The 230,686-nt window shown below is 58.5% G+C and carries 195 protein-coding genes, 1 tRNA gene and 12 pseudogenes (2 of these 208 running past the window's edge); 129 read left to right on the plus strand and 79 right to left on the minus strand.

Translation table 11 applies throughout. From position 1 onward, the window contains the following. The 6 genes from N018_RS09230 to brnQ form a co-directional block, all read left to right on the plus strand. Window positions 1-386 carry the end of a 2-oxoglutarate dehydrogenase E1 component gene (locus N018_RS09230; protein WP_024646004.1) on the plus strand. 2,446 nt of this gene lie to the left of the window's left edge, so 386 of the gene's 2,832 nt are visible here — the last part of the coding sequence; the start codon falls outside the window, past its left edge; the stop codon is at window positions 384-386. A 41-nt stretch (window positions 387-427) separates the two neighbouring features. Then, window positions 428-1,651: a 2-oxoglutarate dehydrogenase complex dihydrolipoyllysine-residue succinyltransferase gene (odhB, locus tag N018_RS09235; protein WP_025389394.1), complete on the plus strand. Its 1,224-nt coding sequence runs from the start codon at window positions 428-430 to the stop codon at window positions 1,649-1,651. A 172-nt stretch (window positions 1,652-1,823) separates the two neighbouring features. After that, window positions 1,824-3,260, plus strand: coding sequence for a dihydrolipoyl dehydrogenase (gene lpdA / locus N018_RS09240; protein ID WP_024646006.1), 1,437 nt, complete (start codon window positions 1,824-1,826; stop codon window positions 3,258-3,260). Between the two features lie 207 nt (window positions 3,261-3,467). Then, window positions 3,468-4,634: an ADP-forming succinate--CoA ligase subunit beta gene (gene sucC, locus N018_RS09245; RefSeq protein WP_002552981.1), complete on the plus strand. Its 1,167-nt coding sequence runs from the start codon at window positions 3,468-3,470 to the stop codon at window positions 4,632-4,634. Further along, window positions 4,634-5,515 carry a succinate--CoA ligase subunit alpha gene (gene sucD, locus N018_RS09250; protein WP_024646007.1) on the plus strand — a complete coding sequence of 294 codons (882 nt, stop codon included), beginning with the start codon at window positions 4,634-4,636 and terminating at the stop codon, window positions 5,513-5,515. The genes sucC and sucD overlap by 1 nt, the downstream gene beginning before the upstream one ends. 471 nt (window positions 5,516-5,986) lie before the next feature. Further along, window positions 5,987-7,300, plus strand: coding sequence for a branched-chain amino acid transport system II carrier protein (gene brnQ, locus N018_RS09255; RefSeq protein WP_024646008.1), 1,314 nt, complete (start codon window positions 5,987-5,989; stop codon window positions 7,298-7,300). Window positions 7,301-7,395: 95 nt separating this feature from the next. Here brnQ and N018_RS09260 read toward each other — a convergent pair whose 3' ends face one another. After that, on the minus strand, window positions 7,396-7,656 hold the full coding sequence (locus tag N018_RS09260) for a hypothetical protein (protein WP_024647136.1): 261 nt from the start codon (window positions 7,654-7,656) through the stop codon (window positions 7,396-7,398). A 314-nt stretch (window positions 7,657-7,970) separates the two neighbouring features. On the opposite strand from N018_RS09260, the gene htpG reads away from it, so the two are divergent. Then, the gene (htpG, locus tag N018_RS09265; protein WP_024647137.1) at window positions 7,971-9,881 is read left to right on the plus strand and encodes a molecular chaperone HtpG; all 1,911 of its coding nucleotides are present in this window, start codon (window positions 7,971-7,973) and stop codon (window positions 9,879-9,881) included. Between the two features lie 97 nt (window positions 9,882-9,978). Further along, entirely contained in the window at window positions 9,979-10,707 is a 729-nt protein-coding gene (locus N018_RS09270) for a dienelactone hydrolase family protein (RefSeq protein ID WP_024647138.1), read from the plus strand. Between the two features lie 170 nt (window positions 10,708-10,877). Here the strand turns inward: N018_RS09270 and fabB are convergent, their stop codons facing one another. The 3 genes from fabB to N018_RS09285 all read right to left on the minus strand — a co-directional run bounded on the left by fabB (window position 10,878) and on the right by N018_RS09285 (window position 14,772). Next, a complete protein-coding gene (gene fabB, locus N018_RS09275) occupies window positions 10,878-12,101 on the minus strand; it encodes a beta-ketoacyl-ACP synthase I (protein WP_025389395.1) in 1,224 nt (407 codons plus the stop codon). Between the two features lie 10 nt (window positions 12,102-12,111). Continuing rightward, window positions 12,112-12,627, minus strand: coding sequence for a 3-hydroxyacyl-[acyl-carrier-protein] dehydratase FabA (gene fabA / locus N018_RS09280; protein WP_005738075.1), 516 nt, complete (start codon window positions 12,625-12,627; stop codon window positions 12,112-12,114). A 219-nt stretch (window positions 12,628-12,846) separates the two neighbouring features. Beyond that, on the minus strand, window positions 12,847-14,772 hold the full coding sequence (locus N018_RS09285) for an ATP-binding protein (RefSeq protein ID WP_025389396.1): 1,926 nt from the start codon (window positions 14,770-14,772) through the stop codon (window positions 12,847-12,849). A 276-nt stretch (window positions 14,773-15,048) separates the two neighbouring features. Here N018_RS09285 and N018_RS09290 point away from each other — a divergent pair, with 276 nt between their 5' ends. The 8 genes from N018_RS09290 (at window position 15,049) to N018_RS09325 (ending at window position 21,305) form a co-directional block, all read left to right on the plus strand. After that, window positions 15,049-16,074, plus strand: coding sequence for an NAD(P)H-dependent glycerol-3-phosphate dehydrogenase (locus tag N018_RS09290; RefSeq protein ID WP_025389397.1), 1,026 nt, complete (start codon window positions 15,049-15,051; stop codon window positions 16,072-16,074). A 25-nt stretch (window positions 16,075-16,099) separates the two neighbouring features. Next, a complete protein-coding gene (locus N018_RS09295; protein ID WP_024647142.1) occupies window positions 16,100-16,444 on the plus strand; it encodes a DUF4389 domain-containing protein in 345 nt (114 codons plus the stop codon). Then, a complete protein-coding gene (gene sixA / locus N018_RS09300) occupies window positions 16,441-16,896 on the plus strand; it encodes a phosphohistidine phosphatase SixA (RefSeq protein ID WP_024647143.1) in 456 nt (151 codons plus the stop codon). Before N018_RS09295 ends, sixA begins: the two co-directional genes overlap by 4 nt. 93 nt (window positions 16,897-16,989) lie before the next feature. Beyond that, complete coding sequence (locus N018_RS09305; RefSeq protein ID WP_024647144.1) at window positions 16,990-17,433, plus strand: hotdog fold thioesterase; 444 nt, start codon at window positions 16,990-16,992, stop codon at window positions 17,431-17,433. 131 nt (window positions 17,434-17,564) lie between these two features. Further along, on the plus strand, window positions 17,565-18,374 hold the full coding sequence (locus tag N018_RS09310; RefSeq protein ID WP_024647145.1) for an alpha/beta fold hydrolase: 810 nt from the start codon (window positions 17,565-17,567) through the stop codon (window positions 18,372-18,374). After that, on the plus strand, window positions 18,371-19,225 hold the full coding sequence (locus N018_RS09315; RefSeq protein WP_025389398.1) for an alpha/beta hydrolase: 855 nt from the start codon (window positions 18,371-18,373) through the stop codon (window positions 19,223-19,225). Before N018_RS09310 ends, N018_RS09315 begins: the two co-directional genes overlap by 4 nt. 139 nt (window positions 19,226-19,364) lie before the next feature. Further along, window positions 19,365-20,183, plus strand: a complete 819-nt coding sequence (locus N018_RS09320) for a DUF4892 domain-containing protein (protein WP_024647147.1) — start codon at window positions 19,365-19,367, stop codon at window positions 20,181-20,183. A gap of 75 nt (window positions 20,184-20,258) precedes the next feature. Next, on the plus strand, window positions 20,259-21,305 hold the full coding sequence (locus N018_RS09325; RefSeq protein WP_024647148.1) for an AI-2E family transporter: 1,047 nt from the start codon (window positions 20,259-20,261) through the stop codon (window positions 21,303-21,305). 95 nt (window positions 21,306-21,400) lie between these two features. On the opposite strand, the pseudogene N018_RS27990 reads toward N018_RS09325, so the two are convergent. The 6 genes and pseudogenes from N018_RS27990 to N018_RS09350 form a co-directional block, all read right to left on the minus strand. Beyond that, window positions 21,401-21,616, minus strand: a pseudogene (locus N018_RS27990) (EF-hand domain-containing protein); the annotation flags it as partial. Between the two features lie 66 nt (window positions 21,617-21,682). Beyond that, a complete protein-coding gene (locus N018_RS09330) occupies window positions 21,683-22,708 on the minus strand; it encodes a sensor histidine kinase (protein WP_024647149.1) in 1,026 nt (341 codons plus the stop codon). After that, window positions 22,705-23,454: a response regulator gene (locus N018_RS09335; protein WP_024647150.1), complete on the minus strand. Its 750-nt coding sequence runs from the start codon at window positions 23,452-23,454 to the stop codon at window positions 22,705-22,707. The genes N018_RS09330 and N018_RS09335 overlap by 4 nt, the downstream gene beginning before the upstream one ends. Before the next feature lie 164 nt (window positions 23,455-23,618). Next, window positions 23,619-23,996 (minus strand): annotated as a pseudogene (locus N018_RS09340) (fimbrial protein); the annotation flags it as partial. A 22-nt stretch (window positions 23,997-24,018) separates the two neighbouring features. Then, window positions 24,019-24,210 (minus strand): annotated as a pseudogene (locus tag N018_RS09345) (hypothetical protein); the annotation flags it as partial. A 116-nt stretch (window positions 24,211-24,326) separates the two neighbouring features. Further along, window positions 24,327-24,590, minus strand: coding sequence for a helix-turn-helix domain-containing protein (locus N018_RS09350; RefSeq protein WP_024647153.1), 264 nt, complete (start codon window positions 24,588-24,590; stop codon window positions 24,327-24,329). Between the two features lie 242 nt (window positions 24,591-24,832). On the opposite strand from N018_RS09350, the gene kdpF reads away from it, so the two are divergent. The 12 genes from kdpF to N018_RS09410 all read left to right on the plus strand — a co-directional run bounded on the left by kdpF (window position 24,833) and on the right by N018_RS09410 (window position 39,091). Continuing rightward, entirely contained in the window at window positions 24,833-24,928 is a 96-nt protein-coding gene (gene kdpF / locus N018_RS09355; protein ID WP_003406089.1) for a K(+)-transporting ATPase subunit F, read from the plus strand. A 2-nt stretch (window positions 24,929-24,930) separates the two neighbouring features. Continuing rightward, on the plus strand, window positions 24,931-26,625 hold the full coding sequence (gene kdpA / locus N018_RS09360) for a potassium-transporting ATPase subunit KdpA (RefSeq protein WP_025389401.1): 1,695 nt from the start codon (window positions 24,931-24,933) through the stop codon (window positions 26,623-26,625). Between the two features lie 10 nt (window positions 26,626-26,635). Then, complete coding sequence (gene kdpB / locus N018_RS09365) at window positions 26,636-28,714, plus strand: potassium-transporting ATPase subunit KdpB (RefSeq protein WP_025389402.1); 2,079 nt, start codon at window positions 26,636-26,638, stop codon at window positions 28,712-28,714. Between the two features lie 54 nt (window positions 28,715-28,768). Beyond that, window positions 28,769-29,341, plus strand: coding sequence for a potassium-transporting ATPase subunit KdpC (kdpC, locus tag N018_RS09370; RefSeq protein WP_024647156.1), 573 nt, complete (start codon window positions 28,769-28,771; stop codon window positions 29,339-29,341). Between the two features lie 66 nt (window positions 29,342-29,407). Continuing rightward, complete coding sequence (locus N018_RS09375) at window positions 29,408-32,071, plus strand: sensor histidine kinase (protein ID WP_024647157.1); 2,664 nt, start codon at window positions 29,408-29,410, stop codon at window positions 32,069-32,071. A 55-nt stretch (window positions 32,072-32,126) separates the two neighbouring features. After that, on the plus strand, window positions 32,127-32,819 hold the full coding sequence (locus N018_RS09380) for a response regulator (protein ID WP_025389403.1): 693 nt from the start codon (window positions 32,127-32,129) through the stop codon (window positions 32,817-32,819). Window positions 32,820-32,925: 106 nt separating this feature from the next. After that, window positions 32,926-33,204 carry a lipoprotein gene (locus N018_RS09385; protein WP_003316607.1) on the plus strand — a complete coding sequence of 93 codons (279 nt, stop codon included), beginning with the start codon at window positions 32,926-32,928 and terminating at the stop codon, window positions 33,202-33,204. A 290-nt stretch (window positions 33,205-33,494) separates the two neighbouring features. Continuing rightward, window positions 33,495-34,412 carry an AAA family ATPase gene (locus N018_RS09390; RefSeq protein WP_024643319.1) on the plus strand — a complete coding sequence of 306 codons (918 nt, stop codon included), beginning with the start codon at window positions 33,495-33,497 and terminating at the stop codon, window positions 34,410-34,412. Next, window positions 34,382-35,365: a DUF58 domain-containing protein gene (locus N018_RS09395; protein WP_024643318.1), complete on the plus strand. Its 984-nt coding sequence runs from the start codon at window positions 34,382-34,384 to the stop codon at window positions 35,363-35,365. The genes N018_RS09390 and N018_RS09395 overlap by 31 nt, the downstream gene beginning before the upstream one ends. After that, window positions 35,362-37,365 carry a transglutaminase TgpA family protein gene (locus N018_RS09400; protein WP_025389404.1) on the plus strand — a complete coding sequence of 668 codons (2,004 nt, stop codon included), beginning with the start codon at window positions 35,362-35,364 and terminating at the stop codon, window positions 37,363-37,365. The genes N018_RS09395 and N018_RS09400 overlap by 4 nt, the downstream gene beginning before the upstream one ends. Before the next feature lie 21 nt (window positions 37,366-37,386). Then, complete coding sequence (locus N018_RS09405; protein ID WP_025389405.1) at window positions 37,387-38,163, plus strand: CHAD domain-containing protein; 777 nt, start codon at window positions 37,387-37,389, stop codon at window positions 38,161-38,163. A gap of 130 nt (window positions 38,164-38,293) precedes the next feature. Continuing rightward, the gene (locus N018_RS09410; RefSeq protein ID WP_024643315.1) at window positions 38,294-39,091 is read left to right on the plus strand and encodes an acyl-CoA thioesterase; all 798 of its coding nucleotides are present in this window, start codon (window positions 38,294-38,296) and stop codon (window positions 39,089-39,091) included. Between the two features lie 31 nt (window positions 39,092-39,122). Here N018_RS09410 and N018_RS09415 read toward each other — a convergent pair whose 3' ends face one another. The 3 genes from N018_RS09415 to N018_RS09425 form a co-directional block, all read right to left on the minus strand. Next, the gene (locus N018_RS09415) at window positions 39,123-39,350 is read right to left on the minus strand and encodes a hypothetical protein (protein WP_025389406.1); all 228 of its coding nucleotides are present in this window, start codon (window positions 39,348-39,350) and stop codon (window positions 39,123-39,125) included. A gap of 108 nt (window positions 39,351-39,458) precedes the next feature. Next, window positions 39,459-40,934 (minus strand): methyl-accepting chemotaxis protein, encoded by a 1,476-nt coding sequence (locus N018_RS09420; RefSeq protein WP_025389407.1) that lies wholly within the window; start codon window positions 40,932-40,934, stop codon window positions 39,459-39,461. An 84-nt stretch (window positions 40,935-41,018) separates the two neighbouring features. Next, on the minus strand, window positions 41,019-41,855 hold the full coding sequence (locus N018_RS09425) for a TatD family hydrolase (RefSeq protein ID WP_024643312.1): 837 nt from the start codon (window positions 41,853-41,855) through the stop codon (window positions 41,019-41,021). A 180-nt stretch (window positions 41,856-42,035) separates the two neighbouring features. Between N018_RS09425 and N018_RS09430 the strand changes: the two genes are divergently transcribed. From N018_RS09430 to greB, 5 genes are all read left to right on the plus strand, one after another. Next, on the plus strand, window positions 42,036-43,457 hold the full coding sequence (locus N018_RS09430; protein WP_024643311.1) for a transglycosylase SLT domain-containing protein: 1,422 nt from the start codon (window positions 42,036-42,038) through the stop codon (window positions 43,455-43,457). Between the two features lie 106 nt (window positions 43,458-43,563). After that, complete coding sequence (locus N018_RS09435) at window positions 43,564-43,998, plus strand: DoxX family protein (RefSeq protein ID WP_025389408.1); 435 nt, start codon at window positions 43,564-43,566, stop codon at window positions 43,996-43,998. Between the two features lie 257 nt (window positions 43,999-44,255). Then, on the plus strand, window positions 44,256-44,564 hold the full coding sequence (locus N018_RS09440; protein WP_024643309.1) for a hypothetical protein: 309 nt from the start codon (window positions 44,256-44,258) through the stop codon (window positions 44,562-44,564). Window positions 44,565-44,668: 104 nt separating this feature from the next. Next, entirely contained in the window at window positions 44,669-44,998 is a 330-nt protein-coding gene (locus N018_RS09445; protein WP_024643308.1) for a hypothetical protein, read from the plus strand. Between the two features lie 47 nt (window positions 44,999-45,045). Continuing rightward, the gene (greB, locus tag N018_RS09450) at window positions 45,046-45,519 is read left to right on the plus strand and encodes a transcription elongation factor GreB (protein ID WP_024643307.1); all 474 of its coding nucleotides are present in this window, start codon (window positions 45,046-45,048) and stop codon (window positions 45,517-45,519) included. A gap of 532 nt (window positions 45,520-46,051) precedes the next feature. On the opposite strand, the gene N018_RS09455 is transcribed toward greB, so the two are convergent. Together N018_RS09455 and N018_RS09460 are read right to left on the minus strand one after the other, a co-directional pair. Beyond that, entirely contained in the window at window positions 46,052-48,568 is a 2,517-nt protein-coding gene (locus N018_RS09455; protein WP_025389409.1) for an ABC transporter permease, read from the minus strand. Beyond that, the gene (locus N018_RS09460) at window positions 48,568-49,251 is read right to left on the minus strand and encodes an ABC transporter ATP-binding protein (protein WP_024647686.1); all 684 of its coding nucleotides are present in this window, start codon (window positions 49,249-49,251) and stop codon (window positions 48,568-48,570) included. Before N018_RS09460 ends, N018_RS09455 begins: the two co-directional genes overlap by 1 nt. A gap of 10 nt (window positions 49,252-49,261) precedes the next feature. On the opposite strand from N018_RS09460, the gene N018_RS09465 reads away from it, so the two are divergent. From N018_RS09465 to N018_RS09475, 3 genes are all read left to right on the plus strand, one after another. Continuing rightward, window positions 49,262-49,867, plus strand: a complete 606-nt coding sequence (locus N018_RS09465; RefSeq protein WP_025389410.1) for an arylesterase — start codon at window positions 49,262-49,264, stop codon at window positions 49,865-49,867. Window positions 49,868-49,923: 56 nt separating this feature from the next. Continuing rightward, window positions 49,924-50,205 carry a hypothetical protein gene (locus N018_RS09470; protein WP_007249946.1) on the plus strand — a complete coding sequence of 94 codons (282 nt, stop codon included), beginning with the start codon at window positions 49,924-49,926 and terminating at the stop codon, window positions 50,203-50,205. A gap of 103 nt (window positions 50,206-50,308) precedes the next feature. Further along, entirely contained in the window at window positions 50,309-51,274 is a 966-nt protein-coding gene (locus N018_RS09475; RefSeq protein ID WP_025389411.1) for a L,D-transpeptidase family protein, read from the plus strand. Window positions 51,275-51,742: 468 nt separating this feature from the next. On the opposite strand, the gene oprI is transcribed toward N018_RS09475, so the two are convergent. After that, on the minus strand, window positions 51,743-51,994 hold the full coding sequence (gene oprI / locus N018_RS09480; protein ID WP_002553018.1) for an outer membrane lipoprotei OprI: 252 nt from the start codon (window positions 51,992-51,994) through the stop codon (window positions 51,743-51,745). A 472-nt stretch (window positions 51,995-52,466) separates the two neighbouring features. Between oprI and N018_RS09485 the strand changes: the two genes are divergently transcribed. Then, complete coding sequence (locus tag N018_RS09485; protein ID WP_024647683.1) at window positions 52,467-52,754, plus strand: GNAT family N-acetyltransferase; 288 nt, start codon at window positions 52,467-52,469, stop codon at window positions 52,752-52,754. 103 nt (window positions 52,755-52,857) lie between these two features. On the opposite strand, the gene N018_RS09490 is transcribed toward N018_RS09485, so the two are convergent. Continuing rightward, entirely contained in the window at window positions 52,858-53,934 is a 1,077-nt protein-coding gene (locus N018_RS09490; RefSeq protein WP_024647682.1) for a 3-deoxy-7-phosphoheptulonate synthase, read from the minus strand. Window positions 53,935-54,161: 227 nt separating this feature from the next. Between N018_RS09490 and N018_RS09495 the strand changes: the two genes are divergently transcribed. The 4 genes from N018_RS09495 (at window position 54,162) to cysB (ending at window position 57,765) form a co-directional block, all read left to right on the plus strand. Next, the gene (locus N018_RS09495; RefSeq protein WP_024647681.1) at window positions 54,162-55,118 is read left to right on the plus strand and encodes a putative 2-dehydropantoate 2-reductase; all 957 of its coding nucleotides are present in this window, start codon (window positions 54,162-54,164) and stop codon (window positions 55,116-55,118) included. A gap of 23 nt (window positions 55,119-55,141) precedes the next feature. Then, a complete protein-coding gene (locus N018_RS09500) occupies window positions 55,142-56,062 on the plus strand; it encodes a 5'-nucleotidase (RefSeq protein WP_025389412.1) in 921 nt (306 codons plus the stop codon). Between the two features lie 86 nt (window positions 56,063-56,148). Further along, window positions 56,149-56,643 carry a universal stress protein gene (locus tag N018_RS09505; protein ID WP_025389413.1) on the plus strand — a complete coding sequence of 165 codons (495 nt, stop codon included), beginning with the start codon at window positions 56,149-56,151 and terminating at the stop codon, window positions 56,641-56,643. Between the two features lie 147 nt (window positions 56,644-56,790). After that, window positions 56,791-57,765 (plus strand): HTH-type transcriptional regulator CysB, encoded by a 975-nt coding sequence (gene cysB / locus N018_RS09510; protein WP_025389414.1) that lies wholly within the window; start codon window positions 56,791-56,793, stop codon window positions 57,763-57,765. A 71-nt stretch (window positions 57,766-57,836) separates the two neighbouring features. On the opposite strand, the gene N018_RS09515 is transcribed toward cysB, so the two are convergent. After that, the gene (locus N018_RS09515; protein WP_024647677.1) at window positions 57,837-58,571 is read right to left on the minus strand and encodes a phosphoadenylyl-sulfate reductase; all 735 of its coding nucleotides are present in this window, start codon (window positions 58,569-58,571) and stop codon (window positions 57,837-57,839) included. A gap of 140 nt (window positions 58,572-58,711) precedes the next feature. Between N018_RS09515 and thrH the strand changes: the two genes are divergently transcribed. Beyond that, window positions 58,712-59,329: a bifunctional phosphoserine phosphatase/homoserine phosphotransferase ThrH gene (gene thrH / locus N018_RS09520; RefSeq protein ID WP_024647676.1), complete on the plus strand. Its 618-nt coding sequence runs from the start codon at window positions 58,712-58,714 to the stop codon at window positions 59,327-59,329. A gap of 113 nt (window positions 59,330-59,442) precedes the next feature. Here the strand turns inward: thrH and pabB are convergent, their stop codons facing one another. Next, window positions 59,443-60,786, minus strand: a complete 1,344-nt coding sequence (gene pabB, locus N018_RS09525) for an aminodeoxychorismate synthase component I (protein WP_025389415.1) — start codon at window positions 60,784-60,786, stop codon at window positions 59,443-59,445. A 430-nt stretch (window positions 60,787-61,216) separates the two neighbouring features. Here pabB and N018_RS09530 point away from each other — a divergent pair, with 430 nt between their 5' ends. From N018_RS09530 to N018_RS09550, 5 genes are all read left to right on the plus strand, one after another. Further along, window positions 61,217-63,484 (plus strand): autotransporter outer membrane beta-barrel domain-containing protein, encoded by a 2,268-nt coding sequence (locus N018_RS09530; RefSeq protein WP_025389416.1) that lies wholly within the window; start codon window positions 61,217-61,219, stop codon window positions 63,482-63,484. 233 nt (window positions 63,485-63,717) lie between these two features. Then, on the plus strand, window positions 63,718-65,580 hold the full coding sequence (locus N018_RS09535; protein ID WP_025389417.1) for a hypothetical protein: 1,863 nt from the start codon (window positions 63,718-63,720) through the stop codon (window positions 65,578-65,580). Window positions 65,581-65,649: 69 nt separating this feature from the next. After that, on the plus strand, window positions 65,650-66,009 hold the full coding sequence (gene tnpB / locus N018_RS09540; protein ID WP_024647222.1) for an IS66 family insertion sequence element accessory protein TnpB: 360 nt from the start codon (window positions 65,650-65,652) through the stop codon (window positions 66,007-66,009). A gap of 18 nt (window positions 66,010-66,027) precedes the next feature. After that, complete coding sequence (tnpC, locus tag N018_RS09545; RefSeq protein ID WP_025388904.1) at window positions 66,028-67,560, plus strand: IS66 family transposase; 1,533 nt, start codon at window positions 66,028-66,030, stop codon at window positions 67,558-67,560. A gap of 296 nt (window positions 67,561-67,856) precedes the next feature. After that, window positions 67,857-69,308: a hypothetical protein gene (locus N018_RS09550; protein ID WP_025389418.1), complete on the plus strand. Its 1,452-nt coding sequence runs from the start codon at window positions 67,857-67,859 to the stop codon at window positions 69,306-69,308. 67 nt (window positions 69,309-69,375) lie between these two features. Here N018_RS09550 and N018_RS09555 read toward each other — a convergent pair whose 3' ends face one another. Together N018_RS09555 and N018_RS09560 are read right to left on the minus strand one after the other, a co-directional pair. Further along, on the minus strand, window positions 69,376-74,289 hold the full coding sequence (locus N018_RS09555; RefSeq protein WP_025389419.1) for an RHS repeat domain-containing protein: 4,914 nt from the start codon (window positions 74,287-74,289) through the stop codon (window positions 69,376-69,378). 27 nt (window positions 74,290-74,316) lie between these two features. After that, window positions 74,317-74,823: a hypothetical protein gene (locus tag N018_RS09560; protein WP_025389420.1), complete on the minus strand. Its 507-nt coding sequence runs from the start codon at window positions 74,821-74,823 to the stop codon at window positions 74,317-74,319. 261 nt (window positions 74,824-75,084) lie between these two features. On the opposite strand from N018_RS09560, the gene N018_RS09565 reads away from it, so the two are divergent. The 3 genes from N018_RS09565 (at window position 75,085) to N018_RS09575 (ending at window position 85,732) form a co-directional block, all read left to right on the plus strand. Then, complete coding sequence (locus N018_RS09565) at window positions 75,085-77,496, plus strand: hypothetical protein (RefSeq protein WP_025389421.1); 2,412 nt, start codon at window positions 75,085-75,087, stop codon at window positions 77,494-77,496. Window positions 77,497-77,596: 100 nt separating this feature from the next. Beyond that, on the plus strand, window positions 77,597-80,917 hold the full coding sequence (locus N018_RS09570; protein ID WP_024643626.1) for a hypothetical protein: 3,321 nt from the start codon (window positions 77,597-77,599) through the stop codon (window positions 80,915-80,917). 69 nt (window positions 80,918-80,986) lie between these two features. Next, the gene (locus tag N018_RS09575) at window positions 80,987-85,732 is read left to right on the plus strand and encodes an RHS repeat domain-containing protein (RefSeq protein WP_025389422.1); all 4,746 of its coding nucleotides are present in this window, start codon (window positions 80,987-80,989) and stop codon (window positions 85,730-85,732) included. 18 nt (window positions 85,733-85,750) lie between these two features. Here N018_RS09575 and N018_RS09580 read toward each other — a convergent pair whose 3' ends face one another. The 3 genes from N018_RS09580 to N018_RS09590 are packed head-to-tail and all read right to left on the minus strand — an operon-like array spanning window position 85,751 to window position 88,810. Continuing rightward, a complete protein-coding gene (locus tag N018_RS09580) occupies window positions 85,751-86,737 on the minus strand; it encodes an alpha-L-glutamate ligase-like protein (RefSeq protein WP_024644928.1) in 987 nt (328 codons plus the stop codon). Beyond that, window positions 86,734-88,269 (minus strand): inactive transglutaminase family protein, encoded by a 1,536-nt coding sequence (locus tag N018_RS09585; RefSeq protein ID WP_024644927.1) that lies wholly within the window; start codon window positions 88,267-88,269, stop codon window positions 86,734-86,736. Before N018_RS09585 ends, N018_RS09580 begins: the two co-directional genes overlap by 4 nt. 4 nt (window positions 88,270-88,273) lie before the next feature. Beyond that, the gene (locus N018_RS09590) at window positions 88,274-88,810 is read right to left on the minus strand and encodes an ATP-dependent zinc protease family protein (RefSeq protein WP_024644926.1); all 537 of its coding nucleotides are present in this window, start codon (window positions 88,808-88,810) and stop codon (window positions 88,274-88,276) included. Window positions 88,811-89,110: 300 nt separating this feature from the next. On the opposite strand from N018_RS09590, the gene N018_RS09595 reads away from it, so the two are divergent. The 5 genes from N018_RS09595 (at window position 89,111) to prpF (ending at window position 95,954) form a co-directional block, all read left to right on the plus strand. After that, window positions 89,111-89,830, plus strand: coding sequence for a GntR family transcriptional regulator (locus N018_RS09595; RefSeq protein ID WP_024644925.1), 720 nt, complete (start codon window positions 89,111-89,113; stop codon window positions 89,828-89,830). Continuing rightward, on the plus strand, window positions 89,827-90,720 hold the full coding sequence (gene prpB, locus N018_RS09600) for a methylisocitrate lyase (protein ID WP_025389423.1): 894 nt from the start codon (window positions 89,827-89,829) through the stop codon (window positions 90,718-90,720). The genes N018_RS09595 and prpB overlap by 4 nt, the downstream gene beginning before the upstream one ends. Window positions 90,721-90,840: 120 nt before the next feature. After that, complete coding sequence (prpC, locus tag N018_RS09605; RefSeq protein ID WP_025389424.1) at window positions 90,841-91,968, plus strand: bifunctional 2-methylcitrate synthase/citrate synthase; 1,128 nt, start codon at window positions 90,841-90,843, stop codon at window positions 91,966-91,968. Window positions 91,969-92,038: 70 nt separating this feature from the next. Continuing rightward, window positions 92,039-94,627 carry a Fe/S-dependent 2-methylisocitrate dehydratase AcnD gene (gene acnD, locus N018_RS09610; RefSeq protein ID WP_025389425.1) on the plus strand — a complete coding sequence of 863 codons (2,589 nt, stop codon included), beginning with the start codon at window positions 92,039-92,041 and terminating at the stop codon, window positions 94,625-94,627. Window positions 94,628-94,763: 136 nt separating this feature from the next. Continuing rightward, window positions 94,764-95,954 carry a 2-methylaconitate cis-trans isomerase PrpF gene (gene prpF / locus N018_RS09615; RefSeq protein ID WP_025389426.1) on the plus strand — a complete coding sequence of 397 codons (1,191 nt, stop codon included), beginning with the start codon at window positions 94,764-94,766 and terminating at the stop codon, window positions 95,952-95,954. A gap of 5 nt (window positions 95,955-95,959) precedes the next feature. Here prpF and ppsR read toward each other — a convergent pair whose 3' ends face one another. Then, entirely contained in the window at window positions 95,960-96,778 is an 819-nt protein-coding gene (gene ppsR, locus N018_RS09620; RefSeq protein ID WP_024644920.1) for a posphoenolpyruvate synthetase regulatory kinase/phosphorylase PpsR, read from the minus strand. 192 nt (window positions 96,779-96,970) lie between these two features. On the opposite strand from ppsR, the gene ppsA reads away from it, so the two are divergent. The 8 genes from ppsA (at window position 96,971) to N018_RS09660 (ending at window position 105,061) form a co-directional block, all read left to right on the plus strand. Continuing rightward, window positions 96,971-99,346, plus strand: a complete 2,376-nt coding sequence (ppsA, locus tag N018_RS09625; RefSeq protein WP_024644919.1) for a phosphoenolpyruvate synthase — start codon at window positions 96,971-96,973, stop codon at window positions 99,344-99,346. Between the two features lie 145 nt (window positions 99,347-99,491). Next, window positions 99,492-100,484 (plus strand): alpha/beta fold hydrolase, encoded by a 993-nt coding sequence (locus N018_RS09630; RefSeq protein WP_025389427.1) that lies wholly within the window; start codon window positions 99,492-99,494, stop codon window positions 100,482-100,484. Between the two features lie 102 nt (window positions 100,485-100,586). Then, window positions 100,587-101,075 (plus strand): ribonuclease E activity regulator RraA, encoded by a 489-nt coding sequence (gene rraA, locus N018_RS09635; protein ID WP_024644917.1) that lies wholly within the window; start codon window positions 100,587-100,589, stop codon window positions 101,073-101,075. 11 nt (window positions 101,076-101,086) lie between these two features. Then, window positions 101,087-102,082 (plus strand): zinc transporter ZntB, encoded by a 996-nt coding sequence (locus N018_RS09640; RefSeq protein WP_024644916.1) that lies wholly within the window; start codon window positions 101,087-101,089, stop codon window positions 102,080-102,082. 88 nt (window positions 102,083-102,170) lie between these two features. After that, the gene (locus tag N018_RS09645; protein ID WP_024644915.1) at window positions 102,171-102,419 is read left to right on the plus strand and encodes a hypothetical protein; all 249 of its coding nucleotides are present in this window, start codon (window positions 102,171-102,173) and stop codon (window positions 102,417-102,419) included. Window positions 102,420-102,421: 2 nt separating this feature from the next. Then, entirely contained in the window at window positions 102,422-103,246 is an 825-nt protein-coding gene (locus N018_RS09650) for a mechanosensitive ion channel family protein (protein ID WP_024644914.1), read from the plus strand. An 83-nt stretch (window positions 103,247-103,329) separates the two neighbouring features. Further along, a complete protein-coding gene (gene sigX, locus N018_RS09655; RefSeq protein ID WP_007249920.1) occupies window positions 103,330-103,920 on the plus strand; it encodes an RNA polymerase sigma factor SigX in 591 nt (196 codons plus the stop codon). Window positions 103,921-104,026: 106 nt separating this feature from the next. Continuing rightward, a complete protein-coding gene (locus N018_RS09660; protein WP_024644913.1) occupies window positions 104,027-105,061 on the plus strand; it encodes an OmpA family protein in 1,035 nt (344 codons plus the stop codon). 84 nt (window positions 105,062-105,145) lie between these two features. On the opposite strand, the gene cobA is transcribed toward N018_RS09660, so the two are convergent. The 3 genes and pseudogenes from cobA to N018_RS09675 all read right to left on the minus strand — a co-directional run. Next, a complete protein-coding gene (gene cobA, locus N018_RS09665; protein ID WP_025389428.1) occupies window positions 105,146-105,907 on the minus strand; it encodes a uroporphyrinogen-III C-methyltransferase in 762 nt (253 codons plus the stop codon). A gap of 10 nt (window positions 105,908-105,917) precedes the next feature. Then, a complete protein-coding gene (locus tag N018_RS09670) occupies window positions 105,918-108,638 on the minus strand; it encodes a nitrate reductase (protein WP_025389429.1) in 2,721 nt (906 codons plus the stop codon). Between the two features lie 26 nt (window positions 108,639-108,664). After that, window positions 108,665-109,864 (minus strand): annotated as a pseudogene (locus N018_RS09675) (NAD(P)/FAD-dependent oxidoreductase); the annotation flags it as partial. 143 nt (window positions 109,865-110,007) lie between these two features. Here N018_RS09675 and N018_RS27750 point away from each other — a divergent pair. Continuing rightward, a complete protein-coding gene (locus N018_RS27750; protein ID WP_195757172.1) occupies window positions 110,008-110,172 on the plus strand; it encodes a hypothetical protein in 165 nt (54 codons plus the stop codon). Here N018_RS27750 and N018_RS09680 read toward each other — a convergent pair. Further along, entirely contained in the window at window positions 110,156-111,817 is a 1,662-nt protein-coding gene (locus tag N018_RS09680) for a bifunctional protein-serine/threonine kinase/phosphatase (protein WP_025389431.1), read from the minus strand. The two genes, N018_RS27750 and N018_RS09680, sit on opposite strands and share 17 nt — an antisense overlap. Before the next feature lie 7 nt (window positions 111,818-111,824). Then, window positions 111,825-113,036, minus strand: a complete 1,212-nt coding sequence (locus tag N018_RS09685; RefSeq protein ID WP_024644908.1) for a nitrate/nitrite transporter — start codon at window positions 113,034-113,036, stop codon at window positions 111,825-111,827. A 924-nt stretch (window positions 113,037-113,960) separates the two neighbouring features. Between N018_RS09685 and N018_RS09690 the strand changes: the two genes are divergently transcribed. Beyond that, a complete protein-coding gene (locus N018_RS09690) occupies window positions 113,961-115,208 on the plus strand; it encodes a glycoside hydrolase family 68 protein (RefSeq protein WP_024644907.1) in 1,248 nt (415 codons plus the stop codon). Window positions 115,209-115,264: 56 nt separating this feature from the next. Here the strand turns inward: N018_RS09690 and N018_RS09695 are convergent, their stop codons facing one another. Together N018_RS09695 and N018_RS09700 are read right to left on the minus strand one after the other, a co-directional pair. Further along, window positions 115,265-115,840 carry an ANTAR domain-containing response regulator gene (locus N018_RS09695; RefSeq protein WP_025389432.1) on the minus strand — a complete coding sequence of 192 codons (576 nt, stop codon included), beginning with the start codon at window positions 115,838-115,840 and terminating at the stop codon, window positions 115,265-115,267. Window positions 115,841-115,854: 14 nt separating this feature from the next. After that, window positions 115,855-117,066, minus strand: coding sequence for a CmpA/NrtA family ABC transporter substrate-binding protein (locus N018_RS09700; RefSeq protein ID WP_025389433.1), 1,212 nt, complete (start codon window positions 117,064-117,066; stop codon window positions 115,855-115,857). Between the two features lie 247 nt (window positions 117,067-117,313). Between N018_RS09700 and N018_RS09705 the strand changes: the two genes are divergently transcribed. Further along, on the plus strand, window positions 117,314-118,345 hold the full coding sequence (locus tag N018_RS09705; RefSeq protein ID WP_025389434.1) for a quinone-dependent dihydroorotate dehydrogenase: 1,032 nt from the start codon (window positions 117,314-117,316) through the stop codon (window positions 118,343-118,345). A 137-nt stretch (window positions 118,346-118,482) separates the two neighbouring features. Here N018_RS09705 and rmf read toward each other — a convergent pair whose 3' ends face one another. After that, on the minus strand, window positions 118,483-118,698 hold the full coding sequence (rmf, locus tag N018_RS26340) for a ribosome modulation factor (protein WP_002553055.1): 216 nt from the start codon (window positions 118,696-118,698) through the stop codon (window positions 118,483-118,485). Between the two features lie 586 nt (window positions 118,699-119,284). Here rmf and rlmKL point away from each other — a divergent pair. Both rlmKL and N018_RS09715 read left to right on the plus strand, forming a co-directional pair. Then, on the plus strand, window positions 119,285-121,537 hold the full coding sequence (gene rlmKL / locus N018_RS09710; RefSeq protein WP_024644903.1) for a bifunctional 23S rRNA (guanine(2069)-N(7))-methyltransferase RlmK/23S rRNA (guanine(2445)-N(2))-methyltransferase RlmL: 2,253 nt from the start codon (window positions 119,285-119,287) through the stop codon (window positions 121,535-121,537). Between the two features lie 146 nt (window positions 121,538-121,683). Continuing rightward, entirely contained in the window at window positions 121,684-124,068 is a 2,385-nt protein-coding gene (locus N018_RS09715) for a sensor domain-containing diguanylate cyclase (RefSeq protein WP_025389435.1), read from the plus strand. 118 nt (window positions 124,069-124,186) lie between these two features. Here N018_RS09715 and dacB read toward each other — a convergent pair whose 3' ends face one another. Beyond that, complete coding sequence (gene dacB, locus N018_RS09720) at window positions 124,187-125,653, minus strand: D-alanyl-D-alanine carboxypeptidase/D-alanyl-D-alanine endopeptidase (RefSeq protein WP_024644901.1); 1,467 nt, start codon at window positions 125,651-125,653, stop codon at window positions 124,187-124,189. Between the two features lie 329 nt (window positions 125,654-125,982). On the opposite strand from dacB, the gene N018_RS09725 reads away from it, so the two are divergent. Continuing rightward, window positions 125,983-126,327 (plus strand): YggL family protein, encoded by a 345-nt coding sequence (locus N018_RS09725; protein WP_003346101.1) that lies wholly within the window; start codon window positions 125,983-125,985, stop codon window positions 126,325-126,327. A 111-nt stretch (window positions 126,328-126,438) separates the two neighbouring features. Here the strand turns inward: N018_RS09725 and N018_RS09730 are convergent, their stop codons facing one another. The 7 genes from N018_RS09730 to N018_RS09760 all read right to left on the minus strand — a co-directional run bounded on the left by N018_RS09730 (window position 126,439) and on the right by N018_RS09760 (window position 134,284). After that, complete coding sequence (locus tag N018_RS09730) at window positions 126,439-130,065, minus strand: transporter substrate-binding domain-containing protein (protein WP_080274811.1); 3,627 nt, start codon at window positions 130,063-130,065, stop codon at window positions 126,439-126,441. A gap of 8 nt (window positions 130,066-130,073) precedes the next feature. Continuing rightward, window positions 130,074-130,700: a response regulator transcription factor gene (locus tag N018_RS09735; protein WP_024644899.1), complete on the minus strand. Its 627-nt coding sequence runs from the start codon at window positions 130,698-130,700 to the stop codon at window positions 130,074-130,076. Window positions 130,701-131,066: 366 nt separating this feature from the next. After that, window positions 131,067-131,465, minus strand: coding sequence for a response regulator (locus N018_RS09740; protein WP_024644898.1), 399 nt, complete (start codon window positions 131,463-131,465; stop codon window positions 131,067-131,069). 251 nt (window positions 131,466-131,716) lie between these two features. Continuing rightward, the gene (locus N018_RS09745) at window positions 131,717-133,048 is read right to left on the minus strand and encodes a deoxyguanosinetriphosphate triphosphohydrolase (protein ID WP_024644897.1); all 1,332 of its coding nucleotides are present in this window, start codon (window positions 133,046-133,048) and stop codon (window positions 131,717-131,719) included. A 171-nt stretch (window positions 133,049-133,219) separates the two neighbouring features. After that, window positions 133,220-133,576 carry a hypothetical protein gene (locus N018_RS09750; RefSeq protein ID WP_002553116.1) on the minus strand — a complete coding sequence of 119 codons (357 nt, stop codon included), beginning with the start codon at window positions 133,574-133,576 and terminating at the stop codon, window positions 133,220-133,222. Continuing rightward, window positions 133,573-133,965 (minus strand): phage holin family protein, encoded by a 393-nt coding sequence (locus N018_RS09755; RefSeq protein WP_024644896.1) that lies wholly within the window; start codon window positions 133,963-133,965, stop codon window positions 133,573-133,575. The genes N018_RS09750 and N018_RS09755 overlap by 4 nt, the downstream gene beginning before the upstream one ends. 4 nt (window positions 133,966-133,969) lie before the next feature. Further along, complete coding sequence (locus N018_RS09760) at window positions 133,970-134,284, minus strand: DUF883 family protein (RefSeq protein WP_003315618.1); 315 nt, start codon at window positions 134,282-134,284, stop codon at window positions 133,970-133,972. Between the two features lie 281 nt (window positions 134,285-134,565). Here N018_RS09760 and N018_RS09765 point away from each other — a divergent pair, with 281 nt between their 5' ends. From N018_RS09765 to pcaC, 8 genes are all read left to right on the plus strand, one after another. After that, complete coding sequence (locus N018_RS09765; protein WP_025389437.1) at window positions 134,566-135,651, plus strand: acyltransferase family protein; 1,086 nt, start codon at window positions 134,566-134,568, stop codon at window positions 135,649-135,651. An 89-nt stretch (window positions 135,652-135,740) separates the two neighbouring features. Then, window positions 135,741-135,983, plus strand: coding sequence for a glutaredoxin family protein (locus N018_RS09770; RefSeq protein WP_024644893.1), 243 nt, complete (start codon window positions 135,741-135,743; stop codon window positions 135,981-135,983). A 53-nt stretch (window positions 135,984-136,036) separates the two neighbouring features. Further along, window positions 136,037-136,966 (plus strand): pca operon transcription factor PcaQ, encoded by a 930-nt coding sequence (pcaQ, locus tag N018_RS09775; protein ID WP_024644892.1) that lies wholly within the window; start codon window positions 136,037-136,039, stop codon window positions 136,964-136,966. A gap of 127 nt (window positions 136,967-137,093) precedes the next feature. Then, window positions 137,094-137,813: a protocatechuate 3,4-dioxygenase subunit beta gene (pcaH, locus tag N018_RS09780; RefSeq protein ID WP_025389438.1), complete on the plus strand. Its 720-nt coding sequence runs from the start codon at window positions 137,094-137,096 to the stop codon at window positions 137,811-137,813. 10 nt (window positions 137,814-137,823) lie between these two features. Continuing rightward, window positions 137,824-138,426 (plus strand): protocatechuate 3,4-dioxygenase subunit alpha, encoded by a 603-nt coding sequence (pcaG, locus tag N018_RS09785; protein WP_025389439.1) that lies wholly within the window; start codon window positions 137,824-137,826, stop codon window positions 138,424-138,426. Window positions 138,427-138,494: 68 nt separating this feature from the next. After that, window positions 138,495-139,844, plus strand: coding sequence for an MFS transporter (locus tag N018_RS09790; protein ID WP_024644889.1), 1,350 nt, complete (start codon window positions 138,495-138,497; stop codon window positions 139,842-139,844). Between the two features lie 24 nt (window positions 139,845-139,868). After that, window positions 139,869-141,230 (plus strand): 3-carboxy-cis,cis-muconate cycloisomerase, encoded by a 1,362-nt coding sequence (locus N018_RS09795; RefSeq protein ID WP_025389440.1) that lies wholly within the window; start codon window positions 139,869-139,871, stop codon window positions 141,228-141,230. Beyond that, window positions 141,227-141,625 (plus strand): 4-carboxymuconolactone decarboxylase, encoded by a 399-nt coding sequence (pcaC, locus tag N018_RS09800; RefSeq protein ID WP_025389441.1) that lies wholly within the window; start codon window positions 141,227-141,229, stop codon window positions 141,623-141,625. Before N018_RS09795 ends, pcaC begins: the two co-directional genes overlap by 4 nt. A gap of 68 nt (window positions 141,626-141,693) precedes the next feature. Here pcaC and N018_RS09805 read toward each other — a convergent pair whose 3' ends face one another. Then, window positions 141,694-142,950: an OprD family porin gene (locus N018_RS09805; RefSeq protein ID WP_025389442.1), complete on the minus strand. Its 1,257-nt coding sequence runs from the start codon at window positions 142,948-142,950 to the stop codon at window positions 141,694-141,696. A 260-nt stretch (window positions 142,951-143,210) separates the two neighbouring features. Between N018_RS09805 and N018_RS09810 the strand changes: the two genes are divergently transcribed. Then, window positions 143,211-144,098: a DMT family transporter gene (locus tag N018_RS09810; protein WP_024644885.1), complete on the plus strand. Its 888-nt coding sequence runs from the start codon at window positions 143,211-143,213 to the stop codon at window positions 144,096-144,098. Window positions 144,099-144,999: 901 nt separating this feature from the next. On the opposite strand, the gene N018_RS09815 is transcribed toward N018_RS09810, so the two are convergent. Beyond that, entirely contained in the window at window positions 145,000-146,319 is a 1,320-nt protein-coding gene (locus N018_RS09815) for an MFS transporter (protein ID WP_024647824.1), read from the minus strand. 626 nt (window positions 146,320-146,945) lie between these two features. Here N018_RS09815 and quiC point away from each other — a divergent pair. Further along, window positions 146,946-148,853, plus strand: a complete 1,908-nt coding sequence (gene quiC / locus N018_RS09820) for a 3-dehydroshikimate dehydratase QuiC (RefSeq protein WP_025389443.1) — start codon at window positions 146,946-146,948, stop codon at window positions 148,851-148,853. 145 nt (window positions 148,854-148,998) lie between these two features. After that, complete coding sequence (locus N018_RS09825) at window positions 148,999-149,670, plus strand: TetR/AcrR family transcriptional regulator (RefSeq protein WP_024647822.1); 672 nt, start codon at window positions 148,999-149,001, stop codon at window positions 149,668-149,670. Between the two features lie 2 nt (window positions 149,671-149,672). Here N018_RS09825 and N018_RS09830 read toward each other — a convergent pair whose 3' ends face one another. Next, window positions 149,673-150,527: a shikimate dehydrogenase gene (locus N018_RS09830; protein ID WP_025389444.1), complete on the minus strand. Its 855-nt coding sequence runs from the start codon at window positions 150,525-150,527 to the stop codon at window positions 149,673-149,675. Between the two features lie 184 nt (window positions 150,528-150,711). Between N018_RS09830 and N018_RS09835 the strand changes: the two genes are divergently transcribed. After that, on the plus strand, window positions 150,712-151,602 hold the full coding sequence (locus tag N018_RS09835) for a pseudouridine synthase (RefSeq protein WP_024647820.1): 891 nt from the start codon (window positions 150,712-150,714) through the stop codon (window positions 151,600-151,602). Between the two features lie 77 nt (window positions 151,603-151,679). Here the strand turns inward: N018_RS09835 and N018_RS09840 are convergent, their stop codons facing one another. After that, window positions 151,680-151,904, minus strand: a complete 225-nt coding sequence (locus tag N018_RS09840) for a YgdI/YgdR family lipoprotein (RefSeq protein WP_025389445.1) — start codon at window positions 151,902-151,904, stop codon at window positions 151,680-151,682. 95 nt (window positions 151,905-151,999) lie between these two features. Next, window positions 152,000-152,605 (minus strand): molybdenum cofactor guanylyltransferase MobA, encoded by a 606-nt coding sequence (gene mobA, locus N018_RS09845; protein WP_024647818.1) that lies wholly within the window; start codon window positions 152,603-152,605, stop codon window positions 152,000-152,002. A 75-nt stretch (window positions 152,606-152,680) separates the two neighbouring features. Between mobA and moaB the strand changes: the two genes are divergently transcribed. From moaB to N018_RS09860, 3 genes are all read left to right on the plus strand, one after another. Next, window positions 152,681-153,220, plus strand: coding sequence for a molybdenum cofactor biosynthesis protein B (gene moaB / locus N018_RS09850; RefSeq protein ID WP_005893511.1), 540 nt, complete (start codon window positions 152,681-152,683; stop codon window positions 153,218-153,220). 6 nt (window positions 153,221-153,226) lie between these two features. Next, window positions 153,227-154,438, plus strand: coding sequence for a molybdopterin molybdotransferase MoeA (locus N018_RS09855; protein WP_024647817.1), 1,212 nt, complete (start codon window positions 153,227-153,229; stop codon window positions 154,436-154,438). Between the two features lie 88 nt (window positions 154,439-154,526). Continuing rightward, window positions 154,527-155,453 carry a glycosyltransferase family 2 protein gene (locus N018_RS09860; RefSeq protein WP_024647816.1) on the plus strand — a complete coding sequence of 309 codons (927 nt, stop codon included), beginning with the start codon at window positions 154,527-154,529 and terminating at the stop codon, window positions 155,451-155,453. Window positions 155,454-155,476: 23 nt separating this feature from the next. Here the strand turns inward: N018_RS09860 and N018_RS09865 are convergent, their stop codons facing one another. Beyond that, a complete protein-coding gene (locus N018_RS09865; protein ID WP_024647815.1) occupies window positions 155,477-157,285 on the minus strand; it encodes a monovalent cation:proton antiporter-2 (CPA2) family protein in 1,809 nt (602 codons plus the stop codon). A gap of 243 nt (window positions 157,286-157,528) precedes the next feature. On the opposite strand from N018_RS09865, the gene N018_RS09870 reads away from it, so the two are divergent. Then, window positions 157,529-157,717, plus strand: a complete 189-nt coding sequence (locus N018_RS09870; protein ID WP_024647814.1) for a hypothetical protein — start codon at window positions 157,529-157,531, stop codon at window positions 157,715-157,717. 10 nt (window positions 157,718-157,727) lie between these two features. On the opposite strand, the gene N018_RS09875 is transcribed toward N018_RS09870, so the two are convergent. Continuing rightward, a complete protein-coding gene (locus N018_RS09875) occupies window positions 157,728-158,120 on the minus strand; it encodes a Fe2+/Zn2+ uptake regulation protein (RefSeq protein WP_024647813.1) in 393 nt (130 codons plus the stop codon). Between the two features lie 234 nt (window positions 158,121-158,354). Further along, a complete protein-coding gene (locus N018_RS09880; protein ID WP_025389446.1) occupies window positions 158,355-159,383 on the minus strand; it encodes a FecR family protein in 1,029 nt (342 codons plus the stop codon). 205 nt (window positions 159,384-159,588) lie between these two features. Between N018_RS09880 and N018_RS09885 the strand changes: the two genes are divergently transcribed. The 4 genes from N018_RS09885 (at window position 159,589) to map (ending at window position 162,044) form a co-directional block, all read left to right on the plus strand. Continuing rightward, entirely contained in the window at window positions 159,589-160,620 is a 1,032-nt protein-coding gene (locus N018_RS09885; RefSeq protein ID WP_025389447.1) for an Ldh family oxidoreductase, read from the plus strand. A gap of 101 nt (window positions 160,621-160,721) precedes the next feature. Next, entirely contained in the window at window positions 160,722-160,919 is a 198-nt protein-coding gene (locus tag N018_RS09890) for a hypothetical protein (protein ID WP_024647810.1), read from the plus strand. An 88-nt stretch (window positions 160,920-161,007) separates the two neighbouring features. Continuing rightward, window positions 161,008-161,256: a ParD-like family protein gene (locus tag N018_RS09895; protein WP_024647809.1), complete on the plus strand. Its 249-nt coding sequence runs from the start codon at window positions 161,008-161,010 to the stop codon at window positions 161,254-161,256. Continuing rightward, complete coding sequence (gene map / locus N018_RS09900) at window positions 161,253-162,044, plus strand: type I methionyl aminopeptidase (RefSeq protein ID WP_025389448.1); 792 nt, start codon at window positions 161,253-161,255, stop codon at window positions 162,042-162,044. The genes N018_RS09895 and map overlap by 4 nt, the downstream gene beginning before the upstream one ends. Window positions 162,045-162,122: 78 nt before the next feature. Here the strand turns inward: map and N018_RS09905 are convergent. The 3 genes and pseudogenes from N018_RS09905 to N018_RS09915 all read right to left on the minus strand — a co-directional run. Beyond that, window positions 162,123-162,350, minus strand: a pseudogene (locus N018_RS09905) (DUF6555 family protein); the annotation flags it as partial. Between the two features lie 293 nt (window positions 162,351-162,643). Then, window positions 162,644-163,348 (minus strand): endonuclease, encoded by a 705-nt coding sequence (locus N018_RS09910; RefSeq protein WP_024647806.1) that lies wholly within the window; start codon window positions 163,346-163,348, stop codon window positions 162,644-162,646. A 4-nt stretch (window positions 163,349-163,352) separates the two neighbouring features. Next, on the minus strand, window positions 163,353-163,604 hold the full coding sequence (locus N018_RS09915; RefSeq protein WP_024647805.1) for a DUF1654 domain-containing protein: 252 nt from the start codon (window positions 163,602-163,604) through the stop codon (window positions 163,353-163,355). 137 nt (window positions 163,605-163,741) lie between these two features. On the opposite strand from N018_RS09915, the gene N018_RS09920 reads away from it, so the two are divergent. The 8 genes from N018_RS09920 (at window position 163,742) to N018_RS09955 (ending at window position 171,267) form a co-directional block, all read left to right on the plus strand. Continuing rightward, window positions 163,742-163,966 (plus strand): YgdI/YgdR family lipoprotein, encoded by a 225-nt coding sequence (locus N018_RS09920; protein WP_024647804.1) that lies wholly within the window; start codon window positions 163,742-163,744, stop codon window positions 163,964-163,966. 365 nt (window positions 163,967-164,331) lie between these two features. Beyond that, window positions 164,332-165,252: a sugar ABC transporter substrate-binding protein gene (locus N018_RS09925; RefSeq protein WP_418903471.1), complete on the plus strand. Its 921-nt coding sequence runs from the start codon at window positions 164,332-164,334 to the stop codon at window positions 165,250-165,252. Window positions 165,253-165,306: 54 nt separating this feature from the next. Continuing rightward, window positions 165,307-166,860: a sugar ABC transporter ATP-binding protein gene (locus N018_RS09930; RefSeq protein ID WP_024647802.1), complete on the plus strand. Its 1,554-nt coding sequence runs from the start codon at window positions 165,307-165,309 to the stop codon at window positions 166,858-166,860. Then, a complete protein-coding gene (locus N018_RS09935) occupies window positions 166,857-167,849 on the plus strand; it encodes an ABC transporter permease (protein ID WP_024647801.1) in 993 nt (330 codons plus the stop codon). Before N018_RS09930 ends, N018_RS09935 begins: the two co-directional genes overlap by 4 nt. A gap of 1 nt (window position 167,850) precedes the next feature. Then, a complete protein-coding gene (locus N018_RS09940; protein WP_024647800.1) occupies window positions 167,851-168,867 on the plus strand; it encodes a LacI family DNA-binding transcriptional regulator in 1,017 nt (338 codons plus the stop codon). Window positions 168,868-168,897: 30 nt separating this feature from the next. Further along, entirely contained in the window at window positions 168,898-169,818 is a 921-nt protein-coding gene (rbsK, locus tag N018_RS09945; protein WP_024647799.1) for a ribokinase, read from the plus strand. Beyond that, on the plus strand, window positions 169,815-170,219 hold the full coding sequence (rbsD, locus tag N018_RS09950; protein ID WP_024647798.1) for a D-ribose pyranase: 405 nt from the start codon (window positions 169,815-169,817) through the stop codon (window positions 170,217-170,219). Before rbsK ends, rbsD begins: the two co-directional genes overlap by 4 nt. 22 nt (window positions 170,220-170,241) lie before the next feature. After that, window positions 170,242-171,267: a nucleoside hydrolase gene (locus N018_RS09955; RefSeq protein ID WP_025389449.1), complete on the plus strand. Its 1,026-nt coding sequence runs from the start codon at window positions 170,242-170,244 to the stop codon at window positions 171,265-171,267. A 36-nt stretch (window positions 171,268-171,303) separates the two neighbouring features. Here N018_RS09955 and N018_RS09960 read toward each other — a convergent pair whose 3' ends face one another. Next, a complete protein-coding gene (locus N018_RS09960; protein ID WP_024647796.1) occupies window positions 171,304-171,498 on the minus strand; it encodes a hypothetical protein in 195 nt (64 codons plus the stop codon). A 304-nt stretch (window positions 171,499-171,802) separates the two neighbouring features. Here N018_RS09960 and N018_RS09965 point away from each other — a divergent pair, with 304 nt between their 5' ends. Further along, window positions 171,803-172,141 (plus strand): I78 family peptidase inhibitor, encoded by a 339-nt coding sequence (locus N018_RS09965; RefSeq protein WP_024647795.1) that lies wholly within the window; start codon window positions 171,803-171,805, stop codon window positions 172,139-172,141. 66 nt (window positions 172,142-172,207) lie between these two features. Here the strand turns inward: N018_RS09965 and N018_RS09970 are convergent, their stop codons facing one another. Both N018_RS09970 and N018_RS09975 read right to left on the minus strand, forming a co-directional pair. Beyond that, window positions 172,208-172,420 carry a cold-shock protein gene (locus N018_RS09970; protein ID WP_002553156.1) on the minus strand — a complete coding sequence of 71 codons (213 nt, stop codon included), beginning with the start codon at window positions 172,418-172,420 and terminating at the stop codon, window positions 172,208-172,210. Window positions 172,421-172,715: 295 nt separating this feature from the next. Beyond that, a complete protein-coding gene (locus N018_RS09975) occupies window positions 172,716-173,021 on the minus strand; it encodes a hypothetical protein (RefSeq protein ID WP_025389450.1) in 306 nt (101 codons plus the stop codon). A 358-nt stretch (window positions 173,022-173,379) separates the two neighbouring features. Here N018_RS09975 and thrS point away from each other — a divergent pair, with 358 nt between their 5' ends. The 17 genes and pseudogenes from thrS (at window position 173,380) to N018_RS10060 (ending at window position 190,509) form a co-directional block, all read left to right on the plus strand. Beyond that, on the plus strand, window positions 173,380-175,302 hold the full coding sequence (gene thrS / locus N018_RS09980) for a threonine--tRNA ligase (protein ID WP_025389451.1): 1,923 nt from the start codon (window positions 173,380-173,382) through the stop codon (window positions 175,300-175,302). Next, window positions 175,302-175,853: a translation initiation factor IF-3 gene (gene infC, locus N018_RS09985; RefSeq protein ID WP_170846037.1), complete on the plus strand. Its 552-nt coding sequence runs from the start codon at window positions 175,302-175,304 to the stop codon at window positions 175,851-175,853. The genes thrS and infC overlap by 1 nt, the downstream gene beginning before the upstream one ends. 60 nt (window positions 175,854-175,913) lie before the next feature. Then, the gene (rpmI, locus tag N018_RS09990; protein ID WP_002553160.1) at window positions 175,914-176,108 is read left to right on the plus strand and encodes a 50S ribosomal protein L35; all 195 of its coding nucleotides are present in this window, start codon (window positions 175,914-175,916) and stop codon (window positions 176,106-176,108) included. A gap of 29 nt (window positions 176,109-176,137) precedes the next feature. Continuing rightward, window positions 176,138-176,494, plus strand: a complete 357-nt coding sequence (rplT, locus tag N018_RS09995; protein WP_002553161.1) for a 50S ribosomal protein L20 — start codon at window positions 176,138-176,140, stop codon at window positions 176,492-176,494. A gap of 104 nt (window positions 176,495-176,598) precedes the next feature. Further along, the gene (pheS, locus tag N018_RS10000) at window positions 176,599-177,615 is read left to right on the plus strand and encodes a phenylalanine--tRNA ligase subunit alpha (RefSeq protein WP_003367019.1); all 1,017 of its coding nucleotides are present in this window, start codon (window positions 176,599-176,601) and stop codon (window positions 177,613-177,615) included. Between the two features lie 28 nt (window positions 177,616-177,643). After that, the gene (pheT, locus tag N018_RS10005) at window positions 177,644-180,022 is read left to right on the plus strand and encodes a phenylalanine--tRNA ligase subunit beta (RefSeq protein ID WP_025389452.1); all 2,379 of its coding nucleotides are present in this window, start codon (window positions 177,644-177,646) and stop codon (window positions 180,020-180,022) included. A gap of 3 nt (window positions 180,023-180,025) precedes the next feature. After that, window positions 180,026-180,328 (plus strand): integration host factor subunit alpha, encoded by a 303-nt coding sequence (ihfA, locus tag N018_RS10010; RefSeq protein ID WP_002553164.1) that lies wholly within the window; start codon window positions 180,026-180,028, stop codon window positions 180,326-180,328. Beyond that, window positions 180,309-180,665: a MerR family transcriptional regulator gene (locus tag N018_RS10015; RefSeq protein ID WP_024647791.1), complete on the plus strand. Its 357-nt coding sequence runs from the start codon at window positions 180,309-180,311 to the stop codon at window positions 180,663-180,665. The genes ihfA and N018_RS10015 overlap by 20 nt, the downstream gene beginning before the upstream one ends. Window positions 180,666-180,752: 87 nt before the next feature. Continuing rightward, window positions 180,753-180,829: transfer RNA gene (locus N018_RS10020), tRNA-Pro, on the plus strand. A gap of 813 nt (window positions 180,830-181,642) precedes the next feature. Next, window positions 181,643-182,719 (plus strand): annotated as a pseudogene (locus N018_RS28510) (methyl-accepting chemotaxis protein); the annotation flags it as partial. Between the two features lie 78 nt (window positions 182,720-182,797). Then, the gene (locus N018_RS28515) at window positions 182,798-183,577 is read left to right on the plus strand and encodes a methyl-accepting chemotaxis protein (RefSeq protein ID WP_418903472.1); all 780 of its coding nucleotides are present in this window, start codon (window positions 182,798-182,800) and stop codon (window positions 183,575-183,577) included. A gap of 347 nt (window positions 183,578-183,924) precedes the next feature. Beyond that, a complete protein-coding gene (locus N018_RS10035; RefSeq protein ID WP_024647711.1) occupies window positions 183,925-184,647 on the plus strand; it encodes a GntR family transcriptional regulator in 723 nt (240 codons plus the stop codon). After that, window positions 184,644-185,432, plus strand: coding sequence for an SDR family oxidoreductase (locus N018_RS10040; protein ID WP_025389454.1), 789 nt, complete (start codon window positions 184,644-184,646; stop codon window positions 185,430-185,432). The genes N018_RS10035 and N018_RS10040 overlap by 4 nt, the downstream gene beginning before the upstream one ends. A 92-nt stretch (window positions 185,433-185,524) precedes the next feature. Beyond that, window positions 185,525-186,457, plus strand: a complete 933-nt coding sequence (locus N018_RS10045; protein ID WP_024647709.1) for a 3-keto-5-aminohexanoate cleavage protein — start codon at window positions 185,525-185,527, stop codon at window positions 186,455-186,457. 47 nt (window positions 186,458-186,504) lie between these two features. Then, a complete protein-coding gene (locus tag N018_RS10050) occupies window positions 186,505-187,383 on the plus strand; it encodes an SMP-30/gluconolactonase/LRE family protein (RefSeq protein WP_025389455.1) in 879 nt (292 codons plus the stop codon). Between the two features lie 86 nt (window positions 187,384-187,469). Then, window positions 187,470-188,792, plus strand: a complete 1,323-nt coding sequence (locus N018_RS10055; RefSeq protein WP_024647707.1) for an MFS transporter — start codon at window positions 187,470-187,472, stop codon at window positions 188,790-188,792. A 184-nt stretch (window positions 188,793-188,976) separates the two neighbouring features. Beyond that, window positions 188,977-190,509 (plus strand): alpha-amylase, encoded by a 1,533-nt coding sequence (locus tag N018_RS10060; RefSeq protein ID WP_025389456.1) that lies wholly within the window; start codon window positions 188,977-188,979, stop codon window positions 190,507-190,509. Between the two features lie 174 nt (window positions 190,510-190,683). Here the strand turns inward: N018_RS10060 and N018_RS27995 are convergent. After that, window positions 190,684-190,892 (minus strand): annotated as a pseudogene (locus tag N018_RS27995) (IS5/IS1182 family transposase); the annotation flags it as partial. Window positions 190,893-191,223: 331 nt separating this feature from the next. On the opposite strand from N018_RS27995, the gene N018_RS10065 reads away from it, so the two are divergent. After that, window positions 191,224-192,846, plus strand: a complete 1,623-nt coding sequence (locus tag N018_RS10065; protein ID WP_025389457.1) for a methyl-accepting chemotaxis protein — start codon at window positions 191,224-191,226, stop codon at window positions 192,844-192,846. A 322-nt stretch (window positions 192,847-193,168) separates the two neighbouring features. Here the strand turns inward: N018_RS10065 and N018_RS10070 are convergent, their stop codons facing one another. Beyond that, the gene (locus N018_RS10070) at window positions 193,169-193,504 is read right to left on the minus strand and encodes an ArsR/SmtB family transcription factor (protein WP_025389458.1); all 336 of its coding nucleotides are present in this window, start codon (window positions 193,502-193,504) and stop codon (window positions 193,169-193,171) included. Window positions 193,505-193,563: 59 nt separating this feature from the next. On the opposite strand from N018_RS10070, the gene N018_RS10075 reads away from it, so the two are divergent. Further along, entirely contained in the window at window positions 193,564-194,655 is a 1,092-nt protein-coding gene (locus tag N018_RS10075) for an NADH:flavin oxidoreductase/NADH oxidase (RefSeq protein ID WP_025389459.1), read from the plus strand. 64 nt (window positions 194,656-194,719) lie between these two features. On the opposite strand, the pseudogene N018_RS27385 reads toward N018_RS10075, so the two are convergent. After that, window positions 194,720-194,845, minus strand: a pseudogene (locus N018_RS27385) (urease accessory protein UreD); the annotation flags it as partial. 669 nt (window positions 194,846-195,514) lie between these two features. Here N018_RS27385 and N018_RS10080 point away from each other — a divergent pair. From N018_RS10080 to N018_RS28275, 3 genes are read left to right on the plus strand one after another with little or no spacing between them, the layout of a single operon-like run. Beyond that, window positions 195,515-197,653 (plus strand): methyl-accepting chemotaxis protein, encoded by a 2,139-nt coding sequence (locus N018_RS10080; protein ID WP_025389460.1) that lies wholly within the window; start codon window positions 195,515-195,517, stop codon window positions 197,651-197,653. Beyond that, window positions 197,650-199,140 carry a chemotaxis protein CheW gene (locus N018_RS10085; RefSeq protein WP_024643721.1) on the plus strand — a complete coding sequence of 497 codons (1,491 nt, stop codon included), beginning with the start codon at window positions 197,650-197,652 and terminating at the stop codon, window positions 199,138-199,140. The genes N018_RS10080 and N018_RS10085 overlap by 4 nt, the downstream gene beginning before the upstream one ends. A 54-nt stretch (window positions 199,141-199,194) precedes the next feature. Beyond that, window positions 199,195-199,320, plus strand: a complete 126-nt coding sequence (locus N018_RS28275; protein ID WP_080265598.1) for a hypothetical protein — start codon at window positions 199,195-199,197, stop codon at window positions 199,318-199,320. A 57-nt stretch (window positions 199,321-199,377) separates the two neighbouring features. On the opposite strand, the gene N018_RS10090 is transcribed toward N018_RS28275, so the two are convergent. From N018_RS10090 to N018_RS10100, 3 genes are all read right to left on the minus strand, one after another. Continuing rightward, complete coding sequence (locus N018_RS10090) at window positions 199,378-199,878, minus strand: GNAT family N-acetyltransferase (protein WP_025389461.1); 501 nt, start codon at window positions 199,876-199,878, stop codon at window positions 199,378-199,380. A 60-nt stretch (window positions 199,879-199,938) separates the two neighbouring features. Further along, window positions 199,939-200,337 (minus strand): hypothetical protein, encoded by a 399-nt coding sequence (locus tag N018_RS10095; RefSeq protein ID WP_025389462.1) that lies wholly within the window; start codon window positions 200,335-200,337, stop codon window positions 199,939-199,941. A 119-nt stretch (window positions 200,338-200,456) separates the two neighbouring features. Next, a complete protein-coding gene (locus N018_RS10100; protein WP_025389463.1) occupies window positions 200,457-201,332 on the minus strand; it encodes an MBL fold metallo-hydrolase in 876 nt (291 codons plus the stop codon). 110 nt (window positions 201,333-201,442) lie between these two features. Here N018_RS10100 and N018_RS10105 point away from each other — a divergent pair, with 110 nt between their 5' ends. Further along, window positions 201,443-202,327: a LysR family transcriptional regulator gene (locus N018_RS10105; RefSeq protein ID WP_025389464.1), complete on the plus strand. Its 885-nt coding sequence runs from the start codon at window positions 201,443-201,445 to the stop codon at window positions 202,325-202,327. A 190-nt stretch (window positions 202,328-202,517) separates the two neighbouring features. Here N018_RS10105 and N018_RS28520 read toward each other — a convergent pair whose 3' ends face one another. From N018_RS28520 to N018_RS10150, 10 genes and pseudogenes are all read right to left on the minus strand, one after another. Next, the gene (locus tag N018_RS28520) at window positions 202,518-203,285 is read right to left on the minus strand and encodes a methyl-accepting chemotaxis protein (RefSeq protein ID WP_418903473.1); all 768 of its coding nucleotides are present in this window, start codon (window positions 203,283-203,285) and stop codon (window positions 202,518-202,520) included. A gap of 90 nt (window positions 203,286-203,375) precedes the next feature. Continuing rightward, a pseudogene (locus N018_RS28525) lies at window positions 203,376-204,509 on the minus strand (cache domain-containing protein); the annotation flags it as partial. 166 nt (window positions 204,510-204,675) lie between these two features. Next, complete coding sequence (locus tag N018_RS10115; protein WP_025389465.1) at window positions 204,676-205,248, minus strand: sarcosine oxidase subunit gamma; 573 nt, start codon at window positions 205,246-205,248, stop codon at window positions 204,676-204,678. 3 nt (window positions 205,249-205,251) lie between these two features. After that, on the minus strand, window positions 205,252-208,158 hold the full coding sequence (locus tag N018_RS10120) for a 2Fe-2S iron-sulfur cluster-binding protein (RefSeq protein WP_025389466.1): 2,907 nt from the start codon (window positions 208,156-208,158) through the stop codon (window positions 205,252-205,254). Next, a complete protein-coding gene (locus N018_RS10125) occupies window positions 208,155-208,460 on the minus strand; it encodes a sarcosine oxidase subunit delta (RefSeq protein ID WP_025389467.1) in 306 nt (101 codons plus the stop codon). The genes N018_RS10120 and N018_RS10125 overlap by 4 nt, the downstream gene beginning before the upstream one ends. Window positions 208,461-208,473: 13 nt before the next feature. Further along, entirely contained in the window at window positions 208,474-209,715 is a 1,242-nt protein-coding gene (locus N018_RS10130) for an FAD-dependent oxidoreductase (RefSeq protein ID WP_025389468.1), read from the minus strand. Then, window positions 209,697-210,599: a bifunctional methylenetetrahydrofolate dehydrogenase/methenyltetrahydrofolate cyclohydrolase FolD gene (gene folD / locus N018_RS10135; RefSeq protein ID WP_025389469.1), complete on the minus strand. Its 903-nt coding sequence runs from the start codon at window positions 210,597-210,599 to the stop codon at window positions 209,697-209,699. Before folD ends, N018_RS10130 begins: the two co-directional genes overlap by 19 nt. Further along, window positions 210,596-211,465 (minus strand): formyltetrahydrofolate deformylase, encoded by an 870-nt coding sequence (gene purU / locus N018_RS10140; protein ID WP_025389470.1) that lies wholly within the window; start codon window positions 211,463-211,465, stop codon window positions 210,596-210,598. The genes folD and purU overlap by 4 nt, the downstream gene beginning before the upstream one ends. A gap of 292 nt (window positions 211,466-211,757) precedes the next feature. Beyond that, window positions 211,758-212,486, minus strand: coding sequence for a DUF4198 domain-containing protein (locus tag N018_RS10145; RefSeq protein ID WP_024647128.1), 729 nt, complete (start codon window positions 212,484-212,486; stop codon window positions 211,758-211,760). A 38-nt stretch (window positions 212,487-212,524) separates the two neighbouring features. Beyond that, window positions 212,525-214,636 carry a TonB-dependent siderophore receptor gene (locus tag N018_RS10150; protein WP_025389471.1) on the minus strand — a complete coding sequence of 704 codons (2,112 nt, stop codon included), beginning with the start codon at window positions 214,634-214,636 and terminating at the stop codon, window positions 212,525-212,527. A 251-nt stretch (window positions 214,637-214,887) separates the two neighbouring features. On the opposite strand from N018_RS10150, the pseudogene N018_RS10155 reads away from it, so the two are divergent. Continuing rightward, a pseudogene (locus N018_RS10155) lies at window positions 214,888-215,636 on the plus strand (carbon-nitrogen hydrolase family protein). Window positions 215,637-215,642: 6 nt separating this feature from the next. Here the strand turns inward: N018_RS10155 and N018_RS10160 are convergent. The 3 genes from N018_RS10160 to N018_RS10170 form a co-directional block, all read right to left on the minus strand. Next, window positions 215,643-216,896 carry an MFS transporter gene (locus N018_RS10160; protein WP_025389472.1) on the minus strand — a complete coding sequence of 418 codons (1,254 nt, stop codon included), beginning with the start codon at window positions 216,894-216,896 and terminating at the stop codon, window positions 215,643-215,645. Window positions 216,897-217,002: 106 nt separating this feature from the next. Then, window positions 217,003-217,185, minus strand: coding sequence for a DUF1289 domain-containing protein (locus N018_RS10165; protein ID WP_024647124.1), 183 nt, complete (start codon window positions 217,183-217,185; stop codon window positions 217,003-217,005). A gap of 2 nt (window positions 217,186-217,187) precedes the next feature. Next, window positions 217,188-217,559: a hypothetical protein gene (locus N018_RS10170; RefSeq protein WP_025389473.1), complete on the minus strand. Its 372-nt coding sequence runs from the start codon at window positions 217,557-217,559 to the stop codon at window positions 217,188-217,190. A 203-nt stretch (window positions 217,560-217,762) separates the two neighbouring features. On the opposite strand from N018_RS10170, the gene N018_RS10175 reads away from it, so the two are divergent. Both N018_RS10175 and N018_RS10180 read left to right on the plus strand, forming a co-directional pair. Continuing rightward, on the plus strand, window positions 217,763-218,854 hold the full coding sequence (locus N018_RS10175) for an SMP-30/gluconolactonase/LRE family protein (protein WP_025389474.1): 1,092 nt from the start codon (window positions 217,763-217,765) through the stop codon (window positions 218,852-218,854). A 106-nt stretch (window positions 218,855-218,960) separates the two neighbouring features. Next, entirely contained in the window at window positions 218,961-219,794 is an 834-nt protein-coding gene (locus tag N018_RS10180) for a DUF1206 domain-containing protein (RefSeq protein WP_024647121.1), read from the plus strand. Window positions 219,795-219,876: 82 nt separating this feature from the next. Here the strand turns inward: N018_RS10180 and N018_RS10185 are convergent, their stop codons facing one another. Next, complete coding sequence (locus tag N018_RS10185; RefSeq protein ID WP_025389475.1) at window positions 219,877-220,821, minus strand: DNA/RNA non-specific endonuclease; 945 nt, start codon at window positions 220,819-220,821, stop codon at window positions 219,877-219,879. A gap of 283 nt (window positions 220,822-221,104) precedes the next feature. Between N018_RS10185 and N018_RS10195 the strand changes: the two are divergent. Further along, a pseudogene (locus N018_RS10195) lies at window positions 221,105-222,896 on the plus strand (methyl-accepting chemotaxis protein). A gap of 52 nt (window positions 222,897-222,948) precedes the next feature. Here N018_RS10195 and N018_RS10200 read toward each other — a convergent pair. Then, a complete protein-coding gene (locus tag N018_RS10200; protein ID WP_024647117.1) occupies window positions 222,949-223,320 on the minus strand; it encodes a PH domain-containing protein in 372 nt (123 codons plus the stop codon). Window positions 223,321-223,528: 208 nt separating this feature from the next. Here N018_RS10200 and N018_RS10205 point away from each other — a divergent pair, with 208 nt between their 5' ends. Further along, window positions 223,529-223,840 (plus strand): DUF6482 family protein, encoded by a 312-nt coding sequence (locus N018_RS10205; protein WP_024647116.1) that lies wholly within the window; start codon window positions 223,529-223,531, stop codon window positions 223,838-223,840. Between the two features lie 8 nt (window positions 223,841-223,848). Here the strand turns inward: N018_RS10205 and N018_RS10210 are convergent, their stop codons facing one another. The 3 genes from N018_RS10210 to N018_RS10220 all read right to left on the minus strand — a co-directional run bounded on the left by N018_RS10210 (window position 223,849) and on the right by N018_RS10220 (window position 227,351). Further along, a complete protein-coding gene (locus tag N018_RS10210; protein ID WP_024647115.1) occupies window positions 223,849-224,247 on the minus strand; it encodes a RidA family protein in 399 nt (132 codons plus the stop codon). 118 nt (window positions 224,248-224,365) lie between these two features. After that, window positions 224,366-226,342, minus strand: coding sequence for a DNA topoisomerase III (locus N018_RS10215; protein WP_025389477.1), 1,977 nt, complete (start codon window positions 226,340-226,342; stop codon window positions 224,366-224,368). Window positions 226,343-226,523: 181 nt separating this feature from the next. Next, complete coding sequence (locus tag N018_RS10220) at window positions 226,524-227,351, minus strand: HDOD domain-containing protein (protein WP_024647113.1); 828 nt, start codon at window positions 227,349-227,351, stop codon at window positions 226,524-226,526. Between the two features lie 317 nt (window positions 227,352-227,668). On the opposite strand from N018_RS10220, the pseudogene N018_RS28530 reads away from it, so the two are divergent. The 3 genes and pseudogenes from N018_RS28530 to phnC all read left to right on the plus strand — a co-directional run. Then, window positions 227,669-228,700: pseudogene (locus N018_RS28530) on the plus strand (HAMP domain-containing protein); the annotation flags it as partial. A gap of 93 nt (window positions 228,701-228,793) precedes the next feature. After that, complete coding sequence (locus N018_RS28535; protein WP_418903474.1) at window positions 228,794-229,558, plus strand: methyl-accepting chemotaxis protein; 765 nt, start codon at window positions 228,794-228,796, stop codon at window positions 229,556-229,558. Window positions 229,559-229,871: 313 nt separating this feature from the next. Next, window positions 229,872-230,686, plus strand: the 5' portion of a protein-coding gene (gene phnC, locus N018_RS10230) for a phosphonate ABC transporter ATP-binding protein (RefSeq protein WP_024646839.1). 19 nt of this gene lie beyond the right edge of the window; only the first 815 of its 834 coding nucleotides appear in the window; its start codon is at window positions 229,872-229,874; the stop codon falls past the right edge of the window.

A 230,686-nucleotide genomic window follows, 5' to 3' on the forward strand; every position in this document is an offset into this window, starting at 1 on the left:
CGCTTGATCCGGCCAAGGTCACACGTCTGGTGCTGTGCAGCGGCAAGGTTTACTACGACCTGCTGGAAAAACGTCGTGCCGAAGGCCGTGAAGACATCGCTATCGTGCGCCTCGAGCAGTTGTACCCGTTCCCTGAAGATGACTTGATGGAAACCATCGCGCCTTACACCAACCTGCAACATGTGGTCTGGTGTCAGGAAGAGCCGATGAACCAGGGCGCCTGGTACAGCAGCCAGCACCATCTGCGTCGCAGCATGGGCAATCACAAACGCGAACTCGTTCTCGAGTATGCCGGTCGTGATGCCTCCGCTGCGCCAGCCTGTGGCTACGCTTCGATGCACGCCGAGCAGCAGGAAAAACTCCTGCGCGATGCCTTCACTGTTTAACGCCTTCGAGCATTAGAAACCGAATTAAGGAATTACAGATAATGGCTATCGAGATCAAAGCCCCCTCTTTCCCGGAATCCGTTGCCGACGGCACCATTTCCAAGTGGTACAAAAAAGAGGGCGATGCGGTAAAGCGCGACGAGATGCTGGTCGATATCGAGACTGACAAGGTTGTCCTCGAAGTGCTGGCCGAAGCTGACGGCGTGATGGGTGCGATCACCAAGGAAGAGGGTGCCATCGTACTGTCCAACGAAGTGCTTGGGACATTGAATGACGGTGCTACAGCATCGGCTGCTTCGGCACCTGCTGCTGCGCCTGCTTCGGCACCAGCCGCTGCACCGGCTGCGGCTGCTGGCGAAGAAGACCCGATTGCTGCGCCTGCTGCGCGTCAACTGGCTCAAGAAAACGGCATCAACCTGGCCAGCGTCAAGGGCACCGGTAAAGACGGCCGCATCACCAAGGAAGACATCGTTGCTGCTGTTGAAGCGAAGAAGTCCGCTCCTGCCGCTGCTCCTGCTGCCAAGCCTGCCGCCGCCGCTGCTCCTGTTGTTGCCGCAGGTGATCGCACCGAGAAGCGCGTTCCGATGACTCGCGTGCGTGCAACCGTTGCCAAGCGTCTGGTCGAAGCCCAGTCGAACATGGCGATGCTGACCACGTTCAACGAAGTCGACATGACTGAAGTCATGGCGCTGCGTTCGAAGTACAAGGACCTGTTCGAGAAGTCGCACAACGGCGTTCGCCTTGGCTTCATGTCGTTCTTCGTCAAGGCCGCTACCGAGGCGCTGAAGCGCTTCCCGGCAGTCAACGCTTCGATCGACGGCTCCGACATCGTTTACCACGGTTACGCTGACGTTGGCGTAGCGGTTTCCAGCGATCGCGGCTTGGTTGTGCCGGTTCTGCGTAACGCAGAACACATGAGCCTGGCCGAAATCGAAGGCGGCATCGCCACCTTCGGCAAGAAAGCCCGTGACGGTAAACTGTCGATCGATGAAATGACCGGTGGTACGTTCACCATCACCAATGGTGGTACTTTCGGTTCGATGATGTCGACACCGATCGTCAACCCGCCACAGGCTGCAATTCTGGGCATGCACAACATTCTGCAGCGCCCGATGGCAGTCAACGGTCAGGTTGTGATTCGCCCGATGATGTATCTGGCGCTGTCTTACGATCACCGTTTGATCGACGGCAAGGAAGCGGTAACCTTCCTCGTGACCATCAAGAACCTGCTGGAAGATCCGGCTCGTCTGCTGCTGGATATTTGATGACGCAGTCCCGGGCTGAACGCGACAGGCTGCGCAAGAGCGCAGTCTGTCGCACCGCCCGGGTCTTGCAGATGACATCTAATGAACAGGTTGCAACGCTCGTCTGTAAAGCATCACAGACCTGCCTGCAGCTTGCAGGTTAAAGCTCGCAGCTATAGAGGAATTCTTTTTTATGTCCCAGAAATTCGACGTGGTAGTGATTGGCGCAGGCCCTGGCGGTTATGTTGCCGCCATCAAGGCTGCGCAACTTGGTCTCAAGACTGCCTGCATCGAGAAGTATCAGGACAAGGAGGGCAAACTGGCCCTCGGCGGTACCTGCCTGAACGTGGGTTGCATTCCTTCCAAGGCACTGCTCGACAGCTCCTGGAAATTCTACGAAGCCAAGAACGGTTTCAGCGTGCACGGTATCTCGACGTCTGAAGTGAACATCGATGTACCGGCCATGATCGGCCGCAAGTCGACCATCGTCAAAGGCCTGACCGGCGGCGTCGCCAGCCTGTTCAAAGCCAATGGCGTGACCACTTTGCAGGGCCACGGCAAACTGCTGGCCGGCAAGAAGGTCGAGCTGACCGCGGCCGACGGTACTGTCGAAATCATCGAAGCGGACCATGTGATCCTGGCTTCGGGTTCGCGTCCTATCGACATTCCGCCAGCTCCGGTTGACCAGAAAGTCATCGTCGATTCGACCGGTGCTCTTGAATTCCAACAGGTTCCACAGCGTCTGGGCGTGATCGGCGCTGGCGTGATCGGCCTGGAACTGGGTTCTGTCTGGGCTCGCCTGGGTGCTCAGGTTACCGTTCTGGAAGCGCTGGAGAAGTTCATCCCTGCAGCTGACGAAGCGGTTTCCAAGGAAGCACTGAAAACCTTCAACAAGCAGGGTCTGGACATCAAGCTGGGCGCTCGCGTGACCGGTTCCAAGGTTAATGGCGAAGAAGTGGTTGTCAGCTATACCGACGCTGCCGGCGAACAGTCGATCACCTTTGACCGTCTGATCGTGGCCGTTGGCCGTCGCCCTGTGACCACCGATCTGCTGGCAGCCGACAGTGGCGTCGATCTCGACGAGCGCGGCTTCATCTACGTCGATGACTACTGCACCACCAGCGTCCCGGGCGTTTATGCCATCGGTGACGTGGTTCGTGGCCTGATGCTGGCCCACAAGGCTTCGGAAGAAGGCATCATGGTTGTCGAGCGCATCAAGGGCCACAAGGCCCAGATGAACTACAACCTGGTTCCGTCGGTTATCTACACCCACCCGGAAATCGCCTGGGTAGGCAAGACCGAACAGACCCTCAAGGCCGAAGGCGTTGAAGTCAATGTCGGTACGTTCCCGTTTGCAGCCAGTGGCCGTGCCATGGCAGCCAACGACACCGGTGGTTTCGTCAAGATCATTGCTGACGCCAAGACCGACCGTGTCCTGGGTGTTCATGTGATTGGCCCGAGCGCTGCCGAACTGGTACAGCAGGGCGCAATCGCTATGGAATTCGGCAGCAGTGCAGAAGACATCGGCATGATGGTCTTCTCGCACCCGACGCTGTCCGAAGCGCTGCACGAAGCTGCATTGGCTGTGAATGGCGGTGCCATCCACATCCAGAATCGCAAAAAGCGTTAAGACAACAAGAGAAACCACGGCGCAGTGCCCGTCGTGAGCCTTGCAAGCAGGGCTTACCGCGGAATCTGCGCCGGACTCGACCTCTCAGGCGGCGCCATGAGTGCCTACGGCACGTGTGGAGTCCACCCGGAGTAGCGGTCACAGGTGGTGCGGCACGCTGACGTGCAGCACCGAATGCGCAGTACCTAAACGAAGACGGTAATAAGCATGAATCTTCACGAGTATCAGGGTAAGCAGCTGTTCGCTGAGTACGGCCTGCCAGTATCCAAGGGTTACGCGGTAGACACCCCGGAAGCAGCAGCAGAAGCCTGCGACAAGATCGGCGGGACCGAGTGGGTTGTCAAAGCCCAGGTTCACGCAGGTGGTCGTGGTAAAGCGGGCGGCGTAAAGCTGGTTCGCAGCAAGGAAGATGCAGCAGCCTTCGCTCAACAGTGGCTGGGCAAGCGTCTGGTCACTTACCAGACTGACGCCAACGGTCAGCCAGTGACCAAGATCCTGGTCGAGTCCTGCACCGATATCGCCAAAGAGCTGTATCTGGGCGCTGTGGTCGATCGTTCCAGCCGTCGTATCGTGTTCATGGCTTCCACCGAAGGTGGCGTGGACATCGAGAAGATCGCTCACGACACTCCTGAAAAGATTCTCAAGGCTACTATCGATCCTCTGGTTGGCGCTCAGCCATTCCAGGGTCGCGATCTGGCTTTCCAGCTGGGCCTGGAAGGCAAGCAGGTCACTCAGTTCGCCAAGATCTTCACCGGTCTGGCCAAACTGTTCCAGGACCACGATCTGGCCCTGCTCGAAGTGAACCCGCTGGTGATCAAGGCTGATGGCGATCTGCATTGCCTGGACGCCAAGATCAACATCGACGCCAACGCCATGTACCGTCAGCCAAAGCTGAAGGGTTTCCACGATCCTTCGCAGGACGATCCTCGCGAAGCTCACGCTGCCAAGTTCGAACTGAACTATGTCGCGCTGGAAGGCAACATCGGTTGCATGGTCAACGGTGCTGGCCTGGCCATGGGTACCATGGACATCGTCAACCTGCATGGCGGCAAGCCTGCAAACTTCCTTGACGTTGGCGGCGGTGCCACCAAGGAACGCGTTACCGAAGCGTTCAAGATCATCCTGTCCGACACCAATGTCGCGGCAGTACTGGTCAACATCTTCGGCGGCATCGTTCGTTGCGACATGATTGCCGAAGGCATCATCGGTGCAGTGAAAGAAGTCGGCGTGAAAATCCCGGTTGTTGTGCGCCTTGAAGGCAACAACGCTGAACTGGGCGCTAAAGTACTGGCAGAAAGCGGTTTGAACATCATCGCTGCTACCAGCCTGACCGACGCTGCTCAACAAGTTGTCAAAGCCGCGGAGGGCAAGTAATGAGCGTCCTGATCAATAAAGACACCAAGGTTATCTGCCAGGGTTTCACTGGTTCGCAAGGTACCTTCCACTCCGAACAAGCCATTGCCTACGGCACTAAAATGGTCGGCGGCGTGACACCAGGCAAGGGCGGCACCACGCACCTGAACCTGCCAGTGTTCAACACTGTGAAAGAAGCGGTAGAAACCACTGGCGCAACCGCCAGCGTTATCTACGTTCCGGCTCCTTTCTGCAAGGATTCCATCCTTGAAGCAGCGTTCGGCGGCATCAAGCTGATCGTCTGCATCACCGAAGGCATCCCGACCATCGACATGCTGGAAGCCAAGGTCAAGTGCGACGAGCTGGGTGTGATCCTGATCGGCCCTAACTGCCCAGGCGTCATCACTCCGGGCGAGTGCAAGATCGGCATCATGCCAGGTCACATTCACTTGCCAGGCAAAGTAGGCATCGTGTCGCGTTCCGGCACCCTGACTTACGAAGCTGTGAAGCAGACCACTGACGCCGGTTTCGGTCAGTCCACCTGCGTCGGCATCGGCGGTGACCCGATCCCTGGCTCGAACTTCATCGACATCCTGAAGCTGTTCCAGGAAGACCCGCAGACCGAAGCGATCGTCATGATCGGCGAGATCGGCGGTTCGGCTGAAGAAGAAGCGGCTGCCTACATCAAGGCACACGTGACCAAGCCGGTTGTTTCCTACATTGCTGGTGTGACTGCTCCTCCGGGCAAGCGCATGGGCCATGCCGGTGCAATCATCTCCGGTGGTAAAGGTACTGCAGACGAGAAATTCGCTGCACTGCAGGACGCTGGCGTAAAAACCGTGCGCTCCCTGGCAGACATCGGCAAGGCCCTGGCCGAGCTGACCGGTTGGCCGACCAAGTAAGCTTCGCTGCTTGCTGAACAGACAAGCTTCGCTTGCTTGTTCCGGCGATCGACAAAAGCCACCTTCGGGTGGCTTTTGTTTGGGCGTATGAAAAGCCGGCGGGAATCCTCCAGCCCGTTTCACACATACATCGTTATTCGTCGCCCCGTTGCTGACGAGTCAATTCCCTTATCTGCTCCTGTGTCGTCGATATCGCGCACAGATCGGGCATGGACATAAGCCGCCTAATGCGCGGGCGGTCTGTCAGGTATTTCAAAGCGTATGGCAGTTGCTTCGACCGCCAGTTATTGCACCGCGCGCCCTGAGGCAGTGCATTTTTGGTCGAAGTTGGCTACCCTATGCGCCATTTTTGCGTTGCCCTCAAAAGGGGCGGTTCGCAAGGTACTGCCACGTCTTACGCCGACGGGCTGCGTCTGCCCCATTCATGGGTGGCGTCCCATCCCTTATCTCGATTCCGTGTGGTCCCTCGCAATGAAAGTGTTGAAAGGCCAGGACATCCTGGCACTTGGTTTCATGACATTCGCCCTGTTCGTCGGGGCTGGCAATATCATCTTCCCGCCTATCGTGGGCCTGCAGGCCGGGCCGAATGTGTGGATCGCCGCGCTCGGCTTTCTGGTTACCGCCGTCGGCTTGCCGGTGGTCACTGTAATCGCCCTAGCCAGGGTCGGTGGCGCGATGGATGCGTTGAGTAGCCCTATCGGCAAAGTGGCCGGCGGCGCGCTTGCTGCTGTGTGCTATCTGGCGGTCGGTCCGCTGTTCGCGACGCCTCGTACCGCCACCGTCTCGTTCGAAGTGGGTCTGGCACCGCTGACCGGCGACAGCCCGATGGCGTTGTTCCTCTATAGCCTGGTGTATTTCCTGGTGGTGTTCTGGGTTTCGCTGTATCCCGGTCGTCTGCTCGATACCGTGGGACGTTTTCTGGCGCCACTGAAAATCCTCGCCCTGGCGATGTTGGGCATTGCAGCATTTGCCTTGCCCGCCGGTGGAACAGGGCAGGCTGAGCCCGCTTATGCCGCCGCACCGTTTTCTCAGGGCTTCATCAATGGTTATCTGACCATGGACACCCTGGGGGCGCTGGTCTTCGGCATTGTCATCGTCAATGCCATCCGCTCGCGCGGCGTCGAGTCGCCACGGCTGATCACGCGCTACGCGATCATCGCTGGATTGATTGCAGGGGTAGGGCTGGCGCTGGTCTATGTCAGCCTGTTCCGCCTGGGTTCCGGCAGTCACGCCGTTGCGGCAGGTGCAAGCAATGGCGCAGCCGTGTTGCACGCCTACGTGCAGCATACCTTCGGTTCGCTGGGCAGCGGGTTCCTGGCGGTACTGATCTCTCTGGCCTGTCTGGTCACGGCGGTCGGTCTGACCTGCGCCTGTGCTGAATACTTCGCCAAGGTACTGCCACTGTCCTACCGGACGCTGGTGATTATTCTGGCGGTGTTCTCGTTGCTGGTATCCAATCTGGGCCTGACCCGGCTGATTCAGTTTTCGATTCCGGTGCTTACCGCGATCTACCCGCCGTGCATCGTTCTGGTCGCGCTGAGCTTCTGTAAGGGGCTCTGGCAGAGCCAGGGACGGGTCGTTGCGCCTGTGATGCTGGTGTCTTTGATTTTCGGCCTGATCGACGCGCTGAAGGGCGCAGGCTTCGGTGAGTATCTGCCGGACGTGCTGACCAGTCTGCCACTGAGTGATCAGGGGCTGGCGTGGCTGGTGCCGTCGGTTATCACCCTGGCGGGTGCTGTGTTGGTGGACAGGGTTATGGGCAAACGCAGCGAAGCACTGGCGTGAACTGCCGGAATGCCAGCCTTGGCTAACTGACAAAACGCATGACATGAAAAGGCCCGCTCGAAGCGGGCCTTTTCAATTCAGCGAACTCGCCAGCCTTATTTGGTGGCTGGAGCTGCTTCTGGCGCCTTGTTGGCGTTTTCTGCGGCGCGCTGTTGTGCGGCTTCCGCGTTTTTCTGGGCGGCTTCCTGGCTTTCCTTGGCCGCGTCATTCACTTTGTCCTGAGCCTTTGCCATCGACTCTTGGGACTGCTCAGCTGCCTTGTTGGCATCTTGCTGAGTGTTTTCGGATTTCTTGTCACAGGCGGCGAGGCCCAGGGTGGCAGAAAGCATCAAGGCATAGGCTAAAGTTTTACGCATGGGGTGTTTCTCCTTATTAAGTATTCACGAGCCTAAGAGCGTGCGCCAAGCCTTTAAGTTCCAGGCACGAGCAGAATATCGGAGACGGTTGTTCCATGGGCGTTACAGGCCAGCGAACCTGACTGGATCGCGACCGTTGCAGGGAGGTGTCGATCAACCCGTTTCGCGTCGTTTTTCGATGCATGAATCAGCCTCCGGGCATTTTTTGCTCTTGAAATCCTCAACCCAGCCCCCACCTTGATGACTACCCGCTGTCATGCAGGCCGATGCCTCAACGTGACGGCTTATGCCATCCAGATCGGAGTTTGATGATTATGAGTGTGGAAACTCAAAAGGAAACCCTGGGCTTCCAGACCGAGGTAAAGCAACTGCTGCACCTCATGATCCATTCGCTGTATTCCAACAAGGAAATCTTCCTTCGCGAATTGATCTCGAACGCGTCTGACGCGGTCGACAAATTGCGTTTTGAAGCGTTGTCGAAGCCTGAGTTGCTGGAAGGTGACGGCGCAGAACTGAAGATCCGCGTGAGCTTCGACAAGGACGCGAAGACCGTTACCCTTGAAGACAACGGCATCGGTATGAGCCGTGAAGATGTGATCACCCACCTGGGCACCATTGCCAAGTCGGGCACCGCCGACTTCATGAAAAACCTGTCGGGCGACCAGAAAAAGGATTCGCACCTGATCGGTCAGTTCGGCGTGGGCTTTTACTCGGCATTCATCGTTGCCGACCAAGTCGAAGTGTTCAGCCGTCGCGCCGGTTCGCCCGCCAGCGAAGGCGTTCACTGGTCTTCTAAAGGTGAGGGCGAGTTTGAAGTCGCCAACGTCGAAAAGGCCGAGCGCGGTACGCGTATCGTGTTGCACCTGAAAAACGGTGAAGAAGAGTTCGCAGACGGTTACCGCCTGCGCAACATCATCAAGAAATACTCCGACCACATCGCCTTGCCGATCGAACTGCCCAAAGAGCAGGCTGCGGCCGCCGAGGGTGAGGAAGCACCTGCGCTGGAATGGGAAACCGTCAACCGCGCCAGCGCACTCTGGACCCGTCCACGCACTGAAGTGAAGGACGAGGAGTACCAGGAGTTCTACAAGCACGTCGCCCACGACTACGAGAACCCGCTGAGCTGGAGCCACAACAAGGTTGAAGGCAAGCTGGAATACACCTCGCTGTTGTACGTACCTGCACGTGCCCCGTTCGATCTGTATCAGCGTGAAGCGCCACGCGGCCTGAAGTTGTATGTGCAGCGTGTGTTTGTCATGGACCAGGCCGAATCGTTCCTGCCGTTGTACATGCGCTTCGTCAAGGGCGTGGTCGATTCCAATGACCTGTCGCTGAACGTTTCCCGCGAAATCCTGCAGAAAGATCCGATCATCGATTCGATGAAGTCGGCGCTGACCAAGCGCGTGCTGGACATGCTGGAGAAACTGGCGAAAAACGAGCCCGAGAAGTACAAGGGTTTCTGGAAAAACTTCGGCCAGGTCCTCAAGGAAGGGCCGGCGGAAGACTTCGCCAACAAGGAAAAAATCGCCGGTCTGCTGCGTTTTGCATCGACTTCCGACGACAGCGGCGAGCAGAGTGTGTCTCTGGCTGAGTACCTGGCGCGTGCCAAGGAAGGCCAGGACAAGATCTATTACCTCACCGGTGAATCCTACGCGCAGGTCAAGAACAGCCCGCACCTTGAGGTCTTCCGCAAGAAAGGCATCGAAGTGCTGTTGCTCACCGACCGTATCGACGAGTGGCTTATGAGCTACCTCAGCGATTTCGACGGCAAGAGCTTTGTCGACGTGGCGCGTGGAGATCTGGATCTGGGCAATCTTGACTCTGAAGAGGACAAGAAAGCACAGGAAGAGATCGCCAAGGACAAGGAAGGTCTTATCGAGCGCTTGAAAGCCGCGCTCGGTGATGCGGTAAGTGAAGTGCGGGTTTCGCACCGTCTGACCGATTCGCCAGCCATTCTGGCCATTGGCGAGCAGGACATGGGTCTGCAAATGCGTCAGATTCTGGAAGCCAGCGGTCAGAAGGTTCCTGAATCGAAGCCGATCTTCGAATTCAATCCGGCTCACCCGCTGATCGGCAAGCTGGACGCAGAGCAGAGTGAAGAACGCTTCGGCGATCTGTCGCACATCCTGTTCGATCAGGCGGCTCTGGCTGCTGGCGACAGCCTGAAAGATCCGGCGGCCTATGTACGCCGTTTGAACAAGTTGTTGGTAGAACTGTCGGTTTGATAGCCGATTGACAAGAAACCCGCTTCGGCGGGTTTTTTGTTTTAATTTCCGTGACACGTTTTTCCTTTTTCCTTTTTCCAGTGATCAGGAGTCAGCAATGAGCAGCAATATCAATGTACGTTCTGTGGTTTATCAGATTGATGGTCAGCCTTACGAAAGCCGTCTGGTGTACGACGCCAACGCTGCTGCGCCACAGCCCGGTCTGCTGATGGCGCCCAACTGGATGGGTGTCAGCCAGGGCGCCGAAGACATTGCCAAAGCAGTGGCCGAGAAGGGCTATGTGGTGTTGCTGGCTGATCTTTATGGTCAGCAGATTCGCCCGAGTAACAACGACGAGGCGGGTGCCGCCATGACGCCGCTGAAGAACGATCGTGGTTTGCTGCGCAAGCGTATGCAGGCAGGTCTCGATCAGTTGTTGAGTCAGGCGGATGTTTCACTGGATGTAAGTCGAATCGCAACCTTCGGTTTTTGCTTTGGCGGCTGCTGCTCGCTGGAACTGGCGCGTACCGGTGCTGAGCTGAAAGCCGCGATTTCCTTCCACGGCACGCTGGATACGCCGAACCCGGCTGATGCACACAACATCAAAGGCTCGGTGCTGGTCTTGCACGGCGCTTCTGATCCATTGGTGCCGAAAGAGCAACTGCCGGCTTTCGAGGATGAAATGAACGCTGCTGGCGTGGACTGGCAACTGCACAGCTACGGCGGCGCATTTCACTCATTCACCGATCCGCACGCCAACGTGCCGGGCATGATGATGTACGACGCCAAAGTGGCAGGGCGTGCGTTCAAGTCGATGCATGATCTGTTGGGCGAAGTGTTCGGCTGAGAAGTTGCTGCTTCGCGTCTGATGCCAAGTGCGCGGCGCAACGTAGATGCGTGACGCGGAGTGTCCGAAGGAACACTAGCGTGCTGCGCTGTGCAGGACTGTAATGCCTTGCCCGAGTCACAAAAAAGGCGCCTCGAAAGGCGCCTCTTTTATGGGTTGCAAAAGCCGTATTACTTGCCCGCCCAGCGCTTCAGTACCAGCGTGGCGTTGGTACCGCCGAAGCCGAAGCTGTTGCTCATGACCAGATCGATCTTCGCATCTTCCTTGGTCTTGAGCAGGATAGGCATGTCGGCAATCGCCGGGTCCAGCTCGTCGATGTTGGCCGAACCTGCGATGAAGTTGTTCTCCATCATCAGCAGGCAGTAGATCGCTTCGTGAACGCCTGCAGCGCCCAGCGAGTGGCCGGACAGGCTCTTTGTCGAGCTGATGGCCGGGGCATGGGAGCCGAATACTTCGCGTACACCGTCCATTTCCTTGGCGTCGCCAACCGGGGTCGAGGTGCCGTGGGTGTTGATGTAATCGACGTCTTTCTTGTCGAGACCGGCCAGCGCCATCTGCATGCAGCGAATGGCACCTTCACCGCTCGGCGCAACCATGTCGTAGCCGTCGGAGGTAGCACCGTAACCGACGATTTCAGCGTAGATTTTCGCGCCGCGTGCCAGAGCGTGTTCCAGCTCTTCGACAACGACCATGCCGCCGCCACCGGCAATGACGAAACCGTCACGCTTGGCGTCGTAGGCACGGGAGGCTTTTTCCGGTGTTTCGTTATACTGGGTAGACAATGCACCCATGGCGTCGAACAGGAACGACTGGCTCCAGTGCTCTTCTTCACCACCACCGGCAAACACGATGTCCTGCTTGCCCAGCTGGATCTGCTCGACAGCATTGCCGATGCAGTGGGCGCTGGTGGCACAAGCGGACGAGATGGAGTAGTTCACACCCTTGATCTTGAAGGGGGTGGCCAGGCAAGCCGAAACGGTGCTGCCCATGGTCCGCGTGACGCGGTATGGACCGACGCGCTTGACGCCTTTTTCGCGCAGGATGTCCAGCGCTTCCATCTGGTTCAGGGTCGAAGCGCCGCCGCTACCGGCGATCAGGCCGGTACGCACATTGGACACCTGCTCGTCGGTCAGGCCCGAGTCGGTAATGGCGTCTTTCATCGCCAGATAGGCATAAGCAGCCGCATGGCCGACAAAGCGGAAGATCTTGCGATCGATCAGTTCTTCCAGGTCCAGGTCGATGGACCCGGACACCCGGCTGCGCAGACCCATCTCAGCATATTCCGGGTTGAAGCGGATGCCAGGGCGGTTAGCACGCAGGTTGGCGGTGACGGTTTCTTTGTCATTGCCCAAGCAGGAAACAATACCCAGACCAGTGATAACGACGCGGCGCATGCGAGTACCCTTAGAAATTTTCAGTGGAAGTAAATACGCCGACCCGAAGGCCTTCGGCGGTATAAATTTCGCGACCGTCGACACTCACCGAACCGTCGGCGATGGCCAGGTTCAGCTTGCCCTTCAGGACGCGTTTGATATGAATGTTGTAAGTGACTTTTTTGGCGGTCGGAAGGACCTGGCCAAAAAACTTCACTTCGCCTGAACCCAGGGCGCGGCCGCGGCCGGGGTTGCCCTGCCAGCCAAGATAGAAGCCGACCAGTTGCCACATGGCGTCGAGGCCCAGGCAGCCTGGCATGACCGGATCACCTTCAAAGTGACAGGCAAAGAACCAGAGGTCAGGCGTGATGTCGAGTTCAGCGACCAACTCACCCTTGCCGAACTTGCCGCCTTCTTCGCTGATGTGCGTAATGCGATCAACCATCAGCATGTTGGGGGCGGGCAGTTGCGCGTTACCTGGGCCGAACAGCTCGCCACGACTGCAGCGCAGCAAGTCTTCCCGGGTAAAGGCGTGTTGTTTGGTCATGCGAGCTCCTCAATAATCGTGTTCGGCAGGTTCGAGCGCCATTGGCCTGAAGCCGGTCCCGGAGGACTGGTTCACCAGAGCCCTGTCCGGCAGCCTACTCATAGACTGTTGCGTTGTAATGAAAGTCACAGCTCAGGCGAAATCAAAGTACACCTGTGCACTGAATTTTGTCGTCCGGCCGATTTTACAGGTCCATCCGGCTGCCAAGACTGCCGCAATTTAACATTTATCGCCAGTCGCAGGTGCCCGAAAGGCCATCCAACGCAACAAAACCTTCTGTAAATCAGCATGTTTGAACGGCTTGGCCAGGTAGTCATCCATGCCTGCCTGTAAACAGGCATCCCGGTCACCCTGCAATGCGTTGGCAGTCAAGGCAATGATTGGGATTCGATCAGGCCCGGAAAGTTGCCTGATTCGTCGCGTTGCCTCGTAGCCGTCCATGACCGGCAGTCGGCAATCCATCAGAATCAAAGCGTAATGCCCCGTGCCGGCCTTCATGACGGCCTCCGCGCCATCGACCGCCACGTCCACCTCGCAGTCCATATGATGCAGCATGGCCTGGACCACGGTGCGGTTCACCGGGTTGTCTTCGACCAGCAGTATTTTGCGCAGTCCATCGTGCTCGCCAAGTGTAGAAGGTTGCTCGCTGACAGCCGCCGGCAGGTTGTGCGACACAGTCAGCGGGATTTGCAGGGTGAAGACCGAGCCTGATCCTTCCTGGCTTTTGGCCCGCAGGGTGCCACCCATGCGTTCGGCGAGTGTGCGGGCAATCGGCAGCCCCAGTCCGGTTCCGCCATAGCGCCTGGAAATCGAGCTGTCTGCCTGCTTGAAAGCATCGAACATGGACTCCAGCCGGTCGGCCTCAATACCGATGCCACTGTCATGCACGGTGCAGGTGAAGCGCAGGTGGTCGTTGTCGAGCATTGCCCACTCGGCCTCCACGCAGACATTTCCCTGCTCGGTGAACTTGAGCGCGTTACCGATGAGGTTCACCAGAATCTGCCGAATCCGCGTCGGATCGCCCACGACCGTCAGCGCCTCCAGCCCCGGCTGAATATGCAGTTTGAGCGTTAATTTGCGTTGCATGGCGCTGTGGTTGAATGCATGGGTCGAAGCGCTGACCAGTTCCGCGAGGTTAAACGCGATGCCTTCCATTTGCAGCGCGTCGCGTTCGATTCGGGAAAAGTCGAGAATGTCGTTGATGACCCGCAGCAAGTGTTCCGTGGACTCGGTTGCCAGCGTCGCATATTCGCTCTGCTCGTTGGTCATGCGGGTGGTTTCCATGAGCTGCAACATGCCTAGCACGCCATTCATGGGAGTACGCAGTTCATGGCTCATCATTGCCAGAAAATCCGATTTGGCGCGGTTGGCCTGTTCGGCCTCTTCACGCGCCTGGATCAATTGCGCCACCGAGCGTTGCTGCTCAAGGCTGGCACGGTGCAGATTTTCTGCCAGATTATTGATATGCCGTGCCAGTGCGCCCAGTTCTGCATCGTCGCTGACGGGCAGTGGAGTGTGGTAGTCGCCTTGCTGAATGGCCTTGAGGGCTTCACCCATCGCGCTGATGGGGCGGGAGAGGCTCTGCGCCAGACGCCGGGCGAGCAGGAAGGTAAAGAGCAACGCGCAGAGGGCCAGGACTGCTGCCTTGAGAAGAATTTCCTGCTGGCGCTGGCTGAATGCTTCATTGGACATGCCGACCAGAACCCTTCCCAGATAGTCCTGCGAGGCGCTGTCCGGCGTCTTTTTGCTGGCCGCCTGACGGCCACGGGCCGCCGTGTGCTGGCGATAGATAGGCGCCTGGAATATTTCCATTTGCCGGGTCTGCTGCTCGTCTTCGCGGGGTTGATCGATGTAGATCAGTACCGTATTGGAACTGTCCTGAATTTCCACGTAGCGGACGTTGGGCATCGACAGGGTTGCGCGCATCAGGGCCTTCAGGCCGTCGATATCGTCCGCAGTCACGCCGGGTTCAGTGGCCGGAGCCAGTTGGTTGGCGATGAGCTGCCCAGTGTGATTGAGCTCCTGGCGTAAATCCTGAATGCGTACGAAGGTGAAGAAGCTGATCAGCAGCACCGTCAGCAACAGGGCCGGGCCGAGGCTGATGACCTGGGTGCGGGTATTGATGTCCCAATGACGAAATGTCATTGGCTGCTCGCCTTGCGTACAAGGCAATACGCCTGAAATCCGATTGATGCTTCCATGCCTGTGTGCTCGGTGGTCGCGTATCGGTCCCGGCGCGCAGCAAGCTCGCACGCAAAAAAGGGAACCGACCGTAGTGATAGTTCATGCGGGTTGTGCGCATGTTAACCGAGATGGCCCGGGTTTCCGCCAGCAAGTTGTTGTGCATGGCCGCTGGCTGATAGCGTGGCGCTCCGTATAATGCCCGCATCGCCTTTTAACGGCTCTGGATGGATAGTTTTTATGACCACACAGCAACCAGTCGCGGTTCTTGGTGGTGGCAGCTTCGGTACTGCCATCGCAAATCTGCTGGCCGAGAATGGTCATCAGGTTCGTCAGTGGATGCGCGATCCGGAGCAGGCGGAGTCGATTCGTGTGAATCGCGAGAATCCCCGCTACCTCAAGGGCATCAAGGTCCGCCCGGAAGTCGAGCCGGTCACCGATCTGACCGCTGTGCTTGAGGGCAGCGAACTGATTTTCGTCGCCTTGCCCTCAAGTGCCCTGCGCGCGGTGCTGTCGCCGCATGTCGAGCGCCTGAATGGCAAGATGCTGGTCAGTCTGACCAAGGGTATTGAAGCGCAGAGCTTCAAGCTGATGAGCCAGATCCTTGAAGAAATCGTCCCGCAAGCGCGTATTGGCGTGCTGTCCGGCCCCAACCTGGCCCGCGAGATCGCCGAGCATGCGTTGACTGCCACCGTGGTCGCCAGCGAAGACGAGGCGCTTTGCCAGCAGGTTCAGGCCGCGCTGCACGGTCGCACGTTTCGCGTCTATGCCAGCACCGACCGCTTTGGCGTCGAGCTGGGCGGGGCGTTGAAGAATGTCTACGCGATCATTGCCGGCATGGCAGTGGCGCTGGACATGGGCGAGAACACCAAGAGTATGCTGATCACTCGTGCTCTGGCAGAAATGACACGCTTCGCGGTCAGCCAGGGCGCCAACCCGATGACCTTCCTCGGCCTGGCAGGAGTGGGCGACCTCATCGTCACCTGCTCATCACCGAAAAGCCGTAATTATCAGGTCGGCTTCGCGCTGGGCCAGGGCTTGACGCTCGATGAGGCGGTGACCCGTCTGGGCGAAGTGGCGGAGGGCGTGAACACGCTCAAGGTGCTCAAGGTCAAGGCTCAGGAAGTGCAGGTCTACATGCCGCTGGTCGCCGGGCTGCATGCGATCCTTTTTGAAGGCCGTACGCTCAGTCAGGTCATCGAAGCGTTGATGCGTGCCGAGCCGAAGACGGACGTCGATTTCATCTCCATTACCGGCTTTAATTGAATTCAGTCTGATCAGGGAGAACCTCTTGAACGAGTCGAAAATCCACAACAACGAGTCGATTCTGTTACGCATTCTGTGGATGCTGCTGTTTCTGGGCGTGTGGCACGTCGCCCAGATAGTGTTGGCGGGCGTGATTCTAGTGCAGTTGGGCTATCGCCTGATTTACGCTGCGCCCAGTGGCAGCCTGATGAATTTTGGCGACAGCCTCAGCCAGTATCTGGCGCAGATCGGGCGTTTCGGTACGTTTCACAGTGACCAGAAGCCCTGGCCGTTTGCCGACTGGCCAACCCCCCGAGCTCCGGAAGGCGAGGCGGCGCATGCTGTCGCGCAAGCGCCGCACCCGGTGCGCGATGAGGAGCCAAAGCTGTGAAGGTCTGGGTGCTGCGCCACGGCGAGGCGCAATCAAGGGCGCGCAGCGATGCCGAGCGGGAATTGACCGTCCATGGCCGTGAGGAAGTGCTCAAGAGCGCGGTTCATCTGAGTGACAAGGCGGTGCAGCGGATAATCGCCAGTCCCTACGTTCGCGCGCAGCAGACAGCCGAGCTGGTCCGTCAGTCGCTGGGTTTCAGCGAGCCGGTGACCACCGTGCCCTGGCTGACGCCCGACAGCACGCCACGGCAGGTGCTGGAACAGCTTGATAAGCTTGGTGTGGATGAAGTGCTGCTGGTCAGCCACCAGCCGCTGGTGGGCGAACTGATCGGCGTGCTTGCGCACGGTAGTGTGCAGCAGGCTCAGCCGATGAGCACCGCCAGCCTGGCAGAGCTTGAAGGCGAGTTTGCCATTGCCGGTGGCATGACACTCAACAGTGTTCGGCATGTCTGAACGGACGCTTGAAGCCGGTTTTTCTGTTTCAGGCACAGCAATCAAACGCCAGCGTTCTCGATGCGCAGGTGACACTCCGGAAAAGGACTGAACATGAGCATATGGCATCAGGCTCCCGATATCGAAGCCCTTATGGTGGCCCAGAAAAACACTATCGGCGAAGTGCTGGATATTCGCTTCGAGTCATTCACTGACGACTCGCTCACCGCCAGCATGGTGGTCGATCAGCGTACCCATCAACCGTTCGGGCTGTTGCATGGTGGTGCCTCGGTGGTGCTGGCCGAATCGCTGGGTTCGATGGCCAGTTATCTGGTCGTCGACTCAGGCAAGTATTTCTGTGTGGGCCTGGAGGTCAACGCCAACCATCTGCGTGGCGTGCGTGCCGGGCGTGTCACCGGCGTCGTGAGGCCCGTGCACATAGGCCGGACAACGCATGTATGGGATATCCGCATCAGCAACGAGGAAGGCAAGCTGAGCTGCATTTCGCGCCTGACAGTGGCGGTCGTGCCACATGGCCAGGAGCCTCCCGCGCGCTGATGGCGTTCGCCTGTTCATGGATGAGTGCCGAGGATGGCCGGAGTGACACCTGCGATGGCGGTTCCAGTCATTGCCGTGCTTCGGAGCAAGTGCGCACAATCGAGGTTCATACCGCCCATGGAAGTATTGGCATGTCGCAACCTGTGTTCTTTGCTCACGCCAATGGCTTTCCTTCAGCGACTTACGGCAAGCTGTTTTCTGCACTGGCGCCGGAATATTCTGTGGCTCACCTTGAGCAGCATGCCCACGATCCGCGTTTCCCGGTAAATGACAACTGGTTGAACCTGGTCGATGAGCTGCTTCACCATCTTCGCGAGCAGGCAGGGCCGGTGTGGGGAGTAGGGCATTCGCTGGGCGGGGTGCTGCATCTGCATGCCGCGTTGCGCTGCCCGGAACTCTATCGCGGTGTGGTGATGCTGGATTCGCCGGTACTGGGGCTGGCCGATCAACTGTTCATACGTGCCGCCAAGCGCCTGGGGTTTATTGATCGCATCACGCCAGCGGCTCGCACCCTGGGCCGGCGCGAGGCGTTTGATGATCTGGACTCGGCCCGTGCCTACTTCTCCGGAAAGACGCTGTTTCGCCGCTTCGACCCCGACTGTCTGACCGCTTATCTGCAGCATGGCCTGAGGCCGGATGGCGAGCAGTTGCGCCTGCGCTTCGACCCGGCGACGGAGATCAGTATCTACCGCAGCATTCCTCATACCAGTCCGATTCCGTCAAGGCAGCTCAAGGTACCGCTGGCCATGGTGCGTGGCCGACACAGCCGGGTGATCATGCCGCATCATGGCTATCTGGCCAGGCGCATGCGCGAAGGCGAATACCTGTCCATGCCGGGAGGGCATATGTTTCCACTTGAGCGCCCTGATGAAACGGCGCAATTACTCAAGTCGCTATTCACCCGCTGGGAGGCTCGACGCCTGCAACGGGCACACGCATGACGTTGCCGGTCGAGGAAGTGCGCCTGAGTCTCGGCCACATCGAACTGGCTGCCCACCTGTCTGGCCCCGAAGACGGTCAGCCGGTGATTGCGCTGCATGGCTGGCTCGACAATGCCAACAGTTTTGCCCGGCTGGCTCCGCGTCTGGAAGGGCTGCGCATCGTGGCACTCGATCTGGCCGGGCATGGTCATTCCGCTCACCGTCCTGCCGGCTCTTCCTACGCGCTGGCCGACTATGTGTTTGATGTGTTGCAGGTGGCGGAACAATTGGGCTGGCAGCGTTTCGCTCTGTTGGGGCATTCGCTGGGTGCAATCATTTCAGTGCTGCTTGCAGGGTCGTTACCAGAACGTGTCACGCGTCTGGCACTGATCGATGGTCTTATTCCTCTGACCGGCGATCCTGACTCGGCCGCTGAGCGCATGGGCGCTGCCATGCAAGCGCAGCTCAGGCTGTCAGGGAAGAAGAAGCCGGTCTACGAAGATCTGGAGCGAGCGATTCAGGCGCGCATGAAGGGTGTGCTCGCGGTCAGTCGCGAAGCGGCGGAGTTACTGGCACAACGCGGTCTGATGCCGGTACCGGGCGGTTATACGTGGCGCAGCGATCGCCGCCTGACCCTGCCATCCGCGACACGTCTTACCCGGCAACAGGCAATGGCCTTCGTCCATAGCATCCGTTGTCCGACGCAACTGGTGGTCGCGGCGGACGGTATTCTGGTGAAGAGTCAGGAGGTGCTGTCCGGGCTGCCTTTCGAGGTGGTGCAGCTTGACGGCGGTCATCATCTGCATCTGGACGATGAGCAGGGCGCCAGCTCTGTTGCACACTGTATCAATCGCTTTTTCGCTGCGCCTTGACTTGCAGGCGGCAACTGCCGACGCTGGGCGGGTTGAAACAGGAGTCAACCGTGATGGATCAATCCGCAGCTTCTCGTGACCGCCTTGCTGGCGATCCTTTCTTTTCCTGCTACCTGTCTGCCTGCCAATGAGAGCACTCATGCGTTTACCAAGTGTTCCTGTCGTTCTGTTGTGCTCGGCGATGTTCAGTGCTGCGCTGTGCGCCGCCGACGTGCCGGGCAGCAGCGATCTCGAGATTCTGCCGCGTCTGGCCGATACGGAGATCGTCGACTACCGTCCGCTTGCCGAGCTTGAGCGGGTTTACCCGATGGGCTCGATCCGCAAGATCAGCGGTCAGTTGCGTTTCGACGGCCAGGTCAACGCGCGCGGTAATCTGACCTCTGTCACTTATCAGCTACCTGCCGAGCGGACGTCCGACGAGGCCTTCACCGCTGCCCGCGAAGCCTTGCAGCAGCAGGGTGCAGAATTGCTGTTCTGGTGTCAGGCGCGCGATTGTGGAGAAAGCAGTCTGTGGGCCAACGAGGTGTTCGGCAACGCCAAGCTGTATGGCGCGGATGACCGTCAGGCCTACCTGCTTTTGCGTCTGGCGGAACCGCGCAGTGACACCCTGGTCGCGCTCTACAGCATCACCCGTGGCAATCGTCGTGCCTATCTGCATGTCGAGCAATTCGAGTCCGCCGCGCCGCTGGGCGAACTGCTGCCGACCTCGGCAACGCTGCTGCGCCAACTCAAAAGCACCGGCAGGCTGGACCTGCCCAGGCTCGGCGGCGAGCCGCAGGATGTCTGGGTCACCCTGGTGTCCCGTGCCCTGAACCTCGACAGCAGCTTGCGCGCAACCGTGTCCGGGGCCAGCGCAAGTGCCTGGCTTGACGCACTGGTCGCCAAGGGCGTTCGCGCTGCGCGGCTGGAGACAGGGGTCGCCGAGGGTAAAGGTCTCAAGATCGACGTCATCCGCTAGGCCCTGCACGGTGATGGCGAACAACCGGGTTCGCCATTATGCTCGCTACCTCTGACCCTTTTTAGTGGATACCGCATGTTCAACAATGATCGTCTGTTGGTGCAGATTCTGCTGCTGGCGCTGTTTGGTGCCTGTCTTTGGGTGATGGCGCCGTTCTGGTCGGCGCTGGTCTGGGGCGCGGTGCTGGCCTTCGCCAGCTGGCCGCTGATGCGTCTGCTGACGCGCTGGTTCAAGGGCCGTGAATCGCTGGCAGCGCTGGTGATGTGCCTGTGCTGGATGCTGCTGGTCGCGGCGCCGCTGGTGTGGCTGGGTTTCAATCTCGCCGACCATGTGCGTGACGCAACCGGCCTGATCAAGGACATTCAGGTCGACGGCTTGCCTGATCCACCGCAATGGCTGGCAGGTATTCCGCTGGTGGGCGAACGACTGGTAGCGCTGTGGACGACCATCGACCAGCAAGGTGCGGCGTTCATGGCGACGCTCAAGCCGCATCTGGGTCAGGTCGGCAACTGGTTGCTGGCACGCAGTGCACAGATCGGCAGCGGCATTCTGGAACTGACCCTGAGCATCGTCTTCGCGTTCTTCTTCTATCGGGACGGTCCGCGTCTGGCAGCGTTCGTGCTCAGCCTGCTCGAACGGCTGATCGGGGATCGCGCCCAGTATTACCTGGATCTGGTCGCCGGTACGGTGCAACGCGTCGTCAACGGTGTCATTGGCACGGCGGCGGCCCAGGCGGTGCTGGCGTTGATCGGTTTCCTGATTGCGGGCATTCCCGGCGCATTGGTACTGGGTATCCTGACCTTTCTGTTCAGCCTGATTCCGATGGGTCCGCCACTGGTCTGGCTGCCGGCGACTGCCTGGCTGGTCTGGCAGGGCGAGTACGGTATGGCGATATTTCTGGGCATCTGGGGCATGTTCGTCATCAGCGGCGTAGACAACGTGCTCAAGCCGTATCTGATCAGCCGTGGCGGCAACCTGCCGCTGGTGATTGTGTTGCTGGGCGTGTTTGGGGGATTGCTGGCATTCGGCTTCATCGGCTTGTTTATCGGTCCGACGCTGCTGGCGGTAGCGTACAGCCTGTTGACAGACTGGGTCGGTAGTGAACGGGCGCGTACCCACTAGCTGCCAAGGTCACCGCCGCACCACGGTGAGCGGCGGTGGATCTTTTATTACGCAGCTGTGTCCAGGTACTTGCCGACTGGCGTGCTGCTCCGGGGGTCATACTTATCGAACACTTCACTGCTGGTTGCCGTGCTGCCTACGTTGCTCAGCCCGGTGGTCAGCTCATCGCTAATGGTCCCGCCGTCACCGTCGGTGTCCAGCGTTGCCAGCAGATGTTCCTGAAATTTCTAGTTGGCGGTGCTGCTGGTGCCTGACGTGGCGCTGGTCGAGTCGGTATAGCCCGAAAAACTGCTGCTTATCCCACTGACCATCGGTCTCACTCCCCTGCGATGGATACGCCTGGTCGCGGTGTACCGGCTGCGATACATAACAAAGGGTCAGCGTCGTGGCAGTTCCAGTATCGCGGTCAGGCCGCCGCCCGGTGTCTGCGCCAGGGTCAGGTCGCCGCCGATTCGACGGGCGGCCTCGCGGGCGATGCTCATGCCCATGCCGATACCGCCGGAGTTGCGGTTACGCGAGCTTTCCAGGCGGTAGAACGGTTCGAATACTGTTTCGTGAAACTCGGGCGCGATGCCCGGCCCGTGATCAACCACCGATATGCGCACGCGCTCCAGGCTGTCCTCGATCACGATATGCGCGCTACCGGCATAGCGCAGCGCATTGTCGACCAGATTCTGCAGGCATGAGCGCAACGCCATTGGCTGCGTCCTCAGTGGTTTGCATTGGCCTGCGTACTGCACGTCGTTGCCGTTGTCCTGAGCATTCTCGGCCTGTGATTCGATCAGCGCCTGCAAGTCGAACTGCTGCAAGCCTTCGTTTCGCCGATGTTCGTTGAGATAGGCGAGCGTGGCGTCAAGCATGCTGATCATGTCGTTGAGGTCCTGAGTCATCTGGCCATGCAGCCTCGGTTCCTCAATCTGTTCGACGCGTAGCTTGAGCCGCGAAAGGGGCGTGCGCAGGTCATGGGATACTGCCGCGAGCATGCGCCCGCGCTGCTGCATTTGTTCGCGGATCTTGCGCTGCATCAGATTGAATGTCTGTGCGGCCTGCCGGGCTTCCCTGGGGCCGCTTATTTCCAAAGGCGGGCTGTCGAGATTTTCACTGAGGCGCTCGGCGGCCTCGCTCAAACGCTGCACCGGGCGGGCCAGCGCTTTGGCGCCGTACCATGCGGCAATAATCAGCGTGACGAACTGAAAGAACAGCACGACCAGCGGGCCACCCGGTGGCGGCCTGTGCCGCTGTCCTCGATCGTCCTGTGCATGCTGCGCGGCGGGGCGGTCATCCGGAGGTGGGCGCATGCCGTACTGCGTGAACCAGATGAACGCCAGCAAGTGCGCGAGCATGATTGCCAGCAGCGCACCGCCGAACAGTCGGGCGAATAGCGTATCGAGCCTGCGGATCAACCCAGCTCCCTGGCATCGAATAGATAGCCTTCGCCGCGCACGGTCTTGATCAATTGCGGATTCTTCGGGTCGTCACCCAGCTTCTGACGCAAGCGCGAGACCAGCAAATCGATGCTGCGATCAAAGGCTTCGATCGAGCGGCCTCGAGCAGCATCGAGCAGTTGCTCGCGGCTCAGCACCCGGTGAGGTCTTTCGAGAAAAACGCGCAGCAGCCGGAACTCGGCGTTGGACAACGGTACAACCAGGCCATCGGCCGCTGTCAGTTGACGCAGGACGCTGTTCAGGCGCCAGGCATCGAAGCGGATGGTGGAGCGCTGATCGCTGCGTTCGTCGCGTACCCGACGCAGAATGGTCTGGATGCGCGCGACCAGCTCGCGCGGCTCGAACGGTTTGGCCATGTAATCATCGGCGCCCAACTCCAGGCCGATGATCCGGTCAGTCGGCTCGCAACGTGCCGTCAGCATCAGGATCGGGATGTCGGATGTGCTGCGCAACCAGCGGCACAATGACAGGCCGTCTTCGCCGGGCAGCATCAGGTCCAACACCACCATGTCGAAGGTTTCCTCGCTCAATGCCTGGCGCATCTGCGCGCCGTCAGTCACACCACGGGCATTGATGTTGAAGCGGGTCAGGTAATCACAGAGCAGTTCGCGAATGGCGACATCGTCGTCGACGATCAACGCACGAACATTCCAGCGCTGCTCGGTCGACGTGGCATCCGGGGTGTTGTCGGGAAGTGCTTGCATAGTGCGTCTTTCGCCTGCTTGTGCCGCCATCGCTGGCCGCTGTTGAAGATCAACGCTGCTCCTCATGCTACTTCGCCGGGAGTTGCGGCGGAAGGGTGGCGTCAGCGAGTGTCGGGGGCATTTCAGAAATGTATCCAGGCTGATACAGAAAGCCGTAGAGAGGGTTATTTATACGTCATGGTGAAACTCAACGCTCCTTTGGCCAGGCCAGGCCGGATCGTACTGTTGGCATCGGTCTGATAGAAACGGACGTGAAAGTTAAGCACGGTGTTGCCCGGACTGATTGCAGACACCGGGACCTCGGTCTGCAGCTCCATTGGCGTGATGGCATCTGCTTTGAGGACCTGGATGCCCATGCCCTGGGCAGTAGAGTCGCTGGTCAGACTGAAAACACCGCTATCGGTCGACCCTACCAGCATTGATCCCTGAACGCCATCTAGCTGGATGTGAGCAGTAGTGACGAAATCGTCGTACGTTGTCGCAACCTTACAGTGCCCCCTGTTCGATACCGTCGACCCTGCCGAAAGCATCAGAGTGGTAAAGCGTATCGAGGCCGGTGTTGCCGGTCAGTCGCTGCAAACCTTCGAACTTCTGTTCGCCTGCCAACGTTCTGGTCGCACCGTCGCTGTGAACGACCTCCAGCATCGTCGCCAACTCGTCGCTGCTGTGCGTGGCGTAACTGCGATTGATCACACTTTCTTCAGGCAGGGTGGTGATCAGGCGCGACCAGTCGTCATAGGTGACGCGACGCTCACGTATCAACGGCTGATGATCCGGGTCGTCCAGACAACTAGAATGTCAATGTTGATCCATAGCCCAAGTGCACAACGCAGTAGGGGAGTCTCCTGTGAGGTGCACCTGCCTTCAACACTTCAGCGCATCGAAATAACCCCTTGCCTGATTGCCATCACCAGCGCTGCACTCAACGAATGCACATCGAACTTGCGGCGGATGTTGCAAGTGTGGAAGTGTACGGTTGCTTCCGTGCATTCCTGAATACGCGCTATCTCCCAAGCCGTTTTACCCGCCGCTACCCATTCCAGGACTTGTCGTTCCTTGACAGTCAGCAGAACGGCGGCCTGTATGACCGGGGAGGGCGGCGTGGAGCCGGGCAGTGTTCCATTGTCGCGAAGCATGGTGAGTTCCTTTCCCTGAAGATCGCCGCACCACAATACCCGCGAGCGCCCTCCCGCGAACCTGACAGAAATAACAGCGCTCGCAGCTACACATGGCCCGTACCGTCTGGCCTGTACCACTTTTTTACAGCTTCTTTACGGCCCGCCACGGCTCTCGATCTCGTGCCTTTACACCCTCGCTACCTACACTGCCTCCATGCGGCCTGCGCCATATCGGTGTTTGCCTGATGGGGGAAATTTCAATGAGCGTTATGGATGGTATCTCTCTGTTGATGGGAGTCGGGCTGTTCATCTATCTGCTGGTGGCGCTGCTGCGCGCCGACCAGAGCCAGGAGTGATCATGCACAGTTACGATTACCTGTTGATCCTGGCCTTTCTGGTCCTGCTGTTGGCGCCTGCGCCATGGCTGGGGCGTTTCTATTATCGGGTCATGGAAGGCGAGCGCACCTGGCTGAGCCCGGTGCTAGGGCCGGTCGAGCGCGCCTGCTACCGGATATCCGGCGTTGACCCGAAAGTGGAACAGTCCTGGAAACACTACGCATGGGCCTTGCTGGCGTTCAACCTGGCAGGCTTCGTCATGTTGTTCGCGATGCTGATGCTGCAAGGCGTGCTGCCCCTCAACCCGCAGCAATTACCGGGCATGGAATGGTCACTGGCCTTCAACACTGCAATGAGTTTTGTGACCAACACCAACTGGCAGGCCTACAGCGGTGAAGCCTCGCTCAGCTACCTGAGCCAGATGGTCGGCCTGACCGTGCAGAACTTTGTCAGCGCTGCCACCGGTCTCGCCGTGCTGGTTGCGCTGTGTCGCGGTATCAGTCGTCGTTCTTCGCACAGCCTGGGTAACTTCTGGGCCGACATGACCCGTGCCACGCTCTATGGCCTGTTGCCGATCAGTATCGTGCTGGCGGTGTTTCTGGTCTGGCAGGGTGTGCCGCAGAACTTCGCCCATTACATCGACGCACTGACCCTGCAAGGCGCTGATCAAAGCCTGCCCATGGGCCCTGCGGCCAGCCAGATATCGATCAAGCAACTGGGCACCAACGGCGGTGGCTTCTTCGGCGTCAACTCGGCGCATCCATTCGAGAACCCGACCGCCTGGAGCAACCTGTTCGAGCTGGTGTCGATCCTGCTGATCCCGGCCGCGCTGGTGTTCACCTTTGGCCATTACGTCAAGGACATGCGCCAGAGCCGCGCGATTCTCGGCTGCATGCTTGCGCTGCTGTTGATCGGCGGCGCGGTGTCGCTGTGGGCGGAGTACCAGCCCAACCCGATGCTGAACATCGCCGGCGTTGAACAGACCGCACCGCTGGAAGGCAAGGAAACCCGCTTCGGCACCACCGGCACGGTGCTGTGGTCGGTCGCCACCACGGCGGCCTCCAACGGCTCGGTCAACGGTATGCACGACAGCCTCAACCCGCTGACCGGCATGGTCGCGCTGGTCAACATGATGGTCGGCGAAGTGATTTTCGGCGGTGTCGGTGTCGGTCTTAACGGCATGTTGCTCAACGTGCTGATTGCCGTGTTCCTCGCGGGCCTGATGATTGGCCGTACTCCGGAATACCTGGGCAAGAAGCTGCAGGCGCAGGAAGTCCGGCTGCTGGTCGCGACCCTGCTGGTGATGCCGGTCGGCGTATTGGTGCTGGGCGCAATTGCCGCCAGCCTGCCCGGTCCGGCAGGTGCGATCAGCAACCCTGGCCCGCATGGTTTCAGCCAGTTGCTGTACGCCTACACCTCTGCGACGGCCAACAACGGCTCGGCATTCGGCGGTTTCAGTGCCAACACCGTGTTCCACAACCTGATGCTCAGCCTGGCTATTTTCATCGGCCGCTTCGGCTACATCCTGCCGGTGCTGGCTCTGGCCGGTAGCCTGGCTATGAAGAAAGCCGTGCCGCAAGGCCAGAACAGCTTCCCGACTCACGGTTTGCTGTTCGTCACCCTGCTGACCGTCACGATTCTGCTGGTGGGTGGTTTGACCTTCCTGCCGACCCTGGCACTGGGGCCGATTGCCGAACACCTGAGCCTGGGTTTCTGAGGAACCGATCATGAACTTACCGATCAATACTGCAAAAAATGCTGCTGCGAAAGCTACCGAATCGCAGGCGACCGAGTCGGCAAAAACCGGCATCGCGGCCCTGTGGCGTCCGGCGCTGGGGCAAGCGTTCGTCAAGCTCGACCCGCGTCAGCTCAAGCGTTCGCCAGTGATGCTGGTGGTGGAACTGACCGCTATCCTGACCACCGTGCTGTGTGTCATTCCCGACCCGCAAGTGCCGACTTCGGTTTGCGTGCAGATCGCCCTGTGGCTGTGGTTCACCGTGCTGTTCGCCAACTTCGCCGAAGCATTGGCCGAAGGCCGTGGCAAGGCGCGAGCCGACAGCCTCAAGGCGGGCAGTGAAGGGCTCAAGGCACGTATCAGGAACGCAGACGGCAGTCTGCGCACAATCAACGCCAGTGAATTACGCAAGGGTGATGTGGTGCGCGTCGAAATCGGGGAAATGATTCCCGGTGATGGCGAAGTCATTGAAGGCATCGCAGCAGTCAACGAGGCCGCGATTACCGGCGAATCCGCACCGGTGATTCGCGAATCCGGTGGCGACCGCTCGGCCGTGACCGGCAACACCCGGCTGGTGTCCGACTGGCTGTTGATTCGTATCAGCGCCAACCCCGGTGAATCGACACTGGACCGCATGATCGCGCTGGTCGAAGGCGCCAAACGCCAGAAGACCCCTAACGAAGTGGCGCTGGATATCCTGCTGATCGGCCTGACACTGATCTTCCTGCTGGTGGTCATCACCTTGCAGCCGTTCGCCCACTTCGCCGGTGGCAGCCTGCCGCTGGTGTTTCTGGTGGCACTGCTGGTGACGCTGATTCCGACCACCATTGGCGGCCTGCTGTCGGCCATCGGTATTGCCGGTATGGACCGGCTGGTGCGCCTCAATGTGATCGCCAAGTCTGGTCGCGCCGTGGAAGCCGCGGGCGATGTTCATGTGTTGCTGCTGGACAAGACCGGCACCATCACGTTCGGCAACCGTCGTTGCGCGGCTATTTATGCAGCGCCGGGCGTGACCCCGAAGGAACTGGGTGAGGGTGCCTTGCTGGCGTCGCTGGCTGACGATACGGCTGAAGGCAAATCCATCGTCGAATTCCTGCGCAACCTGCACCCGATGAACGAGCCGACCCTGAGTTCGGTGACCGCCGTGCCATTCAGTGCTGATACACGTCTGTCCGGTGTGGACTATCAAGGTCATGTGTACCGCAAGGGCGCGGTGGATTCGCTGTTGGCCTTCATCAACATGCAGCGCAGCGAACTGCCGCCGGCACTGGCACGTGAAGTCGACAAGATCGCCAAGACCGGTGGCACGCCATTGCTGGTCTGCGCCAACGGTCGACTGTTGGGTGCGATCCACCTCAAGGACGTGGTCAAGCCGGGTATTCGCGAGCGCTTCGAGGAGCTGCGCAAGCTGGGTATTCGTACGGTGATGGTGACCGGTGACAACCCGCTGACCGCCGCGGCGATTGCCGCCGAAGCAGGCGTTGACGATGTGCTGGCCGAAGCCACGCCGGAGAAGAAGCTGGAACGGATTCGTCAGGAACAGGGCGAAGGGCGCCTGGTGGCGATGTGTGGCGACGGCGCCAACGATGCACCTGCACTGGCCCAGGCCGACGTCGGCATGGCGATGAACGACGGCACCCAGGCGGCGCGCGAAGCGGCCAACATGGTCGACCTCGACAGCGACCCCACCAAGTTGCTGGACGTGGTGCAGATCGGCAAACAACTGCTGGTCACCCGCGGCGCGCTGACGACGTTTTCGATTGCCAACGACGTGGCCAAGTATTTCGCGGTGCTGCCGGCACTGTTCGCGGCCATTTACCCGCAACTGGGCGTACTCAACATCATGCGACTGGCCAGCCCGCAGAGCGCGATCCTCTCGGCCATCGTGTTCAACGCGCTGATCATTGTGGTGCTGATCCCTCTGGCCCTGCGTGGCGTGCGCGTACAGGCCGCCAGTGCGGCTCACCTGCTGCGTCGTAACCTGCTGATCTATGGCCTGGGCGGCATCGTTGTGCCGTTTATCGGTATCAAACTGATCGACATGCTGCTGGTCGGACTCGGCCTTGTTTGAAGCCTGTGCTGCACGCCGGTCGGCGTGCAGCCTTACCTGATTGAGGATGTGCAGATGTCCAGTGTATTGCGTCCGGCCCTGAGCCTGATTGTATTGATGAGCCTGATTACCGGCGTGGCGTACCCGCTGGTGGTCACCGGAGTGGCGCAAGTGGCGTTTCCGGCCCAGGCCAATGGCAGCCTGCTGTATGACGAGGCGGGCAAGGTGCGCGGCTCGACGTTGATTGCCCAGTCGTTTACCGGCGATGAATGGTTCCAGTCGCGCCCCTCGGCGGGCGCGTTTGCAACCGTGGCGAGCGGCGCGAGCAACTTCGCCCCGAGTAACCCGGCGCTGGCAACACGCGTTACCGAAGACGCTGCCAAACTGGCAAACCCCGCCGATGGCCCTGTGCCGATGGCCCTGTTGACCACCTCCGGCAGCGGTCTTGACCCGCATCTTTCGCCTGAAGCGGTTGCCTGGCAGGCCCGTCGCGTGGCGGCGGCGCGTCAGTTGCCGCTGGATAAAGTACAGGCGCTGATCGACGCCAACACTCAGCGCCCGCTGGTCGGCCCACCGGTGGTCAACGTGTTGACCTTGAATATGAGCCTGAATCAGTTACCGTCTGCACCACGCAGCGCGCAGCTGTAACAGACTGCGCTGTGCCTGCAACGGATTAACTACGCTGACAGTAATAAAGAGAAGGCGGTAACCCACTTGAGTGATTCAGGTCGAGCTGATGCATTGCTGGCCCAGTTGCCCCGCGAAGGGCGCGGGCGGCTGAAGGTTTTTCTGGGTGCCGCGCCGGGCGTCGGCAAGACCTACGCCATGCTTCAGGCAGCCCACGCGCAGTTGCGTCAGGGCGTGAAGGTGCTGGCGGGTGTGGTGGAAACCCACGGCCGTGCGGAAACCGAGGCGTTGCTCAACGGCCTGCCGCAACAGCCCTTGCTGCGCACTGATTATCGCGGCATGACGCTTGAAGAAATGGACCTCGACGCGCTGCTCAAGGCAGCTCCTAGCCTGGTGCTGGTTGACGAACTGGCGCACACCAACGCGCCCGGCAGTCGCCACACCAAGCGCTGGCAGGACATTCAAGAACTGCTCGCGGCCGGCATCGACGTCTACACCACGGTCAATGTCCAGCATCTCGAAAGCCTTAACGACCAGGTGCGCGGCATCACCGGCGTGCAGGTGCGTGAAACCCTGCCGGACTGGGTGCTACAGGAAGCGTTCGATCTGGTGCTGATCGACCTGCCGCCGCGCGAACTGCTGGAGCGCCTGCGTGACGGCAAGGTTTACGTACCGGAGCAGGCGCGAGCGGCCATCGATGCGTTCTTTACCCAGACCAACCTGACTGCACTGCGCGAAATGGCCATGCAGACTGCCGCCGCGCAGGTCGATAACGATCTGGCGCAGGGTTATCGGCAGTTGGGCCAGTCCGCTCCGGCGGTGCGCGGGCGGATGCTGGTCGGCATTGATGGCGACATGCATGCCGAGCGTCTGGTACGTCACGCCAGCCGGGTTGCCCAGCGTCGCCACCTGCCATGGAGCGCGGTGCACGTCGACGACGGGCAGACGCTGGACGAACAGTCCCGCGCACGCTTGCAAAGCGCCCAGCAACTGGCCGAGCGACTTGGCGGCGAAGCGGTGTCGCTGCGTGCCGGAGAAGTCGCCAGAACACTGGTGCAGCACGCCATCGAGCGGCGTGCCAGCGTGGTGCTGGTCGGCCAGTCGCGTCGGCACTGGCGGCGCAAGATCTTCGGCGGTGGTGTTGCCGCGCGTTTGCTGCGCGAAGGGCACGGGCTGGAAATCTCGGTGCTCGACGACAGCGAAGAGCTGCCTGATCAACCACCACGAGCGCGCCCGGCTCGCGAAGTTGTATGGTTCGATTATGGCCTGGCAGTCATTGCCACGCTGATTGCCAGTCTGGTGGCCTGGGGTGTCGCGGGGGTGCTGGCGCTGCCGAACATTTCCCTGATCTTTCTCGCGGCAGTGTTGCTGGTCGCGGTGCGCAGCAGCATGGGGCCAGCGCTGGCGTGTGCCGGGTTGTCGTTTCTGGCGTATGACTTTCTGTTCATTCCGCCGAGCTTTTCCCTGAACATCCAGCGCGAAGAAGACGTACTGACCCTGCTGTTTTTCCTGCTCATGTCGGCCCTGACCGGCAAACTGGCGGCGCGTCAGCGCAGGCAACTGCAAGCGCTGCGCGATACTCAGGAGCAGACCAGCGAACTGCTCGACCTGTCACGCAAGATGACCGCTGCCACTGATGGTAAAGCGGTATTCAACGCCGCCGAGCAGCACTTTTCCGGCTGGAAGGAATTGCACCTGTGTCTGGTCGACCGCGACGGAGAGGGCGGCTGGGTGGTCGAAACGGGCGGCCCGCTGACCTTCTCGGAAGCCGAGCGTGCCGCCGCCGACTGGGCCTGGAAACATGATCAACCGGCTGGCAGCGGCACTGGTACGCTGCCTTCCGGGCGCTGGTGGTGGTGGCCGATTAGTGCAGAAGAAGGACCACTGGCCCTGCTGGGCGTCAGCGCTCGCGAAGGTCAGTCGTTTACCGACCAGCATCGACGCTTACTGGCGGCATTGACCCAACCGCTGGCGCAGGCGCTGGCCCGCGCGCAACTGGCGCAAGAGCTTGAAGCGGCGCGTCTGCACGGTGAAACCGAGCAATTGCGCAGCGCCTTGCTGGCCTCGGTATCGCATGACCTGCGCACCCCGCTGACCTCGATGCGCGGCAGTATCGACAGCCTGCTGGCGTTGGGTGAAGCGATCCCGCTGGAGGATCGTCGCGAACTGCTGGAAGGTACTCGCGATGAAGCCGAGCGCCTTGACCGCTACATCCAGAACCTGCTGGACATGACTCGCCTTGGCCATGGCGCGCTGAAGCTCGCTCGCGACTGGGTGTCTCCCGCCGATATCGTCGGCAGCGCGCTCAACCGGCTGCGTGCCGTAATGGCGCCATTGCAGGTCAGCACCCAGGTGACCGGCGAGCTGCCGTTGCTGTACGTCCACGCCGCGTTGATTGAGCAGGCGCTGGTCAACGTGCTGGAGAACGCCGCCCGCTTTTCTCCCCTCGGCGGGCGCCTGCAGGTGGCGGCGGGTGTGGTCGACAGCGAGCTGTTCTTCTCGGTGAGTGACGAAGGTCCGGGCATCCCCGAAGACGAACGGGCGAAAATCTTCGATATGTTTTACACCGCCGCACGCGGTGACCGTGGCGGACAGGGTACCGGGCTCGGGTTGGCGATCTGTCAGGGCATGATCGGTGCGCATGGCGGGCGACTGACTGTCGAGGCAGGTATCGACGGGCTGGGCACGCGCATCACCCTGTTTCTGCCATTACAGGCGCAACCAGATGCTGAAATTGAGGAGCCAGCTTGAGTCGATCATCGGTTACGCTAATGCCCATTGGCTGCATTGAAATGGCACGGTGATCATGAGTCAGACGGCAACTATCCTGGTGATCGACGACGAACCGCAGATTCGCAAATTCCTGCGCATCAGTCTCGCATCCCAGGGCTACAAGGTACTGGAGGCCGCGACAGGGGCGGACGGGCTGACCCAGGCAGCGCTGAACAAGCCGGACCTGCTGGTGCTCGACCTTGGCCTGCCGGACATGGACGGCCAGCAGGTGCTGAGCGAGTTTCGCGAGTGGTCGGCAGTGCCCGTGCTGGTGCTTTCGGTACGCGCCAGCGAAGCACAGAAAGTCCAGGCGCTGGACGCCGGCGCCAACGACTACGTGACCAAGCCGTTTGGCATTCAGGAGTTTCTGGCCAGAATCCGCGCACTGCTCAGGCAGGTGTCGGGCAGCGACAAGCCCGAGTCTGCCTTGCGCTTCGGCCCGCTGACGGTGGATCTGGCCTACCGCCGCGTGCTGCTCGATGAGCAGGAAGTGGCACTGACTCGCAAGGAATACGCGGTGCTGGCGCAGCTGGCACGGCATCCGGGGCGGGTCATTACCCAGCAGCAATTGCTCAAGGACATCTGGGGCCCGACACACACCGAAGACAGTCACTATCTGCGTATAGTGGTCGGGCATTTGCGCCAGAAACTCGGCGATGACCCGACCGCGCCGAGGTTTATTATCACTGAGGCAGGGATCGGCTATCGATTGCTCGCCGACAGCTGATGACGCGAAAATGAAAACAACGATTCTGGCGCCCCGGTCACGGCACTTTTGCCAAGCCGGATCGTCAAAGCCGCACACTCCCTGATGACTCCTGAGGTAACACCCCATGAAAGCCCTGATCTGTCTGCCATTGCTGGTTCTGGTTCTCGCAGGTTGTGCCGGCAAGACCGGGTATCGGGACAGCTGCGCCACTCAGCTCGACGCCGCCTGGCATGAACTCGACCTGGCCAAGGCCGAAGGCTTCGCCGGTACCGTCAGCTACTCCAAGGCCCTGTCGCTGCTGACCGGCGCCAAGACCCAGCAACAGTTCGAAGCCTTTGAAGGCTGCACCGAAAAATCCGAAAAAGCCCGCTTCTACATCCGCGAATCCCGCGCAGGTCGCTGATAGCTGATCCTGCACCGCGTTGCACCTTCCATCGCCGACACGGAGCGTCGGCACGATAGTTGAGATTATCGTTCCTCACGCTCCAGCGTAGGAGCGCCTTGCGTGACGCTCCGCGTCGCAACTCTGTGCCGCTCCACACATCATGAGCGGACGCAGAGCGTCCAGAACCGCATCACATCAAATCCCTACCTCCTTTAGCGAAACGGCCTACGCTCAACATAAAGTGTTCGGACGTTTTGCATCGTGCGCAGTCCCACAGTCATACAGCCGTTGTCGGAGGGGGCTTTTCGATGGGTAGAAAACTCGATGCGTGCCTGAGCGCCATCAATGAAGTGGTGCTGGGCAAGGAAGCGCAGGTACGACTGGCCATGACCTGCCTGATCGGCGGCGGACATTTGCTGATCGAGGATTTGCCGGGGATGGGCAAGACCACCCTCAGTCATGCCCTGGCGAAGATTCTCGGCCTGAGTTATCAGCGCATTCAGTTTACGTCCGACCTGTTGCCCGGCGACATCCTGGGCACATCGGTGTTTGATCGCGACAGCGGGCAATTCACCTTTCATCCGGGGCCGATTTTTGCCGAACTGGTGCTGGCCGATGAAATCAATCGCGCTACGCCAAAAAGCCAGAGCGCGCTGCTGGAAGCCATGGAGGAAGGCCAGGTCTCCATCGAAGGCGCGACCCGTCTGCTGCCCGATCCGTTTTTCGTGATTGCGACCCAGAACCCGTTCAGTTCTGGCGGAACCTTTGCATTGCCCGAGTCTCAGCTCGACAGATTTCTGATGCGCATTTCCATGGGCTATCCGGCCAGAGCAGCGGAGAAAGCCTTGCTGCTCGGCGAATCACGTCGCGAGCTGTTGCCGCGTCTGCAACCGATTCTGGATCACGCACTGCTTGGGCAGTTGCAGGCCGAAGCGCGGCAGGTTCGGGCCAGCGATGCGCTGGTCGATTACGTGCTGAGGTTGGTGGACGCGACGCGCAGCCAGCCGCAGTTTGCCTACGGGCTGTCGCCCAGAGCGAGCCTGGCAATCCTGGCAGCGGCGCGTGCCTGGGCGATGTTGCTCGGGCGCGACTACGTGATTCCCGAAGACGTGCAGGCGGTGCTGCCCTCGGTAGTCGGCCACCGGCTGCGCGAACGCAGCGATCCGACCGGGCATGGCGGCGGGGCGCTGGTGCAATGGCTGTTGCGCGAGGTGCCGGTCCTTTGATCCAGTCGTTCAGACCGCTTTGGCAGCGCTGGCTGGCAAAACGCATTCCGCCGGCGTCGCGCATTGCGCTTGATCATCGGCGCATCTTCATTATGCCGACGCGCACCGGCATGATCTTCATGCTGGTGTTGGTGCTCATGCTGCTGGTGGCGATCAACTACCAGAACAGTCTGGCGTATGGGCTGACTTTCCTGCTCATGTCGATCGGTGTGCTGGCAATCCTGCACACCTACCGCAACATCAGCGGTCTGATTCTCAGCGCCGGTGTCGCACGCTCGGTGTTTGTCGGCGAACCGGTGCAGCTGCGTCTGCGTCTGGAAAGCGCCGGGCAGGCGCATCATGCTCTCGGATTGGGATGGACCGCGACCGCCCTGCAAGCGGGCGATGTAATGCCGCGCGGGCTGACTGATCTGGAGCTGACCCTGCCCGCCGAAAAACGTGGCTGGCTGCACGCACCCCGATTACGCATCGAAAGCGTGTTTCCACTGGGTATCTTTCGTGCCTGGAGCTGGCTGGACCTGGAGCAAAGCGCCCTGATCTATCCCCGGCCATTATTCGGCGCGATGCCTCTGCTCAAGGGCGTGCAGCCTCACGCTGAAGATGACGGCCAGGCGACCCGTGGCGCAGGCGTCGATGATTATCAGGGCTTGCGCACTTACCAGCCGGGCGACAACCGCGGTCGTCTGCACTGGAAAGCGTATTCCCGGGGCCAAGGCCTGTTGGTCAAGGATTTCACCGACCTGAGTGGTCATGACCTTTGCCTGGATTTCATGGCGCTGGGCGGTGATATCGAAGAGCGACTTTCGCGCCTGTGTTACTGGGTGCTGGAGCTGTCGCAACGGCGTCAGCCATTTGCCTTGCGTCTGCCGGGCTTTCTGTCGACGGTGGACAGCGGCGACGCGCACCGCGAAGCCTGCCTGCGCGCACTGGCGCTGTACGGTCGCCGGTCATGAGCAGCACCGTCGTGGTGAGCTCGCCGATTCCGCGCGTCAGTCTCACTTGGCTACTTCTGGCCCAGGCACTGGTGGTGTTGCCATTCGCACTGCATGTGCCGGTCTCGATCATGATTCTGTGGCTGGGCTGCACATTCTGGCGGGTTCGGGTGTTCCGCATGCGTGCCCGCTTGCCTGGCAACTGGGTCAAGGCCGGTTTGCTGGTGGGCACCGCCGGTGGTGTGTACCTGGCACGTGGCAGCCTGGTCGGGCTGGACGCGGGCGCGGCGCTGCTGGTGGCGGCCTTCGTCCTGAAAATGCTGGAAATGAATAACCGTCGGGATGCACGGGTGCTGATCTTTCTCGGCTTTTTTTGCGTGGCCGTTGGTTATTTGTTTGAAGACAACCTGTTGTGGGCGCTTTTCAGTCTGTTGCCCGTTGCCGCACTGCTGGCGGCGTTGATCGGCCTGCAACAGTCGGACCTGGCGGGTAAATCATCAGACTCGCTCAAGCTGGCCTTCAAGCTGATGGCGCAGGCAGTGCCGCTGATGCTGCTGTTGTTTCTGTTCTTTCCGCGTCTGGACCCGCTCTGGTCGTTGCCGCAGCCAAGCAACAAGGGCTTGACCGGTCTGTCCGACAACATGGCACCGGGGGACATGGCCGAGCTGAGCAAGTCGCCCGCACTGGTATTTCGTGCCAGTTTCGATGGCCCGATACCCGCCCGCAATCAGCTGTACTGGCGCGGGCTGACGCTTGAGCAGTTCGACGGCCGTCGCTGGTCACAGTCGGCACGAGCGCAGACGGTGCAGATTCCGCAGTGGGAAAAGCGCGGCGAGCCGCTGGCCTACAGCATCGTTATGGAGGCCAGCGGTCGGCCCTGGCTACCGAGCCTCGACATCGCCGAGACCCATCTGCCGGAGGTGCGTCAGATGAGCGACTTCCGCTTGCAGCGCAGGCGGCCGGTCGAGCAGTCGTTGCTGTATGTCGTCCAGTCCTGGCCGCAGAGTATTCGTGATCCGCAATCCAGCGAGCAGATTCAGCGTCAGGACCTGCAACTGCCTGCGAAAGGCAACGCACAGGCCCGCCAATGGGCCGATGAGCTGCGCCGTCGTTATGCCAGACCGGAAGACCTTGTTGCGGGCATGCTCGCGTACTTCAGCGACCAGCCGTTTCATTACACGCTAAAGCCGACCACGCTGGGCAACGACAGTATCGATGAGTTCCTGTTTGCCAGCCGCCAGGGTTTCTGCGCTCATTACGCCGGAGCCATGACCTTCGTGTTGCGTGCGGCCGGCATCCCGGCGCGCGTGGTAGCGGGTTATCAGGGCGGTGAACTCAACCCCGACGGGCAGTACCTGACCGTGCGCCAGTTCGATGCTCACGCCTGGGTCGAATACTGGCAACCTGGAATCGGCTGGCGCAGCGTCGACCCGACCGCAGCCGTAGCACCGCAACGTATCGAACAAGGCCTGGAACAGGCGCTGGCAGCGGACGAAGCCTTTCTGCAGGATTCGCCCTTGTCGGCCCTGCGTTATCGCAACGTGCCCTGGATCAACTCGCTGCGCCTGGGCTGGGACAACCTCAACTATGGCTGGCAGCGCTGGGTGCTCGGCTACCAGGGACAACAACAGTTACAAATTCTCGGGCGCTGGTTTTCCGGGTTTCAGGCGCCGGTTTTTGTAACGGGCATCGTGTTATCACTGGGCCTGATCGCACTGTGGCTGGTCAAACCCTGGCTGCGCGAAAGCGATTCGCAGTTGCGGTTGTTCAACGCATTTGAACGCATGCTGGCCCGTCATGGTCTGCGTCGTATGCCGGGTGAAGGCGCTGATGCGTTCTGCCAGCGTGCGGTACTGTATTTTCCGCAGCATGCTGACGCGATCAGAGACTTTGTCCGGGAGTTTCAGGCACAGCGTTACGCTGGACGACTGTCGTCGCCAGGCCGTCTGCGAAGTGCATTGCGGGTACTGCGTCGTCGTTTGCCATGGAGGTTATCGGCTGTCAGGGAAAGGCATTCATGAATGTTGTCGAAGGGGAATTGCATGTCGTCAATGGTCGACCATCTGGTCGCTGAAGTGCTGTCACTGGATGTCAGATTGCTTGCGTGTCAGGCACGCCTTGCGGCGTCGACCGACAGCGAGGCGCTGCATGATTTGCGTACCACGTTGCGCCGCTTGCGCAGTGTGCTGAGGCCGTTGCGTGATATTTCCGGTGCGACGCAGCTGGAAGACGCAGCAAAAGCGGTTGGTCAATTGACCACGCCGCTGCGTGATATGCAGGTGCTCGCTGCGCTACTGGAAAAGAACAGTGCGCAAGACGAGCGTCTGCGTGAGGCTGCCCTCAAGCGTAACGAGCATCTGAGCCGTGCCTGCCCCAACGTCGCCACTTCACCTGAACTGAACCGCTTGCTGACGCTGCTTGACCAGTTCCCGACCATGCTCCGTGTGCAGCAGCGTCAGGGCATGCTGCGCGGCCTGCGCAAGACCATCGAAAAACGCATGGACAAGCAGTGGCACAAACTGCGTGTTGCCATCGCCGAGCCGGGGCACGATCGACACGACTTGCGGCTGCTGATCAAGCGTGTACGTTACGCCGCCGAGGCCTATCCGGAACTCAGCCATCAGCCGAAAAACATGCAGGCGCGGCTCAAGTCCGCACAAGGCGAACTGGGCGACTGGCACGATCATTTGCAATGGCTGGCGCAGGCAGAAACCCAGGCCGATCTGGCGCCGTGCATCCCCGCCTGGCAGGTTGGTATCGTGCGCGCAGAGCGCAAGGCCGAGGCATCACTCAAGCGTCTGGCCAAGGCATGCTTCTGATTCGGCAGGCCATGCAGCGTTTTTAGCCATAAGGCGTCATTCAAGCCGCAATAATGGCCGATACAAGGTATGCGAGTCGGTAAGAGGATGGTTACCATCCATCCCTGGATTTTGCACCGCTGGAGTGACCATGACTTTTTCCGAGCTGATCAATGCTGCCCGCGACAACCCGCGCTCCGTGACTATTCCTGCCGAATGGTCACAAGGGCGCGCCTGCTTTGGCGGGCTGATGGCGGCGCTGACCTATGAGGCGATGCGCGCGCAGGTGCCGGAAGGGCGGCCGGTCCGGTCACTGGCGATTACCTTCGTCGGACCGGCAGCGCCCGGCATACCGATTGCCTTCGAGGTCGAGATTCTGCGCCATGGCAAGGCGGTCAGCCAGGTACTGGGGCGCGCCATGCAGAACGGCGAAGTCATGACGCTGATTCAAGGCAGCTTCGGTGCGCCTCGGGAGTCGATGATTGCCGTGACCGCTGCGCCTGCGCCTGACCTGAAACCCGTCGAGCAGTGCCCGGAACTGCCGTTTGTCAGTGGTCTGATGCCTGACTATCTGCGCTTTATGGACATTCGCTGGGCGCTGGGTGGCATGCCCTTCAGCAACACCCAATCACCGGCGATTGGCGGCTATGTGCGGTTTCGTGATGAGCAGCAGGCCAGTCCGATGAGCGAAGCGCGCATCCTGGCACTGGTCGACACCTGGCCACCTGCGGTATTGCCGCACCTCGACAAACCGGCGCCCGGCAGCTCGCTGACCTGGACCATCGAGTTCGTCCAGCCACAGCCAGCGTTCGATAGCCTGCAATGGTGCCGCTATCGCGCCGTCATCGAGCATGCACGCGATGGCTATGGTCACACTGCCGCAGCGCTGTGGGACCCGCAGGGCGAGCTGATCGCGATCAGTCGCCAGACAGTGACGGTCTTCGGCTGATGCTTTTCGTTGGCCAGAGCAATAGTCGGAATCAATGGTCTGCCTGCTTGAACTGAACCACCAGCGCTGCCACAGCCCCAACCACGCCAATCGCAGTCGACGAAAGGCTTTCTGAAAACAACCCGTTGAGGATCAGCAGGGTCGCCAGGATAAACAGCGGGATGGCGATCAGGTAAAGGATCAGGCTGGCAGATTGGTCCTGACTGTCGGCACTCTCGGGCCATGGATTCAGTTGCAGGTCGGGACGTTGCTTGTTCAAGGTGTTTTCCTCTTCAGGGCGACGTTCCGTGTGCCGTTTTGGTGACTGAAGAGTAAGCCCGCCCCCGATCACCCGCGAGTCAAGCCTGTCTATCGAAGCGATAGCCTGTTACAGCCTGAGCTGGCCGATGGCTTTGCTCAGCTCGCCTGCCAGAGTCGCCAGTTCACTGCTGGTGCTGGCAGAGTCCACGGTCTGGGTCACGGTGCGTTCGGTGACGTCGCGAATGCTGACCACGGCACGGTTCATTTCTTCTGCAACCTGACTCTGCTGTTGGGCGGCGACCGCAATCTGCGTGTTGCTTTCGCGCATTTGCGCCACGGCATCGGCGATGGCCGCCAGCGCGTCACCGGCCTCGCGGGCCTGCTGCACGCACTCATCTGCCTTGAACGAGCTGTCCTGCATGAAATCCACGGCGTCGCGGGTTCCGCTTTGCAGTGCCGACACCATGCCGGTGATCTCGTCGGTAGAGGTCTGCACCCGCTTGGCAAGGTTACGTACTTCATCAGCCACCACGGCGAAACCACGACCCATTTCCCCGGCGCGGGCGGCTTCGATGGCCGCGTTCAGGGCCAGCAAATTGGTCTGCTCGGCAATACTGTGAATCACGCTGACCACGCCGTTGATTTTCTGGCTATCGTCGGCCATGCGCTGAATCATTTCGGCAGTCTGCTGCACGCCGCTGGACAGCCCGGCGATGGAGACCTGCACGCGGTCGACTACGGCCTTGCCGCTGCCGGCCAGCGCATCGGCGGTCTGCGACTGATCGCGGGTGGTGCTGGCGTGTTGCGCAATGTGATGGACCGTGGCGGTCATTTCATTGATCGCGGTGGCGACCTGATCGGTTTCGCTCTGTTGACCGAGCATTCCCCGACGCACATCGCTCATACCGGTCGCCAGATGCGCTGCGCCGAGATCAAGACGGCTGGCGGTTTGCGAAACGGTGCTGACCACCCTCTGGTAACCCGCCTGCATGGCATTGAAGGCTTTGGACATTTGCCCGACTTCGTCGTCGCTGCGGTTGGCAACCCGGGCTGACAGGTCGCCGGTTTTCTCGACGTGCAGCATCACGTCCTTGAGGGCATTGAGCTGGCTAAGCAAAAAGCGGATCAGCAACTGCGAAGCGCAGAGCATCAATAGCATCAGTACGAAGACGGCTATCGCGTAATGCACAAAGCGATGTTTCAAGACCTCCAGGGCGGTGGGCGCAAAGGCCAGCACCGCCATCTGCTGACCGTCGCTGCGAGCGACCCATTGCGCACCGCTCAGCAGTCTGTCGCCGAGTGGCGTGTTCAGCGTGACCCAGCCCCGGGCATTGGCCAGTTCCGGCAACGGGGTGCCGTTGAACATTGGAGTTTGCCCCTGAATGAAGATCAGCAGCGCGGGGTCGGAGGGCAGCGTCTGACCGGCAGGCCAGGCGGCGAGCAGGCGTGCCTGAGTCTGTGCCGCTTCACGCGAGGTTTCCATACGTGCCTGCTGCTCCAGATGCACGGCATACAGCACCAGCAGCAGGGTAGTGATGAAGGCGACCGCGTTGACGGCCCAGAATTTGTATTTGAGAGACAGGTTGCTAAGCCATGAGCCCATGAGTGGTCTTCTTTGAGGGACGTGTAAAAAGGAGGCAAGGTGCTATCACAATGCCTCAACCCTCAAAGTGGCGCTTGATGCGGGTCAAGAAAGCGGCAGATTTTCATCCACTGGGTGCTCAATAATCGGCAAAGCGAAAAACGCGCGCGCGCAGGCAGTGCTGTGACGCGCCAGATCTTCCTGGCTTTCGCCACGGTGCAAGGCCACTTCGCGCAACACTTCCGGCAGATAGGCGGGCTCGTTACGACCGTTTTTCGGCTTGGGCCGCAGGCTGCGCGGCAGCAGATAAGGCGCGTCGCTTTCCAGCATCAGTCGGCCGCGAGGGATATTACCCACCAGCGGATGCAGGTGGGTGCCGCGTCGCTCGTCGCAAATCCAGCCGGTGATGCCGATGTGCAGATCGAGGTCGAGGTAGCTGAACAGCGCGGCGCGCTCGCCTGTGAAGCAGTGCACCACAGCGGCTGGCAGGCGGTCACGATAGTCGCGGAGGATCTCCAGTAGACGCTGGTTGGCATCCCGCTCATGCAGAAAAACCGGCAGCTGCAGTTCCACCGCCATGGCCAAATGCGCTTCGAGGACTTTTTCCTGCTGCAGGCGAGGGGAGAAGTCGCGGTTGAAATCCAGCCCGCATTCACCCACTGCCCGAACGCGATTTTCCTTGAGCAGGGCATGCAACTGTTGCTCGCTGTCAGCGGTCCAATCACTCGCCGAATGCGGATGAATGCCTGCTGTGCAGAACAGCTGTTGCGCGCTTTCATCAAGCTCGTGACACAGCTGCAAGGCCTGTTCGCTACCCTCGACACTGGTGCCGGTCACTACCAGTTGCGCGACGCCTGCGGCGTAGGCACGGTCGAGTACCGCCTGTCGCTGCGAGGCGAAGCTTGCGTTGGTCAGATTGACGCCGATGTCGATGAGTTGCATGGTGCTACCTCCAGCTGAAGGCTGCCGAGCATACCAGAGCTCCGGCCACAATAAGAAAACGCTGGGTATTCAAGCGATTGAGCCAGACGGTTCAACGATATCCTTCGCTGTTCGACGCTGCTGCGTGACCTCAAGATTTCCTTTTTCCTGTTTCTTTCCGGCTTTGCCCTGGGGAAGTGAATGATCCGATCCGCGCTTGTGTCTTGCCTGTGCCTGTTGCCGCTTTTACCTCTGCATGCGTCTGCTCGCCAGACCGGTCCCGAGGCTGTGCAGCACACTACGCAGGCGCGTGATCTGGCGGCCATTCGCAGCAGCAAGGTGCTGCGCGTGCTGGTCAACCAGAGCCGTAACAGCTCCGGCGACGTCAAAGGCCAGGAAATCGGCGTTGAATATCATCGTTTACAAGCGTTTGAGCAGTACCTCAACAGTCACGCCCGCGACGGGCAGAAGATCACGTTCAAGATCATCCCCAAGGCCAAGAATCAGTTGCTGACGGCGTTGCAGCGTGGCGAGGGTGATCTGATCGCGCCCGGCGAGCTGCTGGATGTCAGTACCGCCAAGGGAATACAGGCTACTGCGCCGATCATTCGTGATGTGCCGCTGGTACTGGTCGGCGTTCGTGGCCAGCGCAGCCTTAGGCGTGTCGATCAATTGTCCGGGCGTACCTTGAGCCTGCCGACCGGCAGCGCTGCTGATGAGGCGCTGCATCAGGTCAATCGGCAACTGGAACTGCGCAAGTTGCCGCTGGTGAAAATCGATTGGGTTGATCCAAGCCTGGCGGTCGAAGACGTGCTGGAAATGGTCCAGGCCGGGATCTATCCCATGACCCTGGTCGAGCAACCCATCGCCGAGCGCTGGGCGAAGGTCATGCCCAGGCTGCGAATCGACCGTGGCCTGACGCTGCAGACCCAAGGTGACGTCAGCTGGTTCGTGAGTGACAAGGCACCGCTGCTGCGCGCCAGCGCCGATGATTTTCTCAGAAGCTACAAACCGTCAGTGCAACAGGACCTGGCGTTCCAGAAGGCTTACAAAAACACTTATCGGGTCAACAATCCGCTAGTGCGCAACAACCTGCAACGCCTTGAACAGTTGCGTCCGATGCTGCAACGCCATGCCGATGCGCAGGGCATGGACTGGCTGGACCTCGCCGCGCTGGCGTTCAAGGAGTCAAAACTCGATCCGTCTGCCAAGGGCAGCGGCGGCGCAACAGGTTTGTTGCAGATCACCCCGTCAGCGGCGAAAAGCGTCGGCGTGCCAAGCATTCAAAGCGCTGACGACAATATCCGGGCAGGTTCGCGTTACATGGCGCTGATCCAGCGCAAGTATTTCGCCAGTAACAAAGTCAACGAACGCGAGCGCATGGCGTTCGTCATGGCGGCCTATAACCTTGGCCCGGAGCGCGTGCAAGGCATGCGTGAGGAAGCGCGGCGGCGCGGGCTCAACCCGAACCAATGGTTTTTTCAGACCGAGCGCGTGGCCATGGAGCAGGGCGGTGCCAATGTCGTCGCCTTTGTAAACAGCGTGAACAAGTACTACCTGGCGTTTGATCGTGAACGTGACTCGCTGGAAAAGCAGGGTCCAAAAAAACCAGTAGCGCGTTAGTGATCGAATATATCGATGCTTATGCGCCGTTATTTGCGGTTTCTACATGAGCTAATTTGATTATGATGGCGCCACTCCCACTTAATCAGTCACGGAAATTCCACGCATGAACACAATGATCAAATCGGTTCTTACGACTCGCGCTGGCTATGGCCTGACCCTCCTGCGCGTCATCGTCGGCATCGCGTTCATCGCGCACGGCAGTCAGAAATTGTTTGGCGCCTTTGGTGGTCATGGTCTGGAAGGCACCGCGCACTACATGGAAAGCCTCGGTCTGACGCCTGGCTACCTGATGGCACTGATGTCCGGCAGCGCCGAATTCTTCGGTGGTCTTGGCCTGCTGCTGGGTTTGCTGGCGCGTCCGGCTGCGGTGGTGGTGATTCTGTTGTTGCTGGTGGCGATTTTCACCGTGCATATCCATAACGGTTTCTTCATGGCCAACAACGGCTACGAGTACGCGCTGGCATTACTCGGTGGCGCCCTGGCGGTACTCATTGAAGGCGCAGGCAAGCTGTCGCTGGACCGCGTCATCGCCCGCTAACCGTCTACGCTTCAACCACGAGGCCCGCTTCCCTGCGGGCCTCGTGCGTTTGCAGGCACCCGCCATGAATGACACTGCCACGCTTGGCAATTGACAATGAATGGGGCGTTTCTCTAGGATGCGTGCTCAAGCGCCGATTTAACAACTACTTGCGGGGCGCCTGACAAGGCTCAAGTCTTGTCGAAATACCGCTAAAACGTTGGTTCGGTGTTGCCTCTCACCGCTGCCCAGCGGAGCTTTCGAGGCAGAGAAAAACCATGAACAACCTGCGCCCCCTTATTCGTCTTTCCCCGATCAGCACGGTCTTGTCCCGCAAGAACCCGAAAATCCTCCTCAGTGGTGCCCATCAGCCTACGCTGCTGCGCTATCTGGACGGCTGGCCACGTCGGCGCGGCGGTTCTTGCGCATTCCTGATTCAGTTTGTCGATCCTCAGCAGTCACTGAGCCATTTTGCCAACGATCAGTTCGACCTTGCTGTCGTGCAATCGCCGCAAGCGGATGATGTTGATCAGGTCATTCGCGACCTGACCCGCATTGCCCGCCAGGGGCTGATTACGCTGGGTTGATGCATGCGCGCGATCCAGTGGCAATAGAAGGCACAGTGCTGGCCCCCCGAGATTGATCCGGCAGGCAAAATCGCCGCCTTATCAAAGGATTAGGTGGTTATCGCATGCGTTTGGTTTATTGTGCTCTGGCGTGCCTGACGCTTTCGGGGCTGGCTTTTTCCGTTCAGGCCAGAAATGCCACGGAAAATGAACGATACCTGTGCCGCTGGGGTTCGAGCATTGCAGGCGGTGCGCAGGCCTCCAAGCTGTCGGGTGTCACTCGTTATGGGGCGCGACAGAAGCTCCAGTCACGCAAGTTCGTCAAGCAGTGGATGCGCCCGATGGCCCTGCGCATCACCGAGCAGACGTACGACAGCGAATCGCGCTTGAAACCGGATGCGGTCAGCAAGGTTTACTACGAAGGCTGCATCCAGCACGAGGTGACGCGTAGATAATCGTTGATCGCCCGTTGAATTGATTTTTGTGGGGCAGGAGAAACGTCTTGAGTACAAAGATCATCACCAGGGACGGGCACGAAGCCCTGAAGAAAGAACTCGACTATCTGTGGCGAGAGCACCGGCCTGATATCACCCAGAAAGTCGCCTGGGCGGCGTCGCTCGGGGATCGCAGCGAGAATGCCGATTACCAGTACAACAAGAAGCTGCTGCGCGAAATCGACCGGCGCGTGCGTTACCTGCGCAAGCGCCTTGAAGACATGCGCGTCGTGCAGTATTCGCCTGAGCAGGAAGGGCGGGTATTTTTCGGTGCCTGGGTCGAGATCGAAAACGAGGCGGGTGATCTCAAGAAGTTTCGGGTTGTCGGTTACGACGAGATCTATGGCCGCAACGACTATATTTCCATCGACTCGCCCATGGCGCGCGCCTTGTTGAAAAAAGAGGTTGGCGATGAAGTGCTGGTCAATACGCCGGAAGGCGAGAAGCTCTGGTTCGTGAACTCGATTGTTTATGAGAAGTAAGGCAGGACGCAGAGCAGTCCGGAACTGCATTCCCACGTGTAGCACTCAGCGTTATACATAAGTCTCGATGAGCCCGAAAAATAGGGCTGACACTCCGATAATTCTCGTTCCCAAGCTCCGCGTGGTAATGCCTTTCGTGACGCTCTGCGTCACACGGCGGTTCTGCGACGTCAGGTGGATTGGTGTTCGGCTCATGTCACCTTTGCGCCCTTACGGCGCCCTACTTCGAGGGACCAAAGTAGGCAAAGTCCCGGCTCCGTTTCCGGCCCGACTTCGTCGGGTTCCTTCGCCCTGACACTGATCCGGGGCTCAGCCGTCACTAACGTCGCACTCTGCGTCATCAGTGCCATCGCGATAAAAAAGCACTTTTATGTGCAGTCGCCTACGGGCGAGGCATGGCGCAATGCACGAGAATCGGTTGGACTTGTGTATAACGATGAATGCGGAGCATTGGAACGAGAGTGGTGTCGTACTCTCGTTCCCCGTGTGACTGCCTTTCGCGACGCTTCGCGTCACATTCCGACCAGTGACCTCAACCCTCGCGCAGTACGGTCAGCGGGCTGACGTTCAGCGCACGGCGGGTGCCGAATACACCGGCACCACCGACCAGCAGCGCACCGATCACGGGCAACAGCAGCAGCCAGGGGTGTGGCTGCCATTCCAGTGAAAAGGCGTAGCGGTACAGTACAAAGCTCACCAGCTCGCAACCCAGTGCCGCCAGCACGCCGCTGGCTGCGCCCAGCAGGCCGAATTCGATGCGTCGCGACTTGATCAGCAGTGCTCGCTCGGCGCCCAGCGCACGCAGCAGGGCGCCTTGCCGGATGCGTTCGTCCAGGGTGGCCTGCAATCCGGAAAACAGCACGGCAATGCCAGCCGCCAGCACGAACAGCAGCACGAATTGCACCGCCAGGGTGACCTGATCAAGGATGCTGCGTACCTGCGCCAGCAAGGCTTCCACACCCAGAATACTGATCGACGGATAGGCCCTCGACAGTTCGACGATCTGCTTGTCCTGACCGGGCGGCAGATAGAAGCTGGTCAGGTAGGTGGTGGGCAGGTCGGCCAGGGTGCCAGGCTGGAAGATCATGAAAAAGTTGGGCTGGAACGTATCCCAGTTCACGGTCCTCAGGCTGGTAACCACGGCTTCGCGAGTCAGACCGCCGACAATGAAGCTCAGGCGGTCGCCCAATTTGATGTTCAGGCTCTCGGCCAGCTTGGCCTCGATTGAAACGCCGGGCGTTGCGTCACCCTGACCGGAGGCGGGCAGGTCTTTCCACCAACGGCCAGCGGTCAATGCATTGCCTTCTGGCAAGTCGGCGGCCCAGGTCAGGCTGAGGTCACGGCGCGTGGCGTTTTCACCGCGCGAGTCTTTGGTGACAAAGTTGCTCACCGGTTCGCCGTTGATGCTGGTCAAACGTCCCGGCACCACCGGATAGAGGGGGGCGGAGTGAGTAGAGAGCTTGCTCAGGGTCTGGGCGAAATTTTCCTTGTCGGCCGGCAGCACATTGAGCACGAAATAATTCGGTGCATCCTTGGGCAACTGGTTCTGCCAGGTGTCGAGCAATTCACCCCGCAGCAGCGCGATCAAGCCCATCGACAGCAGAATCAGGCCGAAGGCCAGTGACTGACCGGCAGCGGCCAGCGGGTAACGCAGCAGTTGCCCCAGGCCCAGCCGCCATGGCAGTGAGGCTCCGGCCAGCAAACGGCGCAGGCTGTTGAGCACCAGCAATAACAGGCTGCCCAATACCAGTGCCGCGACAATGCCGCCGCCCAGCAGGGCGAAGGTGAGGACCAGGTCCAGGCTCAGGCGCCACATGATCAGGCCCAGCGCCAGCAGGGCTGCGCCATACACCAGCCATGAACTGGCGGGAATCGGCAGCATGTCGCGGCGCAGTACGCGCAACGGCGGAACACGACCCAGTGCGGCCAGTGGCGGCAGGGCAAAACCGGCCAGCGCCACCAGCCCGGTGCCCATGCCTGCCAGCGCAGGCAGCAGGCCGCCCGGCGGCACGGTGGCCGGAAGCAGATTTTGCAGCAGCGCGAACAGCCCGAGTTGTGCGAGCCAGCCCAGCAGCGCACCGCTGAGGCTGGCCAGCAGGCCGATGATTGCCAGTTGCAGGCTGAACAGCGCCATTGTCTCACCGCGCGACAGTCCCAGGCAGCGAAGCAGGGCGCTGGCATCGAAGCGCCGGGCAGCAAATCGGGACGCCGAAAGCGCCACAGCCACGCCCGCCAGCAGCACGGCCACCAGACTGGCCATGTTCAGATAACGCTCGGCCTTGCCCAGGGCGCCGCCAATCTGCTGGCTGCCGTCACGCGCGTCCTTGATCTCCTGATGCGGTTCAAGGCCCGGCTCGATGGCCTTGCGATAGGCAGCCAGCGCTTCGGGCGGGCCGCTCCACATTTCCCGGTAGGTCACCCGGCTGCCAGGCTGAACCACGCCGGTGGCGGCCAGGTCTTGCAGATTGATCATTACCCGAGGCGTCAGGCTGTAGAAGTTGCCTGCCCGGTCCGGCTCATAGGTCAGTATGCGGGTCAGTTTCAAGGTTTTGGAGCCGACATCAATGTCGTCACCTACCTTGAGGTCGACGGCCGGAAGCAGCCGCGCCTCGGCCCAGGCTTCGCCGGGTTTCGGACCGCTGCCAGCCTGATCGGGCTGGTACAGGTCCGGTGCGCTTTTCAGTTCGCCGCGCAGCGGGTAGACGTCATCCACCGCCTTGATGCTCGACAGCTGGATACCGGCGTCGGTGGCAATCACGCTGGAGAAAACCACGATCTGCGCATGCTTGAGTTGTAGCTGCTTGCCTTCCTCGACTTGCTCGGCACGTGCCGGGCTGGAACCTTCGAGAATCAGATCGGCGCCAAGGAACTCGGTCGCCCGCAGCAGCATCGCGCCGTTCAGGCGCGCACCGAAGTAACCAATTGCAGTGCTGGCGGCCACGGCCACCAGCAAGGCGAAGAACAGAACCCGTAACTCACCGGCGCGAGCATCACGCAGCAATTGGCGGGTCGCAAGGCTCAGCAATCGAGTAAAAGGCAAGCGTGCCATCAAGGCTCCAGCGGGGCGACCAGACGGCCCCCTTCAAGACGGATCAACCGGCGACAGCGATGCGCCAGACGCTCATCGTGAGTCACCAGCACCAGCGTGGTATTGCGTTCCTTGTTCAGTTCGAACAGCAGATCGCTGATGCGCTCTCCGGTATGGCTGTCCAGGTTGCCGGTGGGCTCGTCGGCAAACAGCACGTCCGGGTCGGCCGCAAAGGCGCGGGCAATCGCGACTCGCTGCTGTTCACCGCCGGACAATTGCCGTGGCGTGTGGGTCAGGCGTTGGCCTAGTCCGACACGCTCCAGCAGGTTGCGGGCTTTCTCGCGGGCGTCCTTGCGGCCTTCCAGCTCCATCGGCAGCATGACGTTCTCCAGCGCGTTAAGGCTGTCGAGCAGCTGGAACGACTGAAACACAAAGCCGACATGCTCGGCGCGCACTCTGGCGCGCTGGTCTTCGTCCAGCGCGCTGAGGTTGCGGCCTGACAGGATCACTGAGCCTGAACTGGGCAGGTCCAGACCGGCAAGCAGGCCGAGCAGCGTGGATTTGCCCGAACCCGAGGCACCGACGATGGCCAGTGTGTCGCCCTTGTTTAGTTCCAGGGAGAGTTCGTGCAGGATAGTCAGGTCACCTTCGGTGCTGGGGACCACTTTACTGAGGCTTTGGGCACTGAGAATACTTTCACTCATGGAGAATCCGATGCGTGCGTGGTTTTTAAGTGCTGGCCTGGGATTGTTGCTGCTGTCACAGGGCGCAATGGCGGGCACGGTGCTGATCGTTGGCGATAGTATCAGTGCGGCTTTCGGCCTGGATACCCGCGTGGGGTGGGTTAGTCTGCTGGAACAGCGCTTGGCGAAGGAGGGATACGACGACAAGGTGGTCAATGCCTCCATCAGTGGCGACACCAGCGCCGGGGGCCTGGCGCGTCTGCCTGCGCTGCTTGCAGAGCATAAGCCTGAGCTGGTTATTCTCGAACTGGGCGGCAACGACGGGTTGCGCGGCCAGCAGCCTGCTCAATTGCAACAAAACCTTTCATCGATGATCGAAAGCTCAAAGGCGGCCGGCGCGAAGGTGCTGCTGCTGGGGATGCAGATACCGCCCAACTACGGGCCGCGTTATACCAATGCGTTCAAGGAGGTCTACAGCCACCTTGCCGAAGAGAAAAAGGTCCCGTTCGTGCCGTTCTTTCTGGAAGGCGTCGGCGGGGTACCCGAGCTGATGCAGGCTGATGGCCTGCATCCTGCGGCCGCCGCGCAGGGGAAGTTGCTGGAAAATGTCTGGCCGAGCCTGAAACCGCTGCTTTGAGGCTTTCCAGTACGGGGGCTTTCGGCTAATGTGGCGCCCCCGATCTGGAGCCCCCCATGCCGCGTCCCGCCTGGTCCCTGTATGCCTATCAAATGCTTGAGCCTCATGAACAGCTGGATCTGTTCGCCTGTCAGGAAGTGCGGGTGCATCTGATTGCGCGTCAGCTGGAACTGGGCGGCTCCATCGACCGGACGTTATGCGGCACGCTGTTACCGGCCCAGCCGCAAATGTCCGCAGTCGAGCTGCAGGCCATGCGCGACGAGCGTCTGTGTCCTCTGTGCAAGGCCATCATGGATGCGCAGCGCAGAGGGATGAACCCGATCTGGCCTGAACTCTAGCTGTCATCACCGCTTACCGGCTCGCCGCGGATATCCGATCTCGCGAGTGCAGGTGTACACTCAGTGCTTATCTCTGTCGCCGTTACCCGAAGGATCTTTCCGGATGTTGTCGCGCATTCCAGCCGTTACCCGCTGTCTGTCACTTGCTGCTCTCTGCGCGGCGAGCTCTGTCCATGCACTGGAGTTTCCGTTGCCGCCACCCGGCGAGGATATCGTGGGTGAAGTTCAGGTGATCAAGGCCAGGTATGAAGACACCTTTGCCGATCTTGGCACTAAATATGATCTGGGCTATCTGGAAATGATTGCCGCCAACCCGGGTGTCGATCCCTGGTTGCCGGGCGCAGGCAAGGACATCGTGCTGCCGACCCGTTTCATCCTGCCGCCCGGTCCGCGCGAAGGCATCGTCATCAATCTGGCCGAGTACCGCATGTATTACTACCCCAAGGGGCAGAATGTGGTGCACACCTACCCGCTGGGTGTGGGTCGTGAAGGCTGGGGCTCGCCCATCGGTGTGACCAAGGTGACCGCCAAGACGCCAAACCCGACCTGGACGCCACCGGCTTCGATCAAGGCCGAACACGCCGCTGATGGCGATCCGCTGCCCGACGTCGTGCCCGCCGGCCCGGACAACCCGCTGGGGCCTTTCAAATTCGGCCTTGGCCTGTCTGGCTACCTGATCCACGGCTCGAACAAGAAATTCGGCATTGGCATGCGCACTAGCCACGGCTGCTTCCGTATGTACAACGACAACGTGCTGGAACTGGCCGATATGGTCCCGGTTGGTACGACAGTGCGCATCATCAGCGAACCCTACAAATTCGGCCTCAGCGGCGGCAAGGTCTACCTTGAGGCCCACACGCCCGTCGATGATCTGGGTAACCCGTCCGTGGTCGACAAACACACCGCTGTCATCAACGCCCTGCTCAAGCGTGACGATCTGGCCAACAACCTGCGCATGAACTGGGACCGTGTACGTGATGTGGTCGCTGCCGAAGACGGCATGCCGGTGGAGATTGCAGAACCCGGTGCTGCGCCTGCGAGTGCTGAAGAACCGGTGATTTTTCAGTAGGGCGTCGCCAGCAGTCCAAAGTGGTCTTGCTTCAATGTCCTGCGTCACAAGTCTTCACTGCGGCACGACGTCATGCTGCGCTTGCGGGAGGCTGCCATACGTGCTTTTCGATCACGGTGGCACTGACGACGCAGAGTGCGACCCCCGGATCAGTGTCAGGGCGAAGGAACCCGACGAAGTCGGGCCGGAAACGGAGCCGGGACTTTGCCTACTTTGGTCCCTCAAAGTAGGGCGCCGTAAAGGCGCAAAGGTGACATGAGCCGAACACCAATCCACCTGACGTCGCAGAACCGCCGTGTGACGCAGAGCGTCACGAAAGGTATTACCACGGAGCGTGAGAACGAGAATCACGCTGGAGCGTGCGAAACGAGAGGCGCTCGAGAGTCGGTCAGCATTCAATGCTGCAAAAAACACGCAAAAAAAAGCCGACCCGTTGCCGGATCGGCTTTCAATAACCCCGGAGGATTATTACTTGCGGCTGGCTTTGTCCAACATGCGCAGAGCGCGCTCGTTGGCTTCGTCAGCAGTTTGCTGAGCTTTTTGAGCAGCAGCCAGAGCTTCGTCAGCCTTGCGATAGGCTTCGTCGGCACGTGCTTGCGAACGAGCTGCTGCGTCTTCGGTAGCTGTCAGACGAGCTTCGGTTTCTTTGGATACGCTGCTGCAACCGGTAGCCAGAACTGCGGCCAGAGCCAGAGCAGAGAATTTCAGAACGTTGTTCATCGTGTTCACCTTCAAGGAATTTTGTTCAAATTAGTCATCTCTCGAAAATGAGAAAACGACCGGCGTACATAGTACCCATTGTTTGTAGTAAGTAAACGGACCCAGCGCAAGAAGCTGCTAAAATTCCCGACTTTGAAAGTGTTCCGCGTTACTTCTCAAGCGTTCTGTACAAAAACTATCCACTTTTACTGGGCCCCTGTTCACTCCGGGCGTTCCGCCACCTCGCTCTAACGTGTCAAGTGACGTCACTGTGTTCGACTTTTGGTCGGCAGGCGGACATTTTCATGCGTTTTTATCTTCACTGTGCTTGAGCATCTTCAGCAATGGTGCCTACTATCCAAGCGTGCTGTTTGTCGAGATCGGCAATGCTCTTTCCGGTGTGATAAACAGGTACTGGGTGGCGTAGATGTTCCTTCGCCGGAAAAAGATCGGTAAGGTAGGGGTCAAATTCCAAGACCCGCTAGGAGTAGCAATGAGCGAGGCGTTGTCCATCCACCATGATGAAGCCGGCCACCATTTTGAAATTATTATCGATGGCCATCGTGCCTACCTGACGTACATGGATCTCGGCAAGCAGACCCTGGACTTCTACCGAACGTTTGTACCTGACGCCTTGCGGGGTCGTGGAATTGCCGCCGCCCTGACCAAGGAGGCGCTCGATTATGCCGACACCATGGGCTATTCCGTCATCCCGTCGTGTTCTTATGTCGAGCGCTACATGGAGCTTCATGACTTGCAGTCCCAGGCTGCCAAGCTTTGATTGATCAGTTTCGACGACTGATCGCTCGATAAAAACCGCCAGCATGAAAAACGCCGAGCATATGCTCGGCGTTTTCGTTATTGCACGTTGATCAGTCGGGCAACTATTTGCGCTTGCGCGCCGGCAGTACACCCTTGAGTTTCGCGTGCATGCTGCGCAGGGTCTTTTCCGTGCTTTCCCAGTCGATGCAGGCGTCGGTAATCGACACCCCGTACTGCAATTCCGACAAGTCCTTCGGAATGGCCTGACAACCCCAGTTCAGATGGCTCTCGACCATCAAGCCGATGATCGATTCGTTGCCTTCCAGAATCTGGTTGGCGACGTTTTCCATCACCAGCGGTTGCAGGGCCGGGTCCTTATTGGAGTTGGCGTGGCTGCAATCGACCATGATGTTCGGGCGAATGCCTGATTTGTTCAGGGCCTGCTCGCAGAGGGCAACGCTGACCGAGTCGTAGTTGGGCTTGCCATTGCCGCCGCGCAATACCACGTGGCCGTAGGCATTGCCTTTGGTGGTCACGATCGATACGCCGCCTTCCTGGTTGATACCCAGGAAACGATGGGGGCTGGAAACCGACTGCAAGGCATTGATCGCAACCGTCAGGCCGCCATCGGTGCCGTTCTTGAAGCCGACCGCCGAAGACAGACCGGATGCCATCTCGCGGTGGGTCTGGGATTCGGTGGTGCGTGCGCCGATGGCCGACCAACTGATCAGGTCTTGCAGGTACTGCGGCGAAATCGGGTCCAGGGCTTCGGTGGCAGTGGGCAGGCCCATTTCCGCCAGATCCAGCAGCAATTGACGACCGATGTGCAGGCCATCCTGGATCTTGAACGAGTCATCCAGATACGGATCGTTGATCAGGCCTTTCCAGCCAACCGTGGTCCGTGGCTTTTCGAAATAGACGCGCATGACCAGATAAAGGGTGTCGGACACTTCAGCCGCCAGCGTTTTAAGACGCTCGGCGTATTCCTTGGCTGCCTTGAGATCATGGATCGAGCAGGGACCGATCACAATGAACAGGCGGTGATCGTTGCCATCAAGAATGTTGCGGATCACTTCGCGGCCCTGGCTGACGGTGCGCAGGGCAGCATCGGTCAGCGGGATGTCGCGCTTGAGCTGATCCGGCGTGATCAGGGTCTCGTTGGAAGCAACGTTGAGGTCGTTAATCGGTAAATCAGCCATCGTGTTACTCATCAGGTCGCGGGTACTGGCCGCCTACGGTCCCCCGTGCGGCGGTGCCCAGCAGGTTTGAGCGCAGCGGGGAGCCGAACCTTAGCGCGTTATCGCGCTGTTCGACAATAAGTAAACGAGCTGTCGGCTGTCGTACGCATCTGTATTTGCAACACCATGCGCTGCGACGGATAGTGTATGCCGTTCCCTGAAACACACAGACAGCCGAGAGAGACGTTATGAGTGTCCATCCAGAGCAGCCGCGAATCGGCATCATCGGCACCGGAGCCATTGGCGGTTTTTATGGCCTGATGCTGGCGCGAGCCGGTTTCGACGTGCATTTCCTGCTACGCAGTGAGTTCGATGCAGTGGTGAGCAACGGGTTGCAGGTCAGCAGTGCAGTGCACGGCGATCTGCACCTCAAGCCCGTAAAGGCCTATTCTTCAGCCGCCGATATGCCAGCGTGCGACTGGTTGCTGGTGGGCACTAAAAGCACCGGCAATGCGGCGTTGGGGCCGATCATCAGACAAGCGGCCGCGCCGGGTGCCAAGGTGCTGCTGTTGCAGAACGGGCTGGCGGTAGAGGATGAGTTGCGCGCAGTGCTGCCCGACAGCCTGCATATATTGGGCGGACTGTGCTTTATCTGTGTCCACCGGATCGCTCCCGGCAAGGTTGTGCACCAGGCGTTTGGCGCGGTCAGCGTGGGTTACCACAGCGGTCCTGCTGCCGACGATGCAGAACGTCTGGCCATTACCGACACCTGTGCGCAGCTGTTCCGCGCCTCTGACGTCGAAGCGCATGTGATGGAGAATCTGCAACAGGCGCGTTGGCGCAAGCTGGTCTGGAACGTGCCTTACAACGGGCTCGCCGCGTTGTTGCAGGCGGGCACACGTGCGTTGATGGCCGACCCGGACAGTCGGGTGCTTATCAAGGCTTTGATGGATGAGGTGGTGCAGGGCGCTGAAGCCTGCGGGCATGACTTGCCAGCAGGGTTCGCGGAGCAGTTGTTCTCGGTGACCGAGAGCATGCCGGATTACAAACCCAGCATGTACCACGATCTGGCCGGGCACCGCCCGCTGGAACTGGAGGCTATCTACGCCCGGCCTCTGGCGGCAGCGCTTGCGGCGGGTTTCGACATGGTGCGCGTTCGCACGCTGTATCAGGCGCTGGGATTTATCGATCGCAGTAGCCGCTGAGCTGAATGGACGAGGGTGGACTCATGACTGAAAACAACGACCACAAGCTGGTACTGGCTATTTCATCGCGGGCGCTGTTCGATCTGCGCGACAGCCACGCGGTGTACATGGCTGATGGCGTCGAGGCCTATCGCAAGTATCAGATCGAGCATGAGGACGAAATTCTCGAGCAGGGCGATGCTTTTCCGTTGGTGGAAAAACTCCTGAGCCTCAACGCCAGTCTCGGCCAGGCGCGGGTCGAAGTGGTATTGGTCTCGCGTAACAGTGCCGACACCGGATTACGGGTGTTCAATTCGATTCAGCATTACGGGCTGGACATCAGCCGCGCTGCGTTCGCAGGCGGGCGCAGTCCGTATCCCTATCTCGCAGCGTTTGGCTGTCATTTGTTCCTCTCGACTCATGCGCAAGACGTACGCAGCGCGCTGGATGCCGGATTCGCCGCCGCGACCATTCTGTCGGGTGGTGCGCGACGTGCGGCCAGCGCCGAATTGCGCATCGCGTTCGATGGTGACGCAGTATTGTTTTCCGATGAGTCGGAGCGGGTTTACCAGGCAGACGGGCTGGCGGCGTTTCAGGCCAGCGAGCGTGAGTCGGCCCGAGAGCCACTGCGCGGTGGCCCTTTCAAGCCGTTTCTGGCTGCCCTGAATCTGCTGCAGCGCGAATTTCCCGAGACCAGTTGCCCGATCCGTACTGCGCTGGTCACTGCACGCTCGGCGCCTGCCCATGAACGGGTGATCCGTACGCTGCGCGAATGGGATATCCGTCTGGACGAGTCACTGTTTCTGGGTGGGCTGCAGAAGTCAGCGTTTCTGGAAGCGTTCGCCGCCGATGTTTTTTTCGATGATCAGCCCGGCCACTGCGAAAAGGCGCGTGAAGTCGTCGCAACCGGGCATGTGCCACACGGCATCAGTAACGAACTCCGGCCGGATGCAGGCGAGCGTTGAAGAGCCTTCGCATCTATGCCATCGCAGCGTCAGATGCACTGCTAAGCTGACTCGATCTCCGCCATTCCGGTTGTCCGGGGGGTTGTATGGTTCGAACGATGTTGTATGCCACAGACCTCGGTCTTTACGCGCCTTATGCAACGCAGCATGCGCTGGCGCTCGCTCGAACGTTCAACGCCGGACTTTACGTGATCCATGTTGTGGAACCCATGGGACTGTTTGCCGAATCGGTGCTCCAGAGCTACCTGGGCGAAGATGTGCTACAGGAGCTGCACAGTCAGGGCGTGAATACTTTCATGGATGCAATAGAACAGCGGATCCTCGACGGGTTTCGTGAGGAACTGGGTGAGGGGCATCAGGACCTGTCATTCATCCGCACGGTGCGCGTTATTCAGGGCGAGCCTGCGAGCATTATTCTTGAGCAGGCCCAGAAACTGGGTGTGGACTTGTTGGTGATCGGCAGTCACAGCCAGGGGATGGAAGAAGGCGGGTCGATTGGTCGTACGGCCGCCAGGGTTTTACAGCTTTCAGAGGTGCCGGTTTACATGGTGCCCATCATGTTGAACAAAGGGCGGGGGTAGGGAAAGTCAATTTGGTGTTTTAGTTGAATTCGAGCGTGCGATCACCTCGCAAAGGTGATAAAAAGTTCTAGAATTATTCGTCTACCATTAATCCAGTTATATACCGTCGCTGATGCCCATAGGGCTTATCTGCTTTGAGGGACACATATGAAGCTTCAACAACTGCGCTACATTTGGGAAGTGGCGCACCACGACCTCAACGTTTCCGCGACGGCCCAAAGCCTTTACACCTCTCAACCCGGCATCAGCAAACAGATCCGTCTGCTTGAAGATGAGCTTGGGGTCGAGGTCTTTGCCCGCAGCGGCAAGCACCTGACGCGCGTGACACCGGCTGGCGAGCGCATTATCACCACCGCTGGCGAAATTCTGCGCAAGGTTGAGAGTATCAAGCAGATTGCCCAGGAATTCTCCAACGAGAAGAAAGGCACACTGTCAATTGCCACCACGCACACCCAGGCCCGTTATGCGTTGCCGCCGGTGATCAGCAGTTTCATCAAGCAGTACCCGGATGTTGCGTTGCACATGCATCAGGGCTCGCCGATGCAGATCGCTGAAATGGCTGCCGACGGCACGGTCGATTTCGCCATCGCCACCGAAGCGCTTGAGCAGTTCAGCGACCTGGTGATGATGCCGTGCTATCGCTGGAACCGTTGTGTGGTGGTGCCGCAGGGCCACCCGCTGAGCAAAGTGCCGAAGCTGACACTGGAGTTGCTGGCGGAATATCCGATAGTGACGTACGTGTTCGGTTTTACCGGCCGTTCCAAACTGGATGAAGCCTTCAGTCATCGCGGCCTGGTGCCCAAGGTCGTGTTCACGGCGGCGGATGCCGACGTCATCAAGACTTATGTCAGGTTGAACCTCGGCGTGGGAATCGTTGCCAGGATGGCGGTCGACGAGGAAGTGGACAGCGATCTGGTGGTGCTTGACGCCAGTGACCTGTTTGAGTCCAGCGTCACCAAGATTGCGTTCCGTCGCGGGACCTTCCTGCGCGGCTTTATGTGCGATTTCATCGAGAAGTTCGCCCCGCACCTGACCCGCGAAGTCATGGCCAAGGCGATTCAGTGCCATAACAAACAGGAAATGGAAGAACTGTTTGCCAACGTCGAATTGCCGGTGCATTAAGGGCAACTGCAAGTCTTTAGCTACAAGCTGCAAGTAGAAGCCAGGCAGGCTCTTACTTGCAGCTTGCAGCGCTAGCCGCGCCCTATCAGATTACCCGCATGCAGGCCGCACTCTTTCTGTGTGGCTTCTTCCCACCACCAGCGGCCTTCGCGTTCGTGCTGGTTGGGCAGGACCGGGCGGGTGCAGGGTTCACAGCCGATGCTGATGAAGCCGCGCTCGTGCAGGCTGTTATAGGGCAGCTCCAGCATCCGGATGTAACCCCAGATTTCTTCGCTGCTCATCTGCGCCAGCGGGTTGAATTTGTACAGCGTGCGTTCGGCCGTTGAAAACGCGGTGTCGATTTCCAGTGCGGCTACGGCGCTGCGCGTGCCGGGGCTCTGGTCGCGACGCTGGCCGGTGGCCCAGGCGCTGACGCCAGAAAGTTTGCGCCGTAACGGCTCGATTTTGCGAATACCGCAGCACTCGCCATGGCCGTCCCGATAGAAACTGAACAGCCCCTTTTCCTTGACGAACGGCTCCAGCTTGCTCTGGTCCGGCGAGATGATTTCGATCTCGATCTTGTAGTGATCACGCACCTGCTCAATGAAACGATACGTCTCGGGGTGCAGGCGGCCCGTGTCGAGGCTGAACACCTTGACGTTCTTGTTCAGTTTCCAGGCCATGTCCACCAGCACCACATCTTCAGCGCCGCTGAACGAGATCCACAGCTCATCACCGAAATGCTCGAAGGCCAGCTTCAGTATGTCCTGCGCAGATTTGTTCGCATAAGTCGTCGCCAGTCCGGCGACATCGAAAGGTTGGCTCATCAGGCGGCTTCCTTGAATCCAGGGGTGGCGCTTAAGCGCTCGTAATGGCGGCAATGGTAACAAAATCCGCTGTGCAGGGGCTGTTGCCAGAGGCTAGAGTGCCGCTTCCTTTGCTAGTGAATACCCTCTGGGAGCGTGTCGTGGAAATTGCCTGTCTGGACCTGGAAGGTGTGCTGGTCCCGGAAATCTGGATCGCCTTCGCCGAAAAAACCGGTATCGAATCGCTGCGCGCCACCACTCGGGACATTCCGGACTACGACGTGTTGATGCAGCAGCGGCTGCGTATTCTCGACGAGCACGATCTGAAACTGTCTGACATACAGGCAGTGATCAGCACTCTGAAGCCACTGGACGGCGCGGTGGAATTTGTCGACTGGCTGCGCGAGCGCTTTCAGGTGGTGATTCTCTCGGACACGTTCTATGAGTTCTCTCAGCCGCTGATGCGTCAGCTGGGGTTTCCGACGCTGTTGTGCCATCGGCTGATAACCGATGAAACCGACCGAGTGGTCAGTTACCAGTTGCGCCAGAAAGACCCGAAGCGGCAGTCGGTGCTGGCTTTGAAAAGCCTGTATTACCGGATCATCGCGGCGGGTGATTCATACAACGACACCAGCATGCTGGGCGAAGCCGATGCCGGCATTCTGTTTCACGCGCCCGACAACGTGATCCGCGAGTTTCCGCAGTTCCCGGCGGTGCACACGTTCGAGGCCCTGAAGAAGGAATTCATCAAGGCCTCGAATCGGGATTTGATGCTTTGAAGGCGTAGCCTCGGTTGTGCACGACTGCAGACAGGTGACGCAATATTGTGCCGACGCTCTGCGTGGGTATGCCGTTCTTGACGCTCTGCGTCGTCTTCGCGACGCAGAGCGGCTCAGAGTGCTTCAAGCGTTTCCAGCAGCACGCGGACTTTGGTGAAGGTTTCCTGGTATTCGGCCTCGCTCTCCGAGTCAGCGACGATGCCGCCGCCGCCCCAGCAGGAGATTTGCCCGTCCTTGACCAGCAGGCTGCGGATGGCAATCGAGCTGTCCATTTCGCCGCGCACGTCCAGGTACATCAGTGAGCCGCAATACAGACTGCGGCGGGTCGGCTCCAGCTCGTCGATTATCTGCATGGCGCGGATTTTCGGTGCGCCGGTGATCGAGCCGCCCGGAAAACTGCCCGCGATCAGGTCCAGGGCATCATTGCCGGAGGCCAGTTCGCCAGTCACGCTGCTCACCAGATGGTGCACATTCGGGTAGCTTTCCAGGCTGAACAGTTCCGGGACCTTGACCGAGCCGATGCTGCAACTGCGTCCCAGGTCATTGCGCAGCAGGTCGACGATCATCAGGTTTTCAGCGCGGTCCTTGGGGCTCGTCAATAGCGCTTCGGCATAGGCCTTGTCCTGGGCCGCATCATGACCGCGCGGCCGCGTGCCTTTTATCGGTCGGGTTTCAACCTGACCTTCGCTGACCCTGACGTAGCGCTCTGGCGACAGGCTCAGGATTGCATCGCCATCATGCAAGGCGAAGTAACCGGAAAACGGAGTAGGGCAGGCGGCGCGTAATGCGCGATAAGCGGCCCACGGGTCGCCTTGGCAATCGGCCTGAAAACGCTGGGCGAAGTTGACCTGATAACAGTCCCCGGCGTGGATATAAGCCTGGATCCGGGCAAAGGCAGCATGATACTCGTCGGCAGGCAGGTTGGCCTTGAACGCCGAGGTCAGTTGAAATTCGGCTGAATCGGCAGCGGCGGGTTGCTCGAACAATTCAAGCAAGCGCTGGACTTCGCCGGCCGACAGCGAGGGATGGCCCATCAACTGCGTGGTCCGCGCTTGATGGTCAGTGATGACGGCCCAGGCGTACAGCCCAAGACGGGCGTCGGGCAATTGCAGATCATCGACCGCCCGCCCAGGTTGCGGCTCCAGGCGGCGGCCGAAGTCATACCCCAGGTAACCCAGCAGTCCACCGGCGAAGGGCAATGTGCTGCCCACCGGTAATTGCGCCGGGCCCAGTCGCGCAAGGCTTTCACGCAGACGCTGAAAAAAAGCGTCGCCGCTTTCCCGAGGCTCCGGCACCAATTGCTCCAGCGGCCAGGCGCTGAGCACATCGAACCTGCCGCGCTCGGCGCCGGGGCGGCCGCTGTCCAGCAGGATGGCGCCGGGGGCATGGCGAATTCTGACGAAGTTGTTAGCCGGGTTTGCTGAATAAGGCAATGGGTGGAGCAAGCAGGTCAGCATTCGCGCAGGCCAGTCTGTGTGTGTGGTCGGCGATTGTAGTCCTGCACACCGCAGCCTCCTAGGGGGATGTTGCCTGCTATCGGTTATAAGGCCGGCGCTGCATGCGCTTCGAAATGGCTTGTCATGTTTCGGTTTCGTAATAACCACAATAATGGTCGTTGAGATATTTATCAGTGGGGAAGCGATTATTTATCTCGATAGGACGGCATACCTATTAGCTATTGATTTTCATTGCTCGCGATAAGAGAGGTTCTGGTTATTCCAAAAAAGTTGATTTGACACGGTAATAAGCGCCGGTATTTGTCGGATGGGTACTACAATTGTCTAGGAATCTTCCTACATGATTTTGAGGGTTATATTGCTAATCTCCGGCGCTACTCGCACAGGTAGTGCGAGTTTGCCTAAAATATTTTAACCCTCGGTGATTGGAATGAATGTTTCTCGCAGGTATTTTTTAATTCCGTTGGCGAAGACGTTGAGTTTGTTTTCCGTTGCACCCCTCATGCTGGTTTGTCATCAAGCTCAAGCGGCCTTTGAACAAGTCGTCATCGGTGAAACGAAAAATATCGATGGATCAACGATGGTCGATAATTGGGATGTATCGAACGGGGGTACGTTGAATGCGAGCGGTGCCCGCACCGGCTATATAAATGTAACCAAAAGTGACCTGAATCTGACTAATACAACGGTTAAGGGTGTCAACCTCTCGGGTGTTGGAATATCCCTGCTGTTCAGTGATTCCACAATTGTCGGCAGCAGTATCACGGGGGGAGAGACCGGAATGCGCATAGCCGGCGGAACAGTCGTGATAACAGGGAGTCAAGTTAACGGCAGTGATTTCGGTATTGATCTGCGCACGGGCACCAGTGCGGGCTCTAGCGCTGACTTGACACTGGTGGGAAGTCAAGTCAACGGAACCGGCCCGGCGGGCGTCGGCCTTCATATGTTCGGCGGAATTGTAAGGGCCACCGAGGGTTCGGTTATCCAGGGTGCGCAAAATGGCATTACCGTCAGTCAAGGTCCTTTTGGTGAAACGCCGACGATCGAGCTCGATAACAGTCGGGTAGAGGGGCAGACCGGATCTGCGATTGTGGTGAATGCTCCTTTCGGTGAAAACAACTTCACCCGGATCAACGTGAATAATGGTTCGACCCTAGTGGGAGGCAACGGCACTCTCCTTGAGGTTAACGGTGCCAACGGAAAAATGAATGTGAGTAATAGCGCACTCACGGGCAATATCCAGGTTCGTGACAGCGGCGCGATGGATCTTGATTTCAACCAGAGTCGGTTGACCGGCGATATCAGCGCCGAGGCAGGCAGCACGATCAATGTGGCGTTGAATAATCAGTCGGTCTTCACCGGTCGCCTGGAAAACGTCAGCAGTCTGGCCGTAAACAGCGCCGCGCAATGGGTGATGGTTGAAGATTCCTCAGTGGCGAATCTGACGATGGATGGCGGCGCGATAAAGCTGGGTGAGCCGAATGCTTTTTATAAATTGTCGGTGGAGAATCTGTCGGGCAACGGCACGTTCATCATGGACGCGGATTTTTCGCAGGGCAAAGTTGATTTTCTCGATGTCACCGGGACGGCGACAGGCAACCACTCTTTGCTGGTGGGGGCGACTGGTGCAGACCCGGTTGCCGATTCAAGCCTGCATGTAGTGCATACAGCCGCAGGCGACGCGCAGTTTTCCTTGCTGAACGGGCCAGTGGACATGGGCACCTACAGCTACGCGCTCAGTCAGCAAAATGGCAACGACTGGTACCTGATCAATACTGGCAAAGTCAGTGCAGGCACCAGTGCGGTGCTGGCACTGTTCAATACCGCTCCGACTGTCTGGTATGGCGAGCTATCGAGCTTGCGCAGCCGCATGGGCGAACTGCGAATCAATGGCGCACAACCGGGCGGCTGGGTCCGTACCTACGGCAACAGGTTTGATGCCAAGGCCGCGTCGGGCGTCGGTTATCAGCAAACCCAGCAGGGTTTGTCGTTCGGCGCCGATGCGCCGCTGCCGATTGGCGACGGTCAATGGCTGGTCGGGCTACTGGGCGGCTACAGCAAATCGGATCTCAGTCTGGACCGTGGCACCTCCGGCCAGGTGAACAGCTACTACCTCGGCGCTTACACCACCTGGCTGGATCACGACAGCGGCTACTACTTCGACGGCGTGTTGAAATTCAACCGGTTCCGTAACGAAGCCGACGTCAGCCTGAGTGACGGAACCAAATCCAAAGGCGACTACGACAATAGCGGTGTCGGTGCTTCGCTGGAATTCGGCAAACACATCAAGCTGGATAACAATTACTTCCTGGAACCCTACACGCAGCTATCCGGCGTGGTCATTCAGGGCAAGGATTATGGTCTGGACAACGGTATGCAGGCCGAAGGCGACCGTACCCGTTCACTGCTGGGTAAGCTGGGCACAACGGCGGGGCGCAATTTTGATCTTGGTGAAGGCAAGGTGGTGCAGCCCTATGTGCGGGCCGCCTACGTGCATGAGTTCGCCAGGAACAACGATGTGGAGGTTAACAACAACGTTTTCAATAATGACTTGTCCGGTTCTCGCGGTGAGCTGGGTGTGGGTATTGCGATGTCCATGTCTGATCGGCTGCAACTGCATGCCGACTTTGAATACAGTAATGGTGACAAGATCAAACAACCCTGGGGCGCCAATGTGGGGGTGCGTTATAGCTGGTGAGGCGCAGTCATCAAGTTTAAGGGAGGCGAAAGCCTCTCTTTTTTTTGCTGTATAAAAACGCTGCTTAAGTCATGCGGCAACTGTCTACCTGTCAGTTATGACAGTATACGCAGGTTGTGATAAGCGCTACGTTGCTTGCGAGTCGCGGCATTGTCGAATGTGGATATCCATGTGGTTTCTGATTGCCGGACTTTTTATGAGGTCAACCGATCAACTATCATGGAGTTTCAGTAATGAATAACGTCGAAAAAATCAAGGAAGGTATTGAGCGTCGTCGAGAATATCTTCGCTCAAAGGCAAATGTGGTTCCTGCGCCGGGTGGATTGCAGGATCCCCCTCTCAAGGCGGTTGAACTGGATGTTCTCGATGGCGACCCGGAAGGATTGCTGCACGTATCAATGCTGGTGAGCGATCTGGATGTGAAGATTCCTTTTTGGGGTTTCCTCATTCCTCAAAATGCTTACGCCGAAGTCACGATGAATATAAGAGACTCCGCCGGTACGATTGTCTACACCGACCCAAGGAAACATGACGGGCCTCTTCCGCAGAGTGTTTTCCCGTTGAAGCAGAATATTCCACAGGCCAGTATTCCCCACGAGGGTACTTACACCATTGACTACTCGGTCGAAAGCAGTTCGGGAAACAGCAATGTGTCAGAGCCTTTTACGATAACCATTGATAGGACAGCGCCCTATTACAACGCCGACCCCACGGTCGCTTTCCCTGCCGCACTGGTGGTTCCGGAAAAATCTATTACCGACGCTTATTTTACGGGAGGTGTCGACGAATTTGTCTGCATACTGCCGGAGTACTCCGGACGAACACTCGAAGACAGGATTATTGTATTTTGGGATCCTGTCCTGCCTGAAAATATATCGGCCCCGGACCCTGCTTTCGGCCCCGTTTTTGTACCTGATGACCTGAAGATCCCTATACCCAAAATCATCATTGAAAAACGACCCAATGGCCCGACCTTCGCGGTGTACTGGTTGATCGACAAGGCTGGCAATGTCAGCAGTATTTCCACACCTGCTAAGGTGGATGTGCAGTTGGGTGCCTTGCCTGCCGACCTGAAAGACCCTGAAGTTCCATTGGGACCGTTGGTCGATCTGGCTGACGCTCATCTGGGGGTCGAGGTAAAAATACCCGCATACAACAATCCGAAAGGTTCCACGATTCAAGCCAAGTGGGGAGCAATCGATCTGGATTCGAAAGACCCAGGGTCAGATCCAGTTGACGTGTTTATCTCCGTTCCTTGGTCCGTCCTGAAATCGGAATATGCCGGCGGCCCTGGCGGGGAGCCTGTTAAGGCAAGTTATCAAGTCAAACGCGGTTCGCTGCTTTTTCCTGACGCACCGCTAGTTGTAGAAGTCGAAGTCGATTTTTCCACCATTGGTCCTGTAAATCCTGATGAGCCCAATCCTGTCAACCCGGATCTGGCGCCGGTACACGTCGTCGGCGCCGATGGCGAACAAGACAAACTCACTCTCGCAGATAAGCTCAAGGATATTACGGCGACAGTGGAGCTTTATACACCCGTTGCACCGGGTGAAGTGTTGCAGTTGTATTGGGGCGTGCCGGATAAGCCCGTCGCCGACTTCACAGTGGTTAACGAATCGGCTCAGGATCCGATCACGTTCATCATTCCCTGGGCCGCCATTGAAGCCCAAGGCAATAACCCGGCCTTGCGTATGTATTACACAATCAACAGTGCCACCGGGAATAACCCTCAACAGTCCCTAGATACGCTCGTTGATGTGGCTGTTATGGTTGTGGGCTTTGATCCGGTCAGCTTCCCTGATCTTTATGAGGATACCGGTGGCTTTAAGACTCTCTCTTGCAGGTCTTTATATTCTGAAGACTATGCCGATCCAACGGCAAAATTCGGCTTCAGGGTGCAAGTGCCTGGCGATACTGATCTCAATGTCGGTGATACCCTGATAGCTGTGTGGCAGGGGTATGAATTCGACACGACTACTGCGATTCCGGCAACGCGATTTACCCATACTCACCCCCCGCTGACCGCAGACGAAGTGGCGAATGGGTTTATATTTCTGGTCGAGCCTTACGACACTTATATTGTAAGCGCTCCATAAACCCCACATTCAAAGTGCTTAGCTGATCCCGGAAGCTGTGATCCCGATTCCCTCAGGAGCCAGCTCGCCATGATGCGACCCGATGCCAAAGTCGAAAAAGTGTATCTGTACCCCAAGCCTGTGGACTTCCGAAAGTCTATCGACGGTCTGGCGGCATTGGTCGAACTGGACATCAAGGTCGCCGTCTTTGATCCAGTACTTTTCGTCTTCCTCAACAAGCCACGCAACCGCGTGAAGATCTTGTACTGGGAGCGCAATGGCTTTTGCCTTTGGCTCAAGCGTCTGGAGTCCGAACGATTCAAAACATCGCCAGACGCCACCGACGAAGCGATTGTCCTGACGGTTCAGGAACTCAACTGGATGCTCGATGGCTTTGACCTCTGGCGCAACCGTCCTCATCAAGTTTTGACGCCGCGATTCGTAGCCTGATTCGGTATAATCCAGGGCATGAATTCCGTGCCCGAAAACCTTCCAGATGATCCCGTTCTGCTCAAGCAACTGCTTGGGCAGATGTTCGACGAGCGTCAGTTGGATAAGGGAAAGATTATTCGGCTACAAGAACAGAATGCCCTCCTGCTTCAGCGTTTGTTCGGACGTAAGTCCGAGCAAACAGCTGATGCGGCAACGCCGCAACTGGCCCTCTTCAATGAAGTAGAAAGCGTCATCGAGCCTGTGGACGAAGCTTCAGATGAAGAGGTCGTTGCTCCGACCAGGCGCCGTGGCAAGCGCAAACCTTTGCCTGCCGATTTACCCCGCGTCGAAGTCATCCACGAACTGCATGAGCACGAACTGACCTGCGTTTGTGGCTGCCGCAAACACACCATTGGCGAAGAAGTCAGCGAGCAGCTTGAAATCGTGCCGATGCAGATCCGCGTGATCAAACACATCCGAAAAGTCTATGCCTGCCGCGACTGCGAAACAGCCCCGGTCACTGCTGATAAACCTGCGCAAGTGATCGAGAAGAGCATGGCCAGCCCTAGCGTTTTGGCGATGCTGCTTACCACTAAATATGTAGATGGTTTACCGCTTCACCGCTTTGAAAAAGTGTTGGGCCGCCACGGCATGGATATTCCTCGACAAACGTTGGCGCGCTGGGTGATTCAGTGCGGCGAGCATCTGCAACCCTTGCTCAACTTGATGCGGGATCGACTGCTGGAAAGTCGTGTCATCCACTGCGATGAGACGCGAGTGCAGGTTAATAAAGAGCCTGATCGAGAGCCCGCCAGTCAATCCTGGATGTGGGTACAAACTGGAGGCCCGCCTAATCAGCCTGTTGTTCTTTTCGACTACTCAACCAGCCGTGCGCAGGAGGTACCGACGCGCCTGCTAGAAGGCTATCGTGGCTACTTGATGACTGATGATTACGCCGGTTACAACGCGCTTGGAGCGCAAGCCGGTGTCGAGCGCTTGGGTTGTTGGGCGCATGCTCGTCGCAAGTTCGTAGAAGCACAAAAAGTGCAGCCCAAGGGCAAAACCGGGCGGGCTGATGTTGCCCTGAATTTGATCAACAAGCTTTACGGTATCGAGCGGGCGTTGAAAGAAGGCAGCGATGAGCAGCGTTATGAAGCTCGCCAGCAAAACAGCGTACCGGTGCTGACTCAGTTGCACACCTGGATGGAGAAAACGCTGCCTCACGTCACGGCGCAAAATGCGCTGGGTAAGGCGATCAGTTATCTAGCCAGCAACTGGCAAAAGCTGCTGCGCTATACCGAAGCTGGATTTTTGCCCATCGACAACAATGCGGCAGAGCGTGCGATCAGACCGTTTGTGATCGGACGCAAGAACTGGCTATTCAGCGATACCCCCAAGGGTGCCAAGGCCAGTGCTCAACTCTACAGCTTGGTCGAGACGGCTAAAGCCAACGGCCAGGAGCCCTATGCGTGGCTGCGCCACGCATTAGAACGGCTACCACTGGCGACCTCGGTTGAAGATTACGAAGCCTTGCTGCCGTGGAACTGTACGCCTCGTTTGCATTCCTAGACGCACCGTCGTCTTTGGTTAGATGGGGTTTGTGGAGCGCTTACCTTATATTTTGCCTATCGGGCAAGGCTATGCGGATGTGACCTATACCGTTACACCGCAGGGTGGGGGAGCCGCCATGCCGGCTGACCCGTTACCGGCAAAGCAGTTTGTCGATCTAGTGCGTCCAGGCGGTATCACGTGTGTAGTTCCGCCTCCAAAACCTTGACAGGGTGCATTCCAGATATCCGGGCTGCTGTCTCTGTTCCTGAGAAGCAGCCTGGGCTTGCTACTCAATGATAAGAAAGGATTCTGATATGGATAGCGAAATCAATCAGGGTGCACTGTTACTGGATCCCAAAGTGTCTTATGCCCTGGACGATATCCCCGGCGGCGAAATTAATCTGCTGCCGAAGTCGGCGCTGCAGTTTGACCTGGAAGTGACTTTTCCTCTTTGGGGGGGGAGTAATCCTGTGCCCGGCTCTACTGAAACCGTGGTGTTGATGTGGGACGACAGCGAGGTTGACCAAAGGGTGCTCTCCACACCGATTGATGTAAAGGAGTTGTTTGCTCATGTGCCTGTGTCGAAACTGACAGAGGGTTCGCACAAGTTGCTTTATAAGGTCATTTTTCCCAACGGCAATGAGAATACGTCGACCCCGTCGTTTACCGTCACCATTGATAAAAGCCCCCCCATGCTGGCCGGCAGCAAAGACCCGTTGGCGTTTCCATCAGATCTGATCGGTAACAGGGTCACGGCTCGTTACCTCGAAGCACATGGTAATAAGGTGCCTGCCACAGTCCCCACTTACGACCAGCCCAAGCCCGGTGACACGCTTTTTTTGTACTGGGAAACGTCGCCGACGGGCTCCTCATTGGCAGGCGAGAAAACGCTGACCGAGGCTGATATGAGCCTGGACGTCGAGTTTGATGGCGATATGATCGTCGACAGTGGCGATGGAGTGCGCTATGCAAGTTATGAGGTGCAGGATCGGGCTGAAAATATCAGCGTGTTGTCCCGGACGGTGTCGTTAACGGTAGATGCGCAGCCGGTGCCGCTAGTTTCGCCTTCGGTTGAAAGATCCGTACCCGCCGGTGGCGGTACCGGCACGCTTGATCCATTATCCGTCACGAGTGGTGCGTTTGTGGTGGTACCCAAGGAAATCGATCTGCAGCCCACCGAAGTGCTGACGGTGTACTGGACTGGTTTTGTTCTGAGCGCCAGCCATGAGACCAGCACACCGGTCATTAAGGGCGAGTACAGGTACGCAATACCGGCAAGTGCGATACCTGGCAATATCGGCACCGACAGGCCGGTGCAGGTGTACTACACCGTCACCCGTGCGCAAGGCAAGGTCGAAACTTCTGCCATCTACCTGCTGACAATCCAGCCCATTGCCGATACCCGATTTCCAAAACTGGTGTGCAAACAAACCACGGGCATCAACCCGGTGAGGCTGAAGTTGTCATCGGTGCCCAGCGGCGCTGACTTCAGTATCACGCCTTGGGTCTACATCAAGGCTGGTCAGTTAATGAAAATGTGGGCCGAAGGCGTCGACAAGAACGGGGGCGACCTGTATTTCGATGTATTTGCAAAGCGGCCATTGACGCCGGGCGAGGAGGGTAGCGGGGTCAGTGCAGTACTGGCCCGATCATTTCTGGAACAGCTGAAAGTGAATGAACAGTTCTGGGTGGATATTGAAGTGAGTTTTGATGAAGGAAAGAGTTACCTGGATTTTCGACGGGAGAATGTTCTGTTGTTGGTATGAAAACTCAAGCCCGCCATAACTTAAGGAGGCGGGCTTTGTATTTTCGTGTGCCTGATATGGATCACAGTCAACTGGTAGTCCGAATGATTTTAAGGCGTCGTACAATATGCTCTCCGGCGATCAAAACTTTCCCGGTCGGTAGTGCCTTACCTCCTGATGCATTAATCAAACGGAGAAGTTCATTGTCAGCACTCGCTGTTTGCGTCAGCTGTTTCGGGACGGATGAACTAGATGCCGGTGGCCTGCCGCCAGCAGTTAATGAGCTTGAATGGGATGGTGGAGGTGGAGGTGGAGGTGGAGGTGAAGGTAATTGTGAAGATGGCGGAGTCACCGTATTCGCGGCAGAAACGGTGCTACGTGGCGGAGTGTGCGGAGTTTGGGTCGCTACATTTTTTACAGTCTTCGGATAGTCGAACAGGTTCATATTTATACTTTCACTCTCGCGTTCAATCGTACCGGTTGACCCAAATCCCCAGTCTGAGCTCGAGGAGCCGACTTTGCCCCTGGAGGGGTTGGCGAGAGGGTTTTTGAAAGGAGGCCCAGACGCCTCCACCGCTCCTGCCATGTTTGCACCCTTACCAGACCACTTCGAAACCCCCGTCGCGATCGCCGCCGCCCCGGTCAGCAACGACGCGATCCCCAGCGCCGTACTAATTCCCCCCAGTACCTTCTTGGCCTGAAGGTCCGGCGTGTAGAGGCCAACCGATCCCGTTACTACTGCTGCAACGCCTGCTGTCTGGGCTCCCGCAAACAGCACAAACTGAACGCTTAACGCAGGGGCCGTCACGCCGCCGGTGGCGACTGTGCCGATGATGCCCAATAACAGCCCAGCAATGTTCAAGCCCAGTAAAAGCCCGCGCGACATATGCCCCGTCGGGTCAACCAGTCCGATGGGATCGCCCAGGCAATACACATACGGATTGAGCCCACCCGCCCCGAAGGGGCTGAGGCTGTCCGGGCTATGGAAGCGCATCAGGGTCGGGTTGTAAGCGCGATAGCCACGCCCGAGCAAATACCAGCCGCTGATTTCATCGCGTACTTCGCCGTTGAAGCCCAGCAGGCTGTTCAGATCGCTGTCCGGATTGCGCTCGCCATACGCGCTGTAGACCGCCGTGCGCAATTGCTCGGCCTGGCTTTCCGCGAGGATGGTTTGTTTCGCATCGCTCATGAACAGTACGGTTTGATGATCGTTGCCGAAAACCTGCTGGCCCAGCGGATTGGCACCGTCATACAGGAAACTGGTGGTTTCGCTGCCCTGCACCAGCGCGGCCAGGCGCTCGCCCTGGTAAAACCTCAGGGTTTCGTCCTGTTTTGCCTGTTGCACGGCAACCAGGTGGTTGTGAGCGTCGTAACGGTATTGACCGGCAAGAGCTTTCTCGACAGTGGTGACGTGCAGCAGACGACTCTGGCTATCGTAAGCCAGATGCTGGGCATTTTCGTCGCGGACGAGGTTCCCCTCGACGTCGTATATCAGGCTCACGCTGCCAGGGTAAGCAGCGTGAGTGTGAACGATGCGCTCCAGCTGCGTTGGATCATTTGACGCAAAATAAAACGTGGCCTCATCGGAACTGCCGTCTACAAAGCTGCTGCTAACCTTCGTAATGTTGTCAAGCGCATCAAAGTAAAAGCGTTGTTGCTGGATCGGGTTGCGGTAGCGATCCTGCGGCGGACGCTCTCCGCCGCAGGTATGTACATGCAAACGGCCACGAATGTCGTATTCAAAGCGTTCATCAAGCAGAGAGCGTTTTTCGGCTTGCAGGTGCCGGGTGAGCAGCTTGCCGTCCGGGCGCCAGGTCTGGCTGATGCGATGAGTCTCTTGACCCTGAAGCTCAACGGTTCGTTCGACTTCCCGACCTTGATCGTCGTAGCCCACTGTGGTTTGCAGTGTGTGGCCGCTGCTTAAGTCTGTGGTGATAGTCCGGTGCGCCTGGCCAAGGCTGGAGTACTCGAAGGCGGCCTGTAATTGACCTTGTTTCGCTGACTTGATCCGACCTTGGGGGTCATATTCATAGGCAGTGTGCAACCCGCTGGCATCCAGACGACCGAGCTGACGCCCGCCCAGTGAGGTACTGAACACAGTCTCCCAGGTCTGACCGCTTTCAATCCGCCGTTCGCGTTTGAGCTGGCCGAACAGGTCGTAATCAAACTCGCTGCGGCTGCTGCTGTTTTGCGAGCTGCTTATTGACGCTGTGGCGGAGTCGTAAGTGAAATCTGCCTGCTCATCATCTGCAATGGTTTGCACGGGTTGATCGGTGAGGCCCAGTCGGTATTTATAATGGATGGTGCGGTCACCGGGGGTGATCAGTCGATCAACCTGCATCTGGCCACCGTCATACAGATAGCGCGTGGTCCGCGGACCAACCTTGATATGGGTCTGACGATCCAGGCCGTCATAGCTTTGTTCCCCGAGCAGGGTCGTAACGGAGGCATCGGCGGCCGTGACCCGAATGCTGATGGGTAAGGCTTGGGTGCTGTGTCCAGCGTAATCCTTCTCGAGCACGGTACGGTCGGGCAAGGTGGTTTTCGCGAGCCTGGACCGAGCGTCATAGCTGAACAGTGTGCTTTGCTGCATGGGGTCGATTTCCTCAATGCAGCGTCCCAGCCCGTCGTACAAGTAGTCAATCTGACTGACCATGCTCCCTGACGCGTCCAGTGCCTTGCTCCACTCGGGCTTGCCAAAGGTGTTGGTCTTGACCTCGCTCATGCCGGTGATGAGCGGCGTTGCATCGCTGCTCTGCACCCAGCTGCGCACGGTTTTAAGGATGGGATTGCTTTCAGTGATTTGCGTTACCTTATCCGTCCCGGTCACGCTGCACTGCTCGCCCCAGTCGTCGTATTGATAGGTGCTGTTCAGAGGCAGTTCACGCAAGACTGCGTCCCTCAGCAGCCAGTCTGAAACCGTGTCCGAGACCAGCAAGCCGCGCGCGTCGTAGCTCGCGCTGTAGGTTTTCCTGTAGACCTCAGGCTGGCTTTCGTCGGCGCCCTGGCGGAACTCCTCGATCACCCGATTGTTGCCATCCATCAGCGTGCGGGTCTTGATGCTCTTGACGTTGGTGACCGTCTGCTCGGCCTGCTGGCCGTCGCGTGCACAGAGGAGATAGTCATATTGGCGCGCGGCTTCGAACTCGGTGCCCGGTGACACGGTTTCTTCGGTGACCCGACCCAGCACGTCGTAGCGGTAGGCGATTTCCACGTCGTTGTCGTCGCGGTTGAGCAGCGGCTGGCCGTTGAGCAGCGAGTGTTCCAGGGTGTAGGACTTGCGCACTTTATCGAAATCGGTGCTCAGGCTGATCATCGTGTGCTGCACGCTTTCCCCGGCGCGGGTGCCTTTTGTGCGCTGATAGGCGTAATCGGTGATGCTCGACTGACCGTTCAGGGTCTGGGTTTCCTGCAGTTTGCGCCCGTGCAGGTAACGGTCGGCGGGCTCATCGATATAGGTAAAGGCCGTGCGTTGCAGCTCGGTTTCACTGCCAGCCAGCACGTGCAACAAGGTTTCGTCGTCAATAGCCAGCCAGTCGGGCGTGCTGCCCGCGCCGACGCCGGTTTGCAGAGCGTAGCGATAGGCGCTGCGCAACACCGGGGCCTCGCCGAGGGCATTGGCCGCCGGGGTGATGGTTTTGTCCTGCAGGTTGCGCACAAACCCGTGCGGGTCCGGTGGGCAGCCATCGCCTCCGGCGGCCGGGTAATAGCGGCTGGTTTCGACCGTGCCGTCGGGGTTTTCCTGGGTCAGCAGGTTGCCGAACGTGTCGAAGGTGGTGCGGGTGGTTTCCTCGTGGGTCTGGCTGGAGGCGCTGGGGTGATACCAGATCTTGAGCACGGAATCGGGCAACTGGCACTGGGCAGGTTGATCGATAAACGACTGGCCCGGCGTGGAGTGATAGGTGGTTTGGGTCGTCAGCACGTTGTCGTTCTGGGTCACGGTCTCTGCAGTCAACAGGTGAAAGTTGTTGAAGGTGCGCGTGGTGCTGCGCAGCGCCTGGCCCTGAACCCAGAGCGTTTCCGTGCTGCTGTAGGTGTAGGCCGGGTCGGCCCGGTACAGGTTGTCCAGGCCTTTGTCGTCCCAGATCAGACCGCTGGCGGCGAACCCGAGGAAGTTTTCGTTGGAGTAACTGAAACGTCGCTCGACAGCGGGCTGGCTGAAGCCCGGACGCTGTTCATGGCGTTCCACCCGGGGCAGCGACGGGTGGAGGTTTTCCGGGAACTGGTGACCCTGGGGGTCATAACTGATCAGTTCGTGCCCGCCCAGCGGGGTGCGCAGTTCCGTGATGTACAGGTATTCGAGGGGCTGGTCATAGACAAAACGCCAGGACGCCTTATTGGCAGTGGGCAAGGCGATGCTGACCAGTTTGCCGCCGTCCAGGATCAAATTGAAACTGGCCAGCGGCGTGCCGTCCGGGCCTTTGTCGGGGTGCAGGTGGATATCAGTGCTTAGGGGGCCGTTGCGCTTAACGCTGAGCAAGGTGCCATAGTCATCGCTGATCTGTTGCAGCAGGGCTTCACCGCCGTACAGTGTGTAAGACAAATCGACCCGATGGCCTTCGGCCGAGTACATCTGGGTCACCCAGGCTGCATCGCTGCCGAGGATTTTGCCGAGGATTTCCACCAGGCCGGATTTATGCACCACGCGGTACTGATCATCGGCTTCGAAGGAGAAGTGGAAACTGTCGATCTTGCGTTCCGGCACCGTGGGCGCGCCTTTCGTCCCGTCGATGCGAAAGGTCTCGCCGGTGGACAGCGAGAGGATCGAAGTCGCGGGGTCGAAGTGCGACAGTTGCAGGCCCCAGCCCTTGCCGAAGCCGGTGTCGCGGCTGTTCATGGGGCTGAAGCCCAGGCTGAGTGGCACGATCGGGCCGCACAGGTGATTGGCCTTGAGTTCAGGCAGGGAAATGGAGCAGGTGTACTGCCCGGTGCGCGGATCAACCCCGGCCTGTACGAAGCTGAGGAAATTGAATGCGTTGGAGTGGACGGTCGGGGTGAGCATGAAGAAAATCTCCTTGGGATAAAAAGATCAGGGCTTTGGAACAGCCGAGCGCTCGATCTTGACGCAGGAAAGTTTGCCACCCACTTGCCCGGTGGTTTTACTGGCAACTAACAGGACACCCGGCGTGACCACCGAATCCACGGCTTTTTGTCCGGCGGTTCCAATGTCCATTGGCTCCGTCATGGTCGTCGGATGTTGTATCGTCTTGAAGCGATAATAAAATCCACCCGAGTCAGAACAGTCGGGGGCATCCGTAAAGGTAAAGAATGTGGCGGACGGCACTTCCTCCAGTTTGAAAGCATAGGCGTCATCATTCACGCACCCTTCTGAATTATTCTGGAAATTGACTTCCGACGTGATAAACGGCAGGGTGCAGTTGATGCTCGGATACGTATTGTTAGCGTCTTTCTTGTTATATATAACGATTTGCCCCTCATACTCCTGACTCAGAAAAAAGGATAAGTAGCCGGCGAAGGCAGCAAGTAACAGCCCCCCGGCAATTTTTAGTTTCTTTTTAGAATGAACAGACATCATGTTATTACTCCCTTCAGCGGGGTGAGTGAAACCAGGCGTCTGTTTACCAGGCAGTGATTTCTTTTAAGGTCATGTCAACGCTAGCAGTGATTCCTCGACCCACAACCTAGTAGTTCTACCAGTATCGGCGTTCCCTCGCGTGAAGTAACAATGGTGCCATGCAATCGCCGTGGTCGTGATTATGTACCTACCCTTGACCACCCTTATAGAACGCTGGTTATAGCCGAGCGCTATAGCTTTCACCTTAACGAGGCAACCATCATGGTCAGCAAAATAAAAACTGGCAGCCAAGCTGTTTCGAGCGGTCATTCGAAGGAAGCATTACTGGAGTTACTCAATGTCAGGCCAAGCACCCTCGGCTGGGACGCCGTTGTCGTCTACAACCGCGGTCGCGCCAACGCCTTGATGATGCAGCAATACATCCAGAAGCTCACAGCAGAAAACTATCTGCAGCCTATCGACGGGGAAATAAACTCCGAATCCGGTTCGAACCTGAAATTCTTCGGCATTCAACTGGGCATACCCAGGCTGTCTTTCGAAAACGCCAGCCTCACCGACTCCCGCGCCAGAGTGACGCTCCCCATAATCGGTGGCCTGGCGATATTGAAAAGTGAGCCTGTGGGCGGTTACAAGGGTATTCATTCAATCATGCGCCCCAATGGTGCCGCAGGCCCCAGGTTATGGCTGGACGTTACGCTCAAGGACGCACCCGGTGGAGTTGATGAAGTAGGCAGCGTAAAAATAGACTTGTCAGACATGAACGATTTCGATACGGATCTGTTTTCTGACCCTGTCAGTATCATCAATGCTCGGGAGTTTTTCGAGACGGAATTCAAGAAACATCCAGAGCTGCAGGTTTACACACTGGGCACCTTGAGCCAGCAAGCAGACTCCACACTTAAACCGAAATCCTTCAGCGTACATACGCAGGCAGCACCTGGCGCTAAACTCCGCAGTGCCCCCAACTACGGTGACGGGGCGGTGGTGTTATTCGTCACTCTCGAAGGGGGCGTCAACGGAGGCATTCCGGCGTCGAATAGCGATTTTGAGTACATGATCCCTGACGATGAAGAGGGGCGTCGATTTTCGAGCGCTGTATTGGTTTCAAATAGGGTTTTTCTCACCACGCTTCTTCGCACTCAACTTGAAAGCGTCCTTCCGGGAATGATTTTCACTGTAAAAAACCCCACAGACGCAGACGGAAATCCTCTTCATTCTTTTCTGGAGATTACGGGCGGAGAGATCAGCAAAGCTGATTATAAATACGTCAATCAAGGCTATTTTAGTGACCACATAATTACTGCGACCAACCCTATGCTCACCTTGAATTTAACGGGTGCAGCGTTTCGAGCAGAAAATAACACCTGTACGTTCACATGGCATAATGATCTTGAAAAACCGATGCATTTCTGGAATACAAGAGGCGCGGATAACGACAGCGAATATGACGCGTCGGTCTACTTTAGCATGGCAATTAATCTAACCTCCGTACCCAGTGTTAATCCTCAGGACGGGATCATCAGTTTTGAACAGGCAGAAATCACCGACATCCAGATTGGGGTTACTACAAAACTAAATGAATATGCCCAGAACACAGAAAAATTCCATAACCACCTCCGGCAAGTTATTTACGACCATCTTTTCGCATTCACCAAAAAAATAACTCTTCCCGACATCGACACTTTCCTCCTGCGAAACCTGCTTTTCCCCGACCTCAATTCAATGGTCCTCACTGACGTCGCCGTCCCCGGCGACCTCGCGGTGTTTGGTAACGTCAACCCCTCAATGACAAGCTTTGTCATTTCCCCGGAATCCCCTGTGCTGAACACTGGCGGAATACGGAAATTTGTCACAGACCCGGTCATTGGCGGGGTTGAATGGTCGTGTCGCGCCCTCCCAGGGGACACCACAGGCCCTATTGGCTCCTTCAGTGCAAATGGTGATGGTACTTACACCGCGCCATCGGCTGATGTCATGGCAGGCAGGGAAGCGCAACAGGTGATCGTGACTGCCAAAGGCACTGTGAATGGCCTGGAGGTTTCGTCTGCAGCGCTGGTGTCGATTGTCAACAATACGATTTCTGTCAATCCGCTTTTCCAGGTTGCCAGCGCTGGGCTCAGCCTCCCCTTCACCGCAGGTACGCTGGATGACCGCAAGCTGATCTGGGCAATGAAAGACCCTGGCCAAAACGGCCAGGTGATACCTGATCAGGAAGGACGAGGGGCCAGCTACACCGCCCCACTCCATCCAGAACCACCCGCACCGGTTACGATGTTCGTTCTTGATGTCATACAAGTTACCGACGACGAAAACAATATGGGCCAGGCGCATGTTCTGGTCATCAACAAAACACTGGGCGGACAGGTCGAGGTCGACCTGACGAACGCGACGTCGGGTACCGCACAACTTCAGTTCATGAAGCAGTATGACTCAGGCCCCATCGCTGTTCCTCACCAACGTCTGAAGTGGACCCTGCTTGCGGGTGGCGGCTCGGTGGACGCTGTTGGGCTGTACCTCGAACCAGAACAACAGCTGCCGGGGTTTGCGATAGTGACCTGTGCATTCGAAAGGGAACCTGATTTCCCAGGCGCGCCCATACCCGTCGATTACGGCTACACAGTTCTGCCCCTGCCTTTGGGGGCGTACCCCGATCTGGGTAGAGCTTATAGCTGAGAGTTTCTGATCAAAAACCGATCTGCACGCTAGAACCCGATCTGCACGCTTGCCGTCTCGGAGTATCGAGTGCGCCAACATCAAGTTTGAGAGGTGTGAAATGGCAAATTCAAAAGAGTTTCTTTTACAGACCATGAAAGGCCGCGCCAACACGCTGGGTTGGGGCGCAATTGTTTCGTTCAACCGCACCAAGGTCAACCACCTTCTTGCGCAGCAGCATATTGCTCGCTTTACCACCGAAAGTTTCTTGCCTGCCATCAGGGGAGAAATATCCCTGGAGGGCACGCAAACAGTCGAACTCAGCGGAATAATCCTGAGTGAACCACGACTCTCCTTCGAAAACGCCTCGCTGTCAGACGCCATGGCCCGCTTGCACATGGACATTGTCGGCGGCACCCTTACACTTATCGAAAATGCCCCAGGTTCTGCCTCGCGAGCGATTTCCAGCTTCAATATTGCTGAACAGCATGGTTACTCGCTGGATGCCAACATCGAACTCAGGAAGGTGGTCGGTACCATCAACAAGAAATCGGAAGTGGTACTGGATCTCTCCATGGCAACGGGGTTCACCAGTAACCTGATTGAGACAGGCATTAGCGATACCCTGATAGGCAATTTCTTCAAGACGCAGTTCGACGCGTTACCGATGGAACTGCAAGTTTATAGCCTGGGCATTCTGGAACTGGGAGAGGAAGATCTCTTGGCGCCCAAGGATTTCTATCTCCTCACTCAAGCTGCTCCAGGGGCAAAAAATTTAAAGGCTGACACGTATGGCGATGGTGCCGTCGTTATGTTTGTCAGGACCAAGAATAGTTTACATAACGGAGTGCTGCCTGAAAACGACACCGGCATGCCTTACTTCATTCCGGACGACAAAGCTTCCGGAGAAGATCGTTCGCTGTACTCAGGCTCTCTCTTGATTTCGCGCCAGGCCATGTTTCATTGGTACATTGCACCTTATATAAGCACGCATGTGGGTCGCGGATTGAGCTTTGAGGTCAAGGATGATTCGGAAGAAACGGGAAACTATAAGCTGGAGGCGGTATCCGGTCGCTATGAAGTTCCCCCAATAGACATAATTTATGACGCAGGCTCAGAGACTTACCACTTCAAAAAAGAGGATTTTTCTATAAAATTTGCGCAAAATCTATCCATTTTAATTAAAGAGGATTATAGGTTGGCGCTTCGCTGGGCAGGAACTCAAGATGAAGTATTTCATTACAAGAACGACGTCTCAGGCTGGTTTGACACTCATCAAGACATAGGCATTAATTTTAACTTCGATATGGAATTGATTTTTGATAGCACACTTGATTCCGTTCATAATAGCGTCCACTTCGTTAAGTCAACTGACTCCCATATCAATACCGAGGCGCTGATAAACTTCGCCCCTGCTGTCGGCGCGCCCGAAGAACTCAGGATTCGAGCTCGTCAGGAATTAAAAAAGATTTTGGAAACGATTGAAGCACTATTCACTTCCCTCGATATTCCTGAAATCAACTTCTTCGCCATCAACCACTTGCTGTTCCCGGAATCCAATGCGCTGATTCTAAAAGAAGCGTATCTGCCCGGCGATCTCGCCCTGTTCGGTGAAATAGACCCACGTCAGAGCTCATTCAGCCTGAGCCCGCTGTACACAACGCTAAAAGCCGGTGAGGAACTGCAGTTTGAAATTGTCGAACTGCGCTACCAAGCCAGAGCGGCGCTTATCACCTGGGGTGTGCGCGACATCGATGGTTCTCGCGCGCAAGGGGATATCACCCAGAGTGGCAGGTACACCGCACCATCGCTGGGGCTACTGGAGGACAAGACCACCCGCAATGTGATAACCGCCACGTACACTGACCCGCAAACCCAAAAAGAAGTTACCGCGTCGGCAATGGTAGTCGTCGTGTCCAGTTCGATGGCAATGGCTCCCGCCATGCATGCCATAGACCTGCGCTTCTCGCCACAGCCATTCGTTTTCAAAGCCGCATCGTTGACCGAGAACCCGCTTGCATGGACGCTGTTGCCTGCCGATATGGGCACCCTCGCCGGAAACGGCAGACAGGCCACCTATACCCCGCCCGCCACGGCGCCAGCAGGGATATTCAACCACGTCGCTGTCGAGGCAACAGACACCGTAACCCAGGAAAAATGCACGGGGATCGTGTTGTTGGTCAACGGTGTCATGCCCGTTGATATCGAGCCAGCGTTTCATCCTGGACTTGCCCCATCGGCTTCAGTGACCCTGTCTAAAAAAAGCATGCGCGATGCACCGAAAAGTCTGACTTGGAGCGTGGAAGTCGGTACGGGCCATGTCGACGATGCCTCGGGCACTTTTACTGCGCCCGCACAGATAACCTTCCCGTACAGCGTCGTCAAATGTAGTTCTTTCGACGGAATCAGCACGCAATCAGGGTATAGCGTCATTCATCTGTCCGAGGTCGCCCCGCGTGCACAATGGTCCACCGTTATCGACTTCAAGGTTGAAGAACAGTCCGGCTCGGCGACCGTGTTTGCTAATGGTCTGGCCCAGGTCATGCTCAAGGTTTCCGTGCAACCCAAAGACGAGAACAACAATAAAGTGGACCTCACCGCCTCTGAAAAAGCGAGTGTGCGGTTGATCTTTGAAGATAGCCTGAATACGTTACCTTATGTGGGTGAAAACGGAATACCCGAAAAGGCCCCAGCGGACAAACAGTGGGCGGCGAACAAATCAGAAAGTGGCTATCTTTATTACCCTGCTACTGCACGATCTCCCTTGGCGGGCAACGATAATTCAGTATTCCTGTATGTCCAGACTCGTGGTGTAATACCGCGAAAAATTGCCGCTGCCCTGACGCGGGCCGACAACGTGGAATTCAATTCCACGGAAAATAACGGAAGCGAAGAGAGCCATAATTTTATCGAAATAAAGCCTGTTGCGCCGCCTGCTTACGCAGCGGAAAACTATGAGTTTCCGGAACCTGTCAGAGTGGAAGGCGCAGCTGATAATAATTTCGCGCTTAATACTGTAGACTATTACACCTTGCGACTTAAAGACGGCAATCAATATATTAATTTTCTGTCCCTGGAGTTCGAGGGTCATCCCAGTATGGTGCAATGGGAAAGCCACCTTTATGCCGAGGAGATGGGCAGCTATACAGGGTATTCCCTGTCAGGCAGCCGCACACTTCAATTTGACCCCGTGTTCATGCAGACCATTCCACCGGACCTAAGACCAGCCAGCACGTTAGCAGATAATATAACGACGCCACAGGGCTCTGTATTGATCAGCCTGCACCGCCGCAAGGACTTTCCTTACAACAAAATGCTCGTTGGAGATTTCACCACGCCCGTGCGCTTGAAACTGATCGATGAGTTCGGGAATTTGCACCGCATCACGGTTCAATTCGAATCGCCGACGAAACGCAATAAAGTGATCATCGTGCCTGACTGAAGCAACTGCGACCGTACAGCAAGAGCCCGTGCATAACTGTTGTCGACCCCGTTTTTGAGGAACTATCTGATGCTCACCCCGACCGTCCACTCCAACGCATTCAATTTCCTCAGCTTCGTACAGGCCGGGGTTGATCCGCGCACCGGGCAGTACACCTGCTCCATTTCCCTGCCTGAACTCAAGGCCAATCACCTGTGCGGCCCGATCGTGCCACTCAGCCTGGGCTTCAGCCCCATGAACAGCCGCGACACCGGCTTCGGCAAGGGCTGGGGCCTGCAACTGTCGCACTTCGACCCCGCGACTTCGATCCTCTCGCTGTCCACCGGCGAGACCTTTCGCATCGACGGGACGAAAGGCGCGCCCACGGTGCCGGAACGCAAGATCGACAGTTTCCACTTCTCCTTCGAAGCCGATGATCAGTACCGCGTGGTGCATAAATCCGGCCTGGTGGAAATCCTCGGCAAAATCCTCGGCAGCGATGCAGCCTGGGTGACCCAGATGTACTCGGCCGAAGGCCATCGGGTCGATTTGTCTTACACACTGTACGGCGGTGAAGCCCTGCTGCAACAGATCAGCGATGACTATGGCACCTTGCTCAGCGTTAAGCGCAACGGCCCCCTAAGCACTGATATCCACCTGCACCCCGACAAAGGCCCGGACGGCACGCCGCTGGCCAGTTTCAATTTGATCCTGGACGGCGGCAAACTGGTCAGCATCGCCTTGCCCACTGCCAATAAGGCGTCCTGGCGTTTTGTCTATGACCAGCCCCTCGAATACCTGTACATCACGGAACTGCGCACCCCGCTGGGCGGGCACGAACTGATCAGTTATGACCCCCAGGGTCACCAGTTCCCGGAAAACCTCCACCCGTCGCTGCCCCGGGTGGAACGCCATGAACAGCGTCCGGGCTTCAGCCAGCCCGCTGTCGAGCGACGTTTCAGTTACTCCAACGAAAACTTCCTCGGGTTCGCCGCCAGCGGTCTGATCTGGGACGACAAAGGCCTGGACAACCTGTACCGGGCCGACCCGGCCTACACCTACAGCAGCACGGAAACGCTCTGGGTTCAGGGCCAGGCGCTGCGCAGCACCACGCGCACCTTCAACAACTTTCACCTGTTGACTGCAGAGACCGTGACCCAGAACGACAACGTGCTGACGACCCAAACCACCTATCACTCCACGCCGGGCCAGTCGTTTATCGATCAACCTGCCCAGTGCCAGTTGCCCGATTCCGTGCTCAAGATCTGGTATCACCCCAGCGCCTCCAGCCAGACCCACGAGGAAACCACCCGCACCACCTTCGACACGTTCGGCAACCTGCTGACCCAGGAAAACCCCGACGGCACGGTCGAAACCAGCCGCTATTACCCGGCCGCCGGAGGCGATGGCTGCCCACCGGACCCGCACGGGTTTGTGCGCAACCTGCAGGACAAAACCATCACCCCGGCGGCCAATGCCCTCGGCGAGGCCCCGGTGTTGCGCAGCGCCTATCGCTACGCTCTGCAAACCGGCGTCGGCGCGGGCAGCACGCCCGACTGGCTGGCTATTGACGACGAAACCTTGTTGCACGTGCTGGCTGGCAGTGAAACCGAGCTGCAACGCACGGCCTTTACCTATATCGATGAGCCCGCCGACCGTTACCTGCACGGGCGCAAACTGCAGGAAACCCAGACCCTGAACGGTCAGTCGAGCATCACCGATTACGCCTATCAGCGCACAAAAGGCACCCGCGCCGGGGAAAGCGTGCAGCACACGATGATCAGCCTGAGCACCGATTTCGATAAAGTGCGCAAGTCCTACACCCTGGAACACTCGCTGCTCAACGGCCAGCCGCTGCTCAACCGCGACGACAACGACGTGGAAATCGCCTACCGCTACGACGTGCTGGGTCGGGTCACCGAAGAAACCGTGTCACCGGGCACCGAGTTCGAAGCCGCGCGCCAATATGACTATCTCCTCTGTGCACGCGACGGCCAGCAGGCCGAGCAGACGGTCACCAACGTCAAGAGCATCAAGACCCGCACGCTGATGGATGGCAACAATCGGGTGATCGAAGAGTTCCGCCAGGGCGCCGACGAAAGCCAGCCTGAGGTCTACAGGAAAACCTACAGCGCGAGCTACGACGCGCGCGGCTTGCTGGTCTCGGACACGGTTTCAGACTGGCTGCTGAGGGACGCAGTCTTGCGTGAACTGCCGCTGACCAGCACCTATCAATACGACGACTGGGGCGAGCAGTGCAGCGTGACCGGGCCGGATGGCATCGAGCGCCACAAGGTTGAGGATCCGGTCAAGCGCACCACAACGGAGTGGCAGGCCGAGATGGGTAAAACCGTTACCCTCACTAATCTTTTCCGCAAACCGGATTCCATCGAGCGACTCGATCCGAGTGACGAGCGCATCAGCCTGGAGTCCATTAATTATGATGGTCTCGGTCGTACCTTCAGCCAGGTCGATGCACTGGGCAATTTGCGCGAATTCAGCTACGACGCGTTTGGCCGTCTCACAGGTAATCGTCTGCCTGACGGCGCGCAGATCGAACGCGCTTACGCCAGCCACAGCCGGGACGATCTACCGGTGTCCATCAGCGTCGATCGTTTGCTGCTGGGCGAGCAACGTTTCGATGGGCTGGGACGCATGACCGCCTCAACCGTTGGTGGTCGGTTGACACGCTTTGAGTTTATCGACGGGCGCCTGCAACCCCACAAGGTGCATACGCCGAGTGAAGAAGTCATCGATTACCTGTATCAACCGCAACTGGTCGAAAAACCCATTCAGCGCAAGCTGCTCAACAGCACTGCCGATTACACCTATGACCCGCTGAACGCACGCCTGATGAGCAGCAAGGAGCAGGATCAGAAGCTGGAGCGGGACTATTTTGCCAATGGCCAGCTCAAGCAGGAACGCCGGTTGCAGGGCGGCAAGACCTACACCGTAGTCTATCAATACAGCCTCGATGGCCGGTTGCTCAGTTATACCGATGTCGTGGGTGCGACTCAGACCTGGCGCTACGACAGCAGCGGTCGCCTTGAGAGCACCCGCGTCGGTACACTGACTTCAACGTTCACCTATAACGCTCAGGGACGAGTCGAAAGTATCGGGTCGGTTGACAGTGCCCAGGACCAAAACCTGCACATCACCCTGGAATACGATACTGCCGGCCGCGAAGTGCTGCGCAGCTTCGCTATGCCGGATGGCACCGAGCAAAAGTTGGCTCAAGCCTATGATGCTGCCGATCATTTACAGCAGCGCACATTGCGCGAAGGCAATACGCTGCTGCGCGATGAAACATTTGAATATGACCCGCGCGGCAGGCTTGAGAGGTACACCGCAACCGGTGCGCTTGCACCGAAAGACCCGCTGGGCAAGAAGATTCAGAGCCAGACATTCAAGTTTGATGCACTGGACAATCTCACCGAGGTGAAGACGTTTTTCGCCGAGGGCAGTAATACTGCTCAATACGAATACTCCGGTAACGATCCTGCGCAGCTCAGTGCCATCACCAATAGCCACGCGGATTATCCTCAGCGCCTCGAACTCGCTTACGACGCGAACGGTAACTTGACGATGGACGAAGCAGGGCGGGCGATTGAATATGACGCGCTGGGGCGTTTGCTCAGCGTCAGCGCAACCGATGAAACCCCGGCTGTTGATTACGGCTATGACGCTCTGGACAGCCTGACCAACAGCCGGAGCACCGATGGCAGTGAACAGCGTTTTTACCGGGATGGACAACTCGCCAATCAGTTGCGCGGCGAAGAACAACGAAGCTTTATCAGGGCCGGTGACCAGCTCTTGGCTGAGCAGCGGGGTGGCAATAGTGCCGGAACGCAGCTCTTGTCGACTGATGCCCGGAGAACCGTTCTCGCTGAAGTTAGCCCGCAGAGCATCAACGACCTGAGTTATAGCGCCTATGGCCACCGGAGCTCGGTTGTGGCTGCCGCCAGCCGCTCGGGTTTCAATGGCGAACTGCGTGAATTGGCAACTGGCTGGTATCTGCTGGGGCAGGGCTATCGCGCCTATAACCCGGTGCTGATGCGCTTTCATAGCCCGGACAGTTTGAGTCCGTTTGGCAACGGCGGGCTGAATGCTTATGCCTATTGCGTGGGGGATCCGGTGAATTATCTGGACCCGGATGGGCATATCCCCTGGTGGGTTGGCCTGGTTGCTGGCGTTGCCGCTACGGTGGTGACGGCGGGAATCGCAGCGCCTTTGACCGCAGTGTTGGGCATCAGCGTGGCTACTGCCAGTGCGGTAGCGTCTACTGCGTCTGTTATGTCGAGCGTCGCAACAGTGATCTCGGTGGGGAGTGCTGTGGGCAGTGCATTGACAAAAGGTGGACTGAGCGAAGGGTTGGGCTGGGCGAGTCTAGTGACGGGGATCGCGGCAGGGGTGGCTGGTGGGGTTGCGTTTGGGGTGAAGGCGGGAGCAGGACTTGCAACTTCCAGTGCTCGAACTTCTGGAGTAAGCAGCAGATCAACACCGACTCAAGGCAGTAGCAGGCCAGGTAATTTAAGGGTTGGAGAAGATCTTGATACAGATCAATTTCGGGCCGTTCACGGTTATTTTAATGGGCGACTTGCGCAGCGAACCCCTACGGGCGGACGCTTTGCCATTTCGGAACAGGGAGCGGGAGCGGGTGAAAACAAGCTTACTAGAAGTATAAAACTCGAACTGGAGGAGAATCACGCGCGCGGATTAGGTTATCGAACTCCAGTACGCAAACAGATTCACGATATGGGAAGGAGAACTCACCAAGTTACAAAAATTGAGGAAATCCAGATGCTGGAAATCCGCAGCGATACCAGCACCGCGTAGAAAGGCCGATGAAGCTTGCTATACCTGCTCAGTAACCACATGCCCAAATATCTCTTGCACAAACCGGACCCGCCGCTCGGGCGTTTCCATGGTGCCTTCCAGCGCCAACTGCTCGAGCCGCGCTTCCACCGCCTGTGTCCTATGCGTCAACCCGCAGTCGTTGGCGATCTGGATGTTCAGGCCGGGGCGGGCGTTGAGTTCGAGGATCAGCGGACCTTTTTCCTGGTCCAGGACCATGTCCACGCCTATGTAGCCCAGGCCACACAGCTCGTAGCACTCGGCCGCGAGCTTCATGAAGCCGTCCCAGTTCGGCAACTGCACGCCGTTCACAGGCTGGGTGGTGTCCGGATGCTTGCTGATGATGTTGTTCAGCCAGGTGCCTTGCAAGGTGATCCCGGTGGCCAGGTCGACGCCAACGCCGATGGCGCCCTGGTGCAGGTTGGCTTTGCCGCCTGACTGGCGGGTTGGCAGGCGCAGCATGGCCATCACCGGATAGCCCATCAGCACGATGATGCGAATGTCCGGCACACCTTCGTAGCTGATGCTTTTGAAGATCGAGTCTGGCACGACCCTGTATTCGATCAGCGCGCGATCACGATGGCCGCCCAGCGAATACAGGCCGGTCAGGATACTGGACACCTGATGCTCGATTTCCGAGTGGCTGATAATGCGCCCCGAGACTGTGCGAAAGCGCTCTTCAAAACGGTCGGCAATGACCAGAATGCCATCGCCGCCAGCGCCCTGAGCAGGCTTGATCACGAAATCGCTACGGCCAGCGATGATCTCGTCGAGACCATCGATTTCCTTTTCCGTGGAAATCACGCCGTACATCTCCGGCACATGAATGCCTGCCGCTATGGCCCGTTCCTTTGTGATGATCTTGTCATCGACAATCGGATACAGGCTGCGCTTGTTGTACTTGAGCACGTAGTCGGCGTTGCGCCGATTGATGCCCATGATTCCCCTGGCTTCAAGTGCCTTCCAGGTTTTCCACCAGCCGATCACTTCGGTTCATCCTTGAGGAAGGCCTTGAAGCGCATCAGTTCGGTCAGGCGATAACCACGGTATCTGCCCATTGCCAGCATGAAGCCGACCAGCACCAGCAGCACCGCCGGGAAGGTGAAGACAAAGTAGGTCAGCTCTGGCACGGTCATGATCAAGTGCGCCAGGGACGCTGCGAACAGCGTGCCGATGGCGACTTTCATGGCATGGCTGCCGCCGCGCTCCTCCCAGGTGATCGACAGGCGTTCGATGGTCATGGTCAGAATCACCATCGGGAACAGCGCCACCGAAAGGCCTCGCTCCAGCCCGAGTTTATGGCTGAACAGGCTGATGGCGGCAATCAGTACCACGACGAAGGTCAGTACGACTGACAAGCGAGGCAGCATCTGCAATTTCAGATGCTCCAGATAAGACCTCAGCGATAGCCCCAGCGCAGTGATCACCGTGAACAGCACGATACCGAAACCCAGTTGCGTCTCGCGGAACGCCAGAGCGATCAGCACCGGGGTGAAGGTGCCCAGAGTCTGCAGGCCAATCAGGTTGCGCAGGATCAGAATGACCAGCACCCCGATCGGGATCATGACCATGATCATGAAGGTCTGTTGAGTTTGCAGCGGCAAGCCGTACAGCGAGTAGGCCAGGAAGTCCGAGTCGGTGCTGGCATCCGTAAGCTTGGCCAGGCGCATGGCATTCATTTCACTGTTGTTCAGGCTGAAGGTGACCTGCACTTTCTTGCCGCCCTCGGCCGTCACCAGATTCTCGTCACCGGTCCACCACAGCAGGCGATCTTCGGGCAGACCTGCTTCACCTGTGTCGGGGTTGAAATACAGCCATTCCTTGCCATTGAAACTGCGCAGCCAGAGTTCCGGGGTTTGCGGCTGTTCGGCCTGCAAGCGAATGGTGTGGGCTTTTTCCATAGGCACATGAGCGATAGACAACAGCAGTTCGGTGATCTGGGCTTTCTTAGCTGCCGAGGTATCGCCCGCCATCAGCAGCTTGACGTTGTCATCGTTCAGGTTGTTGACGCGTTTGATCGCTTCGGTGATGAAGGTCTCGACATCGGCTGAATGCTGACGGATCGGCGCGAGCAGCGCTTCGGCGGCAATTTTTTCAGGCCCGCCAACGGGAAGGCTGTCGCGGAAGATCGGGCCTTTGACCTTGGGTTTTTCACCGCTGTAGCGTTTGGTCAGTACCAGACGGTAATACAGTGTCTGGTTACCGGTGGCGCGGCGGGTCGACCAGGTGACGCGACGGTTGCCGTCAGCACGGTTGACGCTGACCCCGTAATTGTTCGAGATGAAGCTTTCGTTCAGGCTGATGTAGTCGTGGGCCAGCGGTGGCACGAACATCTGGATCTTCACCGTATCCTTGGGGCTGGCGACGAATTCGACCTTGGCGTCGATATTCCACAGGTCGTCGGTTTCGTCTTCGGTCACCGGAATGCCGAGCGCCAGTATCTGATAGGCCGTGATCGCGATGCCCAGCGTCACCAGGACCGTGATCAGAATTTTCAGATGGAGTGTAAGAGCGCGCATGAATTTACTCTGCGTTTAGAGCGACGGAAGCGCAGCCGGGCTTCCCTGCCGCGTATTTAAGACTTGGATCGACCAGCGCATCAAAGCGTTTCAACGCTTCGGAGCCGATCAAAAGCGGGTATTGGAATGCACTTCGGTCGGTCAAGTTCACTTCTATGGTGCGTAAAACTTCACCCATGCAGATATCCAGACTTATCACCGGGCGTGACGAGAATTTGTTTTCCTCGTCCGGATCGAGATCGTCGGCGCGCCGTTTGATTTTGCTGACTCTGGCTAGCGGTCGTTCGATAGGGTGAACATGCTTGCTGTCGATGGCCAGATAAAAGCGCACCCAGCTCTCGCCGTTGCGTTTGAAATGCTTGATATCGCGGGCGCTCAGCGATGCAGTCTTGGCACCGGTGTCGAGCTTGGCGGGCACTTCAACGTCGATGTCGGTGAGCCTGGCGTATTCATTCAGGCCATATACCGTCTTGCTGGCGGCCAGTGTCACGGCAGGCAGAAACAGGAAGCAGAAAAGGGTAGGGAGGGTAGTCAGTCTCATAAATCCTGGCGCGATGAGCAGAAAACTTAAGGGTCAGGGCGCAAGCGGGATGAGCCTGATGGAGAGTGAGGCAGGCAACTCGCAAGCGTCGGCTCCAACAAGGAGCGCGCTGCGCGGACGCGACGCGCATTCTAGCATGAAGCCTTGGAGGTGCCAGTTATCTACCTGTGCATCTGTTCAGGTTGGACGCTGAGAAAGAAAGCAGCGTTACCAGCTGATTGTCGACAATCACTCATATTGCTTTGACTGAAAAGCCGTTTATGGCTAGATTTACGCCTATTCAGTCAGCGAGTGTCGACAATGCTGGAAATAGTCGAGAAGGCAGCGCCAACCGTAGACGATCCCGAAACTCTGTCTGAAAATGTTTTTCGACGTATTCAGTCGGCCATCGTCAAAGGCGAAATCGCCCCCGGAAGCAAGATTTCCGAGCCGGAACTGGCCCGCACCTACGGCATCAGTCGCGGGCCGCTGCGCGAAGCGATTCATCGCCTTGAAGGGCAGCGACTGGTGGTTCGCGTGCCGCATGTCGGCGCCCGCGTTGTTGCGCTGAGCCACGCCGAGCTGATCGAGCTCTACGAAATTCGCGAATCCCTTGAAGGCATGGCCTGTCGCCTGGCTGCCGAGCGCATGACCCAGGCTGAAATAGAGGAGCTGCGCAGCGTACTGGACACCCATGAGCGCGACGTAGCGTTTCAGGCGGGTATCGGCTATTACCAGCAGGAAGGCGATTTCGATTTTCATTACCGGATCATTCAGGGCAGCGGCAACCGCACCCTCAGCCAGATGCTCTGCGGTGAGCTTTATCAACTGGTGCGCATGTACCGCATCCAGTTTTCCACCACACCCAATCGGCCTCGTCAGGCCTTTGCCGAACACCACCGGATTCTCGACGCCATTGCCGAGCGTGACGGCGAGCTGGCTGAATTGTTGATGCGCCGTCATATCGGTGCGTCCAGACGCAACATCGAGCGCCACTATCAGGCGGCTTCCCAGAAGACTTCGGACCGAGGTGAACAATGAGTCACAACAACAGTACTCCCGGCCAGCGCTTCCGCGATGCGGTTGCCAGCGAACAGCCGTTGCAGGTGGTCGGCGCGATCAACGCGAATCATGCGCTGCTGGCAAAACGGGCGGGTTTCAAGGCTATCTATCTGTCTGGCGGAGGAGTGGCGGCAGGTTCGCTGGGTATTCCGGATCTGGGGATTACCGGTCTGGAAGATGTGCTGATCGATGTTCGGCGCATCACGGACGTGTGTGATTTGCCGCTGCTGGTGGATGTCGACACCGGCTTCGGTTCCTCTGCATTCAATGTGGCGCGTACCGTGCGCTCAATGATCAAGGCCGGCGCAGCGGCGATTCATATCGAAGATCAGGTCGGCGCCAAGCGCTGCGGCCATCGTCCAAACAAGGAAATCGTTTCACAGCAGGAAATGGTCGACCGCATCAAGGCGGCCGTCGATGCGCGAACCGATGACAGCTTCGTGATCATGGCGCGCACCGATGCGCTGGCGGTCGAAGGTCTGGAATCGGCGCTGGAGCGGGCTGCCGCGTGCATCGAAGCGGGTGCGGACATGGTCTTCCCCGAGGCAATTACCGAACTGGCGATGTACAAGCTGTTCGCCCATCGCGCCGGTGTGCCGATTCTGGCCAATATCACTGAATTTGGTGCGACACCGCTGTTTACCGTTGACGAATTGCGCGAAGCCAGCGTGTCGCTGGTGCTCTATCCCCTTTCTGCATTCCGCGCCATGAACAAGGCCGCGGAAACCGTTTACGGCGCGATTCGTCGCGACGGCAGCCAGAAAAACGTGATCGACACAATGCAGACCCGCATGGAGCTGTACGACGCTATCGATTACCACACCTTCGAGCAGAAACTGGATGCGCTGTTTGCGCAGAAGAAGGGGTGATGAGCTGAGACCATAATCGCTCTCGTTCCTACGCTCTGCGTCCGACCTTGAGCACGTGGCGCGGCACGAGAGTTATTGTGCTTCGCGTTCCATCACACAAAAACAAAATTGGAGAACACCATGGCTGAAGCAAAAGTATTGAGTGGTGCCGGGCTACGCGGGCAGGTTGCCGGGCAGACCGCACTGTCGACAGTGGGCATGGCCGGTGCCGGGCTGACCTATCGCGGCTATGACGTGCGTGAACTGGCCGCCGAGGCCCGCTTCGAGGAAGTCGCCTATCTGCTGCTGTACGGCGAATTGCCTGATCAAGCGCAACTGTCCGACTACATGGACAAGCTCAAGAGCCTGCGTGATCTGCCGCAGGCCTTGAAAGAGGTGCTGGAGCGCATCCCCGCCGACACTCATCCGATGGATGTTATGCGCACCGGTGCATCGATGCTCGGCACGCTGGAGCCAGAGCGCAGTTTTGATCAGCAGCGCGACGCCACCGACCGCTTGCTCGCGGCCTTCCCGGCGATCATGTGTTACTGGTATCGCTTCAGCCACGACGGCAAGCGCATCGACTGCACCACGAGCGAAGACTCCATTGGCGGGCATTTTCTGCACCTGTTGCTGGACAAGGCCCCCAGCGAGTTGCACCGCAAGGTCATGGACGTGTCGCTGATTCTGTACGCCGAGCATGAATTCAACGCTTCGACCTTTACCGCACGGGTGTGCGCGTCGACCCTTTCTGACCTGTTTTCCTGCGTCACGGCAGCCATTGGCACCCTGCGCGGTCCGCTGCACGGCGGGGCCAACGAGGCGGCGATGGAAATGATCCAGCGTTTTGCGTCGGCTGAAGAAGCGACCCAGGGCACCTTGGGCATGCTGGAGCGCAAGGAAAAGATCATGGGCTTCGGTCATGCGATCTATAAAGAGTCCGACCCGCGTAACGAGGTGATCAAGGGCTGGTCGAAAAAACTCGCCGCTGAGGCAGGTGATAGCGTGCTGTTTCCGGTTTCCGAGGCCATCGACAAGGTCATGTGGGAGCAGAAAAAGCTGTTCCCCAACGCCGACTTCTATCACGCATCGGCCTACCATTTCATGGGCATTCCGACCAAGCTGTTCACCCCGATTTTTGTCTGTTCGAGACTCACAGGCTGGGCCGCCCACGTTTTCGAGCAGCGCGCCAACAACCGCATTATTCGCCCAAGTGCCGAATACATTGGTGTCGAGCAGCGTCGCTTCGTGCCCATCGAACAGCGCTGAAAAAAGGGGCAGGGGAGCCGCTGACGAGCTTCCCGCCCGTATTCCGAACATTCCGTGAGCGAGTCCCGCAATGAACAGTGAATTTCGCAAACCGCTCCCCGGCACCCGACTGGATTATTTCGATGCGCATGCGGCGGTCGAAGCGATCAAGCCTGGTGCATACGCTACGTTGCCGTATACCTCGCGGGTGCTGGCCGAAAACCTCGTGCGCCGCTGCGATCCAGCAACACTGACGGCTTCGCTGACGCAGCTAATCGAGCGCAGGCGCGATCTGGACTTTCCCTGGTTTCCGGCGCGGGTCGTGTGCCATGACATTCTTGGCCAGACCGCACTGGTAGACCTCGCCGGGCTGCGCGATGCCATCGCTTCCCAAGGCGGCGACCCGGCGCTGGTCAACCCGGTGGTGCCGGTGCAGTTGATTGTCGATCACTCTCTGGCTGTCGAGGCTGATGGCAACGACCCGCAGGCCTTCGCAAAGAACCGTGCCATCGAGGATCGCCGTAACGAAGACCGTTTTCACTTCATCGACTGGACCAAGCTGGCGTTCAAGAACGTCGAAGTGATCCCGCCGGGCAACGGCATCATGCACCAGATCAATCTGGAGAAAATGTCGCCGGTGGTGCAGGTTCTCGATGGTGTGGCATTCCCGGACACACTGGTTGGCACCGACAGCCATACCCCGCATGTGGACGCACTGGGTGTGATTGCCATTGGCGTCGGCGGCCTTGAAGCTGAAAACGTGATGCTCGGCCGTGCTTCCTGGATGCGCCTGCCGGACATCATCGGCGTCGAACTGACCGGTCGCCGTCAGCCGGGCATCACCGCCACTGATGTGGTGCTGGCCCTGACCGAATACCTGCGTCAGCAGAAGGTCGTCGGCGCGTATCTCGAATTCTTCGGTGCGGGTGCGTCCAGCCTGACCCTGGGCGACCGGGCGACGATCTCCAACATGGCGCCGGAATACGGCGCGACAGCGGCGATGTTTTCCATTGATTCGCAAACCATCGATTACCTGCGCCTGACCGGCCGTGAAGACGAGCAGGTCAAGCTGGTCGAGCTGTATGCCCGGCACACCGGTTTGTGGTCAGACAGCCTGAGCGAAGTGGAATACGAGCGGGTGCTGAGCTTCGATCTGTCCAGCGTGGTGCGCAACATGGCCGGGCCGTCCAACCCGCACTCGCGGGTGGCGACTGCCGATCTGGCGGCCAGAGGCATTGCCGGGCAGTGGGACGACGTGCCAGGGCAGATGCCCGATGGCGCAGTGATCATCGCGGCGATCACCAGTTGCACCAACACCAGCAACCCGCGCAACGTGATTTCGGCAGGCCTGCTGGCGCGTAACGCCAACCGTCTGGGGCTCGGCCGCAAGCCGTGGGTGAAATCTTCTCTGGCGCCGGGATCGAAAACCGTGGCGCTGTACCTGGATGCGGCAGGGCTTACGTCCGAGCTGGAACAACTGGGTTTCGGCGTGGTGGCATTTGCCTGCACCACCTGTAACGGCATGTCCGGATCGCTTGATCCGCTGATCCAGCAGGAAATCATTGACCGTGATCTTTACGCCACGGCGGTCCTGTCCGGTAACCGAAATTTCGATGGGCGCATTCACCCTTACGCCAAACAGGCCTTTCTGGCCTCGCCGCCCTTGGTAGTGGCTTATGCGATTGCCGGGACCATTCGGTTCGACATTGAAAATGATGTGCTGGGTATCGCCGAGGGTAAGGAAATTCGCCTCAAGGATATCTGGCCCAGCGATGAAGAGATCGATGCAGTGGTGCAGGCTTCGGTCAGGCCGGAACAGTTCCGTCAGGTCTACATCCCGATGTTTGCCATCGAAGAACACACCGGGCCGAAGGTCGAGCCGTTGTATGACTGGCGTCCGATGAGCACCTATATTCGTCGTCCGCCCTATTGGGAAGGCGCTCTGGCCGGGGAGCGTACGCTCAAGGGCATGCGTCCGCTGGCAGTGCTGCCCGACAACATCACCACCGATCACCTGTCGCCATCCAACGCGATCATGCGCGACAGCGCAGCGGGCGAATACCTGGCGAAAATGGGCTTGCCGGAGGAGGATTTCAATTCCTACGCCACCCATCGCGGCGATCACCTGACCGCCCAACGGGCGACCTTCGCCAACCCGCAACTGGTCAACGAAATGGCCGTGGTCGACGGCAAGGTGAAAAAAGGTTCGCTGACGCGCATAGAGCCGGACGGTCAGGTCACGCGCATGTGGGAGGCCATCGAAACCTACATGGCACGCAAGCAGCCGCTGATCATTATTGCCGGTGCCGACTACGGTCAGGGCTCGTCCCGCGACTGGGCAGCCAAAGGCGTCAGGTTGGCAGGCGTCGAAGCGATTGCAGCAGAAGGTTTCGAGCGCATTCATCGGACCAACCTGGTCGGCATGGGCGTACTGCCGCTGGAGTTCAAATCAGGCACTAGTCGCCTGACCCTGGGCATTGACGGTAGCGAGACCTTCGACGTGATCGGCCAGCGCACACCGCGCGCGACGTTGACGCTGGTAATCCAGCGTAAAAACGGCGAACGCGTCGAGGTGCCAGTGACCTGTCGCCTGGACACCGCCGAAGAACTCTCGATCTACGAAGCCGGTGGCGTGCTGCAGCGTTTTGCTCAGGATTTTCTGGAGGCCACTGCATCATAGCTGCGCTGGAGCGTGAGGAACGATAAGCGTGCGCAAGAGCACTATCGTGCCCATGCTCCGCGTGGGCACGCAGTTCTGGACGCTCTGCGTCCGATTTTGAGCGCGTAGCGCGCTCTTCTAACAGGACAACGAATTCATGGCTAACGCACCACAGATCCGCATCCCTGCCACCTACATGCGCGGCGGCACCAGCAAGGGTGTTTTTTTCAGGCTGACTGATTTGCCTGAAACCGCACAAACGCCCGGTCCTGCGCGTGATGCACTGCTGCTGCGGGTCATCGGCAGCCCCGACCCCTATGAAAAGCAGATCGACGGCATGGGCGGTGCGACGTCGAGCACCAGTAAAGCAGTCATTGTGTCGCGTAGCAGCAGGCCCGGTCACGATGTCGACTACCTGTTCGGTCAGGTGTCCATCGACAAGCCCTTCATCGACTGGAGCGGCAATTGCGGCAACCTGTCGGCGGCCGTAGGGTCTTTTGCCATCGCCCGTGATCTGGTCGACGCCAGCCATGTGCCGCAGGACGGTATCGCCATCGTACGCATCTGGCAGGCCAACATCGGCAAGACGATCATTGCCCATGTGCCGGTCAGCAACGGCGAAGTGCAGGAAACCGGCGACTTCGAGCTGGATGGCGTGACCTTTCCAGCAGCGGAGGTGCAGCTTGAGTTTCTTGACCCTGCGGCGGATGAAGAGGGCGCAGGCGGCACGATGTTTCCCACCGGTAATCTGGTGGATGACTTGCAAGTGCCCGGTGTCGGTACATTCAAGGCGACCCTGATCAACGCTGGGATTGCGACCATCTTCGTCAATGCTGCCGATATCGGTTACAGCGGCACTGAGCTACAGGGCGACATCAATGGCGATCCGCTTGCGCTTGCCCGTCTGGAAGCCATCCGCGCCTACGGTGCCTTGCGCATGGGCCTGATTTCCAGCATCGATGAAGCTGCCACGCGGCAGCACACGCCCAAGGTCGCCTTTGTCGCCCGCCCGGCCAATTACGTTTCCTCCAGTGGCAAGCCTGTCGCAGCGCAGGACATCGACCTGCTGGTGCGTGCCGTGTCGATGGGCAAGTTGCACCACGCGATGATGGGCACTGCTGCAGTGGCTATCGGCACTGCGGCGGCCATTCCCGGAACGCTGGTGAATCTGGCAGCGGGTGGCGAGGCACGCAACGCAGTCCGTTTTGGCCATCCGTCGGGCACGCTGCGCGTCGGTGCTCAGGCCCTTGAGGAGGGCGGCGAATGGAAAGTCACCAAGGCGATCATGAGCCGCAGCGCCAGAGTATTGATGGAGGGCTGGGTGCGAGTGCCGCCGCAGGACGACTGAAATCCCTATTTGAAGCGTCGCTCGACACCTTTTTCCACCAGCACCTTGGCGGAGATCTCTTCCACCGAAAAATGCGTCGAGTTGATGTGCGCAATGTTCTCGCGGCGGAACAGGCTTTCCACCTCGCGCACTTCGAATTCGCACTGCGCGTAGCTGGAATAGCGGCTGTTGGGCTTGCGCTCGTGGCGGATCGCGGTGAGGCGGTCCGGATCGATGGTCAGGCCGAACAGCTTTTCACGATGCTGCTTGAGCGCAGCCGGCAGTTGCAGGCGCTCCATGTCGTCTTCGGTCAGCGGATAGTTGGCCGCTCGGATGCCAAATTGCATGGCCATGTACAGGCAGGTCGGGGTCTTGCCGCAGCGCGAGACGCCGACCAGGATGATGTCGGCCTTGTCGTAATAGTGCGTGCGCGCGCCGTCGTCGTTGTCCAGCGCGAAATTGACCGCTTCGATCCGCTCCATATAGTTGGAGTTGTGGCCGATGGAATGCGACTTGCCCACCGAATACGAGGAGTGTGAACTAAGCTCCTGCTCCAGCGGGGCCAGGAAGGTCGAGAAGATGTCGATCATGAAGCCGTTGGACGTCGCCAGAATCTCGCGGATGTCCTGATTGACGATGGTGTCGAAGATGATCGGCCTCACATCATCTTTCTCGGCGGCATTATTGATTTGTTGTACCATCGCCCGCGCCTTCTCGACGCTGTCGATATAGGGCCTGGTGAACTTGTTGAAGGTAATGTTTTCAAATTGTGCCAACAGGCTTTGCCCCAGGGTCTCGGCAGTAATGCCGGTGCCGTCGGAGATGAAAAAAGCAGATCGTTTCATTGTTGTCCCTGGCTTAAGCAACTGACGATTTCTGGATATCATAGGCGTGCCTGCCTTCCCTGAGGGCCAGCAGGCTCACCTTTTTTGCAGGTTCAGGCGTTTGCCTGACCCGACACGCCCGAGGCCACTCTACACGCGCCTCGGGTGCATGAGCTTTTCCCAACAACAAACACAGTTAGTGGAGAGATCACCTTGGTAGAGTACGTAGTTTCCCTCGATAAGCTCGGCGTCCATGATGTAGAGCATGTGGGGGGCAAAAACTCGTCCCTCGGCGAGATGATCAGCAACCTCGCAGGCGCTGGTGTTTCAGTGCCGGGTGGCTTCGCGACTACCGCCCAGGCTTATCGTGATTTCCTCGAACTCAGCGGCCTGAACGACCAGATCCATGCGGCGCTGGATGCACTGGATGTTGACGACGTCAATGCCCTGGCCCGTACGGGCGCGCAGATCCGTCAGTGGATCATGGAAGCCGAGTTCCCGGAGAAGCTCAACGCCGAGATACGTACTGCGTTTGCCGAGCTGTCGGCAGGCAATCCGAACCTGGCCGTGGCCGTGCGTTCTTCCGCTACCGCCGAAGACTTGCCGGATGCCTCGTTTGCCGGTCAGCAGGAAACCTTCCTTAATATCCGTGGCGTCGAAAACGTGATTCGTGCCGCCAAGGAAGTCTTTGCTTCGCTGTTCAACGACAGGGCGATTTCCTACCGAGTGCATCAGGGCTTCGACCACAAGCTGGTGGCGCTGTCGGCCGGCGTGCAGCGCATGGTGCGCTCCGAAACCGGTACGGCGGGTGTGATGTTCACCCTGGACACCGAATCCGGTTTCCGCGATGTCGTGTTTATCACCGGTGCCTACGGCCTGGGCGAAACGGTCGTGCAGGGCGCGGTCAACCCGGACGAGTTCTACGTACACAAAGACACGCTGGCTGCTGGCCGCCCGGCGATTTTGCGCCGTAACCTGGGCAGCAAAGCTATCAAGATGATTTACGGCGAAGAAGCCTCGGCGGGCAAGTCGGTCAAGGTGATCGACGTCGAGCCTGCCGACCGTGCGCGTTTCTGCCTGACCGACGCCGAAGTCTCCGAGCTGGCCAAACAGGCGATGATCATCGAGAAGCACTACAAGTGCCCGATGGACATCGAGTGGGCCAAGGACGGTGACGACGGCAAGCTGTACATCGTGCAGGCGCGTCCGGAAACCGTGAAGAGCCGCGCGTCGGCGAACGTCATGGAACGTTACCTGCTCAAGGAGACCGGCAAGGTGCTGGTCGAAGGTCGCGCCATCGGCCAGCGCATCGGTGCTGGCAAGGTACGGATCATCAAGGACGTGTCCGAAATGGACAAGGTACAGCCCGGCGATGTGCTGGTCTCGGACATGACCGATCCGGACTGGGAACCGGTCATGAAGCGCGCCAGCGCCATCGTCACCAACCGCGGCGGTCGTACCTGCCATGCGGCAATTATCGCTCGCGAGCTGGGCATTCCTGCCGTGGTGGGCTGTGGTAACGCCACGCACCTCTTGCAGGATGGTCAGGGCGTGACAGTCTCCTGTGCCGAGGGTGACACGGGTTATATCTTTGAAGGCGAGCTGGGTTTCGACATCAAGACCAACTCCGTCGACGCCATGCCTGATCTGCCGTTCAAGATCATGATGAACGTCGGCAACCCGGACCGTGCCTTCGATTTTGCGCAGTTGCCCAACGCCGGTGTCGGCCTCGCGCGTCTGGAGTTCATCATCAACCGCATGATCGGCGTGCACCCCAAGGCGCTGCTGAACTATTCGCTGCTGCCGCCGGAAATCAAGGACAGCGTCGACAAGCGTATTGCCGGTTACGATGATCCGGTCGGTTTCTACGTCGAGAAACTGGTCGAAGGCATCAGTACCCTTGCCGCCGCTTTTACGCCGAAAAAGGTCATCGTGCGCCTGTCGGACTTCAAGTCCAACGAGTACGCCAATCTGATCGGCGGCAAGCTCTACGAGCCTGAAGAAGAAAACCCGATGCTGGGCTTCCGCGGTGCGTCGCGTTACATCAGCGAAAACTTCCGTGATTGCTTTGAGCTGGAATGCCGTGCGCTCAAGCGTGTGCGGGAAGAAATGGGCCTGACCAACGTCGAAATCATGGTGCCGTTCGTGCGCACGCTGGGTGAGGCGAGCCAGGTCATCGACCTGCTGGCGGCCAACGGCCTGAAGCGTGGCGAGAATGGCCTGCGCATCATCATGATGTGTGAGTTGCCGTCCAACGCGATTCTGGCGGAAGAGTTTCTCGAATACTTCGACGGTTTCTCGATTGGCTCCAACGACCTGACTCAGTTGACGCTTGGTCTGGATCGCGACTCCGGGGTCATTGCTCATCTGTTCGACGAGCGTAACCCGGCGGTCAAGAAGTTGCTGTCCAACGCCATTCAGGCGTGCAACAAGGCCGGCAAGTACATCGGTATCTGCGGTCAGGGGCCTTCCGATCACCCGGATCTGGCACGCTGGCTTATGGATCAGGGGATCGAGAGCGTTTCACTCAATCCTGATTCGGTTCTTGAGACCTGGTTCTTCCTGGCCGAGGCGCAGGCGCCTGTCTGATGTGACGCGGAGCTGACCTGAGCCGTCATGTGGGTCAGGTGTTTGAAAGAGGCGGTTTCTTCGGAAGCCGCCTTTTTTATGGGGTGCCACACAAGCGCCCGAACGCAGTGATTCATCCCGTCTGTCCAGCCAGATAAAGAGTGATATGCAGAGCAGCAGCCAGATTTTTCCCGTTGCCTTGATCAGTGCCGAACGTTGCGGCGATCTGGTTGAGGACGTTTACCGTCTCAAGCCTGCCAACAGTCCTGACCCGAGCGTCGAGCTGGTGGTGACCCGGCTGGGTCAGGTCGATCAGCACGACGTACGTGGCATTCCGGTGATTCTGCTGCACGGCAGCTTCTCCAACCGACGTTTCTGGTATTCGCCAAAGGGCATTGGCCTGGGGGCGTATCTCGCCCGTGCCGGTTACGACGTGTGGATTCCGGAGATGCGTGGGCATGGCCTGTCGTCGCGCAACCAGAGCTACCGCGCCAATTGCGTCGCGCAATACGCCCGGTTCGACTTGCCGGCCATCGCTGCGTTCGTCATTGAGCAAAGCGCTCGGATACCGCACTGGATCGGCCATTCGCTGGGCGGTACTACCTTGGCGGCGGCACTGGGTGGTCAGCATCTGGGGCCGGACAAGGTAGCGTCGGTGGCACTGTTCGGCAGTCAGGTCAGTCGCACGTACTGGCCACTGAAAATTCCGCCGCTGCAATGGTCGGCTCGCTTGCTGCTGCGGTCGTTCGAGCACATCTCCGGGCCGCGTTTCAAGCGTGGCCCGGAAGACGAGCCGATTGGCCTGGTACTCGAAAGCCTGCGCTGGCATGGCCTGTTCGGTCGTTTTGGCGAACGCGATAATAATTGGTGGGAAGGCCTTAAAACGGTTCAAGTGCCGGTTCTGGCAGTCGCGGCGGCTGGCGATCATCAGGACCCGGTCTGGGCCTGTCGCATGCTGTTCGATCAGATCGGGGGAGACCAGCACAGGCAGTTCCTCTGCCTGGGACGCGAACAGGGTTTCAGTGATGACTTTGATCATGTGCAGATGCTGATCAGTAAAGCCGCGCAACAGCAGGTCTGGCCGCGTGTACTCGGCTGGCTGAGTGAGCAGTCTGTTCCTGAACAGGTTGCAGAGTTTCAGGCGGCAGTGGGCAGTTAGCGGTTAAAGTCGCTATGGTTAGCGTTCAGCCGGTCGTGTCGGATCAGGTTCAATCTGCTCGCGATCCAATGCCTCTACGCCCCAGTGACAGGAGTTACCCTTATGCATTACATCACCCCCGATCTGTGCGACGCCTATCCGCAACAGGTGCAGGTCGTCGAGCCGATGTTCAGCAACTTTGGCGGACGTGATTCGTTTGGCGGCCAGATCGTTACCCTCAAATGCTTTGAAGACAACTCGCTGGTCAAGGAGCAGGTTGAACTCGACGGCAGGGGCAAAGTACTGGTGGTCGATGGTGGCGGTTCTCTGCGCTGCGCCTTGCTGGGTGACATGCTGGCTGAAAAGGCTGCCCACAACGGCTGGGAAGGCCTGGTGATCTACGGCTGCGTGCGCGATGTGGACATGCTGGCCCAGACCGATCTGGGCGTCCAGGCGCTGGCCAGTTATCCAAAACGCTCCGAAAAACGCGGTGTGGGGCAGCTGGATCTGCCCGTGACTTTCGGCGGTGTGACCTTCCGCCCGGGTGAGTACCTGTACGCCGACAACAATGGCGTTATTATTTCTCCCTCTCCTTTGACCATGCCGGAATAAGCGACGTATCCATGTTCGATGAAGCAAACGCGCAGTGGGGGCTGGTTCATGCCCTCGTTTTGGACGGTAAAGGCGGGGCGCGTTTCATTGCTCGGACCGAATTGCAGGCCCTCCAGCTACAGCCGCAGGAAAGCCTGTGGCTGCATTGGGATCGCAGCCATCCGCAGACTCATACGTGGTTGCGCACGGCCAGTGGCCTGAGCGAATTTGCCTGTGATCTGCTGCTTGAGGAGAACACCCGGCCGCGTTTGCTGCCATTGCCGGATCAGGAGTTGCTGCTGTTCTTGCGTGGGGTGAACCTCAACCCTGGTGCCGAGCCGGAAGACATGGTTTCGGTGCGCATCTTCGCCGCCGCGCAGCAAGTGATCTCGCTGCGTCTGCGTCCATTGCGGGCCACCGAGGAATTGATCGACCTGCTCGTGCAGGGCAAGGGGCCGAAGAACGCAGCGGAGCTGATTCTTTATCTGGCGCAACACCTCACCGACAAGGTTCAGGATCTGGTGGGCGAGCTCACTGAATCCGTCGATGAAGAGGAAGAAAAGACCGATGCCGACGAACGGTACAATCCGGAACACGGCAAATTGTTGCATATTCGCCGTCGCGCAGCGGGCCTGCGCCGCTTTCTCGGGCCGCAGCGGGACATTTACGGTCAGCTCTCGCGGATCAAATTGTCCTGGTTTGCTGACGACGACGCGGATTACTGGAATGAATTGAACAACAGCCTGACCCGTTACCTTGAGGAGCTGGAACTGACCCGCGAGCGCGTCGGCCTGCTGCTGGAGTCCGAGGATCGGCGGCTGCGCGAGCACATGAACCGCACCATGTACCGATTCGGCATCATTACCGGTATCTTCCTGCCGATGAGTTTTCTGACCGGTCTGCTGGGTATCAATGTCGGCGGTATTCCCGGCTCGGACAGTGCGTATGGCTTTCTGGTGGCCTGCATGCTGATACTCGCCCTGGCAGCGGGGCAGTGGTGGTTGTTCAGGCGTCTACGGTGGGTATGAGCAGGCGCTCGTACGTGTTTTTTTGCCAGGCTCGTGTGACTTGTTGTTTTTGCGTCGCGTCTTTGAATGACATTACGTGAGGTGCCTGATGCACGATCCGTTTGAAGAATCTTTACGCGACATGCTCAATTCATCATCCTCCAGCCGGGATGACGATGCATGTCTGGGACGTGTCCTGAAGACCGCCAACCGCCAGGTCGGTGCCGGTGTGTTGTTCGGTTTGCTTGGCCGTTGGTCAGAGGCATTGATGATCGCCGTTAATAACGGCTCGGCCCACGTTTCTCCTGTTTCTCGTCGTACCGTGCACGGTGCGCGTTCTATCGATAAGGCTGATTGAGCATGGAATTGAATCTCTGGACCCAGAGCCTTCTTGCTGCAATGACTGCATTGTGGACCAAAGTCGCCAACTTCATCCCCAACCTGTTTGGCGCCCTTGTCGTGGTGCTGCTGGGTTTCGTCGTGGCCAAGCTGCTCGACGCGCTGTTGTCCAAATTGCTCGCCAAACTGGGGTTGGATCGCCTGGTCAGTGGCACCGGCCTGACCAAACTCATCGGCCGTGCCGGTGTAAAAGTGCCGGTCTCGACGCTGATCGGCAAGATTGTCTACTGGTTCGTGCTGTTGATCTTTCTCGTGTCGGCAGCCGAATCGCTTGGTTTGCAGCGTGTGTCGGCTACGCTGGACATGCTGGCGCTGTATTTACCGAAAGTATTTGGTGCCGCGCTGGTATTGCTGGTCGGTGTACTGCTCGCGCAGCTGGTCAATGGGCTGGTGCGTGGCGCTGCCGAAGGGGTAGGAATAGATTATTCTGCAGGCCTGGGACGAATTGCTCAGGGGCTTGTCATAATCATCAGCATCTCGGTCGCGATCAGTCAGCTTGAGGTCAAGACCGACCTGCTTAACCACGTTATTGTGATTGCCTTGATTACCGTTGGTCTGACAGTGGCGCTTGCCCTGGGGCTCGGGAGTCGGGAAATTGCCGGGCAGATCATTGCCGGAATCTATGTTCGCGAACTGTTTCAGGTTGGCCAGCAGGTACAGATAGGCGAGACGGAAGGGCAGATCGAAGAGATCGGCACAGTCAAGACAACATTGCTGACAGATGAAGGGGAGCTGGTGTCGTTTTCCAACCGCATCCTTCTCGAACAGAGAGTAAGCAGCCGATAATTGGCTAACCTGCTAATCTATGCCGCCACGCTGCCGATACAGGCCATGGCGGACAATAGACCTGACTGTCGGCAAGATTTGTTTTGAATAAACCTCAACCGTTTTCGACACGCTACGATCCACGCGAGCTCTCTGATGAGGAGCTGGTCGCGCGAGCCCATGTTGAGCTTTTCAATGTGACACGGGCGTATGAAGAGTTGATGCGTCGGTACCAGAGAACATTATTTAACGTGTGTGCACGTTATTTAGGGAACGATCGCGACGCTGACGATGTCTGTCAGGAGGTGATGCTTAAGGTGTTGTACGGGTTGAAAAATTTTGAAGGTAAATCTAAATTTAAAACCTGGCTTTACAGCATCACCTACAATGAGTGCATCACGCAGTACCGTAAGGAACGGCGTAAGCGTCGCTTGATGGACGCATTGAGTCTGGATCCACTTGAGGAAGCGTCGGAAGACAAGACGCCCAAACCTGAAGAGCGGGGCGGACTCGATCGCTGGCTTGTGTATGTGAACCCGATCGATCGGGAAATTCTGGTCCTGCGGTTTGTTGCAGAACTTGAATTCCAGGAGATTGCAGACATCATGCACATGGGCTTGAGCGCAACGAAAATGCGTTACAAGCGGGCTTTAGATAAATTACGAGAGAAATTTGCGGGAATCGCCGAAACTTAATACGGTGCAAATATCTCTTACGAACTGGCAAGGTCTGGTAGACTGGCCGACGAGTTGTCCCCATTGTGTGGGACTGCTTTATAATCATCAGATGGGGATTTAACGGATGAAACTGAAAAACACCTTGGGCTTGGCCATTGGTACTATTGTTGCCGCTGCATCGTTCGGCGCTCTGGCTCAAGGCCAAGGCGCAGTCGAAATCGAAGGCTTCGCCAAGAAAGAAATGTACGACAGCGCCCGTGATTTCAAAAACAACGGCAACCTGTTCGGCGGCTCGATTGGCTACTTCCTGACCGACGACGTTGAATTGCGTCTGGGCTACGACGAAGTTCACAACGTTCGTAGCGATGATGGCAAGAACATCAAGGGCGCTGATACCGCTCTGGACGCTCTGTACCACTTCAACAACCCAGGCGACATGCTGCGTCCATACGTTTCGGCCGGTTTCTCCGACCAGAGCATTGGCCAGAACGGTCGCAACGGTCGTAACGGTTCCACCTTCGCCAACATCGGCGGCGGTGCCAAGCTTTACTTCACCGACAATTTCTATGCTCGTGCTGGCGTTGAAGCTCAGTACAACATCGACCAGGGCGACACCGAGTGGGCTCCAAGCGTCGGTATCGGCGTAAACTTCGGTGGCGGCAGCAAGAAAGTTGAAGCAGCACCAGCTCCAGTAGCTGAAGTGTGCTCCGACAGCGACAACGATGGCGTGTGCGACAACGTCGACAAGTGCCCAGACACCCCAGCCAACGTAACTGTTGACGCTGATGGCTGCCCGGCAGTTGCTGAAGTGGTTCGTGTTGAGCTGGACGTGAAGTTCGACTTCAACAAGTCTGTTGTCAAGCCTAACAGCTACGGCGACATCAAGAACCTCGCTGACTTCATGCAGCAGTACCCATCGACCACCACTACTGTTGAAGGTCACACTGACTCCGTCGGTCCTGACGCTTACAACCAAAAACTGTCCGAGCGTCGTGCAAACGCCGTTAAACAGGTTCTGGTTAACCAGTACGGTGTTGGCGCTGCACGCGTAAACTCGGTTGGTTACGGCGAATCCCGCCCAGTTGCTGATAACGCAACTGAAGCTGGCCGCGCAGTAAACCGTCGCGTAGAAGCACAAGTAGAAGCTCAAGCTAAGTAATTAGCCCGCTTATACTGAAAAGCCCGGCTTAGGCCGGGCTTTTCTTTGTCTGCGATTTGAGCGGTCACGGTGTGTGCCGTTATTTCAGCCCGTTTGTAACTGCACTTGACTGGCCAGGGTCTGATTCAACAGTTCGTTGCTGCAGGAAGCCACTGCACCTATCACCAGAATGGCAGGGCTTTTCAGCCCGAACGCCATTGCATCCTGCTGCAGGGTGTTCAGATTGCTGCGGCATTCGCGTTGCCACGGCAGCGAAGCATTTTCAATCATCGCCACCGGCATCTCGCCACTCATGCCTCCCGCCAACAGGCTCTCGCGAATCTCTGCCAGCTTCGCCACGCCCATATACACGACCAATGTAGTGCCGCCTTGTGCGAGCGCCTGCCAGTTGAGGCTGCTGTCGTCCTGGGTGTGAGCCGTGACCAGTGTTACGCCACGGCTGACGCCGCGCAGGGTCAGCGAAATACCACATTGGGTTGCCCCGGCCAGGCCCGCAGTAATGCCATTGACCAGCTCTACCGCGACGCCGTGTTCCTGCAGCCACTGTGCCTCTTCGCCAGCGCGCCCGAAGATGCATGGATCGCCGCCTTTGAGGCGCACCACGCATTTACCCTGGCGGACATAGCGCAGCATCAGGCGATGGATAAAGGCCTGTGGCGTAGAACGGCAGCCGCCGCGTTTGCCGACGGCGATCACTCGTGCAGCGGGGCAGTGTTCAAGCACTGCGGGGTTGACCAGGTCGTCGATCAACACCACCTCGGCTTCACGCAGGGCGCGTACTGCCTTGAGAGTCAACAATTCCGGGTCACCGGGGCCTGCACCTACCAGCCAGACTTTTGCGCTCATGCTGTATTCCTCATTCAGTCATTGCCACGGCATTGATCAGTCTTTTTATTTCCGGCACACAGGACCCGCACTGGGTCCCGCAGCCTAATCGGGTCTTTAGCTGGTTCAGGTTCAGGCCGCGTTCGATGCCGTCCATTACCGCGCTCTGGCTGACGTTCATGCAGTTGCACAAGGTCTTTTCCCGATGCTGTGTTGATTCCTTGCCGGGTTCGCTGCTCAATGGGGCCAGCACCCAGCGCCGTAGAGAGGCATCGACACGTTCTTCCTGCCATAACGCTTGCAACCAGTGCCGTGCGACAGTCTCACCGGCCAGGCGGATAGCGGTAATGCGTCCGTCATCAATCCGCAGTCGTTTGCCAATCGAGCGCGCCGGGTCGTCGTAAGCCAGCACCGGCCCTTCATCAAGGCCCAGCAGGCGGTCGATTTCGTGCAACAGCTGTGGGTTGGGCGCTTCGAAACTGGCAGCACTGATGATCAGTGCCGAGCGCTCGCGACCGGTAAGGCTCATGCTCAAGTAATCAAACTCGTCGCACAGTGGGCGCAGTTTCTCCATGCACTGCTGCACATTGCCTTCAATCAGAGCGAAAAACTGCCAGGGCAATCGGGCTTTTTCGATCCTCACCCCGGAATGCTTGAGCTCCGGCTGTTTCGAGACCGGATCAAACGCTGGCTGGGTCAGAACGTTCACGCCGCCCTTGAGGAATCGGTCGCCCCAGTGCATGGGCAGAAAAGCCTGGCCGGGCGCGATGCTGTCGTCGCTGCTCACCGGCAAAAAAAGCTCGCCACGGCGGCTGATCAGTCGCACCAGGTCGCCCGTTTGCAGGCCATGACGCTGCATGTCCTGCGGACCAATGCTCAACACCGCCTCGCCGACATGCCCGAACAGGCGGGCTGCGGTGCCGGTGCGGCTCATGCCGTGCCATTGATCACGCAGCCGACCGGTATTGAGGGTGAGCGGGTATTCGCTGTCACGCAGCTCTCTGGCCGCGATATAGGGTTCGGACAGAAACTGCGCACGCCCGCAAACCGTCGGGAACACGCTGTCCGCGTAGAGGCGCGGTGTGCCCGCCGTTGCGCCAGCCGGAAACGGCCATTGCTGCGGACCTTGTTGGTCAATGAGCATGCGGCTGATGCCCGACATGTCCAGGTCGCGTCCAGCGGTGAGGCCCTTGAACTCGTCGAACAGCGCCTCGGGGGTCTGAAAATCAAACAACGCGTCAGCGTCCGGGAGCAGGCGTTTTTGCAGTCGTTGAGCGAAATCCACGGTAATCGCCCAGTCGGGACGCGCATCACCGGGCGCCGCAATGGCCTTGCGCACATTAGAGATGCGTCGCTCCGAGTTGGTCACCGTGCCTTCTTTCTCACCCCAACTGGCGGCGGGCAGCAGCAGGTCGGCAAAGCGTGCGGTTTCAGTGGTCTTGAAGGCCTCCTGCAGCACCACGAACGGGCAGGTTTCCAGCGCCTGCCGGATTCGGTTCTGGTCGGGCAGTGACTGTGCCGGGTTGGTGCAGGCAATCCACAGCGCCTTGATCGTGCCGCTCTGCAATTGCTCGAACAGTTCGATGGCCGACAGGCCGGGGTTGGCGGGCAGGCCGTCGATACCCCAGTAGTCGGCCACCTCGGCACGGTGTTCGGCATTACCCGCATCGCGATGACCTGGTAGCAGGTTGGAGAGGCTGCCGGTTTCGCGTCCGCCCATTGCATTCGGCTGGCCGGTTAGCGAGAAAGGGCCAGCCCCCGCACGGCCGATCTGACCGGTGGCCAGGTGCAGATTGATCAGCGCGCTGTTCTTGGCGCTGCCGGCGCTGGATTGATTCAAGCCCATGCACCAGAGCGACAGAAAGCTCGGCGACTCGCCTATCCAGCGCGCACAGGTGTGCAACTGTTGCAGCGTAATGCCGCAAAGTGCCGCCACGCGTTCTGGCGGGTAATCGCCCGCCAACGCTGCGAGTTCTTCATAGCCCTGGGTATGGGTGGCGATGAAATCCAGGTCGACCTGCTTGTCGCGCATCAACAGATGCAACACACCATGGAACAACGCGACGTCGGTCCCCGGCTGAATGGCCAGGTGCAGGTCTGCCAGCTCGCAGGTGTCGGTACGGCGCGGATCGATGACGATCAGCTTCATCTGCGGGCGACGATTTTTTGCTTCTTCCAGACGACGGAACAGCACCGGGTGCGCATAGGCCATGTTGCTGCCGACGATCATCACGCAGTCGCTCAGCTCGATGTCTTCGTAATTGCACGGTGGTGCGTCCGCCCCCAGGCTGCGCTTGTAACCGGCCACCGCCGACGACATGCACAGCCGCGAATTGCTGTCGATATTATTTGTGCCGACCAGCGCACGAGCCAGTTTGTTGAACGCGTAGTAATCCTCGGTCAGCAACTGGCCAGAGATGTAGAACGCCACGCTGTCCGGGCCATGCTCGCGAATGCTCTCGGCAAAGACGTTGGCAGCATGATCCAGTGCGGTATCCCAATCGGTGATGCTGCGCGCCAGTCCTTTGCTCAGGCGCAACTCTGGATACAGCGCGCGGGCTGCGATGTCGCCCGTCAGGTGCAGGGTCGAGCCTTTGCTGCACAGCTTGCCGTAGTTGGCCGGGTGCGTCGGGTCGCCGCTGACCCCGAGGATTTTCTGACCGTCGTGTTCGATCAGCACGCCGCAGCCGACCCCGCAATAGCAGCAGGTAGAGGCGGTAACCTGCGGGCTGTCAATGGCCAGACTGGTCATGCGTAGACGACCTCGGTAGGGGTCGGTTCGCCGAACATCAGTTGGTTACGGATTGCAGCAATGTCCTGGCCCCCGCGAATCTGTTGCAAATACCAACTGCCGTCTGCGGTGTCGCCGTACAGGCAGGCGCCGACCAGCACGTCGTTCTTGATCACCAGCTTTTTGTAGACCCCACTCAACGGGTCTGAAAGGGTGATGCTCTCGGTGCCTTCGCCCCCTAGAAAGTCGCCGGCGGAGAACAGGTCGATGCCGGTCACTTTCAGTTTGGTCGAAGTGATTGAGCCGGGGTAGCGCGCAAAACCCAGTTGCGCGAGATGATTGGCGCAGACCCGCGCCTGCTCGAACAGCGGTGCGACCAGGCCGTAGGCGATACCGCGATGGCTGACGCACTCGCCGATTGCATAAATGCGTGGGTCATAGGTCTGCAAGGTGTCATTGACCAGAATGCCGCGATTGCAGGGCAGGCCTGCCGCTTCGGCCAGCTCGGTGTTGGGGCGGATGCCCGCAGCCATGACCACGAGGTCAGCGTCGATCACGTCGCCGTTCTTGAATTGCACCGCTCGTACCCGCCCTCTGCCATCGCCGAGCAAGGCTTCGGTTTGTTCATTCAGACGAAAACTCAGGCTGCGTTGTTCCAGCGCCGCTTGCAGCATGAGGCCGCTGGTCTTGTCCAGTTGGCGTTCCAGCAGCGTCTGCCCGTTATGCACCACCGTGACCTGCATGCCGCGCAGGCTCAGGCCGTTGGCCGCCTCCAGCCCGAGCAGGCCGCCGCCGATGACCACTGCACGCTTGTGAGTGGCGGCGGTATCGATCATCTGCCGGGTATGGCCGATGTCGCGATAGCCGATCACGCCTTCCAGCGTGTTGCCGGGAATCGGCAGAATGAACGGGCGTGAGCCGGTGGCGATCAGCAGCCGGTCGTAGTGCGCCTCGGTGCCGTCTTCGGCGATGACCAGACGTTGGCTGCGGTCGATCTTCACCACCCGGCGGTTGAGCAATAACTGGATACGGTTGGCGTCGTACCAGGCCAGATCGTTGAGCACGATGTCTGCGAAATCCTGTTCGCCCGCCAGCACTGGGGACAGCAGGATACGGTTGTAGTTAGGGTGCGGCTCGGCACCGAAGACCGTAATGTCATACAGGTCTTCGCTCAATTTCAGCAACTCTTCGAGTGTGCGCACGCCGGCCATGCCATTGCCGATCATCACCAGTTTGAGTTTTTTCATCTTGCCTCCGAGTCGCCAGACAGCGGGCTCGACACAGTACGTGCAAACAAAAAAAGGCGTCCCGTCAGTTACCTGACAGGGACGCCTTTGTCCGATCCCGTTATCTCGGGAGGCGCAGCCTTCATCGTTGAGGGCTGCGCGTTATGAATGATCTGAAACACCTTATGCAGCGCTTGTGCCAACTGGCAATCGGCCGCATGACGGGGTCTACTGGCGCTACTGACGAGTTTTTCTGCACCGCCTTGAAGCGGGTCGCACAGAAGCAGGGCGGCTTTGTCGACAGGCTGTTGATTAGTGGCGGCCCATGAACCAGATAATCGCCAGCAGATTGAGCAGCAGCGAAACCAGCGCCAGCGTGCGCCAGACCTTCAGCGGTTCGCGTTCCAGCAGCGGTCGAGGCCGTGCAACGACCGGACGGTGTTCGTCCTGCTCCAGTTCCAGCAACCATTGCTCGGACGTTTCATAACGCAGTTCCGGGTCTGCTTGCAGCGCCTTGTCGAGGCTCTGGCTCAACCATTGTGGCAGGTCGGGCCGATAGCGGCTGGCGGGGATCGGCGTGCCGAAGCGGCGATGTTGAAACGCTTCGATCTCGCCGTAGGGGTAGTGACCGGTCAGCAGGTAATACAGCGTCACGCCGACCGCATACAGGTCTTGTTGCGGCGCTGGCTCGACGCCATTGAAGGCTTCCGGGGCTATGTAGCTCGGCGTGCCGGGCAGGTCGTCGGCGTTGACGGCTGACAGGCCGGGGCAAAATGCCAGACCGAAATCCAGTAGCCGCAGTTCGCCGTCATCACCCAGCAGCAGGTTTTCCGGCTTGATGTCGCGATGAATGATATTACGCCGATGCAGCAGGCCGCTGGCGCGCAACAGTCGGGTCGCCAGATCCTGCCATTGTGCCAGCGGCAAAGGGCCGCCAGCGACGAACAGCTCGGCCAGGGTGCGCCCGGAATGCTCGCGCATCACGTAATACAAATGCTGGCGCTCTGCGAGCGGATGCAGCTCTGGAAAGAAGCGTCCGGCAACCCGGCGCAGAAACCACTCTTCCAGCAACAGTCCCTGACCGGCCCCGGCGTCGTCATGGCGACTCACAGGCAGGGTTTTCAGGAGCCAGGGCAGACCCTGGGCATCTTTCACTCTATAGAGGATTGACTGGCGGGATTGCGCCGCGACGCTGCCAATGTTCCAGCCTTCGAAGATCTGGCCTGGTTTGAGCGCTGGCGGCAGCGGCCATTGCTGCAACTGCAACAACGCATCACCCAGGTCATCTTCGCCAAGGCTGTCGACCTGAATCAGCAGCGCGCTGGCATTGTCCTGACTGCCTGCCAGGTGTGCCGCGTTGACCAGGGTTTTCACGGCTGAGTCGAGGTCGTCCTGCTCGCCAAGAATCGAGCGAATGCTGGCATCGCCCAGCGTCGCCCAGACGCCGTCGCTGACCAGTAGCAGCCGCTCGCCTTCGCGCAGTTCGCCGTCCAGATAATCCATGACCACGTATTGATCGAGGCCCAGCGCGCGCTTGAGCACGTGCTGCATGTCGGCCTGTTCCCAGACGTGATCTTCACTGATGCGCTTGAACGTCCCCGCTTGCCAGCGATACACCCGGCAGTCACCGACATGGGCGAGGGTGAAGCGTCGGCCGCGCAGTATCAGGGCGCTAAGGGTGGTCATCAGGCCGTTGGCCAGCAACCAGCGGTTCTGTGCCAGTAGCAGTCGATCAAGAGACTGGGCCACGCCCCAGGTTTCCGGCGTGGCGTAATAATCCAGCGCCAGTGCCTGCAGGGTGGACTGGGCCGCCAGCGCGCCATCGGCACACTGGCTGACGCCGTCGGCAAGGGCAAACAGATAACCCTTGCTGGCGGCCAGCGCCGCCACCGGAGTGACAAGGCGCAGTGCGTCCTGATTCTCAGCTCGCGGCCCGCTGGCGCTGAAGTGCGCACACCGCAGTTGCAGCGTCATTGGCGCCTCAGACCCGCGCCGCCGTCACGGCAGCCGAACCCCAGGTGGTTCTCCAGCGGCGCTTGACGTTCAGCAGGCCGAACCAGGCCAGCACGGCCAGACCCGCAAACAGCCACAGGCCCAACTGGTAATCGCCGGTATTCTGCTTGATGCTGCCCAGACCGGCTGCCAGCAGGAAGCCGCCGATGCCACCGGCCATGCCGATCAGCCCGGTCATGACGCCGATTTCCTTGCGGAAGCGCTGTGGCACCAACTGGAAGACTGCGCCGTTACCGGCACCCAGGCCGAGCATTGCCGCGACAAACAGCGCCAGTGCGGCCCACGAACTGGGCAGATTGAAGCCTACTGCTGCAATGCCGATGGCCGCCACGGCGTACATCACGGTCAAGGTGCGAATCCCGCCAAAGCGGTCCGCGAGCGCGCCACCCAGCGGGCGCATCAGGCTGCCGCCGAATACGCAGGCTGCGGTGTAGTAACCGGCGGTGATCGGGCTCAGGCCGTATTGGTCGTTGAAGTAGCCGGGCAGGGCGCTGGCCAGACCGATGAAACCACCAAATGTCACGCTGTAGAAGAACATGAACCACCAGCTGTCCTTGTCACCGAGTGCCTTGAGGTAGTCCGCCACGGACTTGGGCTTGCTGCGTTCCGGAGCGTTACGGGCCATCAGGCTGAAAGCGATCAGGGTCAGCACCAGCGGGATGAGTGCCAGGCCAAACACATTGCCCCAGCCAAAACTGGCGGCCAGCACGGGAGCGATCAGCGCGGCCAGCACGGTGCCGGAATTGCCCGCACCGGCGATACCCATCGCCTTGCCCTGATGCTGTGGCGGATACCATTGCGACGCCAGCGGCAACGCAACGGCGAACGACGCACCGGCCATGCCGAGGAACAGGCCCAGCAGCAGGACCTGGCCGTAGGTGTGAATGCCCAGTTGCCAGGCTGCGAACAGCGCACCGATGACGATCACCTGGCCAATGATGCCGGCTGTCTTGGGCGATAACTGGTCGGCCAGCAGGCCCATGAAGAAACGCAGCACTGCGCCCGCCAGAATCGGCGTGGCCACCATCAGGCCGCGTTGCTGGGTGGTCAATTGCAGGTCGGTGGCGATCTGTACCGCCAGCGGGCCGAGCAGGTACCAGACCATGAAACTCAGGTCGAAGTACAGAAAGGCAGCGAACAGGGTCGGTTTATGGCCGGCCTTCCAGAAGCTTGTATCCATTGGCACACCTCATCATCGGCTATGGGGTCTGTCGAGGCATGGCCACGACGCGGTTGGTTCCAGACGTTGTGGTGGAGTGTTTCGGCGACTCCACCGGCCCCTTCGCCGGGGCCAAACGCAAAAAACGTCGCTTCTCCCTCCACCAGAGCGGAAAGAGATGAGCGACGTCTTTGTCGTAATGGGTGGTAGCCGCCGTTGGCTACCTGTGCAATTGCATTAGCAATAGATGGGCCAAGGCAGCTGCAAGCGGTTTAGCGGTAAGCTGCAAGCGGGTCCGGGTGAATTCCGGGGCGCGCACTTGACCTGGCCGGCGACCTTAAAGCGGGCGCTGATCAGCAAAGGCGCTGCAAAAAAGGGCGTACCGCCGAGCAAGGACGTGTGCCGCTCACACAGGCTGATATCAGCCGGCTTGATAATGAATAAGTCTGCAGTGTCTTATTGATGTTTTATTAAAGTTCAACGTGTTCCTATTATTGTCATGTGCCACTAGTGTCGATGTTATGTGCTGTCACTATGATGCTGTTTCGATGCTGTCATATGGTGAGCTTAATATCGATGATCTATAAATATGAATATTTATTAATTAACTACCCAGTGAGTCTTTTGGTACGTCAGTGCTGCAAATAGTTAATTTACTTTCTGCGGTGTCTCTGACAGCATCCGTCCTGCCGACACTTATTCGGCCCGTCAACCGGACGGTGATATTACTCTTCATCAGCGCGGCCTTGTCTCAAGGTCGTCTTTCAATTCCGATAAGTGCTTACGTTGAAACACGTAAGCGGCTACTCGCTCTTTTCCCGGCTTCCTGCCGTGTTCAATATAGGGAAGCCCGGTTTCAGATGCACCTCGGTCCTGCAACTTTGCAGGCCGTGTTGTCTCCCTCTTCGCGCTGCTTTGAAGGGCGCCAATAAAGGATACATCATCATGAGCAACATCAATTATGCACCCACTGTCTGGTCCCGTGCCGATGCGTTGAAGGTCAACGAAAACGACCCCACCACCACGCAGCCACTGGTCAGCCCGGACTTTCCGGTCATGAGCGATACGGTATTTATCTGGGACACCATGCCACTGCGCGAGCTGGACGGCACGATTGTTTCGGTCAACGGCTGGTCGGTCATTCTGACATTGACGGCTGACCGTCACCCTGACGATCCGCAGTACCTGGGCGCCAACGGCCGCTATGACATCAAGCGCGACTGGGAAGATCGGCATGGCCGGGCGCGCATGTGCTACTGGTACTCGCGTACCGGCAAGGACTGGATCTTCGGCGGCCGGGTGATGGCCGAAGGTGTATCGCCGACGACACGAGAGTGGGCGGGCACCCCGATACTCCTGAATGACAAAGGCGATATCGATCTGTATTACACCTGCGTGACACCAGGTGCATCCATTGCCAAAGTTCGCGGCCGTATCGTGACGTCGGATAAAGGCGTGGAGTTGAAAGATTTTACCGACGTTAAAATTCTTTTTGACGCTGACGGAACTTACTATCAGACCGAGGCGCAAAACTCGACCTGGAACTTTCGCGACCCAAGTCCGTTTATTGATCCCAATGATGGCAAGTTGTACATGGTCTTCGAAGGTAATGTCGCGGGCGAGCGGGGCTCACATACAGTTGGCGTTACGGAACTTGGCCCTGTGCCACCGGGACACGAAGAAGTTGGCGGTGCCAGATTCCAGGCAGGCTGTATCGGCCTGGCGGTGGCGAAAGACCTGACAGGTGAAGAATGGGAAATACTTCCGCCGCTGGTGACTGCGGTCGGTGTCAATGACCAGACCGAACGCCCGCATTATGTCTTCCAGGAGGGTAAATATTACTTGTTTACCATCAGCCACAAGTTTACCTACGCCGATGGCGTGACCGGGCCCGACGGCGTGTATGGTTTTGTCGGCGAGCATCTGTTCGGCCCCTACCGGCCAATGAACGCTTCCGGTCTGGTGCTTGGTAATCCGCCCGAACAGCCATTCCAGACCTACTCCCACTGTGTCATGCCGAACGGGCTGGTGACGTCGTTCATCGACAGCGTGCCCACCGAAGGCGAGGATTATCGTATCGGCGGGACCGAAGCGCCGACGGTTAGAATCCTGCTCAAGGGAGATCGCTCCTTCGTGCAGGAGCAATATGATTACGGTTACATCCCTGCCATGAAGGACGTGACGCTGAGCTGACGGCTCGCTTCAGCCTCAAAGATCATGAACGCCTGCCTGTGCAGGCGTTCATCCAGTCAGCCCAGTAATTCACTAATCGCAATAATCTGCTCGGCCACCTGAATCAGCTTCTGCTGACGACTCATCGCCTGGCGCCGCATCAGGGTGTAGGCCTCCTCCTCGTTGCACGTCTTCATCTTCATCAGCAGCCCCTTGGCCAGTTCGATGCGCTTGCGCTCGGCCAGTTGCTGATCGCGGGCATGCAGTTGCGCCCGCAGTGACTGATCGCTCTCGAAGCGGGCCATGGCCACGTCAAGAATCGGTTGCAGCCGTTGCGCCTGAATACCTTCGACAATGTAAGCGCTGACCCCTGATTTGATCGCCTGACGCATCACCCCCGGGTCGTGCTCGTCGGTAAACATCACGATCGGCCGCGGCTGGTCGCGGCTGACCAGCACCACCTGTTCCATCACGTCGCGGCCTGGGGATTCGGTGTCGATCAGGATGACATCCGGGCGCACCGCCTCGACGCGGGCGGGCAGGTCGATGATCAGCCCCGACTCATCGATCACCTCGAACCCGGCCTCGGTCAACGCGGATTTGAGGCGACCGACTTTTCTGGGCGTGTCATTGATCAGCAGAATACGCAGCATGCTCACGTCCTCCGTCAACGACTGGCAAGCGCAGGCGCGGGATCGGCCAGCGAGTGAAGTTTGAAGCTGCGTGCATAGCCAGCCGGATCACTGCCATCCCAGACCTTGCCATCGATCAGCTGACTGCTGCGCAAGTGGGCAGCCGGAACGCTGATGCCCAGCGCATCGGCTGCCTGGCGGTACAGGTCCAGTTGCTGGACGCGGCTGGCGACCGCCAGATAGTCCGGGTCGTCGCGCAACAGTCCCCAGCGTCGGAACTGGGTCATGAACCACATGCCATCGGACAGCCACGGGTAATTGACCTGGCCCTCATTATGGAATCGGACCGCGTGTGGGTCCTGCCAGCGGTTGCCAAGCCCGTCACTGTACTGGCCGAGCAGGCGCGGTTCGATGCAGTCCAGCGGCGCGTCCAGATACTCTGTGCCACTGAGCAATTGCGCGGTGCTGCACAGGTTGTGCGGGTTCTGCTCAATAAAACGGCTGGCTTCAAGTACCGCCATGATCAGCGCTCTGGCGGTATTGGGATTCTGCTCGACGAATTCGCGCGTGCACCCGAGCACCTTGCCCGGGTGGTCGGGCCAGATCGCCTGGCTGGTGGCCATGGTGAAACCCAGCTGCTGCTGTACTGCGCTGGCACCCCACGGCTCACCGACACAGAACCCGTCGATGCGCCCGGCTTGCAGGTGCTGCGCCATCTGCGTGGGCGGCACCACCACACTGTTCACATCGTCGAGCGGATGAATGCCCTGGCTGGCGAGCCAGTAATACAGCCACATGGCGTGATTGCCGGTGGGAAAGGTCTGCGCGAAGGTCAGCTGTGGACCGTTTTGGTGCGCGCGTTTGTCCAGTGCCTCAGGCGTGATCACGCCCGCTTGCTGTAATTCGCGGGACAGGTTGATGCACTGACCGTTCTGATTGAGGCACATCAGGATCGCCATGTCGGTCGCCGGGCCACCGCTGATGCCCAGCTCCACGGCGTAGATCAGGCCATACAGGCTGTGTGCTGCGTGCAGTTGGCCGCTGACCAGCCTGTCGCGCAGCCCGGCCCATGAGGTCTGACGCTTGAGGTTGAGACTCAGCCCGTAAGGCTGGGCAAAGCCCTGCGTGGCGGCGACCACGAGCGGTGCGCAGTCAGTCAACGCCATGAAGCCGACGTCCAGGCTGTTGATTTCCGGCGCATCGCTGCCAGTGACCCAGTCCAGAGCGTTGCTGGTTCGTTCAGTCATAGCGAACACTTCATAAAAAGCCCATCCAGAAAAAAGGCGTCGTTCGACCCGATGCCAGTGCAGGGGGCTGAAGCGACGCCATTGTCCATGCACGCCTCCTTCGTTGGAGCACGTGCCCGATAACCGATCCAAGCAAGGCATATGCCAGCGTCATGTGGCAGGAAGTTTATCGCGCACCTCGCTTGAGCCGCCTGCACACGTCTATAATCGACTCCCTGAATTCAGCTGCTCACGAGCCCATCCCGCCATGTACAACCTGGCCCGCCAGTTACTGTTCAAACTTTCCCCGGAAACCTCGCATGACCTCTCGCTGGACCTGATCGGTGCAGGCGGGCGGCTGGGGCTCAACGGCCTGCTGAGCAAGTCTCCGGCGAATCTGCCGGTCAGCGTCATGGGCCTGGAATTTCCGAACCCTGTGGGGCTGGCGGCCGGTCTGGACAAGAACGGCGCGGCCATCGACGGTTTTGCACAACTGGGTTTCGGTTTCGTCGAGATCGGCACCGTGACGCCGCGTCCGCAGCCGGGCAATCCCAAGCCGCGTCTCTTTCGCCTGCCGCATGCCGAGGCGATCATCAATCGCATGGGCTTCAACAACCTGGGTGTCGATAATCTGGTGTCCCGGGTTCAGGCGGCCAAATACCGCGGCATCCTGGGTATCAACATCGGCAAGAACTTCGACACGCCGGTCGAGCGAGCAGTGGATGATTACCTGATCTGCCTGGACAAGGTTTACGCCCACGCCAGCTATGTCACCATCAACATCAGTTCACCCAATACAGCGGGTCTGCGCAGTCTGCAATTCGGCGATTCGCTCAAGCAACTGCTCCAGGCCCTGAGCCTGCGTCAGCAGGAACTCACGCAACTGCATGGCAAGCGTGTGCCGTTGGCGATCAAGATTGCCCCGGACATGACCGATGAAGAAACCGTGCTGGTCGCTGCCGCGCTGATCGAATCGGGGATGGATGCGGTCATTGCCACCAACACCACGCTCAGCCGTCAGGGCGTCGAAGGCTTGCCGCATGCTGATCAGGCAGGTGGTTTGTCAGGCGCGCCGGTTCGGGAAAAAAGCACGCATATCGTCAAGGTGCTGGCTGGCGAGCTTGGCGGGCGTATGCCCATCATCGCTGCGGGGGGGATTACCGAAGGCCGACATGCGGCCGAGAAGATCGCCGCCGGTGCCAGTCTGGTGCAGGTCTACTCTGGTTTCATCTATAAAGGCCCGGCGCTGATTCGCCAGTCGGTGGACGCCATCGCGGCAATGCCACGTATCGCAGGCTGAATCCGCAGCTAAAAAAAGGGGCTCTTCGAGAGAGCCCCTGGGCGTTGGCCCGCCGCCCGGGTCGGGCGTGCATGGTACAGGTGTGAATCAGTCAGTCATGTTGACGGCCGTCGAGGCCTGAATATCTATGAATCGCCTCATCCGACCGCGTGAAGTTCGTTGAGTCTGTGGATGCCCGCAGTGCCGGTCATACCGTCCCAGTTGTCGCCGCGTCCTTCGCGCCAGCCATTGATCCATGCCTGGCGTACTGACGGTAGAGTAAAAGGGCAAAGCTCACGGGATTTACCATGAACGCCGTATTGATATCCGCGTAAAAATGCTCTTTCCAACGGATCACGCTTAAGTCTTCTCATAGGGTAATGCCCTCGTCTGTTGACTGTAATATCCCTGAGACCCCGTGATGAGGTCGGGCAGAATGTTCTGCCGTTGGTGCCCGCTGCCGGCGTGGCGGGCCTTGATGCCATCACCGTTGCAGTGATGACCTGTGTTGATTTCTAACCAAACCGCAGGTCGGTGTGAATGATCGTTTTGTCATAAGCACGTCACATTCCGGTCTGTCCAGCAATAAGCAATGAGGTGCATCCGCGCTGATTTTTTACGCAGCCCCCTTCTGGCGAGGGTTTGCGGGCGAATCGAGATTGCTTATCAACCTCAAGTGATGGCTGTTTGCCTTGCCCGCGCAGGCGACGAAGGGTCGCTGATCAGCTGATAAAATGTGACTTTTAGAGCCTGGCTTTCCAGCAGCGTTTTTATTGCCGACATTGCGCGGCTCGATATCTGTTTTAATGTGCAGCTTAACTGCCGCAATGACATGACAGGATCATGCGGTGGACCGGCACACATCACGTGCCACGCAGGCGTTCTCCACGAAAGACGCCTGTTCAAATCTGGCAGGGCAATGCGTTGCCCGCCGCAGACGGCTCAGGCCCTGGAATACACATGTCGGATCGCTACGAACTTTTCCTCACTTGCCCAAAAGGCCTTGAAGGGCTGCTTGCAGAGGAAGCCACTGCGCTTGGCCTGCAAGAGACTCGCGAGCACACCTCGGCCATTCGCGGCTCGGCCGACATGGAGACCGCTTATCGCTTGTGCCTGTGGTCGCGTCTGGCCAACCGCGTGCTGCTGGTGCTCAAGCGCTTCCCGATGAAGGACGCCGAAGACTTGTACCACGGCGTACTCGATGTTGAATGGCACGACCATCTCGAATCGGAAGGCACCATCGCCGTAGAGTTCAGCGGGCATGGCTCGGGCATCGACAATACCCACTTTGGTGCATTGAAGGTCAAGGACGCGATCGTCGACAAGCTGCGCACGCCCGAAGGCGAGCGCCCGTCGGTCGACAAGATCAACCCGGACTTGCGCGTGCACCTGCGTCTGGATCGTGGCGAAGCCATCCTGTCGCTGGACCTTTCCGGTCACAGCCTGCACCAGCGCGGTTATCGTCTGCAGCAGGGCGCTGCGCCGCTGAAGGAAAACCTTGCCGCAGCGATCCTGATCAGAGCCGGCTGGCCGCGTATTGCTGCCGAGGGCGGCGCACTGGCTGACCCGATGTGTGGTGTCGGTACATTCCTGGTCGAGGCCGGCATGATCGCCGCTGACATCGCGCCCAATATCAAGCGTGAGCGCTGGGGTTTCTCTGCCTGGCTCGGTCACGTTCCGGCACTGTGGCGCAAGCTGCACGACGAAGCGCTGGCGCGTGCCGAAGCAGGCCTGGCCAAAACCCCTTCGTGGATTCGCGGTTACGAAGCCGATCCGCGTCTGATCCAGCCTGGCCGCAACAACATCGAGCGTGCTGGCCTGAGCGACTGGATCAAGGTCTATCAGGGTGAAGTCGCGACGTTCGAGCCGCGTCCTGATCAGAACCAGAAAGGCCTGGTGATCTGCAACCCTCCGTACGGCGAGCGTCTGGGTGATGAAGCCAGCCTGCTGTATCTCTACCAGAATCTGGGCGAGCGCCTGCGTCAGGCCTGCCTGAACTGGGAAGCTGCGGTGTTCACCGGCGCGCCTGATCTGGGCAAGCGCATGGGTATTCGCAGCCACAAGCAGTATTCGTTCTGGAACGGCGCCTTGCCGTGCAAGTTGTTGCTCATCAAGGTGACGCCCGACCAGTTCGTCACCGGCGAGCGTCGCACCCCGGAACAGCGTCAGGTCGAGCGTGACAACCCGGTCGAAGTTGAAGTAGTTGAAAGAAAACTCAACAAGAACGGCAACCCGATCAAGCCGGAACCGGTGGTGGTCGAGCAGGCGCGCCTGAGCGAGGGCGGACAGATGTTTGCCAACCGCCTGCAAAAGAACCTCAAATTGATGGGCAAGTGGGTGCGCCGTGAGGGCATCGATTGCTACCGTGTGTACGATGCCGACATGCCTGAATACTCATTGGCAATCGACCTGTATCACGACTGGGTGCACGTCCAGGAATACGCCGCGCCCAAGACCATCGACCCGGAAAAGGCTTCGGCCCGACTGTTCGACGCGCTGGCAGCCATTCCGCAGGCGCTGAACATCGACAAGAGTCGCGTGGTGATCAAACGTCGCGAGCGTCAGAGTGGCACCAAGCAGTACGAACGCCAGAGTGCTCAGGGCCAATTTCTGGAAGTCAGCGAAGGCGGCGTCAAGCTGCTGGTCAACCTGACCGACTATCTGGACACCGGTCTGTTTCTCGATCACCGTCCGATGCGCATGCGTATTCAGCGTGAGGCGGCGGGCAAGCGCTTCCTGAACCTGTTTGCCTACACGGCGACGGCCAGTGTGCATGCCGCCAAGGGCGGTGCGCGCAGCACCACCAGCGTCGACCTGTCGCGGACCTATCTTGACTGGGCGCGGCGCAATCTGTCGCTGAACGGTTTTTCCGACAAGAACCGCCTGGAGCAGGGCGACGTGATGGCCTGGCTGCAGGCCAATCGTGACGAGTACGAGCTAATCTTCATCGATCCGCCGACGTTCTCGAACTCCAAGCGCATGGAAGGCATTTTCGACGTGCAGCGTGATCAGGTCGAGCTGATAGACCTGGCAATGGCCCGTCTGGCGCCGGGCGGTGTGTTGTATTTCTCCAACAACTTCCGCAAGTTCGTGCTCGATGAAAATCTGAGCCAGCGCTATGCGGTCGAAGACATCACTGCACAGACCATCGATCCGGACTTTGCCCGCAACGGCAAGATCCACCGCGCCTGGAAAATCATGGCGCGCGCTTGATCCTGTAAAGCCTGGGCGGTGAGCTGACGTGTAGCATCTTTGTACAGGTTTGTTCATCGTCCACTAGGCAAACTACTGGCGAGTAGCTATAAAAGATCAATAGCCAGCTTGACGCTCCAGTTCGTTGGCGTCATGAGTTTCTGTCTATGACCGCTAAACGTTTCAGGCTCAGAATTCTGAGTTTTATCAATGATCATCGCTCTGCATGGCTGATAGCGGTTCTGGCCTTTCTGGTCGGCTCGGCACTGACAGTCATGTTGGCGCTGGCGGACAACGAACTGTATCAGCGTCAGGTGCGTCAGCGTTTCGATCTGCTTGCCGCAGAACGCTTCAGTCGCCTTCAGGAACGTCTCGACCGGCAGGTTACCCGGCTCGATACCCTCAGCCGCTTTTTAATCTTCTCTCATCAAGTAAAACAGTCGGAATTTGACGGTTTCGTGGCCCCGTTGCTGTTGGGAACCCAGGCCTATACCTGGAACCCTCGCATAACCAGGACCGAACGGGCAGCTTTTGAAGAGCAGGCCCGCCAGGATGGCATAACGGACTACGCCATACGCGAGACGGATGGAAAAGGCGCGTTGAAAGTGGCCGGCGTCCGCGATGAGTATTTTCCGGTGCGCTTCCTGCAAACCGTGAGCAAAACACGGTCGCCATTGGGGTTTGATATTTCTTCGGAGCAGGTGCGCCGTTCCGCGCTGGAGCGCGCGCGCCTGCTCAAGCGCATTGTCGCCACGCCGCGTATTCGTCTGCTGGACCCGTCCGACGCCTACGGTATTTTGCTGGTGGCGCCGGTGTTCTCGGCCACCCGGACGCCTGCGGAGCTGAACGGGTATGTGACGGCGGTCATCAGCCTGGCGCAATTGATGACGGTGGGCACCGTCGAACAGGACAACCTTGCGGTGACCATGCAGGACCTCAGTTCGCCCGCAAAGCCCGAGCCGGTTTACCAGTCGCCGGTTGCCGCCATCCACAATCGGCTGTACGCCAGCAGCCTGCTGAGCCTGGGCGACAGGGATTACCTGATCGAAGTCCGTCCGACACAGATTTTCAATCTCAGCAATCAGATCATGATGCCGGGCCGAGTCATTTGGCTTGGCGGGCTGCTGAGCCTGATGCTCAGCGCCTTGCTCTACACCCTGATCAGTCAGCGTCAGCGAGCCTTGCAGCGTGTTGCGCAACGCACCCGCGAGCTGCGCCAGCGTGAGTTGCAGTTGCGTGCCGCGCACGGGCAGTTGCGCAACGTGCTCGACGCCGCGACCGAGGTGGCGATCATCGCTACCGATCTGGACGGGATGATCAACATGTTCAACGTCGGCGCGCAGAAGATGCTGGGGTATCCTCAGGAAGAAATACTGGGCAAGTTCCGCCTCATGGACCTCTATCAGTCCGCCGAGCTTGAAGCCCGCGCGAGCAATCTGAGCCGAGAGCGCGGGAAGCCGATCAGCGCGTCCCAGTTGATGTTTCTCGATGCTGTACAGGACGGCACTCATCCGTCGCAGGAGTGGACGCTGCAGCGCAGTGACGGCAGTACCCTGGTCGTCGATATGCTGGTCACTGCAGTGCGTGACGATCAGGGGCTGTGGACCGGCTATCTGGCCGTATGCATCGACGTCACCGAGCACAAGCGCGTCAACCAGGCCCTTGCCGAACAGGGGCAATTGCTTAAAAAGCTGGGTTCGCAGGTGCCCGGCGGTATTTATCAATACCACTTGGCTATCGATGGCAGCGCCCGTTTCAGGTATGCCAGTGCGGGTATGTGCGAGCTGTTCGAATTGGATGAGGAACAGTTGTCTGGCGACGCCGAAGTCTTGATGCGGCGCATTCAGCCCGCCGATCTGGCACGGATCAAAACCTCGATTCTTTCCAGTGCGAAGCACCTCACAGCCTGGAGTCAGGAATACCGGGTCGAGTTGCCGCGCAAGGGGCTGCGCTGGCTTAGCGCTGCTTCCACACCGGAGCGGCTGGCCGATGGCAGCGTGTTGTGGCACGGATTTGTCTCTGATATCACCGATCTCAAGCGCGTCGAGCAGGAGTTGCGTGCGCTCTCGGTCACCGACGTACTGACCGGTGCCTACAACCGGCGCTTTTTTCAGGACCGCATGCAGGCCGAGCTGAAAAGGATCGACCGGCATGGTGGTGATCTTTCGATCATCATGCTCGACGTCGATCACTTCAAACGTATCAATGACCGCTTCGGACATGCCACCGGCGATCAGGTGCTGAGGTCTATTTCGGAAAAAATCAGCCAGCGACTACGCACTGACGACGTGTTCTGCCGTCTGGGCGGCGAAGAGTTCATGGTGGTGTGCCCGGGCACGCGCAGCACACAGGCTTATCAACTGGCATTGAGCCTGCGCGAGGCGTTGCGCAGTCAGGTTATCGAAGGGGTTGATCACCCAGTGACGGCCAGCTTCGGGATTGCGAGCAGGCGGGCAGGTGAAGGCATCGACGCCATGTTGCTGCGCGCTGACTCGGGTGTATACGCAGCGAAGCAGGGCGGTCGGGATCGGGTTGAGCCGGAGCAGCCTTGACGAGATGCGCTTGTCTGGCGTGATGAGCCGAGCCGTATTTGAACCTGACCTGTTCGAAACAGGCTGATCTGAAATCAAGAGGCCCGCTATAAAGCGGGCCTCTTCGCTGGCCAGGATGTTACTGCTGGATCGATACCGTGGTACTGGCCAGTTTGGGCTGGCGGTACAGATCGATCAGTACTTCGTCCAGAATCGACGATGCTCCGAAGGGGCGTGGATCATTGAGAATGGCCACTACCGCCCAGGTATTGCCGTTGTTGTCGCGGCTGAATCCGGCGATGGCGCGCACGGTATTCAACGTGCCGGTCTTGATATGGGCCTCGCCCAGCAGTGGCGTGCGCTTGAGGCGTTTGCGCATCGTTCCGTCGAGCCCGGCGAGTGGCATTGAACTCATGAATTCGGCGGCATACGGGCTGCGCCACGCGGCTTGCAGGATAACTGCCATTTCACGGGCGCTGACGCGTTCTGCGCGGGACAGCCCGGAACCGTTTTCCATGACCAGATGCGGCGCAGTGATACCTTTTTTCGCCAGCCACTGACGGATCACTCGTTGCGCAGCCTTGCCGTCGTCGCCGTCGGCTTCGTTGCGAAACTCTTCGCCCAGGCTGAGGAATAGCTGCTGGGCCATGGTGTTGTTGCTGAATTTGTTGATGTCACGGATGACTTCCACCAGGTCTGGCGAGAATGCCTTGGCCAGCAGCTTGGCGTTGCCGGGCAGCACGCCGACGCGATCCTTGCCCTGAATGGTGCCGCCCAGTTCCTGCCAGATGGCGCGTACCGCGCCTGCGGTGTAGGTCGGGTGATCGAGCAGGGACAGATAGGTCTGCGAGTTGCAGCCGTTACCCAGTTGGCCGGTCACCGTTACATTGACGCTGCCGTCCGGTTGCGTCACCGGGTTGTAGCGCACGTCGCCGGTGCATTGTTTGGAGGCACTGGCCTTGACCTGGTTGTCGATACGGATGGTGGCGATCGGCGGCTCCACCGACACCAGAATCCGGCCGTCATCGTTGCGGGTCACGAAGCGCAGGGCCTTGAGGTTGACCATCAGCGAGTCGGGTTTGACCAGAAACGGCTTGTTCTCGTCGTTGCCGTCATCGTTGAACACCGGCAGTTGCGGTTGTACGAAGTGGCTGCGATCCAGTACCAGATCGCCGGTCACCTGTTGCACACCGTTGGCACGCAGATCACGCATCAATAGCCAGAGTTTTTCCATGTTCAGCTTGGGGTCGCCGCCGCCCTTGAGGTACAGGTTGCCGCGCAGTACGCCGTTGCTTAGGGTGCCATCGGTGAAGAATTCGGTTTTCCACTGGTGGGTCGGGCCGAGCATTTCCAGCGCAGCGTAGGTGGTGATCAGCTTCATGGTGGAGGCCGGATTCACCGACACATCGGCATTGAACACGGTCGGTGTACCTGGACCGTTGAGTGGCAGCATGACCAGCGAGAGCGCATCATCGCTGAGTTTGCTGGCTTTCAGAGCCTGTTGAACCTTGGGGGGCAGCGTGGTGTTGATGACGGCAGCGTGGGCGGGGAGAGCCAGAGGCAAAAGCATCGAAGCGAGCAGCAATGGACGTAGCGACTTGATCATTGAATAAAACCCTACTGCAAAGAGGGAAATAAAAAAGAGGGCATGGGTGGATTCCCTCGGTAACTATTCGATATGGACGTTCGATGACTATAGTAGTGAACGCGCAGAGATATTTCGTAATAAATGAGATTGCGCGGCGAACGAGCGGCATTATGCCCCAAGCAGGGCAGGCTTGTGATAAGGACGATAGCTCAAGTGAGTATTTTTTTGCGCCCATTGCCCGAGCCCCTGTCAGAACACCGGATATCCGTTACAAGCAGCAATTGTCGGGCTTTTACGTCGCCAAGCTGGTAAAGTGCCGGCCGATATTTATTGATGAGGATTGTCCCATGGCCACTAACCGCTCCCGCCGTCTGCGCAAAAAACTGTGTGTGGACGAGTTCCAGGAATTGGGTTTCGAACTGAACCTGGACTTCAAGCAAGAGCTGGATGACAAGGCAATTGACGCTTTCCTCGACGCTTTCCTGAAAGAAGCAATGGAAGCCAACGGTCTTGGTTATGTGGGCGGCGACGACTTCGGTCTGGTTTGCCTGAGCAAGCGTGGCTCGGTCAGCGAAGAGCAGCGCGCTGCTGTTGAAGCCTGGCTGAAAGGTCGTAGCGAACTGACAGAAGTCACTGTCAGCCCGCTGATCGACGTCTGGTACCCGGAAAAAGAAATCAACCCGGCCGCCTGATGCACGAGGAAGCAGGCTCCTGCTTCCTCTACCGCTTTGCCTGTCTGTTCCCCTCGTTACGTCGCCTTCTCTTCTCCTTTCTGTCTGCGCTGCATGATCGGGTCAACGGCATCAGCCCTGATCGCTGTCTTTAGCCTGTTGCGCCTCAAGTGCCTTCTCAAGTTCGTCCATTGCCAGGTCCATTGCCTCGTGGCACGCCTTCAGCTGTGCCTCTGACCCTTCTGGTTCGCATGCCTGTTCAATGGCATCACAGGCCTGGACGACTCTGTCGGCACTGATGATCCGTGCAGCCCCTTTGATCCTGTGGGCTATTTCACTGATTTTCCTGCGATCATCGTCGCGCACCAGTTCGGCCAGCATTAACTGGTCGTCCTTGTTGCTGGACAGTAACTGGGCAATCAGCCGTTCGACCATTTCCGGACGATCGCCGGTCAGGCTGCTGATGCTTTGCAGGTTGAACGGCCGCACCTTGCGCGGCAGCGGCGTCACTCGGGAAAGCTGTTCGTTAAGGGTTGTCAGGCTGATGGGTTTGAACAGGCAATCGTCCATGCCTGCGTCCAGGCAGCGCTGGATTTCCTCGTGCTGCGCATTGGCGGTGAAGCCAAGCACTCTGCAGCGTGGCTGGCTGTCAGCAAGCTCGCGGGTGCGGATCGAGCGCGCCAGGTCGTAGCCATTCATGATTGGCATGTTGCAGTCGGCGACCACCAGATCAAAATCTCCGGCGATCCAGCGTTGCAGCCCTTGCGCACCATTTTCGGCCATTTCGCAATGATGACCGAGGAAACCGAGCTGCTGGCACAGCAGCAGCCGATTGGCAGGATGGTCATCCACCACGAGTATGTTCAGAACCTGCTGCGCTTGCGGCACGTCAGTCACAACAGCAGGCAGGCTGGCCAGTGGTTCCAGTGTGGTCAGTACCAGCTGCATATTGACTCGCGTACCGATACCCGGCTCGCTTTCAAGCGACAGGTTGCCGCCCATCATCGTGCACAGGCTGCGGCAGATCACCAGCCCCAGCCCGGCGCCGGTCCTGGCCATCTGTCCGGTATTGTCAGCCTGGGCGAAGGGTTCGAACAGGCGCTGCTGATCCTCGACACTGATACCTATGCCACTGTCCTGCACCGTAATGTGCACATGCAGTTGTTGAGGATCTGGCGTGTCGGGGGCTTGCAGGCTGATCTTCACCTGGCCGTAGCGGGTGAATTTGATCGCATTGCTGACCAGATTCGACAGGATCTGCTTGAAGCGCAACGGGTCGATCAACACGTCGGCGTTGATTCGGCTGTCCAGCTCCAGTACCAGATTGAGGTCTTTCTGGCGCGCCAGGCCATCGAATACCCGGACCACCGATTCCACCAGTTGTCGCAGGTTGGCGCGTTCCGGATTCAGTGCCAGTCGCCCGGATTCGATGCGTGCTATATCGAGGATATCGCCGATCAGGTCCAGCAGCTCATTGGCCGAGCTGTAGGCAACCTCGATGGCAGGGCGATCCAGTTCGCCGTGATCGGCACGCTTGAGTGCCAGTTCAAGCATGCCGATCACCGCGTTCATGGGCGTGCGGATTTCATGGCTCATGGTCGCCAGAAAGGTGCTCTTGGCGCGGCTGGCGGCGTCCGCCTGCTCCTTGGCGGTCTGCAGTTCTTCGATAAGCTGACGACGCTCGCTGATGTCGATCCAGCCGCCAATGATGCCCTGTACTTCGCCCAGAGAATCACGAAACGGCAGAATCCAGTGGTAGATGGTCAACTGACGGTCGCCGATATGCAGGAGCCGGTCGAGAATCAGCGCTGTGTTGCTGGCCATGACGCGCTCATAGTCAGCGGCGTATTCGCGTGCCTCGAAAGCGTTGCCCAGTCCCCCTTCGGTAGCGCTCTTGCCGATGATGTCTTCGCGCTGCGTGGAAAAGGTCCTGAGGTAACTGTCGTTGCACATGCGCAGCAGACCATCGCGATCACGCACATAAATCGGGTGGGGTGTGCCGTTGACCAGCGCACTCATGAACTCGAACTGATCGCTCAGCGCTCGCTCTGCCGCTTCGCGCTGACGGATCTGTCGCCGCATCCAGGCGTTCCAGGCCAGCAGGCCTATCAGCAGCAGGCCGGCACCGGCCAGGATCTGATAGATCAGCCGCTGATAATCGTGCCACTTGGCGCTGGACGGCGTGTAGACGCGCCAGCGATTGTTGATCGCAGCCAGGTCCTGAGGCGCGATGCTGGCCAGTGCCTTGTCGAGGATCGAGCTCAGTTCGATGGCGTTGCGTGAGGTCGCCATCGAGATCAGCGCTGGTTCTTCGCCGATAGTCGCGGTCATCTGTAAGCGCTCTTCGAAGATGCCGGAAGACAGAAAATAGTTGGCGCTGAGCAGCGAGGTAACAGCCCCTTCGGTTCGGCCCACCGCGAGCATGTCCAGCGCCTGAAAGGGGTTGTCTATCTCCAGCGGTACGACCTTCGGGTATTTGCGTTGCAGCCATTCCAGCATCGGGCTGCCCTGAGTGATGGCCAGACGTTTGCCATCCATTTGTTCCAGATAACTCGGTGAGCCCTGGTCTTTGCGAGTGACCAGCACGAACGAATTATCGATGTAAGGGCGGGTGAAACTCAGCCGGTCTTGACGCTCGTCACTGGAGACCAGTGCGCCGATCATGTCTGCCTGGCCCTGACTGATCTGATTCTGCATGTCGGTCAGGCTCGGCGAGCGCTTGACGTCGAATTTCAAACCGGTGCGCAGGCGTATCAGTTCGAGCAGGTCGGCGGTGATTCCGCGAAAGTTACCCTTGGCGTCGAAGAACGTCAGCGGTGCATACGCCTCGTTCACCACCACCCGCACGCTGGGATGCTGGGCAATCCAGCGTTCTTCGCGCTGCGTCAGTTGCAGCTTCTGATCGGTGAGCATCAAATCGTTGCCGGCACTCCAGCGCCGGGAGATGTCGATACGCTCGTCGACCGGGATTGCCTTGAGCGTTTGATTGATAACCTCCAGCAAACGCGTGTTGTCGCCATGCACGGCAAAACTGAAACCGTTGGCTTCATGCTTGCCGAAACTGGCCATCTGCACGTTGTTCAGGTAGCCCTTGTTGATGATGTATTGCGTTGAAATCGTATCGCCGAGAAATACGTCGGCCTGATTGAAGGCTACCGCGTTGATCGCATTCTGGAAGGACGGGTAGGTCTTGAGATTTGCACCCGGGTACGTAGCTTCGACATCGGCAGGCGGCAGATAGTGATAGACCATGCTCAGGCGCATGCCTTTAAGGCCGTCTTTCAGCGGGCGTGTTTCGCCGATGCGGGTCACCAGCACCGGCTGATCCACTGAATAGGGCTGTGACAGCCTGATATCGCGCGCGACGACTTCGTAGCCATTGGCGGTGCCCAGCAGGTCGATTGTGCCGTCGACCAGCGCCCTGATCGCTGCATCGCGGCTTTCGAAACGCTTGACCCTGATCGGCAGGTCCAGCGCTTTCGAAATGATACCGGCGTAATCGGCAGTGATACCTTCGTAATCGTTGCCGGAGATGGTGATGTCAAATGGCGGGTAATCGGGCGCCGAAGTACCGAGGATCAGTTCGCGTCGCCCTCGCACCCACTGCCATTGGCCGCTGTCCAGCTTCACGTCCATGTGAGCCGGGCTTGAGCGACCGAGCAGGGTGTAATGGTCGGCAGCCTCAAGGCTGGTCTGAATAGCCCAGACCAGGCATACGCCTATGGCCGGTATCAATAATTGTCTGAAACGCTTGGACATCCGTTATCTCACACTAGCGCGTTACGTTTCGCCATCTCGATAAGGTCTACCAAGGTTTTTGTTTTCAGTTTTTGCATAAGACGGGTTTTGTAAGTACTGACCGTCTTGTTGCTCAGGAACATGCCTTTGGCTATTTCCTTGTTGGAACGGCCCTGGGCGAACAACTGCAATACCATCAGTTCGCGATCGTTAACCAACTTGAACAGCTCGAGCTCGCTGGAATTGCCATCTTCACGAACGGCACACGCCAATGCCTGACTGGGAAAGTAATTGTAGCCGGATAATACAGCTTTCACCGAACTGAGCAGTTCGCTCAGGTCCTCCTGCTTGCATACGTAGCCGGAAGCCCCGGACTGCATGCAGCGAATGGCAAACAGATCGGGCGTTTGCGAGGTCAGTACGAGAATTTTCGAGGGCAGGCCCATGGTGTTGAAGCGGGCCAATACTTCAAGGCCATCGAGCTTGGGAATGCTGATATCGAGGATGATCAGGTCGGGCATGCATTCGCGAACCATTTGCATTGCATCGACACCGTTGTCGGTTTCGCCCACCACTTCATAGTTTTCGTTCTCCAGCAGCATTCTTACAGCCAGCCGGATAACCGGGTGGTCATCGATGATAAAAACTGAGTTCATATTTTATTCCATACAAGCAGCGAAGAAAGCGCGCACCTTAGCTCAGATGATCGTGCAGGCACATGAAGAGACTTGGTCGGCAGGCATATATAGGAAAAGTCCTACAGTAATTAACGTATGGGAGTACGTAAAAGCCTACGTGAAACACGAGTGCGTTTAAAAGTCGAAGCGTATTTTCTGTAAGTGTCACTAACTGATTAACAAATTGTTTATAACCTTCAGGAATCATCATTCATGTTTAGTGTTACTTTCCTACAGTTCCAAAAGTGGATTCACTAAGGGCCTCGGCCGTTCATTGCTCCGCCTGTAAGTACTGGTATATGAAGAGGTCACTGTATTCACGCCGACATGTGCAAAATCCGCCGCTCAGTCCTGAACGGATTGCGTATCGAGCAGGCGACTCAGGTCGGGACCGTGCAAGGGCTTGCGCAGATAGCCAAGCAGCGGCAGGTTGCGTTTCAGGGCGGATTGGCGCAAGTCTTCAAGCTGCGCATCGGGCAGGCCGCTGAGCAGAATGGCCTGGCGTGCCAGACCGTGACGGAGCGCCTGGTCAATGAGTTCAAGACCGCTCAGATCGGGCAGGCCCTGGTCACACAGCAGCAGGTCGTAGGGCTCGGGGCTGCGCTGCATGGCGGTCATCGCGTCTGCTGCAGTGAGGGCCGGTGTCAGCAGAAAGTAGCCCTGATTGTTGAGCAGCACCTCTGTGGCGATCAATTGAAAGGGGTGATCCTCCACCAGCAGGATGCGCAGATTGTTTCTGGACATGGTTTTTCCGGAAAGGCACTGGCGATGCAGCTACGCATCGTCAGGCGTCATGCGAACCCGTAAGCGTCGCAGGCAGATGGATAAGGTGCCTACAAGGCAGTGAAGTGGCTGGGATTATTGAGGGATGCAAGAAATGCTGCGATAGGATTCGTCTGACAAGCGTGTAGGGCTTATCTGTATTTTTCGGAAGCGAGAAAAATCGACCGACGCCCACTCGCAAGCGTGCGGGCGTTCAGTCGATCGGTGAAGGGTTATATCTGCCCTGAGCGTCCGGTCATTTCTCTGGCCATTTCGCTGGCGTAGCTGTCGGTCATGCCGGCGATGAAGTCGATCATGCGCAGGAACGAGGCATGCAGCGGCGCTTTCGGGTCAGGCGCGCTGTTACCCAGCAGGTCCAGAATCCGGCGGTGCTTGAACGAAGTGGTCCTGCCGCCAAATTGTTCGAGCGCTGCACCGCAAAACGCGTTGAGCAGTATTTCCAGCGTGGTGTAGGCGCCGATTTCATGCAGCGTCTTGCGTTTGTCCTGGAATATTTTCTTGCGCGCCATGTCCTTGGCGCTCAAGACGCAGCGTTTGGCTGGCCCGTGCATGTGCTCGACCAGATCGCCTGGCAGGGTGCCGGCCAGCAGGGCGTCCTGTTGTTCGACAAACGCCCTGGCTGCGGCGTTGGTCAGGTGCTCGATGGCCTTGCCGCGCAGGATCGCCAGCTTGCGGCGTCGTGAGTCGCCCGGTCCGAGCTGGCGATAGGTTTCCGGCAGGTCATCGCCGACCAGCCCCAGCAGCAGTGACTCCACTTCCGCGTAGTCCAGCAGCTCCATCTCCAGCCCGTCTTCCAGATCGATCAGGGCATAGCAGATGTCGTCTGCGGCTTCCATCAGGTAGACCAGCGGATGCCGCGCCCAACGCTGCTCTTCAAGCTGCGGCAGACCGAGTTTGCCGGCGATCTGCTCGAGGATCGGCAATTCGCTTTGATAGCAGCCGAACTTGTGCTTTTTATAGCCCAGCGAATCAGCGTGCCGGGCGGTCCACGGATATTTCAGGTAGGTGCCCAGTGTGGCGTAGGTCAGGCGCGTGCCGCCGTCGAACTGGTGATATTCCAGCTGGGTCAGAACCCTGAACCCCTGAGCGTTGCCTTCGAAATTGAGGAAGTCGTTGCGCTCGGTCTCGCTCATCGCATCCAGCCAGCCGCGCCCGGCAGCCTGATTGAACCAGTTGCGGATCGCGTCTTCGCCCGAATGACCAAATGGCGGGTTGCCAATGTCATGGGCCAGGCAGGCAGATTGCACCACCATGCCCAGATCGCTGGGGTCGCACCAGTCGGGCAGGGCAGAGCGCAGGGTTTCACCCACACGCATGCCCAGCGAGCGGCCTACGCAGCTGACTTCAAGCGAGTGGGTCAGGCGCGTATGAATATGATCGTTGCTGGTCACCGGATGGACCTGGGTCTTGCGCCCCAGACGGCGAAAGGCGCCGGAAAAGATGATCCGGTCGTGGTCCTTGTGGAACGGGCTGCGCCCCAGTTCTTCGGGACTGTGCAGGGTTTTGCCAAGTCGTTCGCGGTTAAGCAGGGTCTGCCAATCCAAGGCGGTCACTCCGTTAAAAGTCGTTGCCTAGCTTCCCGGTTCGACACGCTGGCCGCAAGGGCTTCAGGCGGTACGCACAGAAACAGGCCTCATGAAAAAGCAAATGCCCGCCCCGGGGTTCCGGGGCAGGCATGTACGTTCAAGCTTGATTCACACAAATAGCCGCAGCGATCAAAGTCTTCTGTTGCGATTCTGTATGGCACGACTTTGCATGGCCACCTTGATCAGCGGCGTCAACGTAATGCCCAGTTTCAGCAGGCGACCCAGCAGGCTGGTGCGCCCGGTCTTGGCACGCTTGCCGCTCAGAAAGCCGAGCAGTGCGACCGACCCCACCCCCCAGAGCGGCGCGTGACGGAAGCCAAGCGCGCTTTTCCAGTCGTGGCGAATACCCCGAAAGCGTTGCAGCGGCTGCAACAGTTGCGTGGATTCATGGCGTATTTCCTGACGGTGCATCTCCATGCGCAAGCGGATCAGTGCCTTGCGCAATTCGCGTCGGGTATTGCTCTGGTGCGATTTCGGTTCACTCATGGCATCAATCGCTCACGGTCATTGGCCAGTTCTTCGAGAGTCGCGTGAAACGGCGACGACTCATCGAAAATAGCTGACTTCAGGCGCAATCCGCAGAAGATAGCGGCCAGGAAGTAGAACGTACACAGGCCGATGATTCCGGCCAGTCGATAACTGTCCCACAGAACGATCAGCAGCAATGCCGAGAGTCCGGTCAGCAGCAGCAGACCGAAAACCAGTGCCAGACCGGCGAACAGGAGCAGGCTGACGGTTCGTGCTTTCTGTTCCTGCAACTCAATGCCGAACAGTTCGACATGGGTGTGCAACAGGCCAAGAAAAGCAGCGCCGAGACGCCGTGGTGAAGAGCCCGGAGTTCCCTCGGGCGGTGCTGATTCCGTTCCAAGAGTCATGATGTTAGCGCCTTGTAGCCAGCAGACCGATCAGAAAACCAACACCTGCAGCGATACCGACCGACTGCCAGGGATTGTTCTGAACGTAATCTTCGGTGGCAACGACTGCCGCTTCACCGCGCTCACGCAGCGAGTCTTCGGTAGTCTTCAGCGTCTCTTTGGCACGCAGCAGGCTTTCACGGATCTGAGCACGCAGTTCGTCAGCCTGATCACCTGCCAGGGACGCCGTGTGCGCCAGCAGTTTCTCGGTGTCGGCAACCAGTACCTGAAAGTCGGCTCTCAGGATTTCCTGAGCATTCTGTGCGGTTTCGCGAGCCATGATTTTCTCCGTTTGGGTGGCGTATGGATGTTTCGAGTGCAAGTGATTCCTGAAGGTTCACTTCGATTGCTGCATCGTGACCGATCAGGCGCTTTACAGCCGCTGTACCTTACTCCAAAAGGGCGGGTCAGGAAAAATCAGTGCTGAGCGAGACATTTGGGGGTTCCGTATTTCTGGCCTTTGGCTATGCTCCACACGGGCCATCCCGATCAGGGTCAAAAAGCGCACGCCCAGCCTGGCAATCAACAGGTTTCTGAAAATACCGAGAGGATGGAGAAGGCATGGAGCGGCTGTATTCCCTGCAAGGTCTCAGGGGCATTGCAGTCCTTGGCGTGGTGCTGTTTCACATGATGTCGGTAGAGAGCAAATTTTCCGGCGGCGATATCCTGCTGCCGCCGCTGCTCGACTTCTTCCAGTTGGGGGTCGATCTGTTCTTTGTCATCAGTGGGTTCGTGATGGTGATCGTCAGCCGCGGCCGCTTTCAGAGCGGCGTGGAGGCGCAACGTTTTCTGTTCAACAGGCTATCGCGAATCTACCCCACTTACTGGCTGTATTTCTTCATCACCCTGGCGGTCTATCTGGTGCAGCCAGGCATGGTCAACAGCGGACATGGCTCGTCCAACCTGGTCATGTCGTTCCTGTTGCTGCCCAACGACAAAGTGCTGCTGGTGATGGTTGCCTGGTCGCTGTTGTTCGAGCTGTGGTTCTACGTGGTGTTCTCCGGCTTGCTGTTGTTCCGCGAACGACTTTTGCCGGTGCTGCTGGGTATCTGGGCGCTGGTCATCATCGTCTTCAACGCGCTGGCCGATTGGCAGGACTACTCGCCCGCGCTGAAAATCATCCTGCACCCTTACTCGCTGGAATTCATTATCGGTGCGGCGCTGGCGCTGTTCTTCTATGGTCGACACAGCGTGCGCGTACCTACTGCAGCGGTTTACGCCCTGTTGGGCACGGGGTTGCTGCCGGGCATCGCGCTGATTGGCTATTACCGGCTGTATGACAGTCAGGGCTTGGCACGCATGTTGTTGGTCGGTAGCGTATTTGGTGTGCTGGTGCTGACCCTGGCGTTGCTGGAGCGGCGCAAACGGCTTTCGGTGCCTGGCGCTCTGGTGGTCGTGGGTGACATGTCCTACACGGTCTATCTGTCTCACCTGCTGGTACTTGGCGTTATCGGCCGAATCTGGAGTCTGGTTGGCGCTTGGCCCGAAAGCTATCTGGATAATCTGTTGTTCGCGCTGCTGATGATGGCGGCGGCGGTCTGCTACGGCTGGGTCGGTTATCGCTGTTTCGAGAAGCCGGTACTGGACCGCGCGAATACGTTCAGCAAGCGCCACTTCAAGGCGAATTCAGCGCGGGTGAGCGTTTAGCAAGAAGAGCCTTTGCGGCGACTCGACGTTGTTTCGCACCACGCCTAGAATAGCGTTTGCTTACCCGTATTGATTGCGAGGATGCACGCATGCCACCGGAATGCCAGTTGTTCGGAACCCCGGGATGTCAGCTGTGCGAGATCGCAGAATCGGTGTTGCTGCCGTTTGCGATCGAGCATGGCCTGATGCTTGAACTGATCGATATCAGTGAGGATGAGCAGCTTTTCGAGCGCTACGAGCTGTGCATTCCCGTATTGCGTCGTGTCGACACCGGGGAAGAGCTGGAATGGCCTTTTGACGCGCCCCAGGTGGCGTCATTCCTGGGCAGTTGAGTGCGTCGCCGAGCGGCATTTTCCCTTCTTCATTTCCCTGGACCTGACGCGCATTGAATATCGATACCCGGATCAAATTCCGCCATCTGGTGTGCTTCCTTGAAGTGGCGCGTCAGGGCAGTCTGGCGCGAGCGTCGGATGTATTGTCGATCAGCCAGCCAGCCCTGTCCAAAAGCATCAAGGAACTGGAAACCCTGCTGGCGACCACGCTCTTTGTGCGCAGCAAGAGCGGTGCTGCACTCACCGAAGCAGGCGTCGCGTTCATGCGTTTCGCCGGGCCGAGTGTTCAGGCCCTGCGGGAAGGCGTCAGCAGCCTGCGTTCCGGCGAACATGAAACGGTAACCGCGCGGCTTGGCGTGCTGTCCACGGCCGAAAGTCTGCTGGTGCCGGAGGTGATCAATCGTCTGCATAAGCGGCACCCGGCGCTGATCGTCAGCGTGATGACCGGCCCCAGTGCCTGGCTGTTGTCGCAATTGCGGGTCGGGGAGCTGGATCTGGTGGTCGGCCGCATGACTGACAGCCCGCAGATTCAGGGCCTTGTTTTCGAGCATTTGTATAACGAGTCGATGACCCTGGTGGTGCGCAACGACCATCCGCTGCTGGCCGCGCCGCTCAAGCGTGAAAGTCTGGAGCAGTTCCCGCTGGTGCTGCCGCTTGCCGGCACCACCATCCGCAAGTTCGCCGACAGCCTGTTCGTGCAGTGCGGTATCCAGATGCCGCGTCAGCGCCTTGAAACACTGTCCCTCACGCTGAGCCGCCGATACGTGCAATGCAGCAATGCGATCTGGATTGCGCCGCTGGATGCAGTCTCGCTGGAGTTGAAAGGCGGCACGCTGGTCGAGCTGGACATGGGCATTCGTGAGCCGGGCGGCTCGGTCGGGCTGTGCAGCAACCCGGCCCTGCCACTGACCCGTGCGGCGCAATGGTGTGTGGATGAATTGCGCAGTGTCGGGGAGGCGTATCGTGAGGAGCAGTATCCATAACCATTTGGTTATGGATGGCGGGAGTTATTTCAGTTCTCTATAAGCATGAGTTGCGCGACACTTTGCCGCAGCCTGAAGCGCAAGTGATCGACGCCTGCGCGCTCATAAGAAAAACAAGGAGAACGCCATGTCTGCTGCGGACAACAGCCGCTTCGTCATTCGTGACCGAAACTGGCACCCCAAAGCCCTGACCCCGGACTACAAGACTTCGATCCTGCGCTCACCGCGCCAGGCGCTGGTCAGCATTCCGCAATCCATTTCCGAGGCATCAGGTCCGGATTTCTCGCATCTGACGTTCGGCCAGCATGACAACGACCTGCTGCTCAATTTCAATAACGGCGGTTTGCCCATCGGCGAGCGCATTCTGATTGCCGGTAAGGTTTGTGATCAGTACGGCAAGCCGATTCCCCACACGCTGGTGGAAATCTGGCAAGCCAACGCGGGTGGTCGTTATCGACACAAACGCGATGCCTATCTGGCACCTATCGACCCCAACTTCGGTGGCGTCGGGCGAGCTCTGACCGACAGCGAAGGCAACTACAGCTTTCGCACCGTCAAACCCGGCCCTTACCCTTGGCGCAATGGCCCCAACGACTGGCGTCCGGCTCACGTGCATGTGTCGATCAGCGGCCCGTCGATCGCCACACGGCTGATCACCCAGTTGTATTTCGAAGGTGATCCACTGATTTCGATCTGCCCGATCGTCAAGGCAATCACCAACCCCGATGCGGTGCAGAGCCTGATCGCCCGGCTTGATCTAGCGCTGGGTAACCCGATGGATTGCCTGGCGTACCGCTTTGATATCGTTCTGCGCGGTCAGCGCAAGACCCACTTCGAAAACTGCTGAGGAGGTCGTCATGCCCGTACAACTGTTACAGGAAACCCCTTCGCAAACCGCTGGCCCTTACGTGCATATCGGTCTGGCCCCGCAAGTGGCCGGCAACCCGACGCGCGAGCTGGAAATCTGGAACGAGCTGGCCAGGCCGGACGCGCCGGGTGAGCACATCGTGCTGCTGGGCAATGTCTTCGACGGCAACGGCCACCTGATCCGCGATGCGTATCTGGAGTTCTGGCAGGCCGATCATCAAGGTATTTATGACAGCGCGTTTCACCCGGACCGGCCGTTCAATGGCTTTGGCCGCACCGCGACTACCGACGATGGTCAGTGGATGCTGAAAACCGTGAAACCGGGGTCGGTGCGCAATGCGGCGGGTGTGCCGATGGCGTCCCACATCAACGTGTCGCTGTTCGCCCGTGGCATCAATATTCATCTGCAGACGCGGCTGTATTTCGACGATGAAGCACAGGCCAATGCCATCGACCCGGTGCTGAACCTGATCGAGCAGCCTCCGCGCCGTGAAACCCTGATCGCGCGTCGCTGCATGCACGACGGTCAATTGGCCTATCGTTTTGACATCCGCGTGCAGGGTGAAGACGAGACGGTATTTTTCGATTTCTGAGGCAATGTACGTGCGTTTCATGGCGCCTGCACCGGCAGGCGACCTTATAAAAATAAAAGGACACCTTCATGACGCTTTCAGCCAGCGGGCCTGCAACAGGTACGCTCGATGTACAGGCTTTCATCAACGCGCAGCCGTTATCAAGGTATCAGTGGCGAGTGGTCGCCTTGTGTTTTCTGATCGTCTTCCTCGACGGTCTCGATACCGCCGCCATGGGTTTCATTGCGCCGGCACTCAGCCAGGACTGGGGCATCGACCGCGCCAGCCTGGGCCCGGTCATGAGTGCGGCACTGATCGGCATGGTGTTCGGTGCGCTGGGTTCCGGGCCGCTGGCTGACCGTTTCGGGCGCAAGTGGGTACTGGTTGTCGCGGTGTTCCTGTTCGGTGTGTTCAGCCTTGCATCCGCCTACAGCAGCAACATTGATCAATTGCTGGTTCTGCGCCTGCTGACCGGCCTGGGCCTGGGCGCAGCGATGCCCAACGCCACCACGCTGCTTTCGGAGTACACGCCGGAGCGGCTCAAGTCGTTACTGGTCACCAGCATGTTCTGCGGTTTCAATCTGGGCATGGCCTGCGGCGGTTTCGTGTCGGCCAAACTGATTCCCAGCATGGGCTGGCACAGCCTGCTGATGCTCGGCGGTATCCTGCCGCTGATACTGGCAGTGGTGCTGATGGTCTGGCTGCCGGAATCGGCGCGCTTTCTGGTAGTGCGCAATCGCGGTGCCGAGCGGATTCGCAAGGTGCTGGCACCGATTGCGCCGAAGGAAGTGGCGGGAGTCACCGCGTTCAGCGTTCCCGAGCAGAAAACCGTGAGCAGTCGCAACGTCCTGAAGGTGATTTTCTCCGGTACGTACAGTGCGGGCACGCTGCTGTTGTGGCTGACCTATTTCATGGGCCTGGTGATCGTTTATCTGCTGACCAGCTGGCTGCCGACACTGATGCGTGACAGCGGCGCAAGCATGGAGCAGTCGGCGTTCATCGGTGCGTTGTTCCAGTTCGGCGGGGTGCTGAGCGCAGTGGGTGTCGGTTGGGCCATGGACCGTTACAACCCGCACAAGGTGATTGGTACCGCCTATGCGTTGGCGGGTGTGTTTGCGTATCTGGTCGGGCAAAGTCTGGGCAATGTCGCCGTACTGGCCACGCTGGTGCTGGTGGCGGGCATGTGCATCAATGGCGCGCAGTCGGCAATGCCATCGCTGGCGGCACGGTTTTATCCCACTCAGGGCCGCGCCACGGGTGTGTCGTGGATGCTCGGCATCGGTCGCTTCGGTGCCATCCTTGGCGCATGGGCTGGCGCGACGCTGCTGGGCCTGGGCTGGAGTTTCGAGCAGGTGCTCACCGCACTGGTGGTCCCGGCCGCAGTGGCGGCGCTGGCGATCCTGATCAAGGGCTGGGTCAGTCATGCCGACGCCACCTGAAACCTATCAATCTGGAGCGCAGATGTGAACAGACCGGGTAATCAACTTTTCGACAGCTATTTCACCCAGGCCGACATGCGCGGGATTTTCTCGGACCAGGGCCGGGTGCAGGGCATGCTCGATTTCGAGGCTGCTCTGGCTCGGGCGCAGGCGCAGGTTGGCCTGATTCCGGCCAGTGTCGTGGCCGACATCGAGCAGAACTGTCGTGCCGAACTGTTCGATTTCGACGCGCTCGCCATCGCCATTGGCAGTGCTGGCAATTCGGCGATTCCGCTGGTCAAGGCGTTGGGCAAGCAGATTGCCATACGCAGCCCGGAAGCCGAGCGTTACGTACACATGGGCGCGACCAGTCAGGATGTGATGGACAGCGGATTGGTGTTGCAACTTCGCCAGGCGATCATTGTGCTCGAACGCGACCTCTCGCACCTTGCAGAGTCGCTGGCTGAACAGGCACAGCGCCATGCGGGGACGCCGCTGGCCGGACGCACGTGGTTACAGCAAGCCACGCCTGTCACGCTGGGGATGAAGATCGCTGGCTGGCTGGGCGCTGTCACGCGCCATCGTCAACGGCTTGAAGAGATCAAACCGCGTCTGTTGTGCCTGCAATTCGGCGGCGCTTCCGGCAGTCTGGCGGCGCTGGGCGATCAGGCCTTCAAGGTCGCCGAAGCGCTGGCGAGCGAGCTGGGGCTGGAGCTCCCCGAGCAACCCTGGCATACCCAGCGCGATCGTCTGGTGGAATTTGCCAGTCTGCTGGGCATGATCGCGGGCAGCCTCGGCAAGCTAGGGCGCGACGTCAGCCTGTTGATGCAGACCGAAGTCGGCGAAGTATTCGAACCCTCGGCGCCGGGCAAGGGCGGCTCTTCGACCATGCCGCACAAGCGCAACCCGGTGGGCGCCGCAGTGATGATCAGCGCAGCAACGCGGGCGCCAGGGCTGGTGGCGACCATGCTCGCTGCGATGCCGCAGGAGCACGAGCGCAGCCTAGGCCTGTGGCATGCCGAGTGGGAGACCTTGCCGGAGCTGTGCTGTCTGGTTTCCGGTTCGCTGCAACAGGCGTTGCAGGCAGTTCCTGGTTTGCAGGTTGACGCCGAGCGCATGCGCCTCAATCTGGAGTCCACCCAAGGCCTGGTGCTGGCCGAAGCCGTGAGCATTGCGCTGGCGCAGCGCATTGGCAGGGACGCCGCACATCATCTGATAGAGCAATGCTGCCGTCGTGCGGTGGAGCAGGGCACGCACTTGCGTCAGGTACTCGGCGAAGACCCGCAGGTCAGCGAACAACTTTCTTCTGACGAGCTGGATCGCTTGCTGGATCCGGCGCATTACCTTGGTCAGGCCCGACACTGGGTCGAGCGCGCCGTGGCCGAACACATAAGGATTTCCCGATGACCGAAGACGAACGCTACGAAGCCGGCATGCAGGTGCGCCGCGCAGTGCTGGGTGACACACATGTCGATAACAGTCTGAGCAAGCTGACGCCGTTCAATGAAGAGTTTCAGGAAATGATCACCCGTCATGCCTGGGGCGACATCTGGACGCGTCCGGGGCTGCCGCGTCACACCCGCAGCCTGATCACCATTGCCATGCTGATCGGCATGAATCGCGAGGGCGAATTGCGTCTGCACCTGAAGGCCGCAAAAAACAACGGCGTGACCCGCGAAGAGATCAAGGAAGTGCTGATGCAGAGCGCCATCTATTGCGGCATCCCGGCGGCCAACGCTACGTTTCACCTGGCCGAAGCGGTCTGGGACGAAATGGGCGTGGAGTCGTTGAAGGACGACTGAAAGACTGTCTGATCAGTGCGAGAAAAACCGCCACTGTATTCAGCCGTGGCGGCTTTTTGCAGGGGGCTTCAGAGCAACGAAAGCGGATAGCTGACGATCACCCGGTTTTCATCGAACTGGTTGGTGCTGTAGTCACGGCGCATGGTCGAGTTGCGCCACTTCAGCGACAGGTTCTTGAACGCGCCGCTTTGCAGCACATAGCCTACTTCGGTTTCCCGAGCCCATTCTTCGCCGTCGGTTATCGCACCTGTGTGTACATTGTCACCGCTGATGTAGCGGTTCATCAGGCTCAGGCCGGGCACGCCCAGCGCCGCGAAGTCGTAGTCGTGGCGCAACTGCCAGGACTTTTCCCTGGCGTTGTCGAAGCTGGAGTTGTAACTGTCGTTGGCCAGCGTACCGCCGCTGGTGCCGTTGACCCGCATCCAACCGCTTTCTCCAGTGACGCGTTGCAGGCCCACGTAGAACGTGTTGCCGCCGTGTTTTGCTGAAAGCAGGGCAGACCAGGTCTTGTTGTCGAGGTCGCCTGCCAGTGCCTGTCCGTCATCCTTGCCCTGGAAGTAACCGAGGTTCGCGCCCAGGGTCCAGCTGCCCAGCGGCTGACTGTGCAACAGGTTGAAGTATTGCTGATGGTAGATGTCTTCGAGTTCGGCGTACCACACGCCGACCTGAGTGCGTTTTTCGTTGAACACGTATTCGCCGCCGCCGAAGTTGAATCGGTCGGACGTGAACGCGCCACGACCATTCAGTGACATGTCTTGCATGCTGGCGTCATTGCGCGGACTGTTACCCCGGAACTGGCCGCCGTACAGCGTCAGGTTGTCGATTTCCTTCGAGGTGATCTGGCCACCCTGAAAGGTCTGCGGCAGGGAGCGGCCGTCGTCCGAGCGCAAAATCGGCAACACTGGCATCCACTCGCCAACCTTCAATTCGGTTTTCGAGAAACGCACCTTGCCGGCTACAGCGAGCCGGCCAAAATCATCGGCCGGGCGTCCATCGCTGTGAATCGGCAGCAGTTGTGTGCCGCCAGTGCCTTTGCCGCCGTCCAGTTTCAGCGAGTACAGGCCCAGCGCATCAACGCCGAAACCCACTGTGCCTTGGGTAAAACCGGAGCGGGCGTCGAGGATGAAGTTCTGTGTCCATTCTTCGGCGTAATTCTGCGAATTGGCCGGGTCCACAAAGTTGCGGTTGATGTAGAAGTTGCGTAGGTTCAGATTGACCTTGGCGTCATCGACAAATCCGGCGGCATGGCTGGTTATCGGTGTGAGGGTCGCAGCGACAGCCGCAGAGAGACCGCAAACGATTTTGCAGGGGGCGTTCAAGCGCATGGAACAGACCTTTTTTGTAGTTATTGAGTCGTTTTAGCTGCCTGCGATATTGAAATGCCGGGACGTTGTCCGCAATTGTGAAAGCGTTGTTTTGGGCGATAATCGAACGTTAATGAACCGGTTGGAACATTTTGTGCGAGACGCTGAAAATGCTTGCTGCGATGCTCGCTGTCTTATAGCTCCGGGCCATTGCAGTCGACACGCATGCGGTCGTTTTTCGCTACAGATCCAGGTCGAGAACACTTGAACAAGGAAGACCGATGAGCACTGCCAGCACGCCGTTGTCCGGCGTCAACCAACCTCTCAAGGGGATTGGCTTCATTCTTCTGGCCACCTTTCTGTTTGCCAGCCACGACACACTGTCCAAATACCTGTCCGGTTTCTATCCGATCATCCTGGTGGTCTGGGCGCGTTATCTGGTGCATACATTGCTCATGGCCTGCATCTTCATGCCGTCTGCCGGGTTACGCGTACTGCGCACCAAACGGCCGGGCCTGCAGGCGCTACGCGCACTGGCGCTGTTGGGCACCAGCCTGTTGTTCACCAGCAGCCTGATGTTCATTCCGCAGGCAGAAGCCACGGCGGTCAACTTTCTGGCCCCGCTGCTGGTCACCGCCTTGTCAGTACCGCTGCTCAAAGAGCGCGTCACACGCGGGCAGTGGATAGCCGTGGTGGTCGGGTTTATCGGGGTGATGATCATCATTCATCCGGGCGGCGAACTGTTTACACCCGCGATCCTGCTGCCACTGTCGTCGGCGCTGTGCTTCGCGCTGTATCAACTGCTGACCCGGCTGGTCAGTCCGTTTGACAGCCCGACCACCAGCAACTTCTTTGCCGGGCTGTTTAACACCTTGCTGATGAGCGCACTGGTGCCGTTCTTCTGGGAAGTGCCCGCACTCAAACACTTGCCGTTCCTGCTCGCGCTGGGCGCCTGCGGCATGTCCGCCCATTTGCTGCTGACCCAGGCCTTCCGCTTCGCTGCCCCGGCCATGCTGGCACCGTTCAGCTACTGCCAGATCGTCTTCGCCGGGTTGCTGGGCTATCTGGTCTTCGACCACATGCCATCCCCGACTGCACAGGCCGGCATTGCCATCATCTGCCTCAGCGGCCTGGCGGCAGCGTGGCAACAGCGACGCAAGGGCGGGTAGCGACCGACGCTGAACGCCGTGTCGTGCCAATGTTCAGTTGGCATGCAGTTGCTGACGCACTGCCTCACAGGTCTTCGGCGCAGAACAATGTCATGCTGCGCCTGCAGGAGATTGCCATACATGCTTTTCGATCACGGTGGCACTGACGACGCAGAGTGCGACCCCCGGATCAGTGTCAGGACGAAGGAACTCCGGGGGTAGCCTGGCAGGACGCCAGGCTAGCCGCACCGGGCCATGGATGGCCCGGTGCGGCGACCCCCGGATCAGTGTCAGGACGAAGGAACCCGACGAAGTCGGGCCGGAAACGGAGCCGGGACTTTGCCTACTTTGGTCCCTCAAAGTAGGGCGCCGTAAGGGCGCAAAGGTGACCTGAGTCGAACCTCAACCTACCTGACATCACAGAACCGCTGTGTGACGCGGAGCGTCACGAACTGCATCCCCACGCGGGGCGCTCATCGTTATACACAAGTCCAACCGACTCTCTTGCATTGCGCCATGCCTCGCGCGTTGCGACTGCACATAAGAAGCGCTTCTTTATCGCGATGGCACTGGCGACGCAGAGTGCGACGTAAGTGACGGCTGAGTCCTGGCGCTGATCCGGGGGTAGCCTGGCAGGACGCCAGGCTAGCCGCACCGGGCCATGGATGGCCCGTTGCGGCGACCCCCGGATCAGTGTCAGGACGAAGGAACCCGACGAAGTCGGGCCGGAAACGGAGCCAGGGGGTTTGGTTACTTTGGCCCCATCAAAGTAACTCGCCGAGGGGCGAAAAGGTGACCTGAGTCAAACGCCATTCTACCTGACACCACAGAACCGCTGTGTGACGCAGAGCGTCACGAAATGCATCCCCACGCGGAGCGTGGGGACAATAGCCATTCGGGCTTTTCTGGCGGTGTCAGACGATTACTCGCTGAGCGTCGGAACCTTGCGCGGGGCCATGAAGTACAGCCAGATCAGTGCGATGAAATACATCGCCGGAATCATGGTGAACAGCACGTTGTAGTTGTTGTTGGTCGCGGTCAGCACAGCGCCGACGATCTGCGTCATGAACATGCCGCCGATGGCCGCGCACATCCCGCCAAAGCCGAACACAGTGCTCATCATGTGCTTGGGCGTGTAGTCCATCACCAGGCTCCAGATGTTGGCGGTCCAGGCTTGATGCGCACCGACGGCCAGCGAGATGGCCAGCACTGCCACCCACAGGCCGCTGGCGTTGGCGGCGAATACCACGCTGCAGATCGTGATCGCGAAAATCAGCATCGATACCAGGCGCGCTTTGGTTGCACGCATGCCACGCCCGATCAGCCAGGACGACAGGATGCCGCCACCCACGCTACCGAAGTCGGCGGTTAGCCAGATCAGAATCAGTGGGATACCCATCTGCGTCACGCTGATCCCCAGGTTGTATTGCTGATTTAGAAACGGCGGCAGCCAGTACAGGTAAAACCAGAACACCGGCGCAGTAATCGCATACGCCAAGGCGAACGCCCAGGTGCCGCGCATCTTCAGAATGCCGGAGAAGGGCACCTTGACCGGCTCAGGCTCGACCTCCTGATTGATGTAGTCCAACTCGGTCTTGCTAACGGTCGGATGCTCTTCCGGGTTGTAGTACTTCAAACGCCACATGATCACCCAGATCAGCCCCAGCGACCCCATCGCCACGAATGCTGCCTGCCAGCCCCACACGGTCAGGATCAGCGGCAACAGTGCGGGAGTCAGCATGGCTCCGACGTTGGTGCCGGCATTGAAAATGCCGGTCGCGACTGCACGCTCACCGGCCGGGAACCACAGGCGGGTTGTTTTCACGCAAGCCGGGTAGTTGGCGGCCTCGGTCAGGCCCAGAATAAAGCGGCAGACCATGAAGCCGACGGCAGATGTCGCCAGGCCATGCGCGCCGGTTGCCAGGCTCCACAACAGCACGGCGAGGAAAAACGCGCGCTTGACGCCGACCTTGTCGATGAATCGGCCTTGCAGCACGAAGCCCACCGCGTACCCGACCTGAAACCAGAAGTTGATGTTGGCGTAGTCCATCGCCGTCCAGCTCATTTCCTTGGCCAGAATCGGCTGCATGACACCGAGCGCCGCCCGGTCGATGTAGTTCAGGGTGGTGGCGAAGAACACCAGAGCGAGCATGCCCCAGCGGGTCTTGCCGACGGCGAGAGCGCCGCGAATCTTTTCGCCCATCCCGGCATGGGCGACAGGGTTGGTCTGGGTATTGAGCATGATGATCTAACCATCCGTTCCAGGACTGTGCTGCTGGCAGCAGTCGGACTGAGAAGTCCACTCGATGCAGGCGATGTGCAGGTAAAGTGAGGTCGTAGAACCGTGATTCGACTGGCCGATTGACTCAGGCGTTCAGCGAAACGATCCGTCGGGCCGACAATTTACAGGTTGAGCCGCGCAAGTGTGTTGGAATGTTTCAGGCGACGCGAAACTGGACCGGGCGTGTGACCAGGCGGGTTCGTCGGGCATGACGTCTGGCGAGACGGGCGAGCGAGTATTCTGGCAAGGCGGGATGGATGCGCATGAGCAATGTTCCTGTTGTTTGAATTGTTATGGGTTGCTGCTGATGAAGCGAAAAATCAAAACGTTCGACGGCAGGTCTATCCTGCTATCACTGCAATGTGACGCTGATGTTGAGCATTGTGCGATACAGCGTCAATTGACTAACACGGCTTCTGTTCGATAATCGAACGTAAAACTAACCAGTTCGTACACTTTAGGTTGCTGTAGGATTTTGATAGGCAAATACTTCATGCGCACCTCTGAATAAGGTCAGAAAAGGCCAGGAATGCGGTGCGATCCAGCCGTGACCCAAGCAGGCCACGTTCATTCAGGAGCTGAAAAGCATGCAGCGTTCAATTGCTACCGTTTCCTTAAGCGGTACTCTGCCGGAAAAGCTCGAAGCCATCGCCGCAGCCGGCTTTGACGGCGTCGAGATTTTTGAAAACGACTTGTTGTATTACGACGGCAGCCCCCGCAACGTCAGGCAGATATGCGCCGACCTGGGTATTGCCATCACGCTGTTCCAGCCGTTCCGCGATTTTGAAGGCTGCCGTCGTGATCGACTGCAACGCAACGTGGACCGTGCAGAACGCAAATTCGACCTGATGCAGGAACTGGGCACCGATCTGGTTCTGGTCTGCAGCAACGCGTCTGCCGATTCGGTGGGCGACGAAAACATTCTTCTCGATGACCTGAGCCTGCTGGCCGAGCGTGCCGGTGCCCGCAACCTGCGGGTCGGTTACGAGGCGCTGGCCTGGGGCAAGCACGTGAACACCTGGCAACAGGTCTGGAATCTGGTACGCCAGGTCGATCATCCGGCACTGGGCGTGCTGCTCGACAGCTTCCATACGCTGTCATTGAAGGGTGACCCGAGCGCGATTGCGCAGATCCCCGGCGACAAGATTTTCTTTGTACAGATGGCCGACGCGCCGATTCTGGCGATGGACGTGCTGGAGTGGAGTCGACATTTCCGCTGCTTCCCCGGCCAGGGCGAGTTCGATCTTGCCGGTTTCCTCGCGCCGATCCTGCGCAGCGGCTACACCGGCCCGTTGTCGCTGGAAGTGTTCAACGACGGTTTCCGTGCCGCACCGACGCGCGCCAATGCTGCTGACGGTTTGCGCTCGCTGCTGTATCTGGAAGAAAAAACTCGCCAGTTGCTGGCGCGTGACGAACCCGCTGCGGTTCCCGAGATTCTGTTCAATCCGCCGCCTGCCAGCAGTTACAACGGTGTCGAGTTCCTTGAGTTCGCAGTGGATGAAAGCCATGGCGCTCGCCTGTCGGGCTGGCTGCAACGGCTGGGGTTCGCCAAGCTGGGTCAGCACCGCTCCAAGGCCGTCAGCCTGTTGGGGCAGGGTGATATCAAGATCGTGCTGAATGCCGAGCCGTATTCCTTTGCGCACAGCTTTTTCGAGTCGCACGGGCCGTCGTTATGTGCCACCGCCTTGCGGGTCGATAACGGCCATCAGTCACTGGAGCGCGCGCGGGCGTTCAAGGGCCAGCCCTATCGCGGGCTGGTGGGCCCAAACGAAAGGGAAATCCCTTCGGTGCGTGCGCCGGACGGCAGCCTGATTTATCTGGTCGATCAGGCGCTGCCAGGTAATTCGATCTACGACAGCGACTTTGTCGTGGATCCGCAGGCGGTCGCCAAAGGGGGGCTGCAGCGTATCGACCACATGGCCATGGCGCTGCCGGCCGACAGCCTGGACAGCTGGGTGCTGTTCTACAAGAGCATCCTGGATTTTGAAGCCGATGACGAAGTGGTGTTGCCCGACCCTTACGGGCTAGTGAAAAGCCGCGCGCTGCGCAGCCGTTGTAGCACCGTGCGTTTGCCGCTGAACATTTCCGAGAACCGCAACACGGCCATTTCCTATGCGCTGTCGAGTTATCGCGGTTCCGGCGTTCACCACATCGCGTTCTCCTGCGAAGACATCTTTGCCGAAGTCAGCCGCGCCAAGGAGGCAGGTGTGCCATTGCTGGACATCCCACTCAATTATTACGACGATTTGGCGGCACGCTTCGATTTCGACGACGAGTTTCTCAGCGAACTGGCCTACTACAACGTGTTGTATGACCGCGACGCGCAAGGCGGCGAGCTGTTTCATGTGTACACCGACGCGTTCGACGGGAGGTTCTTCTTCGAGATTCTGCAACGCAAGAATGACTACGTAGGTTACGGCGCTGCCAACGTACCGGTGCGTTTGGCGGCCATGGCCAAGGCGCGCAACGTTGTAGCACGCCAGACCCGGCTCTGACCCAGGGCGAGGGGGGCAGGCTCATGCCCTTAGGGCGTGGGAGGGGCAGCGTCAAGGAAGCTGCGCGGGTTCAGTACCTATGCAGCTTCCTTCTGTCACCGGTCGGCTTCATACTCCGCGAATCACTCGTGGTCATGAGCCGACAATGAAAACAACTGACGATTCCGTTGATACCCTGCCTGCTGCTGTCGCATCGAAGGGGCGCAAGAACAATCCGGAGAAAACCCGCGAAGACATTCTTCAGGCGGCCGTCGCCGAATTCGTTGCGCACGGATTGACCGGCGCTCGCGTCGACGCCATTGCCGAGCGCACCAAAACCTCGAAACGGATGATCTATTACTACTTCGGCAGCAAGGAGCAGTTGTACGTCGAGGTGCTGGAAAAGCTCTACGGCGATATTCGCAAAACCGAAAGCGGCCTGAATCTGGGCGAGCTGGAGCCGGTCGAAGCGATTCAGCGGGTGGTGGAGTTCACGTTCGATCACCACGACAACAACGTCGATTTCGTGCGCATCGTGTGCATCGAGAACATTCATAACGGCGAGAACGTCAAAAGGTCCGACACGATTCAGGCCCAGAGCCAGACCGTCATCAGGGCACTTGATGGCATCCTGCGTCGCGGTGAAGCCAGCGGCCTGTTCCGTGACGGCGTGCATGCGGTGGACCTGCACCTGATGATCAGCTCGTTCTGTTTCTACCGGATTTCCAACCGCCACACGTTCAGCGAGATTTTCCAGATCCAGCTGTGGAGCGAGGAGGTCAGACAGCGTCACAAGGCGATGATCTGCGACGCTGTACTGCGCTATCTCAAGCTCTGAGGTTAAAGCGTGTGGAAGTGCGCCATCATGCGCTCCGCATCGGCTGACTGACCACTGAACAGCTCAAAAGCCTTGACCGCCTGGAACACCGCCATAGTGCTGCCATCCAGCGTCCTGCAGCCCAGCGCACGGGCATGCCTGAGCAGTTCGGTTTCCAGTGGGAAATAGATGATTTCGGCGACCCACAGCTCGGCACGCAGCAACTCGAGGGGCAAGGGCGTGCCCGGCAGTTTGGCCATGCCGACCGGCGTGGTATTGACCAGGCCATCGGCTTCAGCCATCGCAGCCGGCAGATCGAGACCGACCTGAGCGCGCCCGGCACCGAAGTGCCTGTTCAGGTTGTCCACCAGCCCTTGCGCGCGTTGGGGTTCCACTTCGAAGACCGTCAAGCGTTGCACGCCCGCACTCAACAGCGCATGAGCCACCGCTGCACCTGCGCCCCCGGCACCCATTTGTACCACTTGCTGGCGCGGAGCCTTATCCAGACCGCGCTGGAAACCTTCGGCAAAACCCAGGCAATCGGTATTGTGACCAATGCGCTTTCCGTCCTTGAACACCACGGTGTTCACAGCGCCGATGCCACGCGCTTCATCGGACAGTTCGTCCAGCAGCGGGATGACCGCCTGCTTGCAGGGGAAGGTAATGTTCAGACCGGTAAAGCCGCAATGCTGCGCGCCCTCAAGCAGCCGGGGCAAGGCGTTGATGTCAAGTTGCAGCGCGTCAATATCGATCAGCCGATACAGATAGCACAGGCCTTGTGCATCACCTTCGCGCTCGTGCATCGCAGGCGTTCGCGAGGCTTGAATGCCTGAGCCGATCAGGCCGGCGAGCACAGAGGGGGTCTCAGCTTGATTCATAAAATATATCTCTTGTTTTTGTGGCGCTGCCTGATCGCAGGCAGGTGTTGAATGGAATGTACCAGATGGTTAATAGCGCTGCAGGTGGCAGGCGATTGCCATGTAGCGATGTTGTGCGGTGATCGCCCGAATCAGCGATAATCCCCGGCCAACCGTTTCAGATCCCAGTGAGTCAGAGCCCTGCATGACCGATCCCGCTTTCAGCGCAGCCCAGCAACAAGCCAGCACTCTGTATCTGCCACCAGGTTCCTGGACGACTGTGCTCGATTGTCTGTGCGCGAAATTTTCGGCGATCAGTCGTGAACAGTGGCTGGATCGTATCGCCCGCGGGCGCGTTCTGGATGCCGAGGGCAGAACGGTGTCGCCCGACCTGGCGTACCGCGAAGGGCTGAAGATCCACTACTTTCGTGAAGTGCCCAACGAAACGCCGATCCCGGTAGTAGAGACGATCCTGTATGCCGACGAGCATCTGGTGGTCGCCGACAAACCGCATTTTCTGCCCGTCACCCCCGCAGGCGAGTATGTCGAGCAGACGCTGCTACGCCGCCTGATTCATCGTCTGGACAATCCCGACCTGGTGCCGCTGCATCGTATCGATCGGCATACCGCCGGGCTGGTGCTGTTTTCCGCCAACCGCCAGACGCGTTCGGCCTACCAGACGCTGTTCCCGACCCGGCGCATCGACAAGTTCTACGAGGCAATCGCGCCCGCGCTGCCGAGGCTGGAGTTTCCGCGTCTGCACGAAAGTCGTCTGGTCGAGGGCGATCCGTTCTTTCGTATGCAGGAAGGGCCGGGAGCCGCCAACACGCAGACGCGCATCGAAGTGCTGGAGCGGCAAGCGCAGCTATGGCGTTACGGCTTGTACCCGGTGACTGGCAAGAAACATCAGCTACGCGTACACATGGCCGCACTGGGCGCTGCCATCTGCAATGATCCGTTCTATCCCGACGCGTTGAAGGACCCGATAGACGACTATCAGAACCCGCTGAAACTGTTGGCCAAAGGCTTGCGGTTTGTGGATCCGCTAAGCGGCGAGCAGCGTCAGTTCGAGAGCCTGTTGAAGCTGGACTGGTAGCCTCCGGAGTCGCCCGTGCAGGCCCAAAAAAACCCGCACTTGGCGGGTTTTTTCGAATCAGTCACGTGGCGCCGGGATCACAGATCCTTGACGGTACGTACCTGGTCCTTGTTGACGCGGGTTTCTTTGCCATCAAGCTGTTTGAACTCGTAGAAACCGGTATCTTCATCGTACTTCGGAGTGTCGACGGCCTGGATTTCACGACCATCGTTCATGGTGATCACAGTGGGCGATGCGCAACCGGCGAGGGAGGCAATGCTCAATGCAAGCAGGAAGGCAGCGGGGAGGGTCCGTTGTTTCATTACTGTGTCTCCAGATGGATTCTTGATTACTTGAACTCTCAGACGTAAACGCCGTCAGCAAGTTCCGTATACACCCCGGCAAGTTCAATAACCACTCACTTGCCGAGATTTTCATTGATCCCTGCCAACAGACAGGGTGTGTTCAGGTTGGCCAGCCGTGGGTCATCGGTTTCCAGTTGCAGGGCCACCGGTTGCAGTGACTCCATGGCCCGCCGCGGACTGCGTTCGCCTGCCTGCCAGGCGGCTTCCAGCGTTGCGGCATGAGCGACCGGGATCATACATAAAAGCGGCTGCCAGTGCTGACCTTCGCGCACCATGATCGGGCGTTGAGGATGTTCGAGGGCCTTTTCGCGGAGTGCCTGCAGCAGAGGCTCATCGACCAGCGGCACGTCACAGGGCAGAACCAGCAGCCAGCGATGGCGTGCCAGTGGCAGCGCGGCACGGATTCCGGCCAGAGGGCCATTGAACTCGGTGTCGTCATCCTGAACCAGTTGATCGGCATACTGCGCATAGCGCTCGATATTGCGGTTACAGGAGATGATCAGGTCGTCAGTCAGTGGCCGGGTCAAACGATGCAGGTGCTCGATGAGGGCCTTGCCCTGCCACTCGATCAAGCCCTTGTCGCGCCCGCCCATGCGTTGCCCGCGACCTCCGGCCAGCAGCAGGATCGAGCAGGGCGGCAAGGCGGTACGGACATTCATCAAACACTCGGCGGGCAGTCAAAAGGAGTGCTGTGATATAACACTGGCCTGTTTCCTTAACAACCGGATGAGGCCATGAAAGCCAAGGCTGACACACCTTTCGTACCCCTGAATATTGCTGTATTGACCGTCAGCGATACCCGCACCCGCGAAACCGATACCTCGGGCCAGATGTTCGTCGACCGCCTGACCGAAGCCGGTCACGGCCTGATCGAGCGCGTGCTGCTCAAGGATGACCTGTACAAGATCCGCGCTCAGGTGGCGACCTGGATTGCCGACGATCAAGTGCAAGTCGTGTTGATCACTGGCGGGACCGGCTTCACTGGCCGTGACAGCACGCCTGAAGCCGTGGGCTGCCTGCTGGACAAACAGGTTGATGGTTTCGGCGAACTGTTCCGGCAGATTTCTGTGCCTGACATCGGCACGTCGACCATCCAGTCCCGCGCGCTGGCCGGGCTGTCCAACGGTACGCTGGTCTGCTGCCTGCCGGGCTCGACCAATGCTGTGCGCACCGGCTGGGACGGGATTCTCGCCGAGCAACTGGATTCGCGGTTCAGACCTTGCAACTTCGTGCCGCACCTCAAGCAGGCCGAACCCTGCGCGACCCGTGGTTGAGTGCTTATGAGTAACGAGCCAAAAGCCTTGCTGCCGGTTGAAGAGGCCATCGCCCGATTGCTGGCGATGGCTGATGCGACCCGTATCACCGATTGCCAGCGGGTCTCGCTGGCCGCTGCCGAAGGCCGGGTGCTGGCAGTGGACCTCGTTTCCACGCTGGATTTGCCGCCGTGGCCGAACAGCGCCATGGACGGTTATGCCTTGCGTATGGCGGACTGGACCGGTGAGCCGTTGACCGTCAGCCAGCGCATTTTTGCCGGTCAGGCACCCGAGCCGCTGGTTCCAGGCACCTGTGCGCGGATCTTCACCGGCGCGCCGATGCCCGAGGGCGCCGACTGCGTCGAGATGCAGGAAAACGCCGACGTGCTGGCTGATCAGCGGGTACGCTTCAGCGAACCACTCAACGTCGGCCAGAACATTCGTCCCCAAGGCCAGGAAACCCGTGTCGGTGATACCGTATTAGCGGCCGGTACACGGCTCGGGCCTATCGAGCTGGGCCTGACAGCGTCACTGGGCCTCGCCGAACTGGACGTGATTCGTCGCGTTCGGGTGGCGGTGCTCTCTACCGGTGATGAGCTGATCGAGCCCGGTCAGCCGCTGGGTCCGGGGCAGATCTACAACAGTAACCGGGTATTGTTGTGCGCCTGGCTGAAACGCCTGCAATGCGAGGTGATCGATGCGGGCATCCTGCCGGATGATCTGGCGCAGACGCGTGCTGCGCTGGCGAACCTGCACGATGTCGATCTGATTCTCTCCACGGGTGGCGTTTCAGTGGGCGAGGCCGACTTTCTCGGCCACGCGTTGCGCGAAGACGGCGAACTGGCACTCTGGAAACTGGCGATTAAACCCGGAAAACCGCTGACCTGCGGGCATTTCCGGGGCGTGCCGGTTATTGGTCTGCCCGGTAATCCAGCGTCGACGCTGGTCACCTTTGCCTTGTTGGCTCGCGCTTATCTGCTGCGTCGGCAGGGTGTGCTTGACGTTGCGCCGTTGCAGTTTCCGGTGCCGGCCGGGTTTGTCTGGACACGTCCCGGCAATCGTCGCGAGTACTTGCGGGGTCGTCTGGAGCAGGGCAAGGCGGTGATCTACCGCAATCAAAGCTCTGGTGTGCTGCGCAGTGCGGCCTGGGCCGATGGACTGATCGAGGTGCGCGAAGGCACAACCGTCGCCGAGGGTGACTGGGTCAATTTCATTCCGCTGAGTGAAGTGCTCGGCTGAATACATTCGAATGGTGAGCCGGGTACACATGAGCTACCCTCAACAACGCTGACAAATCGGGCAATCGGACTTGCCCTGGAGTAGTGTTATGGCGTCATTGAGAGTGGCTTGTGTCATCCCGACTTACAACGGTCGCAAGGACCTGGAGCGCCTGCTGGATTCGCTGGCTACGCAAACCGCAACCTTCGATACCCTGATTGTCGATTCCAGTTCGTCAGACGGCTCGCTGGAGCTGGCTCAGGCCCGCTGCGCCAACGTCATGCGCATCGACAGCAAGGACTTCAACCACGGCGGCACCCGGCAGATGATGGTCGATCTGCATCCCGACTATGACGTCTACGTCTACATGACCCAGGATGCCTACGTCGAAGATATCAATGCGATTGGCAACATTCTGCTGCCGTTTGCCGACCCGAAAGTAGGTGCCGTCTGCGGCCGCCAGTTGCCGCACAAGGATGCCAATCTGCTGGCCCAGCATGCGCGGCTGTTCAATTATCCGCCGACCTCGCAGATCAAGACCCTGGCTGACGCTGGCACGCTGGGCATCAAGACGCCGTTCATGTCCAATTCCTTTGCGGCCTATCGTCGCGAGGCATTGCTGGCGGTTGGCGGTTTCCCTCGGCATGTGATCTTGTCCGAAGACATGTACGTCACCGCCAAAATGCTGATCGACGGCTGGAAAGTCGCTTATGAAGGCTCCGCTGTGTGCCGTCATTCACACAACTACACGTTGCGCGAAGAATTCTGCCGGTATTTCGACATCGGTGTGTTCCAGTCTCGCGAGGCGTGGATCTATGAGACCTTTGGCGGCATTGCAGGCGAGGGCATGCGCTACGTGAAGTCCGAACTGGCATTCATCGGCCCACGACGACTGCTTTGGTGGCCCATGTCGTTCGTGCGCAATGCACTCAAATTGCTGGCCTACAAACTGAGCAGGCAAGAGCGTCGCCTGCCCAAAGGCGTGAAGAAAAAGCTCGGTATGTACAAACGCTACTGGGACAGCCCTTACGCCTGACTGTCCCGTCGGCCAGGCCCTGATCAACCCTTCGCCGCTTCCTCGTCCAGTCGGTCGGACTCGAACAACTGGGCGAGGTCTGCTCTGGCTTCGCGGGCGGTCTGCAACACTTTGGCGTCGTCGTCATAGACCGCGTGCTGGGCCTCCAGCACTTGTTCGTCGTGACGCTTGAAGCGGCTGATGCGCGCATTGGCCTGCGCTTCACTCAGGCCCAGGCCCATCAGGGTCTGCCGACTCATTTCCAGGCTCGAGTAGAATGTTTCGCGCACTGCGTGGGCGCCAAGGTCCATCAGGCGATGAACGTGCTGTCGGTTACGCGCGCGAGCAATGATCTTCATGTGTGGGTAGAGTTTGCGAATCAGCTCGGCGGTCTTGATATTGGTGTCGGGATCGTCGGTCGCGATGACAAAGTATTCGGCTTCATCGACCTTGGCGGCACGGAGAATTTCCGGGCGTAGCGGGTCGCCGTAGAACACCGGTACGTTACCGAAACTGCGCGAGAACTCGATCGACTCGACAGCGGTGTCCAGCGCGATGAAAGGGATTTTCTGTGCGCGCAGGATACGTGCAACGATCTGTCCCATGCGGCCCATTCCAGCGATCACCACCCGCGGTTTGTCTGTCTGGATATCGCGGTATTCCTCGGGCACTTCTACCGGCTTGATCCTGGGTTTGATCCAGCGTGCGAGCGCGATGAACAGCAACGGCGTGATCGCCATCGACAGGGTGATGGTCAGCACCAGCATGTCGTACAGCCCTGCCTCGAACAGCCCTTGCGCGCTGGCGATCTTGAACACCACGAAAGCGAACTCGCCGCCTGCAGCCAGCACAAGCCCCAATTGCAGCGCGCTGCGGCTGTTCAGACCGCCCGCAGTACGGCCGATCAGGAACAGCATGGGCAGCTTGATTCCGATCAGCAACACAGTCAGGCCCAGTACGGTCAACGGTGAACTGAGCAGTAGGCTGAGGTTGGCGCCCATGCCGACGCTGATGAAAAACAGGCCCAGCAGCAAGCCTTTGAACGGCTCGATTTGCGCTTCCAGCTCGTGACGGTATTCCGAGTCGGCCAGCAGCAGACCGGCCAGGAAGGCGCCCAGTGCCATTGACACACCCACCAGCTCCATCAGCCATGCCGTGCCGATGACCACCAGCAGGGCGGTGGCGGTGGAAACTTCCTGAATCCTGGTCTTGGCGACAATCCGGAACACAGGACGCAGCAGATAGCGTCCACCGATGACCACGATGGCAATGCTGCCCAGTACGCGCAAGCCATGGTTCACGCTTTCGCCCGTGTTCATTGCGTGATCCGCCCCGGCGAGGAACGGCACCATGGCGATCAGCGGGATGGCGGCAATGTCCTGAAATAATAGAATGGCGAACGCCATGCGGCCGTGGGGGCTGTTCAGTTGTTTACGCTCCGCAAGACTTTGCAGGCCAAAGGCGGTGGACGACAAGGCCAAACCCAGGCCCAGAATGATGGCGGTATTCAGTGACTGACCGAAGGTAAACAGCGCAATGCCACCAATTACCAGCCCGGTTAGCACCACCTGCGCCATGCCTACGCCGAACACTGCCTTGCGCATCACCCACAGCCGTTTCGGCGACAGTTCGAGGCCGATGATGAACAGCAGCAATACCACCCCCAGCTCGGAGATATGGCTGACACTCTCGGTGTCGCCGATCAATCCGAGCACTGAAGGGCCAATGATCACGCCCGCAAACAGATAACCGATGACAGCGCCCAATTGCAGACGTTTGGCCAGCGGCACGGTCAGGACGGCTGCAAGTAAAAACACCACTGCGGCCTGCAGCAGGCTGCCTTCATGGGGCATGTAAAACTCCTTGGCAATAATTGAACACAATGTGAAACGGGGCGGTATTAAAGCATGGGAGTCTGGCACGGCAATGTTCATTGCGGCATGACGATAATCAACACGGTTGATGTTTAACGTGCGGCTGCGGCAGGGGAGAAGGGGCAGGATCAGGGCTGGCAGTGCGATTCGCTGCGCATCGGCGTAAGATATGCGCGCATTCAGGCAGCGCCATTAGCCGTTCATGAGCATTCAGGAAACGTTATGACCAACAAGCAGCGTTTGATTTACTCGGTTCTGATCGCCGTCGGCGTACTGGCGATCATGCTGGGCTTGTCGCACTTGCAGAACAGCGGTGCCATTACCGAAAAGACCTTTCAGTACATCGCTATCAGTGTCGCTGTGCTGGTCGTGATCCTGAACGGGATCATGCGTCGCAAGGTCAAGCGTTGAGTGACGCCGATTATTGAGCGAGGCCCTTGCCAGCTTCGCCAAGCCATTGGGCTGCGCGAGGGTGCAAGCTGTAGGTCTTGTCGTCATTAAGGTGAATCACGCCTTCGTCGCACAGGCGCTTGAGGACTTCGCGCACGCTCAGAAACGATAGCGGCACGTCCAGCCTGAGCAATTGACTGTGAACGCCCCGCACCCCCAGCGGCTGGCCTTCCTCGTTGGAGGCCAGAAGTGCGTCCAGCACCTTGAGCCTTACCAGGCTGGTGCGCAGGCCAAAATGCTTGAGCAGCAAGCGGATGTGCTCGTTGCCGGGCCGCTCGGTTTCGGTGACAGGCACCTGTGCCTGCGCCGCCAGCGCTGTTTGCCGCAGCAGGGTGCGAGTCGTGACTCCTTGGCGATTGAACATCCACAGCTCCTTTCCAGGCTTTCCAAACAAATCGTGCGTTTTCAACACTCTCATTTACTAAGACGAACGAGCCGGGCAAAACCTCAGTTCTGAATGAAAAAAAATGCGCGAGCCCGCGTTCACAGGCTCGCCGCGAAGTGTGTGGGGTTCAGGGTAGATGAAGATCTGCGGAGGGCGAGGCGACTCATCCGGTTGTGCGCGGATGTAGAAGATTGCTCTTTATTGTCCTGAGGGTCAGCCTTTCGGTGAGTCGGACACCCGGCGGTTGAGCACTGGATTGCCGTTCTGATTCTGGGTGATATACACCGGCAGCACCTTGGGCAGCGAAGCCAGCAGGTTCGACATATCGCTGGTGTTGTAGCTGCCACCGATGCGCATGGCGCCTGTGGCAGTATCGGCGAGCAGAATCGGCGTTGGCAGGTAACGATTGATCAACGGCAGCGCCTGACTGAGCGGCAAGTCATTGAAGATCAGCTTGCCATTGCGCCACGCCAGGCTTGCATCCTGTGCGTCGGTCTGGTTGATCAGCGGGGCGTCGTCTCCCGCCTTGTAGCTGGCTTGCATCCCAGGGTCCAGACGATGGCTGGCGGCGTGATGCACACGGTCACTGTTGACCTGAACCGAACCGTCGACCAGCGTTACACGCACCTGATCCTGATACATCCACACATTGAAGCGCGTTCCCGTCACCTTGATGCTGCCTTGACCGGCATCGACCACGAACGGGTGCACGCTGTCGTGGCTGACTTCAAAGAATGCCTCGCCGTTGTTCAGCGTGACGCTGCGTCGATCGCGGTAATTGGCATAAGTCAGCTCGGTGCCCAGATTCAGTTCTGCCCGGCTGCCGTCGGCCAGGACCACGAGGCGCGTCGAGTTGCCGGCGCTGTAGGACTCGTAGGCATTCGGCAGCCAGCCCTGATTCCAGCCTATGTAAGCGGCGACCGGTGCCGCCAGCGCAACCACGGCGGCTGCCGCTGCAAGCGGTGCCCAGCGGCGCGTGCGGCGTGGCACGACCGGGCGGGCTTGCGCCGACCCTATGGCAACCGAAGGCGCCGGATGCAGCGGTTCGATCTGCCCGGTCATGTCCCAGACTTCGGCCATCGCCCGATACTCGACCGCATGCAGAGGGTCTGCTGCCAGCCAATGATCGAAGGCTTTTCGCTCTGCGTCCGTGCAGTCGTCAGCGTGCAGTCGCATGCACCAATGCGCGGCGGCATCGGTGATCGAATCGCGTTCTGCCTTGCTGAAGAGAGGGTCGCTCATGGGCGCTCCGGCCGTTACCGTTGGCGCATTCTACCCCCGTAACTCGCGGAGAGAGAACATTTGCAGGGTATTGCCGGGTACTGCGCTGCGTATTTCCTCGTGAATGTAAGCGCCTCTCATTGATGGTGAAGTAGTCCCTCAGGCACGGGAGCGTTACTCTTGGGGTTCACCATTTTTCGCTTTACTGCCTTGAAGGGAGCTTCAGATGCCTGACGTTGATGTTGACCAGCCCACCCGGAACATCTCGTATGAGCAATTGACAGCGCTTTTGCGGCAGATATTTCTCGCTCACGGCACATCGCCCGAGGTCGCAGGTGTGCTGGCTGAAAACTGCGCCAGTGCTCAGCGGGACGGATCGCATAGCCATGGCATCTTTCGCATACCTGGCTACCTGTCCTCGCTGGCCAGCGGCTGGGTGGATGGCAAGGCAGTGCCGGTTGTCGAGGACGTGGGTGCGGCGTTCGTCAGGGTCGATGCTCGCAACGGTTTCGCCCAGCCTGCGCTGGCGGCCGCCAGCGCGTTGCTGGTCGACAAGGCGCGCAGTGCAGGGATTGCCATTCTGGCGATCCGCAGCTCTCATCATTTTGCGGCGTTGTGGCCCGACGTCGAACCGTTTGCAGAGCAAGGCCTGGTCGCCCTGAGCATGGTCAACAGCATGACGTGTGTCGTACCGCACGGTGCACGTCGACCGCTGTTCGGCACCAACCCTATCGCGTTCGCCGCACCGCGAGCGGGTGGCGAGCCGATCGTGTTCGATCTGGCCACCAGCGCCATTGCGCATGGCGACGTGCAGATAGCCGCCCGTGAAGGGCGATCGCTGCCTGCCGGCATGGGCGTTGATTGCAATGGACAGCCGACTGAAGACCCGCGCGCCGTTCTTGACGGCGGCGCGTTGCTGCCATTTGGCGGGCATAAAGGCTCTGCGTTGTCGATGATGGTTGAACTGCTGGCGGCGGGGCTGACGGGTGGCAACTTCTCGTTCGGATTCGACTGGTCGAAACATCCCGGCGCGCAAACCCCCTGGACAGGCCAGTTGGTGATTGTTATCGATCCCGACAAAGGCAGTGGTCAGCATTTTGCGCAGCGTAGCGAAGAGCTGGTACGACAGCTTCATGGGGCAGGCCAGGAGCGTCTGCCGGGTGACCGACGCTACGTCGAGCGTGCGCGTTCCATGGCTCACGGTATGACTATCGCTCAGGCTGATTTTGCGCGCTTGCAGGCGCTGGCGGAAAGTTGAGCCATTTACACATTCGCTGACCATTCGTCGCTACCGGTCTTGTGCAGAGACGCAGATATAAATACTGTATGCATGAACAGTAAAAACGAATGAGGTCTGTCATGTCCCTTAAGTCAGCGCAAAACTCCGTTACTCAACACTCTCGTACGCTTTCTACCGTCAACGAGATGCAGCGTGAGGATTTTCTCAGGATGGCGGCTGCACTGCGCCAGTTCAATGCCTGCCAGCCGGATGTCTCCATGGCCATTGTGGCAGCCCGCTCGGGTGGTGAGTTTCGGCAAGCGAGTGCAATGGAGTAACACGCAGGCTATCGGGCCCCTGCAAAATCTCGCATTGATTGTGAGTATATGAAACGTATATGCTTCGTATATTCCGATTGAGGTGAATATGGGTCTGGTAAAGATTTCCGAAAACATGCACGCCAACCTGCGCTCTGCCAGTGTTGCGCTTAGCCGATCCATCAATGCTCAGGCTGAACACTGGATGCGCATCGGCATGCTTGCCGAATTGCACCCGGCGCTGGATTACAGCGAGATCTGTCAGATGCTGATCCGCATCGAGAGCACAGGCGACACCGTGCTGGCGACGCAAACCTTCAACGTTTCCGAGTTCGCGCTCTCCAAGGCGGCCTCATGAGCAGTGCTATCGGTCTCAAGACCGAACAGGACCTTGTGCAGTTGCGCATTGCCGGCCGACTTGCCGCAGGTGTGTTGGCAATGATCAAGCCTTACGTCAAGTCTGGCGTCAGCACCGAAGCGCTGGATGACATCTGTAACGAGTACATCGTCAAGGAGCTGAAAGTGATCCCGGCCAATGTCGGCTATCACGGTTTCACCAAAACCACCTGCATTTCACCCAATGCGGTGGTCTGCCACGGTATTCCTTCGGCCACCGATATTTTGAAGGACGGTGACATCGTCAACATCGACGTCGCGGTGATCAAGGATGGCTGGTATGGCGATACCAGCCGCATGTATCTGGTCGGCGAGGTCAGTCCCCTGGCCAGGCGTCTGGTCGATACCACTTACGAGGCGACTCGCGCCGGTATTCATGCGGTGCGTCCAGGCGCCACGCTGGGTGATATCGGCCACGCCATCCAGAGTGTTGCCCACCGTGAAGGTTTTAGTGTTGTACGTGAGTATTGTGGGCATGGCATCGGGCGCAAGTACCATGAAGAACCTCAGGTTCTTCACTACGGCACTCAAGGCAAAGGTCTGCGGCTGAAAGAAGGCATGGTGTTTACCATCGAGCCAATGATCAATGTCGGCAAGGCTGGCACCAAAACCCTTGCGGATGGCTGGACGGTGCTGACCAGTGACCTTTCATTGTCAGCCCAGTGGGAACATATGGTTGCCGTTACTTCAACCGGTTTCGAATTGCTGACACCCTGGCCTGAAGGCACGGGCGACTACCCGGCCATCTAGCTAGCCGGCTTCACACCTTGCAGACGTGAAAATGGCCTCTTCGAGAGGCCATTTTTCTGTTTGTGCAAAACCTGCCTGCAATGAGCGTCGCTTCCAGTGTACGTCTGTCACGCCAACGCCCTGCGCCTTCAGTACGGCTTCCCGGATCGGACCGCCGGATACCCCGCCGCTGAAGGCCCCCACCCCCGCATGCAGCGTTGCACAATGCAGCGCGTCGCTTTGACACAGGGTGGGCGTCTGATGCAGAAAGACATGCGACTTCCCGTCGAACCGGTAGTGAATTTCAAATTCCACTTGATGAATCATCATGGCCTGCCTGAACGGCGCGCAACATAGCGCCATCTTAAAATGAGTACAGCGCGGTACTGGCGCGGTCCGGTGGTGAAAGTCCCGGGCCGCTCTGTCATTTTGAGATCGATACAGACATCACCACGTTACGCGGTCTTGATCGTCCTGCTGTTTTTGCAGAGTAGCGGCATAATCAGGTGAATCTGGATCCAATTATCAGCTCTCCGATGAGTGGCTGAGCAGTGCACGCGGATGCGTTGGATTCTCTTTCGGCAACTATCCGAATGGAAGTATTCAGCCTCACAATCGATTCATCTTGTGCACAGCTTCAAGTCGACCGGTCCCACGAACTCGTTGCCATGGCCCATCACGCAAGCCACTCGCTGATTACGCTGAAGTTCCCAGGCCTGTGTCGGATAGGTCTTGTCCCAGGCTTGATAGAGTTGTTGATCCTGACGAGATAATCGCAGGTTGTAGTGCTTGCTCATGTAGAAGTAGGTCCGGGCAATCATGCCGCGAATCGACGGACGAGGCATGACCTTCCTGGCCTTGAAATCCACCTGCGTCAGGCACGATCCGTACTGGCCTCTCTGCTCGGGAACCCAGCCATAGCTGAAGTTGCTGCGGTCTCCGTTGACCTCACCGATGCTCGGCACCAGATTGTGCAGGTCGGCTTCCGCACGCTTGTAGACCGCATCGTTTTTCGTGCAGTTCTTGCGGCCGCCGTTCTGCCAGCACTGGCGCAGATGGCCGATCTGCCAGGCAGGTACGATGTGTTCCCATTCGATGCGGCTGGCGCGTTTGGCATTCTTGCGCGGCACATAGCCGCAACCGGCAAGGTCGACCTTTTTGCCGGTGTATTTGCAACCGCAATAGAATTCGGTGGATTGCGGCGCATACAGGGCCCAGGCGACTTTTTTGGCTTCACTGAACGTGCGCGGAGCGTCGGCTTGTGCGACGAATGAAGCGGTAATGAGCAGGGTGGTGCAGAGCAGGGTAGAAAATCTAAACATCATGCCGTCAATCTTCCTTCGGCAACGTCCAGAATATTTGCACGCCACCGTCGTCGCGCCAAGCGAGGGTGACATTATCGTTCTCGGCTATCTCTTCAAGCAGTTGCGCCCAGTCGTCTTCCGACTCGTCAGGTTGACGAAAAAGCAGGGCAGCCCTGGATTTCTGCGCAGTAGGCGAGTTGATGATCTTCTGCACCCGAATGCCCATGCGCTCGTAAGGGCCGGGAGTAGTGGGGGTCGCTGCGGTTTGTTTTGCCACGGAAAAAGTCCCAGAGTTTGCTGTACGGGCATACAGTATTTCAGGGTGAGATCTTTCGCAACATCTATGTAGGATAAAGCGCCTGAAGTGGCACAATGTCTGACCGAACAAATCCCATGACGCTTTTGGAGTCGCGTATGAATATCAAGTCACTGACTTTCCCAATGCTGGCCGCCGCCGTTGTACTGTTGGCAGGTTGCTCAACACCCTCGGTCGTTACCTTGCAGAACGGCACGCAATACATTACCAAAGACATGCCCAAGACCAAAACGCGTGATGGTTTCTACGAGTTCGAAGATGTGTCGGGCAAGACCATCAAGATCAAGGCTGACGAAGTGGCAACGGTCAAACCCGAGGATTGATTGAGCGTCATTAAACTGACTACTGATTCTCGTGCCCATGTAGTCACTCATCGTGTTCGGTGAGCATTCTGGCCATTTTGTGAACAAGCGAAGCGCCGCCCGGTTCACTCCCACGTTCTCCGGCCAGAATTAAAAGCTGACATGTGTACAGCGATGAGCGCAACGTATGGGCACGAGAATCACGGCGTCATAATTCTCATTCGACAGATTGACAAACCCTGCAGCTTTTTTCATAGTTCGCTCCTCGCAAACGTTTGCGCGTTGATGCTCAGCATCGAACCTGCGTCGTTCGCCCGAACAATAATCACAAGATCGGAGATGAACTCATGAAGCTGCCATTTGCTGGACGCCTTCTCGCTGTCGCCATGTTTGCTGCCGTTACGGCAGTCATGCCCCTCTCTGCTGCATTTGCTCAGACCCCCGAAAAACCCAAGGTCGCACTGGTCATGAAATCATTGGCCAACGAATTCTTCCTGACCATGGAAGATGGCGCCAAGGCCTACCAGAAAGAACATGCCAACGAATTCGACCTGATTTCCAACGGGATCAAGGACGAGTCCGATACTTCGGCGCAGATTCGTATTGTCGAGCAGATGATCGTGTCCAAAGTCGATGCGCTGGTGATTGCACCCGCTGACTCCAAGGCGCTGGTGCCGGTGCTCAAGAAAGCCACTGACGCCGGGATCAAGGTCGTCAACATCGACAACCAGCTCGATCCTGATGTGCTGAAAAGCAAAAACCTGCAAATCCCCTTCGTCGGTCCCGATAACCGCAAGGGTGCCGAGCTGGTAGGCGACTATCTGGCCAAAAAGCTTACTGCTGGCGACGAAGTGGGCATCATTGAAGGGGTGTCGACGACCACCAACGCTCAGCAACGTACCGCCGGGTTCAAGGACGCCATGGACAAGGCGAAAATGAAAGTTGTATCCACGCAGTCCGGTAACTGGGAAATCGACAAAGGCAATGCTGTTGCCTCGGCGATGCTCAATGAATACCCGAACCTGAAAGCGTTGCTGGCTGGCAACGACAGCATGGCACTGGGTGCAGTCTCCGCCGTCCGTGCGGCAGGCAAGGCTGGCAAGGTCATGGTGGTGGGTTACGACAACATCAATGCGATCAAGCCAATGCTCAAGGATGGCCGGATTCTGGCAACGGCTGACCAGTACGCAGCCAAACAGGCGGTATTCGGCATTGAAGCGGCGCTGAAAGAAGTCAAGGGTGAAAAGGTTGATACCAACGAAAAAGGCGTGATTGAAACGCCGGTAGAACTCGTTACCCAACCTTGATCCACGCTGAGTGAAAAGCGCCCGTCCGCAGAGGACGGGCGCTGGGAGAAATGTATGTCAGCGTCTGCTCAGACAGCTGTTCTTTCGGTCAGTGGCATTGGCAAAACCTACGCTCAACCAGTGCTTGGCGATATCGACCTGACGTTGATGCGCGGCGAAGTGCTAGCCCTGACCGGGGAAAACGGTGCCGGCAAAAGCACCTTGTCGAAAATCATCGGCGGGCTGGTAACGCCCACCACCGGACACATGGAATTTCAAGGCCAGCCTTATCAGCCTGCCAGTCGCACGCAGGCGGAAAAGCTCGGCATTCGCATGGTCATGCAGGAGCTGAACCTGCTCCCGACGCTGACCGTTGCCGAAAACCTGTTTCTTGACAATTTACCGCGTCGCGCTGGCTGGATCGACCGCAAGCGGCTGCGTGAAAATGCAATCAAGGCCATGGCTCAGGTGGGGCTGGATGCCATCGATCCCGACACGCTGGTTGGCGAGCTGGGTATCGGCCATCAGCAGATGGTCGAAATCGCTCGCAACCTGGTCGGCGACTGCCACGTGCTGATCCTCGACGAACCCACTGCCATGTTGACCTCGCGCGAGGTTGAAATGCTGTTCGAGCAGATCACGCGCTTGCAGGCGCGTGGCGTCTCGATCATTTACATCTCTCACCGGCTTGAAGAAATTGCCCGGGTTTCCCAGCGGATCGCCGTGCTGCGCGATGGCAAGCTGGTGTGCGTCGAACCGATTTCCCGCTACAGCAGCGAGCAACTGGTGACCCTCATGGTCGGCCGGGAGCTGGGCGAGCATATGGACATGGGTGCCCGCCAGATCGGCGAAGTGGCGCTGTCCGTAAAAAGCCTGACCCGAGCAGGCAAGGTCGAGGACGTTTCTTTCGAGGTACGACGCGGCGAAATCTTCGGTATTTCAGGGCTGATCGGTGCCGGACGAACCGAATTGTTACGCCTGATCTACGGCGCGGACATTGCCGACAGCGGCGTCATCGAAGTCGGCCAGCCGCTGCAAGCGATCACCGTCCGGTCGCCAGCCGACGCGGTGGAGCATGGCATTGCTCTGATCACCGAAGACCGCAAGAGCGAAGGGTTGCTGATGTCGCAATCGATCAGCGCCAACATCGCGTTGGGCAACATGCACTCTATCGCCCAGGGTGGTTTGGTCAATGCTGGCCTGGAGCTGAAACTGGCTGAGCGCCAAGTGGCTGCCATGCGCATCCGCAGCTCAAGTCCGACCCAACTGGTGTCCGAACTGTCAGGTGGCAATCAGCAGAAGGTGGTGATTGGCCGCTGGCTTGAGCGTGATTGCTCTGTGATGCTGTTCGATGAGCCGACCCGCGGTATCGACGTCGGTGCCAAATTCGATATCTACGCGCTGCTGGCCGAATTGACCCGACAGGGCAGGGCATTGGTGGTGGTTTCCAGTGATCTGCGTGAATTGATGTTGATCTGTGACCGTATCGGCGTGCTGTCTGCCGGACGCCTGATCGACACCTTCGAGCGCGATAGCTGGACTCAGGACCAATTGCTTGCCGCCGCCTTCGCCGGTTATCAGAAACGTGACGCGCTGCTCAATGATGCCGCGCCCAGGAACGACTCATGAAAAATACACCTTCCCCGACGCTGACTGTGCCAGCTCGTCGCAGCGGCAACTATTTCGGCCTCGGCACCTATATTGGGCTGGCAGGTGCATTGCTGGTCATGATTGTGCTGTTTTCATTACTCAGCGATCACTTCCTGTCCTACCAGACCTTCAGCATGCTGGCCAACCAGATCCCTGATCTGATGGTGCTGTCTGTCGGCATGACGCTGATTCTTATCATCGGTGGCATTGACCTGTCGGTGGGCTCGGTATTGGCGTTGGCGGCTTCGGCTGTCAGTGTGGCGATTCTCGGTTGGGGCTGGAGCGTGTTTCCCGCCGCATTGCTGGGCATTGCCTGTGCGACGCTGGCCGGCACGATTACCGGCTCCATCACTGTGGCCTGGCGTATTCCATCGTTTATCGTCTCCCTTGGCGTGCTGGAGATGGCCCGAGGCGCTGCCTACCAGATGACTAACTCACGTACCGCCTACATCGGCGATTCGTTTGCCTGGCTGTCCGACCCTATAGCGTTTGGCATTTCGCCATCCTTCATCATCGCGCTGCTGGTGATCTTCATCGCTCAGGCGGTACTCACGCGCACGGTATTCGGTCGCTACCTGATCGGCATCGGCACCAACGAAGAGGCGGTACGGCTGGCGGGCATCAATCCCAAGCCTTACAAGATCCTGGTGTTTTCGCTGATGGGCATGCTCGCCGGTGTGGCAGCGCTGTTTCAGATCTCGCGTCTGGAAGCGGCTGATCCGAATGCAGGTGCCGGTCTGGAGTTGCAGGTCATTGCAGCAGTCGTGATTGGCGGCACCAGCCTGATGGGTGGTCGCGGTTCGATCATCAGCACCTTTTTCGGCGTGTTGATCATCTCGGTCCTCGCTGCGGGTCTGGCGCAGATCGGGGCGACCGAGCCGACCAAACGCATCATCACCGGTGCGGTCATTGTGATCGCTGTGGTACTGGATACCTACCGCAGCCAGCGGGCTCGGCGCCAGGGCTGATATGGCAACCATCAAGGACGTAGCGGCACTCGCGGGGATTTCCTACACCACGGTTTCCCACGTGCTGAACAAGACCCGGCCGGTCAGCGAGCCGGTCAGGCTCAAGGTCGAAGCGGCCATCGCGCAGCTGGATTACGTTCCCAGTGCGGTTGCGCGGTCGCTCAAGGCCAAGACCACTTCGACCATTGGCCTGTTGATTCCCAATGGCATGAACCCTTACTTCGCCGAACTGGCCAGGGGCATAGAGGATTATTGCGAGCGCAACGGCTTCTGCGTGATCCTCTGCAACTCCGATGACAACCCGGATAAGCAACGCGGCTATCTGCGTGTGCTGCTGGAAAAGCGCGTAGACGGCCTGATTGTCTCTTCGGTCGGTGGCGATGCCGGTATCGCAGGCGGTCTTGCCGAAGTGCGCACGCCGCTGGTGATCGTCGACCGCGAACTGGACGGCATTGAGGCCGATACCATTCGTATCGACCACGAGCAGGGTGCTTATCTGGCGACCCGTCATTTGCTGGAGCTGGGACATCGGCACATTGCCTGCATTGGCGGGCCGCTCAAAAGCACGGTGGCCGAAATGCGTCTGGCGGGCTATCGGCGCGCCATGCACCAGGCTTCTGTCGAGGTCAGTGCCGAGTGGGCCCTGCACAGTGAGTTCACCAGTTCTGCGGGTTATGAGGCGGCAAGCCAGTTGCTGGCAGGGAACCCGCCGACCGCGATTTTTGCCGGCAATGACGTCATCGCCATCGGTGTGCTACATGCCGCTGCCGAACGCTCTATTCGCGTGCCGCAGGACCTGTCGGTGATCGGTTTCGATGACATCCAGATGAGTCGTTACGTCTACCCGGCGTTGACCACCGTGGGGCAATCGATCATGCAGCTGGGCGAAACCGCCGCTGAAATGCTGTTAAGCAGAATCGCCGCACCTCATGCAGTTCCTGTCGAGAAAAGACTCGTGACGCCCTGCGTCGTGGTGCGCGAGTCCACGGCAGCACCGAACACTTTGTCCAACGAATGACGCGCACGCACAGCAACGGATTAATGAGCCATGCAAGCAAAAATAGTGATAGTGGGCAGTCTGAACATGGACCTGGTCATCCGCGCCCAGCGTTTGCCGCGCCCCGGTGAAACGCTCAGCGGAGAAACCTTCGCTACCGTGCCTGGCGGCAAAGGCGCCAATCAGGCAGTAGCCGCAGCCCGTCTGGGCGCCAGCGTGGCGATGATCGGCTGCGTAGGGGATGACTCCTATGGCGAGCAACTGCGTGACGCGCTGCTGGCTGAACGCATTGATTGCCAAGCGGTGACCATAGTCGAAGGGGTGGCCACCGGAATCGCTTCAATCGTGGTCGACGCGAACAGTCAGAACGCAATTGTCATCGTTGCCGGTGGCAATGGCCGGCTTGATGCCAGCCTGATCGACCGTTTCGATGCACTGCTTGCCGGTTCCGAGATCGTCATCTGCCAGCTGGAAGTGCCGACCGAGACGGTTTTTCACACCCTGGCTCGCGCCCATGCGCTGGGCAAGACCGTCATCCTCAATCCAGCACCGGCCAGCGCACCGTTGCCTGCACACTGGTACGGCCTGATCGATTACCTGATTCCCAACGAGAGCGAGGCGCAGACCCTCACCGGTATCGGCGTCGACTCTTCGGCCTCGGCTGAGAAAGCGGCGGCTGCCATGCTGGCGGCCGGAGCGCGCAACGTCATCATCACGCTGGGCGAGCGCGGAACCCTGTTCGCCAATGCCACTGGCGTGGAGCATATTCCCGCACGTCGTGTGCAGGCCGTGGACACCACCGCCGCAGGTGATACCTTTGTTGGCGGTTTTGCGGCGGCACTTGCTGCAGGGCAGGGCGAGTCCGAGGCGATTCGCTTCGGTCAGGCCGCAGCGGCCATCTCCGTCACTCGTGCCGGAGCCCAGCCGTCTATCCCGACGTTCGAGGAAGTAAAGGAATTCAATTCGTTATGAAAAAAACACCGCTACTCAATATCGCCCTGTCCCGCGTGATCGCTTCGCTGGGGCATGGTGACATCCTGATGATCGTCGATGCGGGGATGCCGGTGCCTGCCGGGGTCGAACTGATCGACCTGGCGTTGACCCGTGGTGTGCCGGATTTCGTCAGTGTGCTGGATGTCGTGCTGAGCGAGATGCAAGTGGAAAGCCACGTACTGGCCAGCGAGATGGCTCAGGTCAAGCCGCCGGCCTTGCAGGTTATCGAGAGCCTGAATCTCGACGATCAGCTTGGCCAGCAGCGCTGGATGAGTCATGAAGATCTCAAGGTCTTGAGCCGTCAGGCCAAGGCGATCATCCGAACCGGAGAGTGCCAGCCTTACAGCAATGTGGCGCTGGTGTCCGGGGTCGTGTTCTAGCTCGTAAGAAAGGGAGTTTCATATGACATTGATACAGTTTTCCAGACAACTTATCCGCGGAGCGCTGCTCTTGTCCATTCTCGGCACTGCCGCCGTTCAGGCGGCCGAAAAGCGTGACCTGATCATTGATACCGACCCCGGCGCAGACGATGTCGTCGCTCTGCTGCTGGCGCTGGCTTCACCCGAAGAACTGAACGTGATGGCGATCACTACCGTGGCCGGTAACGTGCGTCTGGACAAGACCTCGCGCAACGCCCGACTGGCGCGTGAATGGGCGGGTCGTGAAGAGGTGCCGGTATATGCCGGTGCGCCCAAACCACTGGTGCGCACGCCGATCTACGCCGAAAATGTTCACGGTCAGGAAGGCCTGCCAGGTGTGCCGATACACGAGCCCGCCAAAGGCCTGGCCGAAGGCAATGCGGTCGACTACCTGATTCGCACGCTAAGCAAGGCCAAGCCACACAGCATCACCATCGCCATGCTCGGTCCGCAGACCAACCTGGCACTGGCGCTGGTGCAGGCCCCGGAAATCACTCAGGGCATCAAGGAAGTGGTGGTCATGGGTGGCGCGCATTTCAACGGCGGTAATATCACACCGGTCGCCGAGTTCAACCTGTTCGCTGACCCGCATGCCGCGCAGATCGTGCTGGCCAGTGGCGTGAAACTGACCTACGTGCCGCTGGACGTCACCCACAAGATCCTCACCAGTGAACAGCGCCTCAAGCAGATCGCTGCCTTGAACAACAACGCCGGCAAGCTGGTAGACGGGATTCTCAATGAATACGTCAAGCTGGACATGGAACATTACGGCTTGCCCGGCGGCCCGGTGCATGACGCCAGCGTCATTGCCTGGCTGCTCAAGCCAGAGCTGTTTACCGGTCGGCAGATCAACGTCACGGTCGATACCCGTGAAGGTACCAGTTTCGGTCAGACAGTTGCCGACTGGTACGGCACGCTCAAGCAGCCGCAGAATGTGTTCTGGGTCGAAAATGGCGACGCGCAGGGATTCTTCGATTTGCTGACCGAGCGTCTGGCACGATTGAAGTAATTGCGTAGCCTTTGAAAAGCGTGTTGATGAAGCGCATCAGGCAGGCAGCTTGGCTGGCGTATACCGGCTGAGCACCTGGCTGATAAAGGTTCTGGCGCCGTCGGTGCCCAGCTCCTTGATCAGCAGATCAACGGCAATGATCATCAACTCCTCCGGATTTGAAGGGCTGTGCGAGCAATGGCCTTGAGGCCATTTGGCCTTGATGTCTGCTTCGATAGCGATGGCTGTCATGTCTGTCTCCAGTGAACGATCACGCATGACGCTATTGACTTCCCGGTACTCGCGTCACGGTCAGTAAACCATCCTCCAAGGCGTTTGACACTTCTACTTACGCATCACGTCGATGAGCGTTTTCAATCACGTCCCCGGATAAATGTTTTGTGACGATTTACCCGCACACCCCAGGCTATCCCAAGGCAGACTCTTGCGCCTGACAGATCAACAGGTTACAGGCGCTTGTCGTTGCTCATTTGCAACAAACCCGTTTTGACGCGGTCGGACCAGGTCTGGAATATTTATTGGCACAGGAGGGTGTATGCCCCTGAAGTTCGCAACATTGGGTTTTGTGGTCATGACTTCGCTATTGGCAGGGTGCAGCAGCAATGCTTCCAATTCGAGCGCCGAGGCGGCACCTGCCAAAGCCGATGCTCCAGCCAGCAATGCCATTCCCGGTCGCTGCGATGCAGCGCTCGCCCAGTTCGCAATCGGCAAACCGGCCTCCATCGAGCTCTTGCAGCAAGTGCGCACACGTTCCGGCTCGCAAGACGCACGCATCCTCGGGCCTGACGATATGGTCACGCTTGAATATCGTTCCGAGCGGGTGAACGTCAACACCGACGCCTCCGGCAAAGTCACACGCATCAACTGCGGCTGAGGCAGCGCTTTTGCCTCAAGCATAAAAAAACCCCGTCAGTGACGGGGTTTTTTTACATCAGGTGAATCAGTCAACCCGAACTTGTTCTGCTTGCATGCCTTTCTGGCCTTTAGCAGCAACAAAAGAAACGGTCTGGCCTTCTTTCAGGCTTTTGAAACCGTCGCTCTCGATTGCTTTGAAGTGTACGAACAGGTCGTCACCGCCACCTTGTGGAGTGATAAAGCCGAAGCCTTTTTCATCGTTGAACCATTTTACGGTGCCGGTTTGGCGATTAGACATGGTGTATCTCCAGAAACATAATTTTCAGTAACGTGCTGCTCAGGCCAACTGGGCACACCGGCCTATCATAGTCGAAATGCACAAAAAGACAGCTACTAAGGTGATCTCTTTGAGCAAAGGTAGGCTATATGCAGGGCGTCATACGCTGAAAGTGGCTAAATGATGCCTGGGTCCGGATGGTTTTCAGTCTGTCAAAAAGACGCTGAAAGCCCCGTTTCATGAGGCTTTCAGGCGATCAAGGGGAAGAGCGGGCCAAGGTTTCAAACGATCGCTTTAGCCCCTTCAAAAAATTTGATTATTTTGCCTTGGTGCAGTTTTCAGCGACCAGTTTTTGCAGTTTTTGAGTCAATTCCGGGGAAGGCGCGGTGCTGGTGTTGCTCAGGGATGCGATTTCTTTCTGCGTGAATTTTTCGTTCACTACCCTGGCGCCGCAATCGCAATGAGCCGCAGCGGTTTTAGCATCGAGGTTCTGTTGCTTTGCGGCAGCGATGCACTCTTGCGTGAACGTGTCCTGTGCAGGTTTGTCCATGGCGGCCTGGGCACCCCAAGGGGCCAGAACGGCGGCGCAGGCGAGGAGGGCGGACAGACTTAGCGGCTTCATGGTGTTCTCCTTTTGCTGACTTTTTCTGAAAAAAAACGTACAGGGTCTTGACTGGTTCAGACGTCTACAAGGCCTGCCAGTTCAGATGGCGTGTTATTTGGCGTGTTTTGCGTAGATGTGCGTCCGGTGGCGACTCAGCTGTGCTAGGATGCGCGTCCTGTTATTTTCAAGTGTCCCCGTGGCTGATGGCTTTTGGTGCGACGCAGGCAGATTTTCGTACACTCCAGTCATCTGGTTCGGTTCAAGGTTGGCCGTCAGGCTCCTGCCACTGTGAGGCAGGCATACCACCGGATCACGTACTGGCTCATCCCAACCCACGTGACCTTTGGTAGGGGTCACCACTAGGAGAGGAGGCGCCATGCCAACTATTACTCTTCCCGACGGCAGTCAACGTTCATTCGATCAGGCGGTTTCCGTAGCCGATGTCGCGCTTTCAATCGGTGCCGGTCTGGCCAAGGCCACCGTTGCCGGTAAAGTCAACGGCAAGCTTGTCGACGCCTGCGACCTGATCGAAAACGATGCCAGCCTGCAGATCATCACCCCCAAGGATCAGGAAGGACTGGAAATCATCCGTCACTCTTGCGCTCACCTGGTAGGGCACGCGGTCAAGCAGTTGTATCCGACTGCCAAAATGGTCATCGGCCCGGTGATCGACGACGGCTTCTATTACGATATCGCCTACGAGCGCCCGTTCACGCCTGACGACATGGCGGCGATCGAGCAGCGCATGCAGCAGCTGATCGAAAAAGATTACGACGTCATCAAGAAAGTCACCCCGCGCGCTGAAGTGATCGAGGTGTTTACCGCCCGTCACGAAGACTACAAGCTGCGCCTGGTCGAAGACATGCCGAACGAGCAGGCCATGGGCCTGTACTATCACGAAGAATATGTCGACATGTGCCGCGGCCCGCACGTGCCGAACACCCGCTTTCTGAAGTCCTTCAAGCTGACCAAGCTGTCCGGCGCGTACTGGCGCGGCGATGCCAAGAACGAGCAGTTGCAGCGTGTTTATGGCACCGCCTGGGCAGACAAGAAACAACTGGCTGCCTATATCCAGCGGATCGAAGAAGCCGAAAAACGCGACCACCGCAAGATTGGCAAGCGTCTCGGCCTGTTCCATACCCAGGAAGAAGCGCCGGGCATGGTGTTCTGGCACCCTCAGGGCTGGACCCTGTATCAGGTGCTTGAGCAGTACATGCGCAAAGTGCAGCGTGAAAACGGCTACCTTGAGATCAAGACACCGCAAGTGGTCGATCGCTCGCTCTGGGAGAAATCCGGGCACTGGGCCAACTACGCCGAAAACATGTTTACCACGCAGTCCGAGAGCCGCGACTACGCCATCAAGCCGATGAACTGCCCGTGCCACGTGCAGGTGTTCAATCAGGGCCTGAAGAGCTACCGCGAGCTGCCGATGCGTCTGGCCGAGTTCGGTGCCTGCCATCGTAACGAGCCGTCGGGTGCGTTGCATGGCATCATGCGCGTGCGCGGTTTCACGCAGGATGACGCACATATCTTCTGCACCGAAGATCAGATGCAGGCAGAGTCCGCCGCATTCATCAAGCTGACGCTGGATGTCTACGCCGACTTCGGTTTCAAGGATATCGAACTCAAACTGTCCACTCGCCCCGAAAAGCGTGTAGGCTCCGACGAGCTTTGGGATCGTGCCGAATCGGCGCTGGCCGCCGCACTCGACAGCGCAGGTCTGCCTTATGATCTGCAGCCGGGTGAAGGCGCGTTCTACGGTCCGAAAATCGAGTTTTCCCTCAAGGACTGTCTCGGCCGGGTATGGCAGTGCGGCACCTTGCAGCTGGACTTCAATCTGCCGATCCGCTTGAGTGCCGAGTACGTTTCGGAAGACAACAGTCGCAAGAATCCGGTCATGTTGCACCGAGCGATTCTTGGATCCTTCGAGCGTTTCATCGGCATTCTGATCGAGCATTACGAAGGCGCATTTCCAGCCTGGCTGGCGCCGACTCAGGCAGTGATCATGAATATCACTGACAAACAGGCCGATTTTGCGCTTGAAGTGGAAAAAACTCTGGCTGAAAGCGGGTTTCGTGCCAAGTCCGACTTGAGAAATGAAAAGATCGGCTTTAAAATCCGTGAGCATACTTTGCTCAAGGTTCCTTATCTCCTCGTGATTGGAGATCGGGAAGTTGAAATGCAAACTGTCGCTGTGCGTACACGTGAAGGCGCTGACCTTGGCTCGATGCCGGTCGCCCAGTTCGCTGAATTCCTCGCACAAGCGGTTTCCCGGCGTGGTCGCCAAGATACGGAGTAATTATTATTAAGCGTGAAATGAGACAAGATAAACGAGCTGCACCCAAGGCCCCGATCAATGAGAATATCTCGGCCCGCGAGGTTCGTTTAATTGGCGCTGACGGCGAGCAGATTGGCATCGTCTCGATTGATGAAGCGCTTCGTATAGCCGAAGAGGCCAAGCTGGATCTGGTAGAGATTTCTGCCGACGCAGTCCCTCCGGTCTGCCGTGTGATGGACTACGGCAAGTCGATCTTCGAAAAGAAGAAACAGGTTGCTGCAGCGAAGAAAAACCAGAAGCAGATCCAGGTTAAAGAAATCAAGTTTCGTCCAGGGACGGAGGAAGGGGATTACCAGGTAAAACTACGCAACCTGGTACGTTTCCTGAGTGACGGGGACAGGGCCAAGGTATCCTTGAGATTCCGCGGTCGTGAGATGGCCCACCAGGAGCTGGGTATGGAATTGTTGAAGCGGGTTGAAGGTGACCTTCTTGAATACGGTTCCGTCGAACAGCATCCTAAGATGGAAGGACGCCAGCTGATCATGGTCATCGCCCCGAAAAAGAAGAAATAACCACCAGGGCACGGCAGGCCTTGCGGTTATATTTATCAACTGAATGCGGAGTATCCGAACATGCCAAAGATGAAGACTAAAAGTGGTGCAGCTAAGCGGTTTTTGAAAACTGCTAACGGCATCAAGCACAAACACGCTTTCAAGAGCCACATCCTGACCAAAATGTCGACAAAGCGTAAGCGTCAACTGCGCGGTAGCAGCTTGCTGCATCCGTCTGACGTGGCAAAAGTCGAGCGCATGCTGCGCCTTCGTTAATTTTGATCAAGATATAGAGGAAGTAACTCATGGCTCGTGTAAAGCGTGGCGTCATTGCCCGTAAGCGTCACAAAAAAATTCTGAAACTTGCAAAAGGCTACTACGGCGCGCGTTCACGCGTATTCCGTGTTGCCAAGCAAGCGGTAATCAAGGCAGGCCAATACGCCTACCGTGACCGTCGTCAGAAAAAACGTCAGTTCCGCGCTCTGTGGATCGCTCGTATCAACGCTGGTGCTCGTGTTAACGGTCTGTCCTACAGCCGTTTCATTGCTGGCCTGAAAAAAGCGTCCATCGAGATCGACCGTAAGGTTCTGGCTGATCTGGCAGTGAACGAAAAAGCGGCGTTTGCTGCGATTGTCGAGAAAGCTAAAGCCACTTTGGCCTAAGTCCCCGACAATCACCGGCTCCGGTTTTCCGGGGTCGGTGTTAAACGTCATAAATAGGGGAAGAGCCTTCAGCTCTTCCCCTATTTTGTATCTGGAGTCTGTACATGGAAAACCTGGACGCGCTGGTCTCTCAAGCTCTTGAGGCTGTGCAAAGCGCCGAAGATATCAATGCCCTGGAGCAAATCCGGGTTCACTACCTCGGCAAGAAAGGCGAGTTGACTCAGGTGATGAAGACCCTGGGGAACCTGCCGGCTGAAGAGCGTCCGCAAGTCGGTGCGCTGATCAACGTTGCCAAGGAGCGTGTCACAGAAGTCCTCAATGCACGCAAGGCGTCGTTCGAGCAGGCAGAACTGACTGCCAGGCTCGCCGCAGAATGCATCGATGTGACTCTGCCGGGCCGTGGCCAGACCTCTGGTGGTCTGCACCCGATCACCCGCACTCTGGAACGTATCGAGCAGTTCTTCACGCACATTGGCTACGGCATCGCCGAAGGCCCGGAAGTCGAAGACGACTACCACAATTTCGAGGCGCTCAACATCCCTGGCCACCATCCGGCCCGGTCGATGCATGACACCTTCTACTTCAATGCGAACATGCTGTTGCGCACCCATACCTCACCGGTACAGGTCCGCACCATGGAATCGCAGCAGCCGCCGATCCGCATCGTCTGTCCAGGCCGTGTGTACCGCAGCGACTCCGATATCACCCACTCGCCTATGTTCCACCAGATTGAAGGTCTGCTGGTCGACCGCGATATCAACTTTGCCGACCTGAAAGGCACCATCGAAGAGTTCCTGCGCGTGTTTTTCGAGAAGGAACTGGCCGTGCGCTTCCGTCCTTCGTATTTCCCGTTCACCGAGCCGTCAGCGGAAGTGGATATGGAATGCGTGATGTGCAGTGGCAAGGGCTGCCGAGTCTGCAAGCAGACCGGTTGGCTTGAAGTCATGGGCTGCGGCATGGTTCACCCGAACGTGCTGCGCATGTCCGGCATCGATCCTGAAGAGTTTCAGGGCTTCGCGTTCGGCATGGGCGTAGAACGTCTGGCCATGCTGCGTTATGGCGTCAATGATTTGCGCCTGTTCTTCGACAACGATTTGCGGTTCCTCGCGCAATTTCGCTAAGTCGTAACGAACCTTTCAGGAGAGCAGGATGAAATTCAGTGAACAATGGCTGCGCGGCTGGGTAAGCCCGCAGGTTTCCCGCGACGAGCTGGTTGCTCGTCTGTCGATGGCCGGTCTTGAGGTTGACAGCGTGACGCTGGCCGCCGGCGTTTTCACCGGAGTCGTGGTGGGCGAGGTGCTGAGCACCGAGCAGCACCCTGATGCCGACAAGCTTCGCGTGTGCCAGGTCAGCAACGGCAGCGAAACCTTTCAGGTCGTGTGCGGCGCGCCAAACGTGCGCCCCGGTCTGAAAATTCCGTTCGCCATGATCGGCGCCGAGTTGCCTGGCGACTTCAAGATCAAGAAAGCCAAGCTGCGCGGCGTAGAGTCCAACGGCATGCTGTGTTCCGCTGCCGAGTTGCAGGCGGGTGAAGGCAACGATGGCCTGATGGAGCTGGCCGCCGATGCGCCGGTTGGTCAGGACATTCGTGTCTATCTGGGCCTGGATGACGCCAGCATTGAAGTCGACCTGACCCCCAACCGTGGCGATTGCCTGTCGGTGGCCGGTCTGGCACGTGAAGTCGGCGCGCTGTATGCCGCCGAAGTCACACGCCCGCAGGTTGCAGCGGTCAGCGCCGTACACGACGAAGTGCGTCCGGTTGAAGTACTGGCCCCCGCAGCGTGCCCGCGTTATCTGGGTCGCGTGATTCGCAACGTCGACCTGTCGCGTCCAACCCCGTTGTGGATGGTCGAGCGTCTGCGTCGCTCTGACGTGCGCAGCATCGATGCCGCCGTCGACATCACTAACTACGTAATGCTGGAGCTGGGTCAGCCTCTGCATGCATTCGATCTGGCCGAAATAAACGGCGGGATACGGGTGCGTATGGCCGAGGAGGGCGAGAAGCTCGTCCTGCTCGACGGTCAGGAAGTCAGCCTGCGTGCCGACACACTGGTCATTGCCGACCACCAGCGCGCGCTGGCCATCGCTGGCATCATGGGCGGCGAACACAGCGGCGTAACCGCCGGGACCCGCGATATCTTCCTGGAGAGCGCGTTCTTCGACACCATCTCGGTGGCCGGCAAGGCGCGTTCCTACGGCCTGCACACCGATGCCTCGCACCGTTACGAGCGTGGCGTCGACTGGCAGCTGGCCCGTGAAGCCATGGAACGGGCCACTGGCCTGTTGCTGGAAATCACCGGTGGCGAAGCCGGTCCGGTGATTGAAGTGGTCAGCGAACAGCACCTTCCTTCGATTGCCCCGGTGACCCTACGCGCCAGCCGCGTCGAGCAAATGCTCGGTCTGGTCATCGAAAACGCTGAAATCGAGCGTCTGCTCACCGGTCTCGGCTTGACAGTCTCTGCCGAAACAGACGGCCAATGGCGCGTTGAAGTGCCAAGCCATCGTTTCGATATCAGCCTTGAAGTCGATCTGATCGAAGAACTGGCGCGTCTGTACGGCTACAACCGCCTGCCGGTTCGTTACCCGCAAGCGCGTCTGGCTCCACAGGCCAAGGCCGAAGCCAAAAGCGATCTGCCAGAGTTGCGCCGCCTACTGGTTGCGCGTGGTTATCAGGAAGCGATCACCTACAGCTTCATCGATCCGAAGTGGTTCGAACTGTTCACGCCGGGCGCCAAACCTCTGCTGCTGGCCAATCCGATCTCCAATGACATGGCCGCCATGCGCGCCTCGTTGTGGCCTGGCCTGGTCAAAGCCTTGCAGCACAACCTCAATCGTCAGCAGGATCGCGTGCGCATGTTCGAAAGTGGCCTGCGCTTTGTCGGTCAGCTGGATGGCTTGAAGCAAGAGCCGATGCTGGCTGGCGTAGTGTGCGGCAGCCGCCTGCCGGAAGGCTGGGCGCAAGGTCGCGACGTGGTCGATTTCTTCGACGTCAAAGCCGATGTCGAAGCGGTTCTGGGGTTTGCCGGTGCGCTGGGTGAATTCACCTTTACGCCGGGTCAGCATCCGGCCTTGCATCCTGGCCAGACCGCTCGCATCGAGCGCGATGGTCGTGAAGTTGGTTTTCTGGGTGCCATCCATCCTGAATTGTCGAAAACCCTGGGTCTGGATCGTCCAGTGTTCGTGTTCGAACTGGTTCTGGGTGAAGTCGCCAAAGGCAGCCTGCCGAAATTCCACGAGCTATCACGCTTCCCTGAAGTGCGCCGTGACCTGGCACTGCTGGCTGATCGCGATGTTTCTGCCAGTGCAGTTCTGGACGTAATTCGTGAAAATGCAGGCGAGTGGCTCACAGACCTCAGGTTATTTGATGTTTACCAGGGTAAAGGCATTGATCCACATAGAAAAAGCCTTGCAGTCGGCTTGACCTGGCAGCATCCATCGCGCACTCTTAATGACGATGAGGTAAACGCAACGACACTTGCTATCCTCACCTCGCTTGAGGAGAGGTTAAACGCCACGTTAAGGAAGTAGCGTATGGGGGCTCTGACGAAAGCTGAGATGGCCGAACGTCTGTACGAAGAGCTGGGCCTGAATAAACGGGAAGCCAAGGAACTGGTTGAACTGTTTTTTGAGGAAATCAGGCACGCTCTGGAAGATAACGAGCAGGTGAAGTTGTCAGGTTTTGGCAACTTTGACCTGCGAGACAAGCGCCAACGGCCTGGGAGAAATCCCAAGACCGGTGAAGAAATTCCAATCACGGCGCGCCGTGTTGTCACCTTTCGTCCAGGGCAGAAGTTGAAGGCCCGAGTTGAGGCATATGCTGGAACCAAGTCATAACGACGAGCTACCGCCGATCCCTGGCAAACGCTACTTCACCATCGGTGAGGTCAGCGAGCTCTGCGCGGTAAAACCGCACGTTCTGCGTTATTGGGAACAGGAATTTCCTCAGCTCAACCCCGTCAAGCGACGCGGGAACCGCCGGTATTATCAGCGCCTCGACGTGCTGATGATCAGGCAGATCCGCGGTTTGCTCTACGATCAGGGCTTCACCATCGGCGGAGCCCGCCTGCGTCTTACCGCCGGCGAACCGAAAGACGATACCCAGCAGTACAAGCAAATGATCCGGCAGATGATTGCCGAACTGGAAGACGTGCTGGTCATGCTCAAGGCGTAATCGAGCGAGCAGATACTTCCATAATTCAAACGCTTAGGGTATATTTCTCAACGTTTTCGCAGGTCGCAAAACAGATACACGCCTAGTCGGGGCGTAGCGCAGTCCGGTAGCGCACTAGCATGGGGTGCTAGGGGTCGAGTGTTCGAATCACTCCGTCCCGACCATATTTTTACTAAGGGGATCAGTCACCTACGGTGCTGGTCCCTTTTTTCATTTCCGGCGTGCGCAAAGCCCGCGCAAAACCAATTCGGAAGCCGGCTGATATCGGTCCGGGATTGCCTCTGACCAGAGAGTTTCGGCGTAGTCTTTCTGGTCGTTTTTGTCATATCCCCACTCTTATCACCAGCGACCTCTTGCCCGTCCTTTCCGGCTTTCTTGTACATGTGCAGTGACAGCGCCCGCGCTTCGTGAAAGCCCGACATTTCCTCCATCACTCCAATCATCGCCGCTTGGCATGTCACTACGCATGGCATACAGAACGGGAAAGCCACTCCCGCAGCCATCATTCGGTGCGTTGTAATTCGGGCAAGGGATTTGCTGGGTTTTCGTTAGCGGCTTGTCGTCGTCATCCTTGGTGATGACGTTCTCTGTCCTGGTCATCCCCATAGACCCACTTCTAGTGACGGCAGGCTGAAGCCAGTCTGCGGGTCATGCTGCGAAAACCTGTACAGAAATAAAAGATGTACAACTTTTCATTTAAGTTCATGGCGTCCCTTGCCGATGGCTACGTTGAAGCGTTAAACCGTGGCTCAAGGCCGTCAGCGCATGACCTGGGTGCAGCTCCGTTTCGATGTGCACCGAGCGCGCTCCATTTAGCGCATCAGCCCTCAAAGATGTTTCCTTAAGCCGGGTTCAGTTGGAACTGACCCTGAACCTCGACTTGGACGACGACACCTGACCCTTGAAGGCAACTGTGGTTGCCAGGATTTATTTTTCTGCCTCACGGAACGATGATGTGGTGGCAGTGGAGGCTGAAAATGGCAGTAGCAGCGAGATTTTTAGGCAATATCAAGGTTTCACGAAAGCTGGGGATCGGCTTTGGCTTTTTGTTGTTGGCAGTGTTGGCCGTTGCTTTCGTCGGCTACACCAGTAACAACATCCTCGTTGACCGTTTGGACACTACACGTTTGATCGGAACGCTCAACGATGCGGCGCAGGACATGCGCCTTTCAGAGAAACAATACGAAGCGTCCGCCGACCAAGCGGCTCTTGAGGTTTACCGTACGCAGCTCAGCACGATGCAAGGGCTCATCTCCAAGGCGTTGCTTTTACTGACCCGTAAGGAGAATCAGCAAGCGCTGGCGCAGTTGCAAGCCAGCACTGATGCCTACGATCAGAAGGTCAATCGTCTCGTCGATACAGACAAGTCCACCAGCGGTGCGCTGAAACCGTTGGGAGCGTTGTCCGATAAATTTGCCAACACATTTACTCAACTGCTTGAAACCACTACCGTCAGTGCGCTGGAGCAACCCGGGAACGAGCGCATAGCCGATCTGCGTAAGGTGGCCGACCTGCGAAATAGCATGACGATGTTTCGTCTCGTGTTGCGTCGCTACATCGCCGTTCCAGACGCTACCAACAAAAAGTTGCTGTTGGACACTACTGAAGCGTTTCTGAGCGACATCACCAAAGCCCGCACCAGTTTGCCCGCCGCACTGTCCTCCCAGTTGGAAGAGGCCTACGTCGGCATGCGTCAGTACCGCGAGACGCTGGTTCAAGTCTCTACCCTGTTTGAGCAAAAGCAGAGCCTGCGACAGCAAGTGGACCAGGAAAGCGACGTCATGGATAAAATCATCACCGGCTTGATGGACGCCCAGCAGCAACTGGCGCGGGCCGATCAGCGCAGTGCTTTTATCCAGGTGGCTATTTTGACGCTGGTCGCGTTGTTGGTGGGGCTGTTTGCCTCTGTTGTGATCTCCCGTCAGATCACCTCGCCGCTCGCGCTCACCGTCGATCTGGCTCGCCGTATCGCCAAAGGCGACCTCACGGTGCAGGCCAAGTCGACGCGCCGTGATGAGCTGGGCGATCTTCAAAATGCCATGCAGGACATGGCGCAAAACCTGAATACGCTGGTGCAGGGCATCGGCGGCGGTGTGACTAGAATTTCGATGTCTGCTGAAAAGCTGTCCGCCATGAGCGAGCAGACAAGCGCAGGCGTTCGTCAGCAAAAAATCGAAGTGGACCAAGTGGCCACCGCGATGCATGAGATGGCCTCCACGGTTCAGGAGGTGGCGCGCAACACCACCGATGCGTCGGCTGCGGCAACTCTGGCCGAAGAGCAGTCACGTCATGGCGGCGCAGTGGTCAGACAGGCCACGACCCAAATCAGCGAGCTCTCCCTGGCAATCGAAGAACTGGGGGGCGCCATGAATGTACTGACCCAGGACAGTGAGAAAATCGGCAAAGTCATTGACGTGATCAAGGCGGTTGCCGAACAAACAAACTTGCTGGCGTTGAACGCGGCCATCGAAGCCGCACGTGCTGGTGAGCAGGGCCGCGGGTTTGCCGTAGTCGCAGACGAAGTGCGTTCACTTGCTCAGCGCACGCAAGACTCCACCAAGGAAATCGAAACGCTGATCCTTGCCTTGCAACAAGGTACGCAAGCCGCCGCCACCCTGATGGTATCCAGTCGTGAACGTACATTGGGCACTGTCGAGCTGGCGCAAAAGGCCGAGCAGGCAATCACCCAAATCAACCACTCCATCGGCACGATTCAGGAAATGAGCCTGCAGATATCGGCTGCCGCCGAGCAACAAAGTGCTGTGGCTGAAGAAATCAATCGCAGCATTCTTAGTGTTCGTGATGTGGCCGATCAGTCCGCGATAGCGAGCGAGGAAAGCGCAACGGCGACAGTTGAGCTGGCGTCCCTGGGGCAAGATTTGCAAAAAATGACTTCGCACTTCAAGACGTAAAACGCAAGCGTGCCTGGAACAGTTGCCTGACAAGCAAGCGGGAAAGCACGACTTTCCCGCAACCGGTAACCAGGCCTCATGCGACGTTTCAAGCTTGGGACCGATACCAGGTTGGCCTTGGCGATTTTCTTATGCGCGTTGTCCTGCGCTGTTATGGCGACCAACGTGGGGTCACGGAATAGCCGGGTTTGTATTGCCTCGGGTTGCCATGGTTTTAAACGGGGGCTCTGGGCGCTTCTGCAAGTGGTTGGGCCACAAAAGCATCTCCAGTGTTAAAAAACAATTTGACATATGTTATTTGTGATCACATATTCGTTCCATAAGAACGCCAATATGAGTCACTCCCCATGACAGATCGTCCGATCCTCCTGCCGGCCATGCGTCAGGTTTCTCGCGATACCCTCCAGGATCAGGTGTACCGGCAAATCCGTGAAGCGCTGATGAGCGGGCGCTTTCAGCCGGGTCAGAAACTGACCATCCGTGGTCTCGCCGAGGCGCTCGGTTCCAGTCCGATGCCGGTGCGCGAAGCGTTGAATCGTCTTAGCGCAGAAAATGCCTTCGAAGTTACCGAAACCGCTCGTCTGCGCGTGCCCATGATGACCCCGGAGCGGCTGCGCGAGATTCGCGATGCCAGGGTTGCGCTGGAAGGGCTGTTGGCCGAGAAAGCGGTCATCCTGCTCAACGACGCCGACCTTGCAGACATCAGCCAGCTCTGCGAACAGATGCAAACTGCCGCCGACAAGGTTGATGTGGCCCTCTATCTGTGGACCAACTTTGCCTTTCACCGACGCATTTATGCAGTCGCCAAGGCTGAGCTCATTGTTGCGGCGGTAGAAAATTTCTGGCTGCACATCGGCCCGTGTTTCGCGCTTGTCGCGCCCGACAGGGCGCACCTTCAGCGTTCGATGGAAGCGCATAACCGTATCGTCGAGGCGTTGGCGGCGCGTGATGGGGCGGCGGCTCGTGCAGCTGTCACCGATGACATCATGCAGGCTGCCGACTCTCTGACGCGCCTGATCGCAAAGAGTGACCGCTCAAGGTCGCGTGTCTCGGGAGTGAAAAAAGCATGAGTGTTCTCAATCGGCTGATTCCATATGCAGGGCTGCGGGTTCTGATTTCCGGCGGTGCAGCCGGGATCGGTGAAGTGTTGGCGGCGGCTTACCTGGAAGCGGGAGCAAAGGTACATGTGTGCGATGTCAGCGAGGCGGCCATTGCGGCGTTCCTCGAACGCTATCCAGGCAGTGTCGCCACTCACGCAGATGTTGCTGATCCGGCGCAGATCGAAGCGGTATTCAGGGTGCAGCGCGAACACTTCGGTGGTCTTGATGTGCTGATCAACAACGCCGGGATCGCTGGTCCAACGGCAGGCATCGATGCCATTAGCGAAGAAGAGTGGCAGCGCACTATCGATATTAACCTCACCGGGCAGTACCGCTTTGCCCATCATGCGGTGCCGTTGCTCAAGGCGTCACCCAATGCTCACCTTATTCATATCGCTTCTGTCGCCGGTCGCCTTGGCTACGCCTGGCGCACACCGTATGCCGCGACCAAATGGGCAATTGTCGGGCTGATGAAATCCCTGGCATCCGAGCTGGGCGGAAGCGACATCCGCGTCAATGCCTTGCTGCCCGGCATCGTCGAAGGACCGCGCATGGATGGGGTGATTCGTGCCCGTGCCGAACAGATGAATGTGCCCGAAGCCGAGATGCGTGAGGAGTACCTGAAAAAGATTTCGCTCAAGCGCATGGTCACTGCCGAGGACGTTGCCGCCATGGCGCTCTTTCTATGCTCGCCCGCTGCACGCAATGTCACGGGACAGGCCATCAGCGTGGATGGCAACGTCGAGTACCTCTGAGTATTTCGGCCCGATAGCATCAATGACCGGACACCGTCCGATGTCATGTTCCACATCAGACTTCTCGCCAAGAACAAGAACGGAGAATGCTCATGCCCAAAAAACGCCCGATCATCATCACCTGCGCCGTCACGGGTGCTATTCATACGCCCTCGATGTCGCCGCATTTGCCGATAACACCTCAGGAAATTGCCGATGCAGCCATCGGTGCCGCCGAGGCCGGTGCCTCGATTGTGCACCTGCATGCCCGCGATCCACGTGACGGACGGCCCAGTCAGGACGTTGATCTGTTTCGGCAGTTTCTGCCGCAGATCAAGGCCAGGAGCGACGTGGTGATCAATATCACCACCGGCGGTGCGCCGACCATGGGGGTGGAAGAGCGCTTGCAACCCGTGGCGCAACTCAAGCCGGAACTCGCCTCGTTGAACATGGGCTCAATGAACTTCGGGCTGTACGAAATGCTTGATCGCTATACCGAGTTCAAGCATGACTGGGAGCGCCCCTACCTGGCCGAGAGTGATGACCGGATATTCCGTAACACCTTCCGCGACATCGCACACATCCTTACGACCTGTGCCGAGAACCGCACGCGCTTTGAAATTGAATGCTACGACATCGGTCATCTGTATACCGCAGCACACTTCCTGCAGCGTGGGTTGCTCAAGGCGCCGATTTTCATCCAGTCTGTATTCGGTTTGCGCGGAGGCATTGGCGGACACCCTGAAGACCTGGCGCACATGCGCCGTACGGCTGACCGTTTGTTTGGCGAGGCCTATCAATGGTCGATTCTGGGCGCGGGTCGCAATCAGATTCCGTTGGGCACCATGGGCCTGTCGATGGGCAGTCATGTGCGGGTCGGCCTTGAGGATTCGCTGTGGGACGGACCGGGCAAGCTGGCGGCGTCCAATGCCGATCAGGTCACGCGTATTCGCACTGTGATCGAAGCCTTGGGCGGGCGCGTGGCAACGCCGGACGAAGCGCGTGAAATGCTCGACCTGAAGGGCCAGGACAAGGTCGATTTCTAGTCATCGCACAACGTGTCATCTCAATAACAACAAGACAGAGGTGAAAAATGCGTATCGAAATCGTTGTCGACGTGAAGACCACACTGGGCGAAGGCCCGGTCTGGGATGTCGAGCAACAGCGTCTGTACTGGATCGACAGTTTTGACGGTCGCGTCCTGCGCTGTACGGATGACGGGCGTGAATTGCGAGCCTGGGATGTGGGCCAGAAAATCGGCTCCATGGCCTTGCGCAACAGCGGCGTCGCAGCACTCGTGGCCTTACAGACCGGTATCTACAACCTTGACCTGCCGAGCGGCGATCTCGAGCTTATCGTCGACCCTGAACCCGGTTTGCCGAACAATCGCCTCAATGACGGCAAGGTGGATCGGCAGGGCCGGTTCATCGTGGGTTCGATGGACACTCAGGAAGACCAGGCCAGCGCGAAGTTGTATCGCCTCGACCCTGACCTGAGCCTGCACACGCTGGATGAAGGCATCATTGTGTCCAATGGTCCCTGCTGGAGTCCGGGCGGTGAAACCTTTTATTTCGCCGATACCTGGTCCGGGGAAATCTGGACCTATGACTACGACAACGCCAGCGGCGCAGTCACCAATAGACGAACCTTTGCCAGCGTCGACACCTCCGCAGGCGGCGCGGCGGACGGCTGTACCGTAGACGCCGAAGGCTGCCTATGGCAAGCGCTGGTCTACGCCGGAAAACTGGTGCGCTACACCCCGGACGGGCAGGTGGATCGCATCATCGACATGCCTGTGAAGAAGGTGACCAGCCTGACCTTCGGCGGGCCGAACCTGGACACATTGTTCGTCACCTCCATGGCCAAGCCTCCGTTGCCGCGCTTCCCGGAAGATGGCCAGCAACGCGGTGCCTTGTTTGCGATCACCGGGCTGGGTGTGAAAGGCATCGCTGAACGGCGCTTCGCCAGTTAACCCGTCAACCGCAGGCTGAACCTCAACGTTAAGGACGACCGGACTCTTTCTTGCCAGGGCGTGTGCGACACGCCTGGAGATTTCCCATGCCAAATAACAAGAATGCATCGCTGGGCAAGATTCATCGTTTCTCGTGGGTGTCGTTGTTGGTGTGCTGGATGATCTGGATTCTGAATGCCTACGATCGCGAGATCGTCTTGCGTCTGGGGCCGACGATTTCCAAGCATTTCGAACTGTCTGCGGACCAATGGGGGACGGTAGCCACTGTCGTCATGCTGGCGCTGGCCGTTCTCGATATTCCCGGCTCTGTCTGGAGTGATCGCTATGGCGGCGGCTGGAAGCGGGCGCGCTTCCAGGTGCCGTTGGTGCTGGGTTACACCGCGCTGTCATTTCTGTCGGGCTTCAAGGCGTTGAGTGGCAGCCTTGCCAGCTTCATCGCCTTGCGGGTGGGGGTTAATCTGGGGGCCGGCTGGGGCGAGCCGGTCGGGGTCAGCAACACCGCCGAATGGTGGCCGGTGGAACGTCGCGGTTTTGCCCTGGGCGCACACCACACCGGTTACCCCATAGGCGCGATGCTCAGCGGCATTGTCGCCAGCTTCGTAATCAGCACGTACGGTGAAGAAAACTGGCGTTATGTGTTTTTCTTCGCCTTCGTGGTGGCACTGCCGCTGATGATCTTCTGGGCGCGCTACTCGACGGCCGAGCGCATCACCAAACTGTATGTGGACATCGCCGCCAAAGGCATGACCCCGCCAGACAGCACACCGTCAACCAACGTCAAAGGCCAAGTCTGGAAAACAGTGAAGGCAACACTGAGCAACCGCAATATCGCGCTGACTGCCGGTAACACACTGCTCACTCAAGTGGTTTACATGGGCGTCAACATTGTCCTGCCTGCCTATCTGTACAACATTCTCAACCTGTCGCTGGCCGAGTCTGCGGGCATGAGCGTGGTGTTCACGCTGACCGGCATTTTAGGGCAGCTGATCTGGCCTTCGCTGTCGGACATCATCGGTCGGCGCATCACCTTGATCATCTGCGGAATATGGATGGCGGTCAGTGTCGGTGCCTTTTATTTTGCCAACACCATCCTGATCGTTATCGCCGTGCAATTGCTGTTCGGTCTGGTCGCCAATGCCGTCTGGCCCATCTACTACGCGGTCGCGTCCGACTCTGCGCAGCCCTCTGCAACGTCGACAGCCAACGGCATCATCACCACGGCGATGTTCATCGGCGGCGGCATTGCCCCGGTATTGATGGGGACCCTGATTTCCATGGGGGGCGGCTGGACTAGCCTCAGCGGCTACACGGTATGCTTTTTCGTGATGGCGGGGTGTGCGCTGGGCGGGGCGTTTCTGCAGCTGTTTTCCCACCGTCCCGAAGGGGTGGCAGTGCAGGGGAGCGTGTGATGCCTGCATTCTGTAATGTGTCCAGTGGCATAGTCGTCGGTTTACAACGCAGGATTTTATGGCATGCCTTGAAGGCAACAGCTTCCCGCAAACCATCAGCCATGTTCAGAAGGCTTAAAGCATTGTCGCGCTAATAAATGAAGTTAAATACAGAAGCCCACACCCTAAACAGCAAGGATACCTCATGGACTCGAACAATCTTCTACATGGATTTTTTTTCGCTGGCACGGTGACGGGCTTGAGCATGCTTGCTTCACTCAGTCATGCAGACACAGCGTTTAACCCGGCCAACACCTCTGTCCAAATGTTTCACTGGCGGTGGAATGATTTGGCTAAAGAATGCTCAAGCGCAATAGGGCCCATAGGTTACGGTGCAATACAAATATCGCCGCCTCAGGCATCCAAGGTAGCGGGGCACTGGTGGGATATTTATCAGCCGGTGAACTTTAACTCATTAGACAGTCGCATGGGGACGGAGTCAGAGTTAAAGAGCATGATCAGTGCCTGTCACGCTGCCAAGGTCAGGGTCTATGCGGATATCGTGATGAACCAGGTAGCCGGGGATTCGAGTGCAACCTTTAAAAGCACCGATGGTTCCGAGTGGGATTCCCAGTCATTGGCCTACCCGCAGTTTAGCCAAAATGACTTCCATGGCGCATGTTACATAGAGCCCGCTGATTATCAGAATAATGCAGCGAAGGTAAGGGACTGCAGGCTCAATAATCTTCCCGACTTGAATCAGTCCAGCAGCTATGTTCAGGGCGTGGCGGTGAATTACATGAAGAAGTTACTGGCGCTTGGGATCGACGGGTTCCGACTGGATGCTGCGAAGCATCAAAACTCCGATGACATAAACAAGATTCTAGCGGCAGTAAAAACAGCTTATCCCCTGACGATTTCCGGGGAGAAAATCTGGGTCACACAGGAAATAATTCCCGATGGCAGCTCCAGTCGCTCAGATTACTACAAGAACGGAACGGTGAATGAGTTCAATTACACCACGGCCCTTCTTAAAGCTTTTCGGCAAAAAGACGGATTTAACCTGGCATCCATTCCAGCGATGATCGGCATATTCGGAAACTGGGGCGGGTCTTTCCGCTTGATGCCGCCAGAGAGATCTACGGTATTCGTTAACAATTGGGACACAGAGCGGAATTCTGAAACATCCTTGAATGCGAGCAATCAGTCGTATAACGACAGGTACAACTCCAAACGCTATGACCTCGCTAACGTATTCATGTTGGCATTGCCATACGGTGAGGCCCAGGTTCACTCGGGATTCAATTTCAGTGACCCTGAAGCGGACGCCCCTTCAGCAAGCCCATTAGACTCAAGTGCCAATCCCGATAACCGTTCAGGGTGGGATTTTATACACCGAGCGAATGCCATTGCGAGCATGGTCAGGTTTCGCAGTGCCACTGAAGGGCAGGACGTAAATAACTGGGTTACGGGGTCTGGCAATCAGATTGCGTTCAGCAGAGGTAATGCCGGATTCGTCGCCCTGAATAACAGTCCCTCTGCATGGCTAAAGACGTTTAATACAGGACTGCCAGAAGGAATTTATTGTGATGTCATAACAAAAAAATTCTCTACCCCCAACGACATGTGCACGAATAAAGTTGCTGTTGACGGGAAAGGGAATGCAAGCCTGGCGGTGCCGGGTGACAGTGGAAGTGTTGTGCCGGCAATTGCCATTTATTCAGGTTCCAAACTATAGCGAGACCAGGATAAGCGTCACAGGTGACGCTTATCCTGCACTACCAGCGGTGATGGGTCTGCGACTGCTTGAGCGGGCCGCTAACCGCGACACCCGTCGATGCCCGCGTATTAATGTTGACCATAATCTTTGGCGGACCGAGTATCGCGAGCCGCCGATCGACCTTGCTACAGAGCCTTTCAGCGCGAGTAACGCGTTGCTGAAATACGCCAAGGCCATTGGATGTTTCTCCAGCAGATGCCGCACCTCATGAGGGGGGCTTCGGTGATAGCCACACTCAATGTCTTACGTGCGGGTTGGCGCATCGGAGGTGCCTCTTGCTGTGCCGGGTCGCTCATCGAAAACCGGTTCTGCAGTAGATGGATGCGCAGCAGGGTTCCCAACGATTACAGTCCACGTCTGCCGGATTATTTCCTGAATAGGCTAGACAATAATTTGACGTAAAGGTCCGTCAAACTATTGGAGTTTACTGTTTTCGAGTCGTTGAAATGCTGAATGTAATAAAATATTTTTATTCATTTTTATCATGGACTTAACCCTAATTAGAGCTTTTATTCAGTCACATGCAAAATAGGATCCCTAAAGTTATTGCGTAGACAGGCGACATGAGTGGTATCCCAATGACATCACGCGTAGACGGTGGTTCAACCCATTTTTGCAAGTGATAGCGCCCATCATGCAAGCCACGGAACGGCTATGTTCAGGATTGACATCATGTTCAGCAAACTCAGCATCTCGCAAAAGCTCTATTTCAGCTTTGTCGCGATAGTCATACTTATTGCCGTGCTGGTCGCAAGCGCCTACCGAGGCTTCGAACAGGTCGAAGAGGCCACCAACAGTAACGTCCACACCTACCAAGTCCTCAGTGATGCCCAGTTGGCGCTTGAGCAACTGATCAATATCGAGACTGGCATGCGAGGCTTCGTCATTGCCTCGAAAGACACGTTCCTTGAGCCGCTGGTATCGGGCGAGAAGCGTTTTATCGAAGGGCTTGACTCGCTCAAGCGCCTGACAGCGGACAATCCTGAACAGCAGCGCCGCCTGGCCGCGTTGGGTGAAACCCAGAAGCGCTGGCTCGATGAAGACATCAACCCGATCATTGCTCTGCGTCGGGATCTGACCGCACGCAATATGCCGGACGATGAACTGGATGCACGTATCACCTCCGGCGCCGACAAAGCCAAGATGGACGGCATGCGCGCCATCCTCAGTGAAATCAGCTCTACCGAGAACAAGCTGCTGGTGATAAGAAGTCAGAACATGGTGGACGCCAAGCATCTGGCTATCATGATCCTGATCTGTGGCGGCCTGGCGGCTGCTGTTCTTTCGGCGATCCTGGCCACAGTACTGGGGCGCAGCACCACAGCACGCCTGCAAGTGGCTATCGATGCAGCAACGGCCATCGCCAATGGCAAGCTGGACAGTGTGATAGACACCAGCAGTCATGACGAACTGCCGAAAGCGTTCGATCGCATGCAGAATCGCTTGCGCGAAATGATTAAACAGATCAGTCAGGCCGCCAATCAACTGGTGCTCGCCGTACAACAGATTTCCGGTGCATCCGAGCAACTCTCGGGAGCCATTCAGGAGCAATCTACCGCTGCCTCGGCGATGGCAGCGACTATCGAGGAGCTGACGGTCAGCATTCACCACGTGTCTGAAAACGCTGATGAGGCGCATCAGATTGCCAGTCGTTCAGGTGATCAGTCCAAGGAAGGTGCTCTGGTTATCGAAAACACGTTGTCCAGCATGAACGGCATCGCCAAGACTGTTCAGCATTCATCTGCGCAGGTTGCTGATCTGGGCCAGCACTCCGAGCACATCTCGTCGATTATCAGCGTGATTCAGGGCATTGCCGACCAGACCAACCTGTTGGCGCTCAACGCGGCCATTGAAGCGGCACGTGCCGGTGAACAAGGCCGCGGTTTTGCGGTGGTGGCCGACGAGGTGCGTCTGCTGGCGCAGAACACCGGCAAGTCGACCAAAGAGATCGCTGGCATGATCGAGAAAATCCAGGCCGGTGTGCGTGAGACGGTCGACAGCATGCGCAGCGGTGTTCTGGAAGTGAACAACGGTGTGGAAATGGCCAGCACTGCCGGCAGTGCGATCATCGAAATCCGTGACAGCTCGAACAAGGTGCTCCAGGTGGTCGATCAAATCTCCTTTGCACTGCGCGAACAAACCGCAGCCAGTCAGGATGTTGCGCGCAACGTCGAGCGGTCTGCGCAAATGGCAGAGCAGAACAACATGTCGGTTCAGGAATTGCTCAAGACCAGCGGTGGGCTGAGAAGTCTCGCCACCAGCCTGCAGCAGGAAGTGGGTAAATTTCAGCTTTAAAACTGCCTGATAAGCGGGTCTGCAGCTAGACCCGTACTGCCTCGGACGCCCGGATCACTCACCAGATTATTGGTTGATGCCGGGCGTTTTGTCGAAAGGCTTTCCTGTAATTCCGCACATTTCAAAAGCGACCCTGATCGACCCCAACTACATGCAGGCTCCTGTACTCAGGCGCATCACCGTTGCTGCTTATCGTCGATGCATCGATCTTTCCGAACGTCACCAGCGGCAACACCCATGCGGCAGTGCTGATGGTGGCGGGGAAGGGGGCTGATTTGATTTTGCAGGATGCCTGAGGTCGGTGCGCAAGACGTAGTGTTCATCAATGCTGCGCGAGAATACTCCCCAGCAACCCCGGAAATCGGCTCTCCAGCACCTCGGTCCGCAACGAGTTCATGTGCGTGGTGCCTACATTGCGTGTGTGCACCAGCCCGGCGTCACGCAGCACCCGGAAGTGATAAGACATGCTGGATTTGGGACGACCGCCGTCCAGCTCGCCACAGGTGGCTTCGGCAACGCCCGCGAGGCAGCGCACGATGCCTAGACGCACAGGGTCGCTCAAGGCGTAAAGCACGCGTTCGAGCGTAAGGTCTTCAGCGGCGGGATGTTGGAAGGTTCGCATGGCGCGGATGATATCAGGGCTTCCGTTAACTGGCATAGTTCGATTATCATCGAACAAGTGAAATTCAAAGCCATCTGGCCTATGGGAGCTTTCCAATGTCTGCACTGTTCGAACCCTTCAAGCTGAAAGACGTCACCTTGCGCAACCGAATCGCCATTCCGCCGATGTGCCAATACTCGGCAATCGACGGGGTTATCAATGAATGGCACCACGTTCACCTGGCCAGCATGGCTCGTGGCGGCGCGGGTCTGTTGGTGGTTGAAGCCACCGCAGTTGCACCGGAAGGGCGGATTACCCCTGGCTGCACCGGTATCTGGAATGATGAACAGGCGCAGGCGTTTGTGCCGGTCGTCAAAGCCATAAAGGCTGCAGGCTGCGTGCCTGGTATTCAGATTGCCCACGCAGGCCGCAAAGCCAGCGCCAATCGCCCATGGGAAGGCGACGACCATATTGCTGCTTCCGATTCGCGTGGCTGGGACACCATCGCCCCGTCCGCCATTGCCTTCGGTGCCAACCTGCCGAAAGTCCCGCGTGCCATGACCCTGGAAGACATTGCCCGGGTTCGTCAGAACTTCGTCGATGCTGCCCGTCGGGCCCGCGACGCAGGCTTCGAATGGATCGAGTTGCACTTTGCTCACGGTTATCTGGGGCAGAGTTTCTTCTCCGAGCATTCCAACCAGCGTACCGATGAGTACGGCGGCAGCTTTGATAACCGCAGCCGTTTCCTGCTTGAAACGCTGGCAGCGGTACGTGAAGTCTGGCCGGAAAACCTGCCGCTGACGGCCCGTTTTGGCGTGATCGAATACGACGGTCGCGATGAGCAGACCCTCACCGAGTCGATCGAACTGGCACGTCGCTTCAAGGCGGGCGGTCTGGATCTTTTGAGTGTCAGCGTCGGTTTCAGCACGCCGGACGCCGACATTCCCTGGGGGCCTGCTTTCATGGGCCCGATTGCCGAGCGTGTACGTCGCGAAGCGGATATTCCAGTGACCAGCGCGTGGGGCTTTGGCGAGCCGAAACTGGCGGAAGAAGCCGTCAAATCAGGCCAGCTGGATCTGGTTTCGATAGGCCGCGCGCATCTGGCCGACCCGCACTGGGCCTACTTCGCAGCGAAAGAGCTGGGTGTCGAGAAGTCTGCCTGGACCCTGCCTGCGCCTTACGCTCACTGGCTTGAGCGTTATCGCTAAGCGGTTTTACCCAAAATGGGCGGTATCGTCAGGTATCAGCTCATTTGATTTACAGGTAACGGCTTTACTTGCGCCGCGCCCGCGGCGCAACTCTCATCAGTTGCTGGCGAGCGCACGCCCAAGCCAGGTGCAGGGCGCTGCGCAATGCCACGGCATCGGTGCTCATGATGCCCACCGACACCGCGCAATCTCTCCGGCTATGTGCAGGTTAAGGGTCGGGTCTTCACGAATGGCGAGGGCGTATGCGTCCTGTAAATATTAAACTCGCCGTTCTTCGTAAGTGACCATCAAGCTGCCCTGATATCTGGCACGGCCTGCCACTCATGAACGTGACAAACCGATTCTCGTCCTGCATCCATGGCGTAATAACAGAAGCTGCCTAAGCTAAGAAAATAATTTAATTATCTGTGATCCGGCCGATATATCCATACGTAAGCTGCGATCTGCTTGTTCAAGCCTTCTAAAACAGGGGACTCATGGATCCGCGTCTCGCAGGACTGTCATTCTTGCTCACGTTGGGATGGACCGGTGCCGTGATTGTGGTCATCTGGTATTTCGCCTGATGTATATGCAGGATTTTCAGGCGCTTCAAGGTGTCGCGCAACGTTTGCACCTGACAGCAACGGAGCAATCGCCGCGCAGAAAAACAGCTACGATTCTGGTGGTGGCAAAACAATGACTTTTATGCTGATCCAATTTCAGCACCTGGCAGTTTGCGCTATGGAGGGCATTGAGAAACACGATTATCCGGTGTGATCTTCAGGCTTCACATTCAGGCAAGGCGATCCTTTGACCTGACCTGCTGCAACCGGCGCTCCGTCACAACACTCCATAGATGTCCACTGCTGAGTATTTTTATATGTCGACCACAATAATAGAAAGCACCCTTGATAGTGACAGCGCCGGGGTACAACTGGACCTTCATTCGCTGATGACCGCCATTGATCGGTCACAGGCGATGATCGAGTTCGATCTTGAAGGCAATATCCTGCGCGCCAACGCCAATTTTCTGGAATGTGTCGGCTATAAACTGGAGGAAGTCCAGGGTCGGCATCACCGCATGTTCTGCCCCCCCGAATATGCGTCCAGCGTCGAGTATTCGACGTTCTGGGAAAAGCTCGGTAAAGGTAAATTTGACGAAGGGCAATACAAACGGCTGGGTAAAAATGGTCGCGAAATCTGGTTGCAGGCCACCTATAATCCGATCTTCGACAACGACGGCAACCCATTCAAGGTCGTGAAATTCGCTACTGACGTAACTCAGCAGCGCAAGGCCAACGCCGAGTACGAAGGCAAGGTCGCCGCTATCGACCGTTCCCAAGGCGTTATCGAGTTCGATCTGAATGGTCGGGTACTCAATGCCAATGAAAACTTCCTCAAGGTGCTGGGCTATCGTCTCGATGAGATCCAGGGCCAGCATCACCGTATGTTCTGTGATGACGATTACCTGAACAGCCCGGCTTATCGTGCGTTCTGGGCCAAGCTGGAACGCGGCGAATACGATTCCGGTGAATACAAACGCATCGGCAAGAATGGTCGCGAATTGTGGATCAGCGCCACGTACAACCCGATATTCGATCCGGATGGCCGTCCGTATAAAGTCGTCAAGTTCGCCAACGACGTTACCGAACGTCGTGCGCGTCAAGCCGAGTTCGCAGGCAAGGTCACGGCCATCGAGCGCTCCCAGGCAGTGATCGAGTTCGACCTGACTGGCAAAGTGCTGAATGCCAACCGCAACTTCCTGGCTGTATTCGGCTACGAGCTGGAAGAAGTCGTCGGCGAGCATCACCGCATGTTCTGTTCCGAGGAATTCGTCAGCAGCCTGCAATACCGTGAACTGTGGGAAAAGCTGGGCCGTGGCGAATACGACGCCAACGAGTACAAGCGCAAACGCAAGGATGGCAAGGAAATCTGGATTCAGGCGACCTACAACCCGATTTTCGATGCGCAGGGCCATCCTTACAAGATCGTCAAGTTTGCACTCGACGTGACTGAGGCCAAGGAAACCAGTGTCGAGGACAAGGGCAAGGTCAACGCGATCGATCGTGCTCAGGCGGTCATCGAGTTCGACATGGCCGGTAATATACTCGCGGCCAACGCCAACTTCCTGAAAGCGCTGGGTTATGGCTTGCAGGAAATCAAAGGCCAGCACCACCGGATCTTCTGCGACGAAGAGTATGTGCGCGGCACCGAATACCGTGAGTTCTGGCACGGGCTGGGGCAGGGCGAGTTCTACTCCGGCCGCTTCATGCGCGTGAGTAAGTACGGTCAGAAAATCTGGATTCAGGCCACATATAGCCCGATCTTCGACCACGACGGCCTACCGTTCAAAGTTGTGAAGTTCGCCACCGACATCACTCGCCAAGTCGAGATGGAGCAAGCCATCGAAGCCAAGACCCTCGCCATGCGCGAGTCGGTCAAGACACTGATGAGTGCCATTTCCTATGTCGCGCAAAGTACCGACACCGCTACCGAACTCGCCCGGTTGACCCGCGAGCAAGCCAGCCGTGGCTCGCAGACGTTGGTCAAGGCATCGGATGCGATGAGCATGATCGCCAAATCGGCTGAAGGCATTCAGGACATCATTCAGGTGATCAGCGAGATCGCCAGTCAGACCAATATGCTGGCGTTCAACGCTGCCATCGAAGCGGCACGTGCCGGCGAGCACGGTCTGGGGTTCTCGGTGGTCGCCGATGAAGTGCGCAAGCTGGCCGAGAAGTCCTCGCGGGCGACCAAGGAAATCAACAAGCTGATTCTGGAAACAGTCAGCCGTATCGAGTCAGGCAACGAGATCTCGCAGACTGCCGGTGAGGCGTTCGAGCACATCGTGGATGGCGTGATGCAAACCACTCAGGCGATCGACGGGATCAACACTGCGACCGAGAAACAGCGCTTGTCGGCGCAGCAGGTTGAAGCGCTGATCACCGAGCTTCACCAGGCCAATCTGACCGGCTATACGGAAACACTGGACAAGGTAGCCGTCGGACAACCTGCATGAGCAGCCTGACCGCCTACGGTGTGGTGCAGATCAATGGCGTTCATCTCGCGGTGGTTGCTGACGCGCTGATGGAAGCCGTGCACTGGCCGCAAGACCTGCAGCCGCACCCGCTGACCCGTGGTGCGCTGCTGGGGGTTTTTACCCTGCGCGGCAAGCCGGTGCCGCTGGTGGATTTGCGTGGCGAACTTGCGCAGAGTGCCGACAGCTCGCCACCGACCCCGCTGGTCGCGATCCTTAAATACAACGGCGGTTATCTGGGGCTGGCGATTGACGCCGTGTGCGATATTCTCAAGGCCCGCGACTCGCAGTTCAGCCCGTTGGGACCAAGTGGCAGCAGCTCGGGGCTGCTGCCTTCGGTGCTGCTGAGCGCAGAAGATGCACGGCTGATCTACAAGCTGGACCTGGATGTGCTGAACCGTCTGCCGGGTGTGCTGTTTGCCGCAGACCCCGACGCGAAGGTGCTCACTGAGCAGGCGCAGGCTGCAAAAAGTCACTTGCTGCATTACCTGGTGTTCGAGTGCGACGACCGCAACTTCTGCATCGATGCCAGTGTTGTGACCGAACTGGTGGACAATCCCGAGATATCGCCATCGGACTTTGCCAGCGACTGTTGCTTCGGTGTCACGTCGGTGCGCGGCACCAAGGTTCCGGCGCTCAACCTGTCGGAAGTACTGGGGCTGGATCATCAGCGCCAGACGTCCAAGCCGCAATTGTTGCTGCTGACGGCGGCGGATGGTCGCGTGTGCGGATTCGGTTATGACCGCATGGTCGCTATTCAGCGTCAGGACCCGGGTCGCCTGCTGGCCGCACCTGCCTACGGCCTGCCGCACCCTGAGTTGTTTGCCGGGGTAATGAACCTGGAGGAGGGCAGGCAGGCGCTGTTGCTTGATCATCCGATGCTGTTGCAGCGTCCCGAAATCAAGAGTTACACCCAGGTTTACCAGCATGACGTCAAGCCGGCACAGGCGTCACACGATGTGACCAAAGCCATGTTGCGGCATGCCTGCCTGCTGTTTGATGCGCCGACGCGCTTTGTCGCGCCGCTGAGTCAGATCGTGGAAATCATGGGCGTGCCCACGCAATTGATTGGTCTGGTACAACCGGAGACTCATCTGCTGGGCCAGTTCAACCTGCGCGGCGAGCAAGTGCCGCTGATCTGCCTCAGCAGTCTGCTCGGCGAGGGCGCGCAGCCCCAGTGTGAAGCATCGCGGGTGCTGATCGTACGTGGCGACAGATTGTGTTTTGGCTTCGCCGTGAGCCGTGTCGACGCCATCGATGCCTTCAACCAGTTCGATCCATCGATGCTCGATCAGGGCTGGCAGGCCAATGCCGGCAAAGGGATTTCGGTCAACGACCGGGTTCGTTCGCTGGTCAGCGTGGGCAGTCAGGAGCGCAGTTGGCGTGCGACCCTGCTCGATTTGCAGGGGCTGGCCAGGCAACTGGAGTGTGGCGTCGCGCAGCGTAAGGCGGCACTGCAATCGGTCTGAACTGAATGCGTTGCCTGTGGCCTTAATGGAATACCACACGCGGAGTATTCAGCCATGACCGAGAAAAAAGACGAGAAGAAACCAGAACCGGCGAACGACGTACCAGCGCATTCGACGCCGGAAGAAAAGGAACGCCTGAAGGACTTCAACAAGGACGGTATCCCGCCTGGGGTCTGCTGACCGTATCGGGCTATATTTCCCGAAACGCCCGGCCTCTTAAGGCCGGGCGTTGTCGTTTCAGGGCTTCATGACGTGTTCACCGCCGTTGGCAAACTCAAGCAGCCCGGCGCCTTCCATCCGGTAACGAACCCATTCACTTTGCGGCGCTGCACCGATGGCTTCATAGAACTTGATGGCGGGTTCGTTCCAGTCCAGCACGCTCCACTCCAGTCGGCCGCAGTCGTTGGCGACCGCTTCGCGGGCAATGTGCCGAAGCAGGACGCGTCCAGCGCCGACGCCACGATGCTCTGGAGTGACGTACAGGTCTTCCAGATACACGCCGTTACGTCCCAGCCAGGTGGAATAGCTGTAGAAATAAACCGCATAGCCAATGGGATTGCCGTCATGCAGGCAGATAAGCGCCTTTGCGGGTGCGTTGTCGGCAAACAGGGAGCGCTGAATGTCTTCTGCACTGGCTTTGACCTCGTGCCCGGCACGCTCGTAGATCGCAAGTTCGGTGATGAACGCCAGAATCTGACTGACGTCGGCAGCGGTGGCAGGGCGGATTTCGAGAGACACGGCGGCACTCCTTGGCTGATGGGCGCAGCATGATAGCCGCAGCCTTCAGTCAGTCGATAGTCACGCGTCGCGCAGCAGGTCGTTAGCGTTGAGCAGTTGATAGGCAATCTGCGGGCGTGCCTCAAGGGCGCGGCGGATGGCGGCGGGGATCGATTGACGGGTCTTGCGACACAGCCCGATTTTCTCCTCGACGACGATGCTGATGCCGCGCATGGTGCGCACTTCATTGAAGCCCGGCGCGACCTCGACGCGCACGCCCAGCTGCTCGAAAACCTTGCGCTGCATGTGCTCCAGATCCTCCAGGCTTTCGATGCGCTCCAGACGTTCGATCAGGCTCTTTTCGGCGTCGCGGGTCAGCAGCAGAATCCGCAGGTCGGCATCTTCCGCATCCAGCCGTTCGCGCTTGCAGTCGCAAGCGCCGGGCGGGCAGGGGGTACGCACTTTGACAGGGGCATTCATGGACGCAGCATAGCGATTGACGTGGGCGTCTGACCATACCCATGTAGCGTTTTCACGCCGCATTCAGGAAGGTCAGCCACCCTGCATCACACGGCGGTGACGGCATTACGCGGGGCAGATCAGTTCGGCCACTTCATCTCGCCCTTGATGACCTTGGCACTCAGTTCCAGCGAACTCGGCTCGGCCAACTGAGGCCAGGCTTTCTGCATGGCGTCGATCAGGGCTGCGGAGTCCCTGGCTTTGGCGGCTTGTGCATCGAAGGACTTCAGGTAGTCGGCGGTAAAGGTGACCGCATGGGTGCCTTGGGGAATCTGCCCGAGGTAATGGCCCGGAATCACTGTGACCGGTTTAAGCGCTTCAATACCCTTCAGTGTCGCGAGCCAGTCCTGACGGGATTTCTGGCTCTGAGTGTCCGCCACCCAGACGTGAATGCCGCTGGAAACCACAACACCGCCAACCACGGCCTTTAGTGATGGAATCCATACGTAACTGCGCTCTGGCGCCGGGCCGTTCAGGCCTTTGATCTGCAACGGCTGGCCCTCAAGCGTCAGGTGATCGCCTTTGAGGACTTCCGGCAGGACCAGTCTGGCCGGTGCGTTGTCCTTTAGGATCGGGCTCCAGTAGGCGAGTTTGCCTTGCATGGACGCTTTGATCGCTTGCACGGTTGGTGCGCTGGCAACGATCTTCGCGTCCGGGAACGCGGCCTGGATCACGTCCAGGCCGAAGTAGTAATCCGGATCGCTGTGGCTGATGTAGACGGTGGTGAGTTTCTTGCCGCTGGCTTTGATCTTCTCGACCAGCGCCTGCGCGTCATTACGCTGGAACTGGGCGTCGATCAGCACCGCATCGTGCTGGCCGGTGACCAGTTCGGAAGACACCGGGAAGATGGCTTTTTCGGCCGGGTTGTAGACGTCGATCGCCAGTGCATCGGCGGCGTTGGCGACGATAGGGAACAGCGCGGCGAGGGAGAGGGCCAGCAGGGAACTGCGCAACATGAGGCACGACCTTTTCGGTGGGCAGAGACAGAAGTTGTTATCTTAGGTTGCTTTAAATGAAACAGAAGCCACAGTATGGGCAATTATTGGTTGCGTAAATCGGACGAATCATGGATCGCATTGTGGCTGCACGGGTATTTATCGCCATCAACCAACGAGGCAGCCTTATCGCTGCCGCTGAAACGCTGGACATGTCACGGGCTATGGTTACCCGCTATCTGGCGCAGATGGAAGCCTGGGCCGGGGCTCGATTGTTGCACCGCACGACGCGCAAACTGGGGCTCACCGCTGCTGGGCAAGTGACCTTGCTAAGGTGTCAGCAGCTGCTTGAGCTGGCTGATGCGGTGCCTCTGGCTGCTGATACCCAGGTCGACGAGCCGCGCGGCATGTTGCGCATTGCCTGCTCCCAGTCTCTGGCGCAGGCGGCCCTGGCGTCTGCAGTGACAGCGTATCTGCAACACTACCCGGGCACATCGGTAGATCTGCACATCGGCAATGAAGCGGTAGACCTGGTGAGCGAGCGAATTGATCTGGCGATTCGCATCACCAATCAACTGGACCCCAACCTGATCGCCCGACCTCTTGGGCACTGCGACTCGGTGGTCTGCGCTGCGCCAGCCTACCTCGCCGCGCACGGCACACCGTCCAGGCCGCAGGAATTGAACACGCACAACTGCCTGACGTACTCCTACTTCGGCAAAAGCCTGTGGGAGTTCACTTACCAACACTCCCCGCTCAGCGTGCCGGTGGGCGGCAACCTCAGTGCCAACGATTCAGTCGTACTGCTTGAGGCCGCCTTGGCAGGCGCGGGTATCACCTTGCAGCCCGTGCATTCGGCAGCGCCGTTGATTGCCAGTGGTCAGCTGATCGCATTGCTGACCGACTACCAGCCAAGCGCCATGGGAATACATGCGATCTACACCTCGCGGCATCACCAGTCAGCCACCTTGCGTACGATGCTGGGTTTTCTGGCTGAGTGGTTTGCGAGCGTGTAACGCGCCGCCTGCTCATAAACGGACGCAGAGCGTCCAGAACGGCATGTCGACGCAGAGCGTCGCACGATGGTTGAGATCATTCCCTGCGCTCCAGCGTAGGAATGCAGTTCTCGACGCTCTGCGTCGCAAGAGGACTCAGAGCGTCGCACGATAGCTGAGATGCCCGCCGAGCATTCAAGGCGTATACGCGTCAGGTCTTGAACTTGCGCACCAGGCCGTCCAGTTCGCTTGACAGTATTTCTAGGCTTCTGGAGTCTGCACGGGCCGAGTCCGAGAGGCTGGCGATCAGTTGTGCATCGCCATGGATCTGGCTGATGTGCCGGTTGATGTCTTCAGCCACTTGATGCTGCTCTTCGGCGGCTGTCGCGATCTGGGTGTTCATGTCACGAATCACATCCACCGATTCACGGATCTGCCCGAAGCTGCTGCGTGCCTGGCCGATCTTGGTTACCGATTGCTGCGAAACATCGAGGCTGGCGTGCATCTGTTGCGCTACTGAAGCAGTGCGTTTGGCCAGGTTGCCCAGCAGGTTGTCGATTTCGGCGGTCGAGTCCGAGGTACGTTTGGCCAGTGCGCGGACTTCGTCGGCTACGACGGCGAAGCCACGGCCCTGTTCGCCAGCGCGCGCGGCCTCGATGGCTGCGTTGAGGGCCAGCAGGTTGGTCTGCTCGGCAATAGAGCGGATGGTGTTGAGGATCGACTGAATACCTGCGCTGTCCTTTTCCAGTTGCGTCATGTCCTTGGCCGAGCGGGTGAGTTCTTCGCTGAGCTGGTCGACGCTACGTACCGCATCATCGATCTGTCGCTGACCTTCACGTGCCTGTTGCTGACCGTTGTCGGCCGAGTCGGCGGCCTGGCTGCAGGAGCGGGCGACTTCATTGGAGGTAGCGACCATTTCATGAAACGCCGTGGAGACCATGTCCACCGCTTCGCGCTGCCGGCCAGCGGCTTCAGCCATGTCGTTGGAGACACGTGTCGAGCTGTGTGAGGCTTCGAGAATCTTCCCCGCAGCCTGGCCGATGTGTTGGATCAGGCTGCGAATCGCGGTCAGGAACTTGTTGAACCAGCCTGCCAGTTGCGCGGTTTCATCCTTGCCGCGCACGGCGAGGTTCTGGGTCAGGTCGCCTTCACCGCCCGCGATGCCTTCCAGCCCGCTGGACACACTGTGGATCGGACGCACGATAACCCGGGCAAAACTGGCACCGACAATGGCGAAAACCAGCGCCAGCACGGCTGCGATGATGCCGATCAGCCAGGTCAGACGGGTGGCCGAAGCCATCACTTCATCCTGCTTGATCAAACCGATGAAGTTCCAGCCCAGTTGCTCGGACGGGTAAACATTGGCCATGTAGCGCTCGCCGTTAAGAGTGACTTCGACCAGACCACTGCCGGTTTTCGCCAGTTCGGCGAAGCCATCGCCCAGTTCGCCAAGCTTTTTGAAGTTGTGCTCCGGCTGCTTGGGATCGACCAGCACTGTGCCGTTCTTTTCCATCAGCATCAGGTAGCCGCTTTCGCCCAGCTTGATCTGTTTGACAATATTGGTCAGTTGCTTGAGCGATACGTCGATGTTGACCACGCCACCGGGGTTGCCCAGCGTATTGGGGATCGCCCGGATGGTGCTGACCAGTACCGCGTCATCGTTGGCCCAATAATAGGCATCGCTGCGCACGGTTTTGCCGGCGTTGGCCATGGCGGTCTTGTACCACGGCCGCACACGCGGGTCGTAGTTGCTCATTTTCGGGTCTTCCGGCGTCATGATGTAGCTGCCGTTGACCAGGCCGTAAGAGACGTAAGAGTAGGCCGGATGCGCTTTGGCAATACTGGCGAACAGCTCGGTCGCCTGTTTGTCATTCTCGGATTGCGCGGTAGGGGTTGCACCCATGTAGTTGCGGAAATCGCCGCCCGCTCCCGCGATCAGCGGGTGCGCCGCGATGTAATTGACGTTCTGCGTGATGCCGTCAAAGAACAGCTGCATGGCATTGTCGACCTGCCGAATCTCTCGTCCGCTGCTGTCCACGAAATCACTGGTTGCCTTGTCGCGCAGGTTGACGATCACGATTGCGGCGACGACGAGTATGGGTAAGCACGCAATGACTGCGAACGCCCATGTCAATTTTTGTTTTATGTTCATTTGAGCTCCGGAGTGTCCATTACTACCGCAAATGTTGGGCGCTACATGCATCCATTCTGTTGCGCCAGGTGATGGCCCGGAGCGTTATCTATGGTCTACCAAGTGGAGGTCGGCCTGGCGCTGCTTCTCTTTAATTCGCTTGACGGTAATAGGCATGAGTTTGTCGCTGATGAGTAAGAGCATGCAGGCCAGTCCTCTCGCCGATCATCGCTATTCATTACAGACAGCGCCCACCAAACTCGAGCATTGCATCCAGTAACGCCTCCTTGAAATAAGCCAGCGATGCGCGATCAAAAAGAATCTGAAAACATGCTTCAGTCTGCGCACCGACGTTGACCACAATCACATTGATGCGCGCTGCCGAGGTCTGCGCCACCGAACCGGGGCCGAAGGCCTGCGGGCGCAGATCCACGCCGCACACTTTGGCCATCACTTCCGCGATACATGACCCGCTCAGTTGCAGCCAGGCGTGGCTGTCTTCACGGGGCAGCAGGTAATTGGCGGTGTGGTCCAGTTCCCAGCGGGCTTCTTCATCGGCGATGCGCTGCCCTTGATCGAGGCGACTGCCCAGCAACAGGTATTCGGTCTGCGACAGGCGAGCAACGTGGCTGCCGTCGGGCTGGGTGATCGCTCGATTGGGCACATCGGGCAGACTGAAACCGCGTGCCGTCAGGTAATCGTCCGTTTGCGTACCGCGAAACCCCACGCGCGGCAGGTCGGTCAGGTCTTCCAGCGTGCACAGTGAAGGTGTAGCGAGTTCGACAGGATGGCTGGTATCAAGGCGGGTCATGGGTCAGAGCTCCTGACGCTGGTTTTCAGGATCGAAAAAGGGCAGTTTCACGACGGTCGCTTGAACCACAACGCCGTCCTCGACGCGGATCGGAATCTGCTGGCCTGGCGTGCTTTGCTCGAACGCGGCGTACGCCATGCCGATGATCATGCCGAGGGTCTGCGAGTATTCGCAGGAGGTTACGTTACCGCTGATGTCAGGACCTTTGAGCACCAGGTGGCCTTCCAGCGGCAACGGGCTGGCCTTGGGCAGCGTAAAGCCTACAAGCTTGCGCTTCTGCGGCAGGGCTTCGAGGATGTCCACCGAACGACGGCCGACAAAGAACGGCTTGCTGCGGCTGACCGCCCAGCCCATATCGATCTCTGCGGGATGGGTCATGCCATCGGTGTCCTGACTGATGATCACATGGCCTTTTTCCAGACGTAACAGACGCTGGGTCTCGACGCCAAACGGGCGCATATCGAACGGTTTGCCCGCTTCGGTCAGCGCATCCCAGAGTTTGAGAGCGTGACGCGCCGGAACGTGGATTTCATAACCGAGTTCGCCGACAAAACCGACCCGCAGCAGTCGCGCCTTGATGCCTGCAACGGTGCCCTGACGCACACCGAGGTAGGGGAAACCCTCGGCTGAGAGGTCAAGATCGTTACACACCTGCTCCAGCACCTTGCGTGAATCCGGGCCTGCGACGTTGACCGCCGCAATCGCCGCCGTGACGTTGGTGATGTCCACGTTCAGGCGCCATTGAGCGTTCCACTTGAGCATCTGCTGGTAAATGCGGTCCACGCCGCTGGTGGTGGCAGTGACGTAAAAGTGCTGCTCGGCAAACCGTGCACACACGCCGTCGTCGATCACCACGCCCTGTTCATTGGTCATCAGCGCATAGCGCGAGCGACCCACTGGCTGCTTGAGGAACGCGAACGTATACAGGCGGTTGAGCAGTTCGGCGGCATCCGGGCCGCGCACGTCCAGGCCGCCTAGGGTCGAGACGTCGATGATGCCGACCTTGTTGCGCACATGCAGCGCTTCCTGCTGCATGCAGGCATCACGTTGCGACGGTTTGCCGTAGAACGCGGGGCGCTGCCAGATCCCGGCAGGCATCATTTTCGCCCCAGCCTGCACGTGGCGTTGATGCATTGGTGTCTGGCGGTACGGATCGAAAGCGCGACCTGCCACATGGGCCAGCTTCTCGGCCTCGAAGGGCGGGCGGGCAGTGGTGACACCGGTTTCGCTGACGCTGCGCCCGGTTGACGCGGCGACCAGGCGTGCGGTCGGCAGTGCCGAGTGGCGGCCCTGTGACGGGCCCATGCCGACCGTGGAATAACGTTTGACCAGCTGGATATCGCGATAGCCGATGCGCGTGGCGTTGACGATATCGCGCACCTGCAGGTCTTCGTCGAAATCAACGAAATCCTTGCCCTTGGGATGGGGAAAGATCGGCCAGTTGAAATTGACTTTTGCTTCAGTGCGCAATGTGGCCGTGCTACTGATCGCCTCCAGACCCAGCGTCGAAGCCGCCTTGGCAGCAGCATTGGCGGCATCGGCCAGCACGTTATCCAATGCGTGATAACCATTCACCGAACCGGCGATGCCAAGATTCTGCGGCAGGCCGCTGAGGGCGAATTCAGCGTGCTGGTCGTCGTAGGCAAGTTTACCGCCAGCCTGACAGAGCAACTGATACACCGGCATGTAACCGCCCGACATGCACAGCAGGTCGCAGTCGACTGTGACGCCGTTGCCCGCCACCTCGCCCTGCCCAGTGATCTTGCGCAGTTCGGCACCGCTTACATGGCGCATGCCTTTTTCGTGCAGCGCCTCATAGACCGTGGTGCTCATGTGACAAACGATGCCGCGTTTCTCCAGCGCGAGCTGCAACCCCCGATCAGCAGGGTTGGGGCGCATGTCGGCAACGGCAGCTACCTCCACGCCCTGATCGTGCAGATCAAGCGCCGCAAGGTAACCGTCGTCGTTGCCAGTCAGCACTACTGCGCGTTTGCCCGGTTTGACTGCGTACAGTTTCATCAGGCGCTGCACGGCGCTGGTCAGCATCACGCCGGGCAGATCGTTGTTACGGAAAATCACTGGCTGATCCAGTGAGCCGCTACACACCAGGCATTGCGTGGCGCGCACTTTGTACAGCCGTTTGCCCTGAATCACCGGCAGGTAGTTATCGGTGAACCAGGCATTACAGGTGGCTTGCCTGAGCACCTGAATATTGTCGTGCGCGTCCACCGCAGCGACCAGTTCGCGGCGCAAGTGCTCGGCATGCAGGCCGTCGACATCGAAACGGGCGTAGGTCAGCGAGCCACCGAGAATCGGCTGCTGTTCGATCAGCAGCACTTTGGCCCCTGCATTGGCAGCGGTCAGCGCGGCCTGCAATCCGGCAGGCCCTGCGCCGACAATGGCCAGATCCGTGAACAGGTAAGCCTTGTCGTAGTATTCAGGCTGAAAATTCAGGTCCAGCACGCCGAGGCCTGCCTTCTTGCGGATGATCGGTTCCCAGACCTTCCACATGCCTTTCGGCTTGTAGAACGAGCGGTAGTAGAAGCCCACCGGCATGAATTTCGAGAACTTGCCCAGGTACGCGTCCTTGTCGTTGTCCAGCGAGCCGTTAAAGTTCTGCCCGCTGGCGCGCAGCCCTTCCTGCAAGGCAAAGGTGTCGGCCAGCACATTGGGTTCATGCGGCAACTGGATCAGGCTGTTGGCGTCCTGCCCGGCCATGGTCAGCGGGCCACGCGGACGGTGGTATTTGAACGAGCGCGAGAGCAGGAACCGACCGTTGGCCAACAGTGCGCTGGCGATACTGTCGCCTTGCAGACCCTGATAGGTTTTGCCGTCGAAACTGAACGTCAGCGGCTGGTTGCGATCGATCAGCAGGCCCATGGGCGCTGGCAGGCGGGCGGGGATGGTCATCCTGCGATCTCCTTGGCGGGGGCGGGTGTGAAGTCGACGCGGGTGGTAAATATTTCGCGTGGGTCGAAGGTGCGAATGATCTCGTCGCTGCCAGTGTGGCGTTCAGCCAGAAACCAGTAGCTGGACGGGTTGTGCATCCACCACTCGCGCACCACGCCCAGCGTGTCGTCACTGTTGAAGACGTAATCGGCCCATTCGGCATCGCTGCAGGTCTGCGGCTCGGGCATGGGTTTGAATTCGCCGCCGTAGGTGAACTCGCTGATATTGCGCGGCCCGTTGAGCGGGCAGGTCATGATTTTCATGTGTCGCTCTCCGTCAGTGGCTGGCCGCTGTTGCGCCCATTTCGTTGACTTGCTGAAAGGTCGAAAAGCGCTCCAGACCAAAGGGTTTGATCAGCTCCGGCACTTTGCCGCCGCTGGCGACCAGCTCGGCCATGGTCTTGCCGCAGATTGGCGTAGCTTTGAAACCCCAGGTGCCCCAACCTGCGTCCAGGTAATAGTTCTTCACTGGCGACAGGCCCATGATCGGGCTGTAGTCCGGGGTCATGTCTGTGATCCCGGCCCATTGGCGCATCAATTTTGCGTTGGCCAGAAACGGAAACATCTCGATGGCATGGGCCAGCAGGCTTTCCTTGAGGTCCAGCGTCGAGCGGCTGTTGAACAGCGGATACGGATCGGAACCGCCACCAAACACCACTTCGCCACGGCTGGTCTGCTGCACGTAGCAGTGCAGGGCAGACGAGCTCACCAGTGGGTCGAGAAAGGGCTTGAAGGGCTGAGTGACCATGGCTTGCAGCGGGAAGGTCTGGATCGGCGAACGAATCCCGGCCTTTTTCATCATCTGCGAGCTCATGCCCGCGACCGCTTGTACCGCGCAGCCGCACTGTATGGTGCCGCGATTGGTTTTGACTGCGGTGATGGCGCCGTTCTCGATCACCAGTTCCTGCACTTCGGTCAGTTGATGAATCTCGACGCCACGCTTGGCCGCCTGCTTGGCGTAGCCCCACGCCACCGCGTCGTGCCGCGCGGTGGCGCCGTCGAGGTGCCACAGGCCCGCGAGCACCGGCAGATGGCCGGGGTCCAGATTCAGGCTTGGCACCAGCTCGCGGATCTGCTGGCGGTCGATCATTTCGGTACGCCCCCCGAAATGCTTGTTGACCTCGGCCCGCTGGCGGAACGAACGTACGGTGGCATCGGTGTGCGCCAGAGTCAGTTGGCCGCGCTCGGAATACATGATGTTGAAGTCGAATTCGTTGGACAGGCTCTGGAACATCTTCACTGACTCGGCATAGAACTTCACGCCTTCGCTGGTCAGGTAGTTGGAGCGGATCACCGCGGTATTGCGCGCTGTGTTGCCGCCGCCCAAATAGCCTTTTTCCAGCACCGCAATGTTGGTGATGCCGTGGTATTTCGACAGGTAGTAAGCCGTGGCCAGCCCATGACCGCCGCCGCCGATGATAACCACGTCATAAGAGGATTTGAGTTCCTTGGGCGCAGGCAGATCCACCTCGACCGGGTACTCCGGGCTGAGCCCGTATTTCAGTAGATTGAAAGGCATACGGCCTCCGATTGGCTGCGTTGCGCGTGGGCTTGCTGTCTGGCAGCGGTCACTGTGTTCTTCATCAGAAAGGCGATGGTCATCGGGCCGACGCCACCGGGTACGGGCGTGATGGCAGAGGCGACGTCGAGGGCGCTGTCGAAATCGACGTCGCCCACCAGGCGGCTACGGCCCTGATCCTCGACACGGTTGATGCCGACATCAATCACCACCGCGCCGCGCTTCAGCCAGCTGGCATCGACCATGCGCGGCCGACCGACCGCTGCGACGACGATGTCTGCCAATCTGCACAAGGCCTTGGCATCCGTGCTGCGCGAATGCACCACGGTGACCGAGCAGTGCGACTGCAGCAGCAGGGCAGCCATGGGTTTGCCGACGATATTGGAGCGACCGATGACCACCGCATGTTTGCCGGTCAGATCGCCGCAGGTCTCTTTGAGCAACTGCATGCAGCCGCTGGGGGTACATGGCGTCAGCACGTCGCGTCCCTGGCTGAGGCCGCCGACATTTTCACTGTGAAAACCGTCGACGTCCTTGCCTGGGTCAATGGCCTGCAGAGCGCGGCTTTCCTCGATATGGGCGGGCAGGGGCAGTTGCAACAGAATGCCGTTTATCGTGTTGTCAGCGTTCAATTCGGCAATCAGCGTCAGTAAGCGGGCCTGACTGGTTTCGGTCGGCAGTCGGTGTTCCAGCGAGCGAATGCCGGCTTCCTCGGCGCGCAGAATCTTGTTGCGCACGTACACTTCGCTGGCCGGGTCATCGCCCACCAGAATAACGGCGAGTGCCGGTTCGATGCCGTCAGCCTTGAGGTTTCGCACCTCATCCCTGACCTGTTGCAGAACGCGAGCTGCAGCCGCCTTGCCGTCGATGATTCGAGCACTCATCGGAAGATCACCGTTCGGTCAGTGTTGAGAAATACCCGATGCTCCAAGTGATATTTCACCGCACGGGAAAGCGCGATGGTTTCGTTGTTGCGGCCTGCGGCGACCAGATCATCGGGCAGGTACACATGATCGACACGCTGCACTTCCTGTTCGATGATCGGGCCTTCGTCCAGGTCGCTGGTGACGTAATGCGCGGTGGCGCCGATCAGCTTCACGCCACGTTCGTAAGCCTGGTGATAAGGCTTGGCACCCTTGAACCCCGGCAGAAACGAGTGATGGATATTGATCGCCCGGCCCGCCAGCTGCTTGCACAGGTCGTCGGAGAGAATCTGCATGTAGCGCGCCAGTACCACCAGTTCGGTGCCGGTTTCGTCGACCACTTTCATCAGCGCGGCTTCCTGCGCGGCCTTGGTTTCCCTGGTCACAGGCAGGTAGATAAAACGAATGCCCTCACGCTCGGCCATCGGTCGCAGGTCCAGGTGATTGGACACGATGGCGGTGATGGTCATGTCCATTTCACCCTTGTGGTGGCGATACAGCAGGTCCGTCAGGCAATGATCGAACTTGCTCACCATCAGCAGCACGCGCATCGGGCGTCGCGTGTCGTGCAGCTCCCATTGCATCGCAAAATCCCTGGCCACGGCGGCGTCGAATCCGGCTTTCAGCTGCTGGATATCGCCGTCGTGACCATCGTTGAAGCGGAACACCGCGCGCATGAAAAAGGTGCCGCTGAACTCGTCATCGAACTGGGCCATTTCACCGATGTAGCAGCTGTTGCCAGCCAGGTAAGAAGTCACCGCCGCGACAATGCCGGAGGTCGCCGGGCAGCTGATCTTCAGGATGAAATGGTTCTTTTCGTGTTGCATGGCGTGTCCTCTGGAGGGTGGCGGCAGCTCGGTACAAAGCGAAAAAGGTCATATGCGGAGGTCTTGTTTGCCGAATAAAATTCTCTACAGGAATTTAATATTCTTGAAGGCTGTTTTATAGGCGAAAGGAAATGCAGCGTCCAGAGGTTTCTGGAAACTTTGTTTACTTGAGGGAATATGAGGGGTGGCCGGGCGGTCGTCGGATGTCTTCAGGAGGTTGCTGCACAGCCAATTAGGCCCTGCCTATGGAAGGAAACGCCTGTATCAGGCGTTTCTCGACTTCACAAAGAGGTCACTCGTGATGCGCCTCACCCACAAATGTCAGCGAGGTAAACAGGCCTCGCTCGGCGATGTCCGCATTGTCCTTGACCGGCAGAGTGACCTCGGCGGCAATGATATTCAGCCCTTGGTTACGCACGATCACATTGGCCAGTCCCTGGGCGTCGGTTTCGGCGCTGACCACGTCGGGTGCGCTGCGGTAATCGCCGATCAGTTTGATACCGGCGGCGGGTTTTCCGTCGATCAGCACGCGTACCGGTAACGGCTTGCCGACGCCGACTTTCATAGGGTCTGCCTGCGGCACGATGACGAAATTGAGCTTCGAAAACGCTGGGAGGTGCGCGCCTTCTTCATAGATCGCCAGGCTGTATTTGAAGGTATGAATCGAGTCGGTGCCGTTGGGTACTTTGCTGCGGCCTTCGTTGATCCACTTCTTCTCGGCGTTGCGCGTCCACATGCCGTTATCCAGCGCCACGGACATTACCGCAGGCGGCTTGAGCGGCACCAGCCGGGCATGATCCTCAAGGCGTTGCACCGTGACCGGGATCATTTTGCCCTGACGATCGTAAGCCCAGGCGCCGCTGACTTTCTGTGCCTTGAAGGCATTGTCTTCCGCGCCATGGCCGTAGACCACTTCAATATTGCCACGTCGCTGTTCGGTCCACAGCCCGTGGGCGCTGACCTGAGTGGCAAACAGCGCGCCGAGCAGGCTCAGGGTCAGTAACGATTTTGCTGCAAGCATGATGAATCCTTGGGGTTGGAAGTCGAGTGAGCGTGGGATCAAAGGCTGAGTGTCAGGCTGACCGTAAAATTGCGCGGTTCGCCGGGTGCGACCCAGTAGTTGCTGTAAGAGCGCTCGTAGTATTTTTCATCGAAAATATTGTTCAGGTTCAGGCCGACTGTGACGTTCTCAGTGGCCTTGTAGTGAGCCAGCAAGTCGACGGTCTGATAAGCGGGTAGCTCGAAATCAGTGCCGGACTGCCCTGATCGGTCACCCACGTAGGTGTACGCCGCACCCACGTCCGAGCCGCGCAATACGCCTTCCTGGAATTCGTAGACGCCCAACAGGCTGCCACTGTGTTTGGCGACACCGAGGATGGGGCTGCCTGCCGGGAGGGTCCGGTCGCCCTTGGTGACTTCGGCATCGATATAGGCGAACGCCCCGATCACCCGCACGGCGTCATTGATTTGCCCGGTGAATTGCACATCGACACCCTGGCTACGGGCTTTGCCCACTGCGCGATTGGTGTCAGTGCCGGGGTCCAGTGCCAGCACGTTTTCCTTCTCGATATGGAAGGCGGCGAGGGTGGTGCTCAGGCGGTCATCGAACAGCTCGCTCTTGATGCCAGCCTCGTAGCCGACGCCTTGTTCCGGGTCGAAGGTCTTGCCAGCTGCGTCCAGGCCATTATTGGGCTTGAACGAGGTCGATGCATTGGCGAACAGACCGACCTGCGGCGTGAGTTGATAAAGCAGCCCGGCGCGCTGGGTAAACGCATCGTGGCGCTGACCGGAGGTGGCATTGGTGGTGAAGTCGTCGACCTGTTGATCGAAATGTTCATAGCGTGCGCCGATCATGCCGCGCAATTTATCGGTAAAGACGATCTGGTCCTGGAGGTTCAGCGCACGGCTTTCGATGTGCTCATAGAAATCTGTGCCGGAACGCGCGCCATTCGGCTTCGGCTGACCATAAACCGGGTTGTAGATGTCGATGGCATAAGGGCTGCCCGCAATGGTCGTGACCCGTTCGTTCTTGCGGTAGTTCTCGTATTCGGTGCCGATCAGCACCTCGTGCTCGACCCCCATGCCCTCGAAAAGACCGCGCAATTCCAGCTGGGTGATGCTGTCATGCCAGTTGTTATCGCGTTCGCGATAGCGGCGGTTGACAGTGTGCCCGTCGGCATTCAGCGGGCGCGCCTCGCTGGCAAAGCCTGACATCTCGCCCTGTTTATAATGGCTGGCCAGGCGCAGCGACCACACATCATTGAGCTGATGGTCGAGGGCGAACTGAACCATGTTGTTGTCATTGTCGATGTTGTCGTCTGGTTCGCCGAGGAAGGTTGAGCGGGACACGCCGCTCCATGTGTTATTGGGGGCGACCACGCCACGGTCGAAGGTGGATGTATGCCGGACGAATTCGGTTTCCACCAGCAGACTGGTGTCAGGGTTCAGTTGCCAACTGAAGGAAGGCGCGACGAAAACCCTTTTACTCTCGACATGGTCACGAAAGCTGTTGTTGTCTTCGACCGCCAGGTTGACCCGCGACAACAAGTTGCCGTCTGCGTCCAGTGGCGTGTTGACGTCCAGCGCGGTGCGATAGCGGTCCCAACTGCCCGCGCTGGTCTGCAAGGTGGTGAACGCTTCGCGCTGGGGCTTTTTGGTCACGATGTTGACCGTGCCGCCTGGATCGCCACGGCCATACAGGCTGGCGGCCGGGCCTTTCAGCACTTCGATACGCTCGATGTTTGCGGCATCTGGCGTCGTTGGATAACCACGGTTGGCGCTGAAACCGTCCTTGTAGAATTCGGACGTGGTGAAGCCACGGATGCTGTACTCATAAAGCGTCAGGCCGCCGAAGTTGTTCTGCTTCGATACACCGCCTGCAAACTCCAGCGCACGCTCGACACTGTTGCTGCCCAGATCCTTGAGCACAGACGCAGGCACCACACTGATCGACTGCGGTATGTCCCGCAGCGCGGTATCGGTTTTGGTGGCGGTGGCCGAGCGGGTGGCACGGTAGCCCTGAACCGGGCTGGTTGCGGACTCGTACTGATAGTCGGAGGAGACGTTGATGCTTTCCAGCTCAATGGTCTGTGGCTGTTCTTCTGCGTAGCTGTTGCTGCTCAATACCCCAATTGCCAAGCCTGCCAGAGATGCGATTCTACGAGACGACATGTGAGACTTCCTGATTATTTAGTTATACTATAACATCTCCTTTGAGAATTATTACTGTTTGTCATGGTGGCTTGATTCAGCATTGATGTGCAGGTCGATACCGTTCCGAGTGGCCTGTCGCTTCAGAGCAGTGACGCGAGAGTCAGACCAGCCCGGTTTGTGTATGACGATGAGTGTTCTGTGGGACTATCTCCCGCGGCGCTCAGCGTTAAAAACCTGGACTGCATCTGGCTTAATCAATGGAAGACCCCATGACGTCACCGACACTCGCCGCCGCCCAGTTCTGCTCCCTACGGGGCAACTTCCAGCGCAATCTCGCCGGGCACCTGGCGTTCATGCAACGGGCCGCTGATCTGGGGGTGGATTACCTGCTGTTTCCAGAGCTGTCGCTGACCGGCTATGAGCCTGATCTCGCTCGTGAACTGGCCATGACGTCAAACGATGCACGCCTGCAACCCATTCGCGCGCTGGCCATGCAATTGCGATTGATCACCACGTGGGTGTTCCGCTTAAAGGGTCGGACGACAGTGTGCAGATTGGCGCGCTTACGTTCACGGCTGAGGGCGAGGTCATTGCGTACGCCAAGCAGTACCTGCATCCCGGTGAAGACGCGGTGTTCAGTCCGGGGAGCAAAGATTGCTATCTACCACTCGATCAGCATCGAGTCGGCCTTTGCGTATGTGCCGACTTCAGTCGTCCCGAGCATGCGCAACGCATCTCGGATGGGGGTGCCTGGCTGTACGCCGCAAGCGTGCTGATCTCGCCGGGTGGTTATGAGCACGATGCCGAGCTTCTTTCGGGGCATGCCCGACGTCATTCGTTGCCGGTGTTGATGGCCAATCACGGTGCACCCACTGGCGGCTGGGCGTCGGCGGGCTGCAGCGGTATGTGGGATGAAGCGGGGCGCCGGGTCGGCGGGATGGACGGGGCAGGGCACGGTTTGGTAATTGCGACCTGCCAGCGCGAGGGCTGGCAGGTTCAGGTGGTGACGTCGGCGTAATTCAGTTCATGTGCTCACTGCCTGCTCAGGCAGTGGAGTCGCCGCAGGGTTGCTCCGCGAAAGTGTCTCCGGCACCGCCAGCCACAACAGCACGAATGCAGCGGCCGCAACCGCCGCCAGGGTCAGGAACGCTGCGCTGTAGCCCGCCGCATGCACGACAAAGCCGGCCAGGCTGTTGCTCAAGGCCGCGCCCAGACCAAACAGGGTAGACAATGCACCGAGGCTTACGTTGAAGCGCCCGCTGCCTTGGGTCAGGTCCTTGACCATCAACGGGAACAGGGCACCGAACAGGCCTGCGCCGATACCGTCGAGCATCTGCACCGCCACCAGCCAGTACGGATCATCGGAAAAGGTATAGAGCACGCCGCGAATCGGCAGGAACAGAAAACCGGCCAGCAACAGCGGTTTGCGCCCCCAGACATCCGCTTTCATCCCCACCAGTAGCGCCGCCGGGACCATGACTAATTGCGCAGCAACGATGCATGCCGAGGTCAGCGGCGTCGCCATCTGCATGTTGATCTGCGAGAGTTTCTGACTCACCAGCGGCAGCATCGCCGCATTGGCCAGGTGGAACAGCGCGCAGCAGATACCGAACATCAGCAATGGCTTATTGCTGAGGAGTGCGGCCAGCCCGGAAGGTTGATGAGCGCTGAAGTCGTGACTCGCATCGAAGCCGCGCGCAACGTCATGATCAATCGCGTCGGCAGAGACAAAACTGATCGCGACCACACTCGCCAGCGCCATGGCAGCCATCAGATAAAACACCGCAATCGGGCCAAACAGATAGGCAAACCCGCCTGCCAGCAAGGCTGCACAAGCATTGCCCGCGTGGTTGAAAGTCTCGTTGCGCCCGGTGCGTCGGGTAAACGCTTTCGGCCCGGTGATGCCCAGCGATATGGCGGCAATGGCGGGCGCGAACACCGAGGCGGCAACGCTGCTCAGCGCCTGGGTCAGGGCGACGAGAGTAAATGACGAGGTAAAGGGCAAAATCAGGCAGCTCAGGGTTACCAGCAACGCCGCGACGCCGATCATCGCGCGCTTGTAGGGCGTGCGGTCGATCAAGGCTCCGGCAGGCGTCTGGGTCAGCAACCCGGCGATACCCGCGATGGTCATGACCACCCCGATACTTGCCGGGTCCCATTTGTGGACCGCCAGCAGGTAAATCGCCAGGTACGGACCCAGGCCATCGCGCACGTCGGCGAGAAAGAAGTTCAGGCTATCCAGTGAAAAGGTATTGCGGCGATCTGCATGGCTGGTCAAGAGTCATATTCCCGTCGTTCGTCAGACCCCAGGTAACCGAGTCAAGAAACATTCTGACATAAGCTGTTTTCCAGAGTTTCCTGACCGCAGGTGAAACTTTCGAGTATCAAGGACTCTTTTTTTGCAGGCTTTTCATACGCTGCCCGGCACGTTGCACGGCGGCCATCTTCTCCGGGCGTTTCATGCGCTTCCATTTGCGAATGTCCTCCTTGGTGCGCCCGCAACTGACGCACAGGTCGCCACTGAGCTGGCACACGGAAATGCACGGGTTTTCGATATCCTTGGCCATCTTCAACCTCGCCTGGCGTATTTGCGCCTGATACGTTGCTGCCAGTCACCGCCGTTCTCGATGTGGCATTGCTCTTCACAATCGACCTGCACATGCGCCGAGACTTTCGGCACATTCACCTGCGCCTCTTCGAACGCTTCAGCGGTCAATTCGATCATCCGCTTATCCAGCCCGCCTGCCAGCGCGGCATTCTTGTCTGCCAGCGTATCGAAGACCCAGATCACCTGCAGGCTGGCCGGGAAGGCTGCGTAATCGACTTCGTGAGTCAGCCAGCAGAAACCGGGCATTTCAGACTTGGCTGTCTCGCAGGCTTGCGTCAGCACAGTTACCAAAAGGCGCTCTGTGTGGGCCTGCTCACGTTTGCTTGAGGGCATCGTAGACCTGGGTGCATAGAAGGTTTGGCTGCGCACGATACCTGATTGTCGGATCAGCCCCCAAGACCAAAACCGCTCAATCATTCCTGGCTGTCAGCCGCACTCATCTGCTGTTGGTGCGGTCTCAACATCTGGACAGGGCGCAGACCACCCTGTCCTGCAACAAAGCGCGTTCCACTGTAAAAAAACAAGGAAGACACATTATGGATTTCACCCCCTCAAACACTGTCACTGACCAAAACCGTCGGGGCTTTCTGAAAAGGTCACTGGCTGTTTCGGCAACCGTGGCCGCCCTTGGCTCGCTGCCGCGCGTGTCCTTCGCCGAGCCGCTGACCCAGCGCTACCCCGATCCGCTGGTCAGCGCTCTGGATGACAGCTTCATGGACATACGCATCTTCAACGCCAGCGTCGAGAAACTGGCCAGCGGCATGCGCTGGGCCGAGGGGCCGGTCTGGATTGGCGACGGTCGCTATCTGCTGGTCAGCGATATCGCCAATAACCGCATCATGCGCTGGAATGAGGTGACGGGAGAGCTGTCCGTGTACCGCGAGCATTCGAATTTTTCCAACGGCATGTGCCGCGACCGTCAGGGGCGCTTGCTGGTCTGTGAAGGATCGAGCACCACCAGCGAGGGGCGGCGTGTGACGCGTACCGAGTACAACGGGCGCATCACCGTGCTGGCTGACAGTTTTGACGGCAAGCCTTTCAACTCTCCCAACGACATCGTTTGCAAGCGTGATGGCTCGATCTGGTTCACCGATCCGACCTTTCAGGCCAATAGCGACTACGAAGGACGCAAGGTCAGGCAGGAGCAGCCTTTCGGGGTCTACCGCATCGACCCTGCGAACGGTTCGGTCAGCCGGGTGATCGATGATCTGGCAGGCCCGAACGGGCTGTGCTTTTCGCCGGACGAGAAAACCTTGTATGTGGTCGAAGGTCGCGCAAAACCCAACGCGCTCATCTGGGCGATAGCGGTCAATGACAACGGCACGCTTGGCGCTCGGCGCAAGCATATTGAAGGCCTGGAGTACGCGGCCATCGACGGCATCAAGTGCGACGAGAGCGGCAATCTGTGGTGTGGATGGGGTGGTAACGGTGACCCCAGGGCCGATATGGAGAAGCTTGATGGCGTGCGGGTGTTCAATCCGCAAGGTAAAGCCATCGGCCATATCAGCTTGCCGGAGCGCTGCGCGAATGTCTGCTTCGGCGGGCGTGAGGGCAATCGGCTCTTTATGGCCAGCAGCCATTCGCTTTATTCGGTGTTTGTAAATGCTCGCGGCGCCACCTTCGCCTGACCCGATCAGCGTCACACGGCGGCGTGCATTGCGCGCCGTCAATCGGGTCGAACCCCTGCGGACATGCCGGGTCTGTTCCTGTAATTACTTTCAGGGATAGTTATTTATGTCGGCGCAACGCGGCCTTGTTTTACTCGCACGAGGTGGTTACGCCGCTCGTGGTGTGGTTTATCTGATTATTGGCCTGTTTGCCGTTTTGGCAGCTCAGGGCTCATCGCAACCGGCTGACAGCCACAGCAGCCTTGAGGCGTTGTTGAGTCAGCCGTTCGGAAACGTGCTGGTCGGACTGGTGGTGGTCGGTCTTTTGGCGTTCGCTGCCTGGCGAGTGCTGCAAGCCACGCGCGACGTCGACCATCATGGTCGCGAGCTCAAGGGGCTGGTGATTCGGGGCGGGCTGTTGGTGGGCGGTTTCACCTACGGGGCGCTGGCGTTTTTCGCGCTTGGCCTGCTGGTCAGCGGGCTGAAAAGCTCCGGTGGCTCGGGCGGCAGCCAGACCAAGGACTTGCTTGCGTCAATCCTCTCGTGGGAACACTCCAACCTGCTGGTGTACGTGGTTGCCCTGGTGCCGCTGGGACTGGGTATCGTGCACATCATCAAGGGCTACAAGGCATCATTCGAGAAGTATTTCGAGGCCGACGAAGACGTCATGAAGTATGTCCGTCCCGTCTCGCGCTTCGGTCTTATTGCTCGCGGAGTGGCGTTCATTGAAATCGCCGTGTTGCTGGCCGTCAGTGGCTCCAGCTATCAGGCTATGCACCCGCCGGGTATGAAGGACGCGCTCAATGGTTTGCAGGATCTGCCTGCTGGCGGGCTGGTGCTGCTGATAGTGGCGCTGGGGCTGATCGCGTTTTCGGTGTACAGCTTCGCTCAGGCGGCATGGCGCAAGATCAACATGGATGTACCGAGTGCGCCGGACGCGGTTACCCGCCATTTTCGCTGATTGCTGATTGCTGATTGCTGATTGCTGATTGCTGGTAAACGGAGGGCTGCATGACCATCGGGTCAGGCAGCCCTCGAGCGAATCACACCCGAATATCCTGCGGCCCACGGATCTGCGCTTCGATGCGCGTGCCGGTCAGGCGTTCTTCGTTGGAGAAACCGTCGTAAGCGGACAGATCGCCAAAACGAATCCCGGTGAGCTGTTCGATCTGCGCGACGCTGCGTTGCCACGTTCTGAGCGGGCCGAACATGATGTCCAGCTTCCCCAGCTCGCTGGTTTGATCGATCATGTAGGCGCTGGCCGAGGGCTTGCCGTCGTCGCCGAGAAACGCCACGACCTTCCAGAACGCTGAAGGAATTCTGATGTTGCGGTAACTGCGATCGTCGTCGCGCAGCACCGGCCCGGTAAACACGGTTACCCGTGATTTCCAGCGTCGTGTGTTATCGAGAATGTAATCCTCAAGCTCCAGCCAGGTCTTTTGATTGAACGCGCCCATCTGCGGCGAGCAGTTGGTGAAGTGGAAGGTGTCGCTGTTGGCAACCTCGGCTTCCTTGCCCCAGTTGGGGTCTTGACGCCTGACCAGATGACCGCGATCCAGCAAATTGTCGGCGTACACGCTTTCGCCGATCTGCGCTTCGGCGGGCAAGCGGCCGTCAAATGACCAGGAGTCCTTGCTGCGTTTGACCTCTACGCTGCTGGCACCATCGATATTGACGCCGACATACAGCGCCAAACGCCGGCTGCGCGACATGGTGATGGAAAAGTGCGTGTAATCTAGGCGATTGCCGGTGTTTTGCAGCGGATACACATCAGGCGCCAGTTCCTCGTCCACCGAAGGCCAGGGCACGATGAAGTCACCGAGGAAGTTGTCGGCATACCCCTTGCGCTTCTTCAAGTCACTTGCCGGTGTAGTGCGAGGTGCAGCAAGCGCCTGTGGCTCGAGCAATGCGGAGCTGGACGCCAAGGGTTTGAGGTCGGCAAGACGGGGGCGGTAAGCGAGGTCGGCGGTTAACTTCTTGTCAGGCACGGTACTTGCTCCTGCGTTAGGCACGAATGTTGTAATACTTCACCATAGTCGCGTTACAGGCCCGCGTCAGGCCAGGATGGACGAACAGCTTTCGCCATCGGTTGATCGTTTTCATCTTTAATATCAAATAGCCCGGGCCGGCAGTAATCTGCGGCGTAATAAGCGCCGTGAGTTGTGTGACTGTAGTGTCAGCTCTGCGCATGGCAGTTCATGCGTTAAAGCTTTGGCGTCCACGGGCGTTAACCATCGCATGTGAATTACCTTCCACCCCAGGAGCAGCAGAATGCAGACGTTAAAGGCTTTGTATGAGTCAGTTGAAAAGCAGTTTTTCGACACGCTGACCAAGAAGCTATCAAGTCTTTTTCTGCTGGTCCTGGTCAGCGCGCTGCTGTATTGGGTGGCCTTGAGCATTCGCTCCGACATCATGCTGCAATTGCGAGGCACGCAAATGGACGCTGCCGCACTGGGCCAGATCCAGAGCCAGCTTGATGCGCTGAGTAACGCCATTCTGCTGAGCACGCTCTTCACCCTGGTCATGGTCAGCTTCATGATCTGGTACTTTCGCCACCTGATCGTGCGCCCGGTCCTGTCCATGACCCGTGCACTGGAAGAGGTCGCCAGCGGCGAGGGCGACCTGTCAAAGGACTTGCCGCTGCTCACCCATGACGAAATTCGCGTGCTGGCCAGTACCTGCAATCGCTTTCTGGCCAAACAGCGTGAGGTCATCAGCAGCATTCAGGGGCTGACGGTGCAGATTGCGGTCGAGTCGGCTCGCTCGCTGAAAAACATCAGTGACTCCAGTGACAGCGCTACCGATCAGGCGCGCTTTGCACGTGAAGTCATGGATCAGAGCAACATGGCGGTGGGCAGCATCGAGGATGTCTCGCAGCAGACTCAGGGCATTTCCAGCACCACCGCGCAAAACCTGAGCATGGCCCGTGATTCATACGCCGAACTGCTGGAAGTGACCGGCAATATCAGCCAGATATCCAGCAGCCTCAATGAGTTCGGCACGCTGGTGTCGGGGCTGAATCAGCGTTCATCAAGCATCAAATCCATCGTCGGGCTGATCCAGCAGATTTCGGCCCAGACCAATTTGCTTGCCCTTAATGCGGCGATTGAAGCTGCGCGGGCCGGTGAAAGCTGGCTTTGCCGTGGTGGCCGACGAGGTGCGTACCCTGGCGCAGAATGTGAGCCGGGCGACGGAAGATATCTCCCGCAACATCGACGCGATGCTTGAGGAAGTCAGTTCAACGCACCAACAGACCATTCAGATCAGCCACAGCGCACGGGAAACCCAGATGGTCGTGGAACGCGCCTCAGGTCATTTCGAAAGCATGATCGGCGACTTCGAGTCCACCAACGACAAACTGGCCGATATCGCAGAGCATATCCAGCAGTTCGCCTCCACCAATACTGGAATCAACGAGCGGGTGACGCGGATCTATTCCGACAGCCAGGCCATTGACCAGCGCATGCAACACTCTGCAACGGCGACCCGTGATCTGTCGGGTGTGGCTGAACAGGTTCAGGCGTTGCTCGGCCGGTTCGTATTGGGTCATGGCGAACTGGACGCGGCGATCACCCGGGCCAGCCAATGTCGTGACATTCTGCAGGTGCGCCTGGCCGAGCTGCACAAGCAGGGCGTCAACCTGTTCGATCAAAGCTACAAACTGATTCCGGGCACCGACCCCAAGCAATACACCACTGGTTACACCGAACGCTTCGCGCAGGTCTGTCAGGAAGAATGCGACAAGCTGACCAAAGGCACGCGGGGCGGCAAGGTGACATTCATCGTAGACAGCAAAGGCTATTGCCCGGTCAACAACAGCTGGGTGTCGCAAAAACCCACCGGCAACCGCGAAGTCGACCTGCCCGTGTGCCGCAACAAACGGATGTTTTCCGACCCGATCGGCCTGCGCGCAGCGGGTAACAAACAGCGCTTCCTGTTACAGACTTACTTGCGTGATACCGGCGAGATCATGACCGAAATCGATGTGCCGTTCTTTTTCGAGGGGCGCCACTGGGGCAACTTGCGGATGGGCTTCGATGCGGCCCTTTTGCTGGGCAAATAAACACTTGTTCAGGGCTGACAAGCCTGCGCCTGGCGCAGGCTGACAATGGCTGTTAGCCCAGCAGATGTTGCGAGATGTACCTGGATATCTGCACGACCGACGTCTTGCCGGTGAATTCGAATTTCACCTTGCCGATTGCCGAGAAGTAGATTTCCAGTTCAGAGTCCAGGTCGAAGGTGCCCGATGTTTCAACCGACCATGCCACGATATTTTTGTACGGCAGGGAAGTGAAGTCTTTCTTGCTGCCGGTCAAACCCTGCACATTCACCGAAATAATGCGCTTGTTCGTAAAAACTACGCCATCACGCATGGACTTGTAAGCATCGATAACCTCTTCGTTATCAAGCAGCAGATCCTTGACCCGCTCTGCATACTCGTCATTCTGTTTGAGTTTGAAGAAGCCCTTGTTATTGAAATCAATCATCTGTCTATCCTTGAATGTTTACTTGAACCAGGCGCGTGAAAGGCGCATGCAGTGTGCCCGGTGGCAGGGCAGAATAGCATTGGCCGTAGCGCTTTATGTTGCAGCGAGACATGAGGATTGTGCCGGACGGATCTGAAACAACTGAACGTTCGCGCTGGCAAAGGCTCAATTTCTACAAGGCGCTGATTTCCAGAACGCCCACGGAGGTGTGACTTTGAACATTCAAGACCTGACAAAGCATGTGAAGGATAAAAAGATTCAGGAACTCGATCTGATTTCCATGGAAGGCGGATCCTACGTGCTCCACGCACTGGTGGATGGCAAGTCTGTACCTGTTCAGGACTCGACCGGTAAAACCCTGCACGTTGCCTCGCTGGAAGAAGCCCGCAAGCTGCTTTCTTCGGTGCCAGACGTGAAGCTGTTCATGGCCCAGGCCGTTGCTCACGATGAGATGGTAGGGCTGGACAGCGTCCAGCCAGAGTCATCTCGCCACGAGATTCCGTTGCGATCGAGCCTGTGATCGCTGCGTCAGGCGTCGGGCCTGACCGCGATGCACTTGATCTCCAGCAACAGGCCGGGGTGTGCCAGCTCGGCTACGCCGATGCAGGTCCAGGCGCATTGGCCACGCGGGAAGATGCGGTTTTTCACTTCGCGAAATACCGGCATGTGCTCGCTCATGGCGACGTGATAAGTGGTCATGTCGACAATGTCGTCGAACGTGCAGCCGCCCTCGGCCAGCACGGTGCGCAGATTTTCCCAGCAGGCCACGAACTGCGCCTCCGGGTTGAGAATGACTTCCATATCCCGTGTACGCCCTACCTGCCCGGCGCAATAGAGTGTGTTTCCCACTCTGACGGCCGGCGCATAGCCTGCGCGGTCCATGATCGACTGCATGGTGGGTGGAACGATGATTTCGCGATCTGACATGTGTAGCACCTGTTTGAAACGTCTGAGTCTGTAACATCTAAGTCTGTAACGTCTAAGTAAGTACCCTCGGAACAGTGCAATGACCGGGTTGGCGCTGCGCGTCAGGTATCGCTGCGGCTCAGCCCTTTGCGGCTGGTTTGGCAGCGCGGCGCGGTTTCTTCACGGCGCCGCCCGCTGGCGCGGTAGCTGTCGCAGCACCGCGTTTTGCGGTCTTGCGTTTTTTCTTCCAGGGCGGCGCAACGCCTGACGGGCTGGCCGGGCCGCTGATGGTCATGCGCATGCCGACGCAGCGACTCACCTGTTTACTCATCCACGCCGCCTGTTTGGCGACGAACTCTTCGAGACTCATCTCGCCGCTCTGCACCATGTCCAGCGCCTGTTCCCAGATTGCCGTGGTACCTGGGTCGGCGATGGCGCGAGGAACCGCGTCGATCAGGCTGAAGGCTGCCGGTGTGGCACACAGCGCCTTGCCTTGCTTGGTCAGGTAACCACGATCCAGCAGGCCCTGAATGATCCCGGCACGGGTGGCTTCGGTGCCGATGCCGGTGGTGTCCTTGAGCTTCTGCTTGAGCAGTGGATCTTCCACCAGCTTGGCGACGTTTTTCATCGCCTTGATCAGGTCGCCTTCGGTGAAAGGTTTGGGCGGCTGGGTCCAGAGGTCCTTTAGAACGACCTCGGCCACTGCGCACTCGCAGCCTTGAAACAGCTTGGGCAGTGGCTGCGGGGCAGGCGCTTCCCGACCTTTGGCCGGGGCCAGCGCCTCGGGCATGGCGCGTTTCCAGCCGGGCTCGACAATCTGCTTGCCGACCGCGCGCAGGGCATGGCCTGCGCAGTCGAAGTCGGCCTGGGTCCGGTCGTATTCATGGTTGGGCAGAAACTGCGCCAGATAGCGCGCCCTGATCAGGGTATAGACCGCACGGAATTTGCCGGTCAGGCGTTCGACGCCACGCACGGCGGCAGTGGGGATGATGCCGTGGTGAGCCGTGACTTTTGCGTCGTTCCAGGCGCGCGAACGACGTTGCGGGTCAAGGTGTGGCAGCAAACCGGCGAGCGCCGGGTCCGCCTTGCCCAGCGCGGCGATGATGCCTGCTGCTTCGCCATGCTGACTGTTCGGCAGGTAACCGCAATCGCTGCGCGGATAGGTGATGACCTTGTGGGTTTCATACAGCGACTGGGCGATATCAAGGGTTTCCTGCGCACCGAGACCAAGCTTTTTCGAGCAGATTTCCTGCAGCGTGCCGAGGTCGAACGGCAATGGTGCGGCTTCGCGTATCCGCTCGGTGCGCAGCTTGAGCAGTGTGGCGCTGGAAGCATTGCGCATGGCCTCGGCAGCCTGTTGCGCCAGTGGCTGGTTCAGGCAGCGATCCTGATCGTCACAGGCATCCGACGGCGCGCGCCACTGGGCGATGAACGCTTGATTGTCATGCAGCAGTTTGACGTCGATGGCCCAGAAGGGCGCGGGCACGAAGTCAGCGATGCTGCGATCGCGGTCTACCACCAGACGCAGCGTCGGGGTTTGTACGCGCCCGACCGGCAGTACGCCTTGGTAACCGGATTGCCGACCCAGCAACGTGAACAGACGGCTCATGTTCATGCCGATCAGCCAGTCGGCACGCGATCGACCGAGGGCCGAGTGATACAGGCTGAAGGTATCGGCGCCTGGCTTGAGCGCGGACAGTGCCTTGCGAATCGAGGCGTCATCGAGTGCCGACAGCCACAGCCGCTGGATCGGTCCGCGATAGCGGCAGTGCTCGACCAGTTCGCGGGCGATCATTTCACCTTCGCGGTCTGCGTCAGTGGCGATCACCAGCTCCTGTGCCTCGCCCAGCAACCGCTTGACCGCCTTGAACTGGCTGGCGGTACGGGGCTTGACCAGCATCTTCCACTTCTCCGGGACGATGGGCAGGTCTTCCAGTACCCAGCGCTTGTAACGCGCATCGTAGGCATCGGGCGGGGCGGTTTCCAGCAAGTGGCCGATGCACCAGGTCACCGTCGCGTTGGCACCGACCCAGCAGCCATCGCCACGTCGGGTAGCGCCAAGCGCAGCCGCAATGTCCTTGGCTTGAGAAGGTTTTTCGCAAAGAAACAGCCGCATGACTACCGTCGTCGATTACCGGTGTGAGGCTGCAAGGATGAACTTTGAACGGGCGTGGGGCAAGTTTTATCTGTATGGATATACAGATAAAAGGGTTTCAGGCGCTGTCGTGCGCGTTGCCACGCGCACGCCAGCGCGGTTGAGCGAAGACGGTATTTCGCAGGCTGTCAGGCTGTCTCGCTTAGCTCAGCAGCTCCGAAAACGCCTTGTCTGCCTCCAGCACGGCGGGCAACCCGGCAAACAGTGTGTCCAGGTTGATGCCCTCCATCAACGGTCCGCCAGACGCTTTTTGCGCTTCGGGAGTGGCACCGCCGTGAGCTTCCAGTGCGTCCGAGATGGTGATGGCTTGCGCGACGATCCTTGGCAACGGCGCGTCAGATGGCGCCTGCATCGGTTTGGCCTGGTAGGCGATGGCCTGCAGAATCACCTGCGGCAGATGCCAGCGACGGGCCAGTTCAGCACCGACTTCCGGGTAGCTGAAACCCAGTTGCACGGTTTCGCTGGCGCCTCGTCCCGGCGTGTTGGCCTTGGCGGCATTGTTCAGGCGTTCTGCAACCTCGGGGGCGCCGGTCTGGATCAGCAGCTCGCCGATGTTATGCATCACGCCACAGGTAAAAGCCGTTTCCGGATCGACGCTGCCTTGTCTGGCGAGCATTCGGCAGATACCCGCAACCTGAAAGCTTTTCAGCCAGAAGCCCTTGAGATCGAAACTCGGCCCGGCCTTGAACGCACCGGTCACCGCAGATGCCATGACCAGCGTACGCAGGGTGTTGAAGCCCAGACGCATGGCCGCGTCTTCGATGCTGGAGGAATCCCGCGAACCGCGAAACCTTGCCGAGTTGGCCAGACGCAACACTTTGGCGGCAATCACCGGGTCCTTCTCTATGTTGCGGGCAATGCCTTCCAGGTTGGAGGAGGGATTATCGAACTGCAGCATGAGGTCCTGAGCCACTTTGGGAATACTCGGGAGACTATGCAAATCGTCAAAAAGTTTTTCAATACTCAGCATGGCAAGGCCATCCTCTGCACGGCGGGGATGATTTCAACCATAGCCAGTTTTTTAAGCTCTGCACGTTTTGCACTCGATTGTGGGACCGGTATCCCAAGCGTCATAAAAAAATAAATCAAAGACTTGTCAGTCGCTGCCGATATGTCGACAGAAGCAATTCCGTAAATTGCCGCGGCTTGGCCCTGCCTGGCCAAGCCTGTCGAACAAGGTTGCTGAACGGCCCGTATTTTGCCCCGTTGAAGAGACGGTGCAGTTGTGATGTTTGATTGACGATCCAGAGATCGTCCCAATTGGTTTTTGCCGTGGAAGTAACTGCTATGAAAAGTCTGGGTTTCAGCAAAAAAATCCTTCTCGCTGCCGCGCTGATCGTGGTGGTTGCGTTTAGTGCATTCATTGTCATCAATGACTATCGACAACGTCAGTCACTCAAATCCAGCGTCAAGTCCGAGTTGCAACAACTGGGTTCACTGACCACGCAAAATATTCAGACCTGGCTGGAGAGCCGCATTCAGTTGCTGCAATCGATGTCGCAGCAAATCGCTGTGGATGGCAAGGAGCTGCCTCAGTTGCAGCGTGCAATCGGTCTGGCGACCTACAGCGACAACTTTCAGCTCAGTTATTTCGGCAGCACTGAAGGCGTGATGTTTTCGGTTCCGGCCGCCAACCGTCCGGCTGATTACGATCCGCGTGCGCGCGGCTGGTACAAGGCTGCGCAAAATGCGGCGGGGACCATCGTTACCGAACCGTACATTGCGGCGTCATCCGGCAAGCTGGTAATGACCCTTGCCACACCGGTCAAGATTCAGAATCAGCTCGTCGGTGTTGCCGGTGCTGATATCTCGCTGGATAACGTCACCAAAATCATCAACTCGCTAAACTTCGATGGTCACGGTTACGCGTTTCTGGTCAGTGCCGACGGCAAGATTCTGGTGCATCCAGACAGCAAACTGGTGCTCAAGAACATCAGCGAAGCCTACCCGACCAATACGCCGAAAATTGCTACCGGCGTGACCGAAATCGATTCTGGCAAAGAGCCCGAGATCATTTCTTTCACTCCTGTTCAGGGCGTAGCGACGGCCAACTGGTACGTGGCGCTGGTACTTGAGCAAGACTCCGCCTACGCCATGCTGACCGAGTTCCGCACCTCGGCCATCACCGCGATGGTGGTCGTGGTGATGGTGATCATCCTGCTGCTGGGCCTGTTGATCCGTGTGTTGATGCAACCGTTGCATCAGATGGGCCGTGCGATGCGTGATATCGCTGACGGCGAAGGTGACCTGACCAAGCGTCTGGCCATCACTTCGCACGATGAGTTCGGCTCGCTGGCCGAGTCGTTCAACCATTTCGTAGAGCGTATTCACACGTCGATCCGCGAAGTGGCCTCGACTGCGGCGCAACTGGGCGAAGTGGCCACGCGCGTGGTCAAGGTCTCCAATGCGTCGATGAGCAACTCCGACCAGCAGGCCAACCGCACCGAAAGCGTGGCAGCTGCAATCAACGAGCTGGGCGCTGCGGCACAGGAAATCGCGCAGAATGCTGCACGTACGTCGCAGCAGTCGAGTGATGCCAGCGGCCTGGCCAGTGACGGTCAGAACGTGGTGCAGCAGACCATCAAGGCCATGAACGAGCTGTCCGGCAAGATCAGCGACTCATGCGTGAACATTGAAAGCCTGAACGACAAGACGGCCAATATCGGGCAGATCCTTGAGGTGATCACCAGTATTTCCCAGCAAACCAACCTGCTGGCGCTCAACGCAGCCATCGAAGCGGCGCGTGCCGGTGAAGCCGGACGTGGCTTTGCGGTGGTGGCGGACGAGGTGCGTAACCTGGCACATCGCACCCAGGATTCGGCGCAGCAGGTGCAGAAGATGATCGAAGAGTTGCAGGTCGGTGCCCGTGACGCAGTGACCAACATGACCGAAAGCCAGCGTCAGAGCGAGGACAGCGTCGGTATCGCCAACCTGGCCGGTGAGCGCCTGAGCAGCGTGACCCGCCGCATCGAGGAGATCAATGGCATGAACCAGTCGGTCGCGGCGGCAACCGAAGAGCAGACCTCGGTGGTCGAGTCGATCAACGTCGACATCACCCACATCAACACCCTCAACCAGTTGGGCGTGGACAACCTGCGCCAGACGCTGGAAGCCTGCAACTCGCTGGAAGAACAGGCCGCCCGCCTGCAGCAACTGGTCGGCAGCTTCCGGATCTGATCCGGCCTGCATGTGCGCCGCTCCGCAGGCCCGGGAGCGGACGCCTCAGCGCTCAACGTCATACCTATATCCAGCTGACTATCGTGCCAATACGCGTTGGCCTGCATTTCTGGACGCTCTGCGCCCGATCTTGGGCGCGCTCCGCGTTGTCGTGCCCGAATCGGACATAACCCCATGTTCGCTTTGCAACAACACCTGCGACAAACTGTTATGACCCCGTCATTCGCGGTTCATGAGGCTGCAACAACTCAGGTTCAGTTTGGTTGACACCGAACGCGACCTGTCCCGGGTCGTGAAAAGACCGAGAAGCCTCATGAACGCAGCTATTCATGTCGAAGGCCTGAACAAGACTTTTTCGCACAAAAGCGCGCTTGTAGACCTCGCATTGTCTATACAACCGGGAGAAATGGTCGCATTGATTGGGGCATCAGGCTCCGGCAAGTCGACGTTGCTGCGCCATCTTGCAGGCCTTGCCTGCTGTGATCGAGGCAATGGCGGTCACGTTCAGGTGCTGGGCCGCGAGGTTCAGGCTGCCGGTCGTCTCAACAGTCAGGTGCGCCGCTTGCGCGCTGACATAGGCTATATCTTCCAGCAGTTCAATCTGGTCAATCGCCTCAGCGTGATGGACAACGTACTGCTGGGGTGTCTGGGCCGCATGCCGCGCTGGCGCGGTAGCCTGGCGCTGTTCAATCGAGAGGAAAAACAGCGGGCCATGGCTGCGCTGGACCGGGTAGGGCTGGCCGACCTCGCCAGCCAGCGGGCCTCGACCTTGTCCGGAGGCCAGCAACAACGAGTCGCCATCGCCCGGGCGCTGACCCAGCGCGCCGAAGTCATTCTCGCCGACGAACCGATTGCCTCGCTGGACCCCGAGTCAGCCCGTCGGGTCATGGAAATCCTCGCCGACATCAATCGTCGCGACGGCAAGACGGTCGTGGTCACCCTGCATCAGGTTGATTACGCCGTGCGTTATTGCCCGCGTGCCGTCGCCCTCAAAGGCGGACGTATCCATTACGACGGCCTCGCCAAAGACCTCAGCAAGCAGTTCCTCAATGACCTGTACGGCGCCGACGAGGATGCCAGTCTGATGATCACCGAACGAGCTCGCCGCGTCCGGCAGAAGCCGCGCAT

Origin of the sequence: Pseudomonas syringae CC1557 (genome assembly GCF_000452705.1) — a bacterium.
GTDB lineage: Bacteria > Pseudomonadota > Gammaproteobacteria > Pseudomonadales > Pseudomonadaceae > Aquipseudomonas > Aquipseudomonas syringae_F.

Coding starts and splice junctions, on each gene's coding strand:
- N018_RS09325 (WP_024647148.1), top strand. CDS start 20,259: ATGTTCAACAATGATCGTCTGTTGGTGCAGATTCTGCTGCTGGCGCTG.
- N018_RS09460 (WP_024647686.1), bottom strand. CDS start 49,251: ATGAGTGAAAGTATTCTCAGTGCCCAAAGCCTCAGTAAAGTGGTCCCC.
- N018_RS09405 (WP_025389405.1), top strand. CDS start 37,387: ATGTCGTCAATGGTCGACCATCTGGTCGCTGAAGTGCTGTCACTGGAT.
- N018_RS09920 (WP_024647804.1), top strand. CDS start 163,742: ATGAATATCAAGTCACTGACTTTCCCAATGCTGGCCGCCGCCGTTGTA.
- N018_RS09310 (WP_024647145.1), top strand. CDS start 17,565: ATGTCGCAACCTGTGTTCTTTGCTCACGCCAATGGCTTTCCTTCAGCG.
- N018_RS09935 (WP_024647801.1), top strand. CDS start 166,857: ATGAAAAATACACCTTCCCCGACGCTGACTGTGCCAGCTCGTCGCAGC.
- N018_RS09810 (WP_024644885.1), top strand. CDS start 143,211: ATGAGCACTGCCAGCACGCCGTTGTCCGGCGTCAACCAACCTCTCAAG.
- N018_RS09485 (WP_024647683.1), top strand. CDS start 52,467: ATGAGCGAGGCGTTGTCCATCCACCATGATGAAGCCGGCCACCATTTT.
- N018_RS09565 (WP_025389421.1), top strand. CDS start 75,085: ATGGTCAGCAAAATAAAAACTGGCAGCCAAGCTGTTTCGAGCGGTCAT.
- N018_RS09410 (WP_024643315.1), top strand. CDS start 38,294: ATGACTTTTTCCGAGCTGATCAATGCTGCCCGCGACAACCCGCGCTCC.
- pheT (WP_025389452.1), top strand. CDS start 177,644: ATGAAATTCAGTGAACAATGGCTGCGCGGCTGGGTAAGCCCGCAGGTT.
- N018_RS09755 (WP_024644896.1), bottom strand. CDS start 133,965: ATGACTCTTGGAACGGAATCAGCACCGCCCGAGGGAACTCCGGGCTCT.
- N018_RS09695 (WP_025389432.1), bottom strand. CDS start 115,840: ATGCTGCGTATTCTGCTGATCAATGACACGCCCAGAAAAGTCGGTCGC.
- N018_RS09750 (WP_002553116.1), bottom strand. CDS start 133,576: ATGAGTGAACCGAAATCGCACCAGAGCAATACCCGACGCGAATTGCGC.
- N018_RS28515 (WP_418903472.1), top strand. CDS start 182,798: ATGAGCGAGCAGACAAGCGCAGGCGTTCGTCAGCAAAAAATCGAAGTG.
- N018_RS09515 (WP_024647677.1), bottom strand. CDS start 58,571: ATGAGCCAACCTTTCGATGTCGCCGGACTGGCGACGACTTATGCGAAC.
- N018_RS09530 (WP_025389416.1), top strand. CDS start 61,217: ATGAATGTTTCTCGCAGGTATTTTTTAATTCCGTTGGCGAAGACGTTG.
- N018_RS09660 (WP_024644913.1), top strand. CDS start 104,027: ATGAAACTGAAAAACACCTTGGGCTTGGCCATTGGTACTATTGTTGCC.
- N018_RS10150 (WP_025389471.1), bottom strand. CDS start 214,636: ATGTCGTCTCGTAGAATCGCATCTCTGGCAGGCTTGGCAATTGGGGTA.
- N018_RS09505 (WP_025389413.1), top strand. CDS start 56,149: ATGGTTCGAACGATGTTGTATGCCACAGACCTCGGTCTTTACGCGCCT.
- N018_RS09305 (WP_024647144.1), top strand. CDS start 16,990: ATGAGCATATGGCATCAGGCTCCCGATATCGAAGCCCTTATGGTGGCC.
- N018_RS09555 (WP_025389419.1), bottom strand. CDS start 74,289: ATGCTCACCCCGACCGTCCACTCCAACGCATTCAATTTCCTCAGCTTC.
- N018_RS09640 (WP_024644916.1), top strand. CDS start 101,087: ATGTTCGATGAAGCAAACGCGCAGTGGGGGCTGGTTCATGCCCTCGTT.
- N018_RS09955 (WP_025389449.1), top strand. CDS start 170,242: ATGACATTGATACAGTTTTCCAGACAACTTATCCGCGGAGCGCTGCTC.
- odhB (WP_025389394.1), top strand. CDS start 428: ATGGCTATCGAGATCAAAGCCCCCTCTTTCCCGGAATCCGTTGCCGAC.
- N018_RS09570 (WP_024643626.1), top strand. CDS start 77,597: ATGGCAAATTCAAAAGAGTTTCTTTTACAGACCATGAAAGGCCGCGCC.
- N018_RS10050 (WP_025389455.1), top strand. CDS start 186,505: ATGCGTATCGAAATCGTTGTCGACGTGAAGACCACACTGGGCGAAGGC.
- N018_RS28520 (WP_418903473.1), bottom strand. CDS start 203,285: ATGGCTGAAGCCGCTGGCCGGCAGCGCGAAGCGGTGGACATGGTCTCC.
- cobA (WP_025389428.1), bottom strand. CDS start 105,907: ATGAGCGCAAAAGTCTGGCTGGTAGGTGCAGGCCCCGGTGACCCGGAA.
- N018_RS09875 (WP_024647813.1), bottom strand. CDS start 158,120: ATGTTCAATCGCCAAGGAGTCACGACTCGCACCCTGCTGCGGCAAACA.
- N018_RS09490 (WP_024647682.1), bottom strand. CDS start 53,934: ATGGCTGATTTACCGATTAACGACCTCAACGTTGCTTCCAACGAGACC.
- N018_RS10215 (WP_025389477.1), bottom strand. CDS start 226,342: ATGCGGCTGTTTCTTTGCGAAAAACCTTCTCAAGCCAAGGACATTGCG.
- N018_RS10035 (WP_024647711.1), top strand. CDS start 183,925: ATGACAGATCGTCCGATCCTCCTGCCGGCCATGCGTCAGGTTTCTCGC.
- N018_RS10210 (WP_024647115.1), bottom strand. CDS start 224,247: ATGTCAGATCGCGAAATCATCGTTCCACCCACCATGCAGTCGATCATG.
- N018_RS09975 (WP_025389450.1), bottom strand. CDS start 173,021: ATGAAGCCGCTAAGTCTGTCCGCCCTCCTCGCCTGCGCCGCCGTTCTG.
- N018_RS09910 (WP_024647806.1), bottom strand. CDS start 163,348: ATGATGTTTAGATTTTCTACCCTGCTCTGCACCACCCTGCTCATTACC.
- N018_RS28275 (WP_080265598.1), top strand. CDS start 199,195: ATGACCGAGAAAAAAGACGAGAAGAAACCAGAACCGGCGAACGACGTA.
- N018_RS09760 (WP_003315618.1), bottom strand. CDS start 134,284: ATGGCTCGCGAAACCGCACAGAATGCTCAGGAAATCCTGAGAGCCGAC.
- N018_RS09550 (WP_025389418.1), top strand. CDS start 67,857: ATGGATAGCGAAATCAATCAGGGTGCACTGTTACTGGATCCCAAAGTG.
- N018_RS10220 (WP_024647113.1), bottom strand. CDS start 227,351: ATGCTGAGTATTGAAAAACTTTTTGACGATTTGCATAGTCTCCCGAGT.
- rplT (WP_002553161.1), top strand. CDS start 176,138: ATGGCTCGTGTAAAGCGTGGCGTCATTGCCCGTAAGCGTCACAAAAAA.
- htpG (WP_024647137.1), top strand. CDS start 7,971: ATGAGTGTGGAAACTCAAAAGGAAACCCTGGGCTTCCAGACCGAGGTA.
- N018_RS09855 (WP_024647817.1), top strand. CDS start 153,227: ATGAGTAACGAGCCAAAAGCCTTGCTGCCGGTTGAAGAGGCCATCGCC.
- rbsD (WP_024647798.1), top strand. CDS start 169,815: ATGAAAAAAACACCGCTACTCAATATCGCCCTGTCCCGCGTGATCGCT.
- N018_RS09270 (WP_024647138.1), top strand. CDS start 9,979: ATGAGCAGCAATATCAATGTACGTTCTGTGGTTTATCAGATTGATGGT.
- kdpC (WP_024647156.1), top strand. CDS start 28,769: ATGTCCAGTGTATTGCGTCCGGCCCTGAGCCTGATTGTATTGATGAGC.
- N018_RS09455 (WP_025389409.1), bottom strand. CDS start 48,568: ATGGCACGCTTGCCTTTTACTCGATTGCTGAGCCTTGCGACCCGCCAA.
- N018_RS09500 (WP_025389412.1), top strand. CDS start 55,142: ATGACTGAAAACAACGACCACAAGCTGGTACTGGCTATTTCATCGCGG.
- N018_RS09765 (WP_025389437.1), top strand. CDS start 134,566: ATGGAGCGGCTGTATTCCCTGCAAGGTCTCAGGGGCATTGCAGTCCTT.
- prpC (WP_025389424.1), top strand. CDS start 90,841: ATGGCTGAAGCAAAAGTATTGAGTGGTGCCGGGCTACGCGGGCAGGTT.
- N018_RS09380 (WP_025389403.1), top strand. CDS start 32,127: ATGAGTCAGACGGCAACTATCCTGGTGATCGACGACGAACCGCAGATT.
- N018_RS10095 (WP_025389462.1), bottom strand. CDS start 200,337: ATGAATGCCCCTGTCAAAGTGCGTACCCCCTGCCCGCCCGGCGCTTGC.
- N018_RS09880 (WP_025389446.1), bottom strand. CDS start 159,383: ATGAGCGACCCTCTCTTCAGCAAGGCAGAACGCGATTCGATCACCGAT.
- N018_RS09930 (WP_024647802.1), top strand. CDS start 165,307: ATGTCAGCGTCTGCTCAGACAGCTGTTCTTTCGGTCAGTGGCATTGGC.
- N018_RS09350 (WP_024647153.1), bottom strand. CDS start 24,590: ATGCTTCGCGACAATGGAACACTGCCCGGCTCCACGCCGCCCTCCCCG.
- thrS (WP_025389451.1), top strand. CDS start 173,380: ATGCCAACTATTACTCTTCCCGACGGCAGTCAACGTTCATTCGATCAG.
- N018_RS10170 (WP_025389473.1), bottom strand. CDS start 217,559: ATGCCCTCAAGCAAACGTGAGCAGGCCCACACAGAGCGCCTTTTGGTA.
- N018_RS10080 (WP_025389460.1), top strand. CDS start 195,515: ATGTCGACCACAATAATAGAAAGCACCCTTGATAGTGACAGCGCCGGG.
- quiC (WP_025389443.1), top strand. CDS start 146,946: ATGCAGCGTTCAATTGCTACCGTTTCCTTAAGCGGTACTCTGCCGGAA.
- ihfA (WP_002553164.1), top strand. CDS start 180,026: ATGGGGGCTCTGACGAAAGCTGAGATGGCCGAACGTCTGTACGAAGAG.
- kdpA (WP_025389401.1), top strand. CDS start 24,931: ATGCACAGTTACGATTACCTGTTGATCCTGGCCTTTCTGGTCCTGCTG.
- prpB (WP_025389423.1), top strand. CDS start 89,827: ATGAGTCACAACAACAGTACTCCCGGCCAGCGCTTCCGCGATGCGGTT.
- N018_RS09865 (WP_024647815.1), bottom strand. CDS start 157,285: ATGCCCCATGAAGGCAGCCTGCTGCAGGCCGCAGTGGTGTTTTTACTT.
- N018_RS09390 (WP_024643319.1), top strand. CDS start 33,495: ATGGGTAGAAAACTCGATGCGTGCCTGAGCGCCATCAATGAAGTGGTG.
- N018_RS09290 (WP_025389397.1), top strand. CDS start 15,049: ATGACCACACAGCAACCAGTCGCGGTTCTTGGTGGTGGCAGCTTCGGT.
- tnpC (WP_025388904.1), top strand. CDS start 66,028: ATGAATTCCGTGCCCGAAAACCTTCCAGATGATCCCGTTCTGCTCAAG.
- N018_RS09690 (WP_024644907.1), top strand. CDS start 113,961: ATGAGCAACATCAATTATGCACCCACTGTCTGGTCCCGTGCCGATGCG.
- N018_RS09725 (WP_003346101.1), top strand. CDS start 125,983: ATGGCCACTAACCGCTCCCGCCGTCTGCGCAAAAAACTGTGTGTGGAC.
- N018_RS10100 (WP_025389463.1), bottom strand. CDS start 201,332: ATGTTGCGCAGTTCCCTGCTGGCCCTCTCCCTCGCCGCGCTGTTCCCT.
- N018_RS09535 (WP_025389417.1), top strand. CDS start 63,718: ATGAATAACGTCGAAAAAATCAAGGAAGGTATTGAGCGTCGTCGAGAA.
- N018_RS10125 (WP_025389467.1), bottom strand. CDS start 208,460: ATGAAAATCATGACCTGCCCGCTCAACGGGCCGCGCAATATCAGCGAG.
- mobA (WP_024647818.1), bottom strand. CDS start 152,605: ATGAATGTCCGTACCGCCTTGCCGCCCTGCTCGATCCTGCTGCTGGCC.
- pabB (WP_025389415.1), bottom strand. CDS start 60,786: ATGCTGACCTGCTTGCTCCACCCATTGCCTTATTCAGCAAACCCGGCT.
- N018_RS09730 (WP_080274811.1), bottom strand. CDS start 130,065: ATGTCCAAGCGTTTCAGACAATTATTGATACCGGCCATAGGCGTATGC.
- tnpB (WP_024647222.1), top strand. CDS start 65,650: ATGATGCGACCCGATGCCAAAGTCGAAAAAGTGTATCTGTACCCCAAG.
- N018_RS09385 (WP_003316607.1), top strand. CDS start 32,926: ATGAAAGCCCTGATCTGTCTGCCATTGCTGGTTCTGGTTCTCGCAGGT.
- N018_RS09895 (WP_024647809.1), top strand. CDS start 161,008: ATGGGTCTGGTAAAGATTTCCGAAAACATGCACGCCAACCTGCGCTCT.
- N018_RS09715 (WP_025389435.1), top strand. CDS start 121,684: ATGACCGCTAAACGTTTCAGGCTCAGAATTCTGAGTTTTATCAATGAT.
- N018_RS09940 (WP_024647800.1), top strand. CDS start 167,851: ATGGCAACCATCAAGGACGTAGCGGCACTCGCGGGGATTTCCTACACC.
- N018_RS09495 (WP_024647681.1), top strand. CDS start 54,162: ATGAGTGTCCATCCAGAGCAGCCGCGAATCGGCATCATCGGCACCGGA.
- N018_RS09465 (WP_025389410.1), top strand. CDS start 49,262: ATGCGTGCGTGGTTTTTAAGTGCTGGCCTGGGATTGTTGCTGCTGTCA.
- N018_RS09680 (WP_025389431.1), bottom strand. CDS start 111,817: ATGACGCTGCAACTGCGGTGTGCGCACTTCAGCGCCAGCGGGCCGCGA.
- N018_RS10130 (WP_025389468.1), bottom strand. CDS start 209,715: ATGCCTTTCAATCTACTGAAATACGGGCTCAGCCCGGAGTACCCGGTC.
- N018_RS09595 (WP_024644925.1), top strand. CDS start 89,111: ATGCTGGAAATAGTCGAGAAGGCAGCGCCAACCGTAGACGATCCCGAA.
- N018_RS09885 (WP_025389447.1), top strand. CDS start 159,589: ATGCCTGACGTTGATGTTGACCAGCCCACCCGGAACATCTCGTATGAG.
- rbsK (WP_024647799.1), top strand. CDS start 168,898: ATGCAAGCAAAAATAGTGATAGTGGGCAGTCTGAACATGGACCTGGTC.
- N018_RS10055 (WP_024647707.1), top strand. CDS start 187,470: ATGCCAAATAACAAGAATGCATCGCTGGGCAAGATTCATCGTTTCTCG.
- N018_RS09825 (WP_024647822.1), top strand. CDS start 148,999: ATGAAAACAACTGACGATTCCGTTGATACCCTGCCTGCTGCTGTCGCA.
- N018_RS09840 (WP_025389445.1), bottom strand. CDS start 151,904: ATGAAACAACGGACCCTCCCCGCTGCCTTCCTGCTTGCATTGAGCATT.
- N018_RS09735 (WP_024644899.1), bottom strand. CDS start 130,700: ATGAACTCAGTTTTTATCATCGATGACCACCCGGTTATCCGGCTGGCT.
- N018_RS10200 (WP_024647117.1), bottom strand. CDS start 223,320: ATGATTGATTTCAATAACAAGGGCTTCTTCAAACTCAAACAGAATGAC.
- lpdA (WP_024646006.1), top strand. CDS start 1,824: ATGTCCCAGAAATTCGACGTGGTAGTGATTGGCGCAGGCCCTGGCGGT.
- N018_RS09770 (WP_024644893.1), top strand. CDS start 135,741: ATGCCACCGGAATGCCAGTTGTTCGGAACCCCGGGATGTCAGCTGTGC.
- rraA (WP_024644917.1), top strand. CDS start 100,587: ATGCATTACATCACCCCCGATCTGTGCGACGCCTATCCGCAACAGGTG.
- N018_RS10115 (WP_025389465.1), bottom strand. CDS start 205,248: ATGACCCGCCTTGATACCAGCCATCCTGTCGAACTCGCTACACCTTCA.
- N018_RS09420 (WP_025389407.1), bottom strand. CDS start 40,934: ATGGGCTCATGGCTTAGCAACCTGTCTCTCAAATACAAATTCTGGGCC.
- folD (WP_025389469.1), bottom strand. CDS start 210,599: ATGAGTGCTCGAATCATCGACGGCAAGGCGGCTGCAGCTCGCGTTCTG.
- N018_RS09830 (WP_025389444.1), bottom strand. CDS start 150,527: ATGAATCAAGCTGAGACCCCCTCTGTGCTCGCCGGCCTGATCGGCTCA.
- N018_RS27750 (WP_195757172.1), top strand. CDS start 110,008: ATGAATGATCTGAAACACCTTATGCAGCGCTTGTGCCAACTGGCAATC.
- N018_RS10145 (WP_024647128.1), bottom strand. CDS start 212,486: ATGCTTGCAGCAAAATCGTTACTGACCCTGAGCCTGCTCGGCGCGCTG.
- N018_RS09585 (WP_024644927.1), bottom strand. CDS start 88,269: ATGCGCGCTCTTACACTCCATCTGAAAATTCTGATCACGGTCCTGGTG.
- N018_RS10075 (WP_025389459.1), top strand. CDS start 193,564: ATGTCTGCACTGTTCGAACCCTTCAAGCTGAAAGACGTCACCTTGCGC.
- pheS (WP_003367019.1), top strand. CDS start 176,599: ATGGAAAACCTGGACGCGCTGGTCTCTCAAGCTCTTGAGGCTGTGCAA.
- N018_RS10180 (WP_024647121.1), top strand. CDS start 218,961: ATGTCGGCGCAACGCGGCCTTGTTTTACTCGCACGAGGTGGTTACGCC.
- prpF (WP_025389426.1), top strand. CDS start 94,764: ATGGCTAACGCACCACAGATCCGCATCCCTGCCACCTACATGCGCGGC.
- purU (WP_025389470.1), bottom strand. CDS start 211,465: ATGCAACACGAAAAGAACCATTTCATCCTGAAGATCAGCTGCCCGGCG.
- N018_RS09670 (WP_025389429.1), bottom strand. CDS start 108,638: ATGACCAGTCTGGCCATTGACAGCCCGCAGGTTACCGCCTCTACCTGC.
- N018_RS09790 (WP_024644889.1), top strand. CDS start 138,495: ATGACGCTTTCAGCCAGCGGGCCTGCAACAGGTACGCTCGATGTACAG.
- rmf (WP_002553055.1), bottom strand. CDS start 118,698: ATGAGAAGACTTAAGCGTGATCCGTTGGAAAGAGCATTTTTACGCGGA.
- N018_RS10015 (WP_024647791.1), top strand. CDS start 180,309: ATGCTGGAACCAAGTCATAACGACGAGCTACCGCCGATCCCTGGCAAA.
- N018_RS10065 (WP_025389457.1), top strand. CDS start 191,224: ATGTTCAGCAAACTCAGCATCTCGCAAAAGCTCTATTTCAGCTTTGTC.
- N018_RS10175 (WP_025389474.1), top strand. CDS start 217,763: ATGGATTTCACCCCCTCAAACACTGTCACTGACCAAAACCGTCGGGGC.
- ppsR (WP_024644920.1), bottom strand. CDS start 96,778: ATGAAACGATCTGCTTTTTTCATCTCCGACGGCACCGGCATTACTGCC.
- N018_RS28535 (WP_418903474.1), top strand. CDS start 228,794: ATGAGCAACTCCGACCAGCAGGCCAACCGCACCGAAAGCGTGGCAGCT.
- N018_RS10070 (WP_025389458.1), bottom strand. CDS start 193,504: ATGCCAGTTAACGGAAGCCCTGATATCATCCGCGCCATGCGAACCTTC.
- moaB (WP_005893511.1), top strand. CDS start 152,681: ATGAAAGCCAAGGCTGACACACCTTTCGTACCCCTGAATATTGCTGTA.
- N018_RS09970 (WP_002553156.1), bottom strand. CDS start 172,420: ATGTCTAATCGCCAAACCGGCACCGTAAAATGGTTCAACGATGAAAAA.
- N018_RS09965 (WP_024647795.1), top strand. CDS start 171,803: ATGCCCCTGAAGTTCGCAACATTGGGTTTTGTGGTCATGACTTCGCTA.
- N018_RS09320 (WP_024647147.1), top strand. CDS start 19,365: ATGCGTTTACCAAGTGTTCCTGTCGTTCTGTTGTGCTCGGCGATGTTC.
- sucC (WP_002552981.1), top strand. CDS start 3,468: ATGAATCTTCACGAGTATCAGGGTAAGCAGCTGTTCGCTGAGTACGGC.
- fabA (WP_005738075.1), bottom strand. CDS start 12,627: ATGACCAAACAACACGCCTTTACCCGGGAAGACTTGCTGCGCTGCAGT.
- acnD (WP_025389425.1), top strand. CDS start 92,039: ATGAACAGTGAATTTCGCAAACCGCTCCCCGGCACCCGACTGGATTAT.
- N018_RS09815 (WP_024647824.1), bottom strand. CDS start 146,319: ATGCTCAATACCCAGACCAACCCTGTCGCCCATGCCGGGATGGGCGAA.
- dacB (WP_024644901.1), bottom strand. CDS start 125,653: ATGATCAAGTCGCTACGTCCATTGCTGCTCGCTTCGATGCTTTTGCCT.
- N018_RS10040 (WP_025389454.1), top strand. CDS start 184,644: ATGAGTGTTCTCAATCGGCTGATTCCATATGCAGGGCTGCGGGTTCTG.
- N018_RS09435 (WP_025389408.1), top strand. CDS start 43,564: ATGAACACAATGATCAAATCGGTTCTTACGACTCGCGCTGGCTATGGC.
- N018_RS09700 (WP_025389433.1), bottom strand. CDS start 117,066: ATGACTGAACGAACCAGCAACGCTCTGGACTGGGTCACTGGCAGCGAT.
- N018_RS09685 (WP_024644908.1), bottom strand. CDS start 113,036: ATGGATACAAGCTTCTGGAAGGCCGGCCATAAACCGACCCTGTTCGCT.
- N018_RS10085 (WP_024643721.1), top strand. CDS start 197,650: ATGAGCAGCCTGACCGCCTACGGTGTGGTGCAGATCAATGGCGTTCAT.
- N018_RS09315 (WP_025389398.1), top strand. CDS start 18,371: ATGACGTTGCCGGTCGAGGAAGTGCGCCTGAGTCTCGGCCACATCGAA.
- N018_RS09260 (WP_024647136.1), bottom strand. CDS start 7,656: ATGCGTAAAACTTTAGCCTATGCCTTGATGCTTTCTGCCACCCTGGGC.
- brnQ (WP_024646008.1), top strand. CDS start 5,987: ATGAAAGTGTTGAAAGGCCAGGACATCCTGGCACTTGGTTTCATGACA.
- N018_RS09475 (WP_025389411.1), top strand. CDS start 50,309: ATGTTGTCGCGCATTCCAGCCGTTACCCGCTGTCTGTCACTTGCTGCT.
- pcaH (WP_025389438.1), top strand. CDS start 137,094: ATGTCTGCTGCGGACAACAGCCGCTTCGTCATTCGTGACCGAAACTGG.
- N018_RS09645 (WP_024644915.1), top strand. CDS start 102,171: ATGCACGATCCGTTTGAAGAATCTTTACGCGACATGCTCAATTCATCA.
- N018_RS10060 (WP_025389456.1), top strand. CDS start 188,977: ATGGACTCGAACAATCTTCTACATGGATTTTTTTTCGCTGGCACGGTG.
- pcaG (WP_025389439.1), top strand. CDS start 137,824: ATGCCCGTACAACTGTTACAGGAAACCCCTTCGCAAACCGCTGGCCCT.
- pcaC (WP_025389441.1), top strand. CDS start 141,227: ATGACCGAAGACGAACGCTACGAAGCCGGCATGCAGGTGCGCCGCGCA.
- N018_RS09960 (WP_024647796.1), bottom strand. CDS start 171,498: ATGACAGCCATCGCTATCGAAGCAGACATCAAGGCCAAATGGCCTCAA.
- N018_RS09335 (WP_024647150.1), bottom strand. CDS start 23,454: ATGCAAGCACTTCCCGACAACACCCCGGATGCCACGTCGACCGAGCAG.
- N018_RS09430 (WP_024643311.1), top strand. CDS start 42,036: ATGATCCGATCCGCGCTTGTGTCTTGCCTGTGCCTGTTGCCGCTTTTA.
- N018_RS09590 (WP_024644926.1), bottom strand. CDS start 88,810: ATGAGACTGACTACCCTCCCTACCCTTTTCTGCTTCCTGTTTCTGCCT.
- N018_RS09925 (WP_418903471.1), top strand. CDS start 164,332: ATGTTTGCTGCCGTTACGGCAGTCATGCCCCTCTCTGCTGCATTTGCT.
- N018_RS09740 (WP_024644898.1), bottom strand. CDS start 131,465: ATGTCCAGAAACAATCTGCGCATCCTGCTGGTGGAGGATCACCCCTTT.
- N018_RS09705 (WP_025389434.1), top strand. CDS start 117,314: ATGTACAACCTGGCCCGCCAGTTACTGTTCAAACTTTCCCCGGAAACC.
- N018_RS09650 (WP_024644914.1), top strand. CDS start 102,422: ATGGAATTGAATCTCTGGACCCAGAGCCTTCTTGCTGCAATGACTGCA.
- cysB (WP_025389414.1), top strand. CDS start 56,791: ATGAAGCTTCAACAACTGCGCTACATTTGGGAAGTGGCGCACCACGAC.
- N018_RS09890 (WP_024647810.1), top strand. CDS start 160,722: ATGTCCCTTAAGTCAGCGCAAAACTCCGTTACTCAACACTCTCGTACG.
- N018_RS09870 (WP_024647814.1), top strand. CDS start 157,529: ATGACCAACAAGCAGCGTTTGATTTACTCGGTTCTGATCGCCGTCGGC.
- oprI (WP_002553018.1), bottom strand. CDS start 51,994: ATGAACAACGTTCTGAAATTCTCTGCTCTGGCTCTGGCCGCAGTTCTG.
- N018_RS09560 (WP_025389420.1), bottom strand. CDS start 74,823: ATGATGTCTGTTCATTCTAAAAAGAAACTAAAAATTGCCGGGGGGCTG.
- N018_RS10120 (WP_025389466.1), bottom strand. CDS start 208,158: ATGACCATCCCCGCCCGCCTGCCAGCGCCCATGGGCCTGCTGATCGAT.
- kdpF (WP_003406089.1), top strand. CDS start 24,833: ATGAGCGTTATGGATGGTATCTCTCTGTTGATGGGAGTCGGGCTGTTC.
- N018_RS09470 (WP_007249946.1), top strand. CDS start 49,924: ATGCCGCGTCCCGCCTGGTCCCTGTATGCCTATCAAATGCTTGAGCCT.
- kdpB (WP_025389402.1), top strand. CDS start 26,636: ATGAACTTACCGATCAATACTGCAAAAAATGCTGCTGCGAAAGCTACC.
- fabB (WP_025389395.1), bottom strand. CDS start 12,101: ATGCGCCGCGTCGTTATCACTGGTCTGGGTATTGTTTCCTGCTTGGGC.
- N018_RS09285 (WP_025389396.1), bottom strand. CDS start 14,772: ATGACATTTCGTCATTGGGACATCAATACCCGCACCCAGGTCATCAGC.
- N018_RS09445 (WP_024643308.1), top strand. CDS start 44,669: ATGCGTTTGGTTTATTGTGCTCTGGCGTGCCTGACGCTTTCGGGGCTG.
- N018_RS10165 (WP_024647124.1), bottom strand. CDS start 217,185: ATGGCCAAGGATATCGAAAACCCGTGCATTTCCGTGTGCCAGCTCAGT.
- N018_RS09400 (WP_025389404.1), top strand. CDS start 35,362: ATGAGCAGCACCGTCGTGGTGAGCTCGCCGATTCCGCGCGTCAGTCTC.
- N018_RS09805 (WP_025389442.1), bottom strand. CDS start 142,950: ATGCGCTTGAACGCCCCCTGCAAAATCGTTTGCGGTCTCTCTGCGGCT.
- rlmKL (WP_024644903.1), top strand. CDS start 119,285: ATGTCGGATCGCTACGAACTTTTCCTCACTTGCCCAAAAGGCCTTGAA.
- N018_RS10045 (WP_024647709.1), top strand. CDS start 185,525: ATGCCCAAAAAACGCCCGATCATCATCACCTGCGCCGTCACGGGTGCT.
- sucD (WP_024646007.1), top strand. CDS start 4,634: ATGAGCGTCCTGATCAATAAAGACACCAAGGTTATCTGCCAGGGTTTC.
- rpmI (WP_002553160.1), top strand. CDS start 175,914: ATGCCAAAGATGAAGACTAAAAGTGGTGCAGCTAAGCGGTTTTTGAAA.
- N018_RS09395 (WP_024643318.1), top strand. CDS start 34,382: ATGGCTGTTGCGCGAGGTGCCGGTCCTTTGATCCAGTCGTTCAGACCG.
- N018_RS09575 (WP_025389422.1), top strand. CDS start 80,987: ATGCTCACCCCGACCGTCCACTCCAACGCATTCAATTTCCTCAGCTTC.
- N018_RS09440 (WP_024643309.1), top strand. CDS start 44,256: ATGAACAACCTGCGCCCCCTTATTCGTCTTTCCCCGATCAGCACGGTC.
- N018_RS10105 (WP_025389464.1), top strand. CDS start 201,443: ATGGATCGCATTGTGGCTGCACGGGTATTTATCGCCATCAACCAACGA.
- N018_RS09630 (WP_025389427.1), top strand. CDS start 99,492: ATGCAGAGCAGCAGCCAGATTTTTCCCGTTGCCTTGATCAGTGCCGAA.
- N018_RS09835 (WP_024647820.1), top strand. CDS start 150,712: ATGACCGATCCCGCTTTCAGCGCAGCCCAGCAACAAGCCAGCACTCTG.
- N018_RS09860 (WP_024647816.1), top strand. CDS start 154,527: ATGGCGTCATTGAGAGTGGCTTGTGTCATCCCGACTTACAACGGTCGC.
- N018_RS09425 (WP_024643312.1), bottom strand. CDS start 41,855: ATGCAACTCATCGACATCGGCGTCAATCTGACCAACGCAAGCTTCGCC.
- map (WP_025389448.1), top strand. CDS start 161,253: ATGAGCAGTGCTATCGGTCTCAAGACCGAACAGGACCTTGTGCAGTTG.